Genomic DNA, 230686 nt, shown 5'->3' with positions numbered 1-230686 from the left:
AACCAAGCAACAAATCCCTTAACAAATAAATCCTTATTTTCTTTTTGATTCACCATAGCGTCAACAGATGCACGAAAGGATTTTCCTTGAATGACGGTAGGATTTAAAAGATATTTTTCCACCAATTTAGCAAAATCAATTACTCTATTTTCATTGACACTCATTAAGTACTTTTTATACCTGCGAACAAAGCTCTTTAGTTTCGAAGTAGCCAAATCGATGTGATCGAATTGGATGTGGATCAGAATTTCGAGCAGACTCTTCCGAATGGTCCATAACATCCCCATTTTCTTCTCATACCAGGCGTCTGTTCGAGTCAATTTTTGAAGCTCAACTAAAGCAGTTTTATCGCGGAATTGGGTTAAAAACATGACCAAACATAGTTGCAGATCCGAGAGGTCAAGCTCACTTGACTTTGGTACCGCTTGTTTGATCCCTTCCTTTAATAGGGCAAGACCTTGTGCCCCTTCGCCAAGGTAATGAAAATTCAATGCCTTCAACAATTGGCATCGCAGCTGAAACTGCACTCGAAAAACGGAACTTCCTTGCGATAAAACCACATCCATACGTTCTAAATATCTCAAGCTTTCTTGAAAAAAACCATTCCGCAAATTGAAGTTAGCCAGGTAATACAAAATATGGAGATAGTAAAATAAATAACGGGGAGCTTGCTCATGATGGTTGAACAGGAAATTGGCTGCTGTTTTTAAAAAAGAACGAACCAATGCATAGTTTTGATGTATTGCTGCGTATTCATTTGCAATATACAAAAGTTGATAAAGTGACTTAAATGACAAAAGGTCATCCAAGGAAATACTGTATTTGCCCAACGTATCCAAAATCAACTTATTGAGATCAACTATTTTTGCCTTCAAATGAATATCCTGTAATTCCCTGCGCAACAAAGCATAAGCAATCTGAAATTTCGCTTCTTGTTGTAGTTTTCGTTGATTTTCGGCAAAACGATCAACAAGCAATTCCAAATTGACACTTGGATCTAAATAAGCATATTGTAATCTAGTTTGTAAAATCTCGTTCAATAAACTAAACTGTTCAAGAAGAAGCGTTTTATCTTCAGCGCGCTGAAGGCATTTAAACCCAATCTTAATGAATTGACTTTCCAGTAGAAAACGGCCAACAACAAGCAGTCTCAATGCTTCATGCGCTTCGCTGTTGTCCCGCTCAAAAACCTTATTTGAAAGAAAAAACACCAGATTCTCATGAAGCCTCTTTCTCAAGGCATGGTAAGCATTGCAATTTTTAGTAGGATTATATAATTTTTTTAATCTATTTATATCGTCAGTTTCTATAATTTCTAACAACCTGATATTTTTCACATCATTTCGTTTGTTTTTACGTTTCAGAAAGGTCTTAAAATCCTTTCTATCGTCACTATTAAGCAATAATAGTAAGTCTGATATTGCATCTGTCATAGCTCAAATTTAGAATTAAATAAATATATAAAACAAAATAATATCGTCAGTATTCTTTTAAAATTAAGTTTAAAAACAATTGGATCCTATAGATATTTGAATCACAAAACAACAACAAATTAAAACTAAAACAAGAAAATTATGGAACCGCTAAAAAACATGATTGAAGAAAAAAAAGCTGAAAGAGATTCAAACAAAAGAAATCCATTTAAACCAACAGGCGCATTTATTGGTGCTTCATGGACCGCATTATTGGTTGGAACCGTTGGTTATTGCATAGGCTTATGGAATGCAACAATGGCATTGAACGAAAAAGGGTATTATTTTACAATTTTGCTGTTTGCCCTGTTTGCTGTTATCTCCGTTCAAAAAAGCGTCAGAGATAAAGCCGAAGGGCTCGCTGTTACCGAATTGTATTATGGTCTAAGCTGGTTTGCAACAATTGCCGCCGTTGTTCTATTAACTGTAGGCCTATGGAATGCAGAACTACTCTTAAGTGAAAAAGGATTCTATGCAATGTCCTTCTCATTGAGTATATTCTCTGCAATCGCAGTACAAAAGAATACACGCGATGCAAAACTTATCGATGATAATGAAATAAAACTTTAGCGGGTGCCTATCCTGCGGCCTCTGCAATGCAAGCCGCAGGATCTTTCAATCCCCTTTTGGACGAAAAAAAAGGAAGAGCTTGTTATTTTGGCTTTTCCTTTTTAGGTTGATGGTTTTAGGCTGATGGTCTGGGCCGAACAATCGGAAGGTAAACAAAAAATGTACTTCCACTTCCAAAAACACTTTGCACATCAATTTCTCCCCCCATGCTCTCGATAAACTCCTTGCTTATGCTCAAGCCTAAACCTGTCCCTTCTTTTGTACTCCCTGGAACACGGAAATAGCGATCAAAAATTTTTGTTAAATATTGCATTTGAATTCCTCGGCCATGATCTTCAACAAGCAAAAGTACCCTTGCTGCCATTTTTTTGACAGCAATACGGATCACTCCCTCTTCATCAGAATATCGAATTGCATTGGACAATAAATTCGTCAACACCCATGCGGCCTTTTCGGTATCGATAAAGACCATCGGCAAATCCTTTTCCAATTCTACTTCTATCCGAATTTGTTTTTGCTCTACCATCGACCGATTGGCCAAAAGTGCATAATCTACAATCGGTTCGATAGGCGCAGGATTCAGCTTCATCTGAATTGTACCGCTCTCCACTTGTGCAATATCCAAAAGTTCTCCCGTAATCTTAAGGAGCCGCTCTGTATCATCAGCCATCCCTCCGATCAGATCTTTTTGTTCTTCATTCAAATCTCCGATCCGCTTATTTTCTAGTAATTGGATCCCCATACGTATGGAAGCAATAGGTGTCTTCAGTTCATGAGATACCGTCCCAATAAAATTTGTTTTCGCAACATCGCGCTCCTTGAAACTCGTTACATTCTTCAGCAAAATAAATTGTCCGATAAATTGAGAACTCTCCTCTCCTGTCGGAACAATATTGATATCAATGACCTCTAACTCAAAATAGTTTTCTTTCCCATAGGCAAATACCTGAACCAAGCCTAGATGACCAGATTCCTGAGATATAGCGGTAATTTTGTTGAGAAGGTTTCTAATCAAATCATTAAAAGCTGCAATTTCCTCTAAATTCTTCCCCTCAAATTCAGCAAGTTTTAACCCCGAAATTAAACAAGCGGGTTCATTCGCAAAAAGCACTCTTTTTTCCTCATCCACCCCTATAACAGCATCATGCATATTATCGATAAGTGCTTCAATTCTCTTTTTATGCTGTAAAATCTTACCTAATTTACTTTCTGTATATTCCTCGAGCTTTTGAGCCATTGTGTTGAACGACTTTGCCACCGCTCCAAATTCATCCTTTCGCTTAAAATGAAGTCTCATTTTATAGTTCCCAGCAGCAATCTGTTTAATACTATCGGTTAATTGTACAATTGGACCAGCAATAGCTAGGGGGAGATTAACCAACAATACGAACGCAATCATAAAACAGATCGCACCTACAATGGATATGGCCAAAATAGCTTTTTCCGATGTTGTATTGGCGATATTGTTTTTGTATTCAATCGCCTGCATATTAAGATACATCAGTTGGAATATATCTTTACGTAAATCAGCTACTACTGCTGCATTTTTCGTCTCTCTTTTTAAACTCAAGAAATGACGATTTACACGTTCAGTTACAGCCCGTTCTCCGCGCTCGGTCACATTGCGCTTCTGGAGCATTAAGTTGTATTCAAATAGCTGAACACTTTTCCCGTTCGTACGAAAATCTTCCAAAGCCAACAGCATATTTCGGGAGTAATGCAACGTGTTATAGTTATCGACTAAAATATTGTTTGTATCTTTTTTTAGCCGATAAACGTAATATCCACTCACTATCGCTAGCAGCAAGATCATGAAAAATAAAAAACCTACCCCAAATGTCAGCTTAGCTTTAAGTTTCATTGGATTTTATATTCTTCAATTTTTCAATATAAGGTAGCTATACCGATTTCTAACAATCGAGCAGCCTCAGCTTTATTTCCGTTCGTATGTTTCAATACACGCTGTATATGCTGCCTTTCTATGTTGGCCATCGAAAAGTTTGATAAGTCTCCCTTCCCTTCTCTATAATCACGTTCTCCGAAAGGAAGACTCTGAACATCCAGCACACCCCCCTCACTTAAAATTACACTGCGTTCAATCACATTTTTCAGTTCACGAATATTTCCCCGCCATACATTGTGTTCCAATGCCTGCACAAATGCAGGGCTCATCTGCAAAGGTTTCAAATTGGATTTTACAGCGAAAATATCGGCGTAATATTGTGCCAGCGGCACAATATCTTGTATCCGCTCACGAAGCGGCGGTAGTTCTATCGTAAAAACAGATAATCTGTAAAAAAGATCACTCCTAAAATGATCAGAAGCAATTTCAGTTTCGAGATTTCTGTTGGTAGCAGCTATGATACGTACATCCACTTTCGTTGGCTTGGAATCCCCTACTTTCAAAAACTCTCCCGTTTCCAAAACACGGAGAATTTTAGCTTGCAGCTCCAAAGCCATCTCCCCGATCTCATCCAGAAATATAGTACCTAAATGTGCTTCTTCAAACAAGCCGCGCTGATCTTTCGTCGCTCCGGTAAAAGCGCCAGATTTATGACCAAACAACTCATTTTCCAGCAGATCTTTTGTAAATGCAGCACAATTAATGGCTACGAAATTACGGTCTCTTCTGGAACTAGCCTGATGGATCGCCTGTGCAAAAACCTCTTTACCGGTACCAGTTTCTCCAGTGAGTAGAACCGTTGTATTGGTAACAGCAACTTTTTGTGCCATTCCAATGGCCGCTTGAATCGCATTAGATTTTCCAATAATTTTATCGAAAGAAAGTCTATCCCCTAATTGCTTTTCTAACTGCTGTACCCTTCGAGCCAATGCAACCTTTTCACAAGCTTTATAAAGCAATGGTATAATGCGATTGTTGTCATCCCCTTTCGTAATGTATTCAAAAGCACCATTTTTTATTGCCTTTACCCCATCAGGAATATTCCCGTAAGCCGTCAATAAGATAATCTCCACAATGGGATACCGCTCCTTAATCAATTTAGCAGTTTCAACCCCATTACCGTCAGGCAGCTTAACATCACAAAGAACAACATCTACATCATTGACTTCAAGTTTTTTTAACCCTGATTTAATATCCCCTGCCTCAATCACATCAAAACCTTCCAAACTAATGATTTTGGACAGCAATTTCCGAAGTTTCTCTTCGTCGTCTATAAGGAGAACTCTATTCACAATATTCGTTTTTTCAAAATTACAATTTGTCTGAAGCAAATAGTAGAAAAATAAACAATTTGACTATTCCTCAAAAATTTTCTTGACATCAAAATAAAAAACCTATATTTGTAAACCACAACAGAATTAAAACTGCATGTAAGATTAAAATTCTTTAGAACGAAATAAATACCATCCATTGGCAGCATTTGTCAACATGGTCTTTTTCCAACATTTAAAGAATTTCAACATGCTTTCATTACAACAACTTTCTTATATACATCCGAATAAAGATTTATTGTTTGAGAATATAAATCTTCATATAAACGCGCAAGAGAAAATTGCATTGATCGGCCATAATGGTGTTGGCAAATCAACTTTATTGCGATTAATCGCCCGGGAACTATCCCCGGCCACTGGCAGTATCCTTGTCAGTGCGAGTACGTACTATGTTCCACAAGTTGTCGGGCAATTTGAGGACAACACCGTTGCCGAAGCACTCGGAATCGACAAAAAATTAGATGCACTTTATGCCATATTAGCGGGTGATGCATCGGAAGAAAATTTCAACAACCTTCAAGATGACTGGAATTTGGAGGAACGATGTAAAGAAGCTTTCGAACAATGGAATCTACGGGACATCCCATTGGCACAAAAAATGTCTTCTCTTAGTGGTGGACAAAAAACGAAAATCTTATTGGCCGGAATCCAGATTCATCAATCCGAATTCATTCTTCTCGATGAACCCAGCAACCATTTGGATATGGACAGCAAAAAACTGTTACACAACTGGATCCAATCAACCAAAAACACACTGATCATTGTGAGCCATGACAGAACCCTTCTTAATCTATTGGACGATATGGCCGAAATGACCCAAAAGGGCATTAAGCGATACGGAGGTAATTACGCCTTTTACGAGGCTCAGAAAGAAGGCGAACGCCATGCTTTGCAACATGACATCCATCACAAAGAAAAAGCGATCAAAATTGCGAAGGAGAAAGAAAGAGAGACAATTGAACGTCAAAATAGATTAAATAACCGTGGTCAAAAAAAGCAGGAAAAAGCTGGTGTAGCGCGTATCATGATGAATACGCTGCGCAATAATGCCGAAAAGAGCACCGCCAAAATAAAGAGTGTACATCAGGACAAAATTGGAGATATCAGATCCGATCTCCAGGAACTCCGGGGCTCGCAATCGGCATTAGATGAAATTAAAATAGATCTAGGAAATAGCACTTTTCCGACAGGAAAAAGTATGGTCAAAGCCGAAAACATCAATTTCAACTATGGCTCGCAGCAGCTATGGAAAGAACATCTTGACTTTCAATTATTCAGTGGAGACCGCATCGCATTACAAGGTCAGAATGGGTCTGGTAAAACAACATTGGTCAAACTCTTACTTAACCAACTGACACCTAAGCAAGGGAAAATTGAGCGTCAATCCTTTGACGCGATCTATTTAGATCAGACATATTCCATTCTATCGCCTCATTTGAACATTTACGAACAAGCTCAGCAATTCAATACCGATGCGCTGCCTGAACATGAGATCAAAATCAGGCTCAATCGCTTCCTATTTGGAAAGGACGATTGGGATAAACCTTGTCTGCTACTGAGCGGCGGCGAAAAAATGCGCCTGATCCTATGTTGCCTCACTATTCAGCGACAGTCACCGGATTTGATTGTCCTGGATGAACCAACAAACAATCTAGATCTTCAAAATATCCGCATGTTGACCAGAGCCATTCAACTTTATAAGGGTACAATCCTCGTCATTTCCCATGATGAAGTTTTTCTGAAAGAAATTCATGTAAATAAAGTCATCACACTCTAAAGAACTTCACATACATATTCCTTCTATTTTTGCTGCTACAAAATAGAAGGAATATGTATGACTAACCGCTATACGTTTCAATAAAACACAGTATTTTTTGTAACAATCCCATATTCTTTATTTAAAATCTGCTAAATCGATAAATTAATTTAAAAAAAATGAATTTTTATCGATATATTCACGATGATTTTAAACATGAAACAATAACCATTAAATTAATTGAACCTTCTCATTTACATATTAAGCCTCATGGCGAATGTATCTCACAGGCCTCTCAATTAATTACTTCATTTCATTATGTCAGATTATCAAATTAAAGAAAATCCCGAATTATTTGATGCCATAGTCGTTGGTTCCGGCGCAGGTGGTGGTATGGCAGGTTATATACTTGCACATGCGGGGCTTAAAGTATTGATGCTGGAAGCAGGTCCTTTTTATGACCCAGCAAAAGATTCGTTACAACTGCGTTGGCCTTGGGAATCTCCAAGAAGGGGAGCAGGCACAACAAGACCATTTGGGGATTTCGACGCTGCCTTTGGTGGCTGGCAAATCGAAGGTGAACCCTACAGCAAAGTAGCAGGAACTGAATTTGAATGGTTTAGAGCCCGAATGCTTGGAGGAAGAACCAACCACTGGGGCCGAATTTCATTACGTATGGGACCTGACGATTTCAAACCAAAGGATGGAGTTACAGACGAATGGCCTATCACTTATGAAGAGGTCAAGCCATTTTACGATCGTGTTGACCGAATGATCGGTATATATGGAACTGCAGAAGGTATTCATAATGAACCAGACGGGATCTTCATGAAGCCACCTAAACCACGCCTGAACGAGTTATATATCGCCAAAGGAGCTAAAAAAGCGGGGGTTCCAGTGATCCCGGGAAGAGGGGCTGTACTGACTGAAGTATCAAAAGACATCAAGGATCGGGGCGCCTGTTTCTATTGTGGTCAATGTGGTCGTGCATGTAAAGTATATGGAGACTTTTCATCTTCTTCATGTCTCGTCATTCCAGCCATGAAAACAGGCAACTTAAAAGTGATAGACAATGCCATGGTGAGAGAGGTGATTACAAATGACGAAGGCCTTGCTGTTGGTGTTTCCTATGTAAACACCAAGGATCTGCAGGAATATACAGTAAAAGGGAAAACCGTTATTTTGGGTGCAAGTGCTTGTGAAAGTGCGCGTATCATGTTAAATTCCAAATCAAAATCCCATCCTGGTGGTGTTGGTAATAGCAGTGGTTTGGTTGGAAAATATCTTCACGATTCTACCGGAGCCAGTTTATCGGGCTTTTTACCGCAGCTACTTGACCGCAAACGGTACAACGAAGATGGTGTTGGAAGCGTGCATATTTATTCGCCATGGTGGGAAGATAATGCTAAATTGAATTTCCCTAGAGGTTACCACATCGAATACGGCGGTGGTTTACATATGCCTTCTTATGGTTTTTTGAACTGGGTACCTAACGTAAATGACCATGCAAAAAAATCGGATGGGAAGTCCAAAGCCAAAGGTGGTTATGGTACGGCATTAAAAGAAGATTTCCGCAGCTATTATGGCGCAAATGTAGGTATGGCCGGACGGGGAACGGCATTGGCCAGAAAAGATAATTATTGTGAAATCGACCCGGATAAAGTCGATAAGTTCGGAATTCCTGTGTTGCGCTTCAACTACAAATGGGCAAATGAAGAAATAGCACAGGCTAAACACATGCAGGAGACATTTCAGTCTATTATGCACGAAATGGGCGCTGTAATCACTTCAAAAATTCCAGGGGCGGATACCTTGTATGGCCTAGAAGCTCCCGGAAAAATTATTCACGAAGGTGGTACCACAAGAATGGGTAATGACCCTAAAACCTCCGTATTGAATAAATGGGGACAAGCGCACGATTGTAAAAATCTTTATGTCGTAGATGCGGGACCATTTGTGCAACAAGGTGACAAAAATCTTACCTGGACAATACTCGCTTTATCGATGCGAACAGCAGAATATATACTTCAAGAAAAGAAAAAATTAAACGGCTAAAGCATGAATAGAAGAGAATCTTTAAAAGCATTAGGCTTTATTGCAGCTGGATCAGGTCTTTTAACTGCAGCTTGCAACTCAAAGGAGGCTAAAAATGCAACAGTAGACAATAGCAAAAAATTACCTGGAGTTCAGGATTTTGAATACGAACGCACAGAACAGCTATACGCCGAAAAGTTTTTTGATGAACACGAAATGGCGACAATCACTGTTTTGGCAGATATCATTATCCCGAAGGACAGCAAATCCGGAAGCGCGTCAGAAGCGGGGGTACCCGATTTTATCGAATTTATCGTAAAAGATTTGCCGGATAATAAAATTCCTATGCGGGGTGGCCTTCGCTGGCTGGACCTTCAAACCAAAAAACGTTATGGTACGGTATTTATAAAATGTAGTGAAAAGGATCAACTTGCATTAGTAGATGATATCGCTTACCCTGAACTGGCAAAACCAGAAATGAAACAGGGTGCAGCCTTCTTCTCGCTGATGCGCAACCTTACTTCCTCAGGATTTTATACGAGCGAAATAGGTGTAAAAGATATTGGCTATGCCGGAAATAAGCCTGGAGTCTGGACTGGTGTACCAGATGATGTATTGAAAGAGCACGGCTTTGACCCGACTAAATTCTTTGGATAATAAAAAAATCCTTTCCGTTTTCGGAAAGGATTTTTTTATTCTAAATTGAAATTTATTGTGCCGATGGGACCTCGGTAGTCTCCGGTGCTTTATCAATCAACTCCATAAATTGATCCAATTTAGGTGTAATGATAATCTGTGTCCTTCTATTACGTTGTTTACCCATGGCAGTCGTATTGTCTGCAATCGGGTTATACTCGCCCCTACCACCTGCAGTTAAGCGTTTAGGATCCACACCATATTTATTCTGTAAAGCCTGTACAACAGAAGAAGCTCTCAGGGTACTCAAATCCCAGTTGTTACGAATATTAGGTTTAGAAATCGGATCTGTATCTGTATTACCTTCAATCAACACTTCGTAATCCCTATAATCCTGGATAATTTTTGCGATCTTGCTTAATGTCTGATCTGCTCTATCATTAATTTCATAACTACCGGATTTGTAAAGCATATTATCCGCAAGCGAGATATAAACCACCCCTTTTAACACCTGTACATCAACTTCCTGCAACTCTTCACGGCTAAGCGATCTTGTCAAATTATTTGTCAACACCAGATTCAAGGAATCGGATTTATTTTTCGTTTCTACGAGATGCTTAATGTATTTATTTGAAGCGTTAATTTCATCAACCAACTTGGAGATATTAATATTTCCCTGTGAATTCTGGTTAATACTATTGTCTAATGTTTTCTGCAATGCAGCATACGCCGAGCGAAGGTCAGCATTATTCTGTCTCTCGGACGCTAACTGATCTTCCAAGCTCTTGATCCGTGTTCGTCCTTCAGCCAGCTGAAGCTGTCCGTCCTGGTACTGTTTCGTCAGTTGACTATGCTCTGTTTGCAATTTACTATAGTCTGACTGTAAACCAGCATATTGTTTTTTGCTAACGCCACATCCGATAACAAACAGACTGGCCGTTAATACAGTCATTGGAAAAACTAAATTCTTCATGATATACTCTTTTTGTAGATGTTGAATTAATTCATAAAGCAAGGTACGCAATATTCCAGCCAAAACAACGCAACGTGATCAAATTAACAACCTTTAACGTCTATTGAGCGAGTTCTTTCAACTCAGCCGCGGTAAATATCTGTCCTCCTTTAAGATAGGGATTCGCTCCTTTTAGGTAATTATAAATAATAGATTTGGCCTCCTCGTTGGGTAATTTATACAGGTTTTTAACAAGGAAATTTTTATCCTCAATGATATTATTGTTATATCCCAAAAAAGATGGCGCATGCACCTGTACACTCCAACGTATAAATCGGGCTTCAATATGATTGGGATTTTCCTTAATCAATTCTTCCAAATGCTTTTTGCCCTCTTTGAACTGCCCAACTTTCTTAAATGGATTGCCGATATGCTTCGCGAGAAGAATTTCATAGGCGGCCAGGTATACTTTCTCCGTTGTTGATTTGGCACTTTCATTCAGGCTCTCCAAATTATGTTCACACAGATCCTCATCTTTCACGGCGTCCGCATATTCTTTGCGAATTTTATCAATATTTACCTGTTGGGCCATTCCAACTTTTGCCAAGGTAAATAGAACGATTGTCAATACTATTCGTGTTATCATAATTATAAATCAGGCTATTTTCACATGCTCATTTTCCGACTTAAATTACTAAAAAAATCGAATCCAAATATTAATTTTCAATTATCATACCACAAAGCCACAAATTCATGTCAGCATATCGCCACAGCTAGCTTTAAAAAGAAGAAAAGTCTTCATTAAGGTATATTTTTAAAGCAATTTTGGAGCATGAAACTGATTTTAAAAGCAAGCCCCGTGTGGTTGAAGGTGATTTTGTCAATTCTATTTGGTGTTATATTGGGCTGTTTTTTGGGCGAAATAGTTTTTACGCTATTACAGCTTTAAGTTCTTCCTCATCGTCGACATTGCATCATTTCCCTAACGATAGCATACATTTATTCACTTGGATAATCGGTCTATCGCAGCTCGGTTTGGTAAGCCAACAAGTTTCATTATCCTTACCTAAAATCAAATTATTTTTGCTATATTGGTTATACCAATATAAATTTAAAGCGAGCTATGGAGACAAAAGCAGAGTATCAGATTTGGGACACTATCGTAAATAGTGCAAAAACTAAATTCGATTATAAGCATATTCGTGCTATGTTCAAAAAGGAGGATGACGAAATAACCGATAAGTTTCTATTCCATATCATTGCAGGATTCGCCTGTGGTGAAAACCATCAGACCATTTCAACCAATCTTTTCAATGAGTTACAGAGCATCCATTTTGAATGTAATGAAGAACAGATCGATAGGTTTATCGCTGATAAGCATGTAAAATTCAGCCCCGAAATCTACGCGACCTATCTCGCATTCTCTATGTTGGAAGATGGCGAAGATGTTGATAACATTACCGAAATCATTAATAATCTTTTGCAACTGGACAAATAATTTCCCCGAAATATCGTTTAATTTTGGCTAAAAACTTATATTCGTAAATTATTACACCTATAGTTATGCGCCAGTTTTTAACGCTATTTTTAATATTTTCTATTTACACAAATAGTATAGCTCAAACCTTTGACTTTGGTCAAGTTTCGATTTCAGATTTTTCGCGAACAGATTTGGATAGCAATGCCAATGCAATAGTGTTGAAGGAGTTTGGACGAAGTTCTGTTTTTGTAGATGATTACGACAATCGCATAAAGCTTCAACATGAGTACCATGTACTTATCCGGATCAATAATAAAGAAGGATTTAAAAAAGCCAATTTTGAAATACCATCGTATAAACGCGGAAGTTACATCCGTGACTATTTTGACGAACTAAAGGCGGTTACTTATAACTTAGAAAATGGCAGAATCGAGAGAACGGAACTTGAAAATAAGAAAGTTTTCAGAGAAAACTACTCCGCCTATTTAGACCTAAATAAATTTACACTTCCGAATATCAAAGAAGGATCTATTATTGAAGTATCCTATCGGACGCTGGAACAAGATTTATTCAATTTTAAAACATGGGAATTCCAAGACGATATTCCCAAAATACAAAGCCAATATATCGCCATCATACCTGCGTCTTTCACCTACAATGTAGTCTTACGCGGCCCCTATAAGCTTAGTGATCAAAAGGGCGAAGTATTGAAAGAATACATTTTTCTTGATGGATTAAGAATGGATTGTTCTAAATTGACCTATTCCATGAAGAATATTCCGGCATTTGTAGAAGAAGACTACATGACGTCTCCAACCAATTTCAAATCTGCTATCTATTATGAGCTTGAATCAATCTATTATCCAAGTACGGGTAGCAAGAAGACTTTTAGCAAAACCTGGAAAGACGTTGATACAGATCTGATGAATGAAAAGACGTTTGGTGGGCAATTAAAAAAAACTGACTTATTTAAAACCAGTTTGGCAACAATCTTATCGCCTACTGACACAAAATTAGAAAAGGCTAAAAAGATATATAACTATATCAATAAACAAATAAAATGGAATAACTATTTAGGAAAATACGCCGAAGCAGGCATTGAAAGAGCACTGGAAAAACGGACTGGTAATATCGGGGATATTAATTTAGCACTGGTAACGGCCTTACTGGCGGCAGATTTGGAGGCCTATCCAATCATTCTTTCAACACGACGAAAGGGTACTCCCAATGCCCTATTTCCAGTATTGTCTGACTTTGACTATGTCATCGCCTGCGTAGATATTGACGGGATAAAGTATAAACTTGATGCCTCCAATTCATACCTACCTTTCGGAGAACTACCCCTACAATGCTTAAATGAACGGGGAAGAATTATTTACTCTAAAAAGAGTTCCGATTGGTATCCGCTGACCGCCGATGAATCTTCTGATGTAAGCTATGTATTGGAGGGCACATTGAATGATCAATTTAAAATCAAGGGAAAACTCACCATCAGCAGTAGAGGAAACAAAGCACTATTAAAGCGTCAACATATCGCCAAATTCAATTCTTTGGAAGAATACTGGGAAAAACTAGACGAGGAAATGCCCAATATCACCCTAACAAAATCAAGTGTCCAAAATTTGGAGGATATTGATCAGATATTAATAGAAGAATTTGATGTCACAGTAGATGTATCCAAACAAATGGGTCAAGATGTACTGGTTTTGGCGCCCAATATTATTGACAGGATCTCCTACAATCCATTTAAAGCGCAGGAAAGAACTTACCCCGTCGATATGGGTTTTAAATCCAAAACCTTGTATTCGGTCAAATTGACAATTCCTGATCAATATGAAATTGTTGAAAAGCCTCAAAATGCTTCTTTAGCACTCCCTGAGTCAGCTGCAAAATATAGATACGTTACGCAAGTCAATGGCAATCAGATTGAAATCCTGCAGAGCCTGACGTTTAACAAACCCATATTTTCGGTCGATGAGTATTTTTCGCTCAAAGAGTTGTATTCACTTATCATTCAACAGCAAAAGCTAGACATAAAATTAACCGGTAAAAAATGAAAATCTTATTCGTCAACTTACTCCTACTTCCGATCCTCGCAATTGGGCAAGATAATTACGACGTCGCCAATATCCCGAGTGCATTAAAGAGCCGGGCAGTAGCAACTGTGCGCAATGATAAAACTGTGGTAGAAATGAAATCTCCTGAACAAGTGATCACAACCGTAACTTGTGCCGTTACTGTTTATAATAAAAATGGAGATCGCTATGCTTCCCTCCCTGTCTATTATAATAAATCCAGTGAAATCAAAAATCTAAAGGGAGCGATTTATAATGAGATGGGGATATTGCAAAAGAAAATTGCAACGAAAGATTTCAAAGATATAAGCGCTGTCGACAACAGTACGATGTTTGCCGATTCACGGGTAAAATTATATGTCCCCGACTACCACAGCTATCCTTATACGGTGGAATACCAGTACGAAGTGAAAAACAAACAAAATTTGATCATTCCATCCTGGACCCCTGAGGTATCGAACAATGTTTCTGTGGAAAAAAGTAGTTTTCAGTTTATTGCTCCAGTTGGCACTGAATGTCGAATTGAAACAAAGAATTATAAAGGTAGCGTCAAAGAAGAGAAAAATGAGAAAACCGAAAGCAAAACTTGGAATGTGGAACAGATTGCGGCAAGAAAGGATGAATCCTATAGCCCCAACCCAGTTCTAAAAAGAACAAACGTGCTCATCGTTCCCAAAAATTTTATTTACTATGGTAAGGAGGGGAATTTCTCTGATTGGAAAGAGTTTGGCAATTGGGTATCCAATAGCTTGTTGAATAAAAAAGAAGATCTGACAGAAGTTTCAAAACAGAAATTTATTGCTTTAACAAAAAATGCAAGCTCTGATAAAGATAAAGCGAAGATTCTATACGATTACTTACAAAAAAACACACGCTATATCAGTATCCAAATTGGGATTGGCGGCTTAGAACCGTTTCCTGCTTCAGAAGTGGACCGTCTGGGCTATGGCGACTGTAAAGCACTTGCAAACTACATGCGAAGTATGCTATCAGCGGTCAACATCCCTTCATATTATTGCATCGTCGAAGCCGGCAGGCGCAAAGAAAGTTTTCACAAAACATTTGCAAATGCCCAGGATGGAAATCACGTCATCTTATGTATTCCATTCAAAAATGATACAACCTGGCTGGAATGCACGAGCCAAAACCTTCCCTTTGGTTTTCTGAGCGATTTTACGGACGATAGAGATGTCGTTGCCTGTACCGAAAATGGCGGTGTGATCATGCATACACCAAAATACCTTAACTCCACCAATCTTCAGCTTCGCTATGCTGACCTAAAACTTTCGGAAGACGGAAGCATCCAAGGTACCTTAAACACCAAGTTCTACGGAACCCAATATGAGAATCATATGGACGTGCTTTTAGCCAGCAATAATGATAAGAATAAGCTTCTCACGGAATACTATAATATAGACAATATCAACTTCAATCAGGTAAACTATATTGAACATAAGGAGGAAAATCCATTTATTGAGGAGAACCTAAATATTTTTATTAAAAACTATGCTGTGAAAAATGGAAATAAACTTTTGATCCAACCTAATTTATTCAATACACATTCCAATATTGCAGAAAGTAGAAATAGAACCGAAGATATTTTCATTGAAAGAGGCTACGCCGATGTAGATAGCATTAGCATTACCCTTCCGGAAAATATACTCAAAAACATAACTCCTGAGAAGAAAATTATTGAGAAACCCTTTGGAAAGTATGAATTTAGGTCAGAAATAAAGGACAATAAACTATTCACCTACAGAAAATTGGAGCTTTTTGAAGGCAGCTATCCCGCTAATGATTATGAAGACTTTTTCCAATTTCATAATGACGTAAGTAATTGCGACAAAGGGCGCTTTAATCTCAGCTTTCTCTAACCGAAAGAAAAATATTTACCAGAATATGAATTTATAAAATCGATCAAATACGGCAATTATTGTATATTAGCTCAATGACAGAATACGCAGCGATTTTTGACATGGACGGTGTTATAAGCCACACCAACCCATTCCATGCCGAAGCTTTTAGAGCTTTTTTTAAAAACCACAATGTACAGCAGGCTACAGAAGAGGAATTTGAGCAGCATATGTATGGCAAGCATAATAGTTACATCATGCAACATTTCTTCAAGCGTCCAATATCTCCTGAGGAACTGCGAACGCTTGAATTTGAAAAAGAGCAGCTCTTTAGAGTGATTTACAAGGAGCACGTGGCACCTATTAAGGGATTAATCGAATTTTTGACTGAATTAAAAAATAAAGGTTTTAAGCTTGCTGTGGCGACATCTGCTCCCAGGGAAAACATGGATTTAATTCTCGATGAATTAAAAATACGCCATCTTTTTTCTTCCACATTAAGCAGTGAAGATGTAAAATTACATAAGCCACATCCTGAAGTTTACCTAAAATCAGCAGAAAACCTACAAATTCCGGTTGACCGCTGTATCGTTTTTGAAGATTCTTTTTCCGGCATTACTTCGGCAAAAAATGCCGAAATGAAAGTTGTCGCCGTACTTTCAACGCATAAAAAAGAAGAATTACCAGTAAGTAATGATTATATAAATAATTATACAGAAATATCAGTTGCGAATGTAGAAGCCATTCTAAAAACACAGTAGCTAAAAATTTACTGGAGATTTGCTGAGAAAACACATATAACATGAAGCAGCTTAATCGTATCATTTAAAAATTCCTTGAGCTGCTGTTAACATATAAAAAAAGAGATTCCTTTGGGAATCTCTTTTTTTACGCTCATATTGTCCGATTTGGACTAAATTTTCAATTGCTGCCGCTTGACTACAATTTTATTCAGTTATTAATCTCTTTTCAGACCAAACTTTTCTATTTTACTATAGAGGTGACTACGTTGAATATCAAGGTCATCGGCCGTTTTCGAGACGTTCCAGTTATTTTTTTCCAATTTATATTTAATAAACTCCTTTTCAGCATGATCTTTATAATCTTGAAACGAATCAAAGGAGTCCATATCTAAACCGTAATTTGTAGCAACTCTTTCATGTGCTATACCGTTTACCGGCTCACGCGAAGGATTAGCAAATGCCACCACATCTTTATCCGTAATAGATCTGTCGCTCAAAATAATTAAACGCTCAATCATATTGCGCAATTCACGAATGTTACCAGTCCAGGGAAGATGACTCAATTCTTTCATTGCCGCAGCAGTAATCTCTTTCACGGGTATCCCATATTCCATACAGATTTCTTCACAAAAATTTGTTGAAAGCAGAGGAATATCATCTACGCGATCTATTAAAGCTGGAACATGAATTAAGATCACCGACAAACGGTGATATAAGTCCATTCTAAAGTTACCCTCCTCAATTTCCTTCAATAGATCTTTATTGGTCGCAGCTACCACACGGACATTGACATCAATCTCTTTATCGCCACCCACTCTGGTGATTTTATGTTCCTGTAATGCCCTTAAAACTTTAGCTTGAGCGGATAGACTCATGTCTCCGATCTCATCCAAGAACAATGTTCCACCACTAGCTTGCTCAAATTTTCCTATACGCTGTTTAATCGCGGATGTAAAGGATCCTTTTTCATGCCCGAATAATTCAGATTCAATTAATTCGGAAGGTATAGCCGCACAGTTCACTTCAATTAGCGGTCCCTGTGCACGATTCGATTTCTCATGCAGCCAACGTGCCACAAGCTCCTTTCCCGAACCATTTGCTCCAGTAATCAAAACACGGGCTTCTGTCGGTGCTACACGATCAATTGTCTCTTTGATACGTTTGATAGCCCCAGATTCACCCAATATATCTTTTGTTTTTGAACTGCTAACTTTTCGTTTGAGCACTTTAGTTTCTGTGACAAGGGAACTTTTATCCAGTGCATTCCGAACTGTGATCAATAATCTGTTTAGATCTAGCGGTTTTTCTAAAAAGTCAAATGCTCCTTTTTTCGCTGCTTCAACAGCAGTTTCAATTGTACCATGTCCAGAGATCATAATAAAGGGGATGTCTGGGCTGCTTTGATGCGCTTCCGCCAAAACTTCCATCCCATCCATCGTATTCATCTTGATATCGCAGAGAACAAGATCTATTTTTTCCTTTTTTAAAATATCTAATCCATCCCGGCCATTGTCGACATCTAAAATCGTATAATCTTCATATTCCAAGATATCACGCAACGAACTTCTGATGGCGCGCTCATCATCAATGATTAAAATTGTACTCATAAATCGAGAGTTATGCTATTTTTTCAATTATGGGAATCAATATAAGGTTTTTTTGGCAATTAGCGAAAAAGAAGCAAACCTTGTAAGCCGGGTTCTGTAGACCACCGAAGTGGAATTTCTATCATTTATCTAGATTTGTCATCGCTGACAAACTCAATCAACCTACCCATTACGAATTCCAATAAATTGAAAGAAGACGAGCAGCCTTCGAATTTCGCAACCTATTTGGTCTTTCAACACACGAGGTTTACCGTAATATATGTCACCATACAAGACCGTAAGCTCTTACCTTACGTTTTCACCCTTACTCCGAAAAGCGGTATATTTTCTGTGGCACTTTCTGTCTACTATTTTCATAGCAGCCTTCCCGTTAGGAAGCGTGTTGCTCTATGTTGCCCGGACTTTCCTCTCCTCTCAAAAAGAGCAGCGATAGAACCAGTTTGCTTCTGCGCAAAAGTAGCTATTTTACCTGAAAAAACCCGAAATTCTTTTCAATTTCAGCCAAACGATGCAAAGACCTCAAAAATCTACGCAATTTGATTGCGTAGATCGGTTAAAGTTTTGTATTTTCAGCTTATCCAAAGAAATCAACACTATGGCTCTCAACAAACTGGCTCTTATACGGTACAAAACGATCGATCATTGCCTCCGTTTACGGCATCGCAAATGGACATTAGAAGACCTTATGGAAAAGGTTTCTGATGCACTCTACGAATTTGAAGGGATCAAAAACGGGATAAGTAAGCGAACAATACAAAGTGATCTACAGCTGATGCGTAGCAATAAGCTCGGCTACAATGCACCCATTGTTGTCCTGCATCGCAAATTCTACACTTATGAAGACCCCAGCTATAGCATCAGCAATTCACCAATTTCCATTGGAGATATGCAGAAAATGAAAGAAGCTGTTGAAGTGCTCAAGCATATAAACGGGTTCTCTAGTTTTGATGAAATGAGCGACATTGTCGCGCGTCTTGAAAATAGTATACACAGCAAAAAAGATAATTCGCCCTCCATCATCCAACTGGAAAATAATAAACTCCTGAAAGGCCTTTCTTTTATAAATCCCCTTCATCAGGCGATCCGCGAAAAAACACCGTTACTCATCAGTTACCAATCGTTCAAAGCGACACAGAAACAGGATCTTGTTTTCTCCCCCTACCTGCTAAAGGAGTATCGTAACAGATGGTTTCTCATCGGTCACCATAAAAAAAGCGAGGGATTGATGACACTCGCCCTTGACCGGATCGACGCTTTTGAAGAAATGGGCAAAAATTCATACAAGGAATATACGGGAATCGATTTTGAACGTTACTTTTCCGATACTATAGGTGTTACCAAAACACAAAAGGACCGCGGGCATCGGGTGATATTACAGATCAACGCTCGAAATGCACCTTATGTAGAAACTAAACCGCTGCACGCTTCTCAACAGATTTTAGATAAAAAAGAAGATGGTTCAATCTTAATTCGCATAGATGTCGTCCTTAATTTTGAACTAGAAAGAGAAATCTTAGGATTTGGTGAATCGATTAAAGTATTATCACCGAGAAATTTACAAACAAGAATAATACGACGTTTGGAAGCCGCCAAACAGCTGTATGCAGACAATTCTGAAAACAAAGGCACAAGCCCATCCTCGAGTTAATAAACCAACAATTGCCGTATAACGACAAATGACCACGTAATCAATGCGTATAAATTTAGACCAGTGGACTAGATATCTTGGGCGATGGCATAAGCACTTGCCCAAGCCCACTGGAAATTATAGCCGCCAAGCCATCCGGTAATATCAACAGCCTCCCCCCCAAAATAAAGCCCCTCGATTTTTTTAGACATTAGGGTCTTAGGATGAAGTTCCCTGGTTGACACTCCGCCACGCATAACCTCCGCTTTATCATAGCCCTTGTCCCCTGCAGGCTTTACTTTGAAACGGTGAATCGTATCGACAATCATCTTTGCGTCAGCCTTACTAAGTGAGGCGATTTTGGTATCTAGAACGAGGAATTTCCCGAGGGCATCAACCAGTTTTCGGCTGAAATAATCGTTTAGCAATTGTGAAACAAGTCTTTTTCCTCCGTATTGCCGCTCTTGTTTAATCAGATTGTCCAAATTAAAATTAGGCAACAGATCAATAGTAATCTCCAGCCCCGGTCGCCAATAACTTGATATCTGAAGTATTGCGGGGCCACTCAATCCCCAGTGTGTAAAGAGAATGTTCTCTTCAAATGACATTCCGGCAACAGATACCTTTGAGAATACCGAATTTCCAGCTAAGGAACTATACCAATCGGCATCTTTTCCTGTTATGGTCAGCGGCACTAATGCAGGAGCCGTGCCGACCACCTCCAAACCAAATTTTTTGGCTAGTCGTAGCCCAAAGTCAGATGCACCGAGCTTTTGAACCGGAAGCCCTCCAGAAGCAACAATAACTTTTGGGCTATGATATTGGGATTCACCTGCTCCATTTTCTACTGTTACCACAAAACCTTCGGCATTTTTCTCAACAGATTTCACCAAGGTATTTAAAGCAATATCCTGATCCGTTTCATATAAAATTTTGGAAAACACGGCAACGATATCTTTTGCTTTATTTGTTAGCGGAAACAACTGACCCAAGGTCTTCTCCTGCCCCACAATGCCATAGCTTTCAAAAAACACAATAGTATCCTCCACCGTCCATTGTCTGAATACGCTATGCAAAAAATCTGGATTTTCAGAAATGAAATTTGCTGGGCCAGTACCGGTATTGGTATAATTACATCGTCCTCCGCCGGAAATCAAGATCTTTGCACCGACTTTATCATTTCGTTCCAGTACTAAAGTCTTCTTTCCAAGCAGTCCTGCCTGTGCTGCACACATCAATCCACAGGCTCCACCTCCAATAATTATAGCATCATATATTCTACTCACAGCGGCGTTCTAATAAGCAATCAATGTATTTTCAACGGAAACAACTTTTCGTTCCAATTGACTCCGATATCCCAATTCAATGATCTTAATGACATCTCGAGCCTGTTCTGCCGATGCAATCAAATCAGCTTTTCCTAATATTGTATCCGCCACGTTCTGATAAAAATCGGGATAAGATCCTATTTCGGAAGGAATAACCTCTTCGATGTCTTTACCTTCTTCCACAATATTAAGCTTACCGTAGAGACTTGGATCCTCTTGACCCCAGTTTGGATCCTCATCCGGGAATTTACCATCCCGTAATAAGGCCTCCTGTGGATCAACACCATATTTCACAAAATTTCCATTCACCCCAAAGATACGATAACGTGGCGTAGGTTCTTTTGCAAGCATGGAGCCTTTCAGCGATACCCGCAAATTATCATAGTACAATAGGCAGTCGAAATTGTCGATCGTCTTGGCATGATCCCGTTGGATGGCCAAATCAGCAAAGACTGCATCTGGTTTTCCAAATAATTGCAGCGCCTGGTCGATAAGATGTGGTCCTAAATCATAAAATATACCAGAACCCGGCAAATTTTCCTCACGCCAGGCGTTAGGGCGCAGGTAATTGCGGAACCGGTCGAACCGGGATTCCAGATTCACAATTCGGCCCAATCTCCCGCTTTTGATCATTTTCTCCACAGTCCGATAATCCGAGTTGAACCTTAAATTATGATAGGGTGCCAAAATCAGATTTTTCTCCTTCGCCAAAGCAATAAGTTCATCTGCCTGTTCGACACTATTGGTAAATGGTTTTTCAACAACAACATGTTTTCCTGCTTCCAGTGCACGCTTTGCAAAAGGATAATGCATTTCATTGGACGTTGCAATCACGACCAGATCAATGGTTGTATCGTTAAAAATGTCATCAGCAGACAAAGCAATTTCAGCCTGTGGGTAGCGCTGCTTTAACAAAAGTTGCTGATCAGCTTTCCGGGCTGTCACTTTGACAAGATCCAATTCCGCAATCGAACGCATGACAGGAGCATGAAAAACCTGCCCTGAAATTCCAAAACCAATAAGCCCTACGCGAATTTTCTTCATAACATTACATTCTTTCCGGTACACGAATTCCCAATAAGTTCATTCCTTTGGCAATAACCTTTGCTGCAGAAGCTGAAAGGTGCAACCTAAAGTTTTTTACACCCTGATCTTCTGCTTTCAATATTGTCTCCTCATGATAGAATTTATTGTAGGATTTCGCTACTTCATAAATATAATTTGCCAGTTGTGCAGGACTGAACTCCTGTGCAGATGCCTCAATAATCTCCGGAAAAGCGCCTAGCTGCTGAATTAAATCACGTTCATAGGAAGAGATCGTCGCAGGCACAGATACATCGCTGTTAAAATCAAAATCAGCTTTACTTAAGACAGATTTAATACGCGCGTGTGTGTATTGGATAAATGGTCCTGTATGCCCCTGAAAATCGACAGACTCATTTGGATCAAACAAGAGGCGTTTTTTAGGATCTACCTTTAATAGAAAATATTTAAGCGCCCCCATTCCAATCGTATCATAAAGAGCTGCTTTTGATTCCTCATCTAATCCTCCGGTCTTACCCAGCTCTTCCGTACGTTCTTGTGCAGTTTTCAGCATTTCAGCCATTAAATCATCTGCATCAACAACAGTTCCCTCACGCGATTTCATTTTACCCGATGGCAGATCGACCATTCCATAAGACAAATGGAACAAACCGTCGGCCCAAGTTTTACCCAATTTCTTCAAGATCAAGAACAATACCTTGAAATGGTAATCCTGTTCGTTACCCACCACGTAAATAGATTCATTCATTTGGAATTCATCGTACTTCAATTGTGCTGTACCTAAATCTTGCGTAATATAGACAGAAGTACCGTCACCACGAAGCACAAGTTTCTGATCTAATCCCTCCTCCGTTAGGTCAATCCAAACCGAGTTATCGTCTTTTTTAAAGAAAACGCCACTATCTAAACCCTCTTGGATAATATCTTTACCCAATAAATACGTATTGGATTCATAATAATATTTATCAAAATTGACCCCCAATTGCTTATAGGTTTTTTCAAATCCAGCATATACCCAGCTGTTCATTGTCTTCCAAAGCGAGATCACTTCTTCATTACCGGCTTCCCATTGTTGCAGCATTGCTTGTGCTTCCTTCATTAAAGGCGCATTTTTCTTTGCTTCATCTTCAGTTTGACCTTCAGCTTTCAAGCCTTCAATTTCTTTCTTGTACTCTTTATCAAAGACCACATAATATTTTCCAACAAGATGGTCTCCTTTCATCCCTGTAGATTCGGGTGTTTCTCCAGCACCAAATTTCTGCCAGGCTAACATGGACTTACAGATATGAATACCACGATCGTTCACCAAGTTTGCTTTGATAACTTCATAACCATAGGCTTTCAGAATTTCAGCCACGGAATAGCCTAATAAATTGTTACGAATATGGCCTAAATGCAGGGGCTTATTCGTATTTGGAGAAGAGTACTCAACCATCAGTTTTTTTCCATTTGCAGGAAATACGCCAAAGTCCTTCGCGGTTATAGTATGATTCAGCAAAGTGATCCAGTAAGCATCGGAAAGAACAATATTCAAAAAGCCTTTGATCACATTGAAATCCGATATTTCAGCGATATACTGTTGCAAATACGCACCAATTTCTTTTCCAGTTTGTTCCGGAGAAGATTTCGAAAAGCGCGTTACTGGAAAAGTTACGATCGTAATTTGTCCTTCAAACTCCTTTCGGGTAGCTTGTAAAGCAATTTGATTTTCTAAAATATCTGCATTGTAAAGCTCTTTTACTGCCTGTACAGTGACTTCAACAAGTCGCTTTTGAATAGAATTTGCCATTTAATGATTTTGTAATTTTTACAACTTCCTGATAGTGAATTGGAAATAAATAACATTCCTTATTTAGGTATTCACCATTAAAGTATATCTTTGCAAAAATAATAAAAAATGCAGAGCTATCAGGAATTTCTTGACTTAAGTGTTGGTTTTCCGCAAGACGGATTCGAAATCATCGACGACGAATTGTATTTCCACGATTTGAATTTAATGGAAATGATAGAAACGTACGGTACGCCGCTACGTTTTACCTATTTGCCTATCGTCAGCAAAAAAATTCAGCAAGCGAAAATCCTTTTTCAGACCGCAATTCTGAAACATAACTATCGCGGATCTTACAAATATTGTTATTGTACCAAATCATCACATTTCAAGCACATCGTAGAAGAAGCCTTGAAAAATGATATCCACCTGGAAACTTCATCTGCATTTGACATGCCGATGATCGATTCGTTGGAAAGACAGGGAACAGTAACAAAAGACATTACAGTCATCTGTAATGGATTCAAAACCTACCAGTATAAACAGTATATTGTGGATATGATCCATGACGGGTATACGAACATTATACCGGTACTAGACAATAAAGAAGAGTTTAACCTGTACGATGATGAAATCGAACTCGATGAGCCTTGTGCTTTAGGAATCCGCGTTGCCTCTGAAGAGCAGCCAGATTCTCAATTCTATACATCTCGTTTAGGGATCCGCCAGGAAGACGTCATTGATTTCTATAACAACAAAATCGTTGACAATCCAAATTTCAAAGTCAAACTACTTCACTTTTTCATTAATTCGGGTATCTCAGACACCCCGTATTACTGGAATGAACTGGAGAAATACGTTACATTATATTGTAAATTCAAAAAAGTAAATCCAGACTTAGATACCTTGGATATCGGTGGCGGTATGCCGTTTAAGGATTCACTGGTACACGACTTTGACTACGAATACATGGTCAATGAAATTGTCAACCGGATCAAACAAATCTGCGCGCACCACGAGGTGATGGAACCAGACATCATTACTGAATTCGGTAAATACACTGTTGCTGAAGCATCAGGTATTCTTTATAAGGTTTTGGGTCGAAAGCAGCAAAACGATCGTGAACGTTGGTTTATGATTGACGGTTCATTCATCACGAATTTACCGGATGTATGGGCGTTGAATCAAAAATACATTCTATTGCCGATCAATAACTGGGACTCCGAATATGAACGCGTCAATTTAGGCGGTATTACTTGCGACGGCCAGGATTATTATAATCAGGAGGCGCACATGAATTCAGTGTTTATGCCGAAGACACGTAAGGTACAATATTTGGGATTCTTTCATACAGGAGCCTATCAAGATGTACTGAGCGGATATGGAGGGATCCACCACTGTTTACTACCCTCGCCTAAACATGTGCTCGTACGCCGCAATAGAGATGAAACATTCAACTATGAAGTATTTGGTGAGGAACAAAACTCCAAACAAGTCATGAAATTATTAGGCTATCAATAAGATATGCCTTCAAAAACGAACTACTTAAAATAGCAACGATTGCAGTCCTGTATTCTTGCCAAAAAAGTATTTTTAAATAACGATAAAACGGTCCCGATCTTAGAAACGGGACCGTTTTATTTTGCGTTTAACCGCGCCAATTATAACTGGGATCAATTCGAAAACCAAATCCAGATAGCCCACGTGATCCATCAACGAGAATCGGAAAGATAAACTTCATACCAAGGTCTAAAATAATAGGGACTTTGTCCGTACCTAATAGGGACTTGATAGGGACCTCATTCGGATGAAAGCGTTTAAAATACCTATTAGGTTCGAATTAGATCAACATAAAATATGGGGCAAGTAGCTTGTTGGCAGCTTCTCTTTCCTAACTTGTTCACAACAGGAAACCCCGATTTCAGTAGGCGACTAACGTATTCGAGAGGGCTGTTTAATGTATTACAAAGAAAGCCTCTTAAAAAGAGGCTTTCAGTTTACTTATTTGCTATTTTTCTATTTTAGTATATCATAGAAATTACGGTTTCAAAAATATTTATTTCGCCACCCAAGCCGTAAAGAAGTTAAGTACTTTTTCTTCATCATACCCCTTTCCTTTTTCCAAACTACCACTCTCCTGTACATGCAATGTTTTTCCGTTTCTGTCTAAAACAATAAAAAATGGATAACCTAATTTGTTTCCTTCGGGAGCATACTTCTGAAAAACAGCTTCGTTTTTATTTTCCTTTGAATAATTCAGGTGATAATAGAGAAAGCGGCTCTTCAACAACTTGTCTATACTTGCCGTTTTGTGGATATAATCATTAAACCTTAAACACCAGACACACCAATTCCCCCCAGCTTGGATAATAATATTTTTCCTTTCTTTCTTTGCCTGAACTAATAACTGATCAATATCATTTTGTGCATTAGCATCTGGATTGTAAGGCTTTGAAAGTTCCTGAACTGCAGAAACCTGCTGTGAGAACGCTTTAGACTGCAAAACTACCGTTCCAAAAAACACAACAGCTCCGCACAGCAATAATCTTATATTTCTCATCATGAATAAATTAAATAGTCATCTAAAATTACAAAATCGTTTGTTCAAACCAAAACATAAGCAGCCTATAATGGTTAAACATTACATAGCTATTGACCATGCAAAAAAAAATCCACGATCAAACAGCCTACATGTTGACAGACGCGTTAAACATAATCAGACAACATAGATGCTGCCTTAAGTAATCAAAATGGGGCCATTATCAACTACTCCCTATTGGCGGGCAATAAAAAACACAGCTTATTGACAGCCCATATCGAGCTGTTGACGAAAACAGGAAAGCTTCTTTTTATTCAAATCAAAACAATAAAAAACAAAACAAAACTAAAACAAACACTATATCTTAACATAAATATTATTTAATTTCTTTTAAAATTTAATAAATATACCATAACTTAGTAATAAGGAAGCGGAAAAACGAGTACACAAGATTCACCATATAAAGACCAAAACGAAACAAAATGAAACATCAAGAATTCAAAAGGTCAAAACTGATAGAAAAAATAAGAGACACAAGCGCGTGGGATGTTATCGTAATAGGTGGCGGTGCCAGCGGACTAGGTGTTGCATTAGACGCCTTAAGCCGAGGTTTTAAAACAATTTTACTGGAGCAGGTTGATTTTGCAAAAGGCACTTCGAGCAAAGCTACAAAGCTTGTCCATGGTGGTGTACGCTACTTGGCTCAGGGCGATATTTCTCTGGTTAAAGAAGCCCTTCATGAAAGAGGTTTACTTCAAAAAAACGCACCACATCTAGTCAAAAACCAATCATTTATCATCCCTAATTACAGCTGGTTCGATGGTCCATTCTATACAATTGGAATGAAAATATATGATCTTTTGGCCGGTAAATTAAGTCTGGGAAAATCTACCCATATCAATAAAGAAGAAACACTTAGCCGCATAAGCACTGTTAGACCAAAAGGTTTATATGGTGGAGTAGTCTATCAGGACGGGCAATTTGACGACTCCAGACTTGCCCTCAACATAGCACAGACCTGTATACAAATGGGCGGTGTTGCGCTGAATTATGTCAGGGTAAATAGCCTAACCAAAGATAGCAACGGACGGATTAACGGTGTGATTGCCAATGACACCGAAACAGGCGAAGTTTTTACGATACAGGGCAAGGCTATAATCAATGCAACAGGCATATTTGTCGATGACATTTTAAAAATGGACAGACCGGAAGCAAAACAGCTGGTGCGCCCTAGCCAAGGTGTTCATCTCGTGTTTGACAAATCATTTCTCCCGGGAGATGATGCTATTATGATTCCAAAAACAGATGATGGACGTGTTCTTTTCCTAGTTCCCTGGCACAATCGGGTCATTGCAGGAACAACAGATACCCCGATTGATGAACACAGCCTCGAGCCTGTTGCTTTGGAACAGGAAATCGATTTCATTTTGAAAACTGCAGGACGCTACTTAACGAAACAACCAACAAGAGCAGATGCACTGGCGGTATTCGCCGGTCTTCGTCCATTAGCTGCCCCTACTGGTAACTCCAATAAAACCAAAGAGATCTCACGAAGCCACAAGGTAATCGTCAGCGACTCCAAATTACTCACTTTAACAGGCGGAAAGTGGACAACATTCCGTCGAATGGGGCAAGATACAATCGACAAAGCGATAAAAATTGGCTGTCTACCGCAAAAAGAAAGCCGGTCCGCCACACAAAAGATTTATAGTGCCATTCCGACATCAGACAGAAGCAATCACCTATATATTTATGGCGCTGACCAAGAAGCCATCCATGCATTAGCCCAGGAAAATCCCGAATGGAACGAGAAATTAATAGCACACCTTGAATTCAAAAAGGCAGAAGTTGTTTGGGCAGCACGCAATGAGCTTGCCAGAACCGTGGAAGATGTGCTATCCCGTCGTGTACGCATGCTCTTTCTGGACGCAAAAGCCGCAATCGAAGCAGCACCAGAGGTCGCTAGACTACTCGCGCAGGAACTGGACAAGGATGAAAATTGGCAAAATCATCAAATAGAAAACTTTCAAAAAGTTGCAAAAAATTATATCTTAAAGTAACACAAAAAATAACCAGCAATACTCAATTATGGAACAGCAATACATCTTGGCAATGGATCAAGGCACGACTAGCTCCAGAGCTATAATTTTTGATAAAGACAGAAATATAATCTCCATTGCCCAGAAGGAATTCACACAGATATTCCCACAACCGGGATGGGTCGAACATGACCCACATGAAATCTGGTCAACGCAGGCAGGTGTCACAGCAGAAGCCACCACAAAGGCAGGATTAAATGGTAAAAATATTGCCGCTATTGGCATAACCAATCAACGCGAAACTGTCGTCGTCTGGGATAAAGAAACCGGAAAACCCATTTATAATGCTATCGTTTGGCAAGATAAGCGCACAGCAGATTATTGCGACGAGTTGCGTAGCACCGGAAAGCATGATATGATCCAGGAAAAAACGGGTCTGATATTAGATCCTTATTTTTCCGCTACCAAAATCAAATGGATTCTGGATCATGTAGAAGGTGCCCGAGAAAAAGCTCAAAACGGGGAATTAATCTGTGGAACTATCGATACTTGGCTCGTATGGAATCTCACCCGTGGCGATGCCCACATTACCGACGTCACAAACGCTTCCCGAACCTTACTGTTTAACATCCACAGCATGGAATGGGACAAGGAACTCCTTGAATTGTTTGACATCCCCGCTGCTATGCTTCCTCAGGTAAAAGAAAGTAGCGAAATATATGGAGAATCCCGGACTACCATTTTTGCCCACAAAGTCAAAATAGCAGGAATTGCGGGCGATCAGCAGGCCGCGCTTTTCGGACAGCAATGTATCGAGAAAGGAATGGTAAAAAACACATACGGAACAGGATGCTTTATGTTAATGAACATCGGCGATAAACCAATCCGCTCAAAGAACAACCTTTTAACAACCGTTGCATGGAAAATCAATGGAAAAACAGAATATGCCTTGGAAGGTAGTATATTTATCGGTGGCGCACTGGTCCAATGGTTACGGGACAATCTTAACATTATTTATAAATCGGCCGATGTTGAACAACTGGCACTTACGGAAAAAGATAACGGTGGCGTCACCTTTATCCCCACATTTGCAGGACTGGGAGCCCCATACTGGAATGCACGTGCGCAAGGCACTTTATTTGGGCTTACGCGTGCGACGACCAATGGCCATATAGCACGTGCCTCATTGGAAGCGATCTCACTACAGACTCGTGATGTCCTCCAGGCAATGGAAGCTGATAGCGGCATACCGATCAAAGAATTACGTGTAGACGGCGGTGCGACAGCAAATAATCTACTTATGCAAATCCAGGCCAATGTATTAAATAGCAACGTTGTACGCCCCAAAATCACGGAAACAACCGCTTTGGGCGCAGCATATCTCGCAGGGCTAGCAGTAGGATTCTGGAAAGATGAGGCGGAGATATCAAAGTTTTGGGCACAGGATCGTATATTTGAACCCGAGACCGAGCAAGAAGAGCAAACAAACAAGATCATTAAGCTCTGGACCAAGGGAATCAAAGCATTACAATACTGGACTGAAAACTAACCAATAAATATGAACCATTATTTAGCAGAATTTATTGGCACAACGCTCCTCCTTCTTTTAGGTAATGGCGTTGTTGCCAACGTTATCTTGAAAGGCACAAAAGGGGAAAATGGAGGGTGGATTGTGATCACGACTGCATGGGCACTGGCGGTCTATGTAGGTGTCGTATTTGCAGGCCCTTATACCGGAGCGCATCTTAACCCCGCAGTAACCATTGCTGTCGCGCTTAATCATGGACTTTCGTGGACGGAGGTTCCAGGCTATATTCTTGCCCAAATTGCTGGTGGCTTCTGTGGTGCCATGCTAACCTACATCATGCACAAAGACCATTTCGATGCAACGGCGGATCCTACCACCAAACTTGGTGTTTTCGCTACGATACCCAACATTCGAAATACGTCAACAAATCTGGCAAGTGAGATTATCGGAACCTTTGTCTTGATTTTTGTTATTTTCTTTATAACAGGTCAAGATGTGACCATTGATGGAAAAACGGCCCCAATAGGCATGGGCTCCCTTGGTGCTATACCCGTTGCATTTCTAGTATGGGCCATCGGGCTATCATTGGGCGGTACCACAGGATATGCAATCAATCCTGCCCGGGATCTTGGCCCACGCCTATTTCACGCGTTTTGGCCAATCAAAGGAAAAGGAAGCTCAGACTGGTCCTATGCATGGATTCCGATTGCAGGACCGATTCTAGGTGCTATTTTAGCCTTTGCACTTTATACATGTATAAAACCAGCCTAGTCGAAACAGCTATTCTTCGCAAAATAAAAGGGGGATTCATAAATTGAATCCCCCTTTTATTTTACTATCCTCGCTTGGGCTTTCTATGACCATATTCACGATCACGCTCAAACGTATTCATATGACGTTCCTTTTTCACGGGATACACATCATCGATCACAATCAGTATACCTTTTTCTTCTACCGTACCAAACTCATTATTACGCGCTGTGCCGAATGACTTCATAGTGGGCGACAGGTTCATATAGGTATTTATCAAAGGCGGAATATTCTCGCCCAATGCTCTCACATGACTATTCAACACCTTATATCCCTCTTTATAATCAAGTCCATCAAACACGCCTACAAAACGTTCGTAATCGTTCTTGATTTCCAATTCAGGAAGAGGGAGCACCAATTTATCATGATCCGGGAAATAATAGTCCATAAAATAAAGTAACATATCCCGCGCATCTTTATTATAATGGGGATACATGGTTACTTTACCAAAGAGGTATTTTATTTCGGGATTCAGCATTACCAAAGCTCCTAAACCATCCCAAAGATTATCCAATGAAAAAATTCCTTTTCTATTGTCAATAGCCGGTTGGTATTTAGGCTGTACAAAAGATCTTCCCAACTCAATCGTGTAAGGTAGATATTCATTCGTAAACAAGTCGGAAAATTGAAAATAATGTGCGGTTGATAAATTGGGTACACCATTTACTTCACCAGCCTCAGCACATTTGATTACACGGTAACCGGCAACCACTTCTTCATCTTCGGGATTCCATGCGATCAACTGATCGTAACAATCTTCGCATGTATCGTTTTCATCGATATCAATTGAAAGTCCTGTACCTCCCCCTGCTCCACGAAAAGTCAACTCCCGCAAACGCCCAATTTCACGCATGACATTTGGCGAATTATGATAGTTGATTAAATATATCTCGTTATTTCCATTGTTGGTATATCGTAAGAAGACCTCTTTATTCAATTCGGTCTTCAATAATTCTCTATCAACTGGAGGTATAATTTCTTGCATAAATTCTATTTTTCTTGAGCCAATCCATAAACCCTTCTTTTCACTTCCTCAGCCCAAGTTTTTTCGTTTTTTGATTGATCAAACGCTGTATAAGGGATTCTTTCTCCTATTATAATATTGACGGTATGCCCCCGTTGGGCAAACATTTCATCAGGTAAATATAACATTTCAATGTTTACCTTGAGACCTAATTTCTGTCTAAGCCTTGCAAAATTATAAAAAAACTTAGAGTTTTTACCGTCAATCAACACCGGAATGATATCTTTTTTATATTTTTTTGCTTTACTAATGAAACTCTTTTTCCATTCCAGGTCCTCAATGCGTCCATCATTTTGCTTTCTGGAAACCAAGCCTGCCGGAAATACCAACAAGGCATCGTCCGCTCCATAAGCCTCCTCAATCGCAGAGATCGCCTGCTTCCCCTGACCACCTAACTTGTTGACGCCGACAAACAAAGGCCTCAAATTACCTATATTTAAAAGGATATCATTGACTAAAAACTTCACATCGCGTCTATATTTACCTATTGCATGCATAAACGCAATACCATCCAATCCCCCCAACGGATGATTGGACGCAAAAATAACAGGTCCCGATACGGGAATATTTTCTGCTCCATACAAATTGACCTTAACATCCAAATCGTTGATCAATGCATCAACAAAATCCAGACCTTGAAGATCTGCAAAGCGCGTCATAATATCATTTATCTCGTCTTCATGAATGGTCCTTTTTAAATAATTAAGTAAAAAAGACGGAATCCATTTAGCAAGCCCCGCATTTTTTTTGTGAATAACTTCACGTATATCAATAAACTTTTTACTCTCGCTTGTGATCATCAATCTTACTGTTCCAATTAAAAATACTACTCCCCCATTTAGGCTCGATTACAAGCCTATTCCAATTTGCTGACAAAAATAATAACAGAATGCTGATAAAAGTACAATTTTAAACTTTAAAATTGTACTTATTTGCAATAAAGTGATCTTTCTATTGCACTTCCCTCTTTAGGCATTACAAACCATTAAATAATTAGGCGTAAATCTGATCTCACAAAATTTCTTTTCAGCTAGTTTTTTTATTAAGTTTGAGTATGCTAATAGGTCAATTTCTTTCAAATGCTGATTTCAGTATTCAAAATGCTGATTCCATACAACAAGCGCTAGAGAAGCTGCAAGATATACTTTGTAAAGAATTAGTCGTTTTAAATGGAGACGACTATATTGGCTTGATCAATGAAACCATCTTATTGGACGCGGAAGATGATGAAGCGCCCATTTCATCCATCAAGATAAATACAGCACCAATACAGCTAAAGTTCAATCAGCACCCTTATGACGCCTTAGTGATGGTAACTGTATATAACAGTACAATCATTCCTATTTTGGATCAAGAAAACAAATATATTGGTGTATCCACACAGCTCGATATATTAAAGGCTATAAGTTCGATTCAATCGCAGAATGAATCTGGGGCTATTATTGTCCTAGCAATAGGATTGCATGATTTTTCGCTTTCACAAATTGCGCACCTCGTTGAAAGTGACAATTGCAGAATTCTCAATTGTGCAACCAAAATAAATTTGGAAAGTGACAATATTGAAGTTACCCTTAAAGTCGACAAGTCAAATATCAATGCATTGCTGAATTCATTCCTAAGACACAATTATTTAATTCTCGAAACCCATAATACCGTTGCTGCATTTGACGACACAGCCGACCGTTATCAGCAGCTTATGAATTACATTAACATTTGATTAGGATTATTTTTTTTTCTCATCTTTGCCCCAATAAATTAAAAACAATATGAGAATCGCAATATATGGAAGAGAGTTTCAGCCCTCTGTTATACCACATGTGAAACACTTATTTGAATATCTTGTCGATAAAAATATTGAAATCTGGGTGTATGATCCATTTCATGAATTTCTGATATCGCAATTCGAATGTGCCTTTAACTTCTCCACCTATAATACATACCGGGAAATCAAAGATCATATTAACATTATGTTGAGCCTGGGTGGAGATGGGACCATGTTATCTGCTGTTTCCCTCATTAAAGACTCCGGAATTCCTATCGCAGGAATAAACTTTGGACGCCTTGGCTTTTTAGCGTCCATCAATAAAAATGACTTTGAGGATGCTATCGACGATATATTGAACCAGCGGTTTAGTATACAGAAACGTGTGCTACTCTCCGTAGAATCCGAACAGGCTAATTTGTTCCAGGGCAATCACTATGCGCTAAATGATATTACTGTATTTCGTTATGATAGCTCGGCCATGATTACTGTCAATGCGCGCATTAATGGCGAACTACTCAACTCATACTGGGCAGACGGCCTGATTATCGCTACGCCAACCGGATCTACCGCCTATTCACTAAGTTGCGGTGGGCCAATTATTATGCCAGAGAGCGGCAATTTTGTGATTACTCCTATTTCTCCGCACAACCTTAATGTCAGACCCATCGTCATCTCCAATCAATTTACCCTTGAATTGGAAATAGAAAGCCGGAGCAATCAGTATATCCTCAGCTGTGATTCCAAAAACGAATCCATCGATACATCTGTAAAATTGACGATTAAACAAGCTCCATTTACCATTAACCTTATTAGGCTTCCGCACGAAAGCTTTTTCAGCACGCTGCGGGAGAAATTACTTTGGGGCATTGATGTCCGAAACTATTAGCCTTGGAATAGTGTCACACAAACTAACGTTACGTGAAGAAGGAGAGCACAGAATCTGATAGGTCAAGATGTTTCGAAGAATCTTTCTACATATTGTACTTCTGTATTTCCAATTAAAAATCGATATTTGGAAGAATTAAAGAACGATGGAATCAGAATATTCCTATTAGAAATCCAAATGCAATAATTAATCAATGAAACGTACGTTAAAACAAACAACAATCATTGATAATGATGAAAAAAACCAAAAGTAGGTTTTAAAGCGCCGAAATAGCATTTACAGCTAAGGTGTTAATTTTATTGAAAACAGCAAAAATGAGCTTTTTAGATCAGATAGATAATATTAAGTTGCCACAACATATCGCCATTATCATGGATGGTAATGGTCGTTGGGCAAAACAGAAAGGGAAACTTCGCGTTTTTGGACATCAAAATGGTGTAAAAGCAGTAAGAGAAGCATTAGAAGGGTGTGTAAAAGCCAATATTAAATTCCTGACACTTTACGCATTTTCTGCAGAAAATTGGAACAGGCCTAAACTTGAGGTAATGGCTTTAATGGAGCTATTGGTTTCTTCCCTTAAAAAAGAAATCAAAACTTTTCAGGAGAATGGTGTCCGCTTAAATGTTATCGGTGATATCAGTAAGTTACCGTCAAATGCACAAAAAAAGCTACAGGAAACCATTGAAGCGACGAAAGAAAATACACACTGTACATTAACCTTAGCCTTGAGTTACAGTTCCCGCCAAGAAATCGTGGATACTGCCCGTCATCTAGCCAAACAAGTAAAAGAAGGAAAACTTCAAGCAGACGACATCAACGATTCGTTATTCTCCGCAAACCTCTATACACAAAACCTACCTGACCCCGATCTTCTGATACGTACGAGCGGAGAATTGAGAATAAGCAACTTTCTACTTTGGCAAATTGCCTACTCCGAATTATGCTTCTTAGATAAGATGTGGCCTGAGTTTACGAAAGAAGATTTATTTAAATCCATCGTCGATTACCAGCAACGCGAAAGAAGGTTTGGAAAAACAAGTGAACAGTTGTAAAGATTTTATTAAATTTGACCACTGATTTGAAAAAAAGCAAGCTGGTTAAATTTTCTTAATTAACAAAAATTAACAAACGATTGGTGTACTTTAGCGCCAATAATTATAGATAAATGAAGCGTATACTACCCGTAATACTATTTTTTGGTCTCTCATCAATGCAACTTGTCTATGGACAAGAAAATGGTGCGTTCAATTTAAATGACCCAGAAAAAATCAGCTATCTCAATCCTAAAAACTATGTAATTAGTGCTATTGATATAACTGGAACACAATTTTTAGATAAAAATGTATTAATTACAATATCTAAATTGTCTGTCGGTCAATATTTGGAGGTTCCAAGTGAGGCGACTGCAAAAGTAGTGAAGGATATGATGGCTCAAGGCCTCTTTGATGACGTCGAATTATGGGCAGATAAAATTGAAGGTGAAAATATATTTTTGACCATCCGCGTAGTAGAACGTCCTCGTTTAACTCGTATTGACATCAACGGTTTAAGCAAAAGCCAAACTGAAGAAGTTCGCAAACGTCTAAATAGCAACACGGGTAAAATTGTCAATGAAAACTTGATGAACACCACGCGTGCTACAATCCAACGGTTCCTAAAAGAAAAAGCTTTTTTATATCCGGAGATCGCTTTAAAAACAGTAAAGGATTCAGCACAGGCGAATAACGAAATACTTATTGCCGATGTGGATAAAAAACATAAAGTAAGAGTCAAAAAGATGACTTTTACAGGAAATGAACATTTTTCTCAGAAAGATTTGAGAAAAATGGCCAAGCCTATCAAGCAAAAAATGTGGTACCGCATTTTTGGTCCTGGAAAGTTCAAGGAAGAAAAATATAAAGAGGGTAAAGAAAACCTCATCAAAAAAATGGCTGCCAAAGGTTATCGTGATGCGACGATCTTAAAAGATACCGTTATTCGCGATGGTGAGAAAAATGTGTTGGTTAATTTTGACATCTATGAAGGACCTAAATATTACGTAGGTAATATCGTGTGGACAGGTAATGCCAAATATTCTGACACCTTACTAAATAAAATTTTAGGCGTCAAACGCGGTGATGTTTTTTCGGAGGAAAAACTAACGGCAAAATTAATGGGTCCTACAAAAAATAGTGATGATATCTCCTCAATCTACATGAATGATGGTTATCTGACTTTTTCGGTAGATCCTGAACAAACGCGTATCTACAACGATACCATCGATTTGAATTTACGTGTATATGAAGGTGCTCAGTATACCATCAATAATGTTATCGTCAAAGGTAATGACGTAACTAACGACCGTGTTGTATTACGTTCTATTTATACAAAACCAGGTCAAAAATTCTCGAAAGAACAAATTATGCGCAGTGTGCGTGAAATTGCGCAATTGGGAAATTTTGATGAACAGAAAACAAATCCTGTACCGACGAATTTAAATTATGCCGATGGAACAGTAGATATTGTTTATAACGTGACTGAAAAACCTTCCGATCAAGTAGAGCTTTCAGGTGGTTATGGTGCTGGTCAGATCATAGGTACCTTGGGTTTAACATTCAACAACTTCTCTACAAGTAATTTCTTTGATAAAAGTTCCTGGAAACCGCTACCTCGTGGAGATGGACAAAAATTGAGTGTCCGCGGTCAAACTTCAGGTAAGCGTTATCAATCTTACAGCTTTTCTTTCTCCGAACCTTGGTTGGGGGGTAAAAAACCAATTTACTTTGGTTTAAGTGCCTATACTTCGAGTTCGTCGTATGGTGGATTCAACTACTATACTGGAGAACAAATTGTAAAAGATTCAGAGTTAAATCGTATCTGGATGACGGGTATTACGGCAACTTTGGGTAAACGCTTGCAATGGCCAGATAACTGGTTCCAAGCAAATACCTCCTTGTCATTCCAGCGTTATAAGCTACAGAATTATGGAAATTACTTCCTATTTGATAATGGTACAGCCTATAACATCAACTTGACGCAGGAGTTTAGCCGTAATTCGATCGATGCTCCGATCTACCCTACTTCAGGTTCAAACATCAAATTCTCGGTACAATTGACTCCTCCATATTCATTGTTCAATAACATTGATTATAAAAATGGTTCGGCTCAGGAGCGCTATCGTTGGACAGAATATCATAAATGGAAATTTGATTCGCAATGGTATGCAAAAATTGTGGGCAAACTTGTTTTCAAAGCACAAGCTCAATTTGGTTTCTTGGGTAAATACTCCAACAAAACTGAAATATCAACTTTCGAACGTTTCAAAGTCGGTGGGGATGGTATGCAAGGGTTTGACTACTTACAAGGATCTGAAATTGTTGCATTGCGTGGATATGCAAATGGTGTAATCATTCCTGAAGGAACACAAAATGTAAATGTGGCCCGAAATTCTGGTAGCCCGATCTATACCAAATACCAAATGGAATTGCGTCATCCTGTTATGTTAAATGATCAGGCGACTGTATACGTATTGGCTTTTGCTGAGGCTGCAAATACCTGGAACAAATTCACCGAATACAATCCATTTAAAGTACGTCGTTCAGCAGGTGTGGGGGCCCGTATCTTCTTACCTATCTTCGGTATGCTAGGAATAGATTACGGTCATGCATTTGACCCTATCCCGGGTTTACCAAGCAGTACATGGAAACAAAACTTTACATTTAGTATCATGCAAAATATGGGCGGATTTTAATCTTGGTTAATCCAACCCTATAGGTATAAAAAAGCTATCTGCAATGCAGATAGCTTTTTTATTTTAAGATTATTTCGCCCCATATCCACACTGCTAACCCTCATTTAAATTCTATCGGATTAATGTAATTTCATCTGAATATCTGATAAATTTCCTTATATTCAGCAGCTATTATTACCGTAAAAAGAAAGCCATAGACAAGATTCGAAGAATTAGCGAAGCTAGATTCGACAACAAGTTAAATAGTGTTAAACCGGAGAAATATCTGCTAGATTGCTTCTTTTTTCTTATTTTTGAGCCGTAAATTTACGTAGAGCGGTTTTCTCAAATTAAACTTTTGGGATTATCCAAAGTCATAAGGTAAATTAGTGTTAAATAATAAAAAGTATAGTCTATAAAAACTTACAGGAAATATGAAAAAAATATTGTTAGTTATAGCTTTTGTAGTCGTGAGTGCTACAGCGACATTTGCCCAACAACTTGCATATGCTGATTCAGAATATATCCTAAAACATATTCCTGAATATACGACTGCACAGAAACAGTTAGATGACCTGTCTAAGCAATGGCAAGAAGAAGTGGATCAGAAATATGCAGAGATCGAAAAACTGTATCAGGCTTATCAAAAGGACCAAGTTTTATTAAATGAAGATATGCGTCGCCGTCGTGAGGACGAGATCGTGACAAGAGAAAAAGAAGTAAAAGACTATCAGAAACAAAAATTTGGATTTGAAGGGGATCTCTTCAAAAGACGTACACAATTGATGAAGCCTATTCAAGATCGTGTAGCAAAAGCAATTCAAGACGTTGCTTCTGCACAGGGGATTGATTTTATTATGGACAAGGGTAATGAGTCAACTTTTCTCTATGCCAATCCAAAATTGAATAAAAGTAATGATATCATTACAAAATTAGGATATAAACCTAATCCTAGTCTTGCAAACTAAGCTGGAGTTTATTATCATTGTGAACACAAATAGTAATAATAGTAATTAATTAGAAAACTAAAAGATTGCCATAAAGATGGCTCATTAGATTAAAATGAAAAGCATGAAAAATTTATTAAAGGGTGCGGTTGCTTTAGTGGCAGTATTTTTCTCAACTCAATTCGCAAATGCTCAACAAAAGATTGGTCATATCAATTTTGCTGAAATCATTCAGTCCACTTCTGAATTTAAAGCAGCTGAAGGGCAATTGAAAACATTGAGCGATGGTAAAACCAAAGAAATTCAAGATATGGTTACCATTTATCAAACAAAACAAAAAGATGCCAACGATAAATTGCGTAACAGAAGTGAAGCGAATAAAGAAACTGTTGATCCAGAAATCAACAAAATAGGTCAAGAATTACAGGATATCCAAGCTCGTATCCAAACTGCTCAACAAGCAGCGCAAGATGAATTAGGTAAAAAAGAAGAAGAATTAATTGCACCTATCCATAGAAAAGTTGGTGAAGCAGTAAATGCTGTTTCCAAAGAAAAAGGTATGGCTTATGTATTTGATATTTCAAGTACAAATATTCCTTATTTCCAAGGTGGAGAGGATTTAACTGCTGCTGTTAAGACAAAATTAGGCATTTCAGCTACAGCTGCTCCTGCTGCTACTCCAGCAAGAAAATAAGCTAAAATCCAACGTTTATAAAAAAGGGATTATCCGTACGGATAATCCCTTTTTTATTGTACTTCATTTTAATGGGCTAAGTTAGAATTCCATTCAAAATGCTCCATTAATCGTTTCAAATAACGGCTATGCCTACAATGAAAATATAAGGCAAACTAAAAAGCTTATCGGATAAGTCAAATTATAGCGTAAATAAAAATCTGAGGCTTGATTTTCTTGCATTTACCAGCTAAATTTTAGATATTGGTTCGGAAAACAAACATATCTACCCTAATGAAAACTTCATGGTCCCAAATTTGTTCATTAACTGACGAATATGAGGTACTCAGGAAAGCTTCGTCGTTAAAAATGATTTTATTCACATGAAAAAGAAAGTAATTGAGGATAATCCTAAAAAAGAAAGAAAGGTAACCTCCGGTCCCATCCGGGACAAGGAACGCACCAAGGCACGAATGATCGCAGCCGTCGGAAAGGTAATTCAGAAAAAGGGATACCATGCATTAAATGGACCTAATATTGCTTTGGAATGTGGACTGAACAAAGCATTGATATGGAATTATTTTGGCGGTCTCGATCAACTGGTGGAAGCCTACCTGACACAAAAAGATTTTTGGCAAATCGGAGACAAGGGAATCTTGGAGCAAATGGTCACAAACCCAAGCGCCATCAGTGTTTCCTTAATAGAAGAATTGCTCAAATCTCAATTCGACACTTTTTTGAAGGATAAAACGAAGCAAAAAGTCATTCACTGGGGCCTAGGCGAAAAGACAAAAGCACTTAAAAACATTGCCGATAGAAGGGAAATGCTTGGCGAAGAATTATTTAAACACGTAGATTCGAAATTCGAAAACTCCGAAAACGACCTTCGAGCAACATTAGCCATCTTGGTTAGCTCCATCTATTATATAAGTCTACAGGCAAAATCCACAGGTAGTACCTTTTGTGGCATTGATGTAAATACTGAAGCCGGAAAAGAACGTATCCAAAAAACGATGCGTAAAATCTTAGAACAGACATTTTCTGATGTTCAGCTCTAATTCTGCTGCGTCTGAAATAAAGAAAACGTCCAAGAAGGATTAATCTCTTCTTGGACGTTTTTTATTCTGCAGATTAATATCCATTAAAATTTCCAATAATTTATCCCTTCATAGCTTAGTTTTTGATTTATTTTTACTATGTTAGCATAACAAAATAATATAGTATATTTGTTTATAACCAAGATCCAAGCATATGATAGGTCAACTAATATTTGCGGTTTGTTTCGCTTTAGCATTGTTCCTTTTTAGCAAAAATGCACAACAGATTTATCGTAATATCAAGCTGGGCAAACCAGCAGATCGTTCGGACAGATCCGCTGAACGCTGGAAAATGATGTTCCTTGTCGCTTTCGGACAAAAGAAAATGTTCAAGCGAATTTTTCCCGCGGTATTGCATTTATTTGTATACCTCGGATTTGTCATCATCAACATTGAAATGTTGGAAATTATCATTGACGGGCTTTTGGGGACACACCGTATTTTTTCATTTCTAGGAAGTTTTTACAATTTTCTGATTGGAGCATTTGAATGGCTTGCTCTTGGTGTACTGGTATCGTGTATCATCTTTTTAATTAGGAGAAATATCGCTAAAGTAGCTCGTCTAAATAGCGTGGAATTGAAACATTGGCCAAAGACGGATGCAAATATTATTTTAATCACAGAGATTCTTCTCATGTCGGCTTTCCTACTGATGAACGCATCTGATCTTAAATTACAGCTTTATGGTTTTGAGCATTTTAAGTCAGTGGGTTCCTTTCCGGTAAGCCACTACCTTCTTCCATACCTTCCGACTTCAACAGAGACATTGTTTCTAATAGAGCGGTTTTGTTGGTGGTTTCATATCCTCGGCGTACTTGCTTTCTTGAACTACCTCCCCTATTCTAAGCATCTTCATATTATTCTGGCTTTTCCGAACACCTATTTTTCCAATTTGAACGCCAAAGGCAAATTGTCCAATATGCCTGCTGTGACTAATGAGGTAAAGGCAATGCTTGATCCAAGCTTCACTCCTCCTCCAGCAGACGCAAATGCACGTTTTGGAGCCAAAGATGTCCAGGATTTAACATGGAAAAGCTTACTGGATGCGTATACCTGTACCGAATGTGGGCGATGTACATCGTCCTGCCCAGCAAATATTACAGGAAAGCTGCTATCCCCACGAAAAATCATGATGGATACACGGGATCGGCTGACCGAAGTCGGAACTAATATCAAAACGAATGGCAGCTTTCAGGATGACGGAAAATCTTTAATTGACACTTATATCAGTCGCGAAGAGTTATGGGCCTGTACAAGCTGTAATGCATGCGTCGAACAATGTCCGGTCAATATTAATCCACTGGATATTATTGTCGAACTTCGCCGCTTTGCTGTCATGGAAGAATCACAAGCTCCTGCGAGCATTAATAATATGTTTGGAAATATTGAGAACAATGGTGCCCCATGGAAATATGCGCAAATGGATCGTGCCAACTGGACTCAACAACAATAGTTTTATGATGGAAAATGAATTAAAAGTTCCCACAGTCGCAGAACTGTTGGCTAAAGGAGAAACTCCTGATATACTATTTTGGGTAGGCTGTGCAGGAAGTTTTGACGAACGCGCACAGAAAATTACGCGTGATATATGCCGAATATTGCAACATGTCGGTCTAAAATATGCCATCTTAGGCACAGAAGAAAGTTGTACCGGTGATCCTGCTAAAAGAAGTGGCAATGAATTTTTATTTCAAATGCAAGCGATGATGAACATCGAAGTACTCAATGGCTACGAAATCAAAAAAATAGTCACTGCTTGTCCGCATTGTTTCAATACACTAAAAAATGAGTACCCATCACTGGGAGGCAACTATGAAGTCATTCATCACACACAACTGATCCAAAACCTGATCAATGAAGGGAAATTAAAACCAGCTGATAACAATGTGTTCAAAGGGAAAAAAATCACCTATCATGATCCCTGTTATCTTGGCCGGGCAAATGAAGTGTACGAGGCGCCCAGAAAAGTATTGGAGAGCTTAGATGCTCAATTGATTGAGCTGAAACGTTGCAAGAGCAACGGTCTATGCTGTGGAGCTGGGGGTGGACAAATGTTCAAAGAACCAGAACCTGGCGTAAAAGATATCAATATCGAACGCATCGAAGAAGTCATCGATGCCCAGCCTCAAGTTGTTGCTGCAGCTTGTCCTTTCTGTATGACGATGTTAAAAGATGGCGTAAAGATTAAAGAAAAGGAAGCTGAAATTGAAGTGCTCGATATTGCCGAAATCACCGCTCGGGCAAATCAGTTGTAAAATACGTTACTGCACCATATAGAAGAGGCCCGATCGTACGATCGGGCCTCTTGTGTAAGGAGAAGAATATCTCCTGTCCACGATTAAATTAAGGGAATCCCCAAGCCGGTTATAATATAGGGGATTCCCCGAATCGAAAGCCAGCGCGGTATTTATGCTGACCAAACGACTCTAGCAACTAGCCATAACAAAGGTACCTCCCCTAAATCAATTGATTGTTGTTCATTTTCGTGAAAATGTTGTTCAAATCTTGACTATTGAAAAAAAATGATATTTATTTTCACCCGCTTAGATGAATATCGGACTTAAAAGCTTACCTAACGAAATAACTATAGCTCATTATACTTGTCTAAAATTGGATTTAGATACACAGCAATTGTTCAAATGATTACTAAAATGAGGAAAGCCCGGGTTTGATGGCCGAGAGCATAAATAGCTTACTTTCTTGTTGGATCAACGAAAGTACCTCATGTTCCTCCTTCAAATCCGTCATGCTATCTACAAACCCAAGTTTATCAAGCATATATAGATCCCGTTCCGGTCTATTGTATTTACTGATTTCGAGTTCCGCTTTGATATGATTTGCCTCCGCCATAATTTCTGCTGGATATTTCTCATGCCCTTCCTGAGTGAAAACCGTATTGCCAAAATCTCCATCAAAATTTATAAACATTCCCCCGGGCTTCAATACACGAAGTATTTCATCGTAGCACTGCCATAAATCAGGAATAGTCCAAGTCATCAAACGAGTAAATACAAGATCAAATTGATTCGCGTCAAAGCTTAAGGCTTGCGCATCCATGACATGGTAGTCGACACGCAACCCCAGCCTGGTTGACACTTCTCTTGCCTCCGCTATCATTGCTGGCGAAAGATCAACCGCTGTTACTTCCAATCCTGCCTTGACCATAATATTCGCAAAATATCCCGACGCTGTTCCAATTTCCAGCACCCTCTTACCTCGCTGTCCGGACCACTTGTCAAAAGATTGAAAAAAATGGAGCCAGTGCATCGTTTCAGTCTTTTCCCAAGCTTCGTCTTTCTCCTGGCGCCAGATAGCACTTTGCTTATCCCAATAGGTAGTAATTCGATCGATCATTACAACAGATTTATAATTTTTTCAGCTTTTTCCTTGCCATATAAGCGAGAAATAACTTCTGTAACACGTTGTTTATAGTTAAACTCGGGACTAGAATATGCCCAATGATGAATTGCAGTTGCTGTACACAAAGCTTTCAGCGTATGTGGATTATAGACAAACATAGGCAGAAGATTAAAAATCTGCTTTTCTTTCACTGCACCAATGGCATGGAATTCACTTCGTTGATAGAACAGATCAGGACTATCGTTCCACATCACAATCATATCGGGGTTCCAGCCAATCAAGGTCTCTGCATTAATATTTGGTTGATCCAGTTCAAACGGACAAACATTCTGTACGCCTGCCATCTCCAGACAGGAATGCATCATGCTATTGGTTCCCGTAGTGGAAAAAATACGCCCATAAGCCCAAGTAAAATAGACCCGGCGCTTTTCCTTTACAGCAGCGGTATGCTCCTTAAGGCGGTCAATTTCAGTAGCTACATACTGCTTTAATTCCTCTCCTCGACCTTCCGTTCCAGTTAATATTGAAATATCCTGGATCGTTTTAAAAACCTCCATCTGGAGCTCAGCCTTTACCGCATATACTTGCAAGCCTGCATGACGCAGTGCATTGACCAAGCTCTCCTGTCCAGCATGGACAATAACCAAATCCGGATTAAGTCCAACTACACGCTCAATATTTGCCTGATTACCTGCACCAACTATAGGAAGTTCCTTCTGCTCAATTCGACTGTCCATTTTAGCATAAAACGGAAAAAGGTCATTGCTTTCATAAACATCACTAAATAACCCAACAAGTTTACTTTCTGCCGCTAGCATATAGATGGCATCTAGTCCTGGTTCGTACAAACAGACGATCCGTTCGGCCGCTTTATTTAAAGTAATGACATGCTCCTGTGCATCGGTCACCGTAATTTCCGACACTGGTTTAAGCCCGTTTGTTTTATTCCCTTCGCATCCGATCCATATCGGAAATAACATGATCAAAATTATTCTAATAGTTTGCATACCGATTATAGATTTATACCCAGTGAAAGTCTAGCATGTATTGGGGCCATTTGCACCCAATAATACATATCTCCAGATCCATTGCGCCAGGCGGTAGAATACATCTTTTCATTTAAGACATTATTGACCATAAGATTGATCCGGTATTTATCATTACTCCAACCTGCTCCTGCATCTAAACGGAATATATCTTTCAGAGCCACGGGATCTGTGCTTGTAAAACGCTCACTACGTCCCGAAAGGTATTGATAACCGACGGAGAGGGTCAAGCCTCGCACCCGTTGAATTGGCAATAAATAATTTAGCCAGGTATTATGGATATGCTTAACACGGTTAGGAGTAGCCAGTCCCACATTTTCAGGATTACGGTCGTCAGCAGAGATCTTCGAGTCTGTATAGGCATAGTTGATCACAGCATTTAGCCCCTTTGCTAGCTGCCCCTTTACATCAAACTCAATTCCTTTCGATACACTCGCCCCTGTCTGATAAATCAAGTTCGAAACGGGATCTGTTGTAATCAGTCGATTTCTTTCTATATGGTAGAGAGACATACTTGTATTCCAGCGACCTTCCATCCAATCTCTTTTCATCCCTATTTCGTAATTTGTTCCTTTTAATGGCTTTAGTGATGAACCATCCACCGCTATTCCAGCCTGAGGAAGATAACTTTGATCGTGCAGAAAATAGAATGACATATTTGGATCCAGTGAATAGCTTAGTCCTAATCTTGGTGTTAAGACAACATCATCGGAAGAACTCTTTGCACCATAATCATTTGTATTTCCCCGGGATGCTGTCACACGAAGCCCCAAAGAAACTTTCAGTTTTTCATCCAGGAAAAGCAGTTCATCCATAGCATAGGCTGAAACATAAAACAACTTACGATGGATTTTACTTCCTTCGGATGTAAAATCATTTTCCGATATAAAATCTCCTCCTGTACCATTATTCAAAATCGTCTCCGAATATTGGGGATTGCGGATCGATAATGGATAAATCGTTGTCGCGGTACCCCAGGTATCCCAGCTTCTTGAAGACTTATTGTTCATATCAACACCGCCTATTAACCGGTGTCCAATTGCCCCCGTTTTAAATGAACCATTTATATAAACTTGGGTAGAAAAAATCTTATATTTGTTTGAATCGTAGACCAAATTCCTATCTAAGATATCTTTGTCAACCTTATTCGCTTCATTTACCCAAAATAATGTTCCATTATATCCGCTACGGATATAAGCTAACTTTGCGGTCAGTTGCCAATTGTCTTTGAATCGATTCTGAAAAGTCAGAAAAGCATTATGGTCGTTTCCAGCAAAGGGTCTGATACTCGGATCTGTGATTGTAAAATCTTTCGGTAGAGTTCCATAACCATAAGGCGACATCTGTCCCTCACTTAACAGCAAATAATTCAGTTGCTGATAAATATATTCTGCTGTTAAAGATGTTCGTTCATTAAACTGGTACTTTAAGGCAGGAGCAAATAATATTCTATTATTCCGATCATGCTTCAAAAATCCATTTCCACGCATCCCCATGACATTCAAACGGTATTGCAGTTTATTGGCTGTATCGAGCTGTCCTCCGAGGTCAACAGCAGCCCGTAAAAGACCAAAACTTCCTGTCAATACATCAACCTGCCTTTTACTCTCCCCTGTTGGTTTTTTGGTCACGACATTATACGAGCCCGAAGGATCACTTATTGCATGCATAAACCCACTAGGTCCTTTAACAAACTCTACACGTTCAATAATGGCAAGATCATCTGCAATAGGTCCTTTCCCCAGTGGGCGCATATCAACGCCATTACGCTGCGCGCTGATATAGCCACCGCGAGAATAAATATCCGGAGATATACCATTGTGCAATTCCTCCCGAAATGTGCCACTAATGTTTCGGGTTGCACTTTCGTTGAGGTTGAGCACTGCTTGATCCTTAAAAACCTCACTATTCACCACCTGAATATGTTGTGGTATATTTAACAGAGAGGCTTCTAGCCGTAAGGCTTCAGACAGCTGTTTCGGATTATATCTTTTGTAGTACTTCGAACTGATTTCAACTTCGTCAATTCTGAACGATTTTATGGTATCCTGAGATACTGTCTGAGCAATAAGCCCAAAAGGAGAAACGATAAAAATATAGGCTAAAAAGCCGCGAGATTGTAACATATGAGGGAATAAGAAATTCTGTTACAAATCTCTAAATCGAAATTAAAAAGCGATAAGAACGCTATTAGTCAGAAATAAGAGCAGGATTAAGAAGAGATTAGAGCTTTGCTAGCTCTAAATCTCATTTTTCTCGATCCATTTTGGGACCTGTGGTGCTTCATACTGCTGCATCTTACCTATCAGCTCTTCAATCGTATCAGCCACCAATAACATGCCTCTGTTTTCTTGCTTCAAAAGCCCCTCTTCGACCATGTGATCAATAAATTGAATTAGATGATTATAAAATCCATTAATATTTAACAGGCCTACAGGTTTTTTATGTAAGCCCAACTGCGCCCATGTAATCATTTCAAAAAGTTCTTCCAAAGTGCCAAAACCACCAGGCAAAGCGATTACCCCCTCGGCATAGTCACTCATGATTCTTTTGCGATCATGCATAGTATCGACGGTAATCAATTTCGTTACGCCGGTATGCTCTCTCTCTTTTGAATTTAAAAAATCGGGAATCACACCAATTACTTCCCCTCCATGCGCAAGAGCTCCGTTGGCAACAGCACCCATTAAGCCAACCCGTCCGCCGCCATAAACCAAACGAATACCAGACGCAGCGAGCACCTGACCAACATGAGCAGCTTGCTCTTCATAGACAGACGAATTGCCTAAACTCGATGCACAAAAAATAACAATGCTTTTAACTTTATTCATATGCAAGTATAAAAAAAATAAACGGATCAACTCCTTTTTCAGCGCTATCGTATACTGGAAGAATAATATCGCTTTGACAGGTATTGATTTCACAAACCATCATGATCAGTCTGACAAAAATAATTTATGTATAATTTCAAGCGATTAATATATAAATGTAAAAAAAACACTTAAAATAATTAACACATTTAATATCTTTGGTTTAACGCTTTTTTTTCAAAACTGCTAACCAAACAAGCTAATCAGACCTTGTTAAAAACAAATGATAATTTCAGCTTATATGATCTTAAAAAACAAATTTTTGCACGTTGCTCTTACAAGTTTATTTAGTCTGGCGCTAGCTGCTCAAACGACCCCTCAATTAACTTATTTCGATTTACGCGAAGTAAGGCTGTTGCCGGGGATCTTCAAGCATGCTGAAGATCTAGACCTCCATTATTTATTAGAAATGGATCCCGATCGACTGTTGGCTCCATTTTTACGCGAAGCCAATTTACCAATCAAAAAAGAATCCTATACCAATTGGGAAAATACAGGGTTAGATGGGCATATTGGAGGTCATTATCTTTCCGCGCTAGCTCATATGTACGCTTCGACAGGAGACCTTCGTATCAAGGAACGTCTAGATTATATGCTTGCAAACTTGAAGCACTGTCAGGAAGCAAATGGAAATGGATACATTGGTGGTGTACCTGGCGGTAAACTTATTTGGACAGAAGTCCAACAGGGGAATATCAATGCTGGAAGTTTCAACCTGAATGGAAAATGGGTGCCTCTGTACAATATACACAAAACCTATGCTGGCCTGCGAGATGCATACTTACTGACTGGCAGTGAATCTGCCAAAGACATGCTTATTAAGATGACCGATTGGGCGCTTGTTTTAGTTAGTCAGCTTTCAGAAGCACAGATACAGGATATGTTACGAAGTGAGCATGGTGGACTAAACGAGATCTTTGCCGATGTCGCCGCAATTACCCAAAATCGAGCCTATCTCGAACTTGCCCGTAAATTCAGTCATCAATCCATACTTGAACCTTTACTACAGCATAAAGATCATTTAACAGGATTACATGCGAATACACAGATTCCAAAGGTTCTTGGTTTTAAAAGAATAGCTGATATTTCCCATAACGAAAGATGGGCTGAGGCTGTTCGGTACTTTTGGGATAATGTTGTTGAACAACGTTCCATCTCTATTGGTGGAAATAGCGTGAGTGAGCATTTTAACCCAACAGATGATTTTTCAAAGATGCTGCATAGCATCGAGGGACCCGAAACCTGCAATACATACAATATGTTGCGCCTCACAAAGATGCTATACCAAACTGATCCGCAGGGAAAATACCTTGATTTTTATGAACGTGCTCTTTACAACCATATCTTATCAACACAACATCCCGAACATGGTGGATTAGTGTATTTCACACAAATCCGTCCAGGCCATTATCGCGTTTATTCACAAGCGCAAACAAGTATGTGGTGCTGTGTTGGATCGGGTATGGAAAATCACGCCAAATATGGCGAAATGATCTATGCGCATCGTGACAATGACCTATATGTCAATCTCTACATTCCTTCACAGCTAAATTGGAAAGAAAAGGGTATCGAAGTCATTCAAGAAACGGACTTTCCGATGAAAGCCAAGACAAGCATTCGAATCAACCTCAAACAGCCGGTTTCCTTTAGCTTGTTTATTCGTAAACCCAATTGGCTGACCGCAGCTCCGCAGGTGCTGATAAACGGAAAACGCAACAACAATTTTCTATTGACGGATGATCATATCCAGATCAAACGGACCTGGCAAAAAGGTGATATTGTCAGCCTGGAATTGCCCATGGGGGTACATACAGAACAGTTACCTGATAAAAGCAACTATTATAGCATTTTATATGGACCTATTGTTTTGGGAGCGCGCACGGGACAGGAAGATCTCCGGGGACTTCAGGCAGATGACAGCAGAATGGGGCACATTGCATCTGGCAGACAGATCCCCTTACGTGATCTCCCAATTCTTGCCGCTGAACCGAACTATATTCCGGCACTTGTAAAACCAATAGCGTCAAAGCCCTTACACTTTACACTCTCAAATCTCTATTTGGAAAAAAAAGGTATTCAAATGGAATTAGAACCCTTTTTTGGCATTCATGATTCCCGTTATATAATCTATTGGCCTCAAGCAACAGAAAATGAATTACAAGCATTACAGGAGAAAATGAGCCGCGATGAAGTAGAAAGTTTGGCCTTGACAGCCAAAACGATCGATAAAGTTGTCGCCGGGGAACAGCAGCCGGAGTCAGATCACTTTTTCAAGGAGCACAACAGCAATGCAGGGGCATCCGAAGATACACGCTGGCGCGAGACAAAAGACTGGTTTAGCTATAGCATGAAAACAACTTCAGAGACCAAATTACTATCGATCAAATTTATAGCTGACAATTCCCCAAGAGCAACTGAGCTTATTGTCGATGGCAAGGTCGTGGCCACATTAGAAGACAAAGCACCTAACTCATCCATAAAAACAATACGTATTAAGCTTCCTGAAGACCGTGCCGATAAAAATAAAATAGAACTGAAAATTAAGGCTGGGGCAGGATCTAAAAGCCACAAGATTTTAGAAGCTCGAACCCTACTTTCTGACTAATGGTGCTACTGAAATAACCGCCATTAGTCAGAAGTGATCTGGTGTGCTGTTTGTTGCTGCCTTATTAAAACAACAGCATCGCCAGGTTACAGTGTCAACTCAACTGTTTTAGTCATTAACCGGAAGTAATCAACCCTGCTATCTGTTTACTTCCCGATTAAAACAACAGCACCGTCGGGCTGCAATGTCAACCTAACTGTTTTCGCCTTCGAAAGACGGATTTGTTTCTGTTGGGATTGCCGTGTTTTTGTATCGTCGATTAACTGTACCAAATCCGCAGACAGCATGGGTAAATTCACGGAAACAGTCTTTTCTTTTCCTTCTGCATTAATACCAGCAACATACCAGGTATCGCCTTTTCTTCTGGCAAGAATGACATATTTACCCGGATACCCCTCAATAAAAGTAGTCTCATCCCAGGTTGTAGGCACCTGTTTCATAAAATCGATCACATGGGCTGGCATATCCTCCAAATTGTTTGGCGTTAGACCGAAATTTTGCACTGGAGTCTGAAATAAAATCGCCGTCGCCAATTGAAATGTTTCCGTCGTTTTACGAATGGTCCCCCCATTATTTTCGCGATTGTGCCGTTTATTCAGTAACACAGGACCAAAATCCATTGCGGCTACAGCATTTCGGATAAATGGATGCAACGTAGCATTAAAAGCTTCGGTATCATTCGCGTGCTGCGTAAAAATTAAATTCTCAGACGCTAATACAGCCTCACTGCCAACGAAATTTGGATACATACGCTCCCATCCCCTCGGTAAGGTACATCCATGAAATATAACAGTCAATCCATAGTCATTTGCATCCGAAAGAATATCTTCATAGAGCTTCAGTGTCTCCTGTTTGTCGCCTCCAAAAAAATCCACTTTAATTCCTTTTATTCCCACCCGCTGCATCCACTGCATTTCCTTTTTACGAGCGATCGAGGTATTCATTTTATTTTTTGGAGTTTGTGGCGCATCATTCCAAAATCCATTTGAATTGTACCACAGACAGACACCTACACCCCGTTTTTTTCCATAAGCGACCAACTGTTCGATTTTCTCATGGCCGATCTTCGTATCCCACCAATTGTCAATCAATACAAATTCATAACCCATTGAAGCCGAGAGGTCAATAAACTTCTTTTGGTCTTCAAAATTAATACTACCATCCTGCCATTCCAGCCAGCTCCATGTCGCCCGTCCGAATTCGTATTTCTTCGACGCCGGATACTGCGGTTCAACAACATCAAAAGGAATTGTCGTCTCCAAAATGGGTTTTAGATTACCCCCGACAGTCAGTGTACGCCAAGGTGTATAACCGGGCAATGAAATTGTGGGAGCTGAACTTCCAATGCCATTGTTCTCTCCTTCTTCTGGAAAAGCGATCATGTAAAGCCCATCCTTCGTGCCTTCGCCTAACTTGGATGCGCAATATGCACTTGATACACCCGTTTCCGAAACAAGTACCCATCCACGATCCCCAACATGAAAGAGCGCAGGAAAAGTATATCCAACACCATATTTCGAAGGTACGCCTAACGCCTGATCAGCCTGATACTCCTCTTCATAACTTGGCTTTGTTTTCATCCAGCCTATCATTGGGGAAGCTTGAGGCGTTAAAAACGTCGTTGTTACTGATGGGAATTTAAAACCACTTTCCTCTTTTACCAACGCAAAGTTAGCCGACTCACCCACCTGTGGTACATAATATCGGAAGGCAATATTGTTGTTGCTCACGCGAAAGATAATATCGAACTGCTGCTTGGAAGCATTCTCCAGACGACAACGCAATTCATTTGCAGTATACTGAACCTCACTGCGTTTGATCTTCAATTCGTGATAACTGCTCGAAATTTCTGCTCTTTTTTCTTCGATCAAACGTAAATCAGCAGTCAAATTTATCGACTTACTTTGAAGTCCAAGTGGTGAAGCTTCCAACATCAGCTTCCCTTCCAGCTCAACCTCGTAAAATAATTTTCCCTCTTTCAGCGCCAACTTAACGCTCAAATTGCCATCGGGACTCGCAACTGATAGCTGCTGCGCCAAAGCGACAGTGCTCAGGAAGGACACGATACATACCAGAACAAAACGTTGAACGGACAGACCTCTTAAATAGTGCGCGCAATTGTAATTTAACATAGATTATTTCAAATAGTAGGTTAGTTATTTTGCTAAAGATAAGCTTTTAATTTATAAATGTACAACAAACACTTATTATATATAGAGTGTCTTTTCCAAGTGTTTTCCGCTACCTTCGATCAAAAATACATGGCGACTTAGTAAGAGATTGGGTTATCAGTCGTTTCTTGTCCTATGGAAAGATATAAAAAACAAAAATGCCTTAAAATTGTAAAGAAATAGTGACATTTATTTTACGACTCTAAAAGATATTAAACTATGAATCTAATTATGAACATGATAGCAATTGCAAGTATAGCAACTGCTTCGCTGACCACACCATCAGCTAAATCACCCTTATTGCTAGCGCACAACAATGCTCTCCTATTCAAAAATCAAGTTTCAAAGAACATGCAGGTTGGAACCGACTCGCTGCTGCAATACTTTAATGAAACAACTGCGGAGCTGGAAAAACAAGTTGCCGGCCTAAGCGAAGCGCAGCTCCAATTTAAACCGGCACCTGACAAATGGTCGATCAGCCAATGTATGGAGCATATTATACGTTCGGAACGGATGATATTTGATATGGCTAAAAAGGGGCTGGATCAAGATCCACAACCTGAAAGAAGGAAGGAGATCAAGTTGACAGATGACAATCTCAAGAATGCCCTTACAGACCGGAGCCACAAATATCAGGCACCAAAAGAGCTCCAGCCAGAAGGAATTTATAAAGATGTGAAAACTGCACTCGCTGATTTCACCGCTGCACGTCAGCCAGTACTCGACTATATCAAAAAAGCAGATGCTGAAGATCTCAGAAATCATGTCAGCGACTCTCCTACCGGTCCCATTGATGGTTATCAGGCTCTGATGTTTATTGCCGCGCATTGCGCGCGCCATACCAAACAGATCGCCGAAATAAAAGCCGATCCTAATTTTCCAAAACAGTAGAAAGATGAAGAAATTGACTTATCAAATTAAGATTGATGCTCCTGTGTCGCGGGTTTTTAAAACAATGCTCGATAAAGAAACGTACAAACAATGGACCAGCGCCTTCGATCCGAGCTCGGATTTTGAAGGTGTTTGGGAAAAGGGACAAAAAATTCATTTTACGGGCGACAATGAAAATGGTGAAAAAGGAGGAATGGTTGCTGAAATTGCTGAATATATTCCAAATTCATACGTTTCCATTCGGCACCTTGGTATCTTGGACAAAGGTAAAGAAGTACTCTCCGGACCAACTGTTGAGGACTGGGCAGGAGCATTGGAAAACTATTCTTTTACGGATATCGAAGGACAAACCTTGTTAGAAATAGATGTTGATACAAACGATGAATACATCGATTACTTTAATGAGGCTTGGCCAAATGCTTTACAACAGCTAAAGAATATTAGTGAAAAGAAATAAGTGAAATAGCCTTGCGATATAAATGCACAGTCAGAAGCTTGTTGGCAAAATAAAACCGGCATCTACATCTAGATGCCGGTTTTATTTTGCCGATGTCGTTTTTCGCTCGTTTACTTTTGTTTTTTGACCCGAATGTCAAATATATTGTAATACCGCAGCGTGCTATAGTCCTTCAGGCTCATAAAGTCATAGGTAAGTGGATAATTAAAGATATTTTCTGTCTGACTCACATAAAGGAGCATATCGCGGAGCGCTGTTCCAATAGCCTTGGCTCCTTTTGGATACTCCATAAAACTGTTCTTGCCGCCGCCACGATAATAGATCAACAGATTGCTGCAATCGAGGACCTTGGTATCTGCATCATCCAGTATTTTGTTTTCCAGTATTTTGTCTATTGCCGTATTTAAGCTTGCCCGTGTTGAATCAGTTTCTCCCATCAGAATCATATGGGTACCATAAGTCACTGAAGCAAGCACGTAAGGAGAATAACCAGCTTGGGTTAATGCCGCTACGTCCGATTCCGGATAAGCATCAAAATACTCTGTGTGGTCAATATAAATTGTAAGCTTATTGACTTTACCTATACGAAGCGTGCTGTTTTGCTTAGTGATCGTCGTTGAGTCGGCATGTTTTACGAGGGATAATGCCTTTTTTACATCTTTCGAATTACCGAGAAATCCCTGTATTTCGGCATAATCTCCAAAAGTACTGGAGGAGAAATTCACGCTGCTTGCCTGTTTCGATTTTTCAAACTTATTTGCATAAGCAAGACCATTTTTATAGCTGGGCTCAAAGAATCCCATATCTACAGAGAAGTCATTGTCTGACAAGAAATGGAATTTCACTTTTTTTGCTTTTGCTTCCAGGCTTTCTAGTCGTGGCCCTTCAAGGGTGTCTTTGAGGCTCCAAAGTCCCCCCAGAAAAACCTTTTCATCAATATTATCATCGGCGAAAAGCTCACTCATCTGAAATTGTATTTTCCGAATTTCGTATTTATCCGTGGGAACCGAAGGCTCATTTTTGGTAGTATCAGTGGGTACCACCTCTGGGGGCTCTACGTTTGGCTCGATTGGATCTTTCGTACAGCTTAGCCATACCAGTGAGCTAAGAAGAAGTAAAAAATTTCTAGTGTGCATATTGAAGTTCTTCGGTTTCAATTCCATTATCATTAAAACATGGATCATCTACCCTTTTTTATCTGATAAATTAAATATAATAATCTAAGATAACGTTTTTTTACGTCAGTCCAACATATAGGATCCCGTTATAGAATATTTTTACAATTGAAATCAAAACGCTTCAAACTTGTTAAATGAAAAACGAGGTAACAACTTACGCTATAAGACACGCAGTTGTTGAGCACAAATCATCAAAGCGTATCGCTTCTATCGCATTATGAACGAAAAATCTGGTTAAAAACTGAACTTTCTGAAAACAAAAAATACTTAATAGTCTAACCATTTGGGACGAAAAAAAGCAGGGTGAACACCCCGCTTAAATTTAATCGTTTGTAACACCGCGAAAGCGCCGGAGCCTCTCAGCTGGTTGCGACCAACAGGGATCGACAGCATTAAACACCCCAATATGCCCTACACGCTCTAAAGAAGGATCCACAACCACCACTCGTATAGGTGTCTGAAGTATGTGTACCGACCAGTTGTGCCGTATCATAATCATAAAAACTCAGTACAAAAACACAATGCGTCAATTGCCCTTTGCTTTCTTTAATCTCTTCGGTGACTTTAACAAGAGTGTTCGTTTTAGGAAGGCGGTAAGTCGTCGTTTTAATATTGACATTTTCTTTCGGAGCCTTTTCAGTTGTCTTTGCAGAAGCGGCTGTAGATAGCAGTGCAACAGCTATCAAACTCAACATTAATCTTTTCATTGTTTCTATTTTTTTTGTTAAACCATAACATGCTTTTGAAGCAGGTTTTTATTTTGTGGAAGTAAAAATAAAAACGTCTTTAACTAATTTTACGATGATTTATTATTTGTTGTAGTCCATTCATTATTCGTTGTTGTTAGTCTATTATTCGCAAAAAACATTTTATGCGAAATAACTTCTTTTACAATTAAATCCCTCGGCTTTCAACCCCATTTCAATGAAAAACAAAGGACAAGGCCATACGCACTCGATGTACTTTATATTTTCCCAATGGCTTGCACATATTGATCTGCATTTTTGAAAAGCGGATTATTTTCTGCTATTTTTACCTCTTTAAGAAAATCTGCATGATCAGCAATTCCATCATCATAAAAAACAGACGCGAACAAAAAAACTATTAAAAGTCATTGCTTTTGACCATACAAAGGCGATCACCAAGCCACGCAAACACACTGTAGAACAATAAAGAAAGGAGAGAAACCCTCTTTAAATAAAATTCAACCATTACATAAATCCCTTGTTATCAAAAAGATGAAAAAATACATCACATTTTTTGGGGCACTGATTATCACCTTTATAAATGTAGTTTTAGTAGCATCCTGGCTTATAGACGTACAATACAAAATTGATGAAACCGCTTTGAATCAAAAGTATCAATTACCGCTTAACCTAAAAATTGATTATTGGGGAACTGATATTTCATTGAACGATTATGGTGTTGTATCAGTAGATAATAGCGATTTTTTGGTTCTTCATAAAAATAAGAGAATCGCTACAGAACAAATTGTACTAGGCGAACTTGATAGTATTTGTTTTAATCATAATAAGGTATGGGTAGTTTCTCGACAAGACAAGTTAAGGACAACAGTTGAAGTAAAGGCGAACCATCAAGTAATTATTAATGATAACGTTGAGAAGATTTCCAAGGATAATTGTATCAGCCTAAAAGATCCAGAATTGATCTCATGGTTAAAGCATAAAAATTCGACATTTATTGATCTTTCATCCTTAACCATTATTTTGTTGATATCATTGTTTATAAACCTATATTTGATAAGATCGTTTCTACACAATCTGAAATCAAAAAGAGCTGATGGTTTCATTTGTTAGCATGCGCCCATGCCGCACCAACAGAGATATCTCAGCTTAGAGGTGCTTATTTTTTATTTGATGGGGTGAGTCGGCTAACTAGGCTTCCAATAAATTTAATAGGAGCCTGGACAGAGAATGAATTTTTGAAAGACGCTCCACCTAATAGTGCACTTGGTTACTAGGACTGGGTTTTAGCCCCGAAGCGGCACAAAAAATGCAACTATTAGACGTTTTTGGTTTGTCTAGAACAAATTTAATAAATTTGACCACTAAACCTCAAAATTGGAAGACAATAGGGCAATCTGGATTAAATATTATTCGTTCACATAAAAATGCTATAGAATAATACTATAATAAATTATTATGATTTTTTTATTTTACATTATTATTATCACATTAATCCTATATTCAAAAGGGAAAATGCCAGTAAGGCAATCGAAAAAAGAGAGGTATAATACTTGGGTTATTGAACACGGTCATACTGTTTTTAAATACACCGTTAGACTACTGATAATTTATACTATTGTTTTAATTTTCATGAAGATCAATTTATAGCCCACAATAGATTTAAAGATTCTTTTAATATTTTTGAAGTTTTTTCTAAAATTAAAGGGTGTCAATTTGTATACTTTATCTGTTCCCTTGGTATAATTTCAACAAAATCGCTATCATACAAAAGATACTATTGCCGAGCCTCCTAATAACACAAACAGGCAGAGCAAGGAAATATTTTGAATAATTTTTATCCAAATAAACCAATAAGGCTTTATTATTATCAAATTTATCATATGCTTGGATCTGAGATATATTTTTGTGCATAAAAAAAGGAGACAACTATTAACTAGTGTCTCCTTAAGTGCCCAGGAGCAGATTCGAACTGCCACGCCCATGCGAGCGCCACCCCCTCAAGATGGTGCGTCTACCAATTTCGCCACCTGGGCTCATATTCACCTTTGGTATCACAAAAATAAAGATTTTTCGCTCTTTTACAAGTCGAAAATAGCTTTTTACAGCATTATTTTACTAAATTCCTATTGATCAAGGTTCTAATTACACCGTCGACAAGTCCAACCCTTGGAACGATGATTTGTTTTAGACGACCATACTTCATAATCGTCAGGAAAATCTCACTCGCAGGTATAATTACATCCGCACGATCTTCGTTTAAACCCAATAAAATAATACGTTCTTTTAAAGAAAAGGAAGCTAAATGTTCGTATACCGCTTTTAATTTGGCATAGGATAATGGTTTATCCAATTTTTCATTGGAGAGGCGTGCAAGCTTATTAATATTACCGCCAGTACCGATCCCAACCACTTGCTTATACATATGCGTATTGCTGCGTACCCATTCCCTCAATTCATCCCAGGTTTCTGCCTTATCCTGATTATCCAAAATACGGATTGTACCCAAATTGAAAGACTTAGAATTAACCAAAACACCATTGGCAAATAACGATAATTCAGTACTACCGCCACCCACATCAATGTAAAGGTAAACTTTGTCCTTTTCCATCTTATTATCCCAATGGCTATTGTAAATAATCTCAGCCTCCTTTGCTCCTTCGATAATATCGATATTTATACCATTTTTCTTGACCTCCGCAACAATGTCAGCCCCATTTCGCGCATCACGCATGGCCGAAGTCGCACAGGCCATATAATCCTCCACATTATAAACATCCATCAGCTCCCGAAAAGCTTTCATCGTTTTGATCAAACTCTCGGCTTTCCTAGGTGAAATTTCCTGATGAATAAACGCATCATCCCCCAAACGGAGTGGAACACGTAACAGTGTATTTTTCTTAAAATTATATTGGTCTTTCTGTCCTATAATGTCAGCTATCAAAAGACGGACTGCATTGGAGCCTATATCTATTGCGGCGTATCTCACTTTATATACGATTTCATTAAATTACGCTAAAATAAACACAGTAATTAAAAACTATGTTACACAAATGTTAAGTTATCATTAATTTAACAAATAACAAATGATTATTGCAAGGAAACTTACGCGAACAAGCGCTATTATTGTCATACAATAAAATAGAACCTTCCATTTGATCAAAAAAAGGATCAATCCCGCTGCAAAAAGATTTCATTGACAATCAGCCTACTCAGCAAGTAATCCTGCTTCTAGTCGAAACTCAGCACCAAGCACTATTCCATACAGAAAATCTAGTATTGCCAACAAAAAACTCATAAAAAAAGGAATATTCGTTTTAATGAATACTCCTTTCCTTCTATTTACCTTATTTCTTAGTGATGGTGTTCTTCAACTTTACCACCAGCTAATTTGTAGATCTCTTCCACTTTTTTCAAAGACTCCTCTGAAAGGTGAATAACATCCTTGTTTGTATTGTGTTCTTCGTGAGACAATCTTGTATTGATCTCACCTTGCTTTTCAACTACTAGTGCTAAAAATGCTTTATCGTTGAATGCCGCTGTACTGTCCGAACCAATTGAAGCCGGAACCTGAAATGCAGGCACACCACGTTGCGCATCACCAACATGCAATTCTTTTGCTAAATTGTCTAATTCTGGCAACACTGTTGCGTAAGCTTCTTTAATCTTTGCAGCTACATTTTTCACCTCTGCTGAGGTAGATTGTTTTGCAGCTACATCAGCAAGATTTACCAAGTAGTTTCCATTTTCGCCAACGAATTTAATCATTGCAAAGGCATCACCATCCGCTAAGGATGCATTAGAGTATTGACGCTGTCTATCTGCAGCTGTTTGACCACAAGATGCAAATAATGTACCCGCACAAGCCGCAACAATAAATAACTTATTAATCTTCATATCAATTTTGTTAACTATACAAAAGTAGATAAAATATATGTTCTCCGAAACTCTATCCGTGAAAAGAAAGAAAAATTACGCAACATTTCTTCCTGCATTCACCACCCCAAAGATTGTACGCGCTATTAACTTCGAATAATCTTCGCGTTGTGCATCAGTCAGCTGATCCGAATTCAATGCACGAATTGCAAAATGCTGTATAACCAATAACGGTAATACAATTCCCTCACGCGCTAAAATCGACTCACGATCCACAGGATAATTCTCCATCAATTTTGAGGTTCCGCTCAGTTTTAACAAATATTCTTTTGTTATCTGATATTCGGCATACAACGTTTTCCAAAAATCACCATAAATAGGATCATCTTTCATATAGGCTGTGATATCAAAGTTGGACTTTGTCATCGACATCATACAGTTGTCGATCAATGTCTGGAAAAATCCGGATGACACATACAATTGCTGCACGTCTTTCCAAAGGTTATTTTTTTCAGCCCATTGCAACGCTGTTCCGACACCATAAAATCCAGGAATATTTTGCTTCAACTGGCTCCATGAAGTTACAAAACTAATCGCCCGCAAATCTTCCAGTCGCAATTCACGGCCTGAGTTGCGTTTTACAGGTCTACTTGAAATATTGATCGAGGATAGCGCTTTCAATGGCGACATCGTCTCCAAATATGGTAAAAACAATTCATTCGTGCGTAGATCCATAAACTTATGATGGCTCAGCTCAGCCAGCTTATCAATGATCTCCTGCTGATGTTTGGTTAAGGTATCCCCCACACGTTGTTTCAAATCTGAAATAATTCCGGCGTGCAAAAGTTGCTCAATATTAAATCGTGCTGTATCTAAGGAACCATACTGGCTACTGATTGTTTGTCCTTGAATCGTCAATTGAATATGATCGTTGGCAATCTCCTTACCCATAGATGCATAAAAACGTTGTGTTTTACCACCACCACGTGCTGGAGGCCCACCACGACCGTCAAAAAACACCAAATCGACATCGTACTCGCGTGATATCGCCGTAAGTTCGATTTTTGCACGATAAATCGACCAGTTCGCCATCAGATATCCACCGTCTTTGGTGCTATCTGAATAGCCCAACATAATCGTCTGTTTGTTTCCTCTTCGTTTCAAATGTGCCTTATACTCCTTATTACTGTACAAGGTTTTCATCACATCAGCTGCTCGCGTCAAGTCATCAACGGTCTCAAACAAGGGCACAAAATCGATCGTTAAAGCATCTTTCTTCCATCCAGACCATAAAAATAATTGACGCAGTCCTAGGATATCACTCGCCTGTTGGCAATTACTGATGATAAAACGTTGTGCAGCTCGCTCAGAACCGGAACGTTGAATCTCCTTTAACAATTTTATCACGCCAGATGTATCTTTCGTTAACGGATCCGCATCCTCTCCCACCGTTAAGTCAAGTTCTTTGAATTTTAATGCTTTTTGCTTATCATTTTCACTAAGCTCCAGATAATCCAATGGCATTCCAGTCTTTTCCTGGTTGTACTGAATCAGATAATTGGTAGCCTCACGTAATATGCGGCTGTCTTGTCTGATATCCAGCGTCGTAAAGAAACAACCAAAAGTCATCACTTTGCGGAGTAAATCATCAACGATCTCCACAAAAAGTCCATTGTGATATTCCTCCAAAACATTTTTGATTGCTTTTAGATTGGTGATAATATTATCGGTTTCGTCTGCTGGATGTTCAACCGGATTAAAACTGTTATCGTAGAACAATGTCTGCAGATTTTCCATATACTCCTCTACACCTCTAAATGTGATGCGTCGTCTTACGATACGAAAATCCCTATAGTAACATCTAAACAAAATAGTACGTAGCAATGCGGCAACTTTCTTGGTGCTATCAACACTTACGTTAGGATTACCGTCACGGTCACCTCCCGGCCAAAAGCCCAATTCGATCAATTGTTTTACTTCTTCCGTATCTACGTCCAATTCATCATCAATAAAGGCCTGGATTTCCGATGCTACTTTATAAAACACGTTTTCCAAAAACCAAGCTAAGCTCGCAGCCTCATCAACTGGAGTCGGTTTATTTTTATTGATGAAAGGTGTTTTACCCAATTGCTGTAACAGCAGGTGGATACTATGAATATCATTGGTCTTGATTGCATCAATCAGGTCGTTGATAATACCTAATACTGGTCCGGGATAAAATTGGGTAGGGTGTGCAGTCAACACAAGACGCACAGAAAAATCCTTCAATTTTGATACAATCTTACGGCGCATATCATCACTGCCTTCGGCATTTTTTATTAATGCTCCCAAGACATTTTCGTCATCGCCGCGGCCCACCATCTGAAAAGAAGAGTCTTCTATCGCATCAAATAAAACAACCTGACGCTCTATATATTGAACAAATCGAAACAACAAATCAATACGTTGCTCTTCCGAAGAAAATTCCTCATGCTGATCGAAGAAACTCTTTATAATCTCATCAGGAGTTAAATGCTGATCCACACCCTTTTCACATTGCTTTGCAAAAAATGGTAATAAAGTACCGGTATCTTTAACACGTTGAAATGGCAATGTTAAAAACAAACTTTTGAAAAGCTCAAAGCGTGTCAATACCTCGTCCTGAAAGACGGCTTCATTTTTACTTTGCTTCATATTTAAATCTTTGAAAGTGGTCAAGAGAGTTTAGGTGACTCTTGAAATTTTGTAATGTCTCTGAAATTACCCTATGGCTCCAAATATAACAATATTATAGCTAAACAAATAAAAAAATATAAATTAATCAAAAAAACAATTAAAATTTTAAAAACATACTAACAAATTTTAGTAATTTTTCATTTTTAACACATTAACCCAGCACAGTACAGCATCGAAAGACCTTGAGAACCTGATCCCCTTAGGCCCCACTACAAAATGGACCATCCCTGATCAGACAGGAACCTAATACCTATCTCGCTATCATCAGTACCAAAAAGAGCAAACATAGCAGAACAATTGTTTTTAATATGAAAAGCAATTTATCTAAGTTTGTACTATACACATTATGAAACAGACACAAGAAATAAAAAGTTTTTTCTATAGCCAATATTTTGCAGATGGACTCCGAATTACCATCGGATGTATTGTGCCTGTCCTAATCTTTGCAACCATCGGGCAATTTACCAATGGAACCATTGTTTCCCTAGGAGCGCTCTTGGTAGGCCTCTCAGATACGCCCGGAGCACCTAGCCATAGAAGGAAAGGCATGATTGCGGGTGCGATATTGACTACGTTAACTTTTATTCTAACCAATATAGTTAATCAAAATGTATATCTATTGGCAATTTTCATCGGAGTCGCCTGCTTTATCTTTGCCATGTTTGCGGTTTTCAATGGAAGAGCCGCCAACGTAGGTCTCATGTGCATTCTGATGATGTTGATCCATGTGCAGATTCACTACCCCCTTGCTGAAGCCATCAACTATTTAGGCTTCTATACTTTAGGTGGTTTATGGTATATTGCCATTAGTCTTTCCATTACCCAAGCACGTCCTTATAGGTTGGCCGAACAGGAGCTATCAGAAACAATTCGCTATGTTGCCGAATATATACGGCTGAAAGCAAATTTTTACGACGCCAAAATTGATAATGATAAAAACTACCTAAAACTCATTGACAAACAAGTTGAAGTCAATCAGCATCAGGAAAATCTACGGGATGTATTGTTTCAGAGTAAACGATCGATTAAAGACACTACAAAGGTGGGGCGTTATTTAACCCTCGTTTTCAACGATATTGTCGATCTCTTTGAGCAAAGTATGGCAGCGCACTACGATTACAATACCATCAGCGAACGCTTTGGACCTACAGGCATCTTGGAAGATTTTAAAAATGTGATTTTAAAATATACCAATGAGCTTGACAATTTAGCCTATCAGCTTAATACAAATACACAGCCAAAACCATTGTACGACTTCGATTCGGATCTCAGTCGTCTTCACACTAAAATCGATCAACTAGATAAAAATCAAGAGTATAGCACCTTCGCCTTACGCAAGGTGTTGATCAATTTGCGTGATCTGGTTCGCCGGATCAAAAATATCTATGGTTACTCACACCTACAACCGGACGATGTCAAACGAAAAGAAATTGACGATGCAAAACGCTTTGTTCAAAGCTCTGCAATTGATTTCAAAAAGTTCCGCGAAAATCTTACCCTAAAATCCACCATCTTTCGACATGCATGCCGCATGGCAATTGTCATGTCGGTCACTTACTACGTGTTTGAGGTCACCAATATCACCAATAATGTGTACTGGATCCTCCTCACCATCATGGTTATCCTAAAACCCGGCTTCGGGCTCACAAAGGAGAGAAATATCCAGCGTCTCATCGGCACAACGATAGGTGGACTCATCGGAGCCCTTATCTTATTAACCATACATGACCCAACTATACTATTTGTTCTCTTGGTATTCTTTTTTCTGACAGCATATAGCTTATTCCGCGTCAATTATGTTATTGCTGTACTTTTTATGACACCCTATGTATTAATTATGCTGAGCTTCGTCAGTGCTAATACACTGGACGTCACGAAAGAACGAATCTTGGACACCTTTATTGGGGGCATGATTGCATTCTTATCCAGTTATATTATTTTTCCAAATTGGGAGAGTATGCAAGTCAAGGAATCCATGCGAAAGCTACTCATCGCCAACTACAATTACATCTTTCAGGCATTGAAAGAAATTGCGGGCCAAGCGCCTTCCATCACGGATTACAAACTAACCCGCAAGGCAGTCTACGTTGAAACGGCCAATATGGGTTCGACGTTCCAACGTATGCTTACGGAACCTAAGAAACGTCAAAAATATAGCAAGGAAGTCAATAAATTCGTCATATTCAATCATATTCTAGCTTCTTTTTCGGTGACGTTAATGAACCATATCGACGAGATGGACAATAATTATATTAATAAGGATCACGTTCGAACGATTCGAAAAATACTAAGTTCCCTGGAACAATCGATTCAACTGCTACATTCTGACGATAGCGTCAATGCGTTTGTTCCTTTGGCAATCGAAATTCCCAACGACCAATTTGATAATACAGATGTCAGTTCAGTTGATGGACAGCTATTGAGCGAACAACTGGACTTTCTCAATAAAATTGCACAGGACCTGCATAAAATAGTTCAGGACCTTCACGCTAAAAGCACAGCAATGTCAGAAAATGAACTACCTAAAGCTTTAAGCTGATTTATTCTTTAAAATTCTCGACATTTATACCATGAGCGATACGATAACACGGTACGACCTGATTATAGTTGGCGGCGGGCCAATTGGCTTAGCTTGCGCCTTAGAAGCCAAAGAAGCAAATTTAAACTATCTTATTCTTGAAAAGGGCTGCTTGGTCAACTCACTGTATAATTACCCCCAAAATATGACCTTCTTCTCTTCCTCCGAAAGATTAGAAATAGGCGATATTCCTTTTGTCACAACCAACCCCAAACCAAAACGCATGGAGGCTTTGGAATATTACCGACGTATACAGCAAAAGTTCGCGCTGGATACCCATCTTTTTGAAGAAGTACTGGAAATTAAAAAAGAGGACAGGGAGTTTCTGGTCAGCAGCAGCAAAAACATGTACTTGACCAAGAAAGTCATCATCGCCACAGGTTTTTATGACATACCAATGTTGCTCAATATCCCGGGCGAAGAACTTCCCAAAGTGAGGCATTACTACGATGATCCACATTATTATAGCAGCCAAAAGGTGATCGTTGTTGGCGCCAGTAATTCATCCATTGATGCTGCGCTTGAGACCTACCGGAAAGGAGCCCAAGTTTCTTTGGTAATCCGTGGTAGCGAAATCAGCCGTCGGGTAAAATATTGGGTAAAACCAGATATTGAAAATCGAATTGCTGCTGGAGAAATCGATGTCTATTATAACAGCCACTTAACAGAAGTTACTCCGACTACTGCACATATCCAAACACCAAACGGTATCGTCGAACTCGATAATGATTTTGTACTGGCTTTAACCGGCTATCGCCCAAATTTTGATTTTTTGAAAAAGATCGGAATTGATATTCCCGAAGAGGCACCTTGCATTCCCAGCCATAATGAAGAAACCATGGAGACGAATGTAGCGGGTATATATTTAGCAGGTGTTGTCTGTGGAGGTTTAAATACTCACCTGTGGTTTATTGAGAATTCGCGAATTCATGCCAAACAGATTATCGGACACATTTGCTCAACACTCCCTTAACAACTATTTAACGACTTGAAAACGTAAACCATTTAAGAAGATTTTCATCATTTTCTTCTGTAAACTGAGAATATGGTCAAATTCTTCTTTTGTGGGGAACAACATGTTTTTCATATCTTTCAATATACCCATACGCATACCAAAAAGCGAATACAAAAGAATCCGGGCCGTTTCGTTGATATCTTCAACCTGTATCTCGCCAGCATCAATACCAATCTTGAGAATCTTCTCGATAATTTCTACTTCACGCAAATAAGATTCCTTGAAAACCTGTTCCAGTTCATCAGGAAGTTCTTTCACCATCTTCATGGTATATTCAAACAAATTATAATATTGGTTGATGATCTTGACGCGCATATCAATGGAATACATCATGATCTCCTCAAAGTCCCCACCTTTCGCAATGACGTCTTCAATGTCTTCGATCATTTTATCAATAACGTATTCGAAAACTGCAGAATATAAGCTATTCTTATCCGGAAAATAATAATACAGCAATGCTTTTGAAAAATTGAGATCTTTGGCTATTTCCGACATCGTTGTTTTAGCCATTCCAAAATGTGCAAAGCGCCTTGTCGCAGCTTCTAGAATTTTGATTCTTTTTACATCTGCATTACCCATTAAACTTATATTTTTTATCGTTAAATAAACGGTTTATACTATCTTTACCGATTATTATGCTAAAGATAGCTGATTTTTTTGAATTTCTGAAAACTAAAGTCAATATGAAGTTAAACATTCAATCGAATATATCTTTAAAACCTTTCAATACGTTTGGAATAGAAGAAAAGACAAATTTTCTAATCGAAGTGAATGACAATGAAACATTGACCGAAATTTTTAAAAACGGCATATTTAACGAGACTTTTTTTGTTCTCGGCGCCGGTAGCAATGTCCTTTTTACTAAAGCATTCGACGGATATATTATTCGCATGACCAGCAAGGGCATACGGTCAAAAATTGATGGCGATGATATCTATGTCACAGCGCAAGCTGGAGAAATCTGGAATGACTTCGTTTGGTATTGTATCGAACATAATTACGCCGGCATTGAAAACATGGCCCTAATTCCCGGTACTGTCGGCGCTTCACCTGTACAAAACATCGGTGCCTATGGTACCGAGTTAATGTATGTCTTTCACGAATGTCAGGCTTTCGATACGCATACAGGTAACTTTACGACATTCAAAAAAGAAGATTGCAATTTCTCCTACCGCGACAGCATCTTTAAAACAGCACACAAAGGGCGGTTTATTATTACCCAGGTAACTTATAAGCTTAGCCAAACAGCCCATATCAATACAACTTATGGTGCAATAGAAGCCGAACTCGCTAAAGAAAATATAACAAACCCAAGTATTGCCGATATCGCAACCATTGTCTCCAAAATCCGCGTAGAGAAGCTTCCTGACCCAAGTACAGTGGGGAATGCCGGAAGTTTCTTTAAAAACCCTGTAGTTACAGCGTCGACTTTTGAACCTCTTCAGAAAGAATATCCTACAATACCGCATTATCCAATGCCCAATAATGAAACAAAATTGGCTGCTGGATGGTTAATAGAACAATGTGGTTGGAAAGGAAAAGAATATGGACAAGCAGGTGTATGGAAAAATCAGGCACTTGTACTAATAAATAGACAAAGCGCTACAGGACAGGAAATTTACAATCTATCGGAACAAATTATAAGTGATGTAGCCAACAAATTTGGCATTAAGTTAGAGCGTGAAGTTAATTTACTGTAAAGATTTAAAAAAGTATTTTTATTTTTTTTAAATCTGAAAGCAAAAGAAAAACAGGCTTCACTTTAGTAAAACATCACTTTGAGCTAATTTTATTTACTTAAAGTTAGTCTACGCACACGTTTGCTCTGCTTAAAATAATCTTAAAATTATATTAACAAATCTAATTTTGCCATTTTTGGCGCATTATTTGCCTCATACTTAATGAACCGCATTTTATAAACGTACTGTTTTGTAAAAAGAACAGTTATAATTCATTAAGCTATGACAAAGAATGAATTTGACACCATGGTTATTGAGCAATCGGACTCATTAAAACTCTACGCCAGAAATTTTACCAGTGATTACGAAGATGCCAACGATCTCGTTCAGGACACGATCCTGAAAGCTGTAACCTATTTTAAAAATTTCAAAGAAGGAACCAATCTGAAAGGATGGCTTTACACCATCATGAAAAATACGTTTATTAATAACTATAGACGTATTGTGAAAACCAATTCTTTCATTACGAAAGATGAGGATATTTCTAACTCTAACCTCCTATTATCCGCCTCCTCAAATCAAGGCGAAAGCAAATTTGTCATGGAAGACATCCATGAAGCTTTATCTAGTCTTTCCGAAGAATATTACATCCCATTTTCGCTGTACTTTGAAGGGTTTAAATACCACGAGATATCTGAGCATTTAAATATCCCCATCGGAACGGTAAAAACAAGAATACATGTCGCCAGAAAATTAATGAAAAGATCACTATCGGCATATAAAGTAGCCTAGTTTTTCTATCTTCGCCTTTTTACAATAACAAATGGCAGAAGAATTATCGGAATACAGCAAAAGCCAACTGGCTTTGCGTAATGGTCAGGACAAACCACAGATCTGGGTTGCTTATCGTGGATTTATCTATGATGTGGGAGAAAGTAGACTGTGGAAAAACGGCATGCATTACGAGCATTGGGCCGGGCAAGATCTAACTGAGGAGCTCCAAGAAGCCCCTCATTCAGAATCTGTATTTTCAAAATTTCAGATCGTCGGAAAACTGAAAGATCAATGATTATAAATTAAACTGAGATAGGGCAACAAAAGCGTTCAATCGCTTTTGTATGTCCTCTTCGGTAAGGTCAACCAAACGATCTGTTCCAAATTTCTCTACACAGAATGAAGCTAGCGCAGAACCAAAAATCAACGCGTTCTTCATGTTTGTAAAGTTTATACTTTTTACCTTGGCAAGATAGCCAATAAAACCTCCCGCAAAGGAATCTCCTGCACCAGTTGGATCAAACACATCTGCTAATGGTAGCGCTGGAGCAGAAAAAATCTGATTCTCTCCAAAAAGAAGCGCACCGTGTTCACCTTTTTTGATAATTAAATATTTAGGTCCCATTGCTAAAATGACTTTTGCAGCTTTAACCAGCGAATACTCTCCCGACAGTTGCCTTGCCTCTGAATCATTTATGGCTAATACATCAACCTTTAGAAGCACCTTTCTTAAGTCATCCATAGCAACATTCATCCAGTAGTTCATGGTATCCAGAACAACCAGCTTCGGTTTGTGATTTAATCGCGCCAGTGTTGTCAACTGTATTTGAGGGGTAAGATTACCCAGGAGAAGATATTCACAGTCCTGGTAGCTTTCTGGAATGATCGGATCAAAATCAGCTAATACATTTAAGTCAGTCGCCAATGTGTCACGGCTGTTCATATCGTTATGATACCGGCCCGACCAAGAAAAGGTTTGTCCGCCAGAAACCACCTGAACCCCCGTCACATCAACACCACGGTTCTTAATAAGATCAAGATTGTCATCTCCAAAATCCTCCCCAACAACACTGACCAACTTAATTTGATCACATAGATAGGATGCGGCCAAACTAGCAAATGTACCGGCACCACCTACAATTTTGTCAGTTTTACCGAACGGTGTCTCTATTGTATCAAAAGCCACCGTACCAATAATTACTAAACTCATAGTTTTTTAATAAGCATGGTAAACAAAAAAACCGGCGTAAAGCCGGTTTCAATATTGCTCCTGAAGCTGGGCTCGAACCAGCGACCCTCTGATTAACAGTCAGATGCTCTAACCTGCTGAGCTATTCAGGAATTTATTTTTCGAGAAATTCCTTTCTCATAGAGTGTACAAAAATAGTACATTTTAATTTGTTATGCAAATAAAATTATTTGCTTGTCGCTCCTGAAGCTGGGCTCGAACCAGCGACCCTCTGATTAACAGTCAGATGCTCTAACCGGCTGAGCTATTCAGGAATGAAAAATTGAATATTTTAAAAACTCCGGTTATGTAAGTTATTAAATTGCTCCTGAAGCTGGGCTCGAACCAGCGACCCTCTGATTAACAGTCAGATGCTCTAACCTGCTGAGCTATTCAGGAGTGTTTTTCAATTTTTCCGGAGACCCTATTGCGTTTCCGTGATGCAAGTATCGGAAGATTATTAGAATACTACAAATTTTTTGAGCACATTTTTTACAACTTCCTAAATTCCAATTAGAATAATTTATTTTTATTTCTCATGCAACTCCACAAAATCGCCTTTTCAGCACTTAAACCAACATTATCCTTCTTTTACATTCAATAGCTATTAGCTAATCAATGGACAATATTGTAAATTCAGTACGATTAAAGTAGCACACCTTTCAAAATAAGCGTCGCCACACTAAAATAGATCAGCAAACCTGTTACATCGACTAATGTCGACACAAAGGGCGCGGAAGAACTCGCCGGGTCGGCCCCAAGCCGTTTCATCACAAAAGGCAACATAGACCCCATCAACGATCCCCACAGGACGACACCTACCAGCGATAAAGAAATAACCAATGCAACCAACACCCAATACTCACCATAACTATGTGCAAAAGATTGCCAAGCCATAATCCGTAGAAAGCCAAGCCCACCCAAAATAAGCCCCAGTAATAACCCCGACAAGATCTCCCTTCGCATCACACGCCACCAATCACCCAAAGTAACTTCACCTAAAGCCATAGCTTGAATAATTAATGTAGACGCTTGCGAACCGCTGTTCCCACCACTGGAAATAATAACAGGCATCAGTGCAAACAACATAATCGCACTTGCCATTTGCTCTTCGAAATGTTCAATAACTGTAGCTGTTAAAAGCTGTCCCAGAAACAGAACAATAAGCCACCCCGCTCTCTTCTTCACCAAGTTTTTAATCGACACATCCAGGTAGGGCTCATCCAAAGCCTCCGTCCCCCCGATACGCTGCATATCTTCCGTGTACTCCTCGTTGGCTACCCAAAGAATATCATCGACAGTCACAATCCCCAACATAACACCCTGCTCGTCGACAACAGGCAAGGCCACTCGATTATTCATCCGGAAGATGTTGATCGCTTCCTCCTGAGGATCGTAAGCATTGAGCGATATCAGACGATGATCGATAAGTTCACCAACCACGGTATCCGGCTCGGCCATCAGCACATCTTTGATCCGAATATCATCAACTAACTTCCCATTTCCGTCAATCACATAGAGCACATCTATCGTCTCCGAATCCCTTCCATAACGTCTAATATGTCCCAATATCCGTTCAATACTCCAGTGCTCTTTTACGGTAATATAATCAGGCGTCATTAGACGCCCAACGCTATCTTCTGGATAACCCAGCAAAGCCAATGCTTCAACACGATCTTTGGGTGGTAACAGTAAAATTAAATGCTTAATATCGTCCTTCATTTCTGAAAAAAAAGAAGTCCGATCGTCGGGGGGTAACTCGTTAATTAATGCACTAATTTTTGCTTTAGAAAGCTTCTTAAAAATCCTGTTTTGAGTAGGGAAATCCAGAATACGAAAAACGTTAACTGCGCGATTCAAATTTAATGATTCAATAAATAGTGAGCCATGTTCGGGCAACTCATCAATCAGCTCCTCTACTTCTGAAATATTTAATTCATTCAAAAATTCTTCCAGCCCAACAAGATCTCCACCTGCGATCAATTGCTCTATTTGATTCACCTGCATTTCCAGTTCTTCCATATCTCCTATCAATTTAAAAATCCTACATCTAAACAAAGTTTATATGTTACAAAAATCGCTTTTTTAAAGTAAATTCTGCATAAAAAAATAAATAATAAAAACCTGCAGCCTGTCGCAGTAATTATGATAAATACCAGACGTACCCTTTAATGCCTCATCAAAAAATAAGACATTTTGTCACCAATATAAATTAAAGAGAAAACCGTTCTCACCAACAACTTCAACAGGTTCAAGAAAAAAAAGACGATTAAATTTATAGTCTAATTATCAATCCATTTTTTTATCAACTAAAATAAACCAGGCGACGGCTACCTCACCATTAGATATCCGAAAGCAACAACCCATAGTCGTCAGATTTTTACACAAAAAAAAGCAAACAAATTTTCCCGGTATAGTCTTAGAATCGCCAATTATTTAAGTATATTCGTCGTATGCTTTAACCTGTTCAACATAGGGCATTTTTTCAGAATAGCCCAATAGCACTGAGTTATTTTAAAGAAAAAAACAACAGAAAAAAAGCGAAATTTAAAAAACATAAAAACCTATTATTCAAACACAAAGAAATTATTAAAAGAACTTAAAGTTCACATAAATAGCAATAATAAAACTAAAAAAAATAGCAAACATTAGATTTATAAAAATTAATGAAACATAAAAATATAATTATCAGCATATTATCGTTATTATCATTAATAATATATTCACAAAAAAGTTACGCTCAATTTTTTGAAGACAGCCAAGCCCCTTTAAGCCAAAAATGGTATAAAATTGAAACCAAGAATTTTCAACTAATTTTCCCGGAGGAGATGAAGAGCAAGGCCCCTACCCTAGCTGACCAGGTTAACCGATCGCTGCGTACAACTTCTAGAAATTACAAAATAACACCGCGGAAAATTCCATTCATTATCCACAACACGAATCTACAAACGAATGGTTTTGTACAGCTGTCTCCACGTAAATCTGAACTATACAGCACCGCCGGAGCAGACCCCGACAACCAGACCTGGCTACCTAATTTGATCCTTCATGAATCAAGACACGTAAGTCAATTTGACAAATTGACAGGAAAATTACGCGCCCCATTTTTTGAACAATTAGCCCTTGCCTACTATGGACTGACTGTTCCTTCCTGGTATTTCGAAGGGGATGCGACGCTGACCGAAACGATATATTCAGAGGGAGGAAGAGGAAGATTACCCGCTTTTGAAATGCCAATCAAAGCAAATTTTCAATCTAATCACCACTATAGTTTTAATAAATATTTATTAGGATCCTACAAAGACATTGTCCCAAGTTACTATACAATCGGCTATCTGATGACCTCCACTTTAAAGTCAGAATTACCTTCGAATTATGAAGCCGACCTCTTCTCGGAGCTTAACAAAAAACCGTTATACCCTTATAATATCAATCGCGTTTTAAAGAAAAAAATAGGTGGAAATAGCGCTTATTTATACAACAGAACAATAGCAAATTTGGACGCTATCTGGAATAAAAAAACAAGCGATTATCAATACCAAAAATACACAGAAATAGACAAGAAATACAGCGGCTATTACAACAGTAATTTATTACCAAAATACAAGAATGGTCTGATCTATTTTATTAAACAAAATCCCCAAAAGACCAATGCAATTTATACCTATGATGTGGCAACAAAAACAGAAAATAAGCTCGTCAAAACCGGCATACAGTTAACGCCACATTTTGACGTAAACAGCAATTACATCTTATGGGATGAGCTTCATAAAGATCCGCGTTTCAACAAAAGAACATACAGCGTTATCAATATCATGAATCTCAAAACAAGGAAAATTAACCAGCTCAGCAAACAGACGAGATATTATTCACCGATTTTAAGCCCCCTAGACGAAACCATCGCCTGCGTTGAGGTAGATTTATCCAACGACAGCTATCTAACGCTTATAAGCCTTAAAAACAACAGTATCATCAAACGGATTAAAATAGGCAACGCCGAACAGCTGCAACACCCTGCTTTCAACCCTCAAGGAGATAAAATAATAGGTATACGATTATCCCAATCCGGAACCGCACTATGTGAAATCGACCTGAAAAATGACAAAATTACCAACCTAACACCATGGGATAACCAACAATATGAAAGGCCGCAATACCTTTCAGGTATGAAGATCATCACAAAAGCTAACTTCAATGGTATCGATAACATTTACAGCATCGACCTCATATCTGGCAAAAAACAGCTTTTGACAAAGGCACAGTTTGGCGCGTTCAACCCATTTTACGACAAGGACACAAGGCAATTATTCTTCAACGACTACCAGTACAACGGCTACAAAATCGCCCAGACATCCATAGATACCGCATTTGATATCGCTCCAGAAACGGATTACTTTTCGCATTACTACGCCACGGCATTGACCAAAGACAGCGTAAAAAATATCGCTGCAGTCCCTGTAGATACTAGTCAGCACTACCAAATTGTTCCCTATCGTGGACTGGGTAGAACGTTTAATTTCCATAGTCTTTCGCTAAGTAGCAGCAATTTTGAAAGCTTCGACAATTTTAAACCCGGAGTCTTCTGGTTATCAAACAACATCTTAAACACCACACAAATTGCACTGGGATATGAATATGACACCGACATTCGAAAAGGAGTATATTCGGCAGAACTGACCTACAACAAGTACTTCCCAAAATTCTCATTGCGTTATGAAAACAGAGGGCAAATCGCAGCAGCAAGCATCCCTAATAAACCGGACAGTAGCATCCGTTTCGACTGGCGCGAGCATTATATATCGTCACAGATCTCCATCCCACTCTCCTTTTACAGAAGAGACTACGTCTATTCCACTGGGTTCAACCTGGCAACAGCTTATCTAAGGCGCTATGACCTTAGCCGAACAGATGTCAAAAACTTTAATTACGAGACCGCATTTCCATTGACATACCAGCTTTACTTCAATCGCAATGCTCGAATGGCTAGTATGGACCTCTACCCAAGATGGGGACAAAATTTTAGTATCACCTACCGACATACGCCTTTTGAAAACAATGCAAAAGGTGAAATTCTATCCGCAAGAACAGTATTTTATCTACCTGGATTTATGAGCAATCACGGTTTTCAAGTTAGACTGAGCGCCCAAACAGGATCAGGAATTTATCAATACATCAACGATATCCCTCTAGTGAGTGGATTTAGCTACTACAAATATGAAAAAATAAAAAACACGGTATTGATCAACTATCGTTTCCCTATAGCTTATCCCGACCTTGGTTTAGGGTCCTTAGCTTATATTAAACGTGTAAAAGGGGGAGTATTTGCCGATTATCAAAATATACACAAACACCGGGAAGTTTCACCAAAAAGTTTTGGAGCCTATCTCTCGCTTGATTTCAATGCTTTTAGGTACCCACTTCCAGATTTCGAATTCGTCGTTAAAGGCACCTATATCAATGACAACACGACCACACAACGTGTAGTTCCAACATTCAGTTTAAACTACACCTATTAAGGAGAGTTAACCCTATCCAAAATTAAGGATGGATCGCCCAATTAAAATTCAGGGCCAAAGCATAATGATCCGACAGCGGTAATCCTTTGAGGTTGGTGAACAGATTATTTTCTATATTATAATCCCGGGCAGCAAGACTTAGGTGACTGCTGCTCCTATAAAGAATTTTATCAATGGATTCACTCTGATTACCGATAGACAACATATGTGGAGGCTTAAACTCGTGCCTTATCTCAGGTACTAAGCCTCCGTTTTCCAGCTCAACCCAACTATCCACCAGGGTTGTGGAATCCATAAAATCATGCAGATTATCATCACAAAAACTATAATGCGCGTTAAAATCCCCCATGACAATAAGTGGCCTGTCCGTTGAATGCTCTCCAATATAATCGCGCAGCTGGTTGAGATTATCCCGGCGTGCACTTGAAGCTTTCCTGCTATTTTGTGCATTCGCATGGACATTATACACATCCAGCCAGACCTCAGGAACAATCTCTACCTGAACCAGGGTAAAGCCTTTTGGGGTCAGAAAATCAGCTCCAGTACGTTTCTTCCAGGGCACACGGACAACATCGGTCATCGGAAAATGAGACAGGGTATTGAGACCATCACCAAAGGGAACGCGCCCCTTGGTTTTCGTGCGATACGGATGTAAATTCCCACCCCAATATAAACTTCTATTATAATTAAAATCCTCCTGTACGTTCACGATATCAAAGGGATTAATCTTCTTTCCAATTTCAGCGATACTCCGGCTTCTACCTGTGATCGCCGAGGATATAATCCCGGGCAAGCCCGCTACATTATACGTCAGTACCGAAAAAAAACCAGAACTACCTTTTTCTTTACTTTTATTAGCATCCATCAATATCTGCATATATAACCATGTCATGATAAATTTAGCAAATACAATAAAAACTCACCAGTGCTACACAAATATTTAACAGATAATTGATTTAATCTGACATTACATCAATAGTACAAATTGCGACACCCCAATTTTTAAAATAAAAAAAGGACAGCTTTTGCTGTCCCTTTCAAAAAAAATAGTTTCGTATTAATCTTCAAGTGCCTTCACACCTGGAAGAACTTTTCCTTCCATGTATTCCAAAAGCGCACCACCACCTGTACTGACGTAACTGACATCCTCAGTCATACCAAATTTACTTACCGCAGCAGCTGAATCACCACCCCCTATTAAAGAGAATGCACCATTCTTTGTTGCTTCCACAACAGCATCAGCAACAGCTTTGGTACCCTTCGCAAAGGTATCAAATTCAAAAACACCCATCGGACCATTCCAAAGAACTGTTTTAGAATTTTTGATGATCGCTGCGAAATTTGCAGCAGACTCCTGACCAATATCCAAACCTTGCAAATCCGCAGGAATTTGATCATTCGGTCCATCATAAACATTGGCATCATTTGAAAATGCATCTGCAATCTGAGCATCAGTAGGAATAACCAAGTTTACACCTTTTTCTTTCGCTTTTTTTACCAGCTCATTCGCTAAATCAAGTTTATCATTCTCAACCAACGACTGGCCAATTTCACCACCTCTAGCTTTGATGAAGGTATAAGCCATACCTCCTCCAATCAAAAGGTTGTCAACTTTATCCAATAAGGCTTCAATTAACTGAATTTTATCAGAAACTTTTGCCCCACCCATGATAGCAGTAAAAGGTCTAACCGGATTATTTAATACTTTTTCTGCATTTCCAACTTCAGCAGCCATCAAGTAACCGCTATATTTAGCTCCTGGGAAAAATTGCGCAACAATCGCTGTCGAAGCATGAGCTCTGTGAGCCGTACCGAAAGCATCGTTTACATAGATATCACCTAATTTTGATAACTTCTCGGCAAATTCAACATCTCCCTTTTCTTCTTCTTTATAGAATCGAAGGTTTTCTAGCAATAAAACCTGACCAGCTTGTAAAGCTGCAGCTTTTTCTACCGCCTCTGTGCCGATACAATCATTGGCAAACTGAACATCAGTACCTAAAACCTGTGAAAGATGAGCAACAATATGTTTTAATGAATACTTATCAGTAGGACCATCTTTTGGCCTTCCTAAATGGGACATCAATATCACGCTTCCACCATCGTTCAAAATCTTCTTTATTGTTGGAGCCGCTCCCTGGATACGATTATCATCCGTAATATTGAAATTTTCATCCAAAGGCACGTTGAAATCCACACGTACCAAGGCCTTTTTACCTGCAAAATTTAAATCGTCTACTGTTTTCATTCTGTAACTTTATTGATTTGGGATTAGGTCGTTTTGTCAAACGAACAGCTAAATATAAAAAAAAGCATTTGCTTTCATTAGAAATAATTATTTATTAATGGCAATTCTTACCTTGAATCGAACTTTTCCGCACGCAACGCAAGAATTACCTACATCGTTATAAATCATAATAACCTATGACCATACGACGATTGAACCTCCTTTACAAATCAATTACTAGTGGATCTCAACGCTATAAGGCAACCTTGCCTGCACACCCGTCTGTGCTGTAGCTTTTCTCATGACATCAAAATAACGATAGTATTCGCCCATTTGTTCTTTTGCAAGCCAAACTTGGACTTTTTCTTTCGAATTATTCAATATTGAGGTAAAAGGATCTTCTTTCTCTGGATACTGAGACACTTTATATTTGCTCAGATTGGCCTTTTTAGCGGCAGCCTGAATAGCGATATCCAAGTTGCCGAGACGGTCAACCAATTTATTATTTACCCCTTGCGCACCAGTCCAAACTCGTCCCTGCCCAATACTATCAACATCAGCAATGGATAATTTACGCCCATCTGCAACAACTTTCGTAAATGTACCATATACTTTATCAACTTCCCGTTGGATGATATCTCTTTCTTCTGCAGTCAATGGCCTGTCAAAAGAAGTCATCAAATCGGCGAACTTCCCAGTTTTTACACCATCGTAGTGAACTCCGATTTTATTGTTCATCAAATTCTGAAAATTAGGGATCACACCAAATACGCCAATAGAACCCGTAATCGTTGTAGGCTCAGCAAATATAGAATCTGCCGCTGCCGAGATATAATACCCACCAGAGGCCGCTAAATCACCCATAGAAACGATGACAGGTTTCACTTTTTTTGTCAAAATAACTTCACGCCAAATAATATCCGAAGCCAAAGCAGATCCCCCTGGTGAATTAACACGCAAAACAACAGCTTTAACCGCATCATCTTCTCTTAATTTTCGTAGTTCGCGGGAGAATTTATCGCCACCGATTTGGCCAGGTCCCGTCCCCTCACCGTCAACAATTTCTCCGGCAGCATAAAGAACCGCAACTTCAGATCCACTCGCATCATCTTTTACCTTTTTATTATAATCCAATAGGGAAACAAACGATATCTCATCCTTTTCCGAAATTTTCAAACGCTTTCTCAAGTCCGACAAAAGTTCGTCTTTATACAGCTTGGCATCCGCAAGCTTATATTTTACCGCATCGTCCGCATCCCGAACACGATAGTCATTCGCAATAGCCCGTAATGAATCGGCAGCAATATTTCTGCTCACTGCTATTTCATTAATAAAAGTACTGTATATACTACCCAAATAGGATGTTACCTGCAAGCGATTGGGATCACTCATTTTATTCAAAAAGTAAGGTTCAACAGCACTTTTAAATGTACCCACCTTCACAATCTGCATCTCTACCCCAACCTTATCCAGGAGGTCTTTATAGAACATCGTAGAACTTGCCAAACCTCTAAAATCAATCGTCCCTTGTGGATTCACATACACCTTATCAGCAATGCTCGCTACATAGTAGGCCTTTTGGTCATACCCGGCATTATAAGCAACAACAAATTTCCCGGTTTTCTTAAAGGCCAAAAGTTCGTCTCTTACTTCCTTTAAACTTGCAAAACCAACCCCGATATGACTTGCATCCAAATAGATTCCTTTAATATTTCCGTCGGTAGCCGCATATTTGATCCTCGCCAAAATATCATCCAATCCAATATTTTTAGTCGAATAACCCGGAAGGTTAAGACTACCCAGAGGATTGGCCTCACTTCGCTCCGTAATATCATAGTCAAAGGACAGATATAAAACCGAATTACTCTTAACAACAATCTCTTGGTCAGAAGAGGCTGAACTGATGATCGCCCCAATAATTCCCATCAAAACAATAAACAACACAACAAAAGAGATCACAATCCCCGTAATTGTTGCCAGTACGTACTTAAAAAATGATTTCATATTTTGTAATTAAATCCGATCCATAACCTATCTTCCTGTGGAAAGACTTATTTTTCACTAAAGGTAAGGCAATATTTTTTATTCACCCAGTCTTTTATTTCAACTACAACATATTTTTTTCCACGAAATTAGGGCATCTAGCCAACTGAAATTCACTTTTCCACCTACAATTTATGCCCGAATTTCTTCCTATTAAAATCAACAAAACCTTAATTTAGCAGTATGAATAAGATTTACATACTATTGGGCACCAATCTCGGAGACCGTTTTCAGCAACTTGATCTAGCGAGAAAACAGCTTGAGTTGCGTCTTGGAGCAATTATTGAAGTTTCTTCGATCTATGAAACTGCCGCATGGGGAGTGGAAGACCAGCCTACATTCCTGAATCAAGCCCTTATCATAACTACCGATCTACAGGCGACTGACTGTTTAGAGATCACCCAGTCCATTGAACAGGAATTAGGACGTATACGCATCAAAAAATGGGGCGAAAGAGTGATAGACATCGACCTCATCTACTTTAACCAAGATATCATTGATCTGCCCACACTTCGTATTCCACATCCTTTTATTGCAGAACGAAGATTTGTACTCGCGCCTTTAGTTGAAATAGCGCCGGACTATATCCATCCCCTTTACAAAAAAAATAACGTATATTTATTGGATAAATGCAAAGACGACTTACCTGTAAAGAAAATTAGCAACGATGAACCATATCGACATTGAACTGATCAACCAAAACATGTTTGACAATCCAGAATTAATCAAACAATTTGTATCAATGTATCTTATTCAAACACCTGTAGACCTCGACAAGCTCCGCCAAGCCCTGGCTGAAGGAGATTTTCAAAAGATTGGCGATACAGCCCATCATATCAAACCCACCATGGACTATATAGGTGCTTTTCATTTAAAAGAAAAATTTGAGGAATTAGAGACCAATGCAAAAAACCAGGAATCTCTTGAAGGACTCCGAGCCTCCTTTGATATCATTTACATCGAAATGAAGGAGCTGCTATTTGAATTGGAACAATATGAAAAAACGATCTAAACCAGATCGTTTTTTTTATTGAAATGCAATGCCGACAATAGGAAATATAAAATAAGTATGATCGGTAAAGCCATAAATTGACCGACAATAAACAAGATCAGCGTCAGGAGTAGAAAAATAAAGCGAAACTTATTCGTATTCCAATCCATAGAACTGAATTTCATCGAAAATAGCCTAATTTCACTCACTAATAGATAACTTGTCAAAAGAACGCTGCAAATCAAAACAATTGGATTTAAAATTACCTGCGGATATTTATCAGCAATATAAGGTAACGAAAGTACATAGAATGTATTCATTGGTGTATTTAGACCGATAAAATCAGACGTTTGCCGCTCATCCAGGTTGAACTTTGCGAGACGCAAGGCAGAAAAAATGGTGATGATATACCCTAAATAAGGTAACAGAGAGCCATCAGGAAATACCTTGGTCAACAAGGTAAACATGATCGTCCCAGGTAAAAAACCAAAACTAACCATATCTGCCAATGAATCGAGCTCTTTCCCTATTGGCGATTTAACATGAAGAAGCCTCGCGACCATTCCATCGAAAAAATCAAATATCCCCGACGCAAACACACAGATAGTAACAGCTTGTATATTACCTTTCAGTGCCATTAATACAGCGATACAGCCACTAAATAAGTTTAGACAAGTCAGCAGATTTGGGATATGTTTTTTCATTTACAGGATATTTTAAATTAAAAAAGCCATCATTCGATTAGAAATGATGGCTAAAATATCAAAATTTGATGGAATTAACCATTCATACTGATCAAAAATTCCTCATTTGATTTAGTTCCACGCAATTGACCTTGTAAAAATTCCATGGCCTCCGTAGAATTCATATCAGACAAGTGGTTACGAAGTACCCAAATACGTTGTAATGTTTCTTTGTCAGTCAATAGATCATCACGACGTGTACTCGATGCAGTGATATCGATCGCAGGGAAAATCCGTTTGTTCGCCAGCTTACGATCCAACTGTAATTCCATATTACCTGTACCTTTGAATTCTTCAAAGATAACTTCATCCATTTTAGAACCTGTATCTGTCAATGCTGTTGCCAAAATAGTCAATGAACCACCGTTTTCAATATTTCGGGCAGCACCAAAGAAACGTTTTGGCTTGTGTAAAGCATTAGCGTCCACACCACCGGATAAAATTTTACCCGAAGCTGGAGCAACTGTGTTATACGCACGCGCTAATCTGGTGATAGAATCTAACAAGATAACAACATCATGTCCACACTCTACCATACGTTTAGCTTTCTCAAGAACGATATTCGCAATTTTCACGTGACGGTCAGCTGGCTCATCAAATGTCGAAGAAACAACTTCAGCGCGTACGCTTCTCGCCATATCTGTAACCTCCTCAGGACGCTCATCGATTAATAAGATAATCAAATAAACTTCTGGGTGATTCTTCGCAATAGCATTTGCAACCTCTTTCAACAAGTTTGTTTTACCCGTTTTCGGCTGCGCAACGATCAATCCACGTTGGCCCTTACCTATAGGTGTAAACAAATCCATGATACGCGTAGAGTAATTTCCAACTCCCATATCGAGATTTAAACGTTCATCCGGAAATAATGGTGTTAAATAATCAAATGGAACACGGTCACGAACCTCAGCAGGATTTTGCCCATTGATAGCCTCAACCCGTACCAAAGGGAAGTATTTTTCACCCTCTTTAGGTGGACGGATACAACCACGTACCGTATCTCCCGTTTTCAAACCAAATAATTTGATCTGAGATTGTGATACATAAATATCATCAGGAGAAGTCAAATAGTTATAATCTGATGAGCGTAAGAAGCCATAACCATCAGGCATGATCTCCAATACACCCTCGTTAACGATCACATTATCGAAATCTGTACTTGAAGAGGTGTTTTCTGCTTTAGGAGTTTGTGTTGCTTTTTCAGGTTGGGGACCTTTATCTACTGCTGGTGCATCTTCGGTTGCAACCGGGGTTTCGTCATGCTCAGAAACTTCACGTTTTCTTACCGTGACAGGTTCCGCAGTTTTTACGGTCCGCACACGCTTACGTGTACGTTCAGCATGTTCCTGGTTATCTTCCTCTACCTTAGCTGCTTTTTCAGCTGGCGCTGGAGCTGCTTCCTCTTCTCCACCAGTATTGCTAATTCTTTCGATTAATTCTTGTTTACGCAATTTATCAGCATCTGCGATACCGATCAACTTAGCAATCTCGCGCAATTCCGATACGAGTTTAGCGTTTAATTCGTTAATATCCATTAATGTGTTGTGTATGATTTTTGGATTTTTTTTTGAGCTTTTTTCTGAATTCTGATTACACACTTAAACAAGTTTCCATGATTAAGTGTGATGAAGAACTTAATGATTTCTTTTAAACCCGAAGTGGATTAAATATTGAGAACCTAGACAAAGAAAAAAACAAATTTTGTTATTTCAAAATATTTCAAAAAAAATATTTACTATTGTAGCTAGTAAAACGATTTAACAACATTTTTAGATTGAATTTATATTTTTTTTCATAAGTTCGTACCTTTCAAAATTTAAGTTTTTAGATCCCTTATATGGAACAGCAACAAACTAAAACCAATTACCCCGCACTCTACACATTGATTATTGTGTTTTTCTTTTGGGGGTTCATTGCGGCAGGGAACAGTGTTTTTATACCGTTCTGCAAAAATTACTTTCATTTAGACCAGTTTCAATCCCAGTTAATAGACTTTGCTTTTTATACAGCCTATTATATTGGTGCATTGTTACTATTTATCTTCAGTTCAATCGGAGGAAAGGACCTGGTTGGAAAATGGGGATATAAAAAGAGTATCGTTTACGGTTTACTTTTCTCGGCATTGGGGGCAGCAGCCATGATTGTCGCTGTCGAAGTAAACTTATATGTTGGTATGTTGTTGGGACTATTCGTTGTAGCCCTTGGTTTTTCATTACAACAGACTGCAGCAAATCCATTTGCTGTTTTATTGGGCGATCCAAAAACGGGTGCTTCCCGTGTGAACCTAGGCGGTGGTATCAACTCATTTGGTACAACAATAGGCCCTCTTGTTATCGGATTTTCCTTATTCGGAACTTTTGAGCCTATTTCTGACTCCGAGATAGCCAACCTTCCTTTAAACAAGGTGGTTTATCTTTATATAGGTGTCGGTCTGTTGTTCCTGCTGGCTGCAGCATTATTTAATTTCAGTAAAAAAGTTCCTGCTGGAATTAGTGATGAGCCAATGGAAAAGGCCAATAAAGCTTTACGCACGTTGATCATTATGACCGTCCTACTTTTTGGTATGTTCACACCAGTTTTCTTAAGTTATAAGAGTGATTTGGCCTTGCAGGTAGAACAATTACACAAACAGGTTTCTAGTTTAACGGATCAGGTTCAGATTGATCAACTCAAATTGCACATCAAGGAAGTTGCCAAACCACTTGAAATGCAACGTATGTTATGGTTGGCAGGTGCTTTAGTTGTTGTTATTGGTGGATTATTATTCTCCAATAAGAGTGCACAAAAGAATCCTGAAGGTTGGGGCGCGATGAAATATCCGCAATTGGCTTTGGGTATGCTTGCCTTGTTTATCTATGTGGGGATAGAAGTTGCCATCGGTAGTAACTTAGGTGAGTTACTAACATTGAAAGAATTTGGTCACTTGCAGTCATCGCAGATTACACCTTACGTATCTATGTACTGGGGAAGTATGATGATCGGTCGTTGGGCCGGCGCAATTACAGCCTTTAACTTGAGTAAATCGGCTAAAAATGGATTATTGATTATCGTTCCTCTGATTGCATTTTCGATCATTATCGGCGTCAACACACTTGCCGGATTTGAAATGTCACACCTTTATTATTACGTGGTATGTATCATTCTTCAAATTGTAGCATTCTACCTAAGTAAAGAAAAACCTGCCCGTACATTGATTATTTTCGGATTATTTGGAATCATTGCGATGTTGATTGGTTTATTCTCATCAGGTACAGTTGCAATCTATGCTTTCTTATCGGGTGGTCTTGCTTGTTCAATTATGTGGTCTTCGATTTTCAGTTTATCCATTGTAGGCTTAGGTAAATATACAGCTCAAGGTTCGGCATTTCTTGTCATGATGATTCTTGGCGGTGGTGTTCTTCCTCCGATTCAAGGAAAATTAGCAGATATTATTGGTATCCATAACTCGTATATCCTACCGTTGATCGGATTCTGTTATGTTGTTTTCTTTGCGATATTTGTTAAGGGAATATTAACAAAACAAGGAATCAATATTGACGAAATAGAGGCTGAAGGGGGCCATTAATACCCTTACTAATTGTAAATAGTACACTATTTAAACAATTTTATTACACAGCTCAAAAACTGGCTTAACAATATCGTTAAGCCAGTTTTTTTATATAGTCACCAAACTACAAAAATTTATTTTTTGAAAAATACATGGATAAATTATGATATTTAAAATTAAAAAATGTATTTTCGGGGAATTGATTAATGAATTGATTACTCATTTTATAACGATAAACACAATTAAAACTACTCAATAATGATAATCATTGCTGACGGGGGATCAACAAAAACAAACTGGTGTTTGTTAGACGATTCGAATAAAAAAATCTACTTCAACACAGAAGGATATAACCCTTATTTTGTTGATAGTGAATACATTGTAAACTCCCTAAAAAAAGGACTACCGCAAGATTTACCTTTTGAAAAAATCTCAGAGGTAAACTATTATGGTGCAGGTGTTCATAACAAGGAAAAAGCACAAATTGTTGTTGATGCCTTAAAACAAGTATTTACTACAGCTGAAGTTGAAGTAGGACACGATCTTCTTGCAGCAGCAAGAGCATTATTAGGAACTCAAGCCGGATTTGCTGCGATCTTAGGAACAGGAACAAACTCTTGTCTCTATGACGGCAAAGAAATCACATTAAACATCGACTCAGGTGCTTACATTTTAGGTGATGAAGGTTCTGGTAGTTATATTGGAAAAAAATTACTGGCAGATTATGTTCGTAATTTGATGCCTAAAGATGTTAAAGAAGTATTCTATAACACGTATAAAATGACAAAAGACGAAATTATGGACGCGGTTTATACCAAACCTATGCCAAATCGTTTCTGTGCTAGCTTTAGCAAATTTGTCTATGACAATAATGTAAATATCGAATATACACGTAATATCGTTGATGAAGCTTTTGAAGCATTTTTCAGAAACCTTGTTAGCAAATACCCTAATTATCAAAGCTATACTTTCAACTGTATTGGTTCGGTAGGTTATAATTTCAGAAATGTTTTGGCTGAAAAAGCTGAGCAATATGGAATGAAAGTAGGCAAGATCTTACGCTCTCCTATTGACGATTTAGTACAATTTCACATCGATAGAGCGGCAGCAACTGCCAAATAAAAAAGAAAAATAATCTTTAACATAATGAAAGGTATTCAATAAAATTGGATACCTTTTTTTGTTGCTCTTCCTCCACTCTCTTGACCTTGTGGTCGTCTCCTCAATGAAAATCCCTTGCCAATATTAATTTCCAATAAACTAATTCATACCGTTTTACAAAACATTTTAATGATTTAATAACAGGAATTTCATCGGTACAAAATAAAAGTATCCTTTTTTTGTAAAAGAAGATAACAGATTTATTGAATGAAAAATCGTGGTATACAATAATAAAAAAAACGGTAAAATAGACCGTTCATGATCGATTCATTTCAGGCAAATCCGTCAAAGGTGAAATATAGTCCCCAACAGGCAAAAGGACAACAAAAATCAACAAAGAAGGTTTAGACATCTTTGAAGACGTACATGAAACAAATTTATTGCAAATGAAAAGAAGCCTTGATATACTTGTAATCTCAGATTTACACCTAGGTACCTACGGGAGTAGAGCGAAGGAGCTTTTACTTTATTTAGAGTCCGTATCTCCCAAAATACTGATATTGAATGGAGACATCGTAGACATTTGGCAATTCAAAAAAAGCTATTTCCCACAGGAACATCTCAAAGTCATCAAAAAAATTATTGATATGAGCTCTTCGGGTACAGAAGTACATTACATCACAGGTAACCATGATGAAATGCTACGTAAGTTTACCGACCTCAAATTAGGTAACATCAAGCTAAGCAATAAACTGCTTCTCTCGCTCAATAACCAAAAAGTCTGGATCTTTCATGGGGACGTATTCGACGCCTCCATCCATCATTCGAAATGGTTGGCCAAACTGGGTGGCTGGGGCTATGACAAACTTATTCAGCTCAATAATGTGATTAATTATTGCCTGGATAAGATGGGTAAAGAAAAGTATTCATTATCCAAAAAGATCAAAAACTCAGTTAAAAAAGCAGTCAAATATATATCGGATTTTGAACATACCGCTACTGAACTGGCGATTGAAAAAAATTATGATTTCGTCATTTGCGGACACATTCATCAGCCTCAGATCAAAGAAGTTATTACCAGAAAAGGAACCTGTACCTATATGAACTCAGGCGATTGGATCGAAAACCTCAGCAGCCTAGAATATAAAAATGGCGAATGGAAGCTGTTTTATTTTGAGGAGAACAAAGAACAGATTCTTAAAAATAAAATTATCGATATCCCCCTTTTCAGTCTGGAAGATCTCAAAAAGATTGTCATATCCTAATGAACACAGCACAGATCTGCACAGAATCTGGTGAACAATAAATCAAAAAGCCGAGCTAACTCGGCTTTTTGATTTTATAGCTCAAATGTCTCACCAATTTTCGGCAATGACAATGAAATATCTTCATTCTGAAATTTATCCAATGCCTGTTGTTTATCGATGGTTATTGGCGGAAATGAATCGTAATGAATACCAACAACCCGAGCACAATTCACAAATTCAGCGGCTTTGATCGCATCATCCACGTCCATTGTATAATGCCCACCTATCGGCAAAAATGCCCAATCCAGCTTCATGTCTGCCAGCAATTTCATTTCCATGGTTAACGCAGTGTCTCCAGCAAAATAAATTCGCTGGCCTTTTACAGTAAAGACAAAACCTACAGGGAACCCACCATATTGACCATCAGGCGTACTATTGGTATGTGCAGCATAGACCATCTTTACCGAACCAAAAGGTAATTGAACAGTTCCGCCCAAGTTAAACTCGATAACTTTATCATCAGGTACTCCCTGCCTTCTCACCCAGTCCGCCGTTTCAACAATCGCTAAAACAGTGGCATCACTGTTTTTTTGAATCGTCGCCATATCAGCCACATGGTCCTGATGCCCATGACTTAAAAAGATATAATCCGGTTTAATTGTATTTACATCGATTTCTTTTGCAAGTGGATTATAGGTAACAAATGGATCTAAAAGAACCTTCGTTCCGTCAAAATCAAACTCCACACAAGATTGTCCGTAATAAGTTGCTTTCATGATAATATCGTTATTGATTAAACAATCCGCCTAGTCCTCCTAGTCCACCCAACATATCCTTGCTTGCTGCCTGCATTTCAGCTTGGCTGATATTCTCAGCTTGAGCAATTGCCTTATTCAAAGCAACCACAAGTAACTCCTCCAATTCTTCCTTATCTGCGTTTGATAAAAATACAGGATCGATAGTAACCTCTTTTATCTCTTTGTTTGCTGTCGCTACCACACGGATTAAACCACCTTCTACTTCACCAGACACAGAAATTGAATCCAATCTTTTCTTGATTTCCTCCGCCTTTTGCTGGGCTTGAAATAATTTGTCAAACATATTTATATCGTTTATTTGATGCCAATTTACAAAAATCTGTGCATACCTACTATTGCTAATTTACTTTCGCCAATGCTTCCCTTTTTCTGAAAGTGTCTGATCTTATTGGCCTAAAAGAACCTTCAGTTCGCTTTCATTACTCTTGGTGTCCGCGAAGTCAGGAAGGTTTTGTATTTTTGCAACATGCAAAGCAATCAAGAAAAACTAGTCGCCCATATTTTGGACCAGTTGGACCTAAATCCGGCAGCTATTCCAGCTGAAACCTACGACACATTAGTTTCAGATCGCCCACAACTTGTCGACATCGATGATATGATTTCCTATGTCAAACGTATCGGGACTGATCTCGATGCCATCGATAAAACAGTTGAACTGGTTGAAAAAATTGAAGACGAAACAAGTATTCTAATCCATAAACTTAAGTTTATTTCAGCGACTGACAGGCCCAAAGTATTGGTATTGGACCAAATACAACCCCTTGAAATAAACCGTTCTGCCTATCTGCAGGAAGCCATAAAAATTGCAGGTGGTATTCCAGTTACAACAGAAAATGAAGCCGATAAAATCATTGTCATCGGTCATGGGGAACAGACATTTATCCAAATACCACAATTGTTGAATTCGGCAGCTATCGCTTCATCCAAAGCCATCGAACTCGATCAGGTCTTTATTATGACCAGTGAACAATTTGCACAGATTCCCGGCTACAATTATTTGAGCGAACTTGAGTCATTAGCCGAAATTCTTCAGCCAAAGTATTTTGTATATGGTCATGAAGGAAACAATTGGCTACAATTTCAACTAAGCTAATGAACCGAAAATATAGGCATAAAAAAACAGCTCCAATAGAACGAGAGCTGTTTTTTTATGTTTTATAATTTTAGTTATATCTTCTGCGCAGAACGTCGTATAATTTTTCAACGGTATGCGGTTTATCTGCCCATTTGTTTTTAATCGCATAATTTGTCTGCAAAAAGGCGTCCGCTTCTGCATAGCTTGTAAACCTATTCAATAATTCGACAGCCTCACTATACGCTAAACTATACCCATTAAACAAATCCTTAATAAATAAGAGTTTATCATTTAAACTTATCCCTGCTTTAATATCTGTGAGTTTATCGCTAGATCCAGATTGATTTACTTGATAAACGCGGTTCTTCACGCCGGCTTGCTTTTGCTGAGAGATAATTTCATTTAAGGTCAAGGGTCTAGCGGGAACCTCCTCAACGACCGCATTAATTTCTTCCTGAATAAGAACCTCCTGCGGTTGTTCAATAACAACTTCTTTTGGTTCTTCGATTACTTCTGTAACGAAGACAGTAGGTTCTTCGATTTGCTCAGTGACTTCCTTTTCTGCCTGATAAGCTAATTCCTCCACTGGCGCAGCCGCAAAAACCGGGGGAATTGCAGCAACTGGAGGTGCAACAGGTTCAACAATTTCTGGACTAAGTTCCTCCGATTTTACAGGTTCACTTTCAGAAACAAATGGGACTTCTTTTTCCTCCACGATAGTTTCTTCATTTACCACAATGCTTTCTTCAGTTCCACGGCTGAAATCTTCAGCCGATTGAGCTTCTCGAACCTCTTTTTGAGGCTGTTCAGCAACAACTTGCTGTGCTGATGTTCTAATGGTAGAAGGAGGTGTAAAATAATCGTTGAATGCAATCTTTTTACTTCCCAGTGCCGCAGCACTTAATGTATGTTGTGACTGATTTTCCTGAAGAACGAGCTTTGTCTTGAGTAAAGTTATATATGCAGCTACCGCTTGTGCCTTAGCTTCCAGTGTTACTAATTCGTTAATTTCGGATAAATTTCCTTGTTCTGATAAGGTCAGATACTGTCCATTTAAATCCTGTAATAAATCGCCTATCTTATTAAAAATTTCCTCTTTAGTACCCATAATTCTATTTGAAATCACCAATTAATCATTTATAATACTTATACCTTCAAGCGGTCGAAAAGTGGAAAACTCAATCCTTTGATTTTTAAATATTTGGATTTACGTTCACTTTTTTACTACCCAAATTTAATATTTAATTCTGATATTAGCAGCGTCAAAAACAGAATATAATAGGAGGTCATTTTACAAATATCACCTTATTTGCAGACCTTCCGGCAAAATTAAATTAATCAAATGCTTTTTTCCGAACATAATTTGGCTTTGCGCCCCGCTCAATATGGTAGCATTGAAATCGTCTGTGGCTCGATGTTCTCGGGTAAGACAGAAGAATTGATCCGCAGGCTAAAAAGAGCACAATATGCACGTTTAAATGTCGAAATCTTTAAGCCAGCCGTTGATAAACGATACGATGAGAAATTGGTCGTTTCACACGATAGCAATAGCATACCATCGACACCTGTCGACCATTCTTCTGCTATCCTACTGCTGAGTTCATCAACGCAAGTCGTCGGAATTGATGAAGCACAATTCTTTGATGACGGTTTGACAGAAGTATGTGTCAAATTGGCAAACAGTGGTATCCGGGTAATTGTTGCCGGACTCGATATGGATTTTCAAGGACAACCATTTGGCCCCATTCCCAATCTAATGGCAGTAGCCGAACACGTTACGAAGGTACATGCGGTTTGTATGCAATGTGGCGCTCCAGCGAATTATTCTTATCGCCTGACCAAGAATACGGAAACCGTACTTTTAGGTGAAAAAGACGCTTATGAACCACGTTGTAGACCATGTTATTTCGATTTGAATAAATAGCATGATCAAAAAAGTTAACTAAAAATCTGCCAAAAATGCTATAAACTCTATTTGGCATAGGATTTGAAATATACTTTATAAATACGAATATTAGCGCTTTAAAAAAGCGACAAAATACTTTTCATAATTTAGGTTTATAATTGGTTAGTTAGCACCTCCTTGCCCATCAAGGAGGTGTTTTTTTTTAACAAACAAAGAACGCTGCTCTCTTTGAGTGAGAACAGCGTTCTTTGTTTTAAAGTATCTGTTTTATTGATCCATGTTTTTACCTAAAGTACCCCATGAGTTCATTGCACTCACCTTATGGCTGAACACGATAATTTATAACTTTACGGCCAATATTTCCTGTTTGATCCATTCCTTCGACAATTACCTTATAATTCCCATTTCCGTCGGCATTATAAAACTGAATGGCAGCTTCCCCTGTCTCTGTAATTGTGACTTTAGGGTTCCAGTAAATGGTCGTTCTCAAATCATTTGCAGCCTTCCTTTCCGGAGTATCATATTTTGGGACATAGAATTTCCGTTCTTTAATATAGCCTAGAGGATACATATCGATTACATTCGATTTAGGCAACATGCTTTCAATCTCACTCAGTGACATGCGCGGTTTCTTCGCTTCCACTTTCTTCGTATAGATTGACACAACACCATTATTTTGATACATTCTGGATACTGTACCCAATTCATCACGTAAGAAGATTTCGATACCTTCGATATCCGCGACATTGATGCTATTCAATCCAGGCTCATCAATAGCCATACCATTCAGAAAGAATTGAACAGGTGTACGCCCACCCGCATTATAATCACGAGAAACATAATATTTCAATGTCTGTGGATCATACGTAATGCCCGTCAATACTGTTTGAAGACACATGGTCAACACGTTACAACCGGTCAAACGCTCTGGCTCAATACGATGTTCCGGCATGGACAGCCCAGAAATTGAAGGAAAATCTTTATTTGTGATTACTTTCTTCACTACGGCCGTCACTTCGACCTCATCCAAGAGAATCGATTTTCGATATTCCTTTCGGCTATTTGCCAAATAAGGAGCAAAAGCCTGGTCTATATTGGGTACAAAATAGCTCTTATATCCATTATTCTTATCAATCTCTGGATAGAAGCTCTGGTCCATATTAATAACCAAACTTCGGTAGTTATCATTAGATCGGGCATTTACCGTTACTTTGGACGAATCCGGAAACACAAGATCCTTAAATGTGAATCGTCCATTTTGATCTGTATACACGTCCTTTTTTATATTACGGGAAGGTACAGATAAAAGTAATCCACCATTTGGATAAGGACGCCCGGTGTTCATCCGAAGGATACCCGACAATTCAATCCCTTGTTCTGGAAGAAAACTGATCTGTGGCAACTTCTCAGCGATTAATGTTGGATAATCAAAACGACGATATCCCTGTGTCATTAATAAAGCATCCAAAGCTTTATCCCGGTTGGGATTTTTTTCATCGAAATAGGCATTTGGATTTTCCACATTTCCTTTCAAGTCCGAAGTCAACAGAAAGTTGCTCACAATGGATAAATCTGTCTGATCATTGTAAGGGACTTTGGATTCGTCAATTACAGCTACAGAATAGCTCCCCGGGAACTTCTGCCCATTGTTGTCTACAGCAAGTTTAAGATTGACCAAGTCTTTAGCCTTATAACTTTGCTTATCGCTGGTAACCTGAATATTTAAAAGCTTTTCACTTTGAACAAATGCCAGACGTTCACTGATAGGCTTTCCATCAGGACTCAATAAGGTTACCTGAGCAATACCATTTGGCAGACGCTCTTTGGGAATATTGACCAATGCTGATGAAGATTTTAAATTCACCTGCGCGCCAAAACAGAGATGCCCATTCGACTGAACCAAAACATAATAAGATTGGCCCTGATTTTTTGTAAAATTTTCTTCGCTGGTCACTACTGCAAATTCTGCATTCGTGGCATCCTGTTTCACAAAAACCACATTTGCCTTATCGTTGACAACAGCGGGCAATTTATATTTGCGTTCCTGCCCGTTCTCAAACTTTACGACAGCTTGATAGTTTTCCCCAGCAAGCGGAAGCAGGGAAAAATACCCCATTCCAGTCCCAAAGTCCTCAAAATCCGCAACAGACTTGCCTTTTGAGTCTAAAATACTTCCTTTTACCTTGAGTCCCTTTCCGTCGGATCCAAGCGCCTTAAATGCGATCTTTTTTGCCAATCCGGCGATGATATCTCCCCCTTCAGGAAAAAATTGCACATCAGCATCCCATAAGGCATTTTTGAGCAAGAAAGAGCTGGACAACGGTTTCTCATTTTTATTCTCCTGAATACTAATTTTCAGTTGTCCTTTCTCCAGATTTGCCTTTTCTTTCGCGGAGAGGTTTATCGTTACTTTTCCCAGACCATCGGTCTCACCTTTACCCTTGTCGAACGTTTCCCACCCCGAGACAAACTCCCAGTTGATCTTTGAGTTGATCATCGGTTTTCCCGTACGGTCGCGAAACTGTACCACAGCCTGGGTTTTATTGCCTCCAATATTATTTTGGAATTCAATATTTGTAATCAATTTCTTATTGATGACATCACCTATCGGGACTATTTTATTAAAAAAGTAGGCATTATCGAAGTTTGCCATCCATTTCGTGTAGCCCCGGAATCGATAATTATCCTGTGACATAAACTGTGGATCCAGTACAATCTGTCCATTTCCTACACCTTTATCCAATGGAATTCTGAGGGTCTGAATAAGCGAGTCACGACTATTCAGTACTTCGACATAAGCGATTTTACTCGGCTCATATTCTGCTAGATTACGGGATAAATAGGTCGAAAACCAAAGGGTGTCCCCTACGGCATAATACGGTTTATCGAAATGCAAATGTACTTTTTCAACTGGGTAGACTTGAAAATATTTCTGAACTCGTTCTACGATCGTATTAATAGGCAATGTCGGTGTGGTCTGCGCATAACTCGTCCCCATTCCTAACAGTCCTATCGATAAAGTCAATAGTTTTATGTGCTTCATTGAAAGTCTTAGAATAAAAAATGAATAGCTAAATATATTCAATTTTAGGCAAAGACCAACCTCATTGGGGTATTTTTAACATTTATTATGCCTATTCAACGAACAGTTCCCAGAAGAATAAAGGAGCTTAAAGCAATGGCGCCAAAAGCCGGCAGATTGAATCCACCCCTCTTTTCCAGCGACTTCGTTGCATCCATTTACGGATTGTAATCAGATCGGAAACTTCAATATCAGCCAAAAATTGTGTATTAAGACGGTCACAAAGTGTTTTATCCGAGACAATCCCCGAGATTTCAAAGTTGATATAAAAGCTTCTGATATCGAGATTTGTCGTACCAATATAGGCCAGCTTCCCATCAATACAGATGGTTTTGGCATGCAGGAAACCCTTTGTGTAGAGATATACATTGACACCTCTTTCCAGCAGCGGTTTAATAAAAGAGAAAGAAGCATGTTGTACAAAGAATGAATCAGACTGGGACGGTAACATCAAATCTACACGCACTCCGGAGGACACCGCCAGCATTAAAGCGGTCGTCAGTTGATCGCTGGGAATAAAATAAGGTGTACACAACTGTACATATTCTTTTGCTTCGTTGATACCGGCAATAATTGCTTCCATATTGAAAGGCGCTGGTGATCCCGGATCACTGGCTGTAAATCCCACTCCACTCGCATCTTCATCGGTAAGTGGAAATCGGTTTAAATAACCATGGCCCAATTCAAATGATTCCGCATCTGTCTGGTTCCAGCTATTCCAAAACTGGATTTGCAACGTATTTACTGCCGCGCCGACAACCATCATAGCCGTATCTCGCCAGTAAACCTCATTTTTTCCATTATTGATATATCGATCTGAAATATTGATTCCGCCGACAAAGCCGATTTTCCCATCGATCACCGCTATCTTGCGGTGATTGCGGTAGTTGCTATTCGCCAAGGAACTAAAGGTTACTGGAAGAAAAGCTTGAAACACAAAATCGGGTTTATGCCGCCGTAAATATTTAATCACATCCGGAGCACCAAAACTATCCAATATCAGACGTACAGTGACACCAGCTTTTGCTTTTTCTTCTAGAATATGTAAGATTTCCTGCCCTATTTCATCCATTTCCCAGATATAATATTCCATGTGAATGGAATGTTGTGCAGCTTTAAGGCGATCAATAAGTACCGGAAACTTTTCTTCCCCATTTATAAACAGGGTTACATCGTTGTTAAGGGAAAATGTAGAGATCTTTTGATTTTTAAGGTAGCGGTATACCATGGCCAAACTACCGATCCGCTCATTTAACGTATCGATATGTTCCTCCATAATTTCAGATTCTTTACGCCAGGCATCCAGTAGCTTTTTGGACTGCTCGCGATACACGCGTTTCATCCTTTTGACCTTCTTAAACTTCTGACCAAAGAAATAGTAACTGAGCAAACCGACGACAGGTAAGAAAACAATGACCATAATCCAGGCGATGGTCTTGGAAGGATTACGGTTTTCGATCAAGATCGTCCCGATTACACCAATATAAAGGATGAGCAAAGGAATCCAGTAATATTGTAACGCAATCTGTAAAATATGATGAAGTACCTCCATATCGTATACTAAGGGTTTTACCAAATATAATACTTAGCATCGACATATTGTTTGTCGTTAAGCACAGTTTATTGCGCCATCGACATGAATAAATGGGCTTAAATAAGGGATATCTAAATTGGCTCCTCGAAGTATAAACCATATTCCCAACAAGAAATATAGAAAAGGAACCCATTTTGAAAAACTTATTTTGAAAGATCTGGAGAAATTTCCCAGAAAAGAAAATAAAAACAATAGCGGAATGGTTCCCAAGCCAAAACACAGCATAAAGAAAAAACTTTGCTGTGGACTATCGGCATTGATCGACGACATAAGAGCCATGTACACCATACCACAGGGCAACAGTCCATTGAGTACACCGGCAACAAAACTCCCTCCCGGTTTATAGAGCCATTTCGACAATAAGCGTACAACGGGCTGCACCGCCTTGGTCTGCCAGCTAGCGATCTTCCGGTTATGCTTACCAATAAGCTGAAATAATGCTATTCCGATCAGAATAATCCCGGTGGCCCAGCTTAAACTTCGCTGCCAACCCTGAATCTGGGCAAATGTACCTATCGTACCTAGCAGCAGGCCTAGACAGCCGTAGGTAAGCACCCTGCCAGATTGATACAGTATTTTATTGAAGAAAACATTCCAGCCAAAACCTTGTCGCCCTTCTATGGCAAAAATTAACGGACCACACATAACCGCACAATGTATGCTTCCAAATAAACCCATGAAAAACGCAAAATAGGTATAGCTCATTTCTTTAAACTAAAATAAAATATGCTCTTCAAACAAAAAATCTTTGCCTATACTCTTCCAGTCAATATACAAATTCCACATTCCTTTATCGAACGTGGAAATGGGCAATGTATATAGGTTATTTGTTGTCTGAAATGGCAATTCTTTGTCCAATCGATTATCCGAAGGTTTTCGGAACAGCAATTTCCCTTTATTTTCTTTGGAGACAAAGTGAATATATAAGGTATCTTTTCTGATTTCGACAGTTGGTGATTCTTTCATCATCAATACATTTTGCTTTTTATCGTAAGCCTGGTCGTAATTCAGTCCCTGCTCGTAATAGTCATCTTCTTCCAGACTATCCGAGTCATGACTCACCATATATATTCCTGCTCCGACGATGCACAACATAAACACCGCCAAGGTTAAAAAAATCTTTGTACCCCAATTCATTGTTTTTCTCTTTAATTCATACCAGGAGGCGCGATAAAGGTGGTTTTTAAAGTTTCCACTTTCTTATCTCCCGAATAGATAGCTAATTTTACATTACTTTTATAGGTCTCTACATCCTTATTTGCGATAATCAGAAAAAAGCTCAGTGTCGCATGCCCATCCTTACTCAATTTTTGAATAGGGTTAACCACTTGAATCTTTAAACGCGGATCATCACAGACCAATTTAAAAGGTATTTCTTTACCAGACTTGTTAATCAATTCTAAAGAATACAGGTTACTGATTGTCTTATCATCACGAAGCTGGTAGGTACTACCCTTGGCCCGGAGCAGCCTTCCGTCTACCTGAGAACGGTTAAACAGCAGCAAACAAAAGACAGACATTAAGGCAACCAGTACGATCGAATAAGCGATTGTTCTGGTGTTATTTTTTTTCTTGAGCGTGCCCTCAATCTCACCCATCGGATAAAAACCAATTAACTTTTTAGGTTTTCCAATTTTGTCCATGACAGCATCACAGGCATCAATACAGGCCGTACAGCTTACACATTCTAATTGCAGACCTTTTCGAATATCGATTCCTGTAGGACACACATGTACACAGAGTTTGCAGTCTACACAATCCCCTTGAGGCGTCTTCGCGTCCTTTTGCTGTTTTCCTCTCGGTTCCCCACGTCTATGATCATAAGCGACAGTAATACTTTGGTCATCCAGGAGTACGCCTTGAAGCCTGCCATAAGGACAAATTGCAATACAGACAATCTCCCTGACATAAGCAAATACACCATAGAAAACCAATGTAAATATGATAATTGATATCAGACCGCCGATATGCTGGTCCAATGGATCAGTGATTATTTTAATCAGGGCGTCAGCACCGATGATATAAGACAGAAAGATATTAGAGATGAAAAATGATATGATGAGAAATATGGCATGTTTAAAAAATTTCTTTAACTGCTTTTGATCCGTATTTGGTCCTGCATCCAATTTTTTTTGTTGTTGCCAATCCCCCTCAATCCAATACTCAATCCGTCGGAATATCAATTCTAAGAAAATAGTCTGTGGACAAGTCCAGCCACACCAGACCCGGCCAAAAACAACGGTAAACAAAACCACACATACCATCACGATCAACATACCGAATACGAATATGTAAAGATCTTGGGGATAGAAAAGATTTCCTAAGATAGAGAATTTCCGGTCAATAATGTTAAACATCAAAAACGGTTCGCCATTTATTTTGATAAAAGGAGCAGCAAACAAGAACAGCAGTAGTGAATACCCAACCCACTGTCTTTTTTTATAAAGCTCTCCCTGCGGTTTTTTGGCATAAATCCATTGTCTTTTTTTAGACTTAGACCCGCCATTATCGGCACTATTAACTACTGCTGTACTCATTGTTATTTCAATTTATTACTCTGCTTTTTTATCTGCTTCAACTGGACCTGTTTTGGCCTCATCCGCTGCTTTCTCTCCGTTTGCCGCCTGACCACCGCCATAGGATACCTCTTCACCTTGTGGAGCTTTTGGATTAGCAGGGTTTGTATCCCTTAAGGTGACAATATAACTGGCAACCTGTGCAATTTGTGCGGGACTTAACGTTTGTTCCCATGGCACCATTCCTTTATCGGGAACACCATACTTAATGGTTTTGAAGATGTCTTTAATCTCACCACCATGTAGCCAAAACTTATCGGTCAAGTTCGGTCCGATGCCTCCCTCGCCACTACCACCGTGACAAGCGACACAGTTTGCGGTAAAGATCGCTTTTCCATCAGCAGCCATTTCCGGCTGAAACTCCACGCTACTTTCGTCTACATTGCTCGCAGAAGCGGTAAGATAAGCCTGACGCTCTTTCTCGGCAACGACCATCTCATGTTCATACTCCTGATCCTGGTTCATTCCGATGCCCGACACCTGATAAACAAATAAGTAAACAAGGCCGAAAAAAATCGTTCCATAAAAAAGGAAATTAAACCAGATTGGAATCGGATTATCCAACTCGCGGATACCATCATACTCATGGTCTATGACAATATCCTTTTCTTCTGAAATCGGTCTGATCCCCATGATCTTGTTCCACGACCTTTTCATCCAGCCCTTATTCGCCACCTTTTTGAGTTTTTCCTCCTCGGCCAATTCAGGCATGGTAATCTTAATGATGGATTTCATCGCGCGATTGACCATCAATGCCGAAGCAAGAAGAGCCAGCATCACAACGATCAATACAACAATTAAGATATCTGTGTATAAATTATCTGTACCAAATCCTATCGTAGATTGAACAACTTCTGCGGTAGCTGGTGCAGTATCCAATAATAAACTCATATATTATAGACTTTCAGGTGAATGATTCAGTTCCTTTTCTGTTTCATCTTCTTCCAAAGGCAATTCCTTCATATAAGTAACATAGTCTTTTTTCATTCGAAACAACATTATTGCTACTGAAATAAAGAACACCAAGAAGATCCAAAGTGATGCAATTAGATAAAGCTCACTGCCGTTTAGATTTGTTATTTGCTTAAACATAGCTTTATTGATTTGCGTTAATATTATCAGCTACTTTTGGAGCTGCTTTTATATCTGTTCCCAATCGCTGTAAGTAGGCAATTACAGCCACAATCTCACGGTCAGCTAACACATTCACTTGGTTTTGTTTTAGATCATCAGCAATTTTCTGTGCCTGCTTGGTGAGATCCTGCTCAGCATGGTCAATTTCGGCATCGGTATAGGGGATTCCTAATTTCCGTAATGCTCTCATTTTGTCTTGCAGAATAGAATTATCCAGCTTCTGATCGATTAACCAAGGGTAAGTCGGCATAATACTTCCCGGAGAGGTAATTGTCGGGTCCAGTAAGTGATCGAAATGCCATTTGTTTGGATACTTTCCACCGATGCGATGCAGATCAGGTCCCGTCCGTTTCGAACCCCATAAAAACGGTGTATCGTAAACAAATTCCCCAGCCTTGCTGTACTCTCCATAGCGGGCAGTTTCAGACCTAAATGGACGAATAGTTTGCGTGTGACAATTCACACAACCTTCTCTGACGTAAAGATCTCGACCTTGAAGTTCCAAGGCTGTATAAGGTTTTACACTGGCGATTGTTGGAACATTTTTAGAGATCGTAAAAGTCGGTACCATCTCAACCATACCTCCGATGAGAATAGCGATAAGTGCCAGTACCATAAATAAGATCGGCTTACGTTCGAGACGGCGGTGTTGCGATTGTTCATTTACTTGAACTGGCAACAATGCTGGCGCTTCTGCAGGCTCATTGGCCAAAAGCTTACCTTTCTGCATTGTTTTGATCAAGTTGAAGGTCATCAGGAATACACCGGACAAATAAAGCGCACCACCTAATGCACGCATCATGTGCATTGGCAAAATTTCCAATGTGGTCGCAAGGAAGTTTGGATATTTCAGGACCCCTTCCGGTGTAAATTCTTTCCACATCAAGCCTTGTACAACAGCTGCCCAATACATAGGTATTGCATAGAACAAAATACCCAAGGTGCCTATCCAAAAGTGCGTTGATGCTAACTTTTTAGAATATAATTCTGTTTTATAAATACGTGGTATCAACCAGTACAGAATACCGAATGTCATAAACCCATTCCATCCCAATGCACCTACGTGTACGTGTGCTACGATCCAGTCGGTAAAGTGAGCAATTGCATTCACCTGTTTTAAGGATAGCATAGGACCTTCGAAAGTCGCCATACCATAACAAGTAAGGGCCACGACCATGAATTTTAACATAGGTTCTGTCCGTACCTTATCCCAAGCACCACGTAAGGTCAACAAGCCATTGATCATACCACCCCAACTCGGAGCAATCAACATAATGGAGAATACAACCCCTAAAGACTGTACCCAACCAGGTAGCGCCGTATAGAGCAAATGGTGAGGACCTGCCCAGATATAAATAAAGATCAGAGACCAAAAGTGAAGAATACTTAACTTGTAAGAGTAGACCGGACGATTGGCCATTTTAGGAAGGAAATAATACATCATTCCCAAATAAGGAGTTGTCAGGAAGAAAGCCACAGCGTTGTGACCATACCACCATTGTACCAGTGCATCCTGTACACCCTTGTAGACATAGTAGCTCTTCCAGCCTGCTACAGGCAATTGGATGGAGTTCACAATATGCAATACTGCTACGGTTACGAATGTCGCAATATAGAACCAAACAGCGACATACATATGACGTTCGCGTCGTTTGATAATAGTACCGAACATATTGATTCCGAACACTACCCAAATAAGGGTAATTGCAATATCAATTGGCCATTCCATTTCGGCATACTCATGACTTGAAGTAAGACCTAGTGGCAGTGTAATAGCCGAGGCAACAATAATCAATTGCCAACCCCAAAAATGGAGTTTACTCAAAGCATCACTAAACATTCTTGCTTTAAGCACCCGTTGTAAGGAGTAGTAAACTCCCATAAAAATACCATTACCCACGAAAGCAAAGATCACCGCATTGGTGTGTACAGGACGTACACGGCCAAATGTTGTGAATTGCAATCCAAAGTTCATCTGGGGCCAAACAAGCTGCGTCGCCACAAGCAATCCTATGGTCATACCAACTATTCCCCAAATAATGGTAGCGATTCCGAAATTTCTGACAATCTTGTTGTCGTAATTAAATTGCTCTAACTGCATTACTTAAATTGTTGATTCTGATTCAAAAATAAGCAGCATTTTATGACAATCTAATGATGCACAATGCGTACAAAAGTGATGTACGTCACTTTTCTATAAACCATTTATATAGCCTAATCCCATTTTATGTTCGCTGATTGTAAACAACTTAGCAGAAGTACGCTGTTAAGGAGTCCTTTTTCACGACAAGATCTGAAAACAAAAGTGACCGTCATCACATTTCCTGACGATTTATGATCTTCTTAGCGAGATATCAATGGCATAATCCTCCTCATTTCACAGCAGAGCAGGATCTATATCCTTTGGATGATCAGCGTCCGGGTAGTAAGTTCGCATTAGATTTCTTGGGAATCGGTCGGTAAATTTTCATATACGGGCTAGTCCAAACTGCCCTCTTCGCCAGGAAAAGGAGCTACGCCGCCATCCCGGTTAATATTCTGGATAGGCCACCGAGCGCGATCCGTTTATCCAGGACTCATCCTGCAGCTTGCGGCTATAAATAAGGGAGCATTTGGGTTAAGGGCTAATGCTGATGCACCATCCCACTAAAGGACAGTGACAGTTGCAGGGTAGCGGCGGTTGCGGAACAGCTGCCGATGGACCGGGCTCACCGGAGGCCATGTGCTGCGATAACCAATAGGCGGAGGATATACAATAGCTTGTACATGGAATTACGGAAGTACTTAAACGAAAGAAGCCCTTGACTGTTTCCAGCAAGGGCTTCTGTGTAAAAAAAGGCACCGACCTACTCTCCCACCTGTTACGGCAATACCATCGGCTCTGGCGGGCTTGACTGCTCTGTTCGGAATGGGAAGAGGTAGACACCGCCGATATAGGCACCTAAAAATCTTTATTGGCTGATTCCTTATCGGAACATCAGACCAACTGACATATATATTGAAAGATCATTTTAAAAATTAAAGAGGAAGACAACAGTGTCTGTCTGCTTGAGAAAGCTTCGGGCTATTAGTACCACTTGGCTTTGGTCTCTCAACCTTTACACCTATGGCCTATCAACGTAGTCATCTTCTACGACCCTATAAGGAAGTCTCATCTCGTGGCTAGTTTCGCACTTAGATGCTTTCAGCGCTTATCTATTCCAGACGTAGCTACCCTGCCGTACACCTGGCGGCATAACAGGTTCACCAGAGGTCTGTCCAACCCGGTCCTCTCGTACTAAGGTCAGATCCACTCAAACTTCCAACGCCCACAACAGATAGGGACCGAACTGTCTCGCGACGTTCTGAACCCAGCTCGCGTGCCACTTTAATGGGCGAACAGCCCAACCCTTGGGACCTTCTCCAGCCCCAGGATGTGACGAGCCGACATCGAGGTGCCAAACCTCCCCGTCGATATGAGCTCTTGGGGGAGATCAGCCTGTTATCCCCAGCGTACCTTTTATCCTTTGAGCGATGGCCCTTCCATACAGAACCACCGGATCACTATGTCCGTCTTTCGACCCTGTTCGACTTGTCGGTCTCACAGTCAAGCAAGCTTATGCCATTGCACTCCGCGTACGGTTACCAAGCGTACTGAGCTTACCTTTGAAAGCCTCCGTTACCTTTTTGGAGGCGACCACCCCAGTCAAACTACCCACCAAACAATGTCCTCCCCATAAGGGAGTTAGAAACCGAATACAGAAAGGGCGGTATTTCAAGGTTGATTCCATGACTCCTGGCGAAGCCACTTCAACATCTCCCGCCTATCCTACACATCCTGTACCCAATCTCAATGTTAAGCTATAGTGAAGGTGCATGGGGTCTTTCCGTCCCGTTGCGGGTAATCGGCGTCTTCACCGATACCACAATTTCACCGAGCTCATGGCTGAGACAGCGCCCAGATCGTTACACCATTCGTGCAGGTCGGAACTTACCCGACAAGGAATTTCGCTACCTTAGGACCGTTATAGTTACGGCCGCCGTTTACTGGGGCTTCGATTCAATGCTTCTCTTGCGATGACATCCCCTCTTAACCTTCCAGCACCGGGCAGGTGTCAGGCCTTATACTTCATCTTGCGATTTTGCAAAGCCATATGTTTTTGTTAAACAGTCGCCTGGGCCTTTTCACTGCGGCTGCTCTTTCGAGACAGCGCCCCTTCTCCCGAAGTTACAGGGCCATTTTGCCGAGTTCCTTAGCCATGACTCACTCGAGCACCTTAGGATTCTCTCCTCGACCACCTGTGTCGGTTTGCGGTACGGGTCTTCATAACCTGAAGCTTAGCGGGTTTTCTTGGAAGTCTGTTTACCTGCTCTATCAGCGCCACCGAAGCTTTGCTGTACTATTGGGTTTCAGCTAGAGTTGCGGATTTGCCTACAACTCCAATACCTACGCCTTTCAACGAACTATTCCGTCAGTTCGCGGCAGTGTCACTACTCCGTCACCACATCGCAGTTATGAAGAGTACTGGAATATTAACCAGTTGTCCATCGGCTTGCCCCCTTCGGGTGCGCCTTAGGTCCCGACTGACCCTGATCCGATTAACGTTGATCAGGAAACCTTGGTCTTTCGGTGGGCGGGTTTCTCACCCGCCTTATCGTTACTTATGCCTACATTTGCTTTTCCATAACCTCCACAGTTCATTGCCAAACTGCTTCCCCGGCGATGGAATGCTCCCCTACCAGATGTACCTAAGTACAAATCCATAGCTTCGGTACCGTTCTTGATGCCCGTTTATTATCCACGCCCGGCCGCTCGACTAGTGAGCTGTTACGCACTCTTTAAATGAATGGCTGCTTCCAAGCCAACATCCTAGCTGTCTGGGCAACCGGACCTCGTTAGTTCAACTTAGAACGAATTTGGGGACCTTAGCTGATGGTCTGGGTTCTTTCCCTCTCGGCCTTGGACCTTAGCACCCAAAGCCTCACTGCCGGCTATATTTGATAGCATTCGGAGTTCGTCTGGATTTGGTAGGATTTGACTCCCCCGCACCCAATCGGTAGCTCTACCTCTATCAAACTCTACGCCGACGCTGTTCCTAAAAACATTTCGGGGAGTACGAGCTATTTCCCAGTTTGATTGGCCTTTCACCCCTACCCTCAGGTCATCCGGAAACTTTTCAACGTTTATCGGTTCGGTCCTCCATTACATGTTACTGCAACTTCAACCTGCCCAAGGGTAGATCACAAGGTTTCGCGTCTACCTCATCTGACTATGCGCCCTATTAAGACTCGCTTTCGCTTCGGCTGCGTCCCTGAAGGACTTAACCTTGCCAGACAAGAGTAACTCGTAGGCTCATTATGCAAAAGGCACGCTGTCACAGAACTCGTCTGCTCCAACCGCTTGTAAGCACACGGTTTCAGGTTCTTTTCACTCCCCTGTTCGGGGTTCTTTTCACCTTTCCCTCACGGTACTGGTTCACTATCGGTCTCTCAGGAGTATTTAGCCTTACCAGATGGTGCTGGTGGATTCCCACAGGATTTCTCCGGTCCCGCGGTACTCAGGATACCACTATGTCAACATTCTTTACCTGTACGGGGCTCTCACCCTTGTCGCGCAGTTTCCCACCTGCTTCCAGTTCATAGCGCTGTACAATGTCGTGGTCCTACAACCCCGGCCATGCCGTAACATGATCGGTTTGGGCTCTTTCCCGTTCGCTCGCCACTACTTGGGAAATCATTGTTATTTTCTTCTCCTACGCCTACTTAGATGTTTCAGTTCAGCGCGTTCGCGTTTTATACGACTATTCTTCAAATAGTCAGGTTGCCCCATTCGGAAATCTCTGGATCAAGTCGCATTTGCCAATCCCCAAAGCTTATCGCAGCTTATCACGTCCTTCTTCGCCTCTGAGAGCCTAGGCATCCCCCGTGTGCCCTTATTTACTTTCTTCACCGGCATAGCCTTTTGCTACTATGCGGCTGCTTTTGATATATATACCCGTATGCTACGCAAAGATTCGTTCGGCCTTGACCGAGGGTCTCCTCTTTACATCAAGCACATACACGTATTGTCTCTATACTGTTGTCTTCTCTTGTAATTTTTTTTCTCTTTCAATATGTCAAAGAACTCTTTTTCCGGTTTTTATTCTGGAGCATCTGTCGATGTTCCTTCCGGAGATGTGGAGAATAACGGATTCGAACCGTTGACCCCCTGCGTGCAAGGCAGGTGCTCTAGCCAGCTGAGCTAATTCCCCGTATTTTTTCGTAGTCCCGAGCAGATTTGAACTGCTGACCCCTACATTATCAGTGTAGTGCTCTAACCAACTGAGCTACGGGACTAGCTTATCTTGTTCATCTCTTTCTCTCGGTCCTGCTCCTTGCGGGGCGGGCACTTTCTTCTGATGTTTTCTTCTTGTCAATCATATGTAACGTGACGAGCACCGATCTTCGATACTCTAGAAAGGAGGTATTCCAGCCGCACCTTCCGGTACGGCTACCTTGTTACGACTTAGCCCCAATTATCGGTTTTACCCTAACACGCTCCTCGCGGTAACATGCTTTAGGTACCCCCAACTTTCATGGCTTGACGGGCGGTGTGTACAAGGCCCGGGAACGTATTCACCGCGTCATTGCTGATACGCGATTACTAGCGAATCCAACTTCATGGGGTCGAGTTGCAGACCCCAATCCGAACTGTGAATGGCTTTTAGAGATTAGCATCATATTGCTATGTAGCTGCCCGCTGTACCATCCATTGTAGCACGTGTGTAGCCCCGGACGTAAGGGCCATGATGACTTGACGTCGTCCCCACCTTCCTCTCTGTTTGCACAGGCAGTCTGTTTAGAGTCCCCACCTTAAATGCTGGCAACTAAACATAGGGGTTGCGCTCGTTGCGGGACTTAACCCAACACCTCACGGCACGAGCTGACGACAGCCATGCAGCACCTAGTTTCGTGTCCCGAAGGACGAGTGCGTCTCTGCACTCTTCACTAACTTTCAAGCCCGGGTAAGGTTCCTCGCGTATCATCGAATTAAACCACATGCTCCTCCGCTTGTGCGGGCCCCCGTCAATTCCTTTGAGTTTCACCCTTGCGGGCGTACTCCCCAGGTGGATAACTTAACGCTTTCGCTGGGACGCTGGCTGTCTATCGCCAACATCGAGTTATCATCGTTTAGGGCGTGGACTACCAGGGTATCTAATCCTGTTCGATCCCCACGCTTTCGTGCATCAGCGTCAATACCAGCTTAGTGAGCTGCCTTCGCAATCGGAGTTCTAAGACATATCTATGCATTTCACCGCTACTTGTCTTATTCCGCCCACTTCAAATGGATTCAAGCCCATCAGTATCAAAGGCACTGCGATGGTTGAGCCACCGTATTTCACCCCTGACTTAATAGGCCGCCTACGCACCCTTTAAACCCAATAAATCCGGATAACGCTCGGATCCTCCGTATTACCGCGGCTGCTGGCACGGAGTTAGCCGATCCTTATTCTTCCAGTACATTCAGCTATCTACACGTAGATAGGTTTATTCCTGGACAAAAGCAGTTTACAACCCATAGGGCAGTCATCCTGCACGCGGCATGGCTGGTTCAGGCTTCCGCCCATTGACCAATATTCCTTACTGCTGCCTCCCGTAGGAGTCTGGTCCGTGTCTCAGTACCAGTGTGGGGGATTCTCCTCTCAGAGCCCCTAGACATCGTCGCCTTGGTAAGCCGTTACCCTACCAACTAGCTAATGTCACGCGAGCCCATCTCTATCCTATAAATATTTAATCAACCGAACATGCGAACTGTTGATGTTATGCGGTGTTAATCTCTCTTTCGAGAGGCTATCCCCCTGATAGAGGTAGGTTGCTCACGCGTTACGCACCCGTGCGCCACTCTCACCAATGGTAGCAAGCTACCACCGGATCCCGTCCGACTTGCATGTATTAGGCCTGCCGCTAGCGTTCATCCTGAGCCAGGATCAAACTCTCCATTGTAAAATGAAGTTTTTGATTCCAACTATTTACATAATCAGAATTCTTTTTTTATATCTCTGATCTTGGATCGAATTGAACTAATTCTTGAATTTGTTCATGACTTTCGACTTTCGTCTGTCTACTCGTCACGCTTACATGATTGTGTTTTCTTAAAGAACTTTTGTCGCTTCAACTTCCGTATCCGCTATATTCCGATAGGCATTGCGCCTCTCTTTATCTTTTTTGTTTTCCCTCCGTTTCCGTTGGGACTGCAAAGGTAGAAATCTTTTTTGAACTTCCAAAAACTTTTTCAAGTTTTTTTTCTTTTCTCTTTTTTCCGATTTCCGCGTTTAAAATAAACTCAGCGGGATTTTAAATCCTGCCAGGCTCGCTTAAACCCTTCTTTTTTTCATGATTTCTTCTTTCGAAGTAACCGCTCCTCCCTTGCGGAGTGGTGCAAAGATAGGGAGTTTAAATACAAACTTCCAAGCCTTTTGTTCTTATTATTTTCATTTTATCCTTAACTGCCTGTAAAGGTGCGAGATTCTTTTTGGTTTTTGGTAGCGGGAGGTGCAGCAGCTGGCAAATAACGGCTGATCCAGCTGCCAGATTGGGCCATTCAAAGAACCTAGGTCATCATATATAGTATGGAGACAGGCTTCGCACTGTATCTATTGCCAATTTCGTTCAACTTTTGTTAATAATTAATAGGGGTATTACAGGGGGATAACAGGGGTTTAACAGGGGGTTAGCAGGGGTACAACCCCTATAAACCCCCTGTTAAAACGGTGTTATATTGGTGTTAATTACAAATCAGTATACAATTTGAGCCTAAGCGGGGTAACAACAGGCCTCCCCTTTTTGTCAAAACTGCCGCTGAAACAAGCAAAATATCAATATGAAAAGCCAAATAATAGCAGCATTGGTCCACTTATCAAGATAAAAAACCTATTTATCTATTTTTTTATGTAGATTTATCTTCTTAAAATAACCACCAAAGCGATGAGCAGAACTACCCTGAAAGATATAGCATTGGCACTCAATATTTCTGTTTCGACGGTTTCCAAAGCATTATCAGACAGCTACGAAATAAGTGAGACAACTAAAAAGATGGTTCAAGAATATGCCAAAAAGCACAATTTCCATCCAAATAAGTTGGCGCGAAGCTTAAAAATAGGAAAATCCAATACAATAGGGGTTATCGTATCCAACATTAGCAATACATTCGTTTCACAAATCCTCGATGGAATTCAAATAGCCTCTCAACAGACGGTCTATGATGTTATTTTCATGCAAAGTCGGGAAGACGAGCGGATCGAAAAAAATTGTATTGACGTTTTGCGTATGCGAGGCATTGATGGTTTAATGATATCTCCGGTCTCTTCGGATTCAAACATTGACGAACTCAAAACATTAATCAAATCGCAGATACCTGTTGTTATTTTTGATCGTATCAATCACCAGCTTGATACATTCAAAGTGGGTGTCAATAATTTTCAAGGTGCATATAATGCTACAAAACACCTCATCGAACAAGGCAAAAAGAATATTTTACATATCACCGGAAAGAACTTAGGCGTTGCAGCCGAGCGTTTAAATGGCTTTAAATCGGCTTTATCAGATGCGGGCATCCCGTTCAATAACAAACATTATATCGAATGCAGCTTCAATAATACCACCGATATAGATCGAACGATAAAAGAAATCTTACTTCGGGAATACATTGAGAACAAGAATATAGATGCAATTTTTGGAGCAACAGATGTTATTACAACCAGAACATTGGGTATTTTGGCTGAACTGCAGATTGAAGTCCCGTCCCAAGTTGCCGTTATTGGTTTTTCAAACACGCAAATTGCCGCCTCCTTAAATCCGGCGCTATCCACAGTTGTGCAGCCAGCTACCGAAATTGGTGAATTGGCAACAAATAAATTAATCGCCACCATTAACCAAACGAGACCAATACATGAGTTTGAAACGATTGAGCTTCCGACGCAGCTTATCATTCGCAAATCTTCTTTATAATTTCAGTCATTATAAGCTTCGAAGAAGCATTTAAAAGTAAAACAGCCGAGAAACAGGAAGAACATCGCTTCCAATTTCCCGGCTGCTTTTTTTATAAACGGTCCAGACCTAAAGTTATAGATCATTAAACTTGCTCCTTGGTATTATTCACCGATAATACCATATTCCAAACCCCGCAATTCTGCAAGCCCTCTCAATCTTCCAATAGCAGAATAGCCTGGGTTCGTCACCTTATTGAGATCATCCAGCATCTGGTGGCCATGATCTGGCCTAAATGGAATAGCTGTAGATCTCAACTGGTTTTCAGCGACCAAGATTTTCATAATTTTATACATATTGACATCACCATCCAAATGATCTGCCTCATAAAAACTTCCAATCGCATCTTTCTTCACATTTCGCAAATGAACAAAGTTCACACGCCCTTTAATCTTTTCTAAGATAGCAGGCAAGTCGTTTGTCTGACTAGCACCCAAAGATCCCGTACAAAAACAAACGCCATTGAATTGTTGTGGAACTGCATTTAAAAAATAATCGAAATCCTCACCATTACTGGCAATGCGGGGCAAACCTAAAATAGGGTACGGTGGATCATCAGGGTGAATGGTCATACATATACCATTCTCCTCACAGGTTGTCGCAATTCCCTGAAGAAAATAAACCAAATTATCACGTAAACCGTCTTTTCCAATATGCTTATAGGTGTCAATGCTTGCTTTCAATGCTTCTAATTCCACATTTTTCTCTCCTGGAATTCCCATTAAGACAACATTTGCCAATTCCTCTTTTTGTTGTTCGGCAATTTCATCAAATCGTAAAGTTGCACGTTTAACAACATCTTCGGGATACTCCGTGTGAGCGGCGTCTCGTTTTAATATAAATATGTCGAAGAGTGCCAAATCAATCCAATCAAAGTAGAGTGCTTTCGAACCATCCGCCATAGTTAAGTCCAATTGTGTACGTGTCCAATCCAACACGGGCATAAAATTATAACAGATTGTTTTGATACCACATTGGGCGAGATTGGTTAATGTCTCATTATATTTTTGGAGGTATTCATCTACTTTAGCTCCTTTTGTCTTAATCTCCTCGTGTACGGTCACACTTTCTACGACAGACCAAGTAAGACCAGCATCTTCTATAATGCGTTTTCTTTCTTGAATATCAGCAAGTGGCCATACTTCACCATGTGGAATATGATGTAATGCTGTCACAATACCAGTAGCTCCAGCCTGTTTGATATCCTGTAATGATACGGGGTCATTGGGCCCATACCAACGCCAGGTTTGTTCTAATTTTTTCATCTTAAAGTTTAATTAAACGCCACACCATGCATTAAAACCACCATCGACAAAGACAGTCTCTCCTGTCACAAAGGCCGACGCATCGCTCAATAAATAGATTAAAGTTCCTTTTAACTCACGGGGGTCACCCAAACGGTTATAGGGAGTTCCATTAAGAATACGTTTGGTACGGTCGCTATAAGTACCGTCTGGATTGATCAATAAGTTTTTGTTTTGCTTGGTTAAGAATACGCCGGGAGCGATTGCATTGACACGAACTTGATCGCCATAACGCTGAGCGAGTTCGGTGGCCATCCATTTTGTATAACCATCGATACCGTGTTTTGCCACAGTATAGCCCAAAACACGTGTAAAAGGACGACTAGCTGTGAGGGAAGATATATTGATGATGACTCCCTTTCCGCTCTCCGCAATCACACGGCCGATAATATGCGTAGGAATCATCGTTCCGTAAAGGTTAAGCTCAATAGCTTTAATGGTATCCTGAATATTACTCGCAAATAAATCTTGATCGGCACCAATTGTTGCACCGGGAATGTTACCCCCAACGGCGTTTACTAAAGCGTCTATCCTACCCCACTTTTGCAAAACTTCATCTTTCGCCCGTGTGACATCCTGTTCGTTCATGATGTCAACTTCAACAAATATAGCTTCGCCACCAACAGACTCTACCTGCTGGACACGCTCCGCTCCGATTTGTCCATTACGTCCAAGTACTGCGACTTTGGCTTCTGCCTCGGCCAAAGCCTCAACAAATGCTTCGCCTAAAATCCCTGTACCTCCCGTAATTACAACTACCTTATCTTTTAATGAAAATGGATTATTATGCATGTATTTTTATTTCAAATTGGTATTTACCCCCAATTTTATTGATAATAACCTTAATTACAAAAAAAAGTAATTGATTTAATTACGATAACGTTTTAGTTACGTCACCTTCTTTATCTTCCCCTTCTGTCGTTTCATCATCAAACAGAATCCGTATAGAAGGTGTATAGGTATCATTATGCTGACCGGTTTTATTTGCCCAGAAAAAAGCACATAGGAAAACCAAAGCCAACAAAACACTACAACCGATCAAAATATACATTATTTCCATAACAACTAGAGTTTGCGGCGTTTGGCATACCACCTCGTCATGAGACTTGTAAAGGAGATGATCGTTACCGTACTTATTGGCATTAGAATCGCGGCAAATAACGGCGACATAATACCTTGCACAGCAAAGCTCAATCCAATTACATTATATAAAAGTGATATACCAAAGCTCATATGTATTACTTTTACCGCATCTTTGCTAAAAGCAAAGAAATCCGGCATTTTTGAAAATGACTCCCCATCCAGTATCGCATCGCAGCCGGGAGAGAAGTTATTGATATCATCACTCACGGCGATGCCCAAATCTGCTTTACGCAATGCCCCCGCATCATTCAGGCCATCACCAATCATGCAGACATGCTTTCCTGCTACCTGAAAATTTTGAATGGCTTCCAGTTTTTCCATTGGTGATTGATTAAAAAGCAAACTTGCATTCGAGGGAAAAATTAACTGCAGTGCATCCAGACGCCGATCGTTATCCCCTGAGATTAAATGAAGGTCGTATTCGACTTTAAAATCTTCAATCAAAGCCGAAAGGCCATCCCGCCAGGATTGCTCCATGGTAAAATATCCTTTTAACTCCTCACCTATACGAATAAAAACCACAGAACCATCTGTTTTAATATTACCGATATTCAGAAAATTAGCACTACCGATTTTAATTTCCTTGCCACTTACATTAGCCTGCATCCCCTTTCCCGGAAATTCTTTAAAATCCTGTACCGAAATATCAGCAGAGACATTCAGCCACTTGACAATCTCACGGCTCAATGGATGACTAGAGTTTCTACATACTGCATTTAGTAGCTTTTTGTCAACTGCTGAAAGACTACCTTCAAAATAAATGGAGGTTGCTTTAGGAGATGATATGGTACCCGTCTTATCGAACACAAGAGTATCAATCGTTGCCATCTGTTCGATGGCAGCGGTATTTTTTACGTAGAACTTATTTCGGTCAAAAATACTTAACGCAGCCGAAAGGGTAAATGGAGAGCTCAACGCCAACGCACATGGACATGCGATAATCAATACCGCCGTAAAAGCTCCCCAAGCCCTGCTTGCACTCCCATCAACGGCCCAAAATAGTGTCGCCAATAGTGCAATAGCCAATAAAACAACAGTAAAATATTTACTTATAAAGTTGACAAAAGTCTGAAAATGCTTGTCATAATCTTTATAATTTTCATTATTCCATAGTTTGGTCAAATAGGATTGTGAAATAGGTTTGACAACTTCAAGTTCTATCGCCTCTCCTGTCTGACGCCCGCCAGCGTAGATAATTTCGCCAAGAGTTTTACTTACGGGACTTGATTCTCCAGTCACAAAGCTGAAATCTATCGCAGCATCACCTTTTAAAAGTATCGCATCGGCAGGGATAATCTCATTGTTCCGAACCAAAATCCGGTCACCTATATGTACATCTCCCAATTGTACAGGCTTGTCCCCCGATTCGGTCAATACTGTTACAGCCACCGGAAAATAACTCCGGTAATCCCGTTCAAATGAGATATGATAATAGGTACGTTGTTGCACCCATTTTCCGATCAATATAAAAAATACAAGACTACAGAGCGTATCCGTAAAACCTGCGCCCGTCTGTGTAATCACTTCAAACGCGGAACGCAAAAATAACACGAGGATTCCCAGAGCCAAGGGCACATCTAGATTCAATCGCTTTTGTTTCAAACTCAAATAGGCCGATTTAAAGTAGTCCGACGCACAGTATAACAAAACCGGAAGACCAAAAGCAAGGTTAATGTATCCAAAAAAATTGGCGTACTCTTTTTCAAAACTTCCCATCCCAAAATAATCAGGAAAACTGAATAGCATTGAATTTCCAAAACAGAAACCGGCAACAGCAATTTTTGCGACCAAAGGATTCAGATTATTTCGATTTCCTTCCTTCACAACATCCTGCAAAGTGATTTTAGGATCATAACCGATATTGACCAGAAGATAAACCAGGTCTTTCAATGGCAGCTCGTTGTGATTGAATGTGATGCTCGCCTGTTTCTTCATAAAATCCACGCGGGACTGCATTACATTGGGATTGAGTTTATATAAATTTTCAAGCAACCAGATACAGGAGCTACAGTGAATAGCCGGAATATAAAAGGTGATGATGGTCATCTTATCATCTTTAAAATCCACTAATTTGCCGGCAATCTGTGGTTCATCCAGATAGGAAAAATCTTCTTGCTTGGATTTATTCGATTTACCCGGATGCTGATTATAGCGGTAATACTGCTGCATACCACTATCGTTCAGCACTTGGTAGACCGTCTGACATCCTAGACAGCAAAAATCATGCTGATCGAGCTGGTAGCCCGTTTCCTCAATTTTATCGCCGCAATGGAAACATTTTTCTGCAAGTTGTATTTCATCCCTTAGCTCTGTCATACCTTCGTTTTAAATTGCCTGACTAAATAATTGATTTTGCACCCTCGACCGTAATAGTCGCTGATCAAAGGCCATACAGATGTTTCTCAAAAAAGAGCGCCCAACGGCAGTACATTGAATCAGATCGCCCGTTATAGAGACTAAACCATCTGCAACCAGTTCAGACAATTCTTCGATAATCTGCTCATTCAACGGTGCTCCTTTCCGCAACTGCACTTTTCCTTTGCACATCATATCCAAGATATACCGTCTGATAAGAAGATCCTCCTCGTTGAGCAAATGTCCCTTTACCACCGGCAATACACCGGCTTCAATTAACTTATGATATTCTTCTACAGTCTTTACATTTTGCGCAAATGCCCCCCATGCATCACTGATCGAAGAGACCCCAATACCGATTAGCAGGGGACTAAACCGATCGGCATAGCCCATAAAATTACGGTGTAATCTTCCTTGTTGAAAAGCCATAAATAACTCATCATCCCTTTTCGCAAAATGATCCATACCAACATCTTCATAGCCATGTGCTAAAATCATTTTTTTTCCAAGATTATACAGCGCGAGTTTGGCAGCACCATTAGGCAGATCAGCTTCGGTATAATGACGCTGTCCCGGCTTAATCCAAGGCACATGTGCATAGCTATAAAACGAGATTCTGTCTGGGTTTAGCAGCATGGCTTTTTGAATGGTATCTTCGACTGTGGCCAAGCTCTGCTTAGGAAGTCCGTAAATCAAGTCAAAGTTAATGGACCCAAAGCCTATTTTCCGAGCATTCTGCATCACCTCTTCCACTTCTTCCAAACTCTGATGCCTATTGATGACAAATTGGACAAGCGGATCAAAATCCTGTATGCCCAAGCTCAAACGGCGGAATCCCAAATCAAATAAGGTCTGTAAATGCATGGACGTTGTATTTGCCGGGTGAGCTTCAAAAGAAAATGAGCTACCCGGTGCTACATCTACATGGGCAAGAATTCCGGCAATCAGCATCCTTAAATTATCCGGATGGAAAAAGGTCGGTGTACCGCCTCCCAAATGTATTTCTGCCAACAATGGTCTTTCACCATTAAATAATGCGACATACATTTCCCATTCCTTCAAAAGAGCTGCGATATAGGGTTCTTCAACGCGGTGATTTTTTGTAATACGCGTGTTGCAACCGCAATAAGTACAAAGGCTTTCACAAAAAGGAAGATGGATATACAGGCTAATTCCCTTTTCTTTCGATTGGCTGAAGGTCTGATAGACTTGATCTGTCCACGCCATCTTGGAAAATGCTTCATTATCCCAGAAGGGGACAGTGGGATAACTTGTATAACGTGGTGCTGCAACATTATATTTCTGCACCAATTCTTCCATTGTAAGCTGCGATGTAATCATTTTACTTTATTTTTTTAGCACAGTCGTTTAGGCAACAACAGGCTTTACCAACACATTTTTCTATTCCCCAGAGGTTGAGATTCCGGACAGTTTGCTCTGCCAGTCCTTTTGGGCTCTGATCTTCAAATGGCGCATTGGCTATCTGAATATTCAGATCTCCAGCCTTCACCAAATCGATATGAGCGGTATCCTTACTTCTTGTCATGATCTTATTGATCCCTAATCCTTTTAAGTTAAGTAGCATACTCTCGTCCAAAATATCGCTCACAGAAATAACCACCGCATCCTTGCCGCGTGCATAATTCTGTGTCTCTAAATTTAATCCATTTGAAATCAAGGTCAAATCATGCTGCTTGGCATTTGCCAATGCCCAAAATTCTTTTTCAAATGACCTCACATTATATACTACTACTTTCATTCTGATTCTACAATCACCAATTAAGGGTTTATCCTAATAACAAAAGTAAATCATGCATTCGGGCAAAAACATGATGCAGCACCATACTTTAAATGATATTTATCACAATTCGCAAAAAACATCATGATTTCACAAGCAGCAATTGCGATGAAAGGTTAAAAAAAAGGCGCATCCAGAAAAACTGAACACGCCTTTTTGAGCATATTGATTTTTAAATCTTCGCTTGCTAATCGTTACTGTTTCACATCGCGTAGGTTTTTGATCGAATTGATATATATCTTACCTTTTTCTTTCGAAATCAGTTTTTCTTCTTTAAAATCTGAAAGCATACGGGAAACTGTTTCATTTGCTGTGCCGGCAATTGAAGCCAAACCATCCCGTGTCACATCAATTGTACAGGCATTAACCTCATTGATATTGACGCCACTTTTTTCAGCAACGCTAATCAAAGCATTGGCGACGCGCTTGCGGACAGAATGATAGGCAAAGCCTAGCAATTGTTCTTCCTTTTCACGTAAATCTACCGAAAGAAGCTTAATAAATTTACTGGCTATTGCAGGTTTTTTCCATAGCAGCTCCAAAAAACTGTCCTTTGGCACCAACACAATTTCACTTTGTTCAACTGCTTCAGCGTAGTCTTCGTAATTATCATTCAACAAAATCGATGCATAGCCAAAGTAATTTCCTTCAATAAAGATACCTGTAGAGAGTTCCCGTCCATCTTTATAAGACTTAAAACTGCGCACCTGACCAGATTTTACAAAATATACATATGTTGGCGAATCGTCTTTTTCATAAATAGACTGTTTTTTCTTCACTGTTTTGACACGTGAATTGGCAAGCAGCTCTTGCAGCAATAACACCTGCTCTTCGGCGCTCAAACTCAAATCTTCCTCCTGTGGGGTATCTGCGGCCAGCTGTTCATGTCTTTTGAGGCGTACATCTATTGCGTTCATCAATTCGACATCGTCAAAAGGCTTGGTCAAATAATCATCCGCTCCCATCTCCATTGCTTTACGCATATCTGCGCGTTCCGCCTTGGCAGTCAGAAAAATGAAAGGAATTTTAGCAGTACTTTCAATTTTGCTCAACATAAATAAGACACCGTAACCATCCAGTTCGGGCATCATAATATCACAGAGAATCAAATCAGGAATATGTCTTGTTGCCAAGTCGACTCCAATACGTCCATTTTCGGCCGTAATGACATCATACCTTCCTGTTAACTCCAATATTTCGGTCGTTCCCTCTCGGATATCAATATTATCTTCAATAATTAAGATTGTCTTTTTATTTCTCATCTGGCATTATTTATTCTGTCATGCTTATCTCCAGGTTCAGCTTTCTTTAAAGCTTACCCTGAATGAAGTTCCCTTGTGTACTTCAGATTCAAATTCCATATTACCTTCCATAAGTCCAATGTACCTCTTGACGATATTCAAGCCTAATCCTGTACCAGGGATATTCCCTGTATTATGAGCCCTAAAAAAAGGTTCGAATAAATGCACCTGATCCTCTTCTGGAATACCGATACCATTATCCTTTACCGAAATTAAACAACCCTCATCATCAATACATGTTGTAAATTCAATCAACGTATCTTCCCCAGAATACTTGATCGCATTGGAGATCAAGTTGACCAAAGCATTCTTCAATAAATTGGGATCCAGGGTAAAATGCCCAATTTCTCCGGTATGTTGGTATACAATATGCTGATTCTTCTTACAGATCAACTGCATCTCTTCGGTGATCTCTTCGGCAAGCTCTACTAAATTGATATACTGCTTATTCATGACAACAATACCTGCTTCCAATTTTTCCAGAGAAAGAAAATCATTCAGGATACTGGTCAGCAGCTGAACAGCCCCTTTAATCTTATTGGTATGTTTAATGATATTTGCCTTATCATCCGGTCGCTCCGAATATTTTTCAATCAAAGAAGCCGAAAGCTGTACAGAACTCAAAGGTGTACGGAATTCATGTGAAGCCATGGATACAAATCTTGATTTCAGCTGGTTAAGTTCAATTTCTTTTTCCAGGGATTTGGAGACTTCAGCTTTAGCCTTTTCCAGCTCGGACACCATGGAGATCAGATCGCGTGTACGTTCACTGACTTTATGTTCGAGTTCGGCGGCATGTTGCTTGAGCATATCCTCGGCAGCTTTCTCACGCGATAAATCGTGAATAAAACCCGTGAAAATATTTTTATCCTTTAGCCAAACCTCACTGACTGCCAGGCGAAATGGAAATGTTTCTCCATTTTTCTTCAAGCCCATCACTTCACGGCCAATTCCAATAATTTTCTTGTGTCCCGTGGTTTGGTAATTGTGTAGATAACCATCATGATTACCACGATCGGGTTCAGGCATCAGCATGGAGATATTATTTCCAATCACCTCTTCAGCCTGATAACCAAACAATTCCAAGGCAGCAGGGTTAATGCTTTCCACATGCCCCCTGTTGTCTATGGTGATAATGCCATCGATAGCGTGGTCTATTATTGCAGCCAAAAGCCTTCCGCTCTCCATGATTCTCTCTTCTATTTAACCAATTTTTTGTATTTAATACGATGTGGCGTTACATCACCCACACGTTTTTTACGGTTTTCTTCATACTCGGTATAGTTACCTTCGAAGAAATAAACCTGCGAATCGCCTTCAAAAGCAAGGATATGGGTACAAATACGATCCAGAAACCATCTATCGTGGGAAATCACAACGGCACAACCACCAAAGTTTTCCAAACCTTCTTCCAGTGCCCGCAAGGTATTTACATCAATATCATTGGTTGGCTCATCGAGCAAGAGTACATTTGAACCCTCTTTAAGGGTAATGGCCAGGTGAACACGGTTACGTTCTCCACCGGAAAGTACACCTACTTTCTTTTGTTGATCAGCACCGTTAAAATTAAATTTGGAAACGTAAGCTCTTGAGTTCACCGAGCGGTTACCCAATATCATATTGTCGCTACCTCCCGTAATATTTTCCCAAACCGATTTTTCAGGATCGAGGTCATGGTGCATTTGGTCTACATAGCCCAATTTCACTGTTTCTCCGACCTTGAAAGAACCCGTATCCGGTGTTTCCTGCCCTGTGATCAGGCGGAATAAAGTTGTTTTACCCGCACCATTTGGTCCAATGATCCCTACGATACCTGCCGGCGGCAACATGAAACTTAAGTTTTCAAATAAAATGCGATCGCCATATGCTTTGGAAATATTCGTTGCCTCAATGACAGAGTTCCCCAGACGTGGGCCCGGTGGAATAAACAATTCCAATTTCTCTTCGCGTTCTTTCGTTTCCTCGGAAGCTAGTTTTTCATAGTTGTGTAAACGTGCTTTCGATTTGGCGTGACGTGCCTTTGGGGCCATGCGCACCCATTCAAGCTCACGTTCCAAGGTTTTTTGACGTTTAGTCTCCTGTTTTTCTTCCTGTGCCAAGCGTTTTGCTTTTTGATCTAACCAAGAAGAATAATTTCCTTTCCAAGGAATACCTTCGCCGCGATCCAGTTCAAGAATCCATCCGGCTACGTTATCCAAGAAATAACGGTCGTGGGTAACGGCAATGACCGTTCCTTTATATTGTTTCAAATGTTGTTCTAACCAGTCTATCGATTCGGCATCCAAGTGGTTGGTTGGTTCATCTAAGAGTAAGACATCCGGTTCCTGCAACAATAAGCGACATAATGCTACACGTCTGCGCTCACCACCTGACAAATTGACAATCTTCGCATCTGGCTCAGGGCAACGTAAAGCATCCATTGCTCTTTCCAATTTTGAGTCGATTTCCCAAGCGTTGGTGGCATCAATTTTATCTTGAAGTTCACCTTGTCGTGCCAACAATTTGTCCATCTCATCGGCATTTTCGTACACCTCTGGTAGTCCAAATTTTTCGTTGATTTCTTCGTATTCCTGTAAGATCGAAGTAATCTCAGCGACACCTTCCTGTACGACTTCAAGAACAGTCTTTTCAAGATCCAATTGAGGTTCTTGTGCCAAATACCCCACAGAATAACCTGGGGAGAACACCACCTCACCTTGATATGATTTATCCAATCCAGCGATAATTTTTAATAGGGAAGATTTACCGGATCCGTTCAAACCGATTACACCGATCTTAGCACCATAGAAAAAAGATAAATAGATATTTTTTAAAACTTGTTTTTGAGGCGGATAGATTTTGTTGACACCCGCCATCGAAAAAATGATCTTCTCGTCTGACATAAAAATTAAAAAAATTCGAAAACTCTTGTTATATTAACATACAAATGTAATCTTTTATACTGACATTTTGGACGTACAAAGGTCATGGCTTAATTGTTGATGACATTATTTAAAATAATTTTAAGGTTTGAAATGCAGAATTTACTACATTTATATATCCTTAATATAAAACAGAAAGGTATTCAATGGAAGCAAAATTTTCACCGCGCGTAAAGGATGTCATATCGTACAGTAGAGAGGAAGCTTTGAGATTGCGTCACGATTATATTGGAACAGAGCATTTATTGCTCGGATTGATTCGTGAAGGCGATGGAATGGCGATAAAGATCCTTAAAAACATAGGCATTGACACAACAGCACTACGTCAATCTGTGGAGGACGCAGTGAAGGGGGCATCGGTTTCACGCGCTCCTATCGGCAATATGCCATTAACAAAACAGGCTGAAAAAGTTTTGAAGATTACTTATTTGGAGGCTAAAATATTCAAATCGGACATCATCGGAACGGAGCATCTATTATTGGCTATCTTACGAGATGAAGATAATATTGCTTCTCAGATTTTACAACAATACAATGTGACTTACGACATCTTCAAATCTGAAGTTGAGCAAAATAGAACGACGATCAAGGATGAGGCTCCGGGCTCTCCTACTGGCGATGATGATTTTGCTGAAGATGATCAATATATCCAGCCAAAAAAAGTTTCGGATATTAAATCCAAAACTCCGGTACTGGACAACTTTGGCCGTGATTTGACCAAAGCTGCCGAGGAGGGTAAATTGGATCCTATCGTAGGCCGCGAAAAAGAAATTGAGCGTGTATCTCAAATTTTATCCCGACGCAAGAAGAACAATCCTTTGTTGATCGGTGAACCGGGTGTCGGTAAATCAGCGATTGCTGAAGGACTTGCGCTTCGCATTGTTCAACGTAAGGTTTCACGTGTATTATTCAATAAACGTGTCGTCACCCTGGATCTAGCATCTTTGGTAGCGGGTACGAAATACCGTGGTCAATTTGAGGAACGTATGAAAGCGGTCATGAATGAACTGGAGAAATCACCGGATGTCATCTTATTTATCGATGAGATTCACACCATCGTTGGTGCAGGTGGTGCTTCAGGATCATTGGATGCTTCCAATATGTTCAAACCAGCCTTGGCAAGAGGAGAAATACAATGTATCGGTGCAACCACATTGGACGAATATCGTCAATACATTGAAAAAGATGGTGCTTTGGACCGTCGTTTCCAACGTGTAACGATCGAACCGGCTACACATGATGAAACGGTTGAAATATTAAATCGTATTAAAGAGAAATATGAGGATCACCACAATGTCACTTATACTCCCGAAGCGATCGAAGCCTGTGTGTCGTTAACAACACGTTATATTACAGACCGGTTTTTACCAGACAAGGCTATTGATGCTTTGGATGAGGCAGGCTCTCGCGTGCACTTAAACAATATTCATGTACCGCAATCCATTATTGACATTGAGAATAAAATTGAAGAGGTCAAATTGGAGAAAAACAAAGTCGTTCGTAGTCAAAAATACGAAGAGGCTGCTAAATTGCGTGATACAGAGAAAAAATTGATCGAGGAGCTCGAGAAAGAAAAAATCGCTTGGGAAGAAGAGACGAAGTCTAAACGCTATACTGTTTCAGAAGAAAATGTTGCTGAAGTAGTGGCCATGATGACAGGTATTCCAGTACAACGTGTTAGTCAAACAGACAGTCAAAAACTGTTAAATATGGCTGAGTTGATGAAGGGAAGAATCATTGGTCAAGATGACGCTGTAGGTAAATTGGTAAAAGCTATACAACGTACACGTGCGGGTTTGAAGGATCCTAAAAAACCAATCGGGTCGTTTATCTTCTTAGGCCCTACTGGGGTCGGTAAAACAGAGTTGGCTAAGGAATTAGCGCGATTTATGTTTGATACAGAAGATGCGCTGATCCAAATAGACATGAGCGAGTACATGGAGAAATTTGCCGTATCTCGTCTTGTTGGAGCGCCTCCAGGATACGTTGGTTACGAAGAAGGTGGTCAATTGACCGAAAAAGTACGTCGTAAACCGTATGCGGTTGTCTTACTGGATGAAATTGAGAAAGCTCACCCGGATGTGTTTAACCTCATGCTACAGGTATTGGACGAAGGCCAATTGACAGATAGTTTGGGCCGTAAAGTAGATTTCAGAAATACCATAATCATTATGACTTCAAATATTGGTGCACGCCAATTGAAGGAATTTGGTCAGGGTGTTGGTTTCACCACTGCGGCAAAATCACAACAATCTGATGCGCATTCACGTGGAGTTATTGAAACCGCTTTGAAAAGAGCCTTTGCTCCAGAATTTTTGAACCGTATTGATGATGTAATTGTATTCAATTCATTGACAAAAGAGAATATCTTCAAAATCATTGATATTGAGTTGAGATCATTGTTCAAACGTATCGCTGATTTGGGTTATACGATCAATTTGACAGATGAGGCAAAAGATTTCATTGCGGACAAAGGTTATGACAGTAATTTTGGTGCGCGTCCATTAAAACGAGCAATCCAGAAATACCTTGAAGATCCGATTGCAGAAGAAATCCTCAAAGGAAATGTGCAAACTGGTTCAGTTTTGACCGTGAGCATTAATCCTGAAACCAAAGATATTGAGGTTTCTAGCTCAGATTCTAAGTCATCAAAAGATACAGCCGAGAAGTAAGCTTACGCTGTCTTTAAAAATAATTTTAATAAAATGCACCTTTATGGTGCATTTTTTGTTGTAAAGAAAGTTGGCGTTAAACTTTCGCACTATTTTATCGTCCTATAATAAAAAAAATGTCACAAATAACACGAACAATATGAAAAGACTTTTATTAGCAGCATTAATTGGAACCGCAGCCTTGGTTTCATTTTCTTCTTGTAAAAAAGAATACGTTACAAACTATCTACCTGGGGTTACCTATGTGACACCAGTTCCTTCGAGTGGGTGGGAAAGAGACAAAAATAATTCATTTAATTTTGTTCATACATTAAAATTTGATGAATTGGATGCTAAGTATTTCGACTATGGTCATGTAGGAGTAGCAATAACCTTCAACTATGATGCCAGCCAAGGACACGCAACATCATACACAAATATTCCAGCTGAATATATCGGAAACTACAGTTATACTGTGGACTATGAAGTTGGCTATGTAATCATTTATGCATCTTATGTTGGAACTCCTCCTGCTAACGGAACTCCTCCTCCACCTCCAAACATGTATGCAAAAGTAACTTTGACAGATGCCGATAATGGTGGAAACTAAATAAAAAAGGTCTTAGAGTTTTTCTAAGACCTTTTTTCTGAAAGTGTCTGATGTTATTAGCCGGAAAGAACCTTCGGTTCGCTTCTATTGCTGTTGGTGCCTGCGCAATCATGAAGGTTTTAATACCTGACTATTTCGAACTGTTTAAATCTAGGTAATCCGCAATATTTTACCCATTCAGCAATAACTCCGCATGCTCCAGTGCCGCATCCGTTGAATTGGTACCATTGAGCATCTGACCGATCTATTTTACCTTTGCCGATTGATCTACACAAGAACATATTAGTATTATATGCTTTTTAAAAACAGTACAAATTAAATTTACACAACTAAAACAGTATTCTTACAAGACTTTTTATTGCTATATTTCAATCAGCGATAACATATTCTGAGATACATTTAAAAGCCCGAGCAGACCATTTCGAAAACTGTTTCGGAAAAGCTTTTAGCATCTTCTCTATAGCGTTTAAAAGCAGAATATGGTCTGCACCATTTCAACACATTCAGTTGAACAACTTCTTTCTTTAAATATTAGTAAACAAATTGATCCTTTCCATTTTCTTAATAGTCCTTATTATTCTTTAGTAGAATATTAATTTTTTACACTTGCTTTGGGTTTCAATTGACTACAAAATATCAGCTACAATAAATAACAAAAAATTAATAACAGATTTAAAAACAATTAATATTAAGTTACATTATTTGCAGTACTAATCATTAAAAGAAATGGTATTTCAAAAAAACAACATTTAACTTGAAAACAAATATTATTTTGTTCCTCTCTGTTCTTTCTATTTTTGCATATCAGGGATGTAGGAAGGATATCGTCCTCAATAGTCAAGAGGCTAATACTTTTGTGAGCATAACTGAAATAAAAGATAGCTACGAAAAATTAGCTATTGATTCGCGAACACGTGATAGCCTAAGGAGTGGGCTTATAATTAAATATATACCGCAATGGGAAAATGCAAAATACTCCCAAATCAATGACTCCACACAATATACCATTATCCCATTGATTGGGTCAGGACAGCTGAATGAAAAAGAAATTTCTGTACAGGCTGTTAATAATACACCATTTTTGGTCGTTGCTAACGGTGAAAAATTTTATCTTTCACGTTTTTATCCTGATAAAAAAAGCGATGATAATTTCCTGAAAAATGGAAAACTATCTATGATAGATATCCTCAATAAAAATCTTTTCACTTATAGCTACGAGAATGGTAAGAGCACTTACAATGCTCCAAAAGCTTTAAAATCTCCAAAAGGTTCTACCAAGAAAGCGGCCTATGAAGTGCGGTGCAGAGAGGAGGGCACTTGCGTATGGAGTACATATTGCCATGGGGTGGGTTATATATCTACGAGTTTCCCCGGTACTTGTAGTTATCCGACCGACTACACAGAGTGTGATTATTCTGTTTCTTGGTCGCAAGATAGGATGATCTACAACACGGTTTGTGAAAACGTTTGGGTTCCAGATGGCCCTACTGATGGAGGTGGCACTGCTGGAGGCTGGATATCTACTCCAAAACAAATAATATTACAGGAAACTAAAAACACCGACTGCGATGGTGTAACCAGAGCAAACCAAATCACTAGTAATCAATATGTTCGCAACGTAATTAATACTATTAAGGATAAGGATGTTGAATGGGGTGCGGCGATAAAACTCTCGAACCCCAATGACCCCAGCTCTTTAATTATTGGTACACCTTCATCAGATAATAATGTAAGCAGAAAATCTGTGAATCCAACATGGGATGCAAAAGGTGGATATGTAATAGGCTATATCCATAATCATCCAAATGGAGGCGCTCCGAGCCCATCGGATATTTTTAATGCAGCCCTAGATCTTACACAAATGGTAGATCAGCAGAATATCCCCGCAAATCAATTAGAATCATATATTAGAAATTATACTTCCATTATCGTTAGCGGTGGCAATGTTTATACGTTAACGATTGAAAATGCTCAATTATTTGCAATTATGGCTGGAAACTTCAATAAAACACAAAAAGGAGCAAATGAACAATATACTAATTCTATGACAAAATATTTTGTCGCTAATGAAATCAGCGATCCCCCTTCCATAGTTGATAATCAGACTTCAGGTGAATTAGCACTCTTAAAAATGTATGGAAAAATGTTTAATTTAAACAAACAGAAAATAGGTGAAACTAATAAAAACCAAGCAGTCAACCGAGACAGTAAAGGGAAACTAAATAAAACTAATCCATGTACTCCATAAGAAATCTTAATATGAAAACATTTCTAGCTTACGTAGCATCTCTGTTGTTAGCAACAAGTCTCTTTGCTCAACAAAATACAACTGAAAAAATATCAAACAGTCTCATTCGACAAGACAATAGACTTACTGATTTAAAAGAAATAAATATCTTAAACACAAAACTAAAAGAAGGTTTTTATGGAACTACAAATCGAGATTTAGTAGACGATACGATAGATGAAATTGATAATAATAGTTCATATTACAGAATATTGTATTCACTTCCACTAAATGGTGCCGAACCTAACCCAAGAACTAGCTCTCGGAATCTAGCAGAAGGGTTGTTACTCATTTCTTGGCGTGGACAAGCCCAATTTGGCACACCAAAAAGTATAGAAGTAATATCTAAAGGATTTTTCTATCCTTTTTATCAAGTTAATGAAGAAAAGGATCTTGTTACTGAGTACATAAAGAATAATGTATTAGATGGGAGTTTTATATTTAGCAAAAACAGCAATTTAATTAGTTTTGTTATAGTATCAAAAACGAAGGCCGAAACGGTTAGAGGAACAATAACAATTAATTTACCAGAATCTGAACGTTTAACTTTTGCAAAGAGCTTTATTGAAAATACAACTTTTGAACCCACTCAAAGTAGAACACGAACTGGAGGATCAGCTAATACCGAAACAGATACTACTAGAACTGACGGTGGTAGAACTAGGAACTAGCAACTCATTCAAATACTGAATCATAAAAAGGGTGAACTTGATATAAGAGTTACCCCTTTTTTTAAGACTAATCAGAATATTATTGTTATCTTTAAATATACTTACGAAAATAAGCTATCCTTTCAGCAATAACTCCGCATGTTCCAATGCTGCATCTGTGGGATTGGTACCACTGAGCATCTGAGCGATTTCCCTGACTCTACCTTCCTGATCCAAACGAACAATGTTAGATATAGTTCGATTGGCTTTGTCTTCCTTATATACCTTATAATGCGCAGCACCTTTAGCTGCAATTTGGGGCAAATGGGAAATAGCAATAACCTGCATATTCTCAGCTAGACTTTCCATCACCTCCCCCACACGCAACGCTACCTCACCAGAGATCCCGGTATCTATTTCATCAAAAATAATAGTAGGTAATGCAGAAGTTTTAGCAACTAAGGATTTAATGGCCAACATAACACGAGAAAGCTCTCCTCCGGATGCAACCTTATGGATCGATTGTAAAGCCTGTCCTTTATTGGCCGAAAACAAAAACTGAATAGAATCCATCCCTGACTCCCGCATATCACCCTCCTTTAATGGATCCAGATTAATTTGAAGTCGTGCATTGGGCATACCTACATTTGACAAGGTCCCTTGCACATCCTTTGCGATCAGTTCCAGTACCTTTCTCCTGGCTGCTGATAGTTCGTTTGCGTTTTTCTGGGCAATGGCTAGTTTAGTTACAACCTCTTTCTCCAACAGTTCCAATTGCTCATCCGAAGAATTTATGGCAAACAGTTTGGATTCAAGATCGTCACGCAAATGAATCAACTCTTCGACGGAGTCCACATGGTGTTTTTTCTGTAAGGAATACAATAAGCTTAAGCGTTCATTGATATCCAGCAAAGTACCCTCGTCTATTTGCGTATCTTCCTCTAAGGAGCTGAGTTCTGCAGCAACGTCTTTCAACTCAATCCATGTGCTTTTTAGTCGTACAGCCAAATCTGCTGCCTCAGGCAAAAATGAAGCAACCCCTTCTACTTGTGTCATCGCCTCTTTCAACCGGCTTAAAACTGCTGTATCATCGTTTTCCAAAAGATGTGATGCCCCTACCAGCCCACGCTTGATGTCCTCTGCATTTTCCAGCTGCCGTTGCTGTATTTCAAGCTGTACCTGCTCGTCTTCTACCAATCGGGCTGCATCAAGTTCATCAAACTGAAACTGAAAATAATCCTGCTCAATAGCGGCTTTCTTGACCATTTCCTTAAATTCTTCCAGTTCTTTTTTTGCTTTCTTATAAGCGAAGAAACTCTCCCGATAGCTTTGCTTCAGCGCAAAAGCTCCTGCCACGCTATCGACCACAAGAAACTGAAAATCTTCTGTATTAATCTGCAATGTTGCATGTTGCGAATGCACATCAATCAACTGCTCACCTAAAGCTTTGAGGATAGCTAGTGTGACCGGTGAATCATTAATAAATGCGCGGGATTTACCATCGGGAGAGATTTCTCTTCGAATAATGGTATGGTCCGCATAGTCGAGATCATTTTCCTCAAAAAAGCTAAGCAATTGATAAGAACCTACTTTGAATTCCCCTTCAATCACGCATTTCTTGGACGGGTCGAAAAAATGTTTTCCCTCTGCCCTATTTCCTAAGATCAACGATAACGCTCCCATGATAATAGATTTACCGGCACCGGTTTCGCCGGTAATCATATTTAAACCTTTATCAAATTGGATTTCCAATTCGTTGATGAGTGCATAATTTCTAATATGTAAGGTATCTAGCATATTCTTGAAGGTCTAATTACAGTTTAGAGGAAGAACCGTTCCTCAATCGGATCCTATGTTTCATGAACCTTTCTGTAGGTAATTTACCTAAAACTCAGGCGATTTCAATATATTTTATTTAAAAAAACAGCTACTCTGCTTTAATAACATGCCCACTTTTAATATTCTCAGGTACTAAATACTAAAAATAATATCATTTTTCCAAATAAAAAACTACTATTTTTAGTAAATAGATTTTATTTTTGACAAAAGAATGTTCTCATTTAGCACTATTGACATGAATAAATCCCTATTTTTATGGCATGCAAGATTATAGTGCTACGCTTAAAAAATACATGCCTGAAGAAGCTGCGCCGATTATATCCAACTGGATTAATCATACCCGCTGCTTATTTAAGATTTCTCGTTCAAGGAGTACCAAACTAGGAGATTACCGTGCACCGTTTAAAGGAAGCCCACATCGCATCTCCGTCAACCATGATTTGAATTCCTATTCGTTTTTGATTACGACGATCCATGAATTCGCACATTTACAGACCTGGAATAAACATCAGCATCGTGTCAAACCCCATGGTACGGAATGGAAGAGCAATTTTAAAGAGCTTATGGATCCTTTTCTAAAATTGAATATCTTTCCGCTTGATATCAGTAGCGCCATTCATCGCTATATGGAAAACCCCGCTGCTTCAAGCTGTACGGACCTTCATCTGTTTCGAACCTTAAAATCATACGATACCGTCAAAACCAGTGCCCTTACGGTGGAATCCCTGGAAGATGGTCATTTCTTTAAACTAAAAAACGGGCGTTCATTTCAACGTATTGAGAAGATAAGAAAACGCTATAAGTGCATGGAATTGAGTAGCAAACGTATATATCTATTCAATCCAATCGCGGAGGTATTTCTGCTAGAACAATGATTTTTGACAAATACATTCATTATATTTTTATCTTTGCTAACTTAGGAAACAATTAAAGAGAGCTTTTATGTTACACTTACACTCGACTATAGCAATTGTATTATTGCTAGCCCTGGTGATATCGATCGTGATCACCCTATCAAACTATTTAGGCAACAAACCGTACAACCGTAAAATTGCTTTATTGGGTTTCATTGCATCGCATATTCAATTATTGGTGGGATTGATTTTATTCTTTTATTTAAAGTATCCATCGATGATCTCTGGCGCCGTAATGAAAGATCCGACATTACGTTTTAAAATCATCGAACACCCTTTAACCATGATCATTGCTATTGTATTGATCACAATTGGTTACTCTAAAGCTAAAAAGATTGAAAATGCAAAAAAAGCAAACCAAACGGTTGTTATTTTCTATATCATCGGTTTGATTTTGATTCTTGCTCGTATTCCTTGGTCTACTTGGTCACTTTTCGCGTAGTCTGCGATAATCATACAAGAGAAGGCCTCACGATTGTGAGGCCTTTTTTTGTAGCTGATCTAAAAATAGAGATTCCAGATTTTATCCCATAAAAAAAGCCCCAGTAAACTGAGGCTTTCAAATATTTTAGCTGACTTTTAATTAGTCACGGTTTTTTCCAAATCCCAAAATTCCGAAAACGGTTTTGAATGCGATAAGTGCACCTACGATCATGGAGATGTTAGCTATCGCGGAAAACAAAAAAGTTTGTTGGCCCATTGCCGCACATACATCCGGTACAAAACGGATAAATGTACCTATTAAACCTAAAGCGATCGCTACTACCAATGTTTTGTAGTAATGAGTTTGGTTCGCATTATTATCAGTTGTCTTTGGACCTCTTGGTTGTACAGTTTCTGCCATTTCAATTTCGATTTTATTCGATACAAATGTACAAAATAATCTATGTTAGAAAAATAAAAATGAAAAAAGCGGGAACACAGTCATTTCATCCCCTAATGCTTATAAATTAACCCAGTTTATCGCGTTTAAAATTCCCTTAAATAGCCCCATATAAACACTTGAAAGATCTATTCAGCGTCACTTTTACCGACAAAACTATTCAACTCTTTATTTACCTCATCCAGCAACTGTTGCTCTGTCGGTAGATAAAGTTCATATTGACTGGCAACAATCTGTTTTTGGTCTTCAGGAAGGGTAAATTTGACGACCGCATCGTTTTTGCTCGCACAAAGCAAAATGCCAACCGTCGGATGTTCATGCGGAAGCTTTTCCATACGGTCATAATAATTCACGTACATCTGTAGTTGACCGATGTCCTGATGCGTTAATTTATGTGTCTTAATTTCAATAATCACAAAACTTTGCAACAGGCGGTTGTAGAAGACCAGATCAACGAAAAACTCATCGCCCTCGATATGGATACGTTTTTGTCTAGCGACAAATGAGAAGCCATTTCCTAATTCGAGTAAGAACTCTTGAAGATGGGCAATAATGGCGCCCTCAAGGTCCTTTTCATAGTAAGCGCTTTCCCGTTTCAAACCCAAAAATTCCAGTACCATTGGATCTTTGATAATCTCCTTCGCATCCGAAGGCAGCTTTTCCTTTTTTGCTACAGCCAATACACTTTCCTTATCGTTACTAAGAAGCAGGCGTCCGTATAGATTCGTGTTGATCTGCCGCTCAAGCTGTCGGACTGTCCAATTATTTTTTATGGTCTCGGCAATATAAAACTCCCTATGTTCCTCGCTACTAAGACTTAAAAGCAGCTTATATTGGCTCCAACTCAATTGCGTCCACAGTGTAGACACAATTGGAAATGTGCGATAAAACTGACGGTACCAATTTAACTGTCTAGATGAAAAACCACTACCAAACTCAGGTTGTAACTCCGCTGAAAGATACTTTATAATGTATTTCCCATAATCCGCTCTCTCCTTACCTTCCTGCTCCTGTTCAAAAATACGTTGGCCAATATGCCAGTACATCAATGTGCGCTGATGATCGACAGCACGAACCGCATTTTCTTTGGACTGCGCAATAATTGCCTTTATATCGGATACTAAAGTTTGATCGGACAACATAATTGTTTATTTTCTTGGTATTACTTCTGTAAGTGAACAATACAAAGATAGCTAAAAACGATTGTAATACTAAATATTTTAGCAAATAAATTAAAAAAGCTAATTCATTTTAACATGTCTGACTTTAAGTATATAATAGCTCGTTAACGACCATCCGAAGGAAGGCCTAGTCTATTGATTTAAATACTCCAATGCTTTTTCCATTACCTCATCCCTACCTTCGCGAATCCCTTTGATACTCGGTTTGACAATCTCATCAATTTTAACCCCTACACGCTGGGTTTCACGTTGATCGGGATAATATACCCCCAGTCCGGAAAGCATTGTCCGCTGATTGCCTGGTAGATCAATGGAACTGACATTGCCATCAGCACCAGCTGTCTGTGATCCAAAAACCTTGACATTGGCCGCTGCCTGATAAGCCATTACATGATATTCAGCAGAGCTCTGCGTATCTTCATTGACCAGAATAGCCACTTTACCCCGATAACAATCATTGGCATTCTTTCCAACCTGTAGCGGGCTGCTCATAACAAAAGTGCCGGGATATTGAAGACTCGTGCTGGTAAAACGAACAAAATCAGTAGGCTTGGTTAAAAACAAAGGACTAAGCTTGAATACTAAAAAATCGCCGGGATAATTGCGGTCATCAATCACAATACCTTTTACCTTGCTCCAGTTCGCCATATTTTCTGTGATCATCTTACCACGCAGTAAACTATGATTGATATATAGAATATTATTGTCCAACATCTTAAAAGGCACGGTATCTCTTGGAGCAGGTTTAATTTGGCTAGAAGGTACTGCAGCAATATCTACTTTAATCGGCTGGCCATCACGCACTAACTCACAGGGTACAATCTCACTATTGCTTGTCACAAGCTTTCTCGCCAGATCACGGTTGGCGACAGCTTCATTCGGTGTGCTCATATAAGCCCAAAGCGAATCTTTGATTTCTTCGATCTTTTTTTGTTCTTTACTGATAAGCACATCCCCTATCCGCAATTTATCTCCGGATTTCTCAGGATCAAGGATTTTAGTTACAACGGCTTTTCCCTCTATCATTCGGATCTCTATTGGCATACGGTACTTGCCATAATAATTTATCAACCCTTTAGGCATGCTCCAAAGTCCGGTATGTGCATCTTTAACCTGGGATATCATCTTGAGAAGTGAAAGTCCATAAGAACGATCATCCCGACTAAGGATCATTTCGGGCACAGCGGTCTTTAAAACCGCATCCCATTTCGAATCCGTCAGATGTTTATAGGGTGAAAAATATTCGATCATATTCCAAAAACGAAAAAGTGCCAACAGACGAAATCCTGCATCCGCTGAAAATACATTTTCATATTTTTTCTCGTTCTTGAAAAGGACATTACCTGCGCCGCCAGCAAAGCCAAAATAATGGTGTTGATCAAAACTGCTGTAACGAATACGCTTCAGTTTATCTTTAAGATCATCCTTAAATGGAAGCTCATCGATCCAGCTATAATCTATTTCGTGAACGACGTTTTCAAGCGTTGGCTTGGCATAATTGACCGTCGTGCCGAGACTGTCTAGCAGCGCAGCATAGTGTGCCTCGACAGATTTCCTATCTTTTGCCATAATAATAGTATTAATGGACTTAAATAACTGCTGATCCCAATCATATTTTCCTAGCGACACAGCTGGATGTCTATATTTGAGAAAACCCCAGATTCTTCCCAGATCCACTAAGCGTTGATCAATTTCAGGCGTATTATTAAAATCGGAGATCCCTGAACTTGCAGGCTCACTGATTCCTTTCACAAATGGCACAAACATGCCTACTTCTTTGGTAATATCCTTACCATCTACAGTAATAAGCACATCATCAACCCACATCTTACCTTCCCCTGAAAGAAAAAATGCAATGGATATCCCTTCCGTCTGGTTTGTCACCAATTTGGTCTTCAGCTTTATATTTTCCCAGTTTTTTGTCCCGTTAATTTGGCGGTTAGCCATATTATCGAAAAAGATTTCGGGATCTATCCGTAACATCATCGACGCATAAGACCCCGCGATGATGTTCTCGCGCTTAATCATCGCAGACACTTCAATGGAATCGCCCTTTAAATTTGATGGTAACCACATCATAATTCCTCCGAAAGCGCTGTTCTTTTTTATACTTTCAATCCGAAGCGCTCCTTTTGCACTATAATACGTATCGTGATCTATACTACTCTTAAAAACCGTCGTATCACCGACCTTGAACCATGGATTCGTAATCGGTTGATCAAATGAAAAGTTAAAATTTTGTTGACTAAACACAGGAACAGCTATCGTTGTTAAAAAAACAACAAGGAAAATAAATAGGCGATTAGGTTTCATAATTTATTTTTTTTATCAAATTAACCATTTAATGAATTATTAACAAAACATTTTTAACTTTTCGCAACAATCTTTTTCTACTTTTCCTCCGTTATTTTAAAATTTTAGGTTCTTTATAAAAAACATACAGAAAAAGAGATACACGACAATTTACTTTTAATCTATCATAAAGTTTGGCTAACTTCACTGACAAGAATAAAAGCAAATGAAAATAGCTGACAATTATTTATCTGGGTTAAAGAAAGCATACTATGAAAATGGTGGCAAAGAAACCTGGGACCATTTTGAACAGATTAAACATGGTGCAAGCACAACAGATCTTGAGAAACTCAAAGAGATATTTCCAGCAGCTCCTCAGGGACTGATCGATTTACTTGAATATGTCGATGGAACTTATTGGCGGACTTATGCTGATGAAGAAATTGCATTTTTCTTTTTGGGATCTGACTTAAATGAGTATCCTTATTATCTCTTATCATCTAAGGAGATGATCGACAATCAACATATTGCACATGCTTATTATGCCGACTATATTGACCGAAAGTACGATCACGTGGAAATTGATAACAAGATTACTGATCAATCAACGGACTTAAAATGGCTTCATTTTTCCGATTGTATGAATAATGGCGGAACTTCTCAATTATTTGTAGATTTCAGCCCCTCAGGAAAAGGTAAAAAAGGACAAATCGTACGTTTCGTACACGACCCTGATGAGTTTCGTGTCATAGCGGATAGTTTCGATGAGTATCTCGAGCTACTGATCAATACTGGTTTTAATTTTATTGATGAAGAAGATATGTATTAGCACCAAAATATAGACCATGAAAATAGGCTACTCCCTTGATGAGAATGACTATCTAAACCATCAACTTTTTATTGCTTCGAAGTCTGAACGAATTAAAAAAAAGCGGCAACGAAATAAAATTATCATACCCATTTTTTACCTACCGTTCTGCTTGATGTTTGTTCTAAACAAACAATATATATGGGCTTTGTTCTTTATCATCGTACCTCTCCTATGGTTTTTCATCTATCCGATCCGCGAGAGAAAACGTTACATTACTCACTACAGCGCTTTTATTAAAGAACATTGGAATGAAAGATTCGGAAAACTATCAACAGTGGAATTCAGCAATGAATACATTATCGCAACAAACAATAACAGTGTGAGTAAAGTCGCATGCATTGAGATAAAAGAAATATATGAATTACAATCATACATTTATATTAACTTAAAAGATGGTCAGTCTTTGATTATACCCAAAGAAAAAATAGAAAATAAAAATGTACTCATCGGCAGATTGAAAGAATTGGCCGGTTTTCTAAAGATCGGTTATATTATAGATGAAAACTGGGAATGGAAATAGGGTTAAAAAATTACTAAATTATGTGGCACATATTCTCCTCAAGGACCAAGAAAAAACATATTATAAACTTTGAAACAAAGCTTGCCAGATTGCTATTAACTGAACTGCCCAAAGTAACCGACACCTTACTTTTATCTAACGTGTTGCACATTAGTTTTACTTCAAAACCTGAAGGTATCTATGTGGCAAGATCATATTCACCTGACAGCTTTCAATTAATCAACAGAAAATATAACCAACATTTCAATCTCTCTGGCATCACAGTTTACCATAACAAATCAAAAGGCTATCAACCGCTCAAATTATTCTTCCAGTCGAATAGCTTAACAAACATTATTGTCGACTGTCCGAAAAGTTTTCATCGTGACTTTGACTTAAATAAAATCCAGAAAAGCAGCTTAATTATAGAGCCTGTTGAAATAATCAATCCAGATCAAAAAATAGCAGAAAAAGCCTTAAAATCATTATCAAACGAGCAACTTACATTATTGGATTTAGATGGCACCTTTGAAATAGAGCTTGGAGGGAAGTTCTATTACACAATCCTTGATATGGATGACGGGAATTATATTGCCGTAACAAGAGGTGGAAAGATCTATTGGCTCAATCACGATAGTGATGAACGGGCTCAACTCCTTGCTAAAAATCCAAGTGATTTTTTCCTTGTTTATAAAGGTGATAAAGCTGATTTGCAAAATCTATTGGATGGATGATCATGTATACACTATACGCGCTAATTTTTTTGATATGGTTTGGCATCCCAGGCCTATTTATCTATTTAATGTACTGGATCTTAAAAAAGTCTGGCCGTAAAAAGTTGGGAACTATCGTCTCGATTGTTTTAATCTTGCCTTTTCTTATATTCACGCTATACTTGCTATTTGATGATCTCTTGTTCTCTAAATCTGATGCAAGACAATTACTCAGCGAACACCATATCACACTAAACGATGATTTTAAAATTATTTCCAATCAAAGTGGTGGCTTAAGAGATTACACGCATCAATTTGAACTATTTATTTCCGAAAAAGACAAACAATCTTTCATCGATCAACGAACTTGGAGTGACAAAATGGATGAAAGAATAGAAGTTCATAGCTCCGCGGTAGACAGATATGAGGGTGACACGCTACGCGCCAATTATCATGACAATGATTCCTATACCTATTCCATGTATCGCCCAAATGGCAAAGGTATCGCTCCGACATTTATAACTACTTGTGTATCAAAGAGTAAAAATACATTAACATACGAAGAGATCTTAGACTAACCGACCAGAGGATAGACCAAATCTCCTGTCGCTTTGTTTTTAAATATTTGACAAATACAATTTGTTACTTCATACTTCACCGCAAGCAAAATATGAAGCAACAAACTGGTTAACCATTCAACATCTTGACGGCCAGTATATGTTTACATAACCCTCTTTTTCCCTGATGATTGGTAAACCAATTGCAGGTACATTGATGCTTGTCGCCCTGTATAATGACAGTATGTTGCACACCTGATCCATCAACTCTAGCTTCGATATAATCCGTTGTATTCTTAACAAATTGTACACCTGCTGTCGCAACGAGTTTTTTTGCATTTTTTAGCCTTGGGTTCAATGCCAAGATACGTTCCATCTTAAATGGCAATCGTCTATAATAGTGCTGATGACTATGTAGATCATAGCCCAACAACCCGATGGAAGATAATGATGCTGATAGGGTGTCCATCGTGTCAAAATCGACATCATGCTCAATTGAAAGCATTGTTGGATCAAATAACTCATTAGATTTGAGTAGTCCATTGACAGCATGAATCCATTCATCCGGAACGGCCTTAATCATATTTTCCAATACATTACCTTCGCCCGAAAATCCGCGATAACTATCTGGTGACAAGGCAAGAGTTAGTCTCATTTTACCAAAGTCGGCAACAAAAGCCGCACTTTCACCTCCTTTTTCCTGATAAACAAGCAACTTATCTGCGTACGTAAGCAGTCCCTCCAATAAACGTAATCGCTGTATACCACCAATACGTACCGCATCACCTGTGCTTATAGGGGAAAACACAAATCGGTTAGCTCTTTTCGTCAAATAGAATTCCCCTTTTACATTCCCTTTTGGAATGCCTTGAAATAATTGGATAAGCTGAATTTTATTTAATTCAAACTGTAGCTCCATACCCGCCAAATATAATTGGACCGAAGTCAGCCCTTTGATCCAACGCGGTGGCAAAGTCACTTTCTTTTCAGTCACTTTGGCTTTATCAGTACTAATGGCTACCTCATTGCTTCCTACTCCTAACACCATCCTTTCGGTTTTCTTGACAGCATTTAAGGCATTGAGCATCGGTTCGTTGAAATCCACATTGGTTGTACCACTCGTAATAAACTCACCGTCAATAGCATCTTCCAATAAATCCAGGCGTGCATAAACACCATTGCAGGAAGAGAAGCCCTCAAAACGAATCTGATTGGTACCAGCTGAAACGATAGGATCCCGCAAACTCGGAGGTACAGGGCCGAAACTAGACCGCACTACTTTCGACAAAGTCAACAAACATTTGGATGTCAGTAAAGGATCCGTCAAACTCCCCCAAAAGAAACAAGGTACATTGGCGACTTCGGCCAATTCCGACTGGTGTGCCAATACCAATTGCTGTATGCCCGATTGTTGGGTCAGCTGTGAATTTCTTGCATAGCTAATCGCTAAATCTTGCTCTGCCATATTGTTATTTTCTTATTTTTTTCAAAATAGGTTGTAAACCCTTATATATTTCCAGTTTCTCAAAAATCTGTTGAAGATCCTCTGGAAAATGATATTGCTCCTTGTTCATCAAATCGTAATAATATTCGATGATTTTCTTAAAATTGGTCGGCATTTTTTCAGCAATGTTGTAATGCGCAAAAGCCGCATCCAATAGCTGCAATAAGGCATTGTTATGCTTTGAAGATATATCGCGACATTGCTCCAGCACTTCAACACAACGACCTATTGGGCCATAACCATTGCTCAACAGCATTCCCAATTGTTCACCTAATACAGTGATGTCCAATCTATTTTCATTAACTGCAGCCAAAATGACTTCAACAGCCATCGCACGCACCTCTTTCTCTTTATTAAAGAGTGAAGTTGCCAGGTATAGATTGGACTGTTGATCAAAATGGAAAAAGTCGTACAGCATCTCCTGCAGGTAAGCAGCCGAAGATTTTCCGCCAATATCACTCTTACTATTCAGCCCCATTGTTAAAAACATGGAAAGACTTTCCGTATTCTGCGGCATCAAACTATGCATATAGGGGACATCGGCCCTATACAAATAATAAGACAGTAAAGTATTGTTCCCCCGGTTGAAAATATCTTTGTGATACAAAAAGGTCTCGGCTCCCTGTTTGTAAGACGGGAAATGATAGGTCAGCTTATCACCGTTATACACCTGTTCCGATTTTCTAGTCGTGTAGTTATAACCGTTATAATAGGTTGGTTCTATTTTCAATGCTGGACGGAATGGCTGTGCAGCAAAAGGAATATCCGCTAAAGGCTCTTTGGCAAATTCTTCAAAATGGGTATCCTGATGATGCGTGCGAGCGACGGTCGCCCATACACCAATCCAGTTGACCTGATCGGAATCTTTGGAAGACAATAAATTTTTAAGCCAGGATTGCTGCTGAACCTTCATTGGATCCAGCCCTAGGGCATAGCTGATCACATCTTTTACCTGCTGTTCCTTTATTTGTTTTATTAAGGCTTCAATTCCTTCTAGATCTTCACGGACAGTACGGCTTAGGGCTATGGAAAAATCCAACAAATTGATTTTCACTCCTGCTTCCTGATAAGCCAAGATACGCTCAACGAGAATGATCGGTGCGATCCAAAATGGCTTATGTGTCGGCAGACTCAAAAGTGGCAGCTGGATACCATCAATCCGATAACGTTGCAATAGCTCCAATTGGCTTCCCATCAGACTGACCCACTTGGAGTAATTGTGATACCGATCTTTATCTTTATATACTACAGTGGGTTTATAAAACATATTAATGAAGGTCCCTGAGAAATGATTGTACCAGGAAGATTCACGATAGGCTCCTGTCAATTGTTTAATGTAAGGTTCTAACTGTATCTGATAGTCTGAGGGGAAAACGGCTGTCTGTTGCACCCATGCATTCATTAGTATCTCCACCTGAATGGGGTCGGAACCTCCTATTACCTCCCCTACCTTGAAAAATAATTCGTTCCAGGTCTGTGGATATTCGTAGGGTTCGTTTAAACGTCGGACGTCTATGGGCTGATACCCATACTGCTCGACTGTTTCGCCCTGAAGCTCAGCAAGTATCTCTTCCTCCGAATAACCTTCCTCCAATAGCAGGTGCTTGAGATCAGTACCAATAGCCCCCATCATCTGTGGTTTATAAAGCTGCAACTTAGCTGCAAGCTCTTCAGATGGTTCTTTTTGATATTTTAGAATAAACTTCGCTGCTCTTTCTTGTAACTGCAAATCCGGAATCATAAAGATATCGGCCGCTAGCGAAACAAATCGTTCCTGCCATTCGGATTTTTGTTTCAATAGTTTGTCAAACTGTATCAGAAGAGTTTTAAGACTTGCCTTAACATCGCTCCGCATAAAGATCGCTTCTGCCCAATCCAAAAAATCATGTAACTGAAAATCAGTATGCACGAAGAAAGGTTTCAAATATTCTACTGCAAAATTGATCACAGCGCTATGTTCAGCATGCAATAAAGGGAAGAACTGTTGCTGATATTCAATCACAGTATTCTCGGAAATTTTCATCCGCTCAATAAGCTTTCTGAAATAGCTTTTTAGATTATTATTCCAATTTTTGGTTTGAGCTTCGAGCGCTCCAGTGATGATGAGTTCCCGATCAATTTTTCCGTTTTCCAACAGCGTATCAAACACCTTATCCCATAGCAGTTCATTGACTGCATTCTGATAGTTATAATCCCAATACCTGCTGTGAATGCCCGTTTCATATTCAAATACCAAAGGAATATCACGTTGTACTGTCAATTCATCTGTTGTAAGAAGATCAAAAAACCTCTTTGACTCATAATTATTAAAACCAGAAATTGAACTTGCATAAAGCTCCGGTTCAAAATCAACATGTCCCATTTGTTCCAAAAAACGGAGATTGTCATAATTTATCTGTTGCCACTCATTTTTACGAACTAACTGTAATAAATATCCGCCCAGCCAATTGGGCTTGGCATAGGCAAGGATCTGTATCACATCCTTGCTCCGGGCCTGGTTCAAAAGTTCATAAAAAATATCCCAGCTACCGGCATCAGAACCCGAAAATGTTGCAAGAGCAAGTAATTTTACTGTACGCTGTTGCTCCTTGGTACCCCGCGTTCCCCAATTGTACTGTGCCTTACTTTTAAATTCAGGATCCTTAGAAAGGTCGCTATAATCGACCCAATATCGCTTGGCTGCACGAATTTCTTTTTTTAAAATTTCTAGGTTACCACTGGAATATTCCTCCAGAAAAGGGATGATATCTTCTGTCCTTGCCTCTTTGATAAGCAACTTCAGTGCTGCTACCGCTTCTTCTTTTCGCTGGCTAGCAGCCGTTGGTTGCCGAACAGCCGAACTTTTCTCCTTGCTATCAGCGCCTACGGTACCATCTTCAGAATAGCCTTTTTTAGTCTTCTCTGCTATTAATTTTTCTGCATCTTTTAAACAGGCTTCTTCTGAATCAAAGGTCTTACTCTTACTTTGGCCGGCGGTTCCATTTCGACCATAGGTAACTGTATGGGTAGAACCCGCTGTTTGTATTTCCCAAAATTTATCCGATGTACCGTCTATGTATTTTAAGTGCTTAAACATTCTATCTAACTGTAATATCAATTAATTCGCCTACTGTTTAAATATAATGAAAGTAGCACAAAAAAACGTATATTGACATTAAATCACAGTCAAATGAAACGCATATATTATCTATTCGGTTTTTTACCAATATTGGTTACCTTAAAGGTAGAAGCCAAACTTTCAACAACGGTAGAGCATACCCGAATATGGTCCGATCCCCCTTCTGACAATATGAAAAAGTACATGATTAAAATGGCTATTTCAGATGGATTAGACAAAAACGCTATAAAAATAGAAACCGATAGCTGGGGAGATGTTATTCTTTCAGATACCTGGAGAACCATTAAATTTAAACGAGGTAGCTGGGGCGAATATACAACCGTAACTAAGGATGATGTTAAAATAACCATAAAAGAAGACTTTTCAGGCAATATTGTCGTAAAAAATGAAGATGGTGACAGAAGTCCATCTACAGTTTTTAGAAATATACACGGTAATTTGGAGATCCGTGATGAAAAAGGAAACGTCAAAACTGTCTCCAAAAATATTTTAGGTGGCCTCGATATTCGAGATAACCAAGGCAATAGCTCAACGATATCAAAAGATATTTTAGGCAATTTGGAAATTCGTGATAACAAGGGTAATTCAACTAGGGTACAGAAAGATATTTTGGATAATCTCACCATTGAAAATAGCAATGGTCAACGTACTACAGTGAGAAATGATATTCTTGGTGGTAAAAAGATTGAAGACAATAGCGGAAATCGGGTTTCAGTTAGAAAGGATATTTTCGGGAATTATGATGCGAGTGACAATAATGGAAATCGAGCTTCCGTCAAAAAAGATATCCTTGGAAAAATAACTATAGATGATCCAAAAGGTATTCTAAATGAAACCGTGAGATTGCAATTGATTGAAGAACTCTCAAAGAACTAATTTTTTCGAAAATTTGCCTATTTTACAGGTGAATAATCCAACATTAAGATGGACCAAAATATTATCGATTTAATTATAGATGAAATAACAAAACATCCTGAAATCTCTTACCGAAGACCAAACGCGAACGAGCTTGAAATATTTGGCAGCCCCGCTCAGGGTTTTGATATTACATTATATATTGACATAAGAGAAAATATGCTCATTTTTGACCAGTTCCATTGGCATTATGATAATACAGAAGAGGAAATAGACGACATGTTAAATCAGATAACATATGCTTATTTGGACTTATTAGGATAAAGGAATTTTCAAACAACAAACATCCTTATAAATGGGTACTACAGATCCAAGATCCGGAAGGTAACTGGTGCGATGACCAAACCATGGGAAAAATAAACACTTTTTTTGGGAAACCTGATATTAGATATTTGCAAAATATGATCTTAACAAAAGATACAGAAAACAATTCATATTCTTTACCCAACGAGGATAAAACTTAATTTTCCAATAGAAGAAAATAAAAGGATAGCTGGCCTTCGCTAAAAGCATTCCATCCTACTCAAACAGGGAACTGAAGCAAATCCAACATTCGAATAGTTAAAGATTTCCAAAAGAAGATTAAAATTCCTAAAATTGCATGCTCATTTTGACAAGATTTGTTTCGACATCATCAGCATGAATTTGCCCTGGCTTGTAGAACGTGATATAAGCAAATAAGCCAAATCTCTTGCTACAAATCGGCTAAAATTAAACGCTTATAATAAGATGAAAAAGATTATATTTTTTCTATTACTGGTACCTTTTTGGGCTGCTGCTCAAGAGCAAACTATCCAGAACTTTGTCGTAAAGGAAAACCTGTCCAAAAATGGAAAATTGGCTGTAGTTGCATTGGATTCGTTGGGAAATACCAATGAGACCATCAATGGCAATTACCTATTTACAATCAATGGTTTCTCTCAGCCACTGCAATTTCATGAGGGTGTTGCTGTCCCAAATCAGAAAATTGAGTCATCAACCTTCGTATTTTTCAGTCATAAAAATCAGCAAACTTCCAAAGGACGTTTATTTTATATCTATAAGAGCGATAGTGGCCTTTCTCCTTTTGCCATTAGCGGATTGATGTTTTTAATTATTCCTGCAGTCGTCTTAGGAATCGCTTACATGTTTAAAAAAGTGATTATGACGGCCATCGCCCTGGCAATTGTTTTCTTTTTATTCAACCATTCTCAGGGTTTGGACTTGAGCAAAATTTTTGAATCTATATTTTCAAGCCTCAAAAATCTAATCGGTTAACAAAGTAACAAATCCGGATAGCGGGAAAATAACAGAACTGAAGCGATTCGCAATACAATACATCAATTGTAATTAGAACGGCATACCGATTCCAAAATTGTATTGAATAAAATTGTATCGATCCGGTCTGTGGGTTTCATAATACTGTGCCTTAAATTCTTTGGAATCAAAGAAGTGTTTGATCACCCATTGATCAGCACCTGAGAATTGGGGATCTTTTAGTTTAAGCCCGGCATCTAAGCGAATCACAAAATAGTCCGAATCGAAACGGAGCCCAAAACCGGTTCCAATGGCCACTTGCCCAAGGAATTTATTGAATTTAAACTCCCCTCCTGGATTCAGTTCTTCATCCTTCTTGAGTCGCCAAACATTTCCCATATCCACGAATGTCGCTCCATTCATCTTTGCGCCCAGAAAATTATTGAGTAATCTGAATCGATACTCCGCATTCGCTTCCAATTTAATTTCGCCCAACTGATCTAAATTGCGCAGGTTTAAGCGCAAATCTTCACTGAGACTCTGACGGTTATAAGCCCCAGGACCCAAGGTACGTGCCTGCCAAGCGCGTATGCCATTCATCCCCCCGCTATAGAAACTCTTCTCAAAAATCAACAGTTTGGAGTTGTTGCCATATGGGATCGCTATCCCTGGATTAAAACGAAAGACAAATTGCCTATTGCCGCCAAGATTTCGATAGAGTCTATAATCAAGTTCAGTTTTGGCATACTGAAGAAAGGGCACACCGAATATTTTTTTCTCACCATCAGCATTCTTAGGCAATTTTGCCAAGGAGCTAATAAGATCTAATACGTTTCCACTCACATCCAATGTTCCTCTGAAATATTGAAAGTCCTCCTTGCTATTCAATTTCTTACCATTCAGGACAAAGGTATATTGTGTTCCTAAACCAAAATATTGACGATCATTACTACGCACATACAGCTGATAACCTTCCTGTACGAGCTTGTTCCGGAAATTGGAATCCAGTCGTCCATCCCTATATTCTAGTACAATAGGTGTAAAACTATGGTACTTATTTTCCGTTTCATACCAGGAATAATTCAAGGATGTTATAAAATAACGGTTCGAATACGTTTTATCTTGATCGAATAACTGCAAAGTCATGGAGTAGGTCGTTTTGGGCAAACCAAATTTACCTCCTGGATTAATATGAAAGGGCACCATCAGACGAGGAATAACCAAATTTACGCCTGCCTGAAAATCGTTATTGAATATTTTACTTGAAAGCCCGCCTGCCAAACGTGGATCAAACAAGACACCATAACGTAATTTCACTTCCAGCTGCTCAGAGCCACCAAAGATATTACGTTGCGAAAATGTATTCCCGATATTGAATCCGCTCATCCCCGAACTAAAGGTATATTCACCCTCTATTTGATTTCCCATCCGGGGTCTTGGGACAAATTCATAGTGTACATCAAGTTTATTCGAATCTTTTTTGACAAACTGCATTTTAACAGAACGAAATCCATTCATTTCATACAATCGGTCATAGGATTTATTTTCCTCCCGCAAGGAATAGTACTGACCTGAACGTAAATACATATAACGCTCCAAAGGTTTCCATCTGAAACTATTTGTTTCATCAACAAACAAAAGTCGCTTTGCCGAATCTACGATGCGACGAGGTTCCTTCTTGGACATTGTTCCATAATTCCTTATCGTCATATAAACACTATCTATTTGATACTTTTTATGTATCGTAGAGTCAGATGGATTTTCGACATTAATTTTCAAGTCGATCAAAGGTCCATCGATCGTTGAATCAACCCCAGCACGCATATATTGCCTTATATAATCGTAATAACCATTGTTACGCATAGAAACATAAAGTTTCTCCCGCTCATCAAGCAACTTTGCGGCATCATATTGGGTATTGGGTTTAACCGCAGTTTTTGGAAGTACCTCCCGTTCAAATATTCCCTTTATATCTTCGTCCTCAAATTTGCGTTCAATATTTCTAACCTGGTAAGGGGCACCTTCATCCACCTTAAAGTCAATATGTGCTCTCTTTTTGGAAACTGAAATCGCTGGTTCGACCTTAGCTTTAAAGTAACCTTTTGAAAATAGAAAACGTCGGATTTGATTGGCGGATAAATCTACCATTGCCGAGTCAAGCAAGTGAGGTGGTTCGCCGACATTCCGAATTTTCTTAGTTTTATAGCGCCCGTTTTTAGTATTGAACGTATTGTAAATAAATAGATTTACCCTTGAATTAGGTCTTATTTGATTGGAAATATACGTTTCGGAAGATTCTTTCAATGCAGGGGTGACACCAGAAATCTGTACTTTTGTAACCAGAGCTTGGTCATCGTCAAGATATTTTGAAGACCGGCATGATGCAAAAAATAACACTAAAAGCGTTATACTTGCAAATCCGATAAAACGAGGATACTTAATCATCAAATAAAAATGTTGTCAAAAGCGCAAATCAGTCTAATAACGTCTCTACAAAATAAAAAGTATAGAAAACAACACGGCCTGTTTATCGTTGAGGGTATAAAATCCGTGATGGAATTTATTTCATCAAGTTATGAGGTTGAGTCTATTTTCTACACGGACGACGCCAACACAAAAGTGGGTAAAATCTCGCATAATATAAAATCCCATGAACTAACGGAAACTGAATTCCAAAAGATTAGCGCACTGAAATCGCCACAGGGTATACTCGCTTTGGTCAAACTTCCTTTACAGCAGAAAATTGTACCAAGTAACTTAAAAAACAAGTTTAGCCTTGTGCTCGATGATGTGCAGGATCCAGGCAATCTGGGTACAATTATCCGCACGGCGGAGTGGTTTGGAATCGAACATATTATCTGTTCCATTGGAACTGTAGACGCCTACAACCCAAAAGTAGTGCAAGCAACCATGGGCTCACTGGCCAGACTCCAGATTCACTATACTGATTTAACTGATTTTATTCCGGCAACTGGATTGAAAGTCTATGGCGCCCTGCTTAATGGTCAATCCATTTATCAGACTGTGTGGGCTGATGAGGGGCTAATTGTTATGGGTAACGAAGGAAATGGCATCAGCGACGAAATAATAGCTTTGATCGATCAAGCTGTCACTATACCACGTCTAGGGCAAGCTGAATCATTGAATGTAGCCGTTGCGACGACCATTTTCTGCAGTGAAATAGCCCGACAACAATTGATCTAATAGGCGACAGCTCTGTTTCGTCGCTTACAGCTTTTGATGTAATCCGATCCTGTTTCCTTCCAAATCTTCAATCTCTGCTACGGCAAAGCCCAAGTCGGTATGAAAGGTGGCTGGATATAACTCTTTCCCCCCCAGCGCTAGCGCTTTCACGATTGTATCGATCACATTTTCTACATGGAAATAAAGGAGTACACCCTCACGTGTAGGTTTATAAATTTCGCCTTTCGCCAGAGCACCAGTAATCCCAGATAAGGTTTCTTGAAATGGAAAGTAAGCCATTTGGTTATCGTCAAAATCTTCCTGTTCAAAGGTAAAATTGAATAACTGGCTATAAAACGCGATTGCGCGATTCAAATCCGATACCGGAATTTCAAAATAAACACCTGGATTTCCACGTTCTTGCATGTTTTAAACAAATGGTATTACCAAAAATAACCTTTTTTTAGGCACTAACGCCCTCACCGTCGTATTTTTCCATCTCATGGAAAGAATTCTATTATTTTTCCGCCAAAAGAAAAAGCTTAATCGCTCCAAAAACTGTACATTTGCCTCATTCCTTTGAAGGATGAATAATCGCCAACATCCATTGTCCTTTTTTGAATATTCACACGATAAAAATTGCGCCATGCCAGCTGAACAGAAATCCATCTATACGCTTCAATTTATTTTACTTTGCTTAAGCTCACTCCTATTTTCTTCTAGCTTCAATATGATCATTCCCGAACTACCCAATTATCTGAGCAGTTTGGGCGGAGCGGAATATAAAGGATTAATCATAGCGTTGTTTACATTGACTGCTGGAATTTCGCGCCCTTTTAGTGGTAAATTGACTGATCGCTGGGGACGTGTACCAGTCATGGCCATTGGATCCATTGTCTGCTTCATCTGTGGTTTTCTTTATCCCATTTTAACATCAGTCGCGGGCTTTCTATTCTTACGATTGATACATGGCTTTTCCACTGGTTTTAAACCCACCTCAACTTCTGCTTATGTCGCCGATCTGGTTCCTCAAAAAAGATGGGGTGAGGCGCTAGGGATGCATGGATTGGCCTTTAGCGTCGGTACAGCTGTTGGCCCAGCAATTGGCAGCGCTATTTTCGAGGCCTTTGGTATCAATGTGATGTTTTATTGCTCTTCTTTCATGGCACTTCTCTCCATTCTTATCGTCATTAACATGAAGGAAACACTGGCAAAAAAAGAGAAATTCAATCTCTCCATGCTCAAAATAAACCGCAGGGATATTATTGAATGGCGTGCCCTTCCAGCTGGAATCGTCACGTTTTTATCTTATACCGCTTATGGAGTCATTTTAACACTAATTCCCGACTGGAGTGAATACCTGGGTCTTAAAAATAAAGGGCTATTTTTCCTGGCCTTCACCATTGCATCGGTATTGATACGTTTTGTTTCCGGCAAAGTTTCGGACCGTTACGGGAGACCAAAAGTCATTGTTGTCGGAATAGTCATTATCGCTATTGCACTCGTTGCTATCGGTATTGGCAATAGTTTCATTGGCATGATGATCGGAGCAAGTATCTATGGCGTGGGTACAGGTATACTTTCCCCTGCCGTCAATGCCTGGACGATTGACCTTAGTTTACCCGAACATCGCGGCAAGGCAGTAGCAACCATGTACATCTCACTTGAAGCTGGAATAGGGCTTGGCGCATTGCTTGCCGGATTGTACTATAGTGATGTTATCCTGCGGATTCCAGTCATTATGTATGCCAATGCCGTAGTTTTGCTACTTGCGCTGACCTATATGCTGAGCTGGCAGAGAAAACACAAAGCCCACTAGTCTGAGTTCGATTTAAAACATAGCTATTTGATTTGGGGTTTGGATTTCATAGTTGATTTTCTGATAGCAGCCCTATTGTTAAGATAATCAAGATAAATATTAAAACGAAAACATAGGTCTACCAAGAAGTAGCTAAAATCAATTTTTATTTAATGTTTAGACAGTAATCAATCAGTGCTAATTCAGTCTACACTGAACAAGCACTGAACAATCACTGAACAAGCACTGTTTAAATGGAGAATCTCAGCTCCCTCTAATATCCCTTTGTTGCACCTAAAATCTTCGTTTCTTTGTGACCTCCCTCTCTTCAAAATATTAAGCGTACACGCTTACCGGAGTAGAATCAACAAACGATATGCCTGAACAGGCATCCAAGTAACAGGTTTTTAGAAATAGTAAGCTATATATTGCATATAAAAGGTAATTTATCTAAGTTTGATTATCATGGTAAGCAATTATTTAAAGCTTCAATATACGTTACTATCTCGGCATATTCGCGCTACAGGACTGCCTGTTTGGCTCGCCTTTCTCCTCTTGTTTGGATTATGTTATTTTGCTTATTATGCATTGCTTCAATATCCGCTTTTTGGTTGTTATGCCCTACTGCTTGGCAATTTTCAAGCACTGTTTCTGCTCACAGAAAAAAACAGAAATGACTTTCTCAAAAACACCTACAGTAAGCGAAATTTTCACAAGATCAGAATAGTTGAGAATGGTCTATTAACGCTGCCGTCCCTTTTCATTCTTTCCCTCCACAGCCAATGGCGCTATATATTGTTATTGACTATTTTGGCCGTTGTTTTTGCATTTTTGACATTTAGGGCTTTCGGAAAATCTATTCCGACACCTTTCGCAAAAAAACCTTTTGAATTTATCATCGGGTTCCGACGGAGCTACCTGCTTTTGCTTGTATTATATCTATTGGCCGGAATCGGTTTTTATGTAGCCAATTCCAATCTTGTTTTATTTTGTGTCGTTTGCATTGCGCTCACCTGTGTTTTCTATTATCAATTACCGGAACCTATTTTTTACCTTTGGAATAACCAGCATACACCAACAGTCTTTCTGATGCGAAAGTTCAAAAGAGGAATTTTACAATGCCTACTCTTGGTACTGCCCCTTCTTTTTCTGTATGTTGTAATCTTTCCATCGGATTTATTTAATGCCTGTATTGTATTGGGCGGAATATTACTTTTACTTCCTTTTGCAATCACATTAAAATACGTCGCTTACCCACGGGAGATCAATTTCCCTGAAGGATTTGCTTTGGCACTTTGTTTTAGCTTTTACCCCTTGATTCTAGCGCTCTTGCCCTTTTATTATATCAAAGCAATCAACAATCTAAAAAATCACTTATGATCGAGCTTACGAATATCAGTAAGTCCTTTGGACAGCATCAAGTACTGCACGAGATTACTTACACCTTTGATAGCGGAAAAGTATATGGTATCGTCGGTGAAAATGGCGCCGGAAAGACAACGCTGTTTCGTTGTATTGCTGGATTAGAAACTGCCTCGGGAAGTATAAAATCTAATTTAGAACCCCTGAAAAACAATTTAGGTTACCTCACTTCGGATCCATATTTCCTTTCTAAGCTCACGGGGGAAGAGTATATTTATCTGCTGACAGATGCGCGTGGTAAACAGATCAAAAATCTCAGTGAAAGAAATATTTTCGAGCTGCCGCTAAAGGAATATGCAAGCTCTTATTCCACAGGAATGAAAAAAAAGCTTGCGCTGACAGCAACACTGCTGCAGGACAATAATTATTATATCCTTGACGAACCTTTTAATGGCATAGATCTACAAAGCAGCATTATTCTTACGGAGATTATTCTTCGTCTAAAAGCAATGGGCAAAACGATCCTGATTTCGTCCCATATCTTTTCCACGCTAAAAGATACCTGCGATGAAATCTTGGTACTCGAAGCTGGCAGAATCAGTAAATCTGTAAAAAAAGAGCAGTTCGGAGATTTTGAGGAGGAAATGAAAGAAAAAATACTACAAAAAGATATCGACAAATTGTGGCTTTAGTATGCCGTAACACTTGAGATAAACAATATGGAAAAACACTTACCTATACTGGAAACTGAACGCTTAATTATCCGTCCAATACAGATGGATGATGCCGCTTATTTTTTCGCAATGGATTCACAGCCGGAGGTCCATACCTTTCTGAATAATGAACCTGTTCAATCCATTGAAGAAATGAAAAAAGCCATCGCGCATATTCAGCAACAATATGAAAAATACGGTATAGGCCGTCTAGGGGTCGTTGAGAAATCAAGCAATCAATGGATAGGCTGGACGGGATTTAAATATATTGACGAATTGGAGAACGGACGTATTGGTTTTTTAGACCTTGGTTATCGTTTCAGAAGGGAATCTTGGGGAAAAGGCTATGCGACAGAAGCCGCACTGGCCTGTATGCAATATTATCGCGAACAGCTTACCCATCTTGAAGTGCACGCTATCACACATACGGGAAACCTGGGGTCAAGGCATGTCTTGGAAAAAGTAGGATTTCAGGTAACTGAAGAATTTCATTTCGATCTATGGAATATTCCCTGTTATTGGTATGATCTAGCCATTGACCAATCAACAAACTAATTATATTAGTTTTAAAAACTAATTTTTTTAACTTTTCATAGTTTCACTGGGATAAAACAAAATGGTTTTGTATTTTTACACGTTCGAATAAAATAACATTTCGAACATTTTCTGTATTGTACAATTTAATCTATTGCTGAGTAAATGAGTGACGAAACGAACTTCCCAACGGAAGACAATCAAGAGGAATTAGGATCAGGAAAAACAGAAAGCGGAAGTCAAACGATACCTCTATCGGGACTATACGAAAACTGGTTTTTGGATTATGCATCCTATGTTATCTTGGACAGAGCCGTACCGCATATCAATGACGGCTTAAAACCCGTACAACGTCGTATCCTCCATTCCTTAAAGGAAATGGATGATGGAAGATATAATAAAGCAGCCAATGTTATTGGTAATACGATGAAATATCACCCACATGGTGATGCTTCTATCGGCGACGCCATGGTGCAGCTGGGACAAAAGGATCTTTTGATCGATTGTCAAGGTAACTGGGGTTTTCCTATTACGGGAGATTCTGCAGCAGCTCCGCGTTACATCGAGGGAAGATTATCCAAATTTGCAAATGACGTTGTCTTCAACCCTGAAACTACGGAGTGGCAACTGAGTTACGATGGACGGAATCGCGAACCTGTTACCCTTCCGGTAAAATTTCCTTTACTATTAGCTCAGGGAGCTGAAGGTATCGCTGTCGGTCTGGCAACCAAGATTATGCCGCACAATTTCATTGAGCTCATTGACGGATCAATTCAGGTATTAAACGGTGAACGTCCGAATATCTTCCCAGACTTTCCTACGGGTGGTATGGCCGACGTTTCAAATTATAATGAGGGTCAACGTGGCGGCAAAATCCGTGTACGTGCGAAAATTGAAGAACGCGACAAAAAGACGCTCGCAATTACAGAAATTCCATTTGGAACCACGACTGGCGGTCTAATTGAAAGTGTGGTTACAGCCAACGATAAAGGGAAAATTAAGATCAAAAAAATCGAGGATAATACGGCAGGAAACGTTGAAATCATCGTGCATTTAGCACCTGGAATATCTCCCGATGTAACGATTGATGCCTTATATGCCTTTACAGCCTGTGAAGTTTCCATCTCGCCCAACACCTGTGTGATCAAGGAGGAAAAACCTCACTTTATGAGTGTCAACGATATTCTAATCGAGAATACCGTAAACACTAAAAACTTATTGAAACGAGAATTGGAGATTCGCTTAAATGATCTTCAAGAAAAGATATTCTTCAGTAGTTTATTAAAAATATTTATCCAAGAAGGGATGTACAAGCATCCGGATTATGAAAATGCAGGTGACTTTGAGGTCGTGGTGCAAGTTCTGAATCGCTTGTTTGAACCTTTCTTCGACCAATTCTACCGCGAGATACGTCCGGAAGATTACAAAAAATTGATCGACAAGCCAATGAGCAGCATTACACGTTTCGACGTTAAAAAAGCGGACGAAATGATGAAAACGCTCGAGAATGAGATTAAGGAAGTTAAACGCCATTTACGCCAATTAACGGAATACGCTATTGCATGGTTTGAAAAACTCCGCGAAAAATATAGTAAAGACCGTGAACGTAAAACTGAATTGCGCATATTCGACAAAGTAGAAGCTACACAGGTGGCCTTGGCGAATGCCAAACTATATGTTAATCGCGAAGAGGGATTCATCGGTTCGGGCATGAAGAAAGATGAGTTTGTCTGTGACTGTTCGGATATCGACGATATTATTGCCTTCCGTGAAGATGGGAAATATGTTGTCAGTAAAATCCAAGATAAAGTCTTTGTCGGAAAAGGTATCATTCATGTCGCTGTTTTCAAAAAAGGTGATGAACGTACCATCTATAATGCCATCTATAAAGAAGGTGAAACTGGCACGAGCTACATCAAACGTTTCTCTGTCGTAGGCGTTACACGCGATAAAGAATATGATGTATCCAAAGGATCAAAAGGATCGAAAATTCTATATTTCTCAGCCAATCCAAACGGTGAAGCAGAAGTCGTTAATATACAGCTTAAACCGCACACAAAATTGCGTAAGTTGAATTTTGACATGGACTTTGCCGAGATTGCAATCAAGGGCCGTGCGTCCCAAGGAAATATTGTATCGAAGTATCCGGTCAAAAAAATCAGCTTCAAAAGCTCTGGTGTTTCCACACTGGCGGGAAGAAAAATATGGTATGATACGGTCATGAAACGTCTAAACGCAGATGAACGCGGCCAATACCTCGGTGAATTTGATGGCGACGACAAAATATTGGTAGTTCTTTCAGACGGCACCTATGAATTGTCAAACTTTGATTTAAGCAACCACTTCGATGAGAAAATGATCCGGATCGAAAAATACTATCCAGACCATATCTATACAGTCGTGCATCAGGACGGCAAGAGCGGAACCTATTTTGTCAAACGTTTTAAATTTGACGATCAGCCTATTGGAAAACGTATTTCCTTTATCAATGAAGATGCAGGATCCAAATTGATCTTGATGAGCAATGCCGCTGAACCTTTGGTCAAATTGGATATCTTAAAAGGCAAATCTCAGACAGAAGAGACACTTGATCAGCCTTTGACTGAAATTATTGATGTAAAAGGAATAAAAGCACAAGGAAACCGCCTGTCTTTCCATACGGTAAAATCGGTTACCCTATTGACCACAGATGAAGATTTAAGTCAAAAAGGGAAAGAAAATCCTTTGGCAGAAACTACTGATGCTCCAGAAACAAAGGTTGATAGTGCAGAACCTATTGCGGAAAGCTCCCCGAAAGAAGCTGAGCCCACGGAGAAGAACGACGACATCAAACTGGAGATCACCAATCCGGATGACGTCCAGATTGATGATAAAGGACAGATGGAGATGTTCTAAGTCACGTTTAATAAAATACAAAAAAGGCTCGAATAAATATTCGAGCCTTTTTTGTATTTTATTCTGACAGTCAATTCTTATAGACGCTTTATCATCTCCTTGAACGCTCATTTTACGCTGTCTATTTCAAGCAGCAAAGAGGCTCATGCCTCACATGATAACTTCAACGAAGATCTTACTACGCTTTAAATTCTTTTAAGAATTTTTGAAGCTTCGGTGCAATAACAACAGAACAAAATGGATTTTCGGGATGATCATTAAAATAATTATGATGATAGTCCTCGGCTAACCAAAATGTGACGGCCGGCTCAACTGCCGTGACAATAGGATCTTCATAAACCTCCTCATTTTCCAATTCGTCAATAAAATTCTTCGCCAGAATCTCTTGCTCCTCATTATGATAAAACACAACTGACCGATATTGCGTTCCTACATCATTTCCTTGACGGTTCAATGTAGTGGGATTATGTGTCTTGAAGAAAATTTTCAACAAATCTTCGTAATTCACCAATTCATCATCATATTCCAATTCAACGACTTCAACATGATCTGTTGTGCCCGTACATACTTGCTCATAGGTCGGTTTATCGATATGTCCCCCCATATAACCAGGCAATACTGATGTTACTCCTTCCGTATTCTGGAAAATAACTTCTGTACACCAAAAACATCCTCCTCCAAATGTTGCTTTCATATTTTTATATTCTTGCGTATTTTAACTTTACATTTACCAACATCTGCTGCACCATATCAGCAGTTCCTAATAATGTTTAGACAAATATAATTATTTATTAGCAATGGCTTCTCTTATTAGCATTACGAAAAATCCCAGGTTCACGTTCTACTTAGCTCTGAGAATGAAACACCCAAGCCGCGCACGCTTATTTTTAATATTAATAGTAATGCTTTCCTTTAATCAATAAATCTTGCTGTTTACTGTCGCAAACCGCATAGGAAAAGCCCTGTTGTAAAGCATAGGCCCCATATTCTCCTTTTTTATTCATTGCTAAGAAGCCAACTTGGATTTCCTTCGCAATTGCCGGTTTTTTCTTCACAATACGCATGACGGCTTCCTTACAGGCATCTTCTGGAGAATATCCCTGACGCATCAATTCAACTACCAAAAAACTACCTACATTCCGTATAACTTCTTCACCTACTCCGGTAGACGTAGCCCCACCTACTTCATTATCGACATAAAGACCGGCACCAATAATAGGACTATCTCCTACCCGGCCATGCATCTTGAAAGCCATGCCGCTTGTCGTACAGGCTCCCGAAATATTTCCATTGGCGTCAAGTGCCAACATACCAATGGTATCGTGATTATATTGGTTTCCCGGCAAACGTTCCGCCGCAAAGGACTGATTTTCAATATTGGCTACGGGTTTGTATTTTTTCTCCTTCAACCACTCTTTCCATGCTTTTTCGCCTTCTGGAGTTAGTAGGTTTTCTTCCTTAAAACCATTTTCCAAAGCAAATTGCAATGCGCCTTCGCCTACCAGCATCACATGCGGCGTTTTTTCCATCACCAAGCGTGCCACTGAAATCGGATGTCCAATTTTTTCCATTCCAGCAACCGCACCGCAATTACCATCAGCGTCCATAATGCAGGCATCGAGCGTCACATGGCCATCGCGATCGGGATAGCCCCCTTTACCAACGGTCATATTTTTCAGATCGGCTTCGGGCACACGTACACCTTGTTCAACAGCATCCAATGCCTTCCCTCCTTTTGACAATATTTCCCAAGCGGCTTTATTTGCTGCAATACCAAAGTCCCAGGTTGAAATTACAATGGGGTATTTTTTCACATTCGTTTTTGCTCCAACCGACAATCCTTTCGCATCAAATGCCGTTAATGTCCCCGCTGCAGTAGCAGCAATTAAACCTTTCTTAATAAAATCACGTCTTGAACTCATTTCCTTATTACTATTTTATATAAAATCGCTGTCTATCAATCCGGCAAAGGATCGATAATTAAATCTGCTCCAATTCCCCCTTCGATCTGCTATGGAACATGTTATGCTTCATTTTTTGGGTCCCGAAGTAAATTGAAGAATTTTGACTTCACAATCTATAAGCAATATTACAAAATGGTTTTAGCAATTAGATGATTTAATTAAAATTAAACCCAAACATTCGTTTTTTAGCAACATAATATCAAAATCACTTAAAAATCGACAATAAAAATTGACTTATATTATGAATTAATCCTATCTTTAGAAACAAACTAATTCGCATGAAAAACACGCTAAAATTCGCTATTATAGCCTATGCAAGCCTTATTGGTACGGGTAGTAGCCAGGCACAGCAGCTGGATTCCACCACTTATTTCAAAATTAAAGAGTTGCAAGAAAACGTAAAACGTGAATATGCTCCGGATAAAAGAACCAAGATTGTGGCCATCCAAAAAGCGGATATAGCGCAAAACCAATATGTGCTTGAAACAACCGAGAAAGATGCGCAGTTCGTTCTCCAACAAAAGGCAAAAGAAATCTCGGCCAATATTCAGGTACAGCTATTGCCTGACGCGAGTGTGGGAGAAAAGACGGCTGGAGTCATTAGACTTTCGGTTGCTAACATGCGTACTTTTCCAGATAATGCGGCAGAATTGACCAGTCAGGTTTTATTGGGCACACAGGTTGACCTCTTGCAGAAAAAGAGTGGCGATTACCGTGTTCGTACTCCTGACGGCTATATCGCTTGGGTACCCAGTTCATCCATTGAGGCGATGGACAAAACCATGTTGGCAAATTGGCGGCAAGCGGAAAAAGTGATCTATACCGCTGAATTCGGAAAATCGTATTCTGAAGCCAATGAAAAAAGCCAACGCGTTTCGGACCTGGTCTATGGCGATATCCTGCAGTTAAAAGGGCAGAAAGGTAGTTTTTATGAAATCGCTTATCCGGATGGAAGATTGGGATACATCAAAAAATCAGAAAGCCTGACATTAAAAAATTGGTTGGACACACGCCAACCAACAGCAGAAAACATTATCGCCAGCGCGAAAACGATGTTGGGGCTTCCATATTTATGGGGCGGAACATCTGTCAAAGGTGTAGACTGCAGCGGTTTCACTAAAACAAGCTTCTTTATGAATGGCTTTGTGATTCCTCGCGATGCATCTCAACAGGTACTTGCAGGTGAAAAAATAGACATATTGGATCAAGAGGGACATTTTGACCCCGAGAAAGCGCTAAAAAACCTAAAACCCGCGGACTTGCTTTTCTTTGCTGCCGGTAAAAACAGTAATCCAAATGCACGTGTCACCCATGTTGCGCTTTATATCGGTAATGGCACCTTTATTCACGCCGCCGGATTAGTGCGCATCAACAGCATGCTAAAGGACGCCAGCAATTATGATGATTTTCAGACCCGTACTGTGGTTGCCGCACGCCGTTACCTTGGTGCCCACGATAGTGCAATACAGAAAGTCGTTGAAAGCAATTATTACAACAACAAATAATATAACCATGAGCAATCAATCTGAATGGATTAGTAAAGATTTTGGGGCCTTTAAATTGAGATTTAGACCTTACACGCTAACTTTGCGCCATGTCTTTACAGTAGCTTCCTTTAGCCGAAGCACAACACCGGTTGTATTGACCGAACTAGAGTATGATGGCATTATCGGTTATGGTGAAGCGAGTATGCCACCCTATCTAGGCGAATCACAGGAAAGTGTCTTATCATTCCTCAATCAGATTGATCTGACAGGCTTCAACTCTCCTTTTCAAACCGAAGAGCTCCTGCATTATATCGATCAGCTTGCTTTGAAAAACACGGCTGCAAAAGCGTCCATTGATATTGCCCTACATGATATCCTTGGTAAAATTATGAATCAGCCCTATTATAAGATATGGGGACTAAATCCCAGCCTTATCCCACCGACGTCCTACACCATCGGAATCGATACCGAAGAAATGATCCGTCAAAAAGTCGCCGAAGCTGATCAGTTTAAAATTTTAAAGGTGAAGCTGGGTCTCGATACGGATAAAATGATCATTGACACCATCCGTCAGGTTACTGATCGACCGTTATGTGCCGATGTGAACCAGGGTTGGAAAACACGTGAAGAAGCCTTGGAGATGGCTCATTGGCTTGCTGAAAGAAATGTTTCTTTCTTAGAGCAGCCCATGCCTAAAGAGCAGATTGATGATAATGCCTGGCTAACAGAGCATAGTCCAATCCCAACCATCGCTGACGAAGGCTGTCAGCGACTTGTGGATGTTCCTGCTTTAAAGGGGGTATATTCGGGTATCAATATCAAATTGATGAAATGCACGGGCATGCGCGAAGCTAAACAAATGGCAGAACTGGCTCGTTCTTTGGAAATGAAAGTCATGATCGGCTGTATGACCGAAACATCATGCGCCATCAGTGCAGCCGCACAGCTTGCTCCGCTAACAGACTGGGCTGATCTAGACGGCGCTTTATTAATTGCAAATGATCTATACGACGGCATGACCGTGGTAAATGGCAACTGCCTTCTTCCTGACCGTCCTGGAATTGGAATTGTAAGAAAATAACCCTATATTCAGTGCAATGTTTTTTTCTTAAAGAAAAGATTGCACTGAATTGCTATCGCAGGTTTGACCAACACTCGACAGCACCAAAATATTAACAAACTAAATTAATCAATTCACTCTTTTATGGAATATCCATGGCTAAGGAACACAAACGACTGTGAAAATCAACCGGATATCCCATATTGCCTCTAAAAGACAAATATTTATATGAAACAACATGTGCTCACAACGTTGTGTCTCATAGCCTGTAGTTCGATGCAGTCTTTACATGCGCAACAGATCCAAATCGCAGGTAAAATAACGGACAGCAATGGAAAACCAATTAGCGGAGTTACAATACATGTAAAAGGCGCTAGCCAAGGGACCTCAACAAATGAAAACGGCCTGTTTACCTTAAACACAAACGCCAATGCGACATTAACGATTTCCGCCGTGGGATATAAACCACAAGAAATTCAAGTGAATGGCCGCAAAACGATCAGCATCGCTCTCGACAGCAATGAACAGGCTCTGGATGAAGTTATGGTTGTCGCTTATGGTACTGCTAAAAAAAGTACCTATACAGGTTCGGCAGCAACTGTAAAAGCAAAAGACATTGATAACGTACCTGTCACTTCATTTGAAGGTGCTCTCAGTGGGCGTGTTGCTGGACTGACTGTATCAACTCCCTCCGGGCAAGCAGGATCTACCCCAAGTATCCGTATCCGGGGTATTGGCTCAATGAATGCCTCGAATGAGCCACTATATGTCATCGATGGAGTTCCAGCAAACTCAGGCTCAGGTGGACAGATGGGCGATTACATCTACACTTCCAATAATGTCATGGGCAATTTAAATCCTGATGATATCGAAACAATAACAGTGCTGAAGGATGCTGCAGCATCATCTTTATATGGCTCTAGGGCAGCAAATGGTGTTATCCTAATTACGACAAAAAAAGGGAAAACGGGAAAGCCTACAGTAAATTTTAAAAGCTCACTTGGTTTTACACCTACATGGGCAACAGATAACTACGAGACCGCATCACCTCAGGATCAGGTCAACATGCTCTACCAGATTTTTTATGACTATCGCACCTCAAATGGAAAAACTGAAGCGGAAGCCAATACTTATGCTTTAACACAGCTAAATAATAAGTTCAATAAACATGGTTATCGTTTCGAAACTAATGGCACCGGCCGATACGACAACGTGAGTATCCTGGGCATGACTGACGGTATTGAAAACAGAGAGGGCAAATATTACGATTGGGACAAAGCATTGTTCCGTACGGGTATTTATCAAGACAATAATCTTTCACTTTCAGGAGGAACTGATGCTACCAAGTATTTTTCTTCTTTAGGCTATACAACAGATAAAAGCCGGATCAGAGTCAATGATTTCGAACGTATTTCAGGGCGTCTGAATTTAACACAAAAAATAGTTGATAATCTCGAGTTTGGAACAAATATTAACATTGGACACAACAAAAAGAAGGGATTTAATGACACTAGAAATACCGGATCGAATTATTTCCTTCAATCCCGAAATCTGTTATGGCCTCTGTATTGGCCGACAAACTATAAAACTGGAGAGGATTGGACAGATCGTTATGGCAGCTATGCATACAATGCCGACTATTATGATAAACAATGGGACAACAGCTCCAAAACGAACAAATTAGGGGTTATCAGCAACCTAACCTGGAATATCCTTCCAAGTTTGACCGCCAAAACTGTATTCTCCTATGATTACACAGACATGAAGGACTACCTCTATTATAGCGCTAAGCACTTTAATGGTGTTAGTGATGGCGGGGTTGTTCATCAGTTTAATACCAATATGTTAAAACTAGTTAGCTCCAATACCGTCAATTATAGCAAATCTTTCGACAAGCATAACCTAAATTTATTAGCTGGTTTTGAGGTTGAGAAGAATAAAACGGATTTCATGCGCACAACAGGAAGAGGATTGGGATCTGCTGAACTTCCTTATATTTCGTCGGCGGGTAAATTCGAGGCCAATGCTTATAGTTGGGGCTATAATCTAATGTCATTTCTTGGAAGAGCCGAATACAACTATGACAACACCTATTTCCTAGCAGCTTCCTACCGTCGCGATGGTTCATCTAAATTGGGTCCTAAAAACCGATGGGGAGATTTCTGGTCTGTATCAGGTGCATATAGCTTAAAAAATCTGCCTGCACTTCAAGAAAATGATGCGATCAGTACCCTGCGTCTTAAAGCCTCATACGGTGTCAATGGTACATTGCCTAGTGATAATTTTGGATGGAGACGGTTGGTATCTTTCAACAACTTTAATTACAAAGGCCAGCCTGGAGGAAATCTCGTATCAAATCCCGACCCTGACATCACTTGGGAAACCTCCTATACAACCAATGCAGGGCTGGAATTCGGCTTTCTGAACAATAGGATAACGGGATCGGTGGAATATTTTAACAGGACATCCAAAAATCTGTTACAAGACGTCCCTACATCACAGACGACAGGATTTAGTACTGTATTAAGAAATGTAGGTCAGATCAACAATAAAGGATTAGAAATTGAATTGGCTGGCGATATCATTAAAAAAGAAGATTTTAGATGGAGCGCCAATGTAAACGCGGCATTTATCACCTCTAAGGTCCAAAAACTTAACGATAACCAAGATATCATCTGGTATGATCCTACAGGATCAGTCGGAAATGACACAAAAGGAAGCGGGGATGCGAGAGCCCAATTTATCTATAGAGAAGGACAGTCCACGCTAGCTTTTTATGGTTATGAATGGGCTGGTGTAGATCAAAAAAATGGTAAAAACGTTTATTATACCAACAATAACCAAACTGGTGACGATATTTTCAATTACAATGGACGCAATGCGACTTACGATTTCAATAAAGCGGACTATACAATCATTGGTAATGGTGTTCCAAAAGTCAGCGGCGGTTTAAATACGGATTTCGAATATAAAAACTTCAATTTAGGCTTCAATTTCATTTATAAAATTGGCGGAAAGCTCTACGATGGTGCTTTCAAGGATGTGGCTGATGACGGTTATTATTGGGAAAGAATTCGCTCCGAGTATGCATTTGAGCATATGTGGACTGATAACAATACCGGCGGTACACTACCAAAATTAGATGGTAATGACTTAACAGATCCTCAAAAATACAGTTCAAGACAATTGCATGATGCTTCCTTCCTGAGATTAAAGAACATCAACTTTGGTTATAAGTTACCTAAGAGCTTCTTAAATAAAGTCGGATTCAGCAACGCGCGTGTCTATTTTAATGGAACCAATCTATTGACTGCATCCAAATACAAAATTGCGGACCCTGAAGTCGGTCAATATTCAACTCGTGGATGGGAAACACCAATTGGGAAAACCTACACCTTTGGAATTGAACTAGGTTTTTAATGCTTAATTTTTACACAATGAAAATATTCAACATATCCATTATAGCAGCTGCTCTATTGACGTCGTTCAGTAGCTGTAAAGATTTCCTGGATGTCGAACCTGGAAATTCAATCGACGCAAATACGGGATTCAATAGCGCGAGCGATGCCCGAAACAGAATCAATGGACTTAGTCGGCTTATCGCTTCGTCCAGCTATTACGGCCGAAATTTTGAACTCTATGGTGAAGTTAAAGGCGGTGATCTCACAGTCTATTCGCAAGGAAGAGGCTTGGATCAATTGTATTCCTTCAATCAAGATGCTGAAAATAACAACTTTGCAGGCTTTTGGTCCCAAATCTATTATTGTATCGCCCAAACAAATGATGTTTTGGAAAAAATAGACAAAGTTGATGCAGCCTCCAAAGCACAATATGCGAATGCTCAAGGGCAATTATTGACGTTACGTGCATTGTTTTATTTTGACCTCGTCAGGCTATATGGCAAATCTTATACAGACAAAAAAGATGCTAAAGGTGTGCCAATCGTGATCAGCTCTGCACCATACAACAACAAGCCCAGCCGCGCCACTGTAGACGAAGTGTATACACAAATCCTAAAAGACCTCAAAGCTGGCCAAGAGCTGCTCAGTGCAAATAAGAAGCCTGACAATGGTTATATCAACTATTATGCAAATCTGGCTATTCAAAGCCGCGTCTATCTGACCATGGCAGATTACGAAAATGCCTATCAGAAATCCAACGAGATCATTACCGACAATGTATACAAATTGTATGAAAATGAAAAGTGGGCAAGTTCCTGGTCAAGTATGTATGGCAGTGAATCGATCTACGAACTTGGCATCAACGAAGGTGAGGCCGACCTGGGAACAGCAAGTCTAGGTTATTATCTCATGCGCAGAACAGGAGGACAAGGTGGTATGTTCTACGCCAGTGATTATTATCTAAATCGATTAAAAGAGGATACCGGTGATGTCCGCTGGGCAATTTTAGGCCGAGATGAAAGCTCAGCCACGCGTATGGGTGCAGTGTATAAAAACCTGGGCAGCGTCAATACCAATACGTCACTCCCTTTAAACTCGCTAGGTGACAAAGGAAATACCAACAATACTGCAGTCAATATCAAGGTCATTAGACTTTCGGAAATTTATCTTATCGCTGCGGAAGCTGCATTAAAAAAGCCGGCAGCTGACCCCACAAAAGCTGCTGGATTCTTAAACGCAATTAGTAAACGCTCTCCTAATCGTGCTACATTTACGGCTGCTTCCATTAGTGAGGATGCTATTCTAAATGAAAAAAGCAAAGAATTATTTGGCGAAGGCCATCGTTATTGGGATATGATCCGTCTAAATAAAAAGATTACTTTCAATGACGATTTTCAGGACCTAACGATCAAGACACGTCCAAAAGAAATTGATCGTACGTTTGAAAAGTATATATTGCCGATTCCGCAATCTGAGATAAATGCCAATCCAACATTAAAAGATCAACAAAATCCAGGATATTAATTATCAAAACAAAAAAGGTCATTCTAGAATGACCTTTTTTGTTGTTTATTGAACCGCTAATAGACACTATTTTTATAATGCAGATCCTGATTAGCAACAGTAAGATCTAGGACATAACCATTAACGATGGCATACCTTATGTTTTCGTCCGTACCAATAAAAAAATTTGCCATAGAACCGAGTTTAGGCAGTCCCTCAGACAAGAAACTTTCACTAGATACGATATTAATCGGAAACTGATGCAATTTCCCAGCAGCTTCGCCATCCCTAATATGAACCGTAGTTATTCCTTTGCGCAATAGATTCTGAATAAGGTTGTGATCTAATTGATCGATAAGAAGTATATTATCATATTTCTTAGCGGGAATAAACTTAAGTCCCGAAACATCCAGATCCTGATATCCATAAAAATCCTGCAGATCGCCAATATCCTCGACTACCCCCGCTACACAATAGTCAGACCCTATCGTCTTTTCATTTTGCCGGATGGCAATATCAACAACAATTTGGGCTCCATTCTGCTCAATAGTCAAATTTCTCAGCAATACGTCATGGAGCTTTTCATCATTGAATGGTATTGCCTCATAATCGACAAGAGAATATGACACAAAAGATTGACGAGCAATCTCTTCAAATGATTTTAAAAGCGCGACGAAATTGCATTTTCTCACCATCATTTTCTCAGGATCGCCGACATAAGCTCCCGATTCAATTAAAATAGTGCTGGCACCCCATTTTTGAAAATTATCGCCAAATCCCCGTGGCGTATGCTCATCATCATACTTCGCTACTGCATTTGGCACAAATTCCTGAAGTATCTTATTTATTCCCACGATGACACGCATCGCATCGGCCCTTGTTTCATTGATACTCCTTGCATAATCATAGGCAGGGGCTAATAAGGAAATCGTCACTGGCGTATTTGTCCCGGGAATATTGTAATAATTGTTTTGATTGTGCAGGTTAAAGGCAAAATCAGGTTTTAACAACATGGCTTGCTCCTTCAATAGGGCTCCCTCTACAGTTGCAGTAGCCCGAGCATCTCTGTTCATATCCACATCCATTGCTGTCCTACGTTGAAACCGTTCGGTACCATCAGGGTTTAGCATCGGAATAAAATATAGGGTCAATTTTGATGCTATCTCATTTCTAAACGCATCAAACCCATCATCTTCCCCTCCAAAGAAATTAAACAGATCAAATAATGCCATTGTCGCCGTAGGCTCATCACCATGCATCTGTGACCATAAAAGTATTTTGATTGGCCCTTGACCATATTGTAAGCGACAGATCGAACGGTTTTCAGTTGACTTGCCAATCTCTGTTATCGAAAGACGTCCAGAGCTTCGGACATTTTCCAATAGCGGTAAAATATCGGCATGTTTAAATCTTCTATGCATCAAAGCCTTTTCTTCATACAAAGAAAAGGCTTTGATTAAATCATCTTTTATTAATTTCATATTAGTCTTTTAATACAGGCTCCAATAAGGTGATTGTCCCCTGAGAGGCATCTATACGAACTTTTGCACCTACAGGCAAGATAAATTGTTCGGCTATATGCCCTATAATAGCTCCCGTATAAGCTGGTATTTTCAAAGGTTTAATATAGTCGTTGAAGAGCTGGTCAAGCGTTACAGATCCATACCCACTAGACGGTTTGCAATTGGTACACTTACCAAAAATAAATCCTTTAATTGCTCCCAATATACCCGCATTTTTTAACTGGCAGAACATCCGGTCCACACGTTCCATATCTTCATCTACCTCTTCTATGAAAAGAATTTTATCTTTGAAGTCTGGCAGATAGGACGAACCACATAATCCGGTCAATACGGTCATATTTCCGCCCAGCAATATTCCTTCGGTTGTACCGGGATGAATGGTCGAAATACGGTCCTTTGTCTGTACAATACTATCACCTTTCGACTTTGGATTTTCAAATATTGCCGGTTGATTGGCTATGAACTGGGCATTGAAGGCCTCAGCAAGCTTTTGGGTCCAGGTACTGATACCTACAGCACCATGAAAAGTAACCAATCCTGTTTTGGCATATAGCGCCAAGATCAACGCCGTTATATCTGAATACCCCAATAGAATTTTCGGATTATTGGAAATCAGTTTATAATCTAATCGATCCAAAAGGCGTGATGTACCGGATCCCCCTCTGATACAGACAATCGCTTTGACCGTCGCATCGGAAAACATATCGTGTATGTCAGCAATACGCTCTTGATCTGTACCTGCCAGATTACCGTAGCGACTGCGTATATGTTTACCTTCTTTTACTTTAAAACCTAGTGTCTCGAATATTTCACGCGCTATGCTAATTGATTCTTCATCATCCAATACACCTGCGGGGGTTATTAAACCAATTGTATCGCCCAGCTTTAATTTCCGGGCAAGTAATGCGGCTTGACCATACAATGCGCCAGTACCTGCATTTGGCTTTCCCATCCCCAACACAGGAATAGATAATGCTCCTAAAGCGATCGATTTTATAAAGTCCCTCTTCTCCATCGCTAAATTCTATCGGTTGAACAACAGACGTTCACCAACTCCCTTTTCAATGAGCTGACCATCAGAGAAAGCAAGTTTGCCGGATACAATCGTATGTGCAATAGTTGAACTAAATGTATGTCCTTCAAATGGCGACCAGCCACATTTAGACAGAATATTAGCTTTCGATACCGTGTAAGGTTTATTGAGATCAACCAACACTAGATCTGCCCAATATCCCTCACGGATGTAACCTCTATCTTCAATCTGGAACAATGTAGCGGTATTGTGTGCAGATTTTTGGACCAATTGCTCTAAGGTCATTTTTCCTGCTTTGACCATATCTAACAAGGCTTGCAATGCATGCTGTACAAGAGGTCCTCCGCTTGGTGCTGAAGCATAAAGCTGAGATTTTTCCTCCCTTGTGTGCGGAGCGTGATCTGTCGCTATCACATCGATATGTCCATCCAGTAAAGCTTTTAGAATTTGGTCGCGGTCATTGGCTGTTTTTACCGCAGGATTCCATTTGATAAAATTACCTTTTGAGGCATAATCCTGATCAGAAAACCAAAGGTGATGAATACAAGCTTCAGCAGTTATTTTTTTATCCTTTAGTGGAATATCATTACTAAATAATACAATTTCCTTGGCGGTTGATATATGAAGGATATGCAAGCGTGTATTGTGTTTTTTTGCCAGTTCGACTGCTTTCGACGAGGATAAATAGCAAGCTTCTTCGGAACGAATCAATGGATGCATCTCGATTTTCAATCCATCTTCACCATATTTTTCCTTAAATAGGGCCAGATTCGCTTTTATCGTCGCCTCATCTTCACAATGTGTAGCTACTAACGTGGGCGCATTCGCAAAGATTCCTTCCAACGCTTTTTCATTATCCACCAACATATTGCCCGTAGAGGAGCCCATAAAAACTTTTATACCACAGACATCTCTCGGATTCGTCTTAAGCACCTCCTCGAGATTATCATTAGCTGCCCCCATAAAGAATGAGTAATTGGCCAACGCATTTTTTGCTGCAATATCATATTTATCTTGAAGCAACTGCTGGGTCAACGTATTAGGAACAGTATTGGGCATTTCCATGAAGGAGGTTGTCCCACCGGCAACTGCGGCGCGGCTCTCATGCCAAATATCCGCTTTATAAGTTAATCCGGGTTCTCTAAAGTGAACCTGATCATCAATTAGCCCGGGTAATAAATGTAGCCCCTCAGCATTGATTTCCTGATCAGCAGGATGGTTTATTTCCTGAGCAATCATTTCGATTCGACCATTGCTGATATATACGTCAGCAACCTCAACTTTACCTTCATTGACAAGTTGTGCAGATTTTATAAGAATAGATGACATGTTGAAATTTTTACTTTGCTTTAGGTCAAAAGTAAAGATTTGTTGTGGTGATCACAAGTTATCTCAAGAAAGAGTTGCTGCATCTGAGTGCGGAAAATCGAATACCAATAAAACTGGAATGATTTTGCAAGTCCCCACAACGCTAAAAGAAAATTGAAGATTCTTGTTTGGGCAATAGAAACGAACACTTCCATAAAAAAAGAGGCCAAGGCCTCTCTTTTTATTCTTTATCAAATTTGTATCCCACTCCTTTTACAGTGGTCACATAATCGTCGCCTATCTTTTCACGAAGCTTGCGAATATGGACGTCAATTGTACGATTGGTTACCACTACAGAATCTTCCCATATACTTTTTAAGATCTGTTCGCGTGTAAACACCTTGTTAGGTTTAGATGCTAATAGATACAATAACTCAAATTCCTTTTTCGCAAGAACGATCTTTTGTTCTCCTTTGTAAACTAAGAAAGAGTCTCTATCAATGACCAAATCGGCAATTTCAATTTTATCCTGAACAGAAGCATCAGACTCTTCAGAAGCATTTCTTCTTAAAATAGCATTGATGCGGCTCATCAGGGCACGGGGCTTAATTGGCTTTGCAATATAATCGTCTGCACCGACATGAAACCCTGCGATCTCCGAATACTCCTCACTTCTTGCAGTCAAAAACACCATGAATGTACTTTTGAATTCAGGCATTGCACGCATGATTCGGCAAGCTTCAATTCCGTCCATCTTTGGCATCATCACATCCAAGATAATCAGGTCCGGATTCACTTGTTTGGCAACGTTGATTGCCTCTTCTCCATTTTGTGCTGTAGAGACCTGATAACCTTCACGATTTAAGTTGAATGCAATTAAATCCAAGATATCCTTTTCGTCATCAACAATTAAAATCTTTTGTTTCGAAGAACTCATTTGTCTTATTTTTTTTGCTAAATTATAAACAAAATGATAACAATCAGTTAACCTAATGTTACCAAATTATTAAGTAATATAATATTTAACAATAACACCTTGATTACTTAATTGTTTTCTTTAAAAATGCTTCTAGCTCTTCACCACGAAGGTTCTTCGCGATAATAATACCGTTTGGATCAAGTATATAAGACGTAGGCAAGGCTTTCACCCGGTAATCGATGACCACTGGCGAGCTCCATGCTTTCAAATCAGATACATGTGTCCAAGTTAGCTTATCATCTTCGATAGCACGCATCCATGAACCAGGATTATCATCAAATGAAACGGAGAGTATATCAAAGCCTTTACCATGATAAGTATTGTACAATCTAACGAGATTAGGGTTTTCCTGACGGCAAGGCATACACCATGAAGCCCAAAAATCAACTAGCGTATATTTCCCTTTAAAACTCGACAATTTCACTTCTTTGTTTGATGGTGTAAAAGAAGTCAGCTCTGGAGCAGGTTGCCCAAGTGCCATTTTTTTCAGCTTTTGGGTCTCCTCTTTAAACTGAGTCACATATCTGTTCTCCGTGAATTCATTTTTGATTTTGTCCGCATAAGCAATAATTTCACTTTCCGCCACTTCCGGGTCTAAGGTAGAGATTGCATAAAATCCAGCTAAATCATTGTGTTTATCTGAAAAATCAACTGCTTTTTTTGTATAAGAACGCAATTCCTCTGCAAACTTCGCTTTATATTCAGCACGAATCTTTTCAATCTCATTGGCTGTAGAATTTGCTGTTAACTTAGAAAATACTGTCTGCAATGAATCCTGCACATAATCGCGATAATTTCGCTCTTTGGCAAAAGGCTGTATAGTTTTTGACAATTCAGAACCTTCAACCTGGTAATCATTGACATCTTTATGCAAATCTGTTTTAAATGTAATCGTCTCCCCTGGAGAAGCAATCAAATCGTAACGATTTTTCCCGACGCGCAAAGACAGCAATCTGGATTGGCTGGCGGGACGGACAAACTGAAATTTATTGTTATCGCCAAAAAACATAGAGTCCAGTTTTGTATCCCCTTCATACAACGAAATAACTTTGACATTGCCAGGATTATCAACATTGCCAGCGATGGTAAACTGCTCCTTATTTTGGCAACCCATCATCAAACCAACGATCCCTACTGCTAAAAAAACTGCCTTTTTCATCCGTTTATTTTTATTTGTTAATTACCTATTCCCAATTACGCAAATGGCTTTGCTCTGTTTGATTCACGCTACATGTCACAGCTTAAAGAATCGTAAAAACGATCAGATTTATTCCGATCTTCCAAGGAAGAAGTCGAATAAATCTGATGGCTTCGTATTGTATATTTAGGAAATAAAATCATTTATTTACATCCTAGTTTAGCTAAGTAGCTGTTTCAACTACCCCTAAAATTTATTTCAAAAAATCTATTGCTCGCTCAATTGCACCTTTTAATCCGGCTGGGTTCTTACCTCCAGCTGTTGCGAAGAACGGCTGACCACCGCCACCACCTTGGATATCCTTAGCCAAATCACGTACAATATTACTTGCGTTCAACCCTTTTTCTTTCGCCAATTCGTCTGAAATGACAACGGTCAAACTTGGCTTACCATCAAATTCAGCACCGATCACCAGAAACAAGTTATTAACAGCCCCCTTTACCGCATAAGCCAAGGTTTTCACCGCCTCTGCACTCGGTAGATCGACGATTGTGGACAAGAAATTAATCTCGCCGACCTGTTGGATCTTCCCTTCCAGATCTGACTTTAACGCTAAGGATTTTTCAGTAATACTTTTCTCTACTTCTTTTTTCAAAGCGCCATTCTCATCGATGATTTTACCCAGTGCAGAAACAAAATCTTTTGGATTATTCATGAGCTCTTTGAGATGGTGAACCAATTCGAAATGCTCGCGGATAACAGCAGCAGAACGAGTTCCAGTAATCGCTTCTATACGGCGTACACCAGCTGCTACAGCAGATTCAGAAACAATTTTGAAAAAACCTATTTGCCCCGTTGCTTTAACATGTGTACCACCACACAATTCTTTAGAATATTGATCTTCGAATGTAATTACACGAACGAAATCACCATATTTCTCACCAAATAGAGCTGTTACACCCGAATCCAACGCTTGTTGATAAGGTACATTTCGTTCCTCCTTCAATGGAATATTTTCACGAATCTTGGCATTGACAATATCTTCCACTTGTTTAATCTCTTCTTCTGTCATTTTTGAAAAATGAGAGATATCAAAGCGCAAAATATCGGCGTTGACTAATGATCCCTTTTGATTCACATGGCTTCCTAATACTTGTTTTAGCGCAGCATGTAATAAATGGGTCGCCGAATGATTGTTTTCCGTATCGATTCTTTTGGTTTTATCGACCTGAGCAACAAATGTTCCTTTCAATTCCAGCGGCAATTTGTTTGTAAAATGTACAAATAGACCGTTTTCTTTTTTCGTATCTGTGATATAAATCTTTTCTCCAGTTTCTTCGGAAACCAATTCTCCAGAGTCGCCTACCTGACCACCACCTTCGGCATAAAAAGGACTGACAGAAAGCACCAATTGAAATTGTTCTTTATTTTTCGAAACAACTTTACGGTATTTCACAACCTCAGTTTTGGCTGTTAATGTATCGTAACCAACAAACTCAAATCCTTCGTCATCATTTACCACAAACCAGTCGCCTGTATCTATAGCTGTAGCAGCACGGGAACGATCTTTCTGAATTTGGAGTGCTTGGTTGAAACCTTCCATATCAACTGTTAAACCTTTTTCGCGCGCTAACAATTCCGTCAAATCGATCGGGAATCCATAGGTATCATATAATTCGAAAGCAAAATCGCCATTGATTACGGTGTGGTCCTCTACATAATTTTCAAAACGTTGGACGCCCGTAGACAACGTTCTTAAGAATGAAACTTCCTCTTCTAAGATTACTTTCTGTACAAAATCCTGCTGTTGGATCAATTCGTCAAATACACCTGCAAACTGAGCTGCCAATACGGGTACAAGTTCATTGATAAAAGGAGCCTTAAAGCCTAAAAATGTATACGCATAACGTACTGCACGACGTAAAATACGACGGATCACGTAGCCAGCTTTATTGTTGGATGGCAGTTGGCCATCGGAAATTGCAAAACTAACCGCACGAATATGATCAGACACTACCCGCATGGCAATATCAGACTTTTCATCTATACCGTATTTTATACCTGACTTCTCAGCAATAAAATCAATGGTAGGTGTAAAGACATCTGTGTCATAGTTGGAAGTCTTTCCCTGTATACATCTGACCAGACGTTCAAATCCCATTCCAGTATCAACATGTTTGGCCGGTAGTGACTGAAGTGAACCGTCTTTCAAGCGATTAAATTGCATGAAGACAAGATTCCAGATTTCGATAACCTGAGGATGGTCCGCATTGACCAAACTTTGTCCTGAAATCTCTTCGCGCTCTACTGTACTCCGCATATCGAAATGGATTTCGGAACAAGGTCCACAAGGTCCCGTCTCGCCCATTTCCCAGAAATTGTCTTTCTTGTTCCCAAGGAGAATCCTATCTTCACCAATCCATTCTTTCCAGAAATTAAAAGCTTCCATATCACGTTCTAAGCCTTCTTTCGCATCCCCTTCAAAAATAGTTACATATAAACGATCTTTGTCTAATTTATACACCTCTGTCAATAGTTCCCAGGCCCAAGCAATAGCTTCTTTCTTAAAGTAATCACCAAAGCTCCAATTTCCCAGCATCTCAAACAAAGTATGGTGGTAGGTATCAATCCCTACTTCTTCCAAATCGTTATGCTTACCCGAAACCCGCAAACAACGTTGCGTATCAGCAACACGAGGAAATTTAATGGGTGCTTCACCAAGAAACAGATCTTTGAATTGATTCATCCCCGCATTGGTAAACATTAATGTAGGGTCATTTTTTACAACTACTGGTGCTGAAGGTACTATCTGATGCCCTTTACTTTTAAAAAAGTCCAGAAAGGCTTGACGAATTTCTCTACTTGTCATTTAATTATCTAAAAATATGTGCAAACTTACTCAAAATTGGTAGGTTATGCAATGTAGAATTCCATATATTGACCATGAAACGACTGTTTTCTCTAAACGACCAAAACTTCAATATTGACTTTTCAAACAAAAAAATCAAGTTATAATTTACAGATAATTAGCATATCCCTATTTTACACGTGACAGAAATCACAAACTCATATTAAATTCAACATTTTAAAAGTGTTATTCGTTATTCATATTTGTCCAACGCTTGTCAAAATCAACATGTAAAACAACAAAAATTATTTGACCTAAGGTCATTCACAATTACATTTGTTTTATTACATTTGATAGTAAAATAGGGAATTTAGCCTACTTTCAGACACATTCCCTAAGTGCAAAATAATTAAGATTAGATTTTGTAGATTAAATTCCTTCTAATGAAAAAAAACATTCTACTACCGGTAGATTTTTCGGCTCATTCTAATAATGCTGTAAATTACGCTGTGGACCTTGCCCTCGAAAAGGGGTATTCACTCCATCTTTATCACAATTACACTTCAGCTTCAGCAGTGTTTGAGGAGGAAAATGGCTACAACGAAGCCAACTCTCCAACATTCAAAGCTGACGTCCTTATCAAGAATCTTGCAGAATCGATAAAATTAAAGCATCCTGCGATTGAGGTAACAACACAATGTGAGCGTGGCATGATTACAGAAACGCTACCGGAACTTGCCACCCCAGATCGATTTGATTTTGTCATTATGGGGACTAAAGGGATCACCAACGATGATAGTCAGCTTATTGGCAGCACCACCTATGTCATTAGCAAAAAAGCCAAAATACCTGTCATGGCTATTCCAACTGAAGCTTCCTTTACACCAATCGACAAAGTTGGCTTACTTTCCAATTTTAAAGAAGAAGAAGTACAAACAGTACAGGATTTTGTCAACATCATCGGCAAAGACTTTGAACTAAAACTTATGCATGTTCATTACGATCATTCATCAGAAAACAGGATCGAAGATAAACTTGAAGTATGGAAATATAAGATCAAAAAATATATTGGCGTGACCAATATTGCCATAGAAGTCGACTCTATACAGGGTGATATTGAGGACCTAGATACGGTTCCCGAAGTCATTAATGAGATGATCCATGAAGAAAAGATCAAAATACTTTTGGTGACACGATCGAGAAAATCATTCTTTGAACGTGTTTTTACCCGATCAGTTGCAAAAGCATTATTTAGTCATCCATTAGTTCCAATATTTTTCACTAAAGCATAATCCTATAGCCATGTCTAAACTATTAATACCAGTAGATTATTCCGAAAATGCACGAGTTGCCGCATTTTATGCTGCTCAAATCGCAGCCATATCAAATGATGAGATTACACTTTTTCATTCGTTTACTTCGCATATCAATAAGTTTGCAAATGCGAAGCATTTAGTGGACCCTACCGAGGGAGAAGCTCGCCATAAAATGGAAAAGCTTGTAGCGGAACTTCTACAGGAATATCCTTCGCTTAAAATTTCTACGTTATTTGCCAACGGTATTTTAGCCGAAACATTGGAAAAACAAGAGATAAAAGAGACGTACCAAACGGTAATTATGGGAACAAAAGGAGTCACCGGACTTGAATCTGTCTTGATCGGAAGCAATACATATGACGTCATTAAAGAGTCTAAAATACCTGTTTTAGCAGTCCCGAAAAACGCTGTAAAATTTAAAAATGATAACATTGCTTTATTGACAAATTTCAAACCTGGAGAACTTGAAGTGCTTAAACAAGCGATACCATTGTATGGAAAAAATTTTCACCTACAACTTATCCATATCAATAAAAACGAACTAGAAATCAATATATTAGGAAACAAACTTGAAAACTGGATCAAACAGATCATTACTGAAACCGGGATAGAGGATATTTCTTACATCGTTAAGTCACCAAGTTATTTTGCAGGCTCCCGCGAAAATATTGCTAACGGTATTCATACCATTATTCGGGATGAAGATATTGATGTTATTTTGATCACAAAAAGTAGAAAAACTTTTTTCCAAAACATTTTTACCGAAAATATTGTTAAGCATCTGGCTTTTGAAATTGAGGTGCCAAACTTTTTCGGACGTGTAGAGTAACCAAATAATTTTTGGCAAATTTATTGCAAGAGTGTTCAGTGAGTTAATTTAACAACAGTATTATAGTAGATAATTTTACAAACACACATTATGAAAATTAGCCTTAAAAAATCAGGATTACTTGTTGCGGCAGGAATTTTATCCACCGCGTCCTTTGCACAAAGCACAAAAGAAGCATCAATTGAAGGCACAACTCCATTAGGTTCCGCAACACAATATAGAACTTGGTCCATCGGTGTAGGAGCCGGTGTAACAAGCTTGCAGAACATCGCTAAGTTTAACAATGGTGGTTATGATAAATTAGATTGGAATTTAGGGTACAGTGCCTATATCAAAAAGCAAATTTCACCATCTTTCGGATTGAAAGCAACTTATTTTGGCGGAAAGACAGCTGGGTATGATAATAGTGACAAGCAAACTGGATTTGAAACCAAAACACCTTGGTCAGTTGCCTTATCGGGTGAGTTTTTAGCAGCCAATACGAATTGGAGGTTTTTCAACAGTTTTATCAAACCTTATGCATCGATTGGTGTTGGGGTAATGAATGCTGAAACTGCTGCAATTGCTGGCGGTAATAAAGGTGAATACGGAGACTCTTATTCCAAAATCTTTGTACCTGCAGATTTTGGTTTGAAATTCGCTGTTGCCAAAGGCATTAACTTTGAATTGGGTTATCAATTGAATTGGGCGAACCAACGATTTGACAATCGTTACAATACAACTCCGCCACAACAATACAAAAATGACTTATTTACTTACGCACATGCCGGCTTAGAGTTCGCATTGGGCAGCAGCAGTAAACCTGCATTGAATAACTCAAATCCTGTCGCAACCCTTGTGAATGACTATACAGTAAAATACGATGATCTAAAAGCTCAAAATGATGCATTGAATGCTAAAAACCAAGCTTTACAAGGTCAATTGGATGGATTGAACAATGATCTAAAAGATGATGACGGCGATGGTGTAGCAAATAAATATGATAAATGTCCGGGTACCCCTTCAGGTGTTCAGGTTGATGGATCAGGTTGTCCAATTGTTGTGAAAAACGAGACTAAAGTTGTAGAGAAAGTTGTGGTTACTGAAGCAGACAGAAAAGTTGTTGCTGAAGCAATTAAGAACCTGGAATTCGATTTAGGCAAAGCAACTATTCGTTCTACTTCGTATGCAACATTGAACAAAGTTGCTGCATTATTGATTGAGAAAAACTTCAGCTTAAAACTAGCTGGTCACACCGACAATACAGGTTCGCGTGAACTAAATATGCGTTTATCAAAAGAACGTGCGGAGTCTGTTAAAGCGTACTTAGTATCACAAGGTGCAAATGCCTCGCGCATTGAAGCAACTGGATACGGTCCAGATCAGCCAATTGCATCCAATAAAAATGCAGCAGGTCGTCAACAAAACCGTCGTGTTGAATTTACACTTTATTAATAACTAATAAATTACACTAACAAAAAGGTGTTTTTAAATAAAAACACCTTTTTGTTTACCAATTGTCATATATTAACTACAAATCGATTGTGAATTTAATTTTCAATCTATTACTTTTGCGTCGGTTTTTACAAATACAAATTCTATGAAACTAAAATTACAATTAGCACTTGCTTTAGCATCTGCAGGCTTATTTGCCAATTCTGCAATTGCTCAAAGCACAAAGGTATCATCTATTGAAGGGACAACCCCATTTGGCCCTGCTACGCAATACAGAACATGGTCTATTGGTATTGGTGCTGGGGTAACAAACCAAACTAACATTGCTGGTTTTAATCGCGAAGGATACGATGATCTAGCTTGGAACCTCGGTTACAGTGCTTATATCAAGAAACAAATCTCTCCTTCTTTTGGCATTAAGGCTAGCTATTTTGGCGGTAAAACGGGTGGTGCATTTAAAGATGGTACACAATCTTTTGAAGCGAAAACACCTTGGTCTGCTGCATTGTCTGGAGAGTTTCAAGCGGCGAATACCAATTGGAGATTCTTTAACAGTTTTATCAAACCTTATGCGTCAATTGGTGTTGGTGTCATGAACAGCAAAACAACCTTGACAACAGGTTCTACTTCTCAAGAAGCCGATGGTATTTCTAAAATATATGTACCATTGGACATGGGGCTTAAATTTGCTGTTGCCAAAGGAATCAACTTTGAACTTGGGTACCAGTTAAACTGGGTTAACCAAAACTTCGATGGTATTCAAGGCGGCCAATATAAAAACGACCTATTTACTTACATTCACGGTGGCTTAGAATTTGCATTGGGTAGCAGCAGCAAACCTGCATTGAACAATTCAAACCCAGTCGCTACTTTAGTGAATGACTACACGGTAAAATATGATGATCTTAAAGCGCAAAATGATGCTTTAAATGCTAAAAACCAAGCGCTGCAAAATCAATTGGATGGTCTAAACAGTGACTTGAAAGATGATGATGGTGATGGTGTAGCTAACAAATATGACAAATGCCCAGGCACACCTTCAGGTGTACAAGTAGACGGTGCAGGTTGTCCAATCGTTGTGAAAAACGAAACTAGAGTGGTTGAAAAGGTTGTTGTGACAGAAGCTGACAGAAAAGTCGTTGCAGACGCAATCAAAAACTTAGAATTCGATTTAGGAAAAGCAACAATACGTCCGACTTCATATGCTACATTGAATAAAGTAGCCGAACTGTTAATCGAGAAAAACTTTAGCTTGAAATTAGCGGGTCACACCGATAACACAGGTTCACGCGAGTTGAATATGCGCCTATCAAAAGAACGCGCTGAGTCAGTAAAAGCATACTTAGTATCTCAAGGTGCTAATGCTTCTCGCATTGAAGCTACAGGATATGGTCCTGACCAGCCTATTGCATCAAACAAAACCGCTGATGGTCGTCAACAAAATCGTCGCGTAGAGTTTACGCTTTATTAATCGACATTCTTCGATCCATAACAAGTCAAAGGCATCACTTCACCGTGATGCCTTTTTTGTTTCCTCCAGCAGACAATCGGCTCTTCATTTCCATAACCACTATAAAAAAAAGCCTTGTTTAAATCAAATAAACACTTGAATAACAAAAAGATAACTCTAAAACAAACAACTTAATCCGTATTTTTAATAAAGCAAAATTAAAAAATGCGTAAACCACAAGCTCTTGTTTTGACTATCTTTTCGTTGATCTTTTCCTCTTGTGAAAAAGATCCACCATTGAACGAACCAGGATCAAATGAAACGATCAATGAATGGACAATGGCACAAATGCGGCAATATTATTACTGGAACGAAAAAATCACACAAAAAAACGATTACCAACAAGCTCCAGATCTATTTTTTAAAAGTCTCTTATTTCAAGATGACCATTATTCCAGCATATTACAGACACTCAACAGCGACACCTATGGCAATACCCTGACGAACACTTTTGGGTTCGATATGGTGCAATTACAAAATCAGTCAGAAACCATCCAACTGGTCACCCAAGTGGTCCCTTTCAGTGAAGGGGATCTAATGGGACTCAAGCGGGGAGACAGCATAAGCCACATCAACAACGAGCCTATCGACCACAGCAACCTGAAATCGCTACTAAGCAAATCCTTGCTTTTACCGGCAATGCATCTGACACGAAATGATGGTAAAATATTTCATCTGCCTTCTTCCTACATTTCGCAGCCCGTCCTCTATACCGCTAAACTCATCTCCTCCTCCCCCACAGTAGGCTATATGTTTTTAAGTCAATTTGACTTTAGTGGGGCATATTCATTATTGGAAGCAATCCAAAATTTCAAGTCCCAACGGATTCAAGAACTTATTGTCGATTTACGTTACAACCCCGGCGGTCAGGTTGCTTTTGCCGCGTTTTGTGCACTCTTATTGGCAGATATCAAAGAAAATGACATTTTTGCCAAATACCAAGGCAACAAAAACCTCAAAAATAGAGAAGATAGCTTTGCAGCTGCGCTGCAAAGACAGCCCGATGGCTATTCTTTCACAGCAGATGAGGTATTAAAGCAAGGTTTACATCTGAAGAAAATTTATATGCTGACAGGCCCAAATACAGCCTCTGCAGCCGAAATGCTAATCAATGGACTGAAACCTTATGTAGAAATCATTCAAGTCGGTGACAAAACATTCGGTAAAGATATGGCCTCAACAACAATAGCAACTCCAGAAGATATCCGAGGTACCGAACGGGCCTGGCATTTGGTTCCTATGATCTATAAAATCTACAATGAAGTGGGGCAGGGAGATTATAGCGATGGAATTGCGCCTTCAAAAGCCACCAATGAATTTGCTTTTCTACCCTTGGTTCCTATAGGCGATAGCAGGGATCCCTTGATTCAGGAGGTATTACAAACCGTCAATGTTAAAAATATCTTGGCTAAAGGCGCTGTCAATAACGCAGGCAAAACAAACCTTGTGTTGCCACAATATATAGGCAGCAGTTATCAGACAATACCTATTGAAGTAAGCGCACAGGGCAAATCCGATAAATAGATTCACCCATGTGCACAGGAATTTAATGAAGTAATAAGCATACGCAAATCAGCTCCAGTCTGTCCATTTTTGACCAACTTACGAAGAGGACGAGACAAAATTTCGGAGCGGATGGTCCGTTCCTTCGATTCGTATTCTCGTACTAGTTCTTCCAACTGTTGCAGTAGTTCCCTATATTGCCTATAAAGTTCATTCAGCTCCGCCATTTCATTCCGTAAAGCTAGCAGCGCAGCAGCATCAATGGCATGATCTACATCTCCCTGAATTTTCAGGGAGATAGCAAATAAATTACGATGTTTTATAGCATTGATCCCTTTCATGATGAATTTATGATAATTGATTTAACTACAAAGTAGTTATTAACTTCACAATATTTCCTCTAAATCATTTTATTTTTTTAACCAAACCGCATCCAAGGCAAAACCGATTCCACCGATATCCGACACCGCATCAACATCAAAATATGCATCGGGTTCCTTTTGGGGGAAGTATACAATACCTATGTCTTCTACCGTAAAGAAAAAAAACAGATAGACCTTCTGTCCATCGATAAGGATTGGTTTTGAATCCTTGTCCAATACCTGCGCCTTTGCTGGAAAATAGGGGTCAACTGGTATTTTAATAAATTCTTCGGGGATTTTATCCGATATCAACCCAGTAATCAGGATCGGAGTTTCGTCATATCTGACCAAATCCATTCCCCAACTTTCATCAAACACAGGTTTACCTTGATAAATCGCCAATCGAATCGGCTCGCCATTTGGTGAAATCGTCTGGTTATAATTTAATATCTTTACCTGCCTCACACCCGGAATCGATTCGACATCATCTCCTAAGGGGTTTGGCCCGACAACGAGTGAAGGATCAATGGGACTTTTGCTATGCACACCAAAAGTATTTAACCCTGACTTGAGGGCGAGACGTTGTTCTAGGACAACCTGATCCTTGCTATCATACGCAACGACCAATGAAGAATCGGCATCTTTATTTCGTATAAAAATAAAATTAGTATTGCTTTGATTAGCTGCTTTTCCATCTACCGTTACTCTTTTTACATCTACTGACACAGTGCTATAGGATCTAAAAGCAATACGTGCGATTTCATCGGGCACTTGAACCACCTCGCCTTTTTCACAGGAACACAGTCCCCATCCTGTCCAGAGGACAAAAAAATAGAAAAATATATTTTTTATCATATACAAAGAATTAAGAAGTGAGCCATAAAAATGGCTCACTCAACAAATAAATATTAATAAGTTTTTGGAGCAAATTGAGTCCAGTTTGCAGTCCAAGGTGCAGTTGTTGGATGAAATGCACCACTATACGTTGTCGTTCCATTGCCATAGGCTGGTGATGTAGAAAGTGGTCTTAGAAATGCAGGATTAAACAAAGTCGCTGTTGGATAAAAAATATTAACACCACCTGCTAGTTTTAAATAAGCAGCAGCATCCGTTGAAACATTTGTTTGGTTTCCAGCTGGGGTAGCACCGCTAAAAGCAGCAGTATAGGCATGCACAACATTTCCTGTGAAGGTACCTGTTGCACCATCTTGGAATGCAGCACCTGTTGCATAACCAGCGATAATGGAGTTCTGAATATCATATTCTGACGCTCTTCTCCAACGGTTACCGAATTTCAATTTAGAACTCGCCACAGTCACATCCTTAATACCAAGGAACGTAAAGTTCTTTAATACCGGACGAGTTTTAGGCGTAGCAGCATATGGCGCTGTACCTTCATTATCCGACTCTAAACCATTTGAGTCAGTCGGACCGCTAGGAGAAGGAGACGTGCTATTTGTCGAATTAGGATCCTTTAATGACAATGCATACTGAATTGTGCCTGTATACCCATGATCAAAATCAAAATCATCATCATCATTTGATAAGGCAACCAAATATTTCGCATTGACAGTACCCCCAAAGAATTCAAATCCATCATCTTTACCCCAAGATACCTGTATATTTTCCAAGGTAGTACCAGTACCAACACCACCTAGAGTCAATCCATTAATCTCATTGTCAGCAGTTAAATTATAACCAGCAAATTCAATACGCACGTATTTCAATGAACCAGAATTATCGGCAGCATTTGTGCCTCCATACGTGACGTCTACACCTACAGGTTGAGGAATACCTTCAATTCTCTTTGTGGATGCTTGGTTTGTGGTTGCATTCCCCAATAACACCACACCTCCAAAATCACCAGGATTACGAGATCCCGCGGCATTTGGAGAAGTAAACACGATCGGCGCAGCGGCAGTACCATTGGCAATCAATTTAGCTGTTTTAGGCACGACTAAAACACCTTTGATATTTTGTGTTAATCCAGTGATCTGATCATTATATGCTTTTGTTATACCAGAAGTAATATAAGTACCGGCCTGAATCGTCAATGTAGCACCCGGTTTTACGAAAGCAACACCATCAATTTTCCATACGGTATCCGCAGATAGCGTAGTTTTCGTGATAATACCGGCAGCATCTGTTGGGATCGTTGCCTGAGGTTTGTTTGGCAAACCAGCATTCAAATCTGAATTAGGTCCTACATTGTCTTTGTTACAAGAAGCCAATGCGATTGCGCATACGCTTGCTACTGTTAAGATTTTTTTCATTTTGTGTTAAATAATTACTAGTTTTGCCATCACAAGATCATTTTTTAGACTATGCATCCCTATGGGATAGCATTTCATAAGGTTGCATAGTTGTTTTCAATCACCCTTTTTCTGTATTTTTCTATTTTATTTCCCTGTTGTGCGACTTGGACAAACCCGGAACTTATGTACATTATTGAGGAGTGATATGAAACTGCCTCGCGCAGAAATTTTTCTATTTAAAAATTGTAGCTAAATGAAAGATTAAACCTTTGTCCCTCTCTTCTACGATAGGTAATAATATCTCCTTCGTTTTTATCATATCGTATAGATTTACCTTTTTTCAATACATAGAATTTTGTATCATCTTGTTCATAATCTTGAATATTCATATAATACCGCGTCCATTCATCCAATAGGTTGGCCATATTAAATTTTACTTCCATCTTGCCCTTTAGAAAACGTGTATAAAGTTGTGCATCCAATTGTTTTGGCGCCAACTCATATTCAACATTATTCATATTAACATTCGCTATGTTTGTTCGATAACCTCGATGATTATAGCTTGCTGTTACCCCGAAAAATTCACCCCAATATCCTACGCCTAGATTCAATAACCAAGGTGACTGCCCAATCAGTGGTCTATCTTGATTGGGATAGCGCTGTTGAACGCGCTCGGCAACTTGGGTTTCAGGGTTATTAATCCATTCCCAATGACTTAAGACATTGACTTTCGATTTGAGTAGTGTTCCATTAGCGTAGACAAATAAGTTTTTAAACCACTCCTTTTCCGACAGAAATGTTAAATTCTTCCTGATTTCCATTTCAAGTCCAAGATTTTTCGCATTTTCCATGTTAGCAAAAGTATACGTGTTCCCCCCACTATGAACAAGTTCTATGGGCTTATCCAAGTATTTATAGTATCCCGTTATAGAAATGATTTCACCTGGTGAGGGGTACCATTCAAATCGAAGGTCTACATTATCGATTAACGTGGATTTAACTTGCTCTCCATAAACGTAACCGTCTAACTCATAATCATACATGGCAAACATGCCAACTTCTCTAAAATCTGGTCTAACTACCGTCCTTGAGTAGCTACTTCGAATATTGAAATCGGATGTCACCTTATAGGTGGCATTAATAGAGGGCAAAAACCGCCAGTTATTTTCTTTTACACCAAAACGATGTCTTTGAACATCATTGGGATCTGGTTCATCCTGATAAGTCCTCCTATATAATTCTTCCTGCTTAGAGTTTAAATTAAAATATTCTGCACGCACACCATACACCAAACGCAATTTATGCCATAGCATTTGATCTGCCATCAGATACACTGCCTGTGAAGACATTTTACCATCATAATATCGACCGCCCAATGCATCTGCGTAGTAATAGGCCTGCCCATTTCCGTTGCCGATATTATCGGCGCTGAATAACTGGTCATAAGGAATTTCTATCTCTGGAGGCAACTGATTCGTAGTGCCTTCTGCCCATGCTCTCGTCCAAGGGACGAAATTGAATAAATCCAACGCTCTCTTCTTCGACCAGGCCTGATAGCCGAATTTCACCAACGTTGGAACAGCTGCATTTTTGCCGAATTTTCGCGAAAATGCAGCGCTCCAATTATAATCTGTTTCATCAATATTTGTCCATCTTCGCGAGTCCCTGAAAACTCCCGCCACAGATGAACTACGATGAGTTAATAACCCCGGGGTTTGAAAATAAGGAATACTATCTATCATGGCAGTGACCCTATAGGAAAGCTTTCGTTCATCTAAAATTTGCTGTTTAATTTTGTTGACCGTAAACATTCCTTCAGATTTTATCTCCCATGGCAGTTGATACTCTCCAACCAATTGGTGTTGCTGCAAAGACATCGCTTCAGGCAATTGATAATTCAGTTTGCTTACTTCAGGATTAGAATCACTATAGGGTTTTTGAATAGATTCATTATAAATATCACTGTACGTACGCGCATACATGTTCTTTAAGGAAACTTTAAAAGATTGTCCCTGCCAGCCCATATTGGCCATTAATCCGGCGCTGCTATTGAAGCGATAAGATGTTCCGGCTCCATTGTCACCGAGACCTACACTATCAATATAATTATTGATACTTACCGAATTACGTACATTATTAAATGCAATGATATTTTGTTCGTTTCTAAAATTTGTGGATGCCACAAACCCCAATCGCTGTCCATTATTTAATTCATAAACCCGTCCAAGCGAAAAACGCATATTCTGATTGGGGTATGCTTTATACTTATATTGTCGCAATGCATCATTATTAAAACGCTTGGACTGTGCGATAGCATCCAAATCGTTATACTTCACGGCATCGCCAAACTCCGTTGGATTTAAAGGAGTGTTGTTCAATTCAGGATCAGTCAAAATATAACCGGGAGGCGCATCCAATTGTATCGCCCGATTATTCCACTGCCAAGTTTTTATTCCATCGGGCATCTTGGACGATTTGTTAAAGAAACCCAAATATTCACTCGTATGCCGCTCCCCCAGCCGATAAAAGTCTTTGCCTGTTGTACGGGAATTCCCACCTAATCCGTATTGAATTGTGGTAAAATTCTGATCTGGAATGTCTAATGTATTCACCGAAACCTGTCCCCCGGAGAATTCTGCCGACACGTCCGGTGTTGCTGTTTTATTAACGACCACAGAACTTACCATCTCGGTCGGAATAATATCAAACGAAAAATCCCGTCTATTCTGCGACGTGCTGGGAATCACCACACCGTCAAGCATCGCTTGATTATAGCGATCCGACATTCCTCTAACAATTACATTTCTATTATTAACCGTTGTCAATCCTGTTACGCGTTTTAAAACCTGCCCCATATCATTGTCCGGTGTACGGGCGATCTGTTCAGCCCAAATACCATCGGTCACCGAAGCAGCATTCTTTTGTACCGCATACAATCCCGCTACAGAAGCTTTTTTAAAGGATACACTGACAACTGCCGTTTCCAACGCGCTTACCTGCATCTTCATGGCAATATTCAATCCTACCCGTTGCCCCGTCTGTATTTTGACCCCCTCAACACGCTGGGTCTGGTAAGAGAGATAACTGACTTCCAGTATGTAGGTTCCCGGTTCAGCATTCAAAACATAGCTGCCATCGATACCACTCTGGGTTGATTTATTGGCACCGATCAATTTGATGCTGGCACCGACCAAAGGCTGACCGCGATCATCCATCACTTTACCTGAGATGCGTCCGTCCTGCTGTACCGGTTTTTCGACCAAAGTAATATAAACACCGTTGTCATGTGCCATCAAGTTCGTTTCCTTGAGCAGATAATGCATGATATCTCGGACACTGTTACTTTGAAAAATTTTGGCATTTACCTTTTTCTTTGCCAGATTATATTTCGCTGCATCGAAAGCGATATGTATATTTTGGAATTCCAAACACTCGAAAGCCGCAGGAATGTTGGATTCACTAAAAGAAATTGTGATCTTTTTATTGAGTAACTGGCCGTATGCGCCCGAAGCTAAAAGCATTTCGGCCGACACGATCGAAAGAAGTAAACCTACCAACGATGTCCTTATCATAAACTTAATATCGTTTTGCGTAACGTATTGCTTAAATTTCATAAATTTGTATGCGTATATAATATCTCTATAAGTTGTTGTATATGTTATTTATACCATCTCCAAATGGTGTATTATTCAGAGTTGACGATGGCCGTCGTCAGCTCTTTTTTTATCCCCGAATTAATAAATATGCACTATCTCGCCCTCCTTTCTGGATTTATTGTGGTGAATTGCCTTAATACTTTCCAATGTCGCTGGCCATGACAGCTGCTTTGATATTGGCATGCTATACCGTTGTTGGGCAATCCGTTGGTCGCCAGCTTTAATATCCACATCATAAATATTTTTGACCGCCAGTGCCAATTCTGCAAAACTGCTTTGCTTAAGGTAAACTCTCCCCTCAATCCAGCTATTACGTGTTGCCAAATCAAAAGCTCCAGAATTACTATGATGACTATTTTTGGAATATCGGATCTCTTCGCCACGAGTCAACACACCCAGTGGATTATTATGGGCAGTGACCTGCACTTTACCTGTAAATACGGACACCGATATATCATCCAATTCCGCGTAGTTTTTCACGGTAAATGAGGTCCCCAATACTCTGGTCTCTATTTGTTGGGCATTCACTATAAAAGCTTTTGTAGAATCTTTCTTAACCTCAAAAAATGCCTCTCCAGCAAGAAGCTCCACAACACGGTCCCTCCTGTCATAAGAAACCGTATCCAATTTAATTTTGGAATACGCATTCATTACAACAATTGATCCGTCGGCCAAAAGCACCCGTTTGCGTTGTGAGGCCCCTGTTTCAAAAATCCGGTAACCCGGTTCTAAATGCGTTTCTTTTGCAATTAAATTAAGCTCGTGCTGCTTTGTCCAAAATAAAACGCCAACGCATAACAGTAGGCTAGCGGCAACGGCTCCGCTCCAATAGCTTATTTTCCGAACCAATGATTTTTTAGGAGTAGTACTTCCAATACGTTCTCGTATGTTATTCCACAACTGAACCTCATCTACTTCCTCTACAGGGAGTTCTTCATGATCAAGCGTATCATACCATTGATCAATCAGGGACTGCTCATCCTTGTTGGCCTTGTTCTGCTGGTACCTATCAATTAGCGATTCAAAAATTCTTCTTTTCACTTTTTATGCCTGCTGTTTATATACAAGTCCGCAAAAAAGCCCCAAAGTACTTCAAGAAATAGTTAATGTTGTATGAAAGAATTGTTAAACGATCAAAGTCCAGGAAATAAGAATATGGGGGGTAAGCTACTTAGCGAGCTCGTCTATAATAAAAACCAAGAGAAGGGTGAAACTACCGTTTTGAACATGTTGATAGCCCAATATGGCCTTTCGAAGTCGCTTGGAGGCTTCTGTAAGATTATTTTTGACAGTTTGCTCGGATAAGCCCATACGGGTGGCTATCTCCCGGATAGATAGATGTTCCCATTTTAATAAAAGTGCCTGCCGCATATTATGTGGCATAATTTCCAGTTCTTCCTCCAACAACTTCTCCAAAGCTAGATAGGTCTTAAGATCTTCTGGATGATGCTGTACATACTCAAAAATATGTTTACTCCAATGATCCAGTAATTTATCTTTTGCTTTATTGGAGTTAAAAAAGTCGATGATTTTATACTTGAGCATCCCTTTGAGATAGGCAGGGAGATTCATTTGGATGTCGATGGTATGACGTCGTTCCCAAAATTGGACAAACAGCTCTTGAAGAATATCCTCTACATCCTGTCGGTCTAGGATCCGACGAGCAGCATGCTGATAAAGATCTTTCCAGCAGTAGCGGTACAATTCCTCATACGCAGCAGTATCGTTATGCTCTTTAATAGCTCGCAGCCAACGCTGATGTACAACTGGTCCTTGATTCATGCTAACACCAAATTTAAGGTTGAAATATTAAGTTTCTATTAATAAATGAATAAACAAACTGTAAGTATATAAAATAGTTTACATTCAAAATAATACTTTTCAAAGCGAGCTAAATCTATATAACACGACTCAATTTATTATCACTTCATATAAAAGAATTAGATCCCCCTAAAAATCAATTATTTAAATTATTTGTTTATTCCAATATTATTCTTACCTTTGCAACGCCTTAGGCAATAGTGCCTATTGTATAAAATATTTCATGAACCCATTTTTAGAACTGGGAATCCGTGAGGAAGTTGTTAATGCCATCTCAGAATTAGGTTTCGAAAAACCTTCTGAAATTCAGGAAAAAGCCATTCCTGTTTTATTGACTGGTAACGACGATTTTGTCGGATTAGCCCAAACTGGCACAGGAAAGACCGCGGCATTTGGTCTTCCATTATTAGAGCAATTAGACTTTTCTCAAAAACACCCACAGGCATTAATCCTTTGCCCTACTCGGGAATTATGTTTACAAATCTCAAAAGATTTAGAAAAATTTGCTAAATACGTTGACAACGTACATGTTGTTGCTGTATATGGAGGTGCAAATATCTCAGACCAGCTACGTCAAATTAGACGTGGAGTGCAAATTGTAGTAGCGACCCCAGGTCGTATGTTGGATATCATCGGCAGAAATGCGATTGATTTCTCAAATGTAAAATATGTTGTATTAGATGAAGCGGACGAGATGCTCAATATGGGCTTCAAAGAAGACATCAACAACATTTTGTCAGAAACTCCTGACGAGAAAAAAACTTGGTTATTTTCGGCGACAATGCCTGCTGAGGTACGTCGTATCGCAAAGAATTATATGACCGATCCAGTTGAGCTTACTGTAGGTACAAAAAACACCGGTAATGCCAACATTGAACACCACTATTATTTGATCAAAGCAAAAGATAAATATGCTGCATTCAAACGTATTGTGGATTCAAACCCTGATATCTTTGGTATCGTGTTTTGTCGTACAAAAATCGAAACACAGGATATCGCTGAAGCGTTGATCAAAGATGGTTACAATGCAGATTCACTGCATGGTGACTTATCCCAACAACAACGTGATAAAGTAATGAAACGTTACCGTGACCGTAGTTTACAATTATTGATCGCAACAGACGTAGCCGCTCGTGGTATTGATGTAAGTGATGTAACTCACGTTATTAACTTCTCTTTACCTGATGAAACAGAAAACTATACACACCGTTCAGGCCGTACAGCCCGTGCAGGTAAAACTGGTATTTCACTTTCTTTGGTAAACGTAAAAGAGCTAAGCAAAATCCGTCATCTTGAAAAGATCATCGGTAAGCCTTTTGAGAAAAAACAAGTACCTCAAGGTGCTGAAGTTTGCGAAAAACAATTATTTTCTATCGTTAAAAAGATTGAAAATGTTGAAGTAAACGACGAACAAATCAGCCCATTCTTGCCTGCAATTATGGAAAATTTGGAGTCACTTTCAAAAGAAGATATCATCAAAAGATTTGCTTCTCTTGAGTTCAACCGTTTCTTGGATTATTACAAAAACGCACCAGATTTAAATATCGAAGCGCGTGACGGTGGTCGTGAAGACCGCGGTGACAGACGTGATGGTCGTTCACGTGAAGGTTCAAAAGGCTACACGCGTTTATTTATGAACTTAGGTTCAGTAGATGAATTCTCTCGTGGAGACATGTTGGGCTTCATCTGTAACAATGCGAATATTTCAGGAAAATCAATCGGTAAAATTGATTTGAAAGGCGTGTTCACATTCTTCGAAGTTCAAGATGCAGAAGTAGAAAAAGTATTCCAAGGATTCCAAGGTGTAGATTACAACGGTCGTCAAGTACGTATTGAAGTATCTGGTGAAACTAGAGGTGAAGGTCGTAGCGACCGTGGTGGAAGAAGTCGTGGTGGTGACCGTGGCGGAAGACGTGAAGGCGGATACCGTGGTGGTGATCGTGGCGGAAGACGTGAAGGTGGATATGGTGGCGGTGAACGCAGCGGAAGACGTGAAGGCGGATTCAGTGGTGAGCGTCGTGATCGTGGTGAGCGCAGCAGCAATGGCGGCGGTTTCCGTGACTTCTCTGGAAAACGTAAAGAATCAAAAAGCAAATACTAAATCACTAGTATTTAAAATAGGAGTTTAGAGACTCTGGTATGAAAGTGCACAGCTTGATTTACCAGAGTCTTTTTCTTTTATATACTTCACCCCAACCAATCTCTCTCCCACCACCACAATAGTGTCTATAAAAAAACGTAAATTAGCCGTATTACACGAACTGGATTTCCGACATGTCAACAGTAGCAACAAGATTATTTGATTTAGCACAGCTGCAATATGATAGTGCGCCCAATTTTCCCATGTTTTCTTTCAAAAAAGATAACGAATGGGTCAAAATAAGCAATACCGAATTTATTGAACAGATCAATAAAACATCAAAAGGTTTGATCGCATTAGGCATTCAACCTGGCGAGAAAGTGGCTTTGATTAGTGAGAACCGCGTCGAGTGGAATATCCTTGATTTTGCTATTCAGCAAATTGGAGCTGTAGTGGTCGCTGTTTATCCCAATATTTCAACCTCAGACTACACCTATATCTTCAATCATGCTGAAATCAAAAACTGCATTGTTAGTTCGAAGAAATTATACACAAAGATATTAGCTATACAGGATGACTGTCCACAGCTAAGCAGCATTTTCAGCTTTGACAAGGAGGAGAACCTCCATCATTGGCAGGATTTCGTTGCAAAAGGCGAGACCATTCCGGATGAAACGCTAAACCTGCTGCGCAATGGAATAAAATCCGACACCTTAGCATCCATCATCTACACCTCGGGCACAACGGGCAACCCCAAAGGCGTTATGTTATCGCATAAAAATTTATTAGCAGACACACTTAGCAGCGAATATTCCTTTCCGGTCGAACGTGGTGATCGTGCCCTCTCCTTTCTTCCTGTATGTCATGCATACGAACGCGTGTTCCAATATGTTTATATGTACAAAGGGCTAACTATCTTTTTTGCGCAGTCTATGGATACTATAGGTGAAGATTTTAAATCCGTTAAACCACATATTTTTTCCGCTGTACCTCGTGTATTGGAGAAAGTTTATGAAAAGATTATGGCTACAGGAGAGCAGTTAACTGGAGTCAAGCGTAAGCTATTCTTCTGGTCCTTAAGTCTCGGCGAACAATACAAACTAGCGGGACGTTCTTGGTGGTATGATTTTCAGCTCAGTATTGCACGCAAATTAGTTTTTTCAAAATGGCGCGAAGCATTGGGAGGTGACATCAAAGGCATTGCCTCTGGAAGTGCTGCTTTACAAGAAAGACTGATCCGTTTATATATGGCAGCAGGTATTCCGATATATGAAGGTTACGGCCTCACGGAAGCGGGCCCCTGTATCGCTGTAAATTGCTACAGGCGAGGTATGAAGATTGGTACTGTTGGCCTGCCATTAATTAATATCGAAATCAAACTGGCAGACGATGGCGAAATATTGACCAAAGGAGAAAATAATATGATTGGCTATTATAAAAATCCGGAAGCAACAGCAGAAGTACTCAAAGACGGTTGGCTATATACTGGAGACATTGGCCAATGGGTAGACGACAAGTTTCTCAAAATTATAGACCGCAAGAAAGAAATGTTTAAAACTTCCGGGGGAAAATACATCGTTCCTCAACAAATCGAATCTAAGCTGGTTGAATCCTCATTCATTGAACAGGCCATGGTACTTGGTGAGGGTCGAAAGTTTCCGGCAGCCTTGATCGTCCCTAACTATAACAATCTACTGGAATGGTCAAAAAGTGCCGTTCCTTCCCTAACCAAACTAACGAGATTAGATTTTCTCAATAGCCCCGAGCTGAAGCAGAAAATCGAATCAGAACTTAGCCGTATCAATAAAAATTTTGGCAACTGGGAACAAATCAAGAAATTCGCTATCCTTCCAGACGAAATGACTGTGGAAAGTGGTGAATTAACACCGACTTTAAAAATGAAGCGAAAAATTATCTTACAAAAATACGAACGAGAGATCGAGGAAATCTATCAAATCTAGCCTACAAAAAAGCCTTTGTTTTTGACAAAGGCTTTTTTGTAATCAAATAAATTATATTTTATTTTTTAACAATACGTTGGCGAATTGCTTCGTATATGACAACTGCGGCCGAGACAGATACATTTAAAGAACTTATTTCACCGTACATTGGTATCTTAGCAAGATTGTCTGCAATACGGATTAGATCATTGGAAACACCAACATCTTCTGCTCCCATAATCACACAAGTTGGCCCCGTATAATCTACATCGTAGATACTCGAGGTTGTTTTTTCTGTACTAGCAACTAACTGTACGCCCGAATCAATTAAAAATTTACCAACTTTTGAAAGGCTATCATGGCGACAAACAGGAATTTTATACAGTGCACCTGCAGATGTTTTGATCGCATCAGGATTAACTTCGGCAGAGCCCTTTTTAGGGACAATGATAGCATGTACACCCGAACATTCTGCTGTGCGTGCAATGGCACCTAAATTGCGTACATCTGTGACACCATCCAGCATCAAAAGTAACGGAGTCTCACCTTTTTCATAAATCTGTGGTAGAAGTTCTTCAATGTCATGATAGGTAATTGGAGAAATGACAGCGATTACACCTTGGTGGTTTTTACGTGTTATCCGGTTTAATTTCTCGATGGGCACCTGTTGAAAAGCAATATTATGCTCTTTTAACAAGGCTTTTAATTCTAGAATCAAACTACCGCTCAAACCACGCTGTATAAACAATGACTCGATCTCTTTACCACTATCGATTGCTTCAATAACGGCACGAATACCAAATACTATCTGATTCACTTCACGTCTTTCCCCGTGGTCGCGATCACGTCTCTGAAAATTTCCCTGCATAATAAATACTAAATATTTCCCTCTTCATAGAAGAGAATGCAAATGTACAAAAATAAACAACAACTAAAGTGTTTGAATTAGCTTAGTCCCAAGTTAAACTCCTTCCGCAAGGTATCTAAAAGTGGGTTTTTGTTGACCATTGCTTGATATTTCTCTTGTGAGGTATAAGGTTTGCGCGAAATAGTATGTTCCATCATCACCCCCTGTAGATCCAACGAAAAATTTTGCAGCTTCACCCGAAGGTAATTCAACACATCAACCTTGGCACTTTGTAAGACATCCATCTGAACTCCATTTTCTACATCAATTTCAATCAACGTACCATTTAATCTAGGCTGCATGGCAGTCATCATGGTATATAAGTTAATCTTATTTTCTGTTTTTAACTGTTCAGCATAACTGTTCCAAACAGCAATAAATTGCCCAAATGAAACATCACGCTGTTCGCTCCCGCGGATCAATTCAGGTTCATCCCCTTCTTTGGCAACCGAATTGTTATCGTATATCGTATTCAAATCTGGCAACGATGGAATAATTGCTGAAGCGGAGGCACCCCAACCACCTTTTTTTACCTTAGGAGGCTCGTTGGAAATAATATCTTTTTTCACCTCTTCCTTTGTCTCGGAAGCTTGATAATTTACAGGATTAGCTTGGGAACGCGGTATCACCTGGCTTTCAACGACAGGAGCATTCGCTGGAGAAGTCGTTTGCGAAGTAGGGGCTAGTGAGGTTTGTTTTGGCTGTGCTGCTGCTACTGGCTCAGGAAGTTTTTTTTTTACGCCCTCGGTAGCCGAAGGAATCTGCACGGATCCAAGCTGGCTCAGTTTAATCGCACTTGCAATATGACATGTCTTGAGGAGCGAAAGTTCAACCTGTAAACGTTGATTTTTACTTGTCTTATAGTTGATCTCACATTGATTGGAAATATTCAATGCCGATAACAAAAATCCTGGAGTGGCTTTTTGGGATTGCTGCAGATACTTTTGACGAATACTGTCGCTGACTTCTAGCAATTTTAAGGTTGACGGCTCTTTGGCAACGAGCAAATTTCTGAAATGCGCCGACAGACCAGCTATAAAATGGCTACCATCAAATCCGTGGTTTAAAATTTCATTGAAAATGAGCAAGCTCTGTGCCGCATCCTCCGTTAAAATCGCATCTGTCAGCTTAAAATAATAATCGTAATCTAAAATATTCAAATTATCGATTACAGCTTGATAAGTTACGTGTTTATTGGAAAAACTGACAATCTGGTCGAACATCGACAAAGCATCACGAAGACCACCATCTGCTTTTTGGGCAATGATATGCAGGCCATCCTGATCGTAGGTTATACCTTCCCTATCCGCAATATTAGCCAAATGACTGGCCATATCTTCAACCTTGATCCGGTTAAAATCAAAAATCTGACAGCGCGAAAGTATAGTAGGCAAAATTTTATGCTTCTCAGTAGTCGCTAAGATAAAAATCGCATAGGAAGGAGGTTCCTCCAATGTCTTTAAAAAAGCATTGAAAGCGGCTTGCGAAAGCATATGCACCTCATCTATGATATAGATTTTATATTTTCCTGCTTGTGGAGGTATACGTACCTGATCTATAAGATTACGGATATCATCAACTGAGTTGTTGGATGCCGCATCCAGTTCATGGATACTAAAAGAATTTCCATTCTGGAAAGACTTACAGCTATCGCAAGCTCCACAGGGCTCAGTTCCAGCTAAGATATTTTCACAATTTATTGTTTTAGCTAAAATCCGTGCACAGGTAGTTTTACCAACACCACGGGGACCACAAAACAAAAATGCCTGCGCCAACTGGTTGTTGTGTATTGCATTCTTTAAGGTACCAGTAATGTGTTGCTGACCTACAACCGAATCAAAGGTAATCGGGCGGTATTTACGTGCAGAAACAATAAAATTATCCATTGCACGAAGATACGGATTTTAAAAATGAAAACGGAGCATCTAAATCCTAAAAATAGATTGTAATTTTTTAATAATAATTCCTTCAGTGCATAAAAAATGCCAATTTTATCGTTAATTTTATATTACTACAATGTTATCAAATTGTTAAGAATTGAAATTAAAGGGAATTCATAGGGTGTTTTTGACCATTTTAGTTTGGTTTACTTGCGCTTCGCAACAGCTCCTTGCGCAACATTATGATTTCAATTTTTATGAGGGTAAGGTATCGATTGATGTCCCAGCTGCTCTTAATATCCCATTCAAAGATAGTCTAACGATAGCACATGTCCAGAAGTTCTATCAAACAGCTGACCAAACCGATTACTTTCAGCTTGTAAACGACCTTTTAGAATACAAAGACAAACACCATCTGAATGATTGGGTATACTATCAACTTATTCGTCGTACTGCGCAACAGATAGCTCCAAAAACGGAAAATTACACCCGTTATACGCTTTATAAATGGTTTTTGATGTGTAAATCAGGTTATGATGCTCGCCTGGCTGTCGGTAACAACCAAATTATATTTTTTATTCAGAACAAAGAAGATATCTCGGATATTCCTTTTTTTGAAATTGATGGCAAGAAATATACCTGTTTAAATTTTCATGATTATGGAAAACTGTTTCAACGTGCAGAGACTTACATTCCCGTCAAAATAAAAGTGCCTGAAGCAATCGCGGACTTTAGTTATAAGATTACCAAGCTCCCCGATTTTACACCATCAAATTACAAGGAAAAACAAATCGAGTTCAATTATGGGCATAAAGCCTACCATTTTAATGTCAAGTTGAATGATGATGTCAGCGATCTTTTTAAAAACTATCCTGGAGTAGATTTTGAAACCTATTTCAATATCCCACTCAGCAAGGAGACTTATCAATCGCTTATCCCAGCACTTAAGGAAAATTTAAAAGGAAAAAATCAGCAGGAAGGTGTCGATTACTTAATGCGGTTTACCCGGTATGCATTCTTATATGAAAATGATGAAGAGAATTTCGGATCCGAGAAACGTCTCTCAGCAGAACAAACGCTATTGAATAAATACAGTGACTGTGATGACCGTGTGGCCTTATTTTTTTATCTGGTGAAGGAAATCTACAATCTACCGATGATCACTCTGCTTTATCCCACACATGTAACCATGGCCGTCCAATTTGAACATCCTATCGGTGACGCTATTTTATACAACGGAAAATACTATTCTGTATGTGAGCCTACTCCTCAAGCGCAAACACTGGATATAGGTCAATTGTCTGAAGAGCTTAAAAATCAGTCTTATCAGATTGTATATCACTATGAGCCTAGGTGAGTCAGACCCTTTCATAGGCTCCACGGAATTAATTAGAATACCAACAAGTTTACACTGTTGGTATTCTAATTAATAATCGGAAATTTTACATCGCTACCCTAGAATTTCAGTAGGATCAAAGCTTAAGGTGGAAAAATATATCTCAAGTAAGCTTTATACGTCTAAAGTTTGCTTATAAAATCAAGTACATCTGCATATTTACCATCTGTACGCTGCCCTGCAATTGTTACCGTATTTTTTTTATCTCCGGAACTTATTGTAATCACATAGTCTGCTCCATCTACACAACGCGCACACTCGTCAATTTTGGCGTTCATTAAATCATACGTTTCAACATATGACGATAACTTTCTAAAAATATCTTCACTTGTTTTGTAGCTTTTATCTTTTACAGTTTGAGGATTGCCAGTAGTTCCAGCGGGATACTTTACCTCTGTCTTATTTTGATCGACACTGATATTTACAAATTCGCCCCAGCCAGAAATTCCTTTTATTTCTACTTTAAGTCCAGAAGTTGAAGGATGATTGGTATCGTTCGATTTTTTACATCCAAAAAAGAGGAAAATACCCATTAAAACTAAATAGATTGTTCGTTTCATAATTAAGAATTTATTTTATTTGACTATTTAACGAATTATTTAAAATATATGCTACACAAAAAATCCTGCACGAGGCAGGATTTTCTATCTATTTTAACTAAACTATAATTATTTTACTTGTCCAGGCGTTGTATAAGCTAAATTCTGAGGATCATAATGAGCCCAACCACTTGTCCAATCTGTCGTGCCAAAAGCACCTTTATAGGCCACTTTTTCGAAGAAACTTCCCGAAACCTTAGTGTTGGTAAAAATCGCTCCACTAGCAGCTGCTGATCCTGATAAAACTTTAAAATCTGGGGTAGCACTTGTATTTGAAAAATCAGAACCAAAATTATATGGTGCTACGAACAACTCTGATGCATATTTGCCATTTTCGAAGACGTTTTTAGGACGTATAAGTGCAGAAACAGCTGCAGCATTTGTAGCAGAGCTAACTTTTAGATCAGCATCTTTAGAACCATACACCAAATTATTTTCAAAAACCGCATTTCCGCTTAAGAAATTATTCGAAGTCGAATTTGCTGTGACAACCTTTGTATCATCAACATACAATCCTGCCAAAGGAAAACCTGAAATAACTGAATTTAAGATGCTAATAGAGGAATTTCTACGAATCTGAGCACCATGTTGGAAGTTCGCATTAAAAGATCCGCCAGCTTTTTGAATTGGGCCTAATATTGTTACGTTAGAAAATACAGCAGAAGTTTTTGGAGTTTGATCGGTCCCTGTAGCGTTGTTATCAGATTCAAAACCATTAGAGCCTGACTGATCTGCAACAGTAGGTACACGTTGCGCCAATGCAAATTGAACATTTCCAGAATACCCAAAATCTGTATCAAAATCATCATCCCAAGTACCTACTGCTAAAAGATGTTTCGCATTTACTGTTCCACCAAACCATTCAAAAGCATCATCACCTGAACGGTAGACTTGGATATATTCCAATGTTGTACCATTTCCAACCCCCCCCATTGTCAATCCATTAATTTCATTATCTACAGAATACGCGATACCAGCATACTCAATACGAACATACTTCATTACGCCAGAGTTATCTGCAGCGTCAGATCCACCATAGTAGATATAATTTTTAGCATCTTTTCCACTAGGAGCAGCTAAACCACCTTCGATCATTACGTCTGTACCTTGATTTACTGGTGCCTTACCCAATAAAATTACTCCACCCCAATCGCCTTGAGAACGTGCACCAGCTGCTAAACCAGATGTAAATACAATTGGCTTATCAACAGTTCCAGTTGCATTAATTTTTGATCCACGTGTAACTGTTAATGTTCCTTTTGTAGCCTTATCACCTTTAATAATGGTACCTGGTTCAATTGTCAGCGTTGCTCCATTAGATACGAACACAAAGCCTTTTAAAAGGTAAATCTTATCTGAGGTCCATGTTGTATTAGCAGTAATCTCACCGGTAACTTCAACAACATTTCCATTTGTTGGATTTGTTGGAGTTTCTGTACCATTACCATTATCTGTAATTGTTGTTTCTTTACAAGCTCCAGCCAATAATAGCGCTGACAGGGATAAGAATAAGAATCTTTTTTTCATTTTTTAAGTTTTAAAAATCTTGATACAAAAAAATACTTTAGTTATGTCTTTAGATTTAAAGAAATATTAAATTTACGTTATCTATTAAAATGTGTAATTAAATGATACTGAATAATTTCCACCTGTCTTATAGCGATATAATGTTTCATTCGGTTGATTGTAAGGCTTATTGTCGAAATAGACATTAACAGGATTATTTAAGATATCACCCAAATTAACTTTAATCTCGCCTTTATTTTTCATGATTTTATAACCAACCTGTGCGTCCAGCACATTTCGCGGAGCCTCATAGGCACTCGCAAATGTGATTCCCCCAGCCTGTTGAATTCTTTTGCCAATACGATTATAAAGAATATTGACATTGAGTTTATTATCTAGCGCACTATGTTGTAATCCCGCATTAATCGTATATGGCGACTGTCCAACCATTGGTCTTGTTTTCTCCTTATAATCCTGATCAGTCGGATTCGTCACGCTGGAATGAACGTATGACAGATTCAAATAAGCAGTTGTATTATTCAAAAATGGCGTCTCGTTAATAAAATTCAATTTTTTACGAAACTCCAATTCTGCTCCATATAAAACAGCCTTAGTCGTGTTAATGTATGAAACCTCTACGGTAGAATTTCTATCTTCACGCTTAGGTTCGATCGCGTTCGAAAAGTGTTTGTAGAAAGTAGAAACTGAAAAAATCTCACCAGATGACGGGTAAATTTCAAAACGCAAATCCGCATTATTAATTGCACTACGTTTTAAGTTGACATTACCTTTTATATTACCGAATTGCTCATAGTCATAATAATCTAAAGGTGCGAGTTCTCTCAATTCAGGACGGGCAAGCGTCCTGTAATATGATGCTCTTAAATTTGTTTTATTATTCAAACTATAAGTCATGTTGATGGATGGGAGGAAATCTAATTTTGTGTCGTCGACTTCCTTTTTATCCGTATCGAGTTGGATATTATAATTTTCAGCGCGTAAACCATACACAACTCTAAATTTATCGGCAATTTTTTGGTCTAACATTGCATATCCGAAGCCCGTAAAAGTTTTTGCCGTGTAATAATCACCTTGCATTTGTACCTCTTCGTATTTGTAATAATTTTTATCGATCAAATCAGGAGCAAAAATCTTATCAGGTGATAATGCCCTAATTTGGTCTGCTAATGCTGGATCCATTCGTACAACATCCAATACCGCCCCGACAAAACGAGCATCAAAATCGCGGTGACGATAATTCGTACCCGCTCCGACTTTCAATGTACTCGGAGTTGATAGAAAATTTATTGGTCTAGTATAACTCGCCTCGCCTGTATAAACATTTTCATTCAAATCCGAGAACAAACGGGTATTCTCTTTACTCGGACTTGTGATATTTGCTAAATATGGAACCGTTGGATCGTTTTCTTTATCAATTGGTTTAGCGTAATTTATTTTCATTTGGTTCGGCTGATTGTTCTTAATATTACTATATGAAGCCGTCCATTTAATTCTATCGTTTTTCTCCGAAAGCACATGATCTCCTTCTAGGGTAGACTTTAATAATGATTTTTGTAGAATATCAAATGCATAAAATCTATTTACTGAAGTTGATCCAAATTGAGTACCTGTCCTCTCTGTGTGTAAGTTGTCATAATTTTTATTATACAAGTTTTTCCAAGAGATTTTATTCTTTCCAAAACTATAACCAAAGTTAGCCATAGCTCCAAGATTAGTAGAAAACCGATATTGATTGTCTTTGTAATCATACTGATACCACTTCCTCTCTATATTTGACAAGATATTTTGGGAATTCCTGTAATTCACAGAAAATAATGCACCAAACTTATTATTATTATCATATTGCTTAACTCTTCCAAGAGAGAATTGATAAGTTTGAGTCGGAAGGGCCTTCTTATTATCAATAGCAAAATCATTAGACCAAGATTTCATAGTCAAACGCTGCCATTTTTGAGACAAACCTGCAGAATACTGTTCCCTAGACGGATAATTTTTCGCTAGTTGACTAGATCCATCATCAAAGCCTAAATAGTTTTGAAAATTTTTCTTGGTCTGCAAAAAGTCTTTAAAAGTTGAGGCTGTATTATAACCATATCCTAAACCAAAAGAAATGAAATTTTGATCAGGAATATCTTTCGTTGTTATCTGTACAGCTCCCCCTGCGAAATCCGCCGGTAAGTCTGGTGTCGCTGTTTTTGAGATCGTAATTTTATCAATAAGATTCGAAGGGATAATATCAAATGAGAATGCGCGACGATTGGCTTCTGTACTTGGTAATACCGAGCCATCCATCATAGCAACATTGTAGCGGTCACTCAAACCGCGAACGATGACAAACTTATTATCTTGAATTGTCGTACCACTGACACGACGTAATGCTTCGGATGTATTTTTATCTGGCGATCTTCTGATCTGCTCACTTGAAATACCATCAGAAATCAATGCACTATTTTTTTGTTGCGAATATAATGCTCCAATAGATTCCTTCTTAAAAGATCCCGTAACCACAACTTGATCTAACACCTGTCCTTCTGAATTATCAAGAACGATATCTAAATTAGTCAAATCATTCGCTTTAATCTCAACCTCGGTAACTTGCTTTGTCGAGTAGCCAATGTAAATATACTCTACAGTATACTTACCTGCCGGTAAAGCTGGAATACTGTACTTTCCAGATACATCCGAACTTCCGCCCCTTGATGTCCCCAAAATACGAACAGTTACCCCGGTGATTGTTTCGCCAGTCTTACTGTTAGTAATAGTCCCCATTAACTTCCCACTACTTTGCGCATAAACTGTTGTTGATGCAGCTACTACGAGCGTCATGGCAGCAGCGATTCCTTTAAGTTGTAATTGTGGTTTCAATTTATTTGTTTTTTTGTTTCTGCAAAGCTATTAGCAGAATATTAGGTTAACATTAACAACAAATTACCATTACATCAATCAGTTGTTAATTTAATGTTACTTACCTCCTGTTTTTTTTGATTTTCAGCAAAAAGGTGCTTTTAATGCTAATTATACGAATATTTGCCTCCCATAAGCTGCCAGCATATTAATGAAGTGTAAGAAAATTATTAAGCACTTAATTTATTAACACAATTAGGTTATTTTTATACTTTATATCTTAATCCATACCTTCTAGTAGTAGTATAAAGACCAATATAACAACAGAATAGGCAAGAGATCAACCATGTTTCCATCGCCAATACCAACCTAAGCAGCGTAAATTATTTTTTATATGCAATTTAATTGCAATTATATTGCATATAAAAAGCAATTTATCTAAGTTTGAATATATTTTCAATATCTGATTCCCATGAACACTCCAATCGTATCGACTACACAGTTATCATTTCAGTATCCAAATTCAGCGCCGATTGAATTTCCAGATATTTACATCGAGAAAGGTCAACATACGCTATTATTAGGTGATTCAGGTTCTGGAAAAACAACACTACTTAATATCCTAGGCGGCTTGTCAAGGCCAGAAACAGGTCAGGTCAACATAAATAACCAAAATCTAGCCGTGTTATCCAACAGTAAACTGGATCAGTTCAGGTCTCAGTATATTGGTTTCATATTTCAAGAGGCCCATCTCCTGAGAAATTTAACGTTATTAGAAAATATTAAATTGGCGCAGTCCTTAGCCAGAAAAAAGGTAGATATAAGCGCTATCAATATCATCCTTAAACAGCTGCAATTGGAGAAAAAAAGTAACGCTTATCCAAACGAATTGAGCCGAGGTCAATTGCAGCGGGCAGCAATCGCGCGAAGTATCATCAATAAACCGGCCTTATTGATTGCGGATGAGCCAACGGCTGCATTGGACGACAATAATACCCACAGGGTATTAGAACTCCTTTTATCGATAGCTGATACCGCTGGATCAACTTTACTGATCACAACACACGATAAGAGAATAAAAGATCAGTTCTCCAAAATGTACCTTTTAAAATAATTTTTTACTTTATTTACCCGTCACCCTTTAGTTTTAAAATCTGCTATGAACACGATACAATTGGTTTGGAAAAATTTAAGTAGACAGTTTGGCTCGGTCTTTCTAAGCATCCTACTTACGGCATTTGGAATTTCCATCCTTGCCGTGCTTTCAATCACCGGAGAAACTTTTGAAAAGCAGCTTGACAATAACAGTAAAAATATTGACTTAGTCGTCGGTGCGAAAGGAAGTCCTCTTCAGTTGATCCTATCTAGTGTTTATCACATCGACAATCCAACAGGTAACATTCCGTTGGATGAACTGGACCCATTACGTCAAAATCCACTTGTCAGACTAGCGGTACCTTTATCTTTAGGTGACAATTTCAAGGGACACCGTATCGTCGGAACGGATTCTTCTTTCCTGTCTATCTATGAGACATCTGTTCATGAAGGCCGTATCTGGCAAAATAATTTTGAAGTAGTCATTGGTGATCAAGTTGCAAAAAAACAGCGACTAAAAATTGGCGATCAAATCCAAAGTTCACATGGTTTGAGCAAAGATGGACATCATCATGATGAACATCCTTTTACTATTGTTGGCATTTTAAAGCATAATAACAATGTTACGGATAACCTGATCTTAACGAACTTAGAAAGTGTCTGGGATGTCCATGGGATCGCACATACACATGACCACGAAGAAACCCCACTACAGAAAGAACTGCGTGAACGTGAAGAAGACAGAGAAGAGACTGTCAACGCCCACCTCCATCATCATGGTGAAGATATAGTTGACGAAAAAGGGCCACAGGGACATGCAGATCATATGGATCACGACGAGGAAGGTGTATTTGTGAAATCTATTGGTGCAGACATGGTGAAGCAAAGCGGATTAGAAATAACAGCCATTTTAGTAAAGTATCAATCACCCGCAGCTATCGGAATTTTACCAAAATTGATTGACCAACAAACTGACATGCAGGCCGCATCTCCCGCTATGGAAAGTACCCGTCTATTTTCGCTATTAGGTGTAGGGATAGATTCTTTATCTATACTCGCCTACGTGATTATGCTCATTGCTGGCTTAAGCGTCTTTATTAATCTATACAACGCATTAAAGCAGCGTAAATATGACCTTGCTATCATGCGTACGCTCGGAGCTTCTAAAGGAAAACTCCTGACTATTGTGCTCCTTGAGGGCCTAACAATTACTATCGTTGGCGGATTAATCGGACTAATCATGGCACATCTGGCACTCTACTATATCAGTAATCAAACAAGTCAGAGTGCAGATTTCATCGAGGCCTTTAAACTCCACCCCAAAGAATTAGTATTTTTGCTTGTTGCCTGTATAATCGGTATCTTCGCCGCACTTATTCCAGCAATCAAAGCCTACAGGACAAGTATTTCTGGAACGCTATCAGATAAATAAATTTTACAATCAAGGTTTAGGAACAAAGAATCATCAAATAACTTCTCAATTCTTAACAATAAAATTAACAATGAAAAAAATAATCTCAGTATTCTTATTCATCGTATTTTGTACAATACAATCACATGCTCAAATAGGCAGTAATCCAGATGTTCCGGACCATACGCCTATGATGAACAAAACATGGGAAGCTATTGATAAGATGGCTTATAAAGTAACTTATAATGGGGCAAAGAAAGTATATACTCCTTTCTACCCAAAAGAACTCAAAGCGCTTGAAAATAAAATTGTTGAATTACCTGGTTATATGGTTCCTCTTCATAGTGGTCGTAATCATAAAAACTTTATGATGTCTGTATTACCCGTGATGCAATGCCAATTCTGTGGATCCAACGGAATACCACCAATGGTTGAAGTAACGTTAAAAGGTAGTGCGATAAAATTTTCTGAAGATCCGATTAAATTAAAAGGGAAAATGATCTTTACCAAAGATCCCCTTAAAGGAAATGCTGAAATTCAGATTGTAGACGCAGAACCAATAAAATAAACTAGCGTTCTATTATTTAAACTATTAAATGGACTTTACGTATCTCTCACAGCTGGAATAGGGCACACTGGAAACGTTTTTTCTTTTCTCCTATCTATTCAATAGCGAAACTTCCATGCAGGCTGCTAACGCAGCTGTTTCAGTCCTTAAGCGCGCTTCTCCCAACGAAATCGGATGAAATCCCATCTGCAGTGCCAAATCAATTTCCTCCTCAGAGAAATCGCCTTCCGGACCAATAAGGATAATATAATGTTGAGCAGGTTCCAAAATCTGCTTTAAATACTTCTTTTCAGCATCTACACAATGTGCGATGGCCTTCTGTACACCTTCGTCTGGAATATTCTTCAAAAACTGCTTAAAAGAGACAGCCGGATTGAGTTTGGGTAGATAAGCTTTCAGTGATTGTTTCATGGCCGCCACAATCACTTTATTCAGACGATCTAATTTGACTTCTTTTCGTTCTGAATGCTCACAAATAATTGGTGTTATCTCTTGAATTCCAACTTCAGTCGCCTTTTCCAAAAACCATTCGATACGATCGATATTTTTTGTCGGACCAACGGCAATATGTAGGTGGTACTTGGGCTGTTGAAAATTCTCCTTGACATTTAAAATAGTAAGAATGGTACGTTTGGGATGAGGATCAATAATTTGAGCTTCGTACAAGCCACCACGACCATCTATAAGATGTAGACGATCTCCATTATTCATACGAAGCACACGAATAGCATGTTTACTCTCTTCCTCACTAAGGATAAAATTTTCTAATGAAGGATTTAATTCCGGTGTAAAAAATAACTGCATTTACTTTCGTTATTACCTTATTCCGCTGTATTGTCATCGGCCGATTCGACCAATTCTAGTTTGACAAACTCAATATTCTGCTGCGCTTTCCGGATAATCGTGAATACGTAGCCATACTCCTCCTTCCGCTCACCCACCTCAGGTATTTTATCAAAGATTTCACTCACCAAACCTGACATCGTATCGTAATCTTGGCTCTCCGGTAATTCTATCGGGAGAAATTCATTCACATCATGAATACTAGCGCCTGCATCGACCATATATTCCGTTTCCGAGATACGTTCGACAACTGGAGTTTCCTCATCGTATTCATCCTGGATCTCACCAACAAGTTCCTCAACAATATCTTCAAGAGTAACCATACCCGCAGTCCCACCAAATTCATCCAATACAATCGCTAGCTGTAGACGCTTTTGCTGGAATTCAGCCATTAGATCATTGATCTTCTTCGTTTCAGGAATGAAATAAGGTTTGCGCATAATATTTCTCATGACAACCTCTTTTCCCTTAGCTAAGAGGGGTAAAATATCTTTCGTATGGACAATACCAACGATTTGATCAATATTATCCTCATAAATTGGCAGACGGGAGTACCCTTCTTCAGTCATGGTTTCTATCAACTCAGAGGCATCAGCCGTGACCTCCACAGCCACAATTTTGGTACGAGGTACCATAATATTCTTAACGATACGTTCGTTAAAATCAAATACATTTTTGATCAACTCGTGCTCAGAAATATCCAGAGCACCAGACTCTTTACCTTTATCCAAAAGATATTGCAACTCTTCAGAAGAGTGGGCAGATTCCCCTTTGGTAACTTCAAATCCCAAAATCTTCAACAGAAAATTAGCGAAACCATTTAAAATCCAAATAAATGGTCTAAAGATAAAGTAGAAAAATTGCAGTGGAACCGCAATTTTCATTGTTGTTGCAACAGGTTTTTGAATCGCAATTGATTTAGGGGCGAGCTCTCCAAATACAATGTGTAACACGGTAATAATTGTAAAAGCGAGTACATGTCCTGCATTCGTCGCGATTGTACCTGTCAATTCAACTCCGAAAAAACCTAGTACCCCCTGCACAATTTGGGTCATTACAGCCTCTCCTACCCAACCTAAGGCCAGTGAAGAAAGTGTAATACCCAATTGCGTAGCGGCCAAATAACCATCCAAATGCTCCGTTATACTTTTGGCTATTGTAGCAACTTTGCTGCCTGTTTTTGCCTGAACTTCAATTTGGGAGACTCGGACTTTGACAATAGCAAATTCTGCCGCGACAAAAAAGCCGTTGGCTAAAACTAAAAACAATGTCCAAAATATATCGAGCGCCATGCTTGGGGTTATTTGTTAACAAATTCTTTTTTGTACAACTCGATAGCCTCGATCAAGATTCTTTGTGCTTCTTCACGACCTTTTACACCTTCAACAATGACATGTTTCTTTTCAAGCGCTTTGTAACTCTCAAAGAATTGTACAATCTCTTTCATTGTATGCGGAGACAGTTGATCAATATCTTTAATGTAATTAAAAACTGGATCGTTTTTGGCTACCGCGATAATTTTATCATCTTGTTCTCCACCATCAACCATATTCATCACACCAATAACCTGTGCTTCAACCAATGTCAATGGTAAAATATCAACTGAACAAATCACTAAAATATCCAAAGGATCTTTATCATCGCAATAAGTTTGTGGAATAAAACCATAATTGGCAGGATAAACGACAGATGAACTCATTACTCTGTCCAAAAGCAACAAACCAGTTTCTTTGTCTAATTCATACTTTCCTTTGGATCCGTTTGTAATCTCAATGATAGCATTTACGGCATTTGGCACATTCTCACCTGGAGAAACCATGTGCCAAGGGTTTTGTTTACTCATTTTTTAATTTACTGTATATTTTGTTTGTTTCTTTTATCCTTTATACGCTTTTTAAGCAACGTGATTGCAATCGGTAAAAATGCAATAACAATCATACCAACGACAACATACTCTACATAATGTATAATCCAAGGGAATTCAATACCCAGAAAATAGCCTGAAAGAGTCAGCACCAATACCCAAATTGCTGCCCCTGCAATGTTATATAGAACAAATTTTTTAAAATCTAATTTTACAACTCCGGCAAAGATAGGTGCAAAAGTACGAACTATTGGAACAAATCTCCCTATAATTAAAGCTGTTCCACCATATTTATGATAAAACTCTTCGGCCATCACGACATATTTTCGCTTAAAGATGAAACTGTCTTTTCGCTTAAATAGCATTGGCCCGGCTCGATAACCAAACCAATAGCCCGTAAAATTCCCCAGCACTCCTGCGACAAACAAGCCCAAGCAAAGCGTGTATATATTAACGTCAATCTTATTTAGCGCACAAAATAATCCTGCAAGAAATAACAAATAATCACCAGGTAGAAAAAATCCAAAAAATAGACCTGTCTCAGCAAATACAATTAAGATAACTAGATAAAACCCTCCAGAGCTTAACAACTCTTCTGGGTTCAATAATTGTTGAAATGACAACAAAAGTTCGTGCATAACCTTTAGTAAAAATCAATGTTGCGTCCTTATTTTAGAACAGATTCCACGCTTACTTTCGTACAATTTTGGAACAACAAAGTACAAATATAGCATTCTTCTAAAAAATGAACGTAAATCAAGTGTAATATAATCTATTCTAATTATTGATTTTGCGCAGTTATGCTGACGATAGACTCGCGAATATTCGTCGCAATTTGATGAAGTTCGTCTTCACCCAAACTCAATTTAGGTCCAGCAAAGTTTAAATCACTAATTTTATTAATAGGCACCAAATGTATATGTGCGTGAGCCACTTCTAAACCAACAACTGCAACACCGACTTTTACACAGGGAATTACCTTTTTAATACCCTGAGCTACAATCTTTGCAAAGACCCAAAGCGCCATATATTCATCATCTTCTATATCAAAAATGTAATCGGTCTCTTTCTTAGGGATCACAAGAACGTGCCCCTTAGCTAATGGGCTGATATCCAAAAAAGCCAGAAAATCATTACTTTCAGCCACTTTGTAAGCTGGGATCTCCCCAGCAACGATTTTTGAAAAAATTGTCGACATATTATTCTAATCTTGGAATAAATCTTTTAAACAATAATTAGCAAAAAACAGACTTTAAAATGCAAAGCCTTCGGTATGTTAGCAATTAAAAATTTAACTGCAGATTTTATCACACCCTGTTTTTCTACTGCCAACAAATATAAACAAAAAAGGTCGCGATTACTATATCACGACCTTCTTAATATAAAGTTAATTTGTGGATGTGCGGTTATGGCATACCGCACATAACCGACATATATTATCTTGAAATCTCTACGATCTCGAATTCAATTTTACCTGCTGGCACTTCAATAACAGCTGTATCACCTTTCGATTTTCCCAACAAACCCTGGGCAATAGGAGATTTAACTGAAATCTTGCCCGACTTCAAATCTGCTTCTGACTCTGCAACCAATTGATAAGTCATTTCAGCGCCATTCTTTTTGTTCTTGATCTTAACAATCGATAAGGCCAAAACTTTAGATGTATCCAATTTGGACTCATCAATTAAACGTGCTGTCGCCAATGTATTCTCCAAATTGGCAATTTTAGCTTCGTGAAGCCCCTGAGCTTCTTTAGCAGCATCATACTCTGCATTTTCTGACAAATCTCCTTTGTCTCTAGCCTCTGCAATAGCATTGGCAATTTTAGACCTTCCTTCCGTCTTCAGATAAGCCAATTCTTCTTTAAGCTTACGCAGTCCCTCTTCCGTAAAATAAGTTACTTCTGCCATAATTTTATCTTTTTTCTTATTTTCTACATTTTAAAAAAGAAACAAGACCATATTACCCTCGTCGGGAAACATGGTCTTGCTTTCAATCTATACGAAGATAATAATTGTTTTCAACAAAACAAATTCTTACCTGTTAAATATAATTAAATCTCTTCCTCATCAACAAATTTATACCCCAAGCCTCGCACAGTCTGTAGATAATGTGGCTTATCTGGATTTGTCTCTATCTTTTTTCTTAAACGAACCACATGCATATCCAAAGTCCGTGTGTTGACATTTGAGCTATAGCCCCAGACAACCTCCATTAACTCTTCACGTGTAATCTCCCGACCTAAGTTTTGCAAAAAATGCAGTAAAATCCGATTCTCCAAGATGGTCAGCTCAACTTTCCTTCCGTCACGTATCAGGGAATGAATATTGGGATGATGTTCTGTCTGACCGAATTTATAAACTTCTGGACTGTTTTTAGGCAAGAAAAATTTCACCTTATTATCGATCATAGCAATCAGCACATCCATATTGAATGGCTTGCTAATGTAATCAGTTACACCAAAGCTGTAGGCTTCAATTTTGTCTACATCTTGAGATTTAGCTGTCATCATGATAATGATATTCTCAAACCCGGCTTTACGGACATCTTCACAGATCTCGTTGCCTTCTTTTCCTGGAAGCATCCAATCCAACAAAACCACATCAGGTCTCTTTTCCAAAATCAAACCTTCCGCTTCATTCCCATTTCCACTTTGGATGACCTGATAGCCTTCGGATTCCAACCGATGTTTTACCAAGAACCGTAGGTTCTCATCATCTTCAATAACAGCAACAGTGATGTCTTTATTCATATTTAAATTTATTTTTAAACCGGAAATACCAAGGTAAAGGTGGTCCCCTGTCCCAATTGACTTTTTACTGTAATATCACCGCCTATAAACTCAGTAATTTCTTTACAGAAAGCCAAGCCCAACCCGATACTTCCTTGCTGATTATATTGACTTTTTATTCTATAAAATTTTTTGAAGATGTTGTTAAACTCGGCCTTCTCAATCCCTATTCCTTCGTCCTTAAAAGTGATAACAAAATTCTTCTTGTTTTGTTGTATCGCAATATCTAAGATTTTATGCCCCGCTTTCGAATATTTATAGGCATTATCGATCATATTTTGAAACACGCTGCTCAACAATACCGGATCTGCAAGCATTGATGTCCTTACATCAATTTTTGTGCTAATCTTGAAATCCGAATATTTTATTCTTGACGAAGCTACTAGATTTTCGGTAAATTCCTCCAAATCAACTTCTTCTTTATTTAATTTTATAGTTTTATTTTCGATCTGACTAAACGACAATAGCTTGTTCATCAAGTTATTCAATCGATCTGCCTCCTGATCCAATATATTTCCGTACATCTTCCGTTCTTCATCAGAGAGTACCTGTGCACTCTTAATATTATTACCAGCAATTTTTATAACGCTTACAGGCGTCTTAAACTCGTGGGTCAGATTATTGATGAAATCGTACTGCAATTTAAAAAGTCTTCCGTTAATTTCTAAATTTCTATAAATTAAATATAGTATTGCAATTAAAATAATATAAATCAAAGACACTCCTCCCAGTACAGGCCAAAAACTGCGGTTTATCTCCTTAGAAAGAAAACTTTTGCTCGACCTAAAAAGAAGCTTATAATCCGCTAGTGCTCCAGGCAAGGGCATCTCCGTGGAAATCTCATCATTTTCTGGCGTAATCGGAGCACCTACCAGTGGAACTATTTCGACTTTCTCATAAAGATTTGAATAGCTATTTTTCACCTCCAGATACATTGGATCGATCTGAAAATTAAACATATCCTGTTCATAACCCACCGTATGATCTAAATTGCCCTCCATAATGGACTTATAAACAATCAGGTCGTTGACCCTAGGAATATTAAGGTAGGTAATTTGTCCCGGTCTTATCGTATAAAAAACCTTTAGGATATCTTTATCAGAAAGTTTGGCATTCGGCTGCAATTTATCAATATAAGTTGCCAGTTTAACACCAATATTATTAATCTCTTCCGAATGCAACCCCATCTGCCCGCGATCCCGAATCGTATTTTTATTTAGGCCAGATCGGGACACGGTAAAAAAAGTAATGGTTTTCGGCTGAATTCTAAGATTATTAACAATAAAACCATAGTTCAGATTGTGATCATTATTAAATTGTAAATCAAAAAATCCAATTTCCCGAACAAAAGGATACGAGCTTAGTATACTATAGGCATATTTTCCTGCTTGCACCGAATCCAAAAAGCCCTGATAAAAGGAAACCTCAGGAATTCTATTTTGAAAAAAATCATTGAAAGGGACTAAGGTCTGGTCAAATATTTCCGATTTCCGATTGGTAAATTCATTTTTAATATGTGACTCCGTATAATTGCGGGAAAGAAAAAGGGCAAATATATACAGGCCACTGATTACAATGAAAAACATCAATAACAGGCCGTAGTTTTTTCGATAGCTATATTTCTCTGCTTTCATAATCTGCTGCCTTTAGTCTACAAGATATTTCGCCAAAAATCGCTCCAACTCATTATAGTAACCAAAGACATTTTCATCTCGCTTAAATGTTCTATCCTCATCCTCCTTTAGGATATACTGTACGGGAATATTATTATTCTTCAATTTCTGTACAAATTGATTTGCATCGGTTACCGAACTAAACCGATCCTTTCCACCTTGTACCAATAACACCGGTATCTTTACTTTATCTGAATGAAATACCGGTGAAATATTTTTGAATAGTTCAGCTTCACGAATCGGATTTCCAACGATCTGATACATTTTCTGTACATAAGATTTAAAATAAGGCGGTATATCCCTAAAATAGGTAAACAGATTGGTATATCCTGAATAAGACACGGCACATTTATACATGTCAGAATTAAAACAAGCTGCGTGTAGCGCCGAATAGCCCCCAAAACCTTTACCTACGATAGCAACACGTTCCCGATCAGCAATCCCCTCTTTGATCAGCCACTTCACCCCATCGGTAATATCATCCTGAATCTTCCCGCCCCATTCTTTAAATCCCGCCGTCCAAAATTTCTTACCAAAACCTGTTGAACCTCTATAATTCATCTGAAAAACTAAATATCCCCGATTTGCCAAGAATTGCGCCTCATTGTCAAACCCCCATACTTCACGCCCATTGGGTCCGTCATGTGGCAACACAATCATGGGCAGATCTTTGCGATTGGAGTGTACCGGATAAGTCAGATAGCCTGAAATCTGAATACCGTCTCTTGCTGTATAGGTAATGTATTCATTTGGTGAAAGTTCTTTGTCTTTTAGGTCTGAATTATTATCCGTCAGCTTCGTTAATTTTTGCGTCGAAAATTCATAAAAATAGATTCCACCGGGATTTACGTCTGTATAGGTTTTGATAATGATCTTATCCCCTGAAACATCTGTGTTCAACACCTGAAACTCGAATCCATCGATCTGCTTCGACAGTTGATCATATTTCTTTTTGGTAGCCTCATCAAAAAAATGTCTATTCTGTCTTGAGGTGCTATAATTTACAAACAATAGCTTATTCTGTTCAGTGAAATACCCCCCTGGACTTACGTCGACATCTTTATGGCTATAAAGTTCACCTAGCTCTTTTTGATTTGCCAGATCATAACTTACCAAAGCCAGCTTATCTCGCTCTATATTGGATAAGGCGTAAATAATGGCATTTGAACTATCCTTATAACCCAGTGGTGTAAAACTGCTTTCAACATCACATCGTATAATCTCTTTGAAAGGTTCTTTTTCGGAAGCTCTATAGAGCACGGATTGCTGTACGGAATCATTGGCTACCGCCAATCGTACCTGCCCATCATTAGAGACCACCCAAGAACTCATATTCCCCGGATTCTGCAAAACCAATTCTCTAGGCCGCCCGTCTAGATAAATCCGATAAAGATCAAAAAACGAAGAATCTCGATCATTGATTCCCGCAATAAAACTATCACCACCAGTCACCATTGCATGAATCCAACGAAATCGTCCGCGAACAGGTTTAACCAAAGGCCAAATTTTCTCTGTATTGATATCCACAGCATATAAACGTAAACTGTCCTGCGAGGATTGTTCGGTCAGAAAAGATATTTTTGAATCATTGTTCCATGCAAAAGATTTTACATTAATATCATTTTGATAAGTAAGCTGCTTGGAGCTGTCCTGATGGATCAAATCGATCAAATAGATATTTTTGCAATGGTTATCCAGACCGATATAAGCTATAAATCGACCATTTGGTGAAATCTTAAAATTTGATTTTTCAGGTGTAGAAAAAAATTGATTTATTGGAATAGGATCAACACTATGTCGTTGACACCCCAACATGATCATGGCAGAAAAAAATAAACCTATCCAAAATTTCATCCTCATAATCCCAAATACATCCTTATCATTTATTCCAAATATTGTAATTAAATACGGAATTGCATGAAATGCAACCTTATTTTTACAAGATATAGTAATTAAATGTAATATTCAAACTTATCGACGTTCTGCCCCTGAGATTCTTTTTTATAGTCGAAAAATAGCGTATTTTTGTTTATGTTTTTATACAATGTCTCCGTTATCGCAGAAGAAACAATCCATCAGGAAGTCGTTTCGTGGATTCAGGATAATATCGTGCAATCCCAAAAATTTCAAGTGCATTTCTTAGAAATGCTCCAGTCTCCACATGAAGGGATGACCTATTGCATTCAGGTCATACTCCCATCGGAAGAACATATAGCAGATTTTCAGCAGGTCCATCTAATCCCATTGCAGCAACTTATTTTGGAAGCATATAAGGACAAGGTCTTCCTTTTTGACAGTACCATGAAATATATAAAAAAATAAAAGAGCTCTAAGGAGCTCTTTTATTTTTTTATATCATCAAGATCGTTACTTTCTTCTTTTAAGCTCTTCGTATTCTTTTCACCTATCTCTACCGCCAATTCATAGCGCGGATCATAACTGATCTTTGGCGTTAAAAAATGAAGTAATATTAAACGAGCATATCTAAAATTGAAAGGAGCAAACACCAAAATGGTTACAGCCAAGCCTATCAGATATAACCATGGAGACTCACTTCCTGTCAAAACTGCGATAGCAACGGACACCGTAACAATCTCTGCCACAGACAAAGCATAACTCACATACATAGCCGCATAGAAATACCCGGGTTCAACCTCATACTTGACACCACAATGTGGACATGTATCATTCATATGCTGCTTATGCAAACTATATACCTTCCCTACAAATACATTACCGACATGACACTTGGGACATTTGGAATGTATCATCGCATGAAATTTGGATGTAGGCATTAAAAATCTATTTTATTTCGTTTACGAATTTCTTTGTTACAGGGCTCTTCTTGCGATATTTTTTATACCACAAGTAGCCAAGGCCTGCAGCGGCCAGATAAGGTATTACCAATAGAAATAAGATACCGTCATTCAGCCCTCTTCCTTGCATATTTCCTTCCTTCGTAGAATTTTCAGCGTTCAATGTGCACATTGCACACTGTCCGTAAGAAACAGATACAGCTGAGCAGCTTAAGGTAAATATTAGGAGTAAATATTTAAACCATTTCATAAGGCAAAGGTACTGAAATTTTAACGATTAGCGCGCCAAAGATTCAAATTTATCCCAGAAACCGTCTTTCGGCAATGACGCTTTCAATTCCATCTTATCTTTTTTTATTGGATGTGTAAAGATCAATGAACGAGAATGTAAACAAATGCTTCCCAAAGAACTGCCTCTTGGATATCCATATTTATTATCGCCCACAATAGGACAGCCCATTGCTGCAAGCTGTGCACGAATCTGATGGGTACGGCCTGTCAGAGGTTCAACACGTAACAAATAAAACCCATTCAATTCTCCTACCAATGTATAATCCAGTTCAGCATAACTTCCGCCCTTCACTTCTCGAGGGAAAGCCTTCGTTACTCTTGTTTGCCTATTCCTAACCAACCAATTGATCAGTTTCCCTTCGGTTTTTCGTGGGCGTTGTCTAACAATCGCCAAATAAGTCTTTTTCACTGTTCTGTCCTGAAAAAACTTATTCATACGCTCCAGTGCTTTACTTGTCTTTGCGAAAAGAATCATACCGCTGACTGGCCTATCTAATCGATGAATAACACCAACAAAAGCTTCATTTGGTTTATCATATTTCTTTTTCAAATATTCTTTCACCATATCTTCCAAAGATAGGTCTCCCGTTTCATCCACCTGCACAATATCCCCCGCTTTCTTGTTTATCGCGATGAGATGATTATCTTCATAAATGACGTCTTTATCTGTAATTTCAGTATGATTCATTTTTTTCAAATCTAAAAGGGTAATCTAAATGCTATACAGTTCTAAAGATCTGTTGACTTACTACCCAATAATGACTTTATTATTTATTAAAAAAGGCCCTACGCAAGCGTACAGCCTTCCCATATGTTCTTAATTCGGCTTATTTCGCCGTGTCCGCTTTAAGCAATTCAGCCTTCTTCGCGTCCTCTTTCATCTTCTTTTTAAAGAAACCGCGCAATAAGAAATTGTGCTGTAGGGCTTCCATATTTTCGTCCAACTTTGCTGTACTCGAATTCAAGTTATTGATGGCCGATTTAATTTGATTTGCCGAAGCAGGGTCGTTCAACAAAACACCCACTGCATTATCTTTATCATTTAATCGGCTGGACGCATTATTCAAATTGTTTATCAATGCATTTGCTGTCTGAGAAACCCCTTGCAACTGTGCTGCTGACTGACGCAAATTAGAGAATATCGCGGTATCTGTTGTTAGATCATGAATCAACCCTTTATTGCTGTTTAAGGAATTTGTCAATGTCACCAAATTTGCAGATGCTTTGTTCGCATTATTCATTGCTGCACTGATCGACAAGAGTGTCGTACGAAGTGTATTTACCATAGACGTATCCGTCAGCATTGCACCAACCATCCCCTTTCCATCTGCTAATCCACGTGATATCTCTACAAAGTCAGTGGTAATCTTGGCTAGGTTTTCGTTATTTACCTGCAATGTTTCCATCATCGCTTCCATATCCGCAGTCTTCGCGGAACGCAAGAAATCACCAGTCTCAACGGTCGGTGCATTCTGCGATCCACCAGAGATCACAACGATCTTGTTACCGATCAGCCCGTCCGAACCTAATTTCGTCACGGCATCTTTACGGATATACTCAGCAGATTTCTCTTCAATTGTCAATACCACCTCTACATCCTGCACACTTTTAAAATGGATATTCTTAATAATTCCCACCTTGACTCCAGAAAACCACACATTACTTCCCACTTTTAATCCAGCGACATCAGGAAATGAAGTCGTAATTTCGATATTTCTAGTAAATTTCTTTTGCTGGCTACCCAAAATAAAGATACCCGCCAAAAGAATCAATACGCCTAAAAAAACAAAAATACCGACAATGATTGCTCTTTTATTTTCTGCCTTACTCATGTATATTATAGAATAAAATTATAATTATAAAACGCTCTTACGCGCGCGTCATCTGTATCAAAAATTTCCTCAAAAGAACCTTGCCTTTCAAATTTACCATCCAATAGCATCACAATACGGTCTCCCACTTCCTTCGCACAAGCCAAATCGTGCGTAATAATAATCGATGCTGTTTTATACCGTTCCTGAACCTCGTTGATCAATCCATTAATATCCAAACAAGTAATCGGATCTAATCCTGCTGTCGGTTCATCGTACATCATGATTTCAGGTCGAAGAATCAGCGTACGCGCAATACCAATTCGCTTCCGCTGTCCGCCGGACAGTTCCGATGGCATCTGATTAATCGCTTGTGACAGCCCTACACCATCCAAAACCTCTTCAACCGCGTGATTGATCTCGGTCCTTGTTAAGTTGCGCTTATTTCGAACCAATGGAAATTCTAGATTTTCACGTACGGTCATACTGTCATAAAGCGCGCTATTCTGAAATGAAAACCCTATTTTTAAACGCAATTCACGCAATTGACGATCATTTAACTCGGTCACCGAGTCTCCCAAAACATTGATAGTCCCTTCATCCGGTCTTAATAATCCAGCGATTAATTTGATCAACACGGATTTCCCTGTTCCAGAACGCCCCAGTACCACAAGGTTTTCTTCCTTATATAAATCGAGGTTTACACCCCGCAAAACGTGATTATCTCCGAAAGACTTACTTAAATCCCTGATCTCAATGACGGGCTTCGAATTATCGATGGTTGATTTAATCTTTTCCATACCTCACTATCCAAAGAACGATAAAACCTGAACAATAATTATTTCTTCAATAAACACCAGAAACATCGAAGCGACAACGGCCGCATTGGCGGCTTTACCGACACCTTCTGTTCCTTTTGAAGAAAAATAGCCACAATAACAACTTACAGCTCCAATGGTAAAACCAAATATAACCGCACGTAAAACCATCGCTCCTAAATCTTTAAATGCTATCGTCTCAAAAACCTGTGTAAAAAAACTCAAAAAACTCAAGTCATCTTTACTCATCATACTGAGATAGCCACCTAAAAGGCCTATACCCGCAACATAAAAACACAGGACAGGAATCCCAATAGTTGTCGCTAATATTCTACTAACAATAAGATATTTATAAGGATTGGTGCCCGAAACCTCCATCGCATCGATTTGCTCAGTTACATTCATCGAACTAAGTTCCGCTCCGATCTGCGAACCTACTTTTCCCGCGGCAATTAAAGCAGTCACCAAAGGTGCTAATGCGCGAACAATAGCAATTGAAATAAGAGAAGGCAACATCGAAGTTGCCCCAAATTCCTCCAAAGAGGGACGTGATTGTTTTGTAAAAACAAATCCAACAATAAAGCCCGTTAAACTAATCAAAGGCAACGACTTATAGCCTATTTCATAGCACTGGCGGACAATTTCTTTGAATTCATATGGTGGAGTTACCAATTCGCGCCAAAACCGTAGCAAAAAACGGTGAATGTTTGCAAATTCTAGAAAAAAAGTCTGAAGTTTCTTAGCCATTTAAATGATGTCTATTTCAAATTAATGTGTCATAAAACACGTCTTATGCTGAACAAACACGTAGCAATTCGAGCGGTAAAGGTAAATAAAAAATATGTATCTAAAATTGTCGTTTATGTAAAAAGATCATCAATTTGACTTTTATATAAAAAAAATCAGATTTCCAGTGTACCGATTAAACCATTTTATACGTTATGCTGTCATAATAACAAAGACAATACAATAGAGTTTTGTCACACTTTTAAATATTACAGTCATGAAAAATTTAGGCAACATAAAATATTGGGTACTTGGTTTTATAGGTATCGCTTCTTTTTCAAGTTGCGCGACTTCAATGGCCCAACGGGGTGGATATAATGGTTATAACAATTATAACAATGCTGGAGTTTCGTTCCAGATGTTCTATGATCAACTCTCCCCTTACGGACAATGGGTTAATGATCCCAATTATGGCTATGTTTGGATTCCGGACGTTGGCCCGAACTTCCAGCCTTATGCCACCAATGGTTATTGGACAATGACCGACTATGGTAATACCTGGGTATCCAACTATGACTGGGGCTGGGCTCCATTTCACTATGGTCGCTGGAACTACAATGACCGTTATGGATGGGGATGGGTTCCTGACTATGAATGGGGACCAGCATGGGTAAATTGGCGTCAAAGTAACGACTACTACGGTTGGGCTCCTATGGGTCCCGGCATGAATATTAATGTATCCGTTAATATTCCAATGAACTTTTGGACATTTGTGGCAGTCAATCACTTTATGAATAGGGATATGGATCGGTATTATGTTAATCGAAGAAATTACAATAATATCTATAACAGAACCACCATTATCAACAATACAACGATAATTAACAACAACTATTACGTTGGCGGCCCTCGAAGATCCGATATTGAACGTTCGACAGGAAGAAGCGTAACAGTGAATAGAATCGCAAATGCCGATAGACCTGGATCTGTACGCAGTAGCAGCAATCGCAGCAATGAAATCAGTATGTACCGTCCAACAGTAGACCGTAATACAAGATCTTCTGCACGCCCGACGAATGTCGTGGATGCGTCTACCCGAACACGTAATAACAATAGTGAGATTTCAGATCGTACCAATCGTGTTATCAGCAATCGAGACAATATCGATTCAAGATCAGGAAGTCGTGAATTATATATTGACAACAGTGGAAATGCTTCTGTAAGATCTCGTAACGACGCTAACAGCGGCGGATCAAGCCGTAGTTCTAATAATAATACGAGAACCGGAGACAATGGTACGGTCAATAGAAATAACACCGGGACACAACCGAATACAAATAACTATGATTTTAGAACGCGATCAGGTCGCCAATCGGATGCTTCAAACAATAACAACCCTACATCTACCAGTAGAAATAGACAAAATGGCTCCGTTGATAATAATGGTGTTGTAAACGGCAGAAGTACAGACTACAACAGAAATACCGACTATAATTCACGCTCGCGGTCAAATGCGAACAGTTCCGACCAGGCTGTACCTCCACGAGTCGTGCAACCTACGACAACGCCGCAACGAAATGGAAATAACGATGCTGGCAGCAGGAGCCGTTCGAGCCAACCGGTATCGCAACCTGTAGCACAACCAACTCAAAATCGGAGCTACGAAAACACAAGAAGTAGATCAAATACAGACAATTCATCTTCAGTATCTCGATCAAGGTCTTCAGAAAGCTCAGGCGAACGTAGCTCTGGACGTTCTTCGCAAGGATCAGAAAGATCTAGAACAAGATAATGACAGCCAAATAAAATAATAATTCACATCTGGCGGGTAAAATGAAAAATTTTACCCGCCTTTTATATGCATGTCTTTTTATATTTATCATGAACAATCCATACATTTTCACGTTAATTAGTAAATTTACCGCTTCAAACAAAAAAACAGATCGATAAAGATGGCTTCATTTACCTCTATATTAGATAATGACTTTTACAAATTCACCATGCAGCATGCTGTGGTCAAGTTGTTTCCAAAGGCCAAAGCACGTTATCATTTTATTAACCGGGGACATCATAAATTTCCCTATGGTTTTGATGTACTCCTGAAGGAGGCCGTAAATGAAATGGCTAATTTGAAGTTAACAAAAGCAGAAAAGGCTTTTTTTGCCAGAACGTGTCCTTATATAGACCCAACCTATTTTGACTTTCTTCAAGGTTATCGCTACGATCCAGAGGAGATCAAAATATTCCAGGATGGCCCCGATCTTGAAGTCATTATCGAAGGGTACTGGTACCGTACTATTCTTTGGGAAGTTCCTTTGATGTCGCTCATCTGTGAACTTTTTTATGAATCCCAAGGCCTACAGCGTGCCTCAGATGCTGAAGTAATCGCTACGGCCAAAGACAAAATCGAAAAATACAAAAAACTCAATATCACCATTGCTGATTTTGGCACCCGCAGACGCCATTCTTATGAAGTTCATGATTTGGTTGTTCGCACACTGAAACAATATGGCGAAAAAACATTTATTGGCACAAGCAATGTGCATTTAGCCATGAAATATGAAACTAAACCCATTGGCACCCATGCGCATGAATGGTTTATGTTTCACGCTGCAAAATACGGTTATAAAATGGCCAACCTCCTTGGTCTTGAACATTGGTCTGATGTCTACCGGGGTGACCTCGGAATAGCACTATCGGACACTTATACGACGGAAGTCTTCTTTCAGCAATTTGATAAAAAGTTAACCAAATTATTTGATGGAGTGCGCCATGATAGCGGCGACCCGCTTGAATTTACGGACAAGGTCATTGCACACTATAAGAAAAATGGAATTGATCCACTCTCCAAGACAATCATCTTCTCGGATGGCTTAGACTATGAGAAAGTCGAAAGAATCGCGAGCTACTGTGAGGGAAAAATCTTGCATTCTTTTGGCGTTGGCACTAATTTCACCAATGATGTAGGCCTTAGACCTATGAATATCGTCATTAAAATGACCGACGCTTTACCGGAAGATGATCAATGGACCCCGGTCATTAAGCTATCTGACGAACCTATGAAACACACAGGAGATGAGGACTCCATATATATAGCAAAAAAAGTATTAATGATTGATGATGATAATGCATAGAGATGTATACGGTGAGGCCTTAGATGATTACTTTGTACATCAAGAAGAAAAGTTCCCTTTAATACTCCATACAAGTTATGGCGACCAAGATGAAATGCCCGTCGAGATTTTCTTTCGGGAACCCGATGATTTTCCTGAACTGGAATTTATTGGCCTATCCTTATGTGATGGGCGTGTACTGGATGTTGGAGCAGGAGTTGGTAGTCATAGCCTGTATCTACAAGAAAAAGGTTTTGAAGTAGATGCACTGGAACTCTCGCAAACCGCTTGCCATATTATGCAACAACGCGGGGTACAACATATTATCTGCGAAGATTTCTATAAATTCGAAGGCCAAAAATATGATACGCTATTGCTTTTAATGAACGGAATAGGTCTTGCCGGCGACGTAGATGGTTTTCGAAAACTATTACAGCATAGTAAAGAGTTACTGACCGAAAATGGCCAACTGATTTTTGACTCTTCAGACATCAGTTATTTGTACAAAGATTACAACATCAAAAAACCAACGCATTATTTTGGAGAAATTCAATACCAGTATGAGTACAAAGGGACTCGAGGAAATCTTTTCAAATGGCTCTATTTAGACCAGGATTTATTGATCAAAATTTCGCACGAACTGGGCTGGGTTGTCCAAATTTTATATGAAGATGAGAATGATCAATACCTCGTCCGTATGGAACTAAAAAAATAGCCTGTTGTTTATAACAGGCTATTTTTTTTATTATTTCTATGTTATTGTATATATTATTTCTGTGTTCTTATATAGATATCTCCCATGGACGTTTTTAAAATAACATCCTGTCCACCACCATTCATTTTACCTTTCACGGCGTTACCCATAGGAGTTGATTTGGCTTCCTCGGCAGGTTTTTCGAATTGAAATTCGTCCGCAGCATAAATATTCCCCATAGAAGATTTTACATCCACATTAGCTCCGAAATTCTTTGGGAAGGCAACATCTACGGCGCCCATGGCAGCGACTAAAGAAATCGGTCCTTTGACAGGTTGAACAAATTTAGCTGTAACATCTCCCTGGGCAACCTTGACATTAATCGGCCCCGTAATATTCAATAAATTTACATCGCCCATCGTACTGGCAACCTCGACCTCGGCCCGGATATCTTTTAATTCGATCACTCCAGCGTTAAACATTGCGCCACGTCCCCCTTTGATCGTCACAGGTAGATCCATCGGTATCTTGATACGAATAGAATCCTCCAAGGGCATCCCGACCATACTTACTTCGGTTACTCCGCCTTCCGTTTTGATATTCATACCAATTCCTGAATTATCTGACAATCCCGAACCATTAATCACACGTAGCCCTTTTGCGCGGTCATTTTCTTCACTTTCCTCAACCTTGGCGGTAATCAGCACATCTTTCCCCTTATATCCTTCGATATAAACATTGTCCAATTTTAACAGCAGCTTATTTCCTAAGTTGGGCACTTTAATTTCCTTCCAGCTTTTCGGCCCACTACTACGACCGAATCCAGCAGAATTGAATGTGAAATTATTACTATTATTTACAATAACACCTGAAGTCGCTCTAGCCTTTTTAGGAGGACTAGGAGGTTTTGGCGCAGCCACACTTTCTACAGTTTCATTTACCTGGGCCTGCAATGCGCTCGCAAAGATCAGTGCCACCCCAATCATCATTATCCTTATCTTTTTCATTTCGTTTTAGTTTGTCTTCATTATTTGTCAAATAATGTATTTTAAACTTTTTCATAGATTAACGTACACAATCTGACTTCTACCTTAATATATCCTATTATTGATTTAATAATACCGCATATGCTTGCTCCTTCACAAATTTCAGGGTAAATGGATCTTCCACAATTTCATTTAACTTTTCTTTTGTTGTTGCTTTCATCGTCGGATCCTCCTGTTGAGCCATCATTTGCATCAGTTCCATTTGTAAAGTGGGATCATTTTGCTCCACAAAGAAGTCCTGAACTTTCTGCTGACGTTCTTCTGGGCTTAGTCCACTTAATATGGTTTCGATTGCAGCCATGCGTACATTGCTACTTTGATCTGACACAGCTGTCTTTTCCAAAGCTCCCACACTATTCCGATCTAACTTACCCCCATCTTTCATCGCCAAGACAGCACTTAAACGCGTGCTTGCGGAACTCGAATCCTGAAGCATCTGAACGTAATCCATTTTCTCTTCCATTTCGCGATGAGCAGTTTCCGATACACTTTCCCTGAAAGATTGTTTTCGTGTACTTTTTATCCCCGCTATGGCTTTAACAGGAACTAAGATCTTCTGAGCTTCGGTAGCAGCACCTGGCATCTCCACATCAATAGCTTTTGCCTCACTATCTTTCTTCCCAATAGCAACCGAATGAACTTCAGCCACACGTTTTTCTACTTCTGTTCCATTATGCTGATCAAAAGCAATGAAAGTCGCTGTACCAATCAATAATGCTGCTGCCGCAATACTAGCCCATTTCCATAAAGGCTTAATCTTTCTTTCCTGAACAGGGGGAACTACTTGCGGTCTGATTTTATTCCATAGGTCCGCCGAAGGTTCTCTCTGATCAAATGCCTCTCGATTGGCGTTTACAAAATCTTTTAAATTATCCCGCATAATTATACCTTTCCTTCAATTGTTCGTATATTTTCTTCTTAGCACGATGATACTGACTACGCACTGCCACCGCCGTCATTCCTAATGTTTCCGCAACTTCATCATGGCTCATATTTTCAAACAGATAAAGATTGACCACCATCTTAGGTACCCCGGTCAGCTGATCGATTACAGCTTCCAAATCTGTTAAACGACATTCGCGCCATTCTTTTTCCAATAATTCGTCTTCGCCATCATCCTGAATTTCCAAATCGTCCAGCGGTGTAAAATATTGTTTATTCTTTCGTAATAGTGAGATTGCCTTATTCACCCCCATTCTTCTCAACCAAGCTTCTACACTGAGAACTAAATGCCATTTATCCGATCTTGCAAAAAAATCAACAAAGGTTTCCTGTAAAATATCTTCACTTTCTTCCTGATTGGACAAAACCCGATAAATAGAATTAAAAATCTTTTTTGCATACCGATGATAGAGCTGTGCAAATCCAGACTCATTGCCCGTTTGGCACATCGCTAATAAATCTTTATCGCTAAGCTGATTTTGCACGTTCTAAAATTAATACTGTTAATTCTTATGTTTCTACTATGTAGTCGACTCCCTGATGAAAATGTTGCAATATAATTTTATTTTTTTTCTAAAATAATTCTAAAAATGTGCAAAAGCCCATTAAAAGGCCTCCTTTCAACAAAAAAACACTCAAGAATGATCTTGAGTGCCTGCATTAATAAAATAAACTTAATAGGGAATCTAAAATTTCAGGTATTCGGATATCGATTATTTGACTTTTAAATAGGTTTCCACAATCGTATGTTTGACACCTAATTCAGGTAAATTTTCCTCACCGATTTGAATCAATGTATCTCCTTTTAAAGTGAGTTCAAAATCAAATTTATTACTTTCCCAATCACGCATTGAACAGTATTGTAATCTCTCTTGATACTTGACACCATCAAAAGAATAGGTTCCTCCACCAGCAACAAACAGTGGCGCTTTACCTTTACCTTTTTCCTTATCGTGATTAAAAAAAGAAAAGTGGTCTTCATTAAACATTTTAAACATCTCTGTTTTGCTGGTATCCGTAAAAGCCGTCACGGTATCCTTTCCTTTGATTGTTTTGCTTTCAATAAGCTTATAGGTACCGGTCAAAGATTTTGATTTTACCACATCAACATCTTTCTTTTCAGCATTATTTTTACATGAAAAGACAAGACAGGAAGCCGCGATCGCAAATAGTAAGTGATTTTTTAGGTTTATCATATTTTATAAAAGGTTTAAAGAGGCCAAACTACGAAAGTCCAGCCTCAATCAAAAACAAACCAATGTAATTATTTATCCCACCACACCCGGCCAGACAACTTATCTCCACCGGATACAGCAGCAGAAGCGGCTTTGTAATTTGCGGGGTTTTCAGATGCTTCAGATATCGGATAAGGAAATCTTCTAGGTATCACTCCATCTGTTGCTGCACCTTGCCAGTAAACACCTATAGACGTTAGATTGGGATACCCTGTACGTCTCCAATTTGCCCAAGTCTCATAAAAATCCAACATTGTGATTGTATGCGCCCAATATTGTGAATTAATCTGATTTAAGGCATCTGCTGTATTTAAAGGATTTGCTATGGCGTAAGCTTCCGCATCCGCTTCGGAAATTGCCACATCCGAACTATATTCACTCAAATAAGTTAAAGAAGCCTTCAAAGCTTTTTTATAGTGGTCCGCAGCTCCACCTCCTAATCCCCATCGTTGCGCCGCTTCCGCCCAAAGCAATTCTGTCTCGGCATAGGTTAAAATAAATGTAGGGCCGTCACGTCTAATTAAATCCGGATGTGGTGAAGAATAGTCTTGCATGTTCGTATAAGCTGGGTCACTAGCAATATTCCATTCTGGTTTAGCTCCAAGATCTTTTCCATTTGGCATTCCTTTTTGAACACTAGGATTGCGTATAAAGTCGGCATTTTGCTTCTTATCCGAATCAGATAGGTACAACTTAGTCACCGCAATTTTCCCTAAGCGAGGATCGTTTGTCTTCTTTAAGTAATCTATAAATGTTTTGGACCATTTTGTGTAGTAGTGCTCCTGTCCACCATCCCCTAACAGAACTTGACTATTCCGGTTTTGAGTGACGCGTGCTCCAGAGACATCATGTTTTAAATAGGCGTTATTATCATTAGATGTCAGTGTTTTGCCGACCACTTTAGTCACATATTCTTTTGCTTTACTCTCATCAACTTTAATTAATCGCATTGCTAATCGAAGAATTAAAGAGTTGCCAAATTGCTTCCATTTCTCAATATCACCTTTATAGATTACATCACCTACAATAGAACCACCACCAACGGTGAGTGTATTAACAGCTTCATCTAATTCCTTAAGCATATCGTTATAAATATCTTGCTGTTTATCATACTTGGGTGTATAAATTTTATTCGTATACCCTTTTCCTGCTTCAGAGTAAGGAATATCCCCATAGATATCTGTTAATCGGGCAAAAATCAACACTTTCCATATACGTCCAATTTGATGCAGATTATTATATTTATTATCATCTTTTGTATTTTCCACAAGATCTACAATATTGCGAACTTGTTCAGCATAAGCACCAACGGCCGAAGTCCCCCAATAGGAGGCCGTATATGCCTCATTCAATACATATTTATCTCCAGCCCAATAGCTCACTACAGTTGAAAGACCTTGCATCATCGTAGAAGCATAAATCAAATTAGACCTCCATGTATCATAAGCAAAGTCAGTACTGCCTGTATAGGTGAGCTGAGAGGTCGTTAATAAATATCCTGGATTAAAGTTATCTTTACTATAGGAATATGGATTAGTATTTATTTTTTCAAAATCTTTAGTACAACTCGAAGTTGAAATTAATAAAGCAACAACTAGGCCTGATGCAATGGGATTTATCATTTTTTTCATCGTTCTCTTTTCTTAAAATTTAACACTTAGGTTTGCTCCAAACGTACGTACAGCTGGTACTCCCCCTAGCTCTAAACCAGGAAATGTCGCATTATAGCTTGATTCAGGATCAATATTATCTGTCTTCTTCATCAGAACAAACAAATTACGACCAACAGCACTGATATTTAACGTCTTGATTCGATTATTAAATAGATTTACAGGAAAATTATAACCAATAATAACCTGTCTTAATTTGACAAAATCTCCATTTTGAACAAAGACCTTTGATACATTGTTAGCTACATTTGTGTAATATGTGGAAGCTGTTGCTCCCAGTTCCTCACGCTTTTCCAACGTATTTTTATGCAAACCGTTGATATAACCATAATAATTAGTTGCCGAAAACAATTTTCCACCCCATTTGCCATCGATTAAGAAAGAAATATTCAAATTTTTATAAGAAAATTCATTATTCCATCCCGCAAACCATTTGTTATATGCCGAACCATAAGCACTGAGATCACCACGAGCTGGAGATCCGTCGCTTAAAAGCACAACATTGCCATTTTCATCGTATTTATTATCGAATGCCATCACTTGACCAATAGCTTTGCCTACGATAATTGACGTGTTTCCAACTCCCGATCGGGAAGTTGCTATTGTAGAAGGTATTGATTCATCAACTCCCTCTGCTAATGATAAAACTTTATTATCATTGTAGGATCCGTTGATTGTACTTACCCATTTAAATTTATCCGTTTTCACAACCGTCGCAGCCAATAAAGCCTCGAAACCTCGATTACGCATCTTGCCCGCATTTAATACCGCAGCCTTATATCCAGACGTTAGAGCGACATTAATTTTTGTAATCTCGTCTTTGGATATTTTATTATAATAGGTTAAATCAATATTAATTCGATCATTTAAAAGTCGTAATTCAGTTCCAATTTCAAATTCAGAAGCTCTTGAAGCAATCAATCCTGAATTCGGAATATCAATATTATCAATAATACCTAAAGGGTTTCCTTGCAAGCTTTCGCTTCTAAAATTATAGCTCAAAATAGTATTATAAGGATCTGTGGCCATCCCTACTTCAGCATATCCTGCCCTAACCTTACCAAAATTCAACCAGCTTGGTTTAAAGAATTCGGAAAAAACAAATGAGGTCGAGATTGATGGATATACACTATTTAACTTATTGTCTTTTCCCCGTGTAGCCAAGGTAGAGAACCAATCTGAACGCAAACTTCCATTTAAATACAATATATCTTTGTAAGCAAACTCCATTGTTCCATAGACAGATTGCGTTTCGATCTGAGAATAGTTAATACCTACGGACTTATTTAATGCATTTAGAATAGTATATACACCTGGCACAGCAAAATCAACACCGTTATTTGTTGTAATCTTCATTTGTTGATTTCGATAAGATGCGCCCAAATTTGGTGTCAATGTGTAATCCCCTAGCGTAAAAGATTTCCCCAATAACAAGTCAGTATTTATATCAGTTGACTTCGTTAATTGCTCTCCGATCTTACCTGCTGAGTAATACGCTGTACCTGACGGTAGCACATTCGTATATTCATCATTATATCCATCTCTTCCTGCGCGTCCTTGTATGAATAAACCATCATCAAAAGTGTATTTAGCTAAGATTGAGCTAATACTCCGGTCTCTTTTAGTATTATTTTGAAACTCATAAGCTGCAAACCAAGGATTGGTTGCATAGACGTTTCCTTGGTTATATGCGATTTCATTTCCTTCAGCATCCTTCCAAGGTTTAAGATCATTGATATTAACACTTGTCGGCAAAAACATCGCATTGTAATTTGCATTACCCGCCCCATCAGAAAGCATTGGCCTATTTTTTACTTGTTCGTAAACTAAATTTACTCGCGCGTCGATTGTTAATCTCTTAATTGGCTCAAACATTCCAGCCAAATTAAATGATTGCCTATCTAAACCTGAATTAGGCACCACAGAATTATTCTTTACATCAGAAGCAGAAAGTCGAATATTCCCTCCTTCAAAAGTTTTATTCAACGCTAACGTATTTGTCCAAGTAGATCCGGCACGATAAAAACGTCCCAAATTCCCCTTCTGCAAGGAATATGGTCGGTCAACCCCGTCAAATTGAACAACTGGACTGCCATCAAGTTTGGCCCCCCAACTGGATCCCCCCACTTGCGCAGCAGCTTTTTGTGAATTAGGCTTTACACCACCAGCCCCTTGACCATAAATAGTTTGCCAATCTGTCTGATCAATAATGTGCTCACCAACATAATTACTGTTAAAATCTATTGAATTACCTTTCGCAGATTTCGTTGTAATTAAGATAACACCAGCTTTGGCCCGATAACCATAAAGTGCCGACGCTGCAGCCCCTTTCAGTACTGATATGCTTTCGATATCATCAGGATTAATATTACTGATTGCGTCACCAAGATCCGGTGCATTATCCCATTGACTCCCGGAATTTCCTTTTGAATTGGCATTACCAATACCAACGGGTTTATTCTCCATCGGAATTCCATTGATAACATAGAGTGGTTGGTTCGATTGCGAAATACTGGAAACACCCCGAATAATAACATTTGTAGCAGCACCTGCCCCACCTGATGTCGAACTAATATCCAAGCCTGCGACTTTACCGGCAAGTGAATTCATCACATTATTTTCACGGGCTGTGGTTAGGGATTCACCGGCAACCTGCGTAACAGAATATCCCAACGAGCGTTTTTCTTTCTTCATACCCAATGCCGTCACAACAACCTCATTAAGCATCCGATTATCTTCTAATAAAACAATTTTCAGATCCCCCTCTTTGGTTACGGCCACTTCTTGCGAAGTGTAACCAGCAAAAGAAATAATCAAGGTGTTTCCTGTTGCAGCATCGATCATAAAACGTCCATTGATATCCGTTGCCCTTCCCATCGCGGTTCCCTTAACACGTACCGTAGCACCAGCTAGGGGATTGCCTTTATCGTCAGTGACAAGACCTGCGACAGCGACTTGCTGCTGTTGGCTCACGACGACGAGTCCTTCTTTGGAAACAGAATAAACCAATCCACTTTTATTGAAAAGCTTTGTCAATACGTCCAATACTTTGGTATTATTCACATTGACAGACACCTCTTTATTTAAATTTTCATTCGTCGAATTGTACACAAAGTAATAGTCACTTTGCTCTTCGATCATTTTAAGTACCTTGCTCAGTTTTGTTTTTTGGACATCCAAGGAGACTTTTTGTTGGGAAAATACATTTGCCGAAACATTCATAACAGCACACGTAGTCATAATTAAGGCTAGTTTCATCCGGATAATGAATCTAAAATGCACAATATATCCATTGCGCATTTGCAATAAGCAATTTTTAATCATATTTTAGTGTTGGTTAAAATTAATATTAAGCAGCACGCCCCAATGTTGCTGCTTTTGGTTAATCATTTTTTCAATGAAGGATGGTGTTGGTCCACCATCCTTTTTTACTTTTCTGATATAGTTATTTTTCTCCCATATACATCAAATTTAAAAGGTTCAACTTTTTGTAAAGCACTCAGCACCTGAGTAATATTTTCTTTGCTGAAGGTTGCTGTAAAACGGTATTGTTTTAATTGGTCGTTTTGAATATGTATATCCACATCATACCAACGTTCCAACGTCCGGCGAAGAGATTCAAAATCTTGGTCCACGATTTCTAATCTGTTTTCACGCCATGCAATATCTGGTATTTCAGCGATGTTCGATTCTACTGCAGGGATGTTCTCTATAGCAATTTCCTTAATCGGCAATTTGTTCGAAATTGGTTTATTCGTTTTATGCTGGACTGCAATTTCGTTTTGGTTCTTGTAAATCGTAATTTTTTGATTTGGCTTAATGATAACGGAATTTTCCCGTTGCCCTTTGCTCTTCATTTCAATAGAACCTTCGACAAGCAGTGCTTCTGCTGTGGGTTCATCGGAATAACTCTTCACATTAAACGTTGTTCCCAGGACCTTGATATCAAAATCAGAAGCTTGTACTACAAAAGGTTTCTCTTTATTTTTCGCTACCTGAAAATAGCCTTCGCCGGCAAGCCTTACAACCCGCAATTCCTGATTGAAATCAGCAGCGAGCTCAAGTCGGCTTCCTGAATTTAACGTTACGGTGCTCCCATCGCCCAATTCAAAAGTCTTTTTTTCACCCTTCTTCGTTTGGTAAACCTGCCCAATTGACGTGATAGGTAATATATTATCCACTTTGCTTGACTGTGAATAATACCAGAGTCCACCGGATACCAAAGCAATGAGTACCGCTGCAACAGCGCCCCATCTGGCCCAATTAAATCGATTTGACACAAAATGTTCAACGGAAGAATTTTGAAGATCAGTTTTCAATTTTTCCAATTGTTCATTCACAGGTTTACGGTTACCGACCAACAGTTGATATAGGCGCTTCGCTTTTAAAATAGTCTCAGCTTGTTCGGGATGGTTTAGGCTATATTGTTGCCAGTATAGAATACAGTTTTTATCTTCCCCTGAACAATACTTTTGAAAAGTATCGTCAATCAAAAAATCTTCTAACTGTTTATAATCTTTTTGGCTCATTCTTTTGGGTATTTACTCTATAGTGCCCTAAAGCCTAGCTTTTTCCTAAAGAAAATTTAAATTATTTTTCAAACAACTGTAAATCAATGCATTATTTTAAACAAAAACACCAACATACAAGTACTTTACAGCTATCGTACGAGCATGTTATTAATGAAGCCTTAAAATAAAAGGCCATACGCAAAACTTAGATATCCTTCAATTCCTCCCTCAGAATTTTTAAAGCATCATAAAGCGTATTGTAGGCCGTTTTCACAGACATCTGCGTCGTTTCAGCTATTTTTTCATAAGAATAGCCTTCAAAGAACTTCAAATTAACCAGCTGCTTCTGCCGAAAAGATAATTTCTCCAGTGCGTCCTTCAGACGGATCTGTATAATCTCATTGGTCTGTACCTTAATAACAAATTCTTCATAGGGCATTTCAACCCAGTCGTCCTCTGCTTTCACATTTTGAAGCGCAGTATTTATTTTATGCTGTTTCTCCAGTAGACGCAGAATACGTCTTTTCAAAAAAGTAATAAGATAGGACTGTACATTTTCTACCCGATCTAGCTGCTCTCTTTTCTCCCAAATTTTAACGAAAACCTGATCGGTCGCCTCGCTTGACAAATCACTGTCACCACAAGTACGTATTCCAAAATTAACAAGCTCCTGATAGAGCGCCGCATACA

General features: G+C 39.2%; 177 protein-coding genes, 6 tRNA genes, 3 rRNA genes and 1 other RNA gene (2 of these 187 only partly in view). 78 read left to right on the top strand and 109 right to left on the bottom strand.

What is annotated here, in order from left to right; genetic code table 11:
• On the bottom strand, nt 1-1433 hold the 5' portion of the coding sequence (locus tag AB1Z56_RS02035; protein WP_426790925.1) for a hypothetical protein. Its footprint begins 91 nt before the window's first position; the window shows 1433 of its 1524 coding nt (coding positions 1-1433); it begins with the start codon at nt 1431-1433; its stop codon lies off the left edge, out of view.
• 141 nt (nt 1434-1574) lie between these two features.
• On the opposite strand from AB1Z56_RS02035, the gene yiaA reads away from it, so the two are divergent.
• Nucleotides 1575-2042, top strand: a complete 468-nt coding sequence (gene yiaA, locus AB1Z56_RS02030) for an inner membrane protein YiaA (RefSeq protein ID WP_293904052.1) — start codon at nt 1575-1577, stop codon at nt 2040-2042.
• A 115-nt stretch (nt 2043-2157) separates the two neighbouring features.
• On the opposite strand, the gene AB1Z56_RS02025 is transcribed toward yiaA, so the two are convergent.
• Nucleotides 2158-3903, bottom strand: coding sequence for a HAMP domain-containing sensor histidine kinase (locus AB1Z56_RS02025; protein ID WP_313267909.1), 1746 nt, complete (start codon nt 3901-3903; stop codon nt 2158-2160).
• Between the two features lie 23 nt (nt 3904-3926).
• Nucleotides 3927-5237 carry a sigma-54-dependent transcriptional regulator gene (locus AB1Z56_RS02020; protein WP_426790924.1) on the bottom strand — a complete coding sequence of 437 codons (1311 nt, stop codon included), beginning with the start codon at nt 5235-5237 and terminating at the stop codon, nt 3927-3929.
• A gap of 229 nt (nt 5238-5466) precedes the next feature.
• Here AB1Z56_RS02020 and AB1Z56_RS02015 point away from each other — a divergent pair, with 229 nt between their 5' ends.
• The 3 genes from AB1Z56_RS02015 to AB1Z56_RS02005 all read left to right on the top strand — a co-directional run bounded on the left by AB1Z56_RS02015 (nt 5467) and on the right by AB1Z56_RS02005 (nt 9723).
• Nucleotides 5467-7053, top strand: a complete 1587-nt coding sequence (locus tag AB1Z56_RS02015; protein ID WP_426790923.1) for an ABC-F family ATP-binding cassette domain-containing protein — start codon at nt 5467-5469, stop codon at nt 7051-7053.
• Between the two features lie 297 nt (nt 7054-7350).
• Nucleotides 7351-9087 carry a GMC family oxidoreductase gene (locus AB1Z56_RS02010; protein WP_309362064.1) on the top strand — a complete coding sequence of 579 codons (1737 nt, stop codon included), beginning with the start codon at nt 7351-7353 and terminating at the stop codon, nt 9085-9087.
• Nucleotides 9088-9090: 3 nt separating this feature from the next.
• A complete protein-coding gene (locus AB1Z56_RS02005) occupies nt 9091-9723 on the top strand; it encodes a gluconate 2-dehydrogenase subunit 3 family protein (RefSeq protein ID WP_309362066.1) in 633 nt (210 codons plus the stop codon).
• A 52-nt stretch (nt 9724-9775) separates the two neighbouring features.
• On the opposite strand, the gene AB1Z56_RS02000 is transcribed toward AB1Z56_RS02005, so the two are convergent.
• Together AB1Z56_RS02000 and AB1Z56_RS01995 are read right to left on the bottom strand one after the other, a co-directional pair.
• Nucleotides 9776-10675, bottom strand: a complete 900-nt coding sequence (locus AB1Z56_RS02000; RefSeq protein ID WP_309362067.1) for an OmpA family protein — start codon at nt 10673-10675, stop codon at nt 9776-9778.
• Between the two features lie 100 nt (nt 10676-10775).
• On the bottom strand, nt 10776-11300 hold the full coding sequence (locus AB1Z56_RS01995) for a hypothetical protein (RefSeq protein ID WP_309362069.1): 525 nt from the start codon (nt 11298-11300) through the stop codon (nt 10776-10778).
• A 477-nt stretch (nt 11301-11777) separates the two neighbouring features.
• Between AB1Z56_RS01995 and AB1Z56_RS01990 the strand changes: the two genes are divergently transcribed.
• The 4 genes from AB1Z56_RS01990 to AB1Z56_RS01975 all read left to right on the top strand — a co-directional run bounded on the left by AB1Z56_RS01990 (nt 11778) and on the right by AB1Z56_RS01975 (nt 16823).
• The gene (locus AB1Z56_RS01990) at nt 11778-12152 is read left to right on the top strand and encodes a hypothetical protein (RefSeq protein ID WP_286884132.1); all 375 of its coding nucleotides are present in this window, start codon (nt 11778-11780) and stop codon (nt 12150-12152) included.
• 65 nt (nt 12153-12217) lie between these two features.
• Nucleotides 12218-14191 carry a transglutaminase domain-containing protein gene (locus AB1Z56_RS01985; protein ID WP_309362072.1) on the top strand — a complete coding sequence of 658 codons (1974 nt, stop codon included), beginning with the start codon at nt 12218-12220 and terminating at the stop codon, nt 14189-14191.
• Entirely contained in the window at nt 14188-16083 is a 1896-nt protein-coding gene (locus AB1Z56_RS01980; protein ID WP_426790922.1) for a DUF3857 domain-containing protein, read from the top strand. Before AB1Z56_RS01985 ends, AB1Z56_RS01980 begins: the two co-directional genes overlap by 4 nt.
• A 74-nt stretch (nt 16084-16157) precedes the next feature.
• Nucleotides 16158-16823 carry an HAD family hydrolase gene (locus tag AB1Z56_RS01975; protein WP_426790921.1) on the top strand — a complete coding sequence of 222 codons (666 nt, stop codon included), beginning with the start codon at nt 16158-16160 and terminating at the stop codon, nt 16821-16823.
• A gap of 197 nt (nt 16824-17020) precedes the next feature.
• Here the strand turns inward: AB1Z56_RS01975 and AB1Z56_RS01970 are convergent, their stop codons facing one another.
• Both AB1Z56_RS01970 and rnpB read right to left on the bottom strand, forming a co-directional pair.
• Nucleotides 17021-18412 carry a sigma-54-dependent transcriptional regulator gene (locus AB1Z56_RS01970; protein WP_309362078.1) on the bottom strand — a complete coding sequence of 464 codons (1392 nt, stop codon included), beginning with the start codon at nt 18410-18412 and terminating at the stop codon, nt 17021-17023.
• Between the two features lie 67 nt (nt 18413-18479).
• Nucleotides 18480-18858: RNase P RNA component class A (rnpB, locus tag AB1Z56_RS01965), an RNA gene on the bottom strand.
• A gap of 149 nt (nt 18859-19007) precedes the next feature.
• Here rnpB and AB1Z56_RS01960 point away from each other — a divergent pair.
• Entirely contained in the window at nt 19008-20060 is a 1053-nt protein-coding gene (locus AB1Z56_RS01960) for a helix-turn-helix transcriptional regulator (protein ID WP_313267922.1), read from the top strand.
• 68 nt (nt 20061-20128) lie between these two features.
• On the opposite strand, the gene AB1Z56_RS01955 is transcribed toward AB1Z56_RS01960, so the two are convergent.
• From AB1Z56_RS01955 to argS, 3 genes are read right to left on the bottom strand one after another with little or no spacing between them, the layout of a single operon-like run.
• Nucleotides 20129-21274 carry an NAD(P)/FAD-dependent oxidoreductase gene (locus tag AB1Z56_RS01955; RefSeq protein WP_426792378.1) on the bottom strand — a complete coding sequence of 382 codons (1146 nt, stop codon included), beginning with the start codon at nt 21272-21274 and terminating at the stop codon, nt 20129-20131.
• Between the two features lie 60 nt (nt 21275-21334).
• Nucleotides 21335-22411 (bottom strand): oxidoreductase, encoded by a 1077-nt coding sequence (locus AB1Z56_RS01950; RefSeq protein WP_309362084.1) that lies wholly within the window; start codon nt 22409-22411, stop codon nt 21335-21337.
• Nucleotides 22412-22415: 4 nt separating this feature from the next.
• The gene (gene argS / locus AB1Z56_RS01945; protein ID WP_309362086.1) at nt 22416-24200 is read right to left on the bottom strand and encodes an arginine--tRNA ligase; all 1785 of its coding nucleotides are present in this window, start codon (nt 24198-24200) and stop codon (nt 22416-22418) included.
• A gap of 108 nt (nt 24201-24308) precedes the next feature.
• Between argS and AB1Z56_RS01940 the strand changes: the two genes are divergently transcribed.
• Entirely contained in the window at nt 24309-25700 is a 1392-nt protein-coding gene (locus AB1Z56_RS01940) for an arginine decarboxylase (protein ID WP_121123983.1), read from the top strand.
• Nucleotides 25701-26235: 535 nt separating this feature from the next.
• Here the strand turns inward: AB1Z56_RS01940 and AB1Z56_RS01935 are convergent.
• Entirely contained in the window at nt 26236-26742 is a 507-nt protein-coding gene (locus tag AB1Z56_RS01935; RefSeq protein WP_309362089.1) for a thioredoxin family protein, read from the bottom strand.
• Between the two features lie 458 nt (nt 26743-27200).
• Between AB1Z56_RS01935 and AB1Z56_RS01930 the strand changes: the two genes are divergently transcribed.
• From AB1Z56_RS01930 to AB1Z56_RS01920, 3 genes are read left to right on the top strand one after another with little or no spacing between them, the layout of a single operon-like run.
• Complete coding sequence (locus AB1Z56_RS01930; protein WP_309362091.1) at nt 27201-28778, top strand: glycerol-3-phosphate dehydrogenase/oxidase; 1578 nt, start codon at nt 27201-27203, stop codon at nt 28776-28778.
• 28 nt (nt 28779-28806) lie between these two features.
• Entirely contained in the window at nt 28807-30306 is a 1500-nt protein-coding gene (glpK, locus tag AB1Z56_RS01925; protein ID WP_309362094.1) for a glycerol kinase GlpK, read from the top strand.
• 9 nt (nt 30307-30315) lie between these two features.
• Nucleotides 30316-31056, top strand: coding sequence for an MIP/aquaporin family protein (locus AB1Z56_RS01920; RefSeq protein ID WP_309362096.1), 741 nt, complete (start codon nt 30316-30318; stop codon nt 31054-31056).
• 64 nt (nt 31057-31120) lie between these two features.
• On the opposite strand, the gene AB1Z56_RS01915 is transcribed toward AB1Z56_RS01920, so the two are convergent.
• Nucleotides 31121-32080, bottom strand: coding sequence for a GNAT family N-acetyltransferase (locus tag AB1Z56_RS01915; RefSeq protein WP_426790920.1), 960 nt, complete (start codon nt 32078-32080; stop codon nt 31121-31123).
• A gap of 5 nt (nt 32081-32085) precedes the next feature.
• Nucleotides 32086-32919 (bottom strand): 1-acyl-sn-glycerol-3-phosphate acyltransferase, encoded by an 834-nt coding sequence (locus AB1Z56_RS01910; protein WP_309362100.1) that lies wholly within the window; start codon nt 32917-32919, stop codon nt 32086-32088.
• A gap of 254 nt (nt 32920-33173) precedes the next feature.
• On the opposite strand from AB1Z56_RS01910, the gene AB1Z56_RS01905 reads away from it, so the two are divergent.
• The 9 genes from AB1Z56_RS01905 (at nt 33174) to AB1Z56_RS01865 (ending at nt 43451) form a co-directional block, all read left to right on the top strand.
• Nucleotides 33174-33836: a CBS domain-containing protein gene (locus AB1Z56_RS01905; protein WP_426790919.1), complete on the top strand. Its 663-nt coding sequence runs from the start codon at nt 33174-33176 to the stop codon at nt 33834-33836.
• Between the two features lie 49 nt (nt 33837-33885).
• Nucleotides 33886-34770 carry an NAD kinase gene (locus AB1Z56_RS01900; protein ID WP_309362104.1) on the top strand — a complete coding sequence of 295 codons (885 nt, stop codon included), beginning with the start codon at nt 33886-33888 and terminating at the stop codon, nt 34768-34770.
• 314 nt (nt 34771-35084) lie between these two features.
• On the top strand, nt 35085-35822 hold the full coding sequence (locus AB1Z56_RS01895; protein WP_309362106.1) for an isoprenyl transferase: 738 nt from the start codon (nt 35085-35087) through the stop codon (nt 35820-35822).
• Between the two features lie 113 nt (nt 35823-35935).
• Complete coding sequence (gene bamA, locus AB1Z56_RS01890) at nt 35936-38500, top strand: outer membrane protein assembly factor BamA (RefSeq protein ID WP_309362108.1); 2565 nt, start codon at nt 35936-35938, stop codon at nt 38498-38500.
• A gap of 413 nt (nt 38501-38913) precedes the next feature.
• Nucleotides 38914-39447: an OmpH family outer membrane protein gene (locus AB1Z56_RS01885; RefSeq protein WP_293904001.1), complete on the top strand. Its 534-nt coding sequence runs from the start codon at nt 38914-38916 to the stop codon at nt 39445-39447.
• A 103-nt stretch (nt 39448-39550) separates the two neighbouring features.
• The gene (locus tag AB1Z56_RS01880; RefSeq protein ID WP_426790918.1) at nt 39551-40120 is read left to right on the top strand and encodes an OmpH family outer membrane protein; all 570 of its coding nucleotides are present in this window, start codon (nt 39551-39553) and stop codon (nt 40118-40120) included.
• Nucleotides 40121-40482: 362 nt separating this feature from the next.
• A complete protein-coding gene (locus tag AB1Z56_RS01875; protein ID WP_313267944.1) occupies nt 40483-41157 on the top strand; it encodes a TetR/AcrR family transcriptional regulator in 675 nt (224 codons plus the stop codon).
• A 193-nt stretch (nt 41158-41350) separates the two neighbouring features.
• A complete protein-coding gene (locus AB1Z56_RS01870) occupies nt 41351-42649 on the top strand; it encodes a 4Fe-4S dicluster domain-containing protein (RefSeq protein WP_309362116.1) in 1299 nt (432 codons plus the stop codon).
• 7 nt (nt 42650-42656) lie between these two features.
• Complete coding sequence (locus tag AB1Z56_RS01865; RefSeq protein ID WP_313268014.1) at nt 42657-43451, top strand: (Fe-S)-binding protein; 795 nt, start codon at nt 42657-42659, stop codon at nt 43449-43451.
• A 391-nt stretch (nt 43452-43842) separates the two neighbouring features.
• On the opposite strand, the gene AB1Z56_RS01860 is transcribed toward AB1Z56_RS01865, so the two are convergent.
• The 4 genes from AB1Z56_RS01860 to AB1Z56_RS01845 all read right to left on the bottom strand — a co-directional run bounded on the left by AB1Z56_RS01860 (nt 43843) and on the right by AB1Z56_RS01845 (nt 48526).
• Nucleotides 43843-44550: a class I SAM-dependent methyltransferase gene (locus tag AB1Z56_RS01860; RefSeq protein WP_426790917.1), complete on the bottom strand. Its 708-nt coding sequence runs from the start codon at nt 44548-44550 to the stop codon at nt 43843-43845.
• Nucleotides 44550-45563, bottom strand: coding sequence for an ABC transporter substrate-binding protein (locus tag AB1Z56_RS01855; RefSeq protein WP_426790916.1), 1014 nt, complete (start codon nt 45561-45563; stop codon nt 44550-44552). The genes AB1Z56_RS01860 and AB1Z56_RS01855 overlap by 1 nt, the downstream gene beginning before the upstream one ends.
• A 5-nt stretch (nt 45564-45568) precedes the next feature.
• Nucleotides 45569-47728: a TonB-dependent siderophore receptor gene (locus tag AB1Z56_RS01850; RefSeq protein WP_426790915.1), complete on the bottom strand. Its 2160-nt coding sequence runs from the start codon at nt 47726-47728 to the stop codon at nt 45569-45571.
• 114 nt (nt 47729-47842) lie between these two features.
• The gene (locus tag AB1Z56_RS01845; protein ID WP_309362124.1) at nt 47843-48526 is read right to left on the bottom strand and encodes a TIGR00730 family Rossman fold protein; all 684 of its coding nucleotides are present in this window, start codon (nt 48524-48526) and stop codon (nt 47843-47845) included.
• A gap of 187 nt (nt 48527-48713) precedes the next feature.
• Between AB1Z56_RS01845 and AB1Z56_RS01840 the strand changes: the two genes are divergently transcribed.
• Nucleotides 48714-51077: a beta-L-arabinofuranosidase domain-containing protein gene (locus AB1Z56_RS01840; RefSeq protein ID WP_426790914.1), complete on the top strand. Its 2364-nt coding sequence runs from the start codon at nt 48714-48716 to the stop codon at nt 51075-51077.
• 146 nt (nt 51078-51223) lie between these two features.
• Here AB1Z56_RS01840 and AB1Z56_RS01835 read toward each other — a convergent pair whose 3' ends face one another.
• Nucleotides 51224-53209: a glycoside hydrolase family 97 catalytic domain-containing protein gene (locus AB1Z56_RS01835; protein ID WP_426790913.1), complete on the bottom strand. Its 1986-nt coding sequence runs from the start codon at nt 53207-53209 to the stop codon at nt 51224-51226.
• Nucleotides 53210-53479: 270 nt separating this feature from the next.
• On the opposite strand from AB1Z56_RS01835, the gene AB1Z56_RS01830 reads away from it, so the two are divergent.
• Nucleotides 53480-54139 carry a DinB family protein gene (locus AB1Z56_RS01830; RefSeq protein WP_309362130.1) on the top strand — a complete coding sequence of 220 codons (660 nt, stop codon included), beginning with the start codon at nt 53480-53482 and terminating at the stop codon, nt 54137-54139.
• A 4-nt stretch (nt 54140-54143) separates the two neighbouring features.
• A complete protein-coding gene (locus AB1Z56_RS01825) occupies nt 54144-54596 on the top strand; it encodes an SRPBCC family protein (RefSeq protein WP_426790912.1) in 453 nt (150 codons plus the stop codon).
• Between the two features lie 110 nt (nt 54597-54706).
• Here AB1Z56_RS01825 and AB1Z56_RS01820 read toward each other — a convergent pair whose 3' ends face one another.
• Nucleotides 54707-55561, bottom strand: coding sequence for a hypothetical protein (locus tag AB1Z56_RS01820; RefSeq protein WP_426790911.1), 855 nt, complete (start codon nt 55559-55561; stop codon nt 54707-54709).
• Between the two features lie 605 nt (nt 55562-56166).
• A complete protein-coding gene (locus AB1Z56_RS01815) occupies nt 56167-56481 on the bottom strand; it encodes a hypothetical protein (protein ID WP_309362136.1) in 315 nt (104 codons plus the stop codon).
• A gap of 531 nt (nt 56482-57012) precedes the next feature.
• Here AB1Z56_RS01815 and AB1Z56_RS01810 point away from each other — a divergent pair.
• A complete protein-coding gene (locus AB1Z56_RS01810; protein WP_426790910.1) occupies nt 57013-57591 on the top strand; it encodes a hypothetical protein in 579 nt (192 codons plus the stop codon).
• Nucleotides 57592-58430: 839 nt separating this feature from the next.
• Here AB1Z56_RS01810 and AB1Z56_RS01805 read toward each other — a convergent pair.
• The 4 genes from AB1Z56_RS01805 to AB1Z56_RS01790 form a co-directional block, all read right to left on the bottom strand.
• Nucleotides 58431-58514, bottom strand: a tRNA-Leu gene (locus tag AB1Z56_RS01805).
• A gap of 74 nt (nt 58515-58588) precedes the next feature.
• Nucleotides 58589-59467, bottom strand: coding sequence for an exopolyphosphatase (locus tag AB1Z56_RS01800; RefSeq protein ID WP_309362140.1), 879 nt, complete (start codon nt 59465-59467; stop codon nt 58589-58591).
• Between the two features lie 365 nt (nt 59468-59832).
• Nucleotides 59833-60375 (bottom strand): hypothetical protein, encoded by a 543-nt coding sequence (locus AB1Z56_RS01795; protein WP_070570475.1) that lies wholly within the window; start codon nt 60373-60375, stop codon nt 59833-59835.
• 75 nt (nt 60376-60450) lie between these two features.
• On the bottom strand, nt 60451-63027 hold the full coding sequence (locus AB1Z56_RS01790; RefSeq protein WP_426790909.1) for a phosphoenolpyruvate carboxylase: 2577 nt from the start codon (nt 63025-63027) through the stop codon (nt 60451-60453).
• Nucleotides 63028-63415: 388 nt separating this feature from the next.
• Between AB1Z56_RS01790 and AB1Z56_RS01785 the strand changes: the two genes are divergently transcribed.
• A complete protein-coding gene (locus tag AB1Z56_RS01785) occupies nt 63416-65608 on the top strand; it encodes an FUSC family protein (RefSeq protein WP_313267971.1) in 2193 nt (730 codons plus the stop codon).
• A 31-nt stretch (nt 65609-65639) separates the two neighbouring features.
• Nucleotides 65640-66620 carry a YpdA family putative bacillithiol disulfide reductase gene (locus tag AB1Z56_RS01780; protein ID WP_426790908.1) on the top strand — a complete coding sequence of 327 codons (981 nt, stop codon included), beginning with the start codon at nt 65640-65642 and terminating at the stop codon, nt 66618-66620.
• A 3-nt stretch (nt 66621-66623) separates the two neighbouring features.
• On the opposite strand, the gene AB1Z56_RS01775 is transcribed toward AB1Z56_RS01780, so the two are convergent.
• Nucleotides 66624-67241, bottom strand: coding sequence for a TetR/AcrR family transcriptional regulator (locus AB1Z56_RS01775; RefSeq protein WP_309362152.1), 618 nt, complete (start codon nt 67239-67241; stop codon nt 66624-66626).
• Between the two features lie 104 nt (nt 67242-67345).
• Here AB1Z56_RS01775 and murB point away from each other — a divergent pair, with 104 nt between their 5' ends.
• From murB to AB1Z56_RS01760, 3 genes are all read left to right on the top strand, one after another.
• Nucleotides 67346-68362 (top strand): UDP-N-acetylmuramate dehydrogenase, encoded by a 1017-nt coding sequence (gene murB / locus AB1Z56_RS01770; protein ID WP_426790907.1) that lies wholly within the window; start codon nt 67346-67348, stop codon nt 68360-68362.
• Nucleotides 68363-68623: 261 nt separating this feature from the next.
• The gene (locus tag AB1Z56_RS01765) at nt 68624-69133 is read left to right on the top strand and encodes an RNA polymerase sigma factor (RefSeq protein WP_075991748.1); all 510 of its coding nucleotides are present in this window, start codon (nt 68624-68626) and stop codon (nt 69131-69133) included.
• A gap of 31 nt (nt 69134-69164) precedes the next feature.
• A complete protein-coding gene (locus AB1Z56_RS01760) occupies nt 69165-69410 on the top strand; it encodes a cytochrome b5 domain-containing protein (protein ID WP_120334911.1) in 246 nt (81 codons plus the stop codon).
• On the opposite strand, the gene AB1Z56_RS01755 is transcribed toward AB1Z56_RS01760, so the two are convergent.
• The 5 genes from AB1Z56_RS01755 to mgtE form a co-directional block, all read right to left on the bottom strand.
• The gene (locus tag AB1Z56_RS01755; protein ID WP_426790906.1) at nt 69411-70325 is read right to left on the bottom strand and encodes a PfkB family carbohydrate kinase; all 915 of its coding nucleotides are present in this window, start codon (nt 70323-70325) and stop codon (nt 69411-69413) included.
• Between the two features lie 57 nt (nt 70326-70382).
• Nucleotides 70383-70456 (bottom strand) — tRNA-Asn (locus AB1Z56_RS01750).
• A gap of 88 nt (nt 70457-70544) precedes the next feature.
• Nucleotides 70545-70618: transfer RNA gene (locus tag AB1Z56_RS01745), tRNA-Asn, on the bottom strand.
• A gap of 50 nt (nt 70619-70668) precedes the next feature.
• Nucleotides 70669-70742, bottom strand: a tRNA-Asn gene (locus AB1Z56_RS01740).
• 246 nt (nt 70743-70988) lie between these two features.
• Nucleotides 70989-72365 carry a magnesium transporter gene (gene mgtE, locus AB1Z56_RS01735; protein WP_309362158.1) on the bottom strand — a complete coding sequence of 459 codons (1377 nt, stop codon included), beginning with the start codon at nt 72363-72365 and terminating at the stop codon, nt 70989-70991.
• An 806-nt stretch (nt 72366-73171) separates the two neighbouring features.
• Between mgtE and AB1Z56_RS01730 the strand changes: the two genes are divergently transcribed.
• A complete protein-coding gene (locus tag AB1Z56_RS01730; RefSeq protein WP_426790905.1) occupies nt 73172-75859 on the top strand; it encodes a hypothetical protein in 2688 nt (895 codons plus the stop codon).
• Nucleotides 75860-75881: 22 nt separating this feature from the next.
• Here the strand turns inward: AB1Z56_RS01730 and AB1Z56_RS01725 are convergent, their stop codons facing one another.
• From AB1Z56_RS01725 to sppA, 3 genes are all read right to left on the bottom strand, one after another.
• Nucleotides 75882-76751, bottom strand: coding sequence for an endonuclease/exonuclease/phosphatase family protein (locus AB1Z56_RS01725; RefSeq protein WP_309362162.1), 870 nt, complete (start codon nt 76749-76751; stop codon nt 75882-75884).
• 165 nt (nt 76752-76916) lie between these two features.
• Nucleotides 76917-78107 carry a phosphoglycerate kinase gene (locus AB1Z56_RS01720; protein WP_426790904.1) on the bottom strand — a complete coding sequence of 397 codons (1191 nt, stop codon included), beginning with the start codon at nt 78105-78107 and terminating at the stop codon, nt 76917-76919.
• 216 nt (nt 78108-78323) lie between these two features.
• Entirely contained in the window at nt 78324-80090 is a 1767-nt protein-coding gene (sppA, locus tag AB1Z56_RS01715; protein WP_426790903.1) for a signal peptide peptidase SppA, read from the bottom strand.
• Nucleotides 80091-80312: 222 nt separating this feature from the next.
• On the opposite strand from sppA, the gene folK reads away from it, so the two are divergent.
• Together folK and AB1Z56_RS01705 are read left to right on the top strand one after the other, a co-directional pair.
• Entirely contained in the window at nt 80313-80816 is a 504-nt protein-coding gene (gene folK / locus AB1Z56_RS01710) for a 2-amino-4-hydroxy-6-hydroxymethyldihydropteridine diphosphokinase (RefSeq protein WP_309362168.1), read from the top strand.
• Nucleotides 80797-81141, top strand: coding sequence for an Hpt domain-containing protein (locus AB1Z56_RS01705; protein WP_309362170.1), 345 nt, complete (start codon nt 80797-80799; stop codon nt 81139-81141). Before folK ends, AB1Z56_RS01705 begins: the two co-directional genes overlap by 20 nt.
• Here AB1Z56_RS01705 and pssA read toward each other — a convergent pair.
• Nucleotides 81138-81824 (bottom strand): CDP-diacylglycerol--serine O-phosphatidyltransferase, encoded by a 687-nt coding sequence (gene pssA / locus AB1Z56_RS01700; RefSeq protein WP_309362172.1) that lies wholly within the window; start codon nt 81822-81824, stop codon nt 81138-81140. The two genes, AB1Z56_RS01705 and pssA, sit on opposite strands and share 4 nt — an antisense overlap.
• A gap of 74 nt (nt 81825-81898) precedes the next feature.
• A complete protein-coding gene (gene rho, locus AB1Z56_RS01695) occupies nt 81899-83398 on the bottom strand; it encodes a transcription termination factor Rho (protein WP_309362174.1) in 1500 nt (499 codons plus the stop codon).
• Between the two features lie 302 nt (nt 83399-83700).
• Between rho and AB1Z56_RS01690 the strand changes: the two genes are divergently transcribed.
• The 3 genes from AB1Z56_RS01690 (at nt 83701) to AB1Z56_RS01680 (ending at nt 87776) form a co-directional block, all read left to right on the top strand.
• Complete coding sequence (locus AB1Z56_RS01690) at nt 83701-85428, top strand: MFS transporter (protein ID WP_313267985.1); 1728 nt, start codon at nt 83701-83703, stop codon at nt 85426-85428.
• A gap of 240 nt (nt 85429-85668) precedes the next feature.
• The gene (locus AB1Z56_RS01685) at nt 85669-86532 is read left to right on the top strand and encodes an N-acetylglucosamine kinase (RefSeq protein WP_046671899.1); all 864 of its coding nucleotides are present in this window, start codon (nt 85669-85671) and stop codon (nt 86530-86532) included.
• 425 nt (nt 86533-86957) lie between these two features.
• Complete coding sequence (locus tag AB1Z56_RS01680; protein ID WP_286736570.1) at nt 86958-87776, top strand: UDP-2,3-diacylglucosamine diphosphatase; 819 nt, start codon at nt 86958-86960, stop codon at nt 87774-87776.
• Nucleotides 87777-87850: 74 nt separating this feature from the next.
• Here AB1Z56_RS01680 and AB1Z56_RS01675 read toward each other — a convergent pair whose 3' ends face one another.
• Both AB1Z56_RS01675 and AB1Z56_RS01670 read right to left on the bottom strand, forming a co-directional pair.
• Nucleotides 87851-88534, bottom strand: a complete 684-nt coding sequence (locus tag AB1Z56_RS01675) for a metal-dependent hydrolase (protein ID WP_309362177.1) — start codon at nt 88532-88534, stop codon at nt 87851-87853.
• A 10-nt stretch (nt 88535-88544) separates the two neighbouring features.
• Complete coding sequence (locus AB1Z56_RS01670) at nt 88545-88859, bottom strand: YbaB/EbfC family nucleoid-associated protein (protein ID WP_046671896.1); 315 nt, start codon at nt 88857-88859, stop codon at nt 88545-88547.
• Nucleotides 88860-89042: 183 nt separating this feature from the next.
• On the opposite strand from AB1Z56_RS01670, the gene AB1Z56_RS01665 reads away from it, so the two are divergent.
• Nucleotides 89043-89669, top strand: a complete 627-nt coding sequence (locus AB1Z56_RS01665; protein WP_426790902.1) for a hypothetical protein — start codon at nt 89043-89045, stop codon at nt 89667-89669.
• A 70-nt stretch (nt 89670-89739) separates the two neighbouring features.
• Here the strand turns inward: AB1Z56_RS01665 and AB1Z56_RS01660 are convergent, their stop codons facing one another.
• On the bottom strand, nt 89740-90777 hold the full coding sequence (locus AB1Z56_RS01660) for a hypothetical protein (protein ID WP_426790901.1): 1038 nt from the start codon (nt 90775-90777) through the stop codon (nt 89740-89742).
• Between the two features lie 216 nt (nt 90778-90993).
• Here AB1Z56_RS01660 and AB1Z56_RS01655 point away from each other — a divergent pair, with 216 nt between their 5' ends.
• Complete coding sequence (locus AB1Z56_RS01655) at nt 90994-91575, top strand: thymidine kinase (RefSeq protein ID WP_309362182.1); 582 nt, start codon at nt 90994-90996, stop codon at nt 91573-91575.
• A 301-nt stretch (nt 91576-91876) separates the two neighbouring features.
• On the opposite strand, the gene AB1Z56_RS01650 is transcribed toward AB1Z56_RS01655, so the two are convergent.
• From AB1Z56_RS01650 to AB1Z56_RS01590, 13 genes are all read right to left on the bottom strand, one after another.
• Entirely contained in the window at nt 91877-94600 is a 2724-nt protein-coding gene (locus AB1Z56_RS01650) for a carboxypeptidase-like regulatory domain-containing protein (RefSeq protein ID WP_426790900.1), read from the bottom strand.
• Nucleotides 94601-94727: 127 nt separating this feature from the next.
• Entirely contained in the window at nt 94728-96191 is a 1464-nt protein-coding gene (gene cls, locus AB1Z56_RS01645) for a cardiolipin synthase (protein ID WP_309362185.1), read from the bottom strand.
• Between the two features lie 57 nt (nt 96192-96248).
• The gene (locus AB1Z56_RS01640; RefSeq protein ID WP_309362187.1) at nt 96249-96938 is read right to left on the bottom strand and encodes a sulfite exporter TauE/SafE family protein; all 690 of its coding nucleotides are present in this window, start codon (nt 96936-96938) and stop codon (nt 96249-96251) included.
• A 9-nt stretch (nt 96939-96947) separates the two neighbouring features.
• On the bottom strand, nt 96948-97370 hold the full coding sequence (locus AB1Z56_RS01635) for a FixH family protein (protein WP_313268003.1): 423 nt from the start codon (nt 97368-97370) through the stop codon (nt 96948-96950).
• Nucleotides 97371-97381: 11 nt separating this feature from the next.
• Nucleotides 97382-98770, bottom strand: coding sequence for a cytochrome c oxidase accessory protein CcoG (gene ccoG, locus AB1Z56_RS01630; protein WP_309362191.1), 1389 nt, complete (start codon nt 98768-98770; stop codon nt 97382-97384).
• A 15-nt stretch (nt 98771-98785) separates the two neighbouring features.
• Entirely contained in the window at nt 98786-99700 is a 915-nt protein-coding gene (locus AB1Z56_RS01625) for a cbb3-type cytochrome c oxidase N-terminal domain-containing protein (RefSeq protein WP_426790899.1), read from the bottom strand.
• A gap of 3 nt (nt 99701-99703) precedes the next feature.
• Entirely contained in the window at nt 99704-99901 is a 198-nt protein-coding gene (locus AB1Z56_RS01620) for a hypothetical protein (RefSeq protein ID WP_046671935.1), read from the bottom strand.
• Nucleotides 99902-99905: 4 nt separating this feature from the next.
• Complete coding sequence (gene ccoN / locus AB1Z56_RS01615) at nt 99906-102044, bottom strand: cytochrome-c oxidase, cbb3-type subunit I (RefSeq protein ID WP_293903913.1); 2139 nt, start codon at nt 102042-102044, stop codon at nt 99906-99908.
• 732 nt (nt 102045-102776) lie between these two features.
• Nucleotides 102777-102888: ribosomal RNA gene (rrf, locus tag AB1Z56_RS01610) — 5S ribosomal RNA — on the bottom strand.
• A 103-nt stretch (nt 102889-102991) separates the two neighbouring features.
• Nucleotides 102992-105869 (bottom strand): 23S ribosomal RNA (locus AB1Z56_RS01605).
• A gap of 230 nt (nt 105870-106099) precedes the next feature.
• Nucleotides 106100-106173 (bottom strand) — tRNA-Ala (locus tag AB1Z56_RS01600).
• A gap of 11 nt (nt 106174-106184) precedes the next feature.
• A tRNA-Ile gene (locus AB1Z56_RS01595) sits at nt 106185-106258 on the bottom strand.
• A gap of 120 nt (nt 106259-106378) precedes the next feature.
• Nucleotides 106379-107905: ribosomal RNA gene (locus tag AB1Z56_RS01590) — 16S ribosomal RNA — on the bottom strand.
• Together the 16S, 23S and 5S rRNA genes with 2 tRNA genes alongside form the textbook arrangement of a ribosomal RNA operon.
• 981 nt (nt 107906-108886) lie before the next feature.
• Between AB1Z56_RS01590 and AB1Z56_RS01585 the strand changes: the two genes are divergently transcribed.
• Nucleotides 108887-109909, top strand: coding sequence for a LacI family DNA-binding transcriptional regulator (locus AB1Z56_RS01585; protein ID WP_309365135.1), 1023 nt, complete (start codon nt 108887-108889; stop codon nt 109907-109909).
• 143 nt (nt 109910-110052) lie between these two features.
• Here the strand turns inward: AB1Z56_RS01585 and uxuA are convergent, their stop codons facing one another.
• From uxuA to ettA, 9 genes are all read right to left on the bottom strand, one after another.
• Nucleotides 110053-111213, bottom strand: a complete 1161-nt coding sequence (gene uxuA, locus AB1Z56_RS01580; RefSeq protein WP_313266618.1) for a mannonate dehydratase — start codon at nt 111211-111213, stop codon at nt 110053-110055.
• A 12-nt stretch (nt 111214-111225) separates the two neighbouring features.
• The gene (locus AB1Z56_RS01575) at nt 111226-112044 is read right to left on the bottom strand and encodes an SDR family oxidoreductase (RefSeq protein WP_088160737.1); all 819 of its coding nucleotides are present in this window, start codon (nt 112042-112044) and stop codon (nt 111226-111228) included.
• Nucleotides 112045-112123: 79 nt separating this feature from the next.
• Nucleotides 112124-112312 carry a cbb3-type cytochrome oxidase assembly protein CcoS gene (gene ccoS, locus AB1Z56_RS01570; RefSeq protein WP_075991720.1) on the bottom strand — a complete coding sequence of 63 codons (189 nt, stop codon included), beginning with the start codon at nt 112310-112312 and terminating at the stop codon, nt 112124-112126.
• 5 nt (nt 112313-112317) lie between these two features.
• Complete coding sequence (locus AB1Z56_RS01565) at nt 112318-114711, bottom strand: heavy metal translocating P-type ATPase (RefSeq protein ID WP_426790898.1); 2394 nt, start codon at nt 114709-114711, stop codon at nt 112318-112320.
• A gap of 9 nt (nt 114712-114720) precedes the next feature.
• Entirely contained in the window at nt 114721-116091 is a 1371-nt protein-coding gene (hemN, locus tag AB1Z56_RS01560; protein ID WP_426790897.1) for an oxygen-independent coproporphyrinogen III oxidase, read from the bottom strand.
• Nucleotide 116092: 1 nt separating this feature from the next.
• The gene (locus tag AB1Z56_RS01555) at nt 116093-116509 is read right to left on the bottom strand and encodes a lactate dehydrogenase (protein ID WP_309365123.1); all 417 of its coding nucleotides are present in this window, start codon (nt 116507-116509) and stop codon (nt 116093-116095) included.
• A gap of 233 nt (nt 116510-116742) precedes the next feature.
• On the bottom strand, nt 116743-117810 hold the full coding sequence (locus AB1Z56_RS01550) for a response regulator (RefSeq protein ID WP_313266615.1): 1068 nt from the start codon (nt 117808-117810) through the stop codon (nt 116743-116745).
• A 36-nt stretch (nt 117811-117846) separates the two neighbouring features.
• On the bottom strand, nt 117847-119037 hold the full coding sequence (locus AB1Z56_RS01545; protein ID WP_309365119.1) for a PAS domain-containing sensor histidine kinase: 1191 nt from the start codon (nt 119035-119037) through the stop codon (nt 117847-117849).
• A gap of 11 nt (nt 119038-119048) precedes the next feature.
• Nucleotides 119049-120731 (bottom strand): energy-dependent translational throttle protein EttA, encoded by a 1683-nt coding sequence (gene ettA, locus AB1Z56_RS01540; RefSeq protein WP_426790896.1) that lies wholly within the window; start codon nt 120729-120731, stop codon nt 119049-119051.
• A 185-nt stretch (nt 120732-120916) separates the two neighbouring features.
• Here ettA and AB1Z56_RS01535 point away from each other — a divergent pair, with 185 nt between their 5' ends.
• From AB1Z56_RS01535 to AB1Z56_RS01520, 4 genes are all read left to right on the top strand, one after another.
• On the top strand, nt 120917-123442 hold the full coding sequence (locus AB1Z56_RS01535) for an ATP-dependent Clp protease ATP-binding subunit (protein ID WP_075991716.1): 2526 nt from the start codon (nt 120917-120919) through the stop codon (nt 123440-123442).
• A gap of 139 nt (nt 123443-123581) precedes the next feature.
• On the top strand, nt 123582-124031 hold the full coding sequence (locus AB1Z56_RS01530; RefSeq protein ID WP_426790895.1) for a hypothetical protein: 450 nt from the start codon (nt 123582-123584) through the stop codon (nt 124029-124031).
• Between the two features lie 754 nt (nt 124032-124785).
• Nucleotides 124786-126279, top strand: coding sequence for a hypothetical protein (locus tag AB1Z56_RS01525; protein WP_426790894.1), 1494 nt, complete (start codon nt 124786-124788; stop codon nt 126277-126279).
• A gap of 11 nt (nt 126280-126290) precedes the next feature.
• Nucleotides 126291-126989, top strand: a complete 699-nt coding sequence (locus AB1Z56_RS01520) for a hypothetical protein (protein ID WP_426790893.1) — start codon at nt 126291-126293, stop codon at nt 126987-126989.
• 114 nt (nt 126990-127103) lie between these two features.
• On the opposite strand, the gene recN is transcribed toward AB1Z56_RS01520, so the two are convergent.
• The gene (gene recN / locus AB1Z56_RS01515) at nt 127104-128765 is read right to left on the bottom strand and encodes a DNA repair protein RecN (RefSeq protein ID WP_426790892.1); all 1662 of its coding nucleotides are present in this window, start codon (nt 128763-128765) and stop codon (nt 127104-127106) included.
• A 302-nt stretch (nt 128766-129067) separates the two neighbouring features.
• On the opposite strand from recN, the gene AB1Z56_RS01510 reads away from it, so the two are divergent.
• Both AB1Z56_RS01510 and AB1Z56_RS01505 read left to right on the top strand, forming a co-directional pair.
• Entirely contained in the window at nt 129068-129682 is a 615-nt protein-coding gene (locus tag AB1Z56_RS01510) for a sprT domain-containing protein (protein ID WP_426790891.1), read from the top strand.
• Between the two features lie 67 nt (nt 129683-129749).
• Nucleotides 129750-130163 (top strand): hypothetical protein, encoded by a 414-nt coding sequence (locus tag AB1Z56_RS01505; protein ID WP_112374214.1) that lies wholly within the window; start codon nt 129750-129752, stop codon nt 130161-130163.
• A gap of 141 nt (nt 130164-130304) precedes the next feature.
• On the opposite strand, the gene AB1Z56_RS01500 is transcribed toward AB1Z56_RS01505, so the two are convergent.
• The 3 genes from AB1Z56_RS01500 to AB1Z56_RS01490 all read right to left on the bottom strand — a co-directional run bounded on the left by AB1Z56_RS01500 (nt 130305) and on the right by AB1Z56_RS01490 (nt 134098).
• A complete protein-coding gene (locus tag AB1Z56_RS01500) occupies nt 130305-130565 on the bottom strand; it encodes a hypothetical protein (RefSeq protein WP_075991712.1) in 261 nt (86 codons plus the stop codon).
• A gap of 167 nt (nt 130566-130732) precedes the next feature.
• The gene (locus AB1Z56_RS01495; protein WP_426790890.1) at nt 130733-131746 is read right to left on the bottom strand and encodes a PDDEXK nuclease domain-containing protein; all 1014 of its coding nucleotides are present in this window, start codon (nt 131744-131746) and stop codon (nt 130733-130735) included.
• A 171-nt stretch (nt 131747-131917) separates the two neighbouring features.
• Nucleotides 131918-134098 (bottom strand): S41 family peptidase, encoded by a 2181-nt coding sequence (locus AB1Z56_RS01490; protein ID WP_426790889.1) that lies wholly within the window; start codon nt 134096-134098, stop codon nt 131918-131920.
• Between the two features lie 205 nt (nt 134099-134303).
• Here AB1Z56_RS01490 and AB1Z56_RS01485 point away from each other — a divergent pair, with 205 nt between their 5' ends.
• The 4 genes from AB1Z56_RS01485 to AB1Z56_RS01470 all read left to right on the top strand — a co-directional run bounded on the left by AB1Z56_RS01485 (nt 134304) and on the right by AB1Z56_RS01470 (nt 136738).
• Nucleotides 134304-134906 carry an SMI1/KNR4 family protein gene (locus AB1Z56_RS01485; protein WP_309365107.1) on the top strand — a complete coding sequence of 201 codons (603 nt, stop codon included), beginning with the start codon at nt 134304-134306 and terminating at the stop codon, nt 134904-134906.
• A gap of 16 nt (nt 134907-134922) precedes the next feature.
• Nucleotides 134923-135468, top strand: coding sequence for a YcxB family protein (locus tag AB1Z56_RS01480; protein WP_426790888.1), 546 nt, complete (start codon nt 134923-134925; stop codon nt 135466-135468).
• Nucleotides 135469-135488: 20 nt separating this feature from the next.
• On the top strand, nt 135489-136181 hold the full coding sequence (locus AB1Z56_RS01475) for a hypothetical protein (RefSeq protein WP_426790887.1): 693 nt from the start codon (nt 135489-135491) through the stop codon (nt 136179-136181).
• Between the two features lie 68 nt (nt 136182-136249).
• A complete protein-coding gene (locus tag AB1Z56_RS01470) occupies nt 136250-136738 on the top strand; it encodes a hypothetical protein (RefSeq protein ID WP_426790886.1) in 489 nt (162 codons plus the stop codon).
• A 109-nt stretch (nt 136739-136847) separates the two neighbouring features.
• Here AB1Z56_RS01470 and AB1Z56_RS01465 read toward each other — a convergent pair whose 3' ends face one another.
• Nucleotides 136848-138182: an SWIM zinc finger family protein gene (locus AB1Z56_RS01465; RefSeq protein WP_426790885.1), complete on the bottom strand. Its 1335-nt coding sequence runs from the start codon at nt 138180-138182 to the stop codon at nt 136848-136850.
• 4 nt (nt 138183-138186) lie between these two features.
• Entirely contained in the window at nt 138187-141297 is a 3111-nt protein-coding gene (locus AB1Z56_RS01460; RefSeq protein WP_426790884.1) for a DUF6493 family protein, read from the bottom strand.
• Between the two features lie 93 nt (nt 141298-141390).
• Between AB1Z56_RS01460 and AB1Z56_RS01455 the strand changes: the two genes are divergently transcribed.
• From AB1Z56_RS01455 to AB1Z56_RS01445, 3 genes are all read left to right on the top strand, one after another.
• Nucleotides 141391-142215 (top strand): hypothetical protein, encoded by an 825-nt coding sequence (locus AB1Z56_RS01455; protein ID WP_426790883.1) that lies wholly within the window; start codon nt 141391-141393, stop codon nt 142213-142215.
• 48 nt (nt 142216-142263) lie between these two features.
• A complete protein-coding gene (locus AB1Z56_RS01450; RefSeq protein ID WP_426790882.1) occupies nt 142264-142518 on the top strand; it encodes a hypothetical protein in 255 nt (84 codons plus the stop codon).
• 465 nt (nt 142519-142983) lie between these two features.
• On the top strand, nt 142984-143511 hold the full coding sequence (locus AB1Z56_RS01445) for a hypothetical protein (protein ID WP_426790881.1): 528 nt from the start codon (nt 142984-142986) through the stop codon (nt 143509-143511).
• Between the two features lie 72 nt (nt 143512-143583).
• On the opposite strand, the gene AB1Z56_RS01440 is transcribed toward AB1Z56_RS01445, so the two are convergent.
• Nucleotides 143584-145935, bottom strand: coding sequence for a BamA/TamA family outer membrane protein (locus tag AB1Z56_RS01440; RefSeq protein ID WP_426790880.1), 2352 nt, complete (start codon nt 145933-145935; stop codon nt 143584-143586).
• Between the two features lie 9 nt (nt 145936-145944).
• On the opposite strand from AB1Z56_RS01440, the gene AB1Z56_RS01435 reads away from it, so the two are divergent.
• Nucleotides 145945-146694: a TrmH family RNA methyltransferase gene (locus AB1Z56_RS01435; RefSeq protein WP_426790879.1), complete on the top strand. Its 750-nt coding sequence runs from the start codon at nt 145945-145947 to the stop codon at nt 146692-146694.
• A gap of 24 nt (nt 146695-146718) precedes the next feature.
• Here the strand turns inward: AB1Z56_RS01435 and AB1Z56_RS01430 are convergent, their stop codons facing one another.
• Nucleotides 146719-147099 carry a VOC family protein gene (locus AB1Z56_RS01430; RefSeq protein WP_426790878.1) on the bottom strand — a complete coding sequence of 127 codons (381 nt, stop codon included), beginning with the start codon at nt 147097-147099 and terminating at the stop codon, nt 146719-146721.
• Between the two features lie 220 nt (nt 147100-147319).
• On the opposite strand from AB1Z56_RS01430, the gene AB1Z56_RS01425 reads away from it, so the two are divergent.
• The 5 genes from AB1Z56_RS01425 (at nt 147320) to AB1Z56_RS01405 (ending at nt 153975) form a co-directional block, all read left to right on the top strand.
• On the top strand, nt 147320-148492 hold the full coding sequence (locus AB1Z56_RS01425) for an MFS transporter (protein WP_369012341.1): 1173 nt from the start codon (nt 147320-147322) through the stop codon (nt 148490-148492).
• 444 nt (nt 148493-148936) lie between these two features.
• Nucleotides 148937-149851 carry a hypothetical protein gene (locus AB1Z56_RS01420; RefSeq protein ID WP_309365083.1) on the top strand — a complete coding sequence of 305 codons (915 nt, stop codon included), beginning with the start codon at nt 148937-148939 and terminating at the stop codon, nt 149849-149851.
• Entirely contained in the window at nt 149848-150525 is a 678-nt protein-coding gene (locus tag AB1Z56_RS01415) for an ATP-binding cassette domain-containing protein (protein ID WP_426790877.1), read from the top strand. Before AB1Z56_RS01420 ends, AB1Z56_RS01415 begins: the two co-directional genes overlap by 4 nt.
• 27 nt (nt 150526-150552) lie before the next feature.
• The gene (locus AB1Z56_RS01410; RefSeq protein WP_309365079.1) at nt 150553-151101 is read left to right on the top strand and encodes a GNAT family N-acetyltransferase; all 549 of its coding nucleotides are present in this window, start codon (nt 150553-150555) and stop codon (nt 151099-151101) included.
• A gap of 144 nt (nt 151102-151245) precedes the next feature.
• Nucleotides 151246-153975, top strand: a complete 2730-nt coding sequence (locus AB1Z56_RS01405; protein ID WP_426790876.1) for a DNA gyrase/topoisomerase IV subunit A — start codon at nt 151246-151248, stop codon at nt 153973-153975.
• A 178-nt stretch (nt 153976-154153) separates the two neighbouring features.
• Here AB1Z56_RS01405 and msrA read toward each other — a convergent pair whose 3' ends face one another.
• Together msrA and AB1Z56_RS01395 are read right to left on the bottom strand one after the other, a co-directional pair.
• On the bottom strand, nt 154154-154669 hold the full coding sequence (gene msrA, locus AB1Z56_RS01400; RefSeq protein ID WP_343558119.1) for a peptide-methionine (S)-S-oxide reductase MsrA: 516 nt from the start codon (nt 154667-154669) through the stop codon (nt 154154-154156).
• Nucleotides 154670-154868: 199 nt separating this feature from the next.
• The gene (locus tag AB1Z56_RS01395; RefSeq protein WP_426790875.1) at nt 154869-155897 is read right to left on the bottom strand and encodes a N(4)-(beta-N-acetylglucosaminyl)-L-asparaginase; all 1029 of its coding nucleotides are present in this window, start codon (nt 155895-155897) and stop codon (nt 154869-154871) included.
• Between the two features lie 320 nt (nt 155898-156217).
• On the opposite strand from AB1Z56_RS01395, the gene AB1Z56_RS01390 reads away from it, so the two are divergent.
• The 4 genes from AB1Z56_RS01390 to AB1Z56_RS01375 all read left to right on the top strand — a co-directional run bounded on the left by AB1Z56_RS01390 (nt 156218) and on the right by AB1Z56_RS01375 (nt 163411).
• Nucleotides 156218-157444, top strand: a complete 1227-nt coding sequence (locus AB1Z56_RS01390; protein WP_309365073.1) for an NlpC/P60 family protein — start codon at nt 156218-156220, stop codon at nt 157442-157444.
• A gap of 7 nt (nt 157445-157451) precedes the next feature.
• Nucleotides 157452-158507, top strand: a complete 1056-nt coding sequence (locus tag AB1Z56_RS01385) for a dipeptide epimerase (RefSeq protein WP_426790874.1) — start codon at nt 157452-157454, stop codon at nt 158505-158507.
• Between the two features lie 207 nt (nt 158508-158714).
• Nucleotides 158715-161906: a SusC/RagA family TonB-linked outer membrane protein gene (locus AB1Z56_RS01380; RefSeq protein WP_426790873.1), complete on the top strand. Its 3192-nt coding sequence runs from the start codon at nt 158715-158717 to the stop codon at nt 161904-161906.
• A 17-nt stretch (nt 161907-161923) separates the two neighbouring features.
• Complete coding sequence (locus AB1Z56_RS01375) at nt 161924-163411, top strand: RagB/SusD family nutrient uptake outer membrane protein (protein WP_313266590.1); 1488 nt, start codon at nt 161924-161926, stop codon at nt 163409-163411.
• Between the two features lie 56 nt (nt 163412-163467).
• Here AB1Z56_RS01375 and AB1Z56_RS01370 read toward each other — a convergent pair whose 3' ends face one another.
• From AB1Z56_RS01370 to alaS, 6 genes are all read right to left on the bottom strand, one after another.
• Nucleotides 163468-164871 (bottom strand): M14 family zinc carboxypeptidase, encoded by a 1404-nt coding sequence (locus AB1Z56_RS01370; RefSeq protein WP_426790872.1) that lies wholly within the window; start codon nt 164869-164871, stop codon nt 163468-163470.
• 1 nt (nt 164872) lies between these two features.
• A complete protein-coding gene (locus AB1Z56_RS01365; RefSeq protein WP_426790871.1) occupies nt 164873-165928 on the bottom strand; it encodes a S66 peptidase family protein in 1056 nt (351 codons plus the stop codon).
• A 9-nt stretch (nt 165929-165937) separates the two neighbouring features.
• Nucleotides 165938-167275: a dihydroorotase gene (locus AB1Z56_RS01360; protein ID WP_426790870.1), complete on the bottom strand. Its 1338-nt coding sequence runs from the start codon at nt 167273-167275 to the stop codon at nt 165938-165940.
• 220 nt (nt 167276-167495) lie between these two features.
• Complete coding sequence (locus AB1Z56_RS01355) at nt 167496-168191, bottom strand: response regulator transcription factor (protein ID WP_075991688.1); 696 nt, start codon at nt 168189-168191, stop codon at nt 167496-167498.
• 103 nt (nt 168192-168294) lie between these two features.
• Nucleotides 168295-169392, bottom strand: a complete 1098-nt coding sequence (locus tag AB1Z56_RS01350) for a TlpA family protein disulfide reductase (RefSeq protein ID WP_426790869.1) — start codon at nt 169390-169392, stop codon at nt 168295-168297.
• A gap of 232 nt (nt 169393-169624) precedes the next feature.
• Nucleotides 169625-172240, bottom strand: coding sequence for an alanine--tRNA ligase (gene alaS, locus AB1Z56_RS01345; RefSeq protein ID WP_426790868.1), 2616 nt, complete (start codon nt 172238-172240; stop codon nt 169625-169627).
• Nucleotides 172241-172662: 422 nt separating this feature from the next.
• Here alaS and AB1Z56_RS01340 point away from each other — a divergent pair, with 422 nt between their 5' ends.
• The 5 genes from AB1Z56_RS01340 (at nt 172663) to AB1Z56_RS01320 (ending at nt 178832) form a co-directional block, all read left to right on the top strand.
• Nucleotides 172663-173511 (top strand): universal stress protein, encoded by an 849-nt coding sequence (locus AB1Z56_RS01340; RefSeq protein ID WP_309365056.1) that lies wholly within the window; start codon nt 172663-172665, stop codon nt 173509-173511.
• A 10-nt stretch (nt 173512-173521) separates the two neighbouring features.
• Nucleotides 173522-174364 carry a universal stress protein gene (locus AB1Z56_RS01335; RefSeq protein ID WP_309365054.1) on the top strand — a complete coding sequence of 281 codons (843 nt, stop codon included), beginning with the start codon at nt 173522-173524 and terminating at the stop codon, nt 174362-174364.
• Between the two features lie 90 nt (nt 174365-174454).
• Entirely contained in the window at nt 174455-175798 is a 1344-nt protein-coding gene (locus AB1Z56_RS01330) for an OmpA family protein (RefSeq protein WP_120336541.1), read from the top strand.
• 145 nt (nt 175799-175943) lie between these two features.
• Entirely contained in the window at nt 175944-177269 is a 1326-nt protein-coding gene (locus AB1Z56_RS01325) for an OmpA family protein (RefSeq protein ID WP_309365052.1), read from the top strand.
• Nucleotides 177270-177473: 204 nt separating this feature from the next.
• Nucleotides 177474-178832 (top strand): S41 family peptidase, encoded by a 1359-nt coding sequence (locus tag AB1Z56_RS01320; RefSeq protein WP_426790867.1) that lies wholly within the window; start codon nt 177474-177476, stop codon nt 178830-178832.
• A 2-nt stretch (nt 178833-178834) separates the two neighbouring features.
• Here the strand turns inward: AB1Z56_RS01320 and AB1Z56_RS01315 are convergent, their stop codons facing one another.
• The 6 genes from AB1Z56_RS01315 to AB1Z56_RS01290 all read right to left on the bottom strand — a co-directional run bounded on the left by AB1Z56_RS01315 (nt 178835) and on the right by AB1Z56_RS01290 (nt 186866).
• Entirely contained in the window at nt 178835-179152 is a 318-nt protein-coding gene (locus AB1Z56_RS01315) for a hypothetical protein (protein WP_286859100.1), read from the bottom strand.
• A 69-nt stretch (nt 179153-179221) separates the two neighbouring features.
• Entirely contained in the window at nt 179222-180028 is an 807-nt protein-coding gene (locus tag AB1Z56_RS01310) for a hypothetical protein (RefSeq protein WP_426790866.1), read from the bottom strand.
• A gap of 53 nt (nt 180029-180081) precedes the next feature.
• Nucleotides 180082-181446: a hypothetical protein gene (locus AB1Z56_RS01305; protein ID WP_426790865.1), complete on the bottom strand. Its 1365-nt coding sequence runs from the start codon at nt 181444-181446 to the stop codon at nt 180082-180084.
• Nucleotides 181447-181664: 218 nt separating this feature from the next.
• Entirely contained in the window at nt 181665-185000 is a 3336-nt protein-coding gene (locus tag AB1Z56_RS01300) for a TonB-dependent receptor domain-containing protein (protein ID WP_426790864.1), read from the bottom strand.
• A 162-nt stretch (nt 185001-185162) separates the two neighbouring features.
• Nucleotides 185163-186125 carry a FecR family protein gene (locus AB1Z56_RS01295; RefSeq protein ID WP_426790863.1) on the bottom strand — a complete coding sequence of 321 codons (963 nt, stop codon included), beginning with the start codon at nt 186123-186125 and terminating at the stop codon, nt 185163-185165.
• 126 nt (nt 186126-186251) lie between these two features.
• Nucleotides 186252-186866, bottom strand: coding sequence for an RNA polymerase sigma factor (locus AB1Z56_RS01290; RefSeq protein ID WP_426790862.1), 615 nt, complete (start codon nt 186864-186866; stop codon nt 186252-186254).
• Between the two features lie 262 nt (nt 186867-187128).
• Here AB1Z56_RS01290 and AB1Z56_RS01285 point away from each other — a divergent pair, with 262 nt between their 5' ends.
• Together AB1Z56_RS01285 and AB1Z56_RS01280 are read left to right on the top strand one after the other, a co-directional pair.
• The gene (locus AB1Z56_RS01285) at nt 187129-189006 is read left to right on the top strand and encodes a DEAD/DEAH box helicase (RefSeq protein WP_309365041.1); all 1878 of its coding nucleotides are present in this window, start codon (nt 187129-187131) and stop codon (nt 189004-189006) included.
• Between the two features lie 173 nt (nt 189007-189179).
• Nucleotides 189180-190946, top strand: a complete 1767-nt coding sequence (locus AB1Z56_RS01280) for an AMP-dependent synthetase/ligase (RefSeq protein WP_426790861.1) — start codon at nt 189180-189182, stop codon at nt 190944-190946.
• A gap of 58 nt (nt 190947-191004) precedes the next feature.
• On the opposite strand, the gene rlmB is transcribed toward AB1Z56_RS01280, so the two are convergent.
• A complete protein-coding gene (gene rlmB / locus AB1Z56_RS01275; RefSeq protein WP_426790860.1) occupies nt 191005-191793 on the bottom strand; it encodes a 23S rRNA (guanosine(2251)-2'-O)-methyltransferase RlmB in 789 nt (262 codons plus the stop codon).
• 77 nt (nt 191794-191870) lie between these two features.
• The gene (locus AB1Z56_RS01270) at nt 191871-193718 is read right to left on the bottom strand and encodes a DNA polymerase III subunit gamma/tau (RefSeq protein ID WP_426790859.1); all 1848 of its coding nucleotides are present in this window, start codon (nt 193716-193718) and stop codon (nt 191871-191873) included.
• Between the two features lie 151 nt (nt 193719-193869).
• On the opposite strand from AB1Z56_RS01270, the gene AB1Z56_RS01265 reads away from it, so the two are divergent.
• Nucleotides 193870-195069, top strand: coding sequence for a hypothetical protein (locus AB1Z56_RS01265; protein WP_426790858.1), 1200 nt, complete (start codon nt 193870-193872; stop codon nt 195067-195069).
• A 161-nt stretch (nt 195070-195230) separates the two neighbouring features.
• On the opposite strand, the gene AB1Z56_RS01260 is transcribed toward AB1Z56_RS01265, so the two are convergent.
• The 3 genes from AB1Z56_RS01260 to AB1Z56_RS01250 all read right to left on the bottom strand — a co-directional run bounded on the left by AB1Z56_RS01260 (nt 195231) and on the right by AB1Z56_RS01250 (nt 200099).
• Nucleotides 195231-195668 carry a hypothetical protein gene (locus AB1Z56_RS01260; protein WP_309365031.1) on the bottom strand — a complete coding sequence of 146 codons (438 nt, stop codon included), beginning with the start codon at nt 195666-195668 and terminating at the stop codon, nt 195231-195233.
• Nucleotides 195669-195776: 108 nt separating this feature from the next.
• Nucleotides 195777-197234: a hypothetical protein gene (locus AB1Z56_RS01255; RefSeq protein ID WP_426790857.1), complete on the bottom strand. Its 1458-nt coding sequence runs from the start codon at nt 197232-197234 to the stop codon at nt 195777-195779.
• Nucleotides 197235-197318: 84 nt separating this feature from the next.
• Nucleotides 197319-200099 (bottom strand): TonB-dependent receptor domain-containing protein, encoded by a 2781-nt coding sequence (locus AB1Z56_RS01250; protein ID WP_426790856.1) that lies wholly within the window; start codon nt 200097-200099, stop codon nt 197319-197321.
• 451 nt (nt 200100-200550) lie between these two features.
• Between AB1Z56_RS01250 and AB1Z56_RS01245 the strand changes: the two genes are divergently transcribed.
• The 3 genes from AB1Z56_RS01245 (at nt 200551) to AB1Z56_RS01235 (ending at nt 203152) form a co-directional block, all read left to right on the top strand.
• The gene (locus AB1Z56_RS01245; RefSeq protein WP_426790855.1) at nt 200551-201192 is read left to right on the top strand and encodes an ABC transporter ATP-binding protein; all 642 of its coding nucleotides are present in this window, start codon (nt 200551-200553) and stop codon (nt 201190-201192) included.
• 45 nt (nt 201193-201237) lie between these two features.
• The gene (locus AB1Z56_RS01240) at nt 201238-202605 is read left to right on the top strand and encodes an ABC transporter permease (RefSeq protein ID WP_426790854.1); all 1368 of its coding nucleotides are present in this window, start codon (nt 201238-201240) and stop codon (nt 202603-202605) included.
• Nucleotides 202606-202675: 70 nt separating this feature from the next.
• Complete coding sequence (locus tag AB1Z56_RS01235) at nt 202676-203152, top strand: hypothetical protein (protein ID WP_309365022.1); 477 nt, start codon at nt 202676-202678, stop codon at nt 203150-203152.
• Nucleotides 203153-203242: 90 nt separating this feature from the next.
• Here the strand turns inward: AB1Z56_RS01235 and AB1Z56_RS01230 are convergent, their stop codons facing one another.
• The 9 genes from AB1Z56_RS01230 to AB1Z56_RS01190 all read right to left on the bottom strand — a co-directional run bounded on the left by AB1Z56_RS01230 (nt 203243) and on the right by AB1Z56_RS01190 (nt 212177).
• Nucleotides 203243-203956, bottom strand: coding sequence for a 16S rRNA (uracil(1498)-N(3))-methyltransferase (locus AB1Z56_RS01230; RefSeq protein WP_426790853.1), 714 nt, complete (start codon nt 203954-203956; stop codon nt 203243-203245).
• 17 nt (nt 203957-203973) lie between these two features.
• Nucleotides 203974-205287: a hemolysin family protein gene (locus AB1Z56_RS01225; RefSeq protein WP_309365018.1), complete on the bottom strand. Its 1314-nt coding sequence runs from the start codon at nt 205285-205287 to the stop codon at nt 203974-203976.
• An 8-nt stretch (nt 205288-205295) separates the two neighbouring features.
• Nucleotides 205296-205838 carry an inorganic diphosphatase gene (locus AB1Z56_RS01220; protein WP_309365016.1) on the bottom strand — a complete coding sequence of 181 codons (543 nt, stop codon included), beginning with the start codon at nt 205836-205838 and terminating at the stop codon, nt 205296-205298.
• 8 nt (nt 205839-205846) lie between these two features.
• A complete protein-coding gene (locus AB1Z56_RS01215; protein ID WP_309365014.1) occupies nt 205847-206497 on the bottom strand; it encodes a DedA family protein in 651 nt (216 codons plus the stop codon).
• Between the two features lie 143 nt (nt 206498-206640).
• A complete protein-coding gene (locus AB1Z56_RS01210; RefSeq protein ID WP_313266565.1) occupies nt 206641-207057 on the bottom strand; it encodes an HIT family protein in 417 nt (138 codons plus the stop codon).
• 238 nt (nt 207058-207295) lie between these two features.
• A complete protein-coding gene (gene greA, locus AB1Z56_RS01205; RefSeq protein WP_046674213.1) occupies nt 207296-207769 on the bottom strand; it encodes a transcription elongation factor GreA in 474 nt (157 codons plus the stop codon).
• Nucleotides 207770-207912: 143 nt separating this feature from the next.
• Entirely contained in the window at nt 207913-208611 is a 699-nt protein-coding gene (locus AB1Z56_RS01200) for a response regulator transcription factor (RefSeq protein WP_286752901.1), read from the bottom strand.
• Nucleotides 208612-208625: 14 nt separating this feature from the next.
• Nucleotides 208626-210284 carry a sensor histidine kinase gene (locus tag AB1Z56_RS01195; RefSeq protein WP_309365009.1) on the bottom strand — a complete coding sequence of 553 codons (1659 nt, stop codon included), beginning with the start codon at nt 210282-210284 and terminating at the stop codon, nt 208626-208628.
• Between the two features lie 12 nt (nt 210285-210296).
• The gene (locus AB1Z56_RS01190; protein WP_426790852.1) at nt 210297-212177 is read right to left on the bottom strand and encodes an alpha/beta hydrolase family protein; all 1881 of its coding nucleotides are present in this window, start codon (nt 212175-212177) and stop codon (nt 210297-210299) included.
• Between the two features lie 177 nt (nt 212178-212354).
• Here AB1Z56_RS01190 and AB1Z56_RS01185 point away from each other — a divergent pair, with 177 nt between their 5' ends.
• Nucleotides 212355-212645 carry a DUF4286 family protein gene (locus AB1Z56_RS01185; RefSeq protein WP_309365005.1) on the top strand — a complete coding sequence of 97 codons (291 nt, stop codon included), beginning with the start codon at nt 212355-212357 and terminating at the stop codon, nt 212643-212645.
• 20 nt (nt 212646-212665) lie between these two features.
• Here the strand turns inward: AB1Z56_RS01185 and AB1Z56_RS01180 are convergent, their stop codons facing one another.
• The 5 genes from AB1Z56_RS01180 to AB1Z56_RS01160 form a co-directional block, all read right to left on the bottom strand.
• Nucleotides 212666-213118: a DUF983 domain-containing protein gene (locus tag AB1Z56_RS01180; RefSeq protein ID WP_309365004.1), complete on the bottom strand. Its 453-nt coding sequence runs from the start codon at nt 213116-213118 to the stop codon at nt 212666-212668.
• A gap of 298 nt (nt 213119-213416) precedes the next feature.
• Complete coding sequence (locus AB1Z56_RS01175; protein WP_309365001.1) at nt 213417-214118, bottom strand: RluA family pseudouridine synthase; 702 nt, start codon at nt 214116-214118, stop codon at nt 213417-213419.
• Nucleotides 214119-214257: 139 nt separating this feature from the next.
• A complete protein-coding gene (locus AB1Z56_RS01170; protein WP_309364999.1) occupies nt 214258-215262 on the bottom strand; it encodes an MlaD family protein in 1005 nt (334 codons plus the stop codon).
• A 5-nt stretch (nt 215263-215267) separates the two neighbouring features.
• Nucleotides 215268-216041: an ABC transporter ATP-binding protein gene (locus AB1Z56_RS01165; RefSeq protein WP_309364997.1), complete on the bottom strand. Its 774-nt coding sequence runs from the start codon at nt 216039-216041 to the stop codon at nt 215268-215270.
• A gap of 6 nt (nt 216042-216047) precedes the next feature.
• On the bottom strand, nt 216048-216806 hold the full coding sequence (locus AB1Z56_RS01160; protein ID WP_309364996.1) for an MlaE family ABC transporter permease: 759 nt from the start codon (nt 216804-216806) through the stop codon (nt 216048-216050).
• Nucleotides 216807-217062: 256 nt separating this feature from the next.
• On the opposite strand from AB1Z56_RS01160, the gene AB1Z56_RS01155 reads away from it, so the two are divergent.
• The 3 genes from AB1Z56_RS01155 to AB1Z56_RS01145 all read left to right on the top strand — a co-directional run bounded on the left by AB1Z56_RS01155 (nt 217063) and on the right by AB1Z56_RS01145 (nt 220613).
• Complete coding sequence (locus AB1Z56_RS01155; protein ID WP_426790851.1) at nt 217063-218577, top strand: DUF6600 domain-containing protein; 1515 nt, start codon at nt 217063-217065, stop codon at nt 218575-218577.
• A gap of 160 nt (nt 218578-218737) precedes the next feature.
• Nucleotides 218738-219919, top strand: coding sequence for a nicotinate phosphoribosyltransferase (gene pncB / locus AB1Z56_RS01150; RefSeq protein WP_309364992.1), 1182 nt, complete (start codon nt 218738-218740; stop codon nt 219917-219919).
• Complete coding sequence (locus AB1Z56_RS01145) at nt 219903-220613, top strand: class I SAM-dependent methyltransferase (RefSeq protein WP_426790850.1); 711 nt, start codon at nt 219903-219905, stop codon at nt 220611-220613. Before pncB ends, AB1Z56_RS01145 begins: the two co-directional genes overlap by 17 nt.
• 53 nt (nt 220614-220666) lie before the next feature.
• Here the strand turns inward: AB1Z56_RS01145 and AB1Z56_RS01140 are convergent, their stop codons facing one another.
• The 8 genes from AB1Z56_RS01140 to AB1Z56_RS01105 form a co-directional block, all read right to left on the bottom strand.
• Nucleotides 220667-221599, bottom strand: coding sequence for a DUF4097 family beta strand repeat-containing protein (locus AB1Z56_RS01140; protein ID WP_426790849.1), 933 nt, complete (start codon nt 221597-221599; stop codon nt 220667-220669).
• 97 nt (nt 221600-221696) lie between these two features.
• Nucleotides 221697-222518 carry a hypothetical protein gene (locus AB1Z56_RS01135; protein ID WP_426790848.1) on the bottom strand — a complete coding sequence of 274 codons (822 nt, stop codon included), beginning with the start codon at nt 222516-222518 and terminating at the stop codon, nt 221697-221699.
• Nucleotides 222508-223065, bottom strand: coding sequence for an RNA polymerase sigma factor (locus AB1Z56_RS01130; protein WP_309364985.1), 558 nt, complete (start codon nt 223063-223065; stop codon nt 222508-222510). Before AB1Z56_RS01130 ends, AB1Z56_RS01135 begins: the two co-directional genes overlap by 11 nt.
• Nucleotides 223066-223293: 228 nt before the next feature.
• Nucleotides 223294-223776, bottom strand: coding sequence for a hypothetical protein (locus AB1Z56_RS01125; RefSeq protein ID WP_426790847.1), 483 nt, complete (start codon nt 223774-223776; stop codon nt 223294-223296).
• Nucleotides 223777-223844: 68 nt separating this feature from the next.
• Complete coding sequence (locus tag AB1Z56_RS01120) at nt 223845-225446, bottom strand: SusD/RagB family nutrient-binding outer membrane lipoprotein (protein ID WP_426790846.1); 1602 nt, start codon at nt 225444-225446, stop codon at nt 223845-223847.
• Nucleotides 225447-225458: 12 nt separating this feature from the next.
• A complete protein-coding gene (locus AB1Z56_RS01115; RefSeq protein WP_426790845.1) occupies nt 225459-228809 on the bottom strand; it encodes a SusC/RagA family TonB-linked outer membrane protein in 3351 nt (1116 codons plus the stop codon).
• 104 nt (nt 228810-228913) lie between these two features.
• Nucleotides 228914-230014 (bottom strand): FecR family protein, encoded by a 1101-nt coding sequence (locus AB1Z56_RS01110; protein ID WP_426790844.1) that lies wholly within the window; start codon nt 230012-230014, stop codon nt 228914-228916.
• A 187-nt stretch (nt 230015-230201) separates the two neighbouring features.
• A protein-coding gene (locus AB1Z56_RS01105) for an RNA polymerase sigma factor (protein WP_293902630.1) crosses the window boundary here: on the bottom strand, nt 230202-230686 show its 3' portion. The gene runs 73 nt beyond the window's last position; only the last 485 of its 558 coding nucleotides appear in the window; the start codon falls outside the window, past its right edge; the stop codon is at nt 230202-230204.

It is taken from the genome of Sphingobacterium sp. WOUb80 (genome assembly GCF_050058145.1).
In the GTDB taxonomy this organism is placed as follows: domain Bacteria; phylum Bacteroidota; class Bacteroidia; order Sphingobacteriales; family Sphingobacteriaceae; genus Sphingobacterium.
This window is presented reverse-complemented; position numbering and strand designations above follow the sequence as displayed.

Coding starts and splice junctions, on each gene's coding strand:
- AB1Z56_RS01200 (WP_286752901.1), bottom strand. CDS start 208,611: ATGAATAAAGACATCACTGTTGCTGTTATTGAAGATGATGAGAACCTA.
- AB1Z56_RS01390 (WP_309365073.1), top strand. CDS start 156,218: ATGAAAAACACGCTAAAATTCGCTATTATAGCCTATGCAAGCCTTATT.
- sppA (WP_426790903.1), bottom strand. CDS start 80,090: ATGAAATCATTTTTTAAGTACGTACTGGCAACAATTACGGGGATTGTG.
- AB1Z56_RS01220 (WP_309365016.1), bottom strand. CDS start 205,838: ATGAGTAAACAAAACCCTTGGCACATGGTTTCTCCAGGTGAGAATGTG.
- AB1Z56_RS01840 (WP_426790914.1), top strand. CDS start 48,714: ATGATCTTAAAAAACAAATTTTTGCACGTTGCTCTTACAAGTTTATTT.
- AB1Z56_RS01810 (WP_426790910.1), top strand. CDS start 57,013: ATGAAAAAATACATCACATTTTTTGGGGCACTGATTATCACCTTTATA.
- AB1Z56_RS01895 (WP_309362106.1), top strand. CDS start 35,085: ATGAGCTTTTTAGATCAGATAGATAATATTAAGTTGCCACAACATATC.
- AB1Z56_RS01115 (WP_426790845.1), bottom strand. CDS start 228,809: ATGATTAAAAATTGCTTATTGCAAATGCGCAATGGATATATTGTGCAT.
- AB1Z56_RS01870 (WP_309362116.1), top strand. CDS start 41,351: ATGATAGGTCAACTAATATTTGCGGTTTGTTTCGCTTTAGCATTGTTC.
- AB1Z56_RS01410 (WP_309365079.1), top strand. CDS start 150,553: ATGGAAAAACACTTACCTATACTGGAAACTGAACGCTTAATTATCCGT.
- argS (WP_309362086.1), bottom strand. CDS start 24,200: ATGGCAAATTCTATTCAAAAGCGACTTGTTGAAGTCACTGTACAGGCA.
- AB1Z56_RS01730 (WP_426790905.1), top strand. CDS start 73,172: ATGAAGAGCAAGGCCCCTACCCTAGCTGACCAGGTTAACCGATCGCTG.
- AB1Z56_RS01365 (WP_426790871.1), bottom strand. CDS start 165,928: ATGGAGAAGAGGGACTTTATAAAATCGATCGCTTTAGGAGCATTATCT.
- AB1Z56_RS01195 (WP_309365009.1), bottom strand. CDS start 210,284: ATGAAAGCAGAGAAATATAGCTATCGAAAAAACTACGGCCTGTTATTG.
- AB1Z56_RS01175 (WP_309365001.1), bottom strand. CDS start 214,118: ATGAATCATACTGAAATTACAGATAAAGACGTCATTTATGAAGATAAT.
- hemN (WP_426790897.1), bottom strand. CDS start 116,091: ATGATTACATCGCAGCTTACAATGGAAGAATTGGTGCAGAAATATAAT.
- AB1Z56_RS01545 (WP_309365119.1), bottom strand. CDS start 119,037: ATGGAGAGCGGAAGGCTTTTGGCTGCAATAATAGACCACGCTATCGAT.
- ccoG (WP_309362191.1), bottom strand. CDS start 98,770: ATGAGTACAGCAGTAGTTAATAGTGCCGATAATGGCGGGTCTAAGTCT.
- bamA (WP_309362108.1), top strand. CDS start 35,936: ATGAAGCGTATACTACCCGTAATACTATTTTTTGGTCTCTCATCAATG.
- AB1Z56_RS01720 (WP_426790904.1), bottom strand. CDS start 78,107: ATGAAAACAGTAGACGATTTAAATTTTGCAGGTAAAAAGGCCTTGGTA.
- AB1Z56_RS01830 (WP_309362130.1), top strand. CDS start 53,480: ATGAACATGATAGCAATTGCAAGTATAGCAACTGCTTCGCTGACCACA.
- AB1Z56_RS01505 (WP_112374214.1), top strand. CDS start 129,750: ATGTTACACTTACACTCGACTATAGCAATTGTATTATTGCTAGCCCTG.
- AB1Z56_RS01490 (WP_426790889.1), bottom strand. CDS start 134,098: ATGAAACCTAATCGCCTATTTATTTTCCTTGTTGTTTTTTTAACAACG.
- mgtE (WP_309362158.1), bottom strand. CDS start 72,365: ATGGAAGAACTGGAAATGCAGGTGAATCAAATAGAGCAATTGATCGCA.
- AB1Z56_RS01465 (WP_426790885.1), bottom strand. CDS start 138,182: ATGGCAGAGCAAGATTTAGCGATTAGCTATGCAAGAAATTCACAGCTG.
- AB1Z56_RS01330 (WP_120336541.1), top strand. CDS start 174,455: ATGAAAATTAGCCTTAAAAAATCAGGATTACTTGTTGCGGCAGGAATT.
- AB1Z56_RS01835 (WP_426790913.1), bottom strand. CDS start 53,209: ATGTTAAATTACAATTGCGCGCACTATTTAAGAGGTCTGTCCGTTCAA.
- AB1Z56_RS01865 (WP_313268014.1), top strand. CDS start 42,657: ATGGAAAATGAATTAAAAGTTCCCACAGTCGCAGAACTGTTGGCTAAA.
- msrA (WP_343558119.1), bottom strand. CDS start 154,669: ATGAAAGCAACATTTGGAGGAGGATGTTTTTGGTGTACAGAAGTTATT.
- AB1Z56_RS01145 (WP_426790850.1), top strand. CDS start 219,903: ATGATGATAATGCATAGAGATGTATACGGTGAGGCCTTAGATGATTAC.
- AB1Z56_RS01320 (WP_426790867.1), top strand. CDS start 177,474: ATGCGTAAACCACAAGCTCTTGTTTTGACTATCTTTTCGTTGATCTTT.
- AB1Z56_RS01820 (WP_426790911.1), bottom strand. CDS start 55,561: ATGAGTGAGCTTTTCGCCGATGATAATATTGATGAAAAGGTTTTTCTG.
- AB1Z56_RS02025 (WP_313267909.1), bottom strand. CDS start 3,903: ATGAAACTTAAAGCTAAGCTGACATTTGGGGTAGGTTTTTTATTTTTC.
- AB1Z56_RS01170 (WP_309364999.1), bottom strand. CDS start 215,262: ATGAGTAAGGCAGAAAATAAAAGAGCAATCATTGTCGGTATTTTTGTT.
- folK (WP_309362168.1), top strand. CDS start 80,313: ATGAATAAGATTTACATACTATTGGGCACCAATCTCGGAGACCGTTTT.
- AB1Z56_RS01375 (WP_313266590.1), top strand. CDS start 161,924: ATGAAAATATTCAACATATCCATTATAGCAGCTGCTCTATTGACGTCG.
- AB1Z56_RS01335 (WP_309365054.1), top strand. CDS start 173,522: ATGTCTAAACTATTAATACCAGTAGATTATTCCGAAAATGCACGAGTT.
- AB1Z56_RS01255 (WP_426790857.1), bottom strand. CDS start 197,234: ATGAAAAAAAGATTCTTATTCTTATCCCTGTCAGCGCTATTATTGGCT.
- AB1Z56_RS01650 (WP_426790900.1), bottom strand. CDS start 94,600: ATGAAGCACATAAAACTATTGACTTTATCGATAGGACTGTTAGGAATG.
- AB1Z56_RS01120 (WP_426790846.1), bottom strand. CDS start 225,446: ATGAAAAAAATGATAAATCCCATTGCATCAGGCCTAGTTGTTGCTTTA.
- AB1Z56_RS01240 (WP_426790854.1), top strand. CDS start 201,238: ATGAACACGATACAATTGGTTTGGAAAAATTTAAGTAGACAGTTTGGC.
- AB1Z56_RS01430 (WP_426790878.1), bottom strand. CDS start 147,099: ATGCAAGAACGTGGAAATCCAGGTGTTTATTTTGAAATTCCGGTATCG.
- AB1Z56_RS01625 (WP_426790899.1), bottom strand. CDS start 99,700: ATGAGTTTATTATTGGATACTGCACCAGCTACCGCAGAAGTTGTTCAA.
- AB1Z56_RS01905 (WP_426790919.1), top strand. CDS start 33,174: ATGCTAATAGGTCAATTTCTTTCAAATGCTGATTTCAGTATTCAAAAT.
- greA (WP_046674213.1), bottom strand. CDS start 207,769: ATGGCAGAAGTAACTTATTTTACGGAAGAGGGACTGCGTAAGCTTAAA.
- AB1Z56_RS01680 (WP_286736570.1), top strand. CDS start 86,958: ATGAAAAGAAGCCTTGATATACTTGTAATCTCAGATTTACACCTAGGT.
- AB1Z56_RS01225 (WP_309365018.1), bottom strand. CDS start 205,287: ATGGCGCTCGATATATTTTGGACATTGTTTTTAGTTTTAGCCAACGGC.
- AB1Z56_RS01670 (WP_046671896.1), bottom strand. CDS start 88,859: ATGTTTGACAAATTATTTCAAGCCCAGCAAAAGGCGGAGGAAATCAAG.
- AB1Z56_RS01285 (WP_309365041.1), top strand. CDS start 187,129: ATGAACCCATTTTTAGAACTGGGAATCCGTGAGGAAGTTGTTAATGCC.
- AB1Z56_RS01340 (WP_309365056.1), top strand. CDS start 172,663: ATGAAAAAAAACATTCTACTACCGGTAGATTTTTCGGCTCATTCTAAT.
- AB1Z56_RS01480 (WP_426790888.1), top strand. CDS start 134,923: ATGAAAATAGGCTACTCCCTTGATGAGAATGACTATCTAAACCATCAA.
- AB1Z56_RS01290 (WP_426790862.1), bottom strand. CDS start 186,866: ATGAATCAAGGACCAGTTGTACATCAGCGTTGGCTGCGAGCTATTAAA.
- AB1Z56_RS01415 (WP_426790877.1), top strand. CDS start 149,848: ATGATCGAGCTTACGAATATCAGTAAGTCCTTTGGACAGCATCAAGTA.
- AB1Z56_RS01935 (WP_309362089.1), bottom strand. CDS start 26,742: ATGATGAGAAATATAAGATTATTGCTGTGCGGAGCTGTTGTGTTTTTT.
- AB1Z56_RS01780 (WP_426790908.1), top strand. CDS start 65,640: ATGAGCGATACGATAACACGGTACGACCTGATTATAGTTGGCGGCGGG.
- AB1Z56_RS01500 (WP_075991712.1), bottom strand. CDS start 130,565: ATGGCAGAAACTGTACAACCAAGAGGTCCAAAGACAACTGATAATAAT.
- AB1Z56_RS01385 (WP_426790874.1), top strand. CDS start 157,452: ATGAGCAATCAATCTGAATGGATTAGTAAAGATTTTGGGGCCTTTAAA.
- AB1Z56_RS01640 (WP_309362187.1), bottom strand. CDS start 96,938: ATGAGCTATACCTATTTTGCGTTTTTCATGGGTTTATTTGGAAGCATA.
- AB1Z56_RS01475 (WP_426790887.1), top strand. CDS start 135,489: ATGTGGCACATATTCTCCTCAAGGACCAAGAAAAAACATATTATAAAC.
- AB1Z56_RS01455 (WP_426790883.1), top strand. CDS start 141,391: ATGAAACGCATATATTATCTATTCGGTTTTTTACCAATATTGGTTACC.
- AB1Z56_RS01655 (WP_309362182.1), top strand. CDS start 90,994: ATGCTTTTTTCCGAACATAATTTGGCTTTGCGCCCCGCTCAATATGGT.
- AB1Z56_RS01985 (WP_309362072.1), top strand. CDS start 12,218: ATGCGCCAGTTTTTAACGCTATTTTTAATATTTTCTATTTACACAAAT.
- AB1Z56_RS01495 (WP_426790890.1), bottom strand. CDS start 131,746: ATGTTGTCCGATCAAACTTTAGTATCCGATATAAAGGCAATTATTGCG.
- AB1Z56_RS01575 (WP_088160737.1), bottom strand. CDS start 112,044: ATGCATAATAATCCATTTTCATTAAAAGATAAGGTAGTTGTAATTACG.
- AB1Z56_RS01765 (WP_075991748.1), top strand. CDS start 68,624: ATGACAAAGAATGAATTTGACACCATGGTTATTGAGCAATCGGACTCA.
- AB1Z56_RS01230 (WP_426790853.1), bottom strand. CDS start 203,956: ATGCAGTTATTTTTTACACCGGAATTAAATCCTTCATTAGAAAATTTT.
- AB1Z56_RS01165 (WP_309364997.1), bottom strand. CDS start 216,041: ATGGAAAAGATTAAATCAACCATCGATAATTCGAAGCCCGTCATTGAG.
- AB1Z56_RS01550 (WP_313266615.1), bottom strand. CDS start 117,810: ATGAGAAATAAAAAGACAATCTTAATTATTGAAGATAATATTGATATC.
- AB1Z56_RS01370 (WP_426790872.1), bottom strand. CDS start 164,871: ATGAAATTAATAAAAGATGATTTAATCAAAGCCTTTTCTTTGTATGAA.
- AB1Z56_RS01760 (WP_120334911.1), top strand. CDS start 69,165: ATGGCAGAAGAATTATCGGAATACAGCAAAAGCCAACTGGCTTTGCGT.
- AB1Z56_RS01260 (WP_309365031.1), bottom strand. CDS start 195,668: ATGAAACGAACAATCTATTTAGTTTTAATGGGTATTTTCCTCTTTTTT.
- pncB (WP_309364992.1), top strand. CDS start 218,738: ATGGCTTCATTTACCTCTATATTAGATAATGACTTTTACAAATTCACC.
- AB1Z56_RS01435 (WP_426790879.1), top strand. CDS start 145,945: ATGTTGTCAAAAGCGCAAATCAGTCTAATAACGTCTCTACAAAATAAA.
- AB1Z56_RS01690 (WP_313267985.1), top strand. CDS start 83,701: ATGGAACAGCAACAAACTAAAACCAATTACCCCGCACTCTACACATTG.
- AB1Z56_RS02005 (WP_309362066.1), top strand. CDS start 9,091: ATGAATAGAAGAGAATCTTTAAAAGCATTAGGCTTTATTGCAGCTGGA.
- AB1Z56_RS01270 (WP_426790859.1), bottom strand. CDS start 193,718: ATGGATAATTTTATTGTTTCTGCACGTAAATACCGCCCGATTACCTTT.
- AB1Z56_RS01420 (WP_309365083.1), top strand. CDS start 148,937: ATGGTAAGCAATTATTTAAAGCTTCAATATACGTTACTATCTCGGCAT.
- ccoN (WP_293903913.1), bottom strand. CDS start 102,044: ATGCAGTTAGAGCAATTTAATTACGACAACAAGATTGTCAGAAATTTC.
- AB1Z56_RS01300 (WP_426790864.1), bottom strand. CDS start 185,000: ATGATAAGGACATCGTTGGTAGGTTTACTTCTTTCGATCGTGTCGGCC.
- AB1Z56_RS01940 (WP_121123983.1), top strand. CDS start 24,309: ATGCAGAGCTATCAGGAATTTCTTGACTTAAGTGTTGGTTTTCCGCAA.
- AB1Z56_RS01215 (WP_309365014.1), bottom strand. CDS start 206,497: ATGCACGAACTTTTGTTGTCATTTCAACAATTATTGAACCCAGAAGAG.
- AB1Z56_RS01850 (WP_426790915.1), bottom strand. CDS start 47,728: ATGTTACAATCTCGCGGCTTTTTAGCCTATATTTTTATCGTTTCTCCT.
- AB1Z56_RS01530 (WP_426790895.1), top strand. CDS start 123,582: ATGAAAAGACTTTTATTAGCAGCATTAATTGGAACCGCAGCCTTGGTT.
- AB1Z56_RS01460 (WP_426790884.1), bottom strand. CDS start 141,297: ATGTTTAAGCACTTAAAATACATAGACGGTACATCGGATAAATTTTGG.
- AB1Z56_RS01110 (WP_426790844.1), bottom strand. CDS start 230,014: ATGAGCCAAAAAGATTATAAACAGTTAGAAGATTTTTTGATTGACGAT.
- AB1Z56_RS01245 (WP_426790855.1), top strand. CDS start 200,551: ATGAACACTCCAATCGTATCGACTACACAGTTATCATTTCAGTATCCA.
- rlmB (WP_426790860.1), bottom strand. CDS start 191,793: ATGCAGGGAAATTTTCAGAGACGTGATCGCGACCACGGGGAAAGACGT.
- glpK (WP_309362094.1), top strand. CDS start 28,807: ATGGAACAGCAATACATCTTGGCAATGGATCAAGGCACGACTAGCTCC.
- rho (WP_309362174.1), bottom strand. CDS start 83,398: ATGGATATTAACGAATTAAACGCTAAACTCGTATCGGAATTGCGCGAG.
- AB1Z56_RS01880 (WP_426790918.1), top strand. CDS start 39,551: ATGAAAAATTTATTAAAGGGTGCGGTTGCTTTAGTGGCAGTATTTTTC.
- AB1Z56_RS01555 (WP_309365123.1), bottom strand. CDS start 116,509: ATGAAAGTAGTAGTATATAATGTGAGGTCATTTGAAAAAGAATTTTGG.
- AB1Z56_RS01860 (WP_426790917.1), bottom strand. CDS start 44,550: ATGATCGATCGAATTACTACCTATTGGGATAAGCAAAGTGCTATCTGG.
- AB1Z56_RS01775 (WP_309362152.1), bottom strand. CDS start 67,241: ATGGGTAATGCAGATGTAAAAAGAATCAAAATTCTAGAAGCTGCGACA.
- uxuA (WP_313266618.1), bottom strand. CDS start 111,213: ATGAAAAAATTAGAACAAACCTGGCGTTGGTATGGGCCCAATGACCCC.
- AB1Z56_RS01305 (WP_426790865.1), bottom strand. CDS start 181,446: ATGAAAAAAATCTTAACAGTAGCAAGCGTATGCGCAATCGCATTGGCT.
- AB1Z56_RS01565 (WP_426790898.1), bottom strand. CDS start 114,711: ATGACAGAGCTAAGGGATGAAATACAACTTGCAGAAAAATGTTTCCAT.
- AB1Z56_RS01140 (WP_426790849.1), bottom strand. CDS start 221,599: ATGAAAAAGATAAGGATAATGATGATTGGGGTGGCACTGATCTTTGCG.
- AB1Z56_RS01425 (WP_369012341.1), top strand. CDS start 147,320: ATGCCAGCTGAACAGAAATCCATCTATACGCTTCAATTTATTTTACTT.
- AB1Z56_RS01280 (WP_426790861.1), top strand. CDS start 189,180: ATGTCAACAGTAGCAACAAGATTATTTGATTTAGCACAGCTGCAATAT.
- pssA (WP_309362172.1), bottom strand. CDS start 81,824: ATGAAAAAACATATCCCAAATCTGCTGACTTGTCTAAACTTATTTAGT.
- ettA (WP_426790896.1), bottom strand. CDS start 120,731: ATGTCAGACGAGAAGATCATTTTTTCGATGGCGGGTGTCAACAAAATC.
- AB1Z56_RS01815 (WP_309362136.1), bottom strand. CDS start 56,481: ATGAAAAGATTAATGTTGAGTTTGATAGCTGTTGCACTGCTATCTACA.
- AB1Z56_RS01190 (WP_426790852.1), bottom strand. CDS start 212,177: ATGAAATTTTGGATAGGTTTATTTTTTTCTGCCATGATCATGTTGGGG.
- AB1Z56_RS01355 (WP_075991688.1), bottom strand. CDS start 168,191: ATGAGTTCTTCGAAACAAAAGATTTTAATTGTTGATGACGAAAAGGAT.
- AB1Z56_RS01510 (WP_426790891.1), top strand. CDS start 129,068: ATGCAAGATTATAGTGCTACGCTTAAAAAATACATGCCTGAAGAAGCT.
- AB1Z56_RS01620 (WP_046671935.1), bottom strand. CDS start 99,901: ATGTTTAAGCAAATAACAAATCTAAACGGCAGTGAGCTTTATCTAATT.
- AB1Z56_RS01785 (WP_313267971.1), top strand. CDS start 63,416: ATGAAACAGACACAAGAAATAAAAAGTTTTTTCTATAGCCAATATTTT.
- AB1Z56_RS01180 (WP_309365004.1), bottom strand. CDS start 213,118: ATGCCTACATCCAAATTTCATGCGATGATACATTCCAAATGTCCCAAG.
- AB1Z56_RS01955 (WP_426792378.1), bottom strand. CDS start 21,274: ATGTGTGCAGCACAGGCAGGACTGCTTGGAAAGAAGACTTTAGTACTG.
- AB1Z56_RS01665 (WP_426790902.1), top strand. CDS start 89,043: ATGCAAAGCAATCAAGAAAAACTAGTCGCCCATATTTTGGACCAGTTG.
- AB1Z56_RS01445 (WP_426790881.1), top strand. CDS start 142,984: ATGAAAAAGATTATATTTTTTCTATTACTGGTACCTTTTTGGGCTGCT.
- AB1Z56_RS01675 (WP_309362177.1), bottom strand. CDS start 88,534: ATGAAAGCAACTTATTACGGACAATCTTGTGTGGAGTTTGATTTTGAC.
- AB1Z56_RS02000 (WP_309362067.1), bottom strand. CDS start 10,675: ATGAAGAATTTAGTTTTTCCAATGACTGTATTAACGGCCAGTCTGTTT.
- AB1Z56_RS01980 (WP_426790922.1), top strand. CDS start 14,188: ATGAAAATCTTATTCGTCAACTTACTCCTACTTCCGATCCTCGCAATT.
- AB1Z56_RS01960 (WP_313267922.1), top strand. CDS start 19,008: ATGGCTCTCAACAAACTGGCTCTTATACGGTACAAAACGATCGATCAT.
- AB1Z56_RS01350 (WP_426790869.1), bottom strand. CDS start 169,392: ATGAAAAAGGCAGTTTTTTTAGCAGTAGGGATCGTTGGTTTGATGATG.
- AB1Z56_RS01485 (WP_309365107.1), top strand. CDS start 134,304: ATGAAAATAGCTGACAATTATTTATCTGGGTTAAAGAAAGCATACTAT.
- AB1Z56_RS01315 (WP_286859100.1), bottom strand. CDS start 179,152: ATGAAAGGGATCAATGCTATAAAACATCGTAATTTATTTGCTATCTCC.
- AB1Z56_RS01405 (WP_426790876.1), top strand. CDS start 151,246: ATGAGTGACGAAACGAACTTCCCAACGGAAGACAATCAAGAGGAATTA.
- AB1Z56_RS01875 (WP_313267944.1), top strand. CDS start 40,483: ATGAAAAAGAAAGTAATTGAGGATAATCCTAAAAAAGAAAGAAAGGTA.
- AB1Z56_RS01885 (WP_293904001.1), top strand. CDS start 38,914: ATGAAAAAAATATTGTTAGTTATAGCTTTTGTAGTCGTGAGTGCTACA.
- AB1Z56_RS01970 (WP_309362078.1), bottom strand. CDS start 18,412: ATGAGTACAATTTTAATCATTGATGATGAGCGCGCCATCAGAAGTTCG.
- AB1Z56_RS01705 (WP_309362170.1), top strand. CDS start 80,797: ATGAACCATATCGACATTGAACTGATCAACCAAAACATGTTTGACAAT.
- AB1Z56_RS01155 (WP_426790851.1), top strand. CDS start 217,063: ATGAAAAATTTAGGCAACATAAAATATTGGGTACTTGGTTTTATAGGT.
- AB1Z56_RS01125 (WP_426790847.1), bottom strand. CDS start 223,776: ATGATAAACCTAAAAAATCACTTACTATTTGCGATCGCGGCTTCCTGT.
- AB1Z56_RS01725 (WP_309362162.1), bottom strand. CDS start 76,751: ATGACATGGTTATATATGCAGATATTGATGGATGCTAATAAAAGTAAA.
- AB1Z56_RS01990 (WP_286884132.1), top strand. CDS start 11,778: ATGGAGACAAAAGCAGAGTATCAGATTTGGGACACTATCGTAAATAGT.
- recN (WP_426790892.1), bottom strand. CDS start 128,765: ATGCTAGATACCTTACATATTAGAAATTATGCACTCATCAACGAATTG.
- AB1Z56_RS01995 (WP_309362069.1), bottom strand. CDS start 11,300: ATGATAACACGAATAGTATTGACAATCGTTCTATTTACCTTGGCAAAA.
- AB1Z56_RS01395 (WP_426790875.1), bottom strand. CDS start 155,897: ATGAGTTCAAGACGTGATTTTATTAAGAAAGGTTTAATTGCTGCTACT.
- AB1Z56_RS01910 (WP_309362100.1), bottom strand. CDS start 32,919: ATGATCACAAGCGAGAGTAAAAAGTTTATTGATATACGTGAAGTTATT.
- AB1Z56_RS01440 (WP_426790880.1), bottom strand. CDS start 145,935: ATGATTAAGTATCCTCGTTTTATCGGATTTGCAAGTATAACGCTTTTA.
- AB1Z56_RS01755 (WP_426790906.1), bottom strand. CDS start 70,325: ATGAGTTTAGTAATTATTGGTACGGTGGCTTTTGATACAATAGAGACA.
- AB1Z56_RS01380 (WP_426790873.1), top strand. CDS start 158,715: ATGAAACAACATGTGCTCACAACGTTGTGTCTCATAGCCTGTAGTTCG.
- AB1Z56_RS02015 (WP_426790923.1), top strand. CDS start 5,467: ATGCTTTCATTACAACAACTTTCTTATATACATCCGAATAAAGATTTA.
- alaS (WP_426790868.1), bottom strand. CDS start 172,240: ATGACAAGTAGAGAAATTCGTCAAGCCTTTCTGGACTTTTTTAAAAGT.
- AB1Z56_RS02010 (WP_309362064.1), top strand. CDS start 7,351: ATGTCAGATTATCAAATTAAAGAAAATCCCGAATTATTTGATGCCATA.
- AB1Z56_RS01470 (WP_426790886.1), top strand. CDS start 136,250: ATGTACTGGATCTTAAAAAAGTCTGGCCGTAAAAAGTTGGGAACTATC.
- cls (WP_309362185.1), bottom strand. CDS start 96,191: ATGGAGGTACTTCATCATATTTTACAGATTGCGTTACAATATTACTGG.
- AB1Z56_RS01185 (WP_309365005.1), top strand. CDS start 212,355: ATGTTTTTATACAATGTCTCCGTTATCGCAGAAGAAACAATCCATCAG.
- yiaA (WP_293904052.1), top strand. CDS start 1,575: ATGGAACCGCTAAAAAACATGATTGAAGAAAAAAAAGCTGAAAGAGAT.
- AB1Z56_RS01325 (WP_309365052.1), top strand. CDS start 175,944: ATGAAACTAAAATTACAATTAGCACTTGCTTTAGCATCTGCAGGCTTA.
- AB1Z56_RS01210 (WP_313266565.1), bottom strand. CDS start 207,057: ATGTCGACAATTTTTTCAAAAATCGTTGCTGGGGAGATCCCAGCTTAC.
- AB1Z56_RS01950 (WP_309362084.1), bottom strand. CDS start 22,411: ATGAAGAAAATTCGCGTAGGGCTTATTGGTTTTGGAATTTCAGGGCAG.
- AB1Z56_RS01975 (WP_426790921.1), top strand. CDS start 16,158: ATGACAGAATACGCAGCGATTTTTGACATGGACGGTGTTATAAGCCAC.
- AB1Z56_RS01160 (WP_309364996.1), bottom strand. CDS start 216,806: ATGGCTAAGAAACTTCAGACTTTTTTTCTAGAATTTGCAAACATTCAC.
- AB1Z56_RS01930 (WP_309362091.1), top strand. CDS start 27,201: ATGAAACATCAAGAATTCAAAAGGTCAAAACTGATAGAAAAAATAAGA.
- murB (WP_426790907.1), top strand. CDS start 67,346: ATGAAGTTAAACATTCAATCGAATATATCTTTAAAACCTTTCAATACG.
- AB1Z56_RS01915 (WP_426790920.1), bottom strand. CDS start 32,080: ATGCAAGAAATTATACCTCCAGTTGATAGAGAATTATTGAAGACCGAA.
- AB1Z56_RS01635 (WP_313268003.1), bottom strand. CDS start 97,370: ATGAATTGGGGTACAAAGATTTTTTTAACCTTGGCGGTGTTTATGTTG.
- AB1Z56_RS01235 (WP_309365022.1), top strand. CDS start 202,676: ATGAAAAAAATAATCTCAGTATTCTTATTCATCGTATTTTGTACAATA.
- AB1Z56_RS01535 (WP_075991716.1), top strand. CDS start 120,917: ATGGAAGCAAAATTTTCACCGCGCGTAAAGGATGTCATATCGTACAGT.
- AB1Z56_RS01360 (WP_426790870.1), bottom strand. CDS start 167,275: ATGTCATCTATTCTTATAAAATCTGCACAACTTGTCAATGAAGGTAAA.
- AB1Z56_RS01790 (WP_426790909.1), bottom strand. CDS start 63,027: ATGAAGCAAAGTAAAAATGAAGCCGTCTTTCAGGACGAGGTATTGACA.
- AB1Z56_RS01520 (WP_426790893.1), top strand. CDS start 126,291: ATGAAAACATTTCTAGCTTACGTAGCATCTCTGTTGTTAGCAACAAGT.
- AB1Z56_RS01825 (WP_426790912.1), top strand. CDS start 54,144: ATGAAGAAATTGACTTATCAAATTAAGATTGATGCTCCTGTGTCGCGG.
- AB1Z56_RS01135 (WP_426790848.1), bottom strand. CDS start 222,518: ATGCGGGATAATTTAAAAGATTTTGTAAACGCCAATCGAGAGGCATTT.
- ccoS (WP_075991720.1), bottom strand. CDS start 112,312: ATGGAAATAATGTATATTTTGATCGGTTGTAGTGTTTTGTTGGCTTTG.
- AB1Z56_RS01685 (WP_046671899.1), top strand. CDS start 85,669: ATGATAATCATTGCTGACGGGGGATCAACAAAAACAAACTGGTGTTTG.
- AB1Z56_RS01855 (WP_426790916.1), bottom strand. CDS start 45,563: ATGCAAACTATTAGAATAATTTTGATCATGTTATTTCCGATATGGATC.
- AB1Z56_RS01920 (WP_309362096.1), top strand. CDS start 30,316: ATGAACCATTATTTAGCAGAATTTATTGGCACAACGCTCCTCCTTCTT.
- AB1Z56_RS01450 (WP_426790882.1), top strand. CDS start 142,264: ATGGACCAAAATATTATCGATTTAATTATAGATGAAATAACAAAACAT.
- AB1Z56_RS01585 (WP_309365135.1), top strand. CDS start 108,887: ATGAGCAGAACTACCCTGAAAGATATAGCATTGGCACTCAATATTTCT.
- AB1Z56_RS01310 (WP_426790866.1), bottom strand. CDS start 180,028: ATGATAAAAAATATATTTTTCTATTTTTTTGTCCTCTGGACAGGATGG.
- AB1Z56_RS01900 (WP_309362104.1), top strand. CDS start 33,886: ATGAGAATCGCAATATATGGAAGAGAGTTTCAGCCCTCTGTTATACCA.
- AB1Z56_RS01795 (WP_070570475.1), bottom strand. CDS start 60,375: ATGAAGATTAATAAGTTATTTATTGTTGCGGCTTGTGCGGGTACATTA.